Annotated in this window: 205 protein-coding genes, 7 tRNA genes, 3 rRNA genes, 1 other RNA gene, 4 pseudogenes and 1 other annotated feature (2 of these 221 only partly in view); of the genes and pseudogenes, 141 read left to right on the top strand and 79 right to left on the bottom strand. The window is 57.7% G+C overall.

From position 1 onward, the window contains the following. From cysG to rpoS, 17 genes are all read left to right on the top strand, one after another. On the top strand, positions 1-270 hold the 3' end of the coding sequence (gene cysG / locus AC6I8P_RS04375) for a siroheme synthase CysG (RefSeq protein ID WP_059010912.1). It extends 1,146 nt beyond the left edge of the window; the window shows 270 of its 1,416 coding nt (coding positions 1,147-1,416); its start codon lies off the left edge, out of view; it ends in the stop codon at positions 268-270. Between the two features lie 9 nt (positions 271-279). Next, positions 280-1,188 carry a sulfate adenylyltransferase subunit CysD gene (cysD, locus tag AC6I8P_RS04380; protein ID WP_021507354.1) on the top strand — a complete coding sequence of 303 codons (909 nt, stop codon included), beginning with the start codon at positions 280-282 and terminating at the stop codon, positions 1,186-1,188. 10 nt (positions 1,189-1,198) lie between these two features. Then, positions 1,199-2,626, top strand: a complete 1,428-nt coding sequence (gene cysN, locus AC6I8P_RS04385; protein ID WP_498031017.1) for a sulfate adenylyltransferase subunit CysN — start codon at positions 1,199-1,201, stop codon at positions 2,624-2,626. Beyond that, a complete protein-coding gene (gene cysC / locus AC6I8P_RS04390) occupies positions 2,626-3,231 on the top strand; it encodes an adenylyl-sulfate kinase (protein ID WP_152390524.1) in 606 nt (201 codons plus the stop codon). The genes cysN and cysC overlap by 1 nt, the downstream gene beginning before the upstream one ends. A gap of 54 nt (positions 3,232-3,285) precedes the next feature. Next, entirely contained in the window at positions 3,286-3,606 is a 321-nt protein-coding gene (locus AC6I8P_RS04395) for a DUF3561 family protein (protein ID WP_021507351.1), read from the top strand. A gap of 170 nt (positions 3,607-3,776) precedes the next feature. After that, on the top strand, positions 3,777-4,094 hold the full coding sequence (ftsB, locus tag AC6I8P_RS04400) for a cell division protein FtsB (RefSeq protein ID WP_021507350.1): 318 nt from the start codon (positions 3,777-3,779) through the stop codon (positions 4,092-4,094). Between the two features lie 3 nt (positions 4,095-4,097). Continuing rightward, the gene (ispD, locus tag AC6I8P_RS04405; protein WP_021507349.1) at positions 4,098-4,814 is read left to right on the top strand and encodes a 2-C-methyl-D-erythritol 4-phosphate cytidylyltransferase; all 717 of its coding nucleotides are present in this window, start codon (positions 4,098-4,100) and stop codon (positions 4,812-4,814) included. After that, complete coding sequence (gene ispF, locus AC6I8P_RS04410) at positions 4,814-5,296, top strand: 2-C-methyl-D-erythritol 2,4-cyclodiphosphate synthase (protein ID WP_031279680.1); 483 nt, start codon at positions 4,814-4,816, stop codon at positions 5,294-5,296. Before ispD ends, ispF begins: the two co-directional genes overlap by 1 nt. Beyond that, a complete protein-coding gene (truD, locus tag AC6I8P_RS04415) occupies positions 5,293-6,336 on the top strand; it encodes a tRNA pseudouridine(13) synthase TruD (RefSeq protein ID WP_394515926.1) in 1,044 nt (347 codons plus the stop codon). The genes ispF and truD overlap by 4 nt, the downstream gene beginning before the upstream one ends. A gap of 15 nt (positions 6,337-6,351) precedes the next feature. Beyond that, positions 6,352-7,395, top strand: coding sequence for a LacI family DNA-binding transcriptional regulator (locus tag AC6I8P_RS04420; RefSeq protein WP_421039741.1), 1,044 nt, complete (start codon positions 6,352-6,354; stop codon positions 7,393-7,395). A gap of 158 nt (positions 7,396-7,553) precedes the next feature. After that, positions 7,554-8,624, top strand: a complete 1,071-nt coding sequence (locus AC6I8P_RS04425; protein ID WP_421039740.1) for an SIS domain-containing protein — start codon at positions 7,554-7,556, stop codon at positions 8,622-8,624. A 30-nt stretch (positions 8,625-8,654) separates the two neighbouring features. Beyond that, positions 8,655-10,022: a PTS transporter subunit EIIC gene (locus tag AC6I8P_RS04430; protein ID WP_059010923.1), complete on the top strand. Its 1,368-nt coding sequence runs from the start codon at positions 8,655-8,657 to the stop codon at positions 10,020-10,022. 79 nt (positions 10,023-10,101) lie between these two features. Then, complete coding sequence (locus tag AC6I8P_RS04435; RefSeq protein ID WP_394515929.1) at positions 10,102-11,493, top strand: OprD family outer membrane porin; 1,392 nt, start codon at positions 10,102-10,104, stop codon at positions 11,491-11,493. Between the two features lie 11 nt (positions 11,494-11,504). Further along, a complete protein-coding gene (locus AC6I8P_RS04440; protein WP_211726591.1) occupies positions 11,505-13,349 on the top strand; it encodes a glycoside hydrolase family 9 protein in 1,845 nt (614 codons plus the stop codon). 385 nt (positions 13,350-13,734) lie between these two features. Beyond that, the gene (locus AC6I8P_RS04445) at positions 13,735-14,361 is read left to right on the top strand and encodes a protein-L-isoaspartate(D-aspartate) O-methyltransferase (RefSeq protein ID WP_021507341.1); all 627 of its coding nucleotides are present in this window, start codon (positions 13,735-13,737) and stop codon (positions 14,359-14,361) included. Positions 14,362-14,527: 166 nt separating this feature from the next. Next, a complete protein-coding gene (gene nlpD / locus AC6I8P_RS04450; protein ID WP_058776000.1) occupies positions 14,528-15,652 on the top strand; it encodes a murein hydrolase activator NlpD in 1,125 nt (374 codons plus the stop codon). Positions 15,653-15,703: 51 nt separating this feature from the next. Next, on the top strand, positions 15,704-16,696 hold the full coding sequence (gene rpoS, locus AC6I8P_RS04455) for an RNA polymerase sigma factor RpoS (RefSeq protein WP_021507339.1): 993 nt from the start codon (positions 15,704-15,706) through the stop codon (positions 16,694-16,696). A gap of 95 nt (positions 16,697-16,791) precedes the next feature. Here rpoS and mutS read toward each other — a convergent pair whose 3' ends face one another. Further along, entirely contained in the window at positions 16,792-19,335 is a 2,544-nt protein-coding gene (gene mutS, locus AC6I8P_RS04460; protein ID WP_498031154.1) for a DNA mismatch repair protein MutS, read from the bottom strand. 472 nt (positions 19,336-19,807) lie between these two features. Here mutS and mltB point away from each other — a divergent pair, with 472 nt between their 5' ends. The 17 genes from mltB to luxS all read left to right on the top strand — a co-directional run bounded on the left by mltB (position 19,808) and on the right by luxS (position 32,782). Beyond that, a complete protein-coding gene (gene mltB / locus AC6I8P_RS04465) occupies positions 19,808-20,890 on the top strand; it encodes a lytic murein transglycosylase B (RefSeq protein WP_031279678.1) in 1,083 nt (360 codons plus the stop codon). 86 nt (positions 20,891-20,976) lie between these two features. Beyond that, positions 20,977-21,312 carry a zinc ribbon domain-containing protein YjdM gene (locus AC6I8P_RS04470; RefSeq protein WP_021507336.1) on the top strand — a complete coding sequence of 112 codons (336 nt, stop codon included), beginning with the start codon at positions 20,977-20,979 and terminating at the stop codon, positions 21,310-21,312. 214 nt (positions 21,313-21,526) lie between these two features. Then, on the top strand, positions 21,527-22,303 hold the full coding sequence (tam, locus tag AC6I8P_RS04475) for a trans-aconitate 2-methyltransferase (RefSeq protein ID WP_136546977.1): 777 nt from the start codon (positions 21,527-21,529) through the stop codon (positions 22,301-22,303). Positions 22,304-22,405: 102 nt separating this feature from the next. Continuing rightward, positions 22,406-22,900, top strand: a complete 495-nt coding sequence (gene pncC / locus AC6I8P_RS04480; protein WP_498031018.1) for a nicotinamide-nucleotide amidase — start codon at positions 22,406-22,408, stop codon at positions 22,898-22,900. A gap of 93 nt (positions 22,901-22,993) precedes the next feature. After that, the gene (gene recA, locus AC6I8P_RS04485; RefSeq protein WP_021507334.1) at positions 22,994-24,064 is read left to right on the top strand and encodes a recombinase RecA; all 1,071 of its coding nucleotides are present in this window, start codon (positions 22,994-22,996) and stop codon (positions 24,062-24,064) included. A 107-nt stretch (positions 24,065-24,171) separates the two neighbouring features. Next, positions 24,172-24,687, top strand: a complete 516-nt coding sequence (locus AC6I8P_RS04490; protein WP_223815705.1) for a regulatory protein RecX — start codon at positions 24,172-24,174, stop codon at positions 24,685-24,687. A 135-nt stretch (positions 24,688-24,822) separates the two neighbouring features. Next, positions 24,823-27,450 carry an alanine--tRNA ligase gene (gene alaS / locus AC6I8P_RS04495; RefSeq protein WP_459746560.1) on the top strand — a complete coding sequence of 876 codons (2,628 nt, stop codon included), beginning with the start codon at positions 24,823-24,825 and terminating at the stop codon, positions 27,448-27,450. Positions 27,451-27,699: 249 nt separating this feature from the next. Further along, the gene (csrA, locus tag AC6I8P_RS04500; protein ID WP_058759760.1) at positions 27,700-27,885 is read left to right on the top strand and encodes a carbon storage regulator CsrA; all 186 of its coding nucleotides are present in this window, start codon (positions 27,700-27,702) and stop codon (positions 27,883-27,885) included. A 307-nt stretch (positions 27,886-28,192) separates the two neighbouring features. Further along, positions 28,193-28,285, top strand: a tRNA-Ser gene (locus AC6I8P_RS04505). A 9-nt stretch (positions 28,286-28,294) separates the two neighbouring features. Then, positions 28,295-28,371, top strand: a tRNA-Arg gene (locus AC6I8P_RS04510). A gap of 233 nt (positions 28,372-28,604) precedes the next feature. Further along, positions 28,605-28,681: transfer RNA gene (locus tag AC6I8P_RS04515), tRNA-Arg, on the top strand. Between the two features lie 192 nt (positions 28,682-28,873). After that, positions 28,874-28,950, top strand: a tRNA-Arg gene (locus tag AC6I8P_RS04520). Positions 28,951-29,007: 57 nt separating this feature from the next. Continuing rightward, a tRNA-Arg gene (locus tag AC6I8P_RS04525) sits at positions 29,008-29,084 on the top strand. A 404-nt stretch (positions 29,085-29,488) separates the two neighbouring features. After that, positions 29,489-30,055 (top strand): fructose-1-phosphate/6-phosphogluconate phosphatase, encoded by a 567-nt coding sequence (gene yqaB / locus AC6I8P_RS04530; protein ID WP_459746562.1) that lies wholly within the window; start codon positions 29,489-29,491, stop codon positions 30,053-30,055. Then, complete coding sequence (locus AC6I8P_RS04535) at positions 30,052-30,480, top strand: YqaA family protein (RefSeq protein WP_021507330.1); 429 nt, start codon at positions 30,052-30,054, stop codon at positions 30,478-30,480. The genes yqaB and AC6I8P_RS04535 overlap by 4 nt, the downstream gene beginning before the upstream one ends. 31 nt (positions 30,481-30,511) lie before the next feature. Further along, on the top strand, positions 30,512-32,116 hold the full coding sequence (gene gshA / locus AC6I8P_RS04540) for a glutamate--cysteine ligase (RefSeq protein ID WP_021507329.1): 1,605 nt from the start codon (positions 30,512-30,514) through the stop codon (positions 32,114-32,116). Between the two features lie 150 nt (positions 32,117-32,266). After that, a complete protein-coding gene (gene luxS / locus AC6I8P_RS04545; RefSeq protein ID WP_010617126.1) occupies positions 32,267-32,782 on the top strand; it encodes an S-ribosylhomocysteine lyase in 516 nt (171 codons plus the stop codon). 57 nt (positions 32,783-32,839) lie between these two features. Here the strand turns inward: luxS and AC6I8P_RS04550 are convergent, their stop codons facing one another. Together AC6I8P_RS04550 and AC6I8P_RS04555 are read right to left on the bottom strand one after the other, a co-directional pair. After that, positions 32,840-34,126 (bottom strand): HlyC/CorC family transporter, encoded by a 1,287-nt coding sequence (locus AC6I8P_RS04550; protein ID WP_459731692.1) that lies wholly within the window; start codon positions 34,124-34,126, stop codon positions 32,840-32,842. A 13-nt stretch (positions 34,127-34,139) separates the two neighbouring features. Then, positions 34,140-34,934, bottom strand: coding sequence for a cytochrome C assembly family protein (locus AC6I8P_RS04555; protein ID WP_010617128.1), 795 nt, complete (start codon positions 34,932-34,934; stop codon positions 34,140-34,142). A gap of 166 nt (positions 34,935-35,100) precedes the next feature. Between AC6I8P_RS04555 and ffh the strand changes: the two genes are divergently transcribed. From ffh to rplS, 5 genes are all read left to right on the top strand, one after another. Further along, positions 35,101-36,462 (top strand): signal recognition particle protein, encoded by a 1,362-nt coding sequence (gene ffh, locus AC6I8P_RS04560; protein WP_021507327.1) that lies wholly within the window; start codon positions 35,101-35,103, stop codon positions 36,460-36,462. Positions 36,463-36,604: 142 nt separating this feature from the next. Beyond that, positions 36,605-36,853, top strand: coding sequence for a 30S ribosomal protein S16 (rpsP, locus tag AC6I8P_RS04565; protein ID WP_007893313.1), 249 nt, complete (start codon positions 36,605-36,607; stop codon positions 36,851-36,853). A gap of 18 nt (positions 36,854-36,871) precedes the next feature. Then, the gene (gene rimM, locus AC6I8P_RS04570; protein ID WP_021507326.1) at positions 36,872-37,420 is read left to right on the top strand and encodes a ribosome maturation factor RimM; all 549 of its coding nucleotides are present in this window, start codon (positions 36,872-36,874) and stop codon (positions 37,418-37,420) included. A gap of 35 nt (positions 37,421-37,455) precedes the next feature. After that, complete coding sequence (gene trmD / locus AC6I8P_RS04575; protein ID WP_021507325.1) at positions 37,456-38,220, top strand: tRNA (guanosine(37)-N1)-methyltransferase TrmD; 765 nt, start codon at positions 37,456-37,458, stop codon at positions 38,218-38,220. A gap of 42 nt (positions 38,221-38,262) precedes the next feature. Beyond that, complete coding sequence (rplS, locus tag AC6I8P_RS04580) at positions 38,263-38,613, top strand: 50S ribosomal protein L19 (protein WP_021507324.1); 351 nt, start codon at positions 38,263-38,265, stop codon at positions 38,611-38,613. 57 nt (positions 38,614-38,670) lie between these two features. Here the strand turns inward: rplS and AC6I8P_RS04585 are convergent, their stop codons facing one another. Further along, positions 38,671-39,192: a GNAT family N-acetyltransferase gene (locus tag AC6I8P_RS04585; RefSeq protein ID WP_264442104.1), complete on the bottom strand. Its 522-nt coding sequence runs from the start codon at positions 39,190-39,192 to the stop codon at positions 38,671-38,673. Between the two features lie 303 nt (positions 39,193-39,495). Between AC6I8P_RS04585 and AC6I8P_RS04590 the strand changes: the two genes are divergently transcribed. Together AC6I8P_RS04590 and tyrA are read left to right on the top strand one after the other, a co-directional pair. Continuing rightward, positions 39,496-40,575, top strand: coding sequence for a 3-deoxy-7-phosphoheptulonate synthase (locus AC6I8P_RS04590; protein WP_021507322.1), 1,080 nt, complete (start codon positions 39,496-39,498; stop codon positions 40,573-40,575). Between the two features lie 6 nt (positions 40,576-40,581). Continuing rightward, positions 40,582-41,703 (top strand): bifunctional chorismate mutase/prephenate dehydrogenase, encoded by a 1,122-nt coding sequence (gene tyrA / locus AC6I8P_RS04595; RefSeq protein ID WP_021507321.1) that lies wholly within the window; start codon positions 40,582-40,584, stop codon positions 41,701-41,703. 33 nt (positions 41,704-41,736) lie between these two features. Here the strand turns inward: tyrA and pheA are convergent, their stop codons facing one another. The 4 genes from pheA to bamD all read right to left on the bottom strand — a co-directional run bounded on the left by pheA (position 41,737) and on the right by bamD (position 44,480). Beyond that, positions 41,737-42,900, bottom strand: a complete 1,164-nt coding sequence (pheA, locus tag AC6I8P_RS04600) for a bifunctional chorismate mutase/prephenate dehydratase (RefSeq protein WP_058776009.1) — start codon at positions 42,898-42,900, stop codon at positions 41,737-41,739. A gap of 22 nt (positions 42,901-42,922) precedes the next feature. Beyond that, positions 42,923-43,047, bottom strand: a sequence feature (Phe leader region). Next, entirely contained in the window at positions 42,999-43,046 is a 48-nt protein-coding gene (gene pheL, locus AC6I8P_RS04605; protein ID WP_121497579.1) for a pheA operon leader peptide PheL, read from the bottom strand. (Overlaps the previous feature by 48 nt.) A gap of 97 nt (positions 43,048-43,144) precedes the next feature. Next, positions 43,145-43,471, bottom strand: coding sequence for a ribosome-associated translation inhibitor RaiA (gene raiA, locus AC6I8P_RS04610; protein ID WP_021507319.1), 327 nt, complete (start codon positions 43,469-43,471; stop codon positions 43,145-43,147). 268 nt (positions 43,472-43,739) lie between these two features. Beyond that, entirely contained in the window at positions 43,740-44,480 is a 741-nt protein-coding gene (gene bamD / locus AC6I8P_RS04615) for an outer membrane protein assembly factor BamD (RefSeq protein WP_498031019.1), read from the bottom strand. Between the two features lie 129 nt (positions 44,481-44,609). Here bamD and rluD point away from each other — a divergent pair, with 129 nt between their 5' ends. The 9 genes from rluD (at position 44,610) to AC6I8P_RS04660 (ending at position 56,335) form a co-directional block, all read left to right on the top strand. Then, the gene (gene rluD / locus AC6I8P_RS04620) at positions 44,610-45,590 is read left to right on the top strand and encodes a 23S rRNA pseudouridine(1911/1915/1917) synthase RluD (protein ID WP_021507316.1); all 981 of its coding nucleotides are present in this window, start codon (positions 44,610-44,612) and stop codon (positions 45,588-45,590) included. Next, positions 45,587-46,315, top strand: coding sequence for a purine nucleoside phosphorylase YfiH (gene yfiH / locus AC6I8P_RS04625; protein WP_058776011.1), 729 nt, complete (start codon positions 45,587-45,589; stop codon positions 46,313-46,315). The genes rluD and yfiH overlap by 4 nt, the downstream gene beginning before the upstream one ends. A gap of 125 nt (positions 46,316-46,440) precedes the next feature. Further along, positions 46,441-49,014: an ATP-dependent chaperone ClpB gene (clpB, locus tag AC6I8P_RS04630; protein ID WP_058771623.1), complete on the top strand. Its 2,574-nt coding sequence runs from the start codon at positions 46,441-46,443 to the stop codon at positions 49,012-49,014. Positions 49,015-49,487: 473 nt separating this feature from the next. Then, positions 49,488-51,029: ribosomal RNA gene (locus tag AC6I8P_RS04635) — 16S ribosomal RNA — on the top strand. 74 nt (positions 51,030-51,103) lie between these two features. Next, positions 51,104-51,180, top strand: a tRNA-Ile gene (locus AC6I8P_RS04640). Between the two features lie 149 nt (positions 51,181-51,329). Beyond that, positions 51,330-51,405, top strand: a tRNA-Ala gene (locus AC6I8P_RS04645). Between the two features lie 198 nt (positions 51,406-51,603). Then, positions 51,604-54,509: ribosomal RNA gene (locus AC6I8P_RS04650) — 23S ribosomal RNA — on the top strand. Positions 54,510-54,706: 197 nt separating this feature from the next. Beyond that, positions 54,707-54,822 (top strand): 5S ribosomal RNA (gene rrf / locus AC6I8P_RS04655). The 16S, 23S and 5S rRNA genes sit together here with 2 tRNA genes alongside, the layout of an rRNA operon. Before the next feature lie 211 nt (positions 54,823-55,033). Further along, positions 55,034-56,335 carry an MFS family transporter gene (locus AC6I8P_RS04660; RefSeq protein ID WP_498031020.1) on the top strand — a complete coding sequence of 434 codons (1,302 nt, stop codon included), beginning with the start codon at positions 55,034-55,036 and terminating at the stop codon, positions 56,333-56,335. Here AC6I8P_RS04660 and AC6I8P_RS04665 read toward each other — a convergent pair whose 3' ends face one another. The 5 genes from AC6I8P_RS04665 to trxC form a co-directional block, all read right to left on the bottom strand. Further along, positions 56,336-56,656 carry a YfiM family lipoprotein gene (locus tag AC6I8P_RS04665; protein ID WP_136547940.1) on the bottom strand — a complete coding sequence of 107 codons (321 nt, stop codon included), beginning with the start codon at positions 56,654-56,656 and terminating at the stop codon, positions 56,336-56,338. 3 nt (positions 56,657-56,659) lie between these two features. Further along, positions 56,660-58,018, bottom strand: coding sequence for a CDP-diacylglycerol--serine O-phosphatidyltransferase (pssA, locus tag AC6I8P_RS04670; RefSeq protein WP_498031021.1), 1,359 nt, complete (start codon positions 58,016-58,018; stop codon positions 56,660-56,662). 83 nt (positions 58,019-58,101) lie between these two features. After that, on the bottom strand, positions 58,102-60,789 hold the full coding sequence (locus AC6I8P_RS04675) for a bifunctional acetate--CoA ligase family protein/GNAT family N-acetyltransferase (protein ID WP_481658061.1): 2,688 nt from the start codon (positions 60,787-60,789) through the stop codon (positions 58,102-58,104). Between the two features lie 86 nt (positions 60,790-60,875). Continuing rightward, positions 60,876-61,568 carry a tRNA-uridine aminocarboxypropyltransferase gene (locus AC6I8P_RS04680; protein ID WP_481657439.1) on the bottom strand — a complete coding sequence of 231 codons (693 nt, stop codon included), beginning with the start codon at positions 61,566-61,568 and terminating at the stop codon, positions 60,876-60,878. 76 nt (positions 61,569-61,644) lie between these two features. Further along, positions 61,645-62,064 (bottom strand): thioredoxin TrxC, encoded by a 420-nt coding sequence (gene trxC / locus AC6I8P_RS04685; protein ID WP_021313847.1) that lies wholly within the window; start codon positions 62,062-62,064, stop codon positions 61,645-61,647. 156 nt (positions 62,065-62,220) lie between these two features. Here trxC and AC6I8P_RS04690 point away from each other — a divergent pair, with 156 nt between their 5' ends. Further along, complete coding sequence (locus AC6I8P_RS04690) at positions 62,221-63,366, top strand: tRNA/rRNA methyltransferase (RefSeq protein WP_481657440.1); 1,146 nt, start codon at positions 62,221-62,223, stop codon at positions 63,364-63,366. A 43-nt stretch (positions 63,367-63,409) separates the two neighbouring features. Here AC6I8P_RS04690 and emrB read toward each other — a convergent pair whose 3' ends face one another. The 11 genes from emrB to AC6I8P_RS04745 form a co-directional block, all read right to left on the bottom strand. Then, the gene (gene emrB / locus AC6I8P_RS04695) at positions 63,410-64,945 is read right to left on the bottom strand and encodes a multidrug efflux MFS transporter permease subunit EmrB (protein WP_021506464.1); all 1,536 of its coding nucleotides are present in this window, start codon (positions 64,943-64,945) and stop codon (positions 63,410-63,412) included. 17 nt (positions 64,946-64,962) lie between these two features. Continuing rightward, complete coding sequence (emrA, locus tag AC6I8P_RS04700; RefSeq protein WP_058770894.1) at positions 64,963-66,135, bottom strand: multidrug efflux MFS transporter periplasmic adaptor subunit EmrA; 1,173 nt, start codon at positions 66,133-66,135, stop codon at positions 64,963-64,965. 149 nt (positions 66,136-66,284) lie between these two features. Continuing rightward, the gene (gene mprA / locus AC6I8P_RS04705; protein WP_021506466.1) at positions 66,285-66,815 is read right to left on the bottom strand and encodes a transcriptional repressor MprA; all 531 of its coding nucleotides are present in this window, start codon (positions 66,813-66,815) and stop codon (positions 66,285-66,287) included. 713 nt (positions 66,816-67,528) lie between these two features. Continuing rightward, positions 67,529-68,524: a glycine betaine/L-proline ABC transporter substrate-binding protein ProX gene (gene proX, locus AC6I8P_RS04710; RefSeq protein ID WP_021506467.1), complete on the bottom strand. Its 996-nt coding sequence runs from the start codon at positions 68,522-68,524 to the stop codon at positions 67,529-67,531. 63 nt (positions 68,525-68,587) lie between these two features. After that, positions 68,588-69,766, bottom strand: a complete 1,179-nt coding sequence (gene proW / locus AC6I8P_RS04715) for a glycine betaine/L-proline ABC transporter permease ProW (RefSeq protein ID WP_494260918.1) — start codon at positions 69,764-69,766, stop codon at positions 68,588-68,590. Further along, the gene (gene proV, locus AC6I8P_RS04720) at positions 69,763-70,959 is read right to left on the bottom strand and encodes a glycine betaine/L-proline ABC transporter ATP-binding protein ProV (protein WP_021506469.1); all 1,197 of its coding nucleotides are present in this window, start codon (positions 70,957-70,959) and stop codon (positions 69,763-69,765) included. The genes proW and proV overlap by 4 nt, the downstream gene beginning before the upstream one ends. Before the next feature lie 601 nt (positions 70,960-71,560). After that, entirely contained in the window at positions 71,561-72,520 is a 960-nt protein-coding gene (gene nrdF, locus AC6I8P_RS04725) for a class 1b ribonucleoside-diphosphate reductase subunit beta (protein ID WP_498027599.1), read from the bottom strand. A gap of 8 nt (positions 72,521-72,528) precedes the next feature. Next, the gene (gene nrdE, locus AC6I8P_RS04730; RefSeq protein ID WP_498031022.1) at positions 72,529-74,667 is read right to left on the bottom strand and encodes a class 1b ribonucleoside-diphosphate reductase subunit alpha; all 2,139 of its coding nucleotides are present in this window, start codon (positions 74,665-74,667) and stop codon (positions 72,529-72,531) included. Next, a complete protein-coding gene (gene nrdI / locus AC6I8P_RS04735) occupies positions 74,646-75,050 on the bottom strand; it encodes a class Ib ribonucleoside-diphosphate reductase assembly flavoprotein NrdI (RefSeq protein WP_021506472.1) in 405 nt (134 codons plus the stop codon). Before nrdI ends, nrdE begins: the two co-directional genes overlap by 22 nt. A gap of 4 nt (positions 75,051-75,054) precedes the next feature. Next, positions 75,055-75,297 carry a glutaredoxin-like protein NrdH gene (gene nrdH / locus AC6I8P_RS04740; RefSeq protein ID WP_058758244.1) on the bottom strand — a complete coding sequence of 81 codons (243 nt, stop codon included), beginning with the start codon at positions 75,295-75,297 and terminating at the stop codon, positions 75,055-75,057. Between the two features lie 344 nt (positions 75,298-75,641). Then, positions 75,642-75,959: a DUF883 family protein gene (locus tag AC6I8P_RS04745; RefSeq protein WP_021506474.1), complete on the bottom strand. Its 318-nt coding sequence runs from the start codon at positions 75,957-75,959 to the stop codon at positions 75,642-75,644. 149 nt (positions 75,960-76,108) lie between these two features. On the opposite strand from AC6I8P_RS04745, the gene AC6I8P_RS04750 reads away from it, so the two are divergent. The 4 genes from AC6I8P_RS04750 (at position 76,109) to AC6I8P_RS04765 (ending at position 79,440) form a co-directional block, all read left to right on the top strand. Further along, positions 76,109-76,447 (top strand): DUF2002 family protein, encoded by a 339-nt coding sequence (locus AC6I8P_RS04750; RefSeq protein ID WP_021506475.1) that lies wholly within the window; start codon positions 76,109-76,111, stop codon positions 76,445-76,447. A gap of 133 nt (positions 76,448-76,580) precedes the next feature. After that, the gene (mmuP, locus tag AC6I8P_RS04755) at positions 76,581-77,996 is read left to right on the top strand and encodes an S-methylmethionine permease (protein WP_058776476.1); all 1,416 of its coding nucleotides are present in this window, start codon (positions 76,581-76,583) and stop codon (positions 77,994-77,996) included. Next, positions 77,986-78,918, top strand: a complete 933-nt coding sequence (mmuM, locus tag AC6I8P_RS04760; protein ID WP_498031155.1) for a homocysteine S-methyltransferase — start codon at positions 77,986-77,988, stop codon at positions 78,916-78,918. The genes mmuP and mmuM overlap by 11 nt, the downstream gene beginning before the upstream one ends. 99 nt (positions 78,919-79,017) lie before the next feature. Then, complete coding sequence (locus tag AC6I8P_RS04765) at positions 79,018-79,440, top strand: hypothetical protein (protein ID WP_058758247.1); 423 nt, start codon at positions 79,018-79,020, stop codon at positions 79,438-79,440. Positions 79,441-79,633: 193 nt separating this feature from the next. Here the strand turns inward: AC6I8P_RS04765 and speG are convergent, their stop codons facing one another. From speG to AC6I8P_RS04795, 6 genes are all read right to left on the bottom strand, one after another. Continuing rightward, positions 79,634-80,179: a spermidine N1-acetyltransferase gene (gene speG / locus AC6I8P_RS04770; protein ID WP_021506478.1), complete on the bottom strand. Its 546-nt coding sequence runs from the start codon at positions 80,177-80,179 to the stop codon at positions 79,634-79,636. Between the two features lie 89 nt (positions 80,180-80,268). Next, on the bottom strand, positions 80,269-80,934 hold the full coding sequence (locus tag AC6I8P_RS04775; protein ID WP_498027601.1) for an ABC transporter ATP-binding protein: 666 nt from the start codon (positions 80,932-80,934) through the stop codon (positions 80,269-80,271). Further along, positions 80,927-81,760, bottom strand: coding sequence for an ABC transporter ATP-binding protein (locus AC6I8P_RS04780; RefSeq protein WP_264442134.1), 834 nt, complete (start codon positions 81,758-81,760; stop codon positions 80,927-80,929). The genes AC6I8P_RS04775 and AC6I8P_RS04780 overlap by 8 nt, the downstream gene beginning before the upstream one ends. Next, the gene (locus AC6I8P_RS04785; RefSeq protein WP_031279350.1) at positions 81,750-82,607 is read right to left on the bottom strand and encodes an ABC transporter permease; all 858 of its coding nucleotides are present in this window, start codon (positions 82,605-82,607) and stop codon (positions 81,750-81,752) included. Before AC6I8P_RS04785 ends, AC6I8P_RS04780 begins: the two co-directional genes overlap by 11 nt. After that, a complete protein-coding gene (locus AC6I8P_RS04790) occupies positions 82,604-83,656 on the bottom strand; it encodes an ABC transporter permease (RefSeq protein WP_021506482.1) in 1,053 nt (350 codons plus the stop codon). The genes AC6I8P_RS04785 and AC6I8P_RS04790 overlap by 4 nt, the downstream gene beginning before the upstream one ends. Then, complete coding sequence (locus AC6I8P_RS04795) at positions 83,656-85,224, bottom strand: ABC transporter substrate-binding protein (RefSeq protein WP_498031023.1); 1,569 nt, start codon at positions 85,222-85,224, stop codon at positions 83,656-83,658. Before AC6I8P_RS04795 ends, AC6I8P_RS04790 begins: the two co-directional genes overlap by 1 nt. A 751-nt stretch (positions 85,225-85,975) precedes the next feature. Between AC6I8P_RS04795 and mgtA the strand changes: the two genes are divergently transcribed. Next, positions 85,976-88,699, top strand: coding sequence for a magnesium-translocating P-type ATPase (mgtA, locus tag AC6I8P_RS04800; RefSeq protein WP_125310783.1), 2,724 nt, complete (start codon positions 85,976-85,978; stop codon positions 88,697-88,699). A gap of 159 nt (positions 88,700-88,858) precedes the next feature. Continuing rightward, complete coding sequence (locus tag AC6I8P_RS04805; RefSeq protein WP_125310781.1) at positions 88,859-89,536, top strand: SDR family oxidoreductase; 678 nt, start codon at positions 88,859-88,861, stop codon at positions 89,534-89,536. A 37-nt stretch (positions 89,537-89,573) separates the two neighbouring features. Here the strand turns inward: AC6I8P_RS04805 and AC6I8P_RS04810 are convergent, their stop codons facing one another. From AC6I8P_RS04810 to AC6I8P_RS04825, 4 genes are all read right to left on the bottom strand, one after another. After that, positions 89,574-90,230, bottom strand: a complete 657-nt coding sequence (locus tag AC6I8P_RS04810) for an epoxyqueuosine reductase QueH (RefSeq protein ID WP_031279356.1) — start codon at positions 90,228-90,230, stop codon at positions 89,574-89,576. A 233-nt stretch (positions 90,231-90,463) separates the two neighbouring features. Further along, complete coding sequence (locus AC6I8P_RS04815) at positions 90,464-90,649, bottom strand: YegP family protein (RefSeq protein WP_125310779.1); 186 nt, start codon at positions 90,647-90,649, stop codon at positions 90,464-90,466. Between the two features lie 191 nt (positions 90,650-90,840). Continuing rightward, positions 90,841-91,320, bottom strand: coding sequence for a hypothetical protein (locus AC6I8P_RS04820; RefSeq protein WP_249217981.1), 480 nt, complete (start codon positions 91,318-91,320; stop codon positions 90,841-90,843). Continuing rightward, complete coding sequence (locus AC6I8P_RS04825) at positions 91,293-92,015, bottom strand: hypothetical protein (RefSeq protein WP_215480615.1); 723 nt, start codon at positions 92,013-92,015, stop codon at positions 91,293-91,295. Before AC6I8P_RS04825 ends, AC6I8P_RS04820 begins: the two co-directional genes overlap by 28 nt. Positions 92,016-92,216: 201 nt before the next feature. On the opposite strand from AC6I8P_RS04825, the gene AC6I8P_RS04830 reads away from it, so the two are divergent. Next, the gene (locus AC6I8P_RS04830; RefSeq protein ID WP_481657441.1) at positions 92,217-93,059 is read left to right on the top strand and encodes a BstA C-terminal domain-containing protein; all 843 of its coding nucleotides are present in this window, start codon (positions 92,217-92,219) and stop codon (positions 93,057-93,059) included. A gap of 83 nt (positions 93,060-93,142) precedes the next feature. Here the strand turns inward: AC6I8P_RS04830 and AC6I8P_RS04835 are convergent, their stop codons facing one another. Both AC6I8P_RS04835 and AC6I8P_RS04840 read right to left on the bottom strand, forming a co-directional pair. Next, the gene (locus AC6I8P_RS04835) at positions 93,143-93,496 is read right to left on the bottom strand and encodes a KPN_00521 family repetitive protein (RefSeq protein ID WP_481657442.1); all 354 of its coding nucleotides are present in this window, start codon (positions 93,494-93,496) and stop codon (positions 93,143-93,145) included. A 261-nt stretch (positions 93,497-93,757) separates the two neighbouring features. Continuing rightward, positions 93,758-94,669 (bottom strand): AraC family transcriptional regulator, encoded by a 912-nt coding sequence (locus tag AC6I8P_RS04840; protein WP_349844518.1) that lies wholly within the window; start codon positions 94,667-94,669, stop codon positions 93,758-93,760. A 230-nt stretch (positions 94,670-94,899) separates the two neighbouring features. Between AC6I8P_RS04840 and AC6I8P_RS04845 the strand changes: the two genes are divergently transcribed. The 4 genes and pseudogenes from AC6I8P_RS04845 (at position 94,900) to AC6I8P_RS04860 (ending at position 96,793) form a co-directional block, all read left to right on the top strand. Beyond that, complete coding sequence (locus AC6I8P_RS04845; protein ID WP_127834462.1) at positions 94,900-95,655, top strand: SDR family NAD(P)-dependent oxidoreductase; 756 nt, start codon at positions 94,900-94,902, stop codon at positions 95,653-95,655. A gap of 68 nt (positions 95,656-95,723) precedes the next feature. Continuing rightward, the gene (locus tag AC6I8P_RS04850) at positions 95,724-96,152 is read left to right on the top strand and encodes a tautomerase family protein (protein WP_349844261.1); all 429 of its coding nucleotides are present in this window, start codon (positions 95,724-95,726) and stop codon (positions 96,150-96,152) included. A gap of 129 nt (positions 96,153-96,281) precedes the next feature. Continuing rightward, positions 96,282-96,500: pseudogene (locus tag AC6I8P_RS04855) on the top strand (STM2901 family protein); the annotation flags it as partial. Further along, entirely contained in the window at positions 96,494-96,793 is a 300-nt protein-coding gene (locus AC6I8P_RS04860) for a DUF1493 family protein (protein WP_262265090.1), read from the top strand. The pseudogene AC6I8P_RS04855 and the gene AC6I8P_RS04860, both read left to right, overlap by 7 nt. A gap of 36 nt (positions 96,794-96,829) precedes the next feature. Here AC6I8P_RS04860 and AC6I8P_RS04865 read toward each other — a convergent pair. Then, positions 96,830-97,136, bottom strand: a pseudogene (locus tag AC6I8P_RS04865) (phage portal protein); the annotation flags it as partial. 578 nt (positions 97,137-97,714) lie between these two features. On the opposite strand from AC6I8P_RS04865, the gene AC6I8P_RS04870 reads away from it, so the two are divergent. Then, on the top strand, positions 97,715-98,503 hold the full coding sequence (locus AC6I8P_RS04870) for a hypothetical protein (RefSeq protein ID WP_349844262.1): 789 nt from the start codon (positions 97,715-97,717) through the stop codon (positions 98,501-98,503). Positions 98,504-98,785: 282 nt separating this feature from the next. Here AC6I8P_RS04870 and AC6I8P_RS04875 read toward each other — a convergent pair. Then, a pseudogene (locus tag AC6I8P_RS04875) lies at positions 98,786-99,884 on the bottom strand (primase-like DNA-binding domain-containing protein); the annotation flags it as partial. A gap of 195 nt (positions 99,885-100,079) precedes the next feature. On the opposite strand from AC6I8P_RS04875, the gene AC6I8P_RS04880 reads away from it, so the two are divergent. Beyond that, complete coding sequence (locus tag AC6I8P_RS04880; protein ID WP_414057123.1) at positions 100,080-101,744, top strand: P-loop NTPase fold protein; 1,665 nt, start codon at positions 100,080-100,082, stop codon at positions 101,742-101,744. A gap of 30 nt (positions 101,745-101,774) precedes the next feature. Here the strand turns inward: AC6I8P_RS04880 and AC6I8P_RS04885 are convergent. The 3 genes and pseudogenes from AC6I8P_RS04885 to smpB form a co-directional block, all read right to left on the bottom strand. Then, positions 101,775-102,714, bottom strand: a pseudogene (locus AC6I8P_RS04885) (phage portal protein); the annotation flags it as partial. 86 nt (positions 102,715-102,800) lie between these two features. Further along, positions 102,801-103,165: a transfer-messenger RNA gene (gene ssrA / locus AC6I8P_RS04890) on the bottom strand. A gap of 43 nt (positions 103,166-103,208) precedes the next feature. Then, complete coding sequence (smpB, locus tag AC6I8P_RS04895; RefSeq protein ID WP_021506506.1) at positions 103,209-103,691, bottom strand: SsrA-binding protein SmpB; 483 nt, start codon at positions 103,689-103,691, stop codon at positions 103,209-103,211. 159 nt (positions 103,692-103,850) lie between these two features. Between smpB and AC6I8P_RS04900 the strand changes: the two genes are divergently transcribed. Next, entirely contained in the window at positions 103,851-104,285 is a 435-nt protein-coding gene (locus tag AC6I8P_RS04900; protein WP_498031024.1) for a type II toxin-antitoxin system RatA family toxin, read from the top strand. Next, positions 104,278-104,568 (top strand): RnfH family protein, encoded by a 291-nt coding sequence (locus tag AC6I8P_RS04905; RefSeq protein ID WP_021506508.1) that lies wholly within the window; start codon positions 104,278-104,280, stop codon positions 104,566-104,568. Before AC6I8P_RS04900 ends, AC6I8P_RS04905 begins: the two co-directional genes overlap by 8 nt. A gap of 50 nt (positions 104,569-104,618) precedes the next feature. Here AC6I8P_RS04905 and bamE read toward each other — a convergent pair whose 3' ends face one another. The 3 genes from bamE to nadK all read right to left on the bottom strand — a co-directional run bounded on the left by bamE (position 104,619) and on the right by nadK (position 107,776). Next, positions 104,619-104,966: an outer membrane protein assembly factor BamE gene (gene bamE, locus AC6I8P_RS04910; RefSeq protein WP_021506509.1), complete on the bottom strand. Its 348-nt coding sequence runs from the start codon at positions 104,964-104,966 to the stop codon at positions 104,619-104,621. Positions 104,967-105,150: 184 nt separating this feature from the next. Next, positions 105,151-106,812: a DNA repair protein RecN gene (recN, locus tag AC6I8P_RS04915; RefSeq protein WP_058775634.1), complete on the bottom strand. Its 1,662-nt coding sequence runs from the start codon at positions 106,810-106,812 to the stop codon at positions 105,151-105,153. An 85-nt stretch (positions 106,813-106,897) separates the two neighbouring features. Then, positions 106,898-107,776: an NAD(+) kinase gene (gene nadK / locus AC6I8P_RS04920; RefSeq protein ID WP_058775635.1), complete on the bottom strand. Its 879-nt coding sequence runs from the start codon at positions 107,774-107,776 to the stop codon at positions 106,898-106,900. Positions 107,777-107,898: 122 nt separating this feature from the next. Between nadK and grpE the strand changes: the two genes are divergently transcribed. Beyond that, entirely contained in the window at positions 107,899-108,477 is a 579-nt protein-coding gene (grpE, locus tag AC6I8P_RS04925; RefSeq protein WP_031279366.1) for a nucleotide exchange factor GrpE, read from the top strand. Between the two features lie 45 nt (positions 108,478-108,522). Here the strand turns inward: grpE and ung are convergent, their stop codons facing one another. Then, on the bottom strand, positions 108,523-109,200 hold the full coding sequence (gene ung / locus AC6I8P_RS04930; RefSeq protein WP_058775636.1) for a uracil-DNA glycosylase: 678 nt from the start codon (positions 109,198-109,200) through the stop codon (positions 108,523-108,525). 263 nt (positions 109,201-109,463) lie between these two features. On the opposite strand from ung, the gene grcA reads away from it, so the two are divergent. Next, positions 109,464-109,847, top strand: a complete 384-nt coding sequence (gene grcA / locus AC6I8P_RS04935; protein ID WP_021506514.1) for an autonomous glycyl radical cofactor GrcA — start codon at positions 109,464-109,466, stop codon at positions 109,845-109,847. Positions 109,848-110,033: 186 nt separating this feature from the next. Here grcA and srmB read toward each other — a convergent pair whose 3' ends face one another. Next, positions 110,034-111,362: an ATP-dependent RNA helicase SrmB gene (srmB, locus tag AC6I8P_RS04940; protein ID WP_021506515.1), complete on the bottom strand. Its 1,329-nt coding sequence runs from the start codon at positions 111,360-111,362 to the stop codon at positions 110,034-110,036. Between the two features lie 137 nt (positions 111,363-111,499). Here srmB and trmN point away from each other — a divergent pair, with 137 nt between their 5' ends. Then, positions 111,500-112,249 (top strand): tRNA(1)(Val) (adenine(37)-N(6))-methyltransferase TrmN, encoded by a 750-nt coding sequence (trmN, locus tag AC6I8P_RS04945; RefSeq protein WP_058770868.1) that lies wholly within the window; start codon positions 111,500-111,502, stop codon positions 112,247-112,249. On the opposite strand, the gene nadB is transcribed toward trmN, so the two are convergent. Further along, on the bottom strand, positions 112,246-113,853 hold the full coding sequence (nadB, locus tag AC6I8P_RS04950) for an L-aspartate oxidase (protein ID WP_498031156.1): 1,608 nt from the start codon (positions 113,851-113,853) through the stop codon (positions 112,246-112,248). The genes trmN and nadB overlap by 4 nt on opposite strands. 442 nt (positions 113,854-114,295) lie before the next feature. Here nadB and rpoE point away from each other — a divergent pair, with 442 nt between their 5' ends. The 11 genes from rpoE to acpS all read left to right on the top strand — a co-directional run bounded on the left by rpoE (position 114,296) and on the right by acpS (position 123,637). Next, on the top strand, positions 114,296-114,874 hold the full coding sequence (gene rpoE, locus AC6I8P_RS04955) for an RNA polymerase sigma factor RpoE (RefSeq protein ID WP_010617748.1): 579 nt from the start codon (positions 114,296-114,298) through the stop codon (positions 114,872-114,874). Between the two features lie 27 nt (positions 114,875-114,901). Further along, the gene (gene rseA, locus AC6I8P_RS04960) at positions 114,902-115,558 is read left to right on the top strand and encodes an anti-sigma-E factor RseA (protein WP_021506518.1); all 657 of its coding nucleotides are present in this window, start codon (positions 114,902-114,904) and stop codon (positions 115,556-115,558) included. Then, the gene (gene rseB, locus AC6I8P_RS04965; RefSeq protein WP_031279374.1) at positions 115,558-116,514 is read left to right on the top strand and encodes a sigma-E factor regulatory protein RseB; all 957 of its coding nucleotides are present in this window, start codon (positions 115,558-115,560) and stop codon (positions 116,512-116,514) included. The genes rseA and rseB overlap by 1 nt, the downstream gene beginning before the upstream one ends. Then, on the top strand, positions 116,511-116,975 hold the full coding sequence (gene rseC / locus AC6I8P_RS04970; protein ID WP_021506520.1) for a SoxR-reducing system protein RseC: 465 nt from the start codon (positions 116,511-116,513) through the stop codon (positions 116,973-116,975). The genes rseB and rseC overlap by 4 nt, the downstream gene beginning before the upstream one ends. A gap of 218 nt (positions 116,976-117,193) precedes the next feature. Further along, the gene (lepA, locus tag AC6I8P_RS04975) at positions 117,194-118,993 is read left to right on the top strand and encodes a translation elongation factor 4 (protein ID WP_058758277.1); all 1,800 of its coding nucleotides are present in this window, start codon (positions 117,194-117,196) and stop codon (positions 118,991-118,993) included. Positions 118,994-119,002: 9 nt separating this feature from the next. Then, the gene (gene lepB / locus AC6I8P_RS04980; RefSeq protein ID WP_498031025.1) at positions 119,003-119,974 is read left to right on the top strand and encodes a signal peptidase I; all 972 of its coding nucleotides are present in this window, start codon (positions 119,003-119,005) and stop codon (positions 119,972-119,974) included. Positions 119,975-120,092: 118 nt separating this feature from the next. After that, positions 120,093-120,773 carry a ribonuclease III gene (gene rnc / locus AC6I8P_RS04985; RefSeq protein ID WP_498010129.1) on the top strand — a complete coding sequence of 227 codons (681 nt, stop codon included), beginning with the start codon at positions 120,093-120,095 and terminating at the stop codon, positions 120,771-120,773. A gap of 48 nt (positions 120,774-120,821) precedes the next feature. After that, positions 120,822-121,724, top strand: a complete 903-nt coding sequence (gene era, locus AC6I8P_RS04990) for a GTPase Era (protein WP_058758278.1) — start codon at positions 120,822-120,824, stop codon at positions 121,722-121,724. Between the two features lie 3 nt (positions 121,725-121,727). After that, positions 121,728-122,465, top strand: a complete 738-nt coding sequence (gene recO, locus AC6I8P_RS04995; RefSeq protein ID WP_021506525.1) for a DNA repair protein RecO — start codon at positions 121,728-121,730, stop codon at positions 122,463-122,465. A 60-nt stretch (positions 122,466-122,525) separates the two neighbouring features. After that, positions 122,526-123,257, top strand: a complete 732-nt coding sequence (gene pdxJ / locus AC6I8P_RS05000) for a pyridoxine 5'-phosphate synthase (protein ID WP_021506526.1) — start codon at positions 122,526-122,528, stop codon at positions 123,255-123,257. Next, positions 123,257-123,637, top strand: coding sequence for a holo-ACP synthase (gene acpS / locus AC6I8P_RS05005; RefSeq protein WP_010617758.1), 381 nt, complete (start codon positions 123,257-123,259; stop codon positions 123,635-123,637). The genes pdxJ and acpS overlap by 1 nt, the downstream gene beginning before the upstream one ends. On the opposite strand, the gene AC6I8P_RS05010 is transcribed toward acpS, so the two are convergent. The 5 genes from AC6I8P_RS05010 to AC6I8P_RS05030 all read right to left on the bottom strand — a co-directional run bounded on the left by AC6I8P_RS05010 (position 123,634) and on the right by AC6I8P_RS05030 (position 127,909). Beyond that, positions 123,634-123,882, bottom strand: a complete 249-nt coding sequence (locus AC6I8P_RS05010; RefSeq protein WP_010617759.1) for a YfhL family 4Fe-4S dicluster ferredoxin — start codon at positions 123,880-123,882, stop codon at positions 123,634-123,636. The genes acpS and AC6I8P_RS05010 overlap by 4 nt on opposite strands. Before the next feature lie 316 nt (positions 123,883-124,198). Next, positions 124,199-125,620 (bottom strand): glucosyltransferase domain-containing protein, encoded by a 1,422-nt coding sequence (locus tag AC6I8P_RS05015; RefSeq protein WP_230201045.1) that lies wholly within the window; start codon positions 125,618-125,620, stop codon positions 124,199-124,201. Next, positions 125,617-126,528 (bottom strand): glycosyltransferase family 2 protein, encoded by a 912-nt coding sequence (locus AC6I8P_RS05020; RefSeq protein ID WP_021506529.1) that lies wholly within the window; start codon positions 126,526-126,528, stop codon positions 125,617-125,619. The genes AC6I8P_RS05015 and AC6I8P_RS05020 overlap by 4 nt, the downstream gene beginning before the upstream one ends. Further along, positions 126,525-126,887, bottom strand: a complete 363-nt coding sequence (locus tag AC6I8P_RS05025) for a GtrA family protein (RefSeq protein WP_031279382.1) — start codon at positions 126,885-126,887, stop codon at positions 126,525-126,527. Before AC6I8P_RS05025 ends, AC6I8P_RS05020 begins: the two co-directional genes overlap by 4 nt. A 182-nt stretch (positions 126,888-127,069) precedes the next feature. After that, positions 127,070-127,909, bottom strand: coding sequence for a MurR/RpiR family transcriptional regulator (locus AC6I8P_RS05030; protein ID WP_021506531.1), 840 nt, complete (start codon positions 127,907-127,909; stop codon positions 127,070-127,072). 216 nt (positions 127,910-128,125) lie between these two features. On the opposite strand from AC6I8P_RS05030, the gene yfhb reads away from it, so the two are divergent. Both yfhb and tadA read left to right on the top strand, forming a co-directional pair. Continuing rightward, positions 128,126-128,764, top strand: coding sequence for a phosphatidylglycerophosphatase C (gene yfhb / locus AC6I8P_RS05035; protein ID WP_010618503.1), 639 nt, complete (start codon positions 128,126-128,128; stop codon positions 128,762-128,764). Positions 128,765-128,821: 57 nt separating this feature from the next. After that, positions 128,822-129,316, top strand: coding sequence for a tRNA adenosine(34) deaminase TadA (gene tadA, locus AC6I8P_RS05040; protein ID WP_071813580.1), 495 nt, complete (start codon positions 128,822-128,824; stop codon positions 129,314-129,316). Here the strand turns inward: tadA and mltF are convergent. Next, entirely contained in the window at positions 129,313-130,770 is a 1,458-nt protein-coding gene (mltF, locus tag AC6I8P_RS05045) for a membrane-bound lytic murein transglycosylase MltF (protein ID WP_021506534.1), read from the bottom strand. The two genes, tadA and mltF, sit on opposite strands and share 4 nt — an antisense overlap. A gap of 270 nt (positions 130,771-131,040) precedes the next feature. Between mltF and purL the strand changes: the two genes are divergently transcribed. From purL to glnB, 5 genes are all read left to right on the top strand, one after another. Further along, positions 131,041-134,931: a phosphoribosylformylglycinamidine synthase gene (purL, locus tag AC6I8P_RS05050; protein WP_058775645.1), complete on the top strand. Its 3,891-nt coding sequence runs from the start codon at positions 131,041-131,043 to the stop codon at positions 134,929-134,931. A 640-nt stretch (positions 134,932-135,571) separates the two neighbouring features. Beyond that, positions 135,572-136,999 carry a sensor histidine kinase gene (locus AC6I8P_RS05055; RefSeq protein ID WP_275028227.1) on the top strand — a complete coding sequence of 476 codons (1,428 nt, stop codon included), beginning with the start codon at positions 135,572-135,574 and terminating at the stop codon, positions 136,997-136,999. A gap of 3 nt (positions 137,000-137,002) precedes the next feature. After that, on the top strand, positions 137,003-137,674 hold the full coding sequence (gene qseG / locus AC6I8P_RS05060) for a two-component system QseEF-associated lipoprotein QseG (protein WP_021506537.1): 672 nt from the start codon (positions 137,003-137,005) through the stop codon (positions 137,672-137,674). A gap of 2 nt (positions 137,675-137,676) precedes the next feature. Beyond that, positions 137,677-139,008 (top strand): two-component system response regulator GlrR, encoded by a 1,332-nt coding sequence (gene glrR / locus AC6I8P_RS05065; protein ID WP_058758284.1) that lies wholly within the window; start codon positions 137,677-137,679, stop codon positions 139,006-139,008. Positions 139,009-139,085: 77 nt separating this feature from the next. Next, a complete protein-coding gene (glnB, locus tag AC6I8P_RS05070) occupies positions 139,086-139,424 on the top strand; it encodes a nitrogen regulatory protein P-II (protein WP_007886217.1) in 339 nt (112 codons plus the stop codon). Positions 139,425-139,475: 51 nt separating this feature from the next. On the opposite strand, the gene hmpA is transcribed toward glnB, so the two are convergent. Continuing rightward, entirely contained in the window at positions 139,476-140,660 is a 1,185-nt protein-coding gene (gene hmpA, locus AC6I8P_RS05075; RefSeq protein WP_058775647.1) for an NO-inducible flavohemoprotein, read from the bottom strand. Between the two features lie 337 nt (positions 140,661-140,997). Between hmpA and glyA the strand changes: the two genes are divergently transcribed. Beyond that, positions 140,998-142,251, top strand: coding sequence for a serine hydroxymethyltransferase (gene glyA, locus AC6I8P_RS05080; RefSeq protein WP_021506540.1), 1,254 nt, complete (start codon positions 140,998-141,000; stop codon positions 142,249-142,251). Between the two features lie 124 nt (positions 142,252-142,375). Continuing rightward, positions 142,376-143,512: a 3-phenylpropionate MFS transporter gene (locus AC6I8P_RS05085; RefSeq protein WP_127834447.1), complete on the top strand. Its 1,137-nt coding sequence runs from the start codon at positions 142,376-142,378 to the stop codon at positions 143,510-143,512. Here the strand turns inward: AC6I8P_RS05085 and csiE are convergent. Next, entirely contained in the window at positions 143,509-144,777 is a 1,269-nt protein-coding gene (gene csiE, locus AC6I8P_RS05090) for a stationary phase inducible protein CsiE (protein ID WP_058770857.1), read from the bottom strand. The two genes, AC6I8P_RS05085 and csiE, sit on opposite strands and share 4 nt — an antisense overlap. 158 nt (positions 144,778-144,935) lie before the next feature. Here csiE and AC6I8P_RS05095 point away from each other — a divergent pair, with 158 nt between their 5' ends. The 3 genes from AC6I8P_RS05095 to AC6I8P_RS05105 all read left to right on the top strand — a co-directional run bounded on the left by AC6I8P_RS05095 (position 144,936) and on the right by AC6I8P_RS05105 (position 147,746). Beyond that, positions 144,936-145,562 (top strand): DUF1007 family protein, encoded by a 627-nt coding sequence (locus AC6I8P_RS05095; RefSeq protein ID WP_166719564.1) that lies wholly within the window; start codon positions 144,936-144,938, stop codon positions 145,560-145,562. Next, a complete protein-coding gene (locus tag AC6I8P_RS05100) occupies positions 145,553-146,530 on the top strand; it encodes a nickel/cobalt transporter (protein WP_498031026.1) in 978 nt (325 codons plus the stop codon). Before AC6I8P_RS05095 ends, AC6I8P_RS05100 begins: the two co-directional genes overlap by 10 nt. A gap of 202 nt (positions 146,531-146,732) precedes the next feature. After that, entirely contained in the window at positions 146,733-147,746 is a 1,014-nt protein-coding gene (locus AC6I8P_RS05105; RefSeq protein ID WP_498031027.1) for a hypothetical protein, read from the top strand. A 47-nt stretch (positions 147,747-147,793) separates the two neighbouring features. On the opposite strand, the gene suhB is transcribed toward AC6I8P_RS05105, so the two are convergent. Then, entirely contained in the window at positions 147,794-148,597 is an 804-nt protein-coding gene (gene suhB, locus AC6I8P_RS05110) for an inositol-1-monophosphatase (RefSeq protein ID WP_058758291.1), read from the bottom strand. Positions 148,598-148,719: 122 nt separating this feature from the next. On the opposite strand from suhB, the gene trmJ reads away from it, so the two are divergent. The 5 genes from trmJ to sseB all read left to right on the top strand — a co-directional run bounded on the left by trmJ (position 148,720) and on the right by sseB (position 153,519). Beyond that, complete coding sequence (trmJ, locus tag AC6I8P_RS05115; protein WP_031279390.1) at positions 148,720-149,463, top strand: tRNA (cytosine(32)/uridine(32)-2'-O)-methyltransferase TrmJ; 744 nt, start codon at positions 148,720-148,722, stop codon at positions 149,461-149,463. Between the two features lie 135 nt (positions 149,464-149,598). Beyond that, on the top strand, positions 149,599-150,096 hold the full coding sequence (gene iscR / locus AC6I8P_RS05120; RefSeq protein WP_031279392.1) for a Fe-S cluster assembly transcriptional regulator IscR: 498 nt from the start codon (positions 149,599-149,601) through the stop codon (positions 150,094-150,096). An 89-nt stretch (positions 150,097-150,185) separates the two neighbouring features. Next, a complete protein-coding gene (locus AC6I8P_RS05125; RefSeq protein WP_058775653.1) occupies positions 150,186-151,355 on the top strand; it encodes an IscS subfamily cysteine desulfurase in 1,170 nt (389 codons plus the stop codon). Positions 151,356-151,412: 57 nt separating this feature from the next. Then, positions 151,413-152,699 carry an aminopeptidase PepB gene (gene pepB / locus AC6I8P_RS05130; protein ID WP_058758293.1) on the top strand — a complete coding sequence of 429 codons (1,287 nt, stop codon included), beginning with the start codon at positions 151,413-151,415 and terminating at the stop codon, positions 152,697-152,699. Positions 152,700-152,751: 52 nt separating this feature from the next. Next, positions 152,752-153,519 (top strand): enhanced serine sensitivity protein SseB, encoded by a 768-nt coding sequence (gene sseB / locus AC6I8P_RS05135; protein ID WP_058758294.1) that lies wholly within the window; start codon positions 152,752-152,754, stop codon positions 153,517-153,519. A gap of 163 nt (positions 153,520-153,682) precedes the next feature. Here sseB and sseA read toward each other — a convergent pair whose 3' ends face one another. Continuing rightward, positions 153,683-154,522 (bottom strand): 3-mercaptopyruvate sulfurtransferase, encoded by an 840-nt coding sequence (gene sseA / locus AC6I8P_RS05140; protein ID WP_238561648.1) that lies wholly within the window; start codon positions 154,520-154,522, stop codon positions 153,683-153,685. Between the two features lie 146 nt (positions 154,523-154,668). Here sseA and AC6I8P_RS05145 point away from each other — a divergent pair, with 146 nt between their 5' ends. From AC6I8P_RS05145 to AC6I8P_RS05205, 13 genes are all read left to right on the top strand, one after another. Continuing rightward, positions 154,669-159,549: an alpha-2-macroglobulin family protein gene (locus AC6I8P_RS05145; RefSeq protein ID WP_498031028.1), complete on the top strand. Its 4,881-nt coding sequence runs from the start codon at positions 154,669-154,671 to the stop codon at positions 159,547-159,549. Positions 159,550-159,555: 6 nt separating this feature from the next. Then, complete coding sequence (pbpC, locus tag AC6I8P_RS05150; protein ID WP_498031029.1) at positions 159,556-161,874, top strand: peptidoglycan glycosyltransferase PbpC; 2,319 nt, start codon at positions 159,556-159,558, stop codon at positions 161,872-161,874. A 169-nt stretch (positions 161,875-162,043) separates the two neighbouring features. Next, entirely contained in the window at positions 162,044-162,475 is a 432-nt protein-coding gene (gene ndk / locus AC6I8P_RS05155; RefSeq protein ID WP_021506555.1) for a nucleoside-diphosphate kinase, read from the top strand. 187 nt (positions 162,476-162,662) lie between these two features. Further along, a complete protein-coding gene (rlmN, locus tag AC6I8P_RS05160; RefSeq protein WP_021506556.1) occupies positions 162,663-163,832 on the top strand; it encodes a dual-specificity RNA methyltransferase RlmN in 1,170 nt (389 codons plus the stop codon). A gap of 75 nt (positions 163,833-163,907) precedes the next feature. After that, a complete protein-coding gene (gene pilW / locus AC6I8P_RS05165) occupies positions 163,908-164,642 on the top strand; it encodes a type IV pilus biogenesis/stability protein PilW (RefSeq protein WP_498031030.1) in 735 nt (244 codons plus the stop codon). Further along, a complete protein-coding gene (rodZ, locus tag AC6I8P_RS05170) occupies positions 164,632-165,654 on the top strand; it encodes a cytoskeleton protein RodZ (RefSeq protein ID WP_477529437.1) in 1,023 nt (340 codons plus the stop codon). The genes pilW and rodZ overlap by 11 nt, the downstream gene beginning before the upstream one ends. Positions 165,655-165,692: 38 nt before the next feature. Then, the gene (gene ispG, locus AC6I8P_RS05175; protein ID WP_021506559.1) at positions 165,693-166,814 is read left to right on the top strand and encodes a flavodoxin-dependent (E)-4-hydroxy-3-methylbut-2-enyl-diphosphate synthase; all 1,122 of its coding nucleotides are present in this window, start codon (positions 165,693-165,695) and stop codon (positions 166,812-166,814) included. Positions 166,815-166,920: 106 nt separating this feature from the next. After that, positions 166,921-168,195, top strand: a complete 1,275-nt coding sequence (hisS, locus tag AC6I8P_RS05180) for a histidine--tRNA ligase (protein WP_058770848.1) — start codon at positions 166,921-166,923, stop codon at positions 168,193-168,195. A gap of 39 nt (positions 168,196-168,234) precedes the next feature. Then, complete coding sequence (locus AC6I8P_RS05185; RefSeq protein ID WP_498031031.1) at positions 168,235-168,852, top strand: YfgM family protein; 618 nt, start codon at positions 168,235-168,237, stop codon at positions 168,850-168,852. A gap of 19 nt (positions 168,853-168,871) precedes the next feature. Then, the gene (gene bamB / locus AC6I8P_RS05190; protein ID WP_058758300.1) at positions 168,872-170,053 is read left to right on the top strand and encodes an outer membrane protein assembly factor BamB; all 1,182 of its coding nucleotides are present in this window, start codon (positions 168,872-168,874) and stop codon (positions 170,051-170,053) included. Between the two features lie 176 nt (positions 170,054-170,229). Then, complete coding sequence (gene der, locus AC6I8P_RS05195) at positions 170,230-171,720, top strand: ribosome biogenesis GTPase Der (RefSeq protein ID WP_021506563.1); 1,491 nt, start codon at positions 170,230-170,232, stop codon at positions 171,718-171,720. An 85-nt stretch (positions 171,721-171,805) separates the two neighbouring features. Beyond that, positions 171,806-172,033, top strand: a complete 228-nt coding sequence (locus tag AC6I8P_RS05200; protein ID WP_238561650.1) for a zinc ribbon domain-containing protein — start codon at positions 171,806-171,808, stop codon at positions 172,031-172,033. Between the two features lie 329 nt (positions 172,034-172,362). Next, entirely contained in the window at positions 172,363-174,801 is a 2,439-nt protein-coding gene (locus tag AC6I8P_RS05205) for a glucose/quinate/shikimate family membrane-bound PQQ-dependent dehydrogenase (protein ID WP_498031032.1), read from the top strand. A gap of 86 nt (positions 174,802-174,887) precedes the next feature. On the opposite strand, the gene AC6I8P_RS05210 is transcribed toward AC6I8P_RS05205, so the two are convergent. From AC6I8P_RS05210 to xseA, 4 genes are all read right to left on the bottom strand, one after another. Then, a complete protein-coding gene (locus tag AC6I8P_RS05210) occupies positions 174,888-175,070 on the bottom strand; it encodes a con-10 family general stress protein (RefSeq protein ID WP_071813581.1) in 183 nt (60 codons plus the stop codon). 102 nt (positions 175,071-175,172) lie between these two features. Beyond that, the gene (locus AC6I8P_RS05215) at positions 175,173-175,502 is read right to left on the bottom strand and encodes a protealysin inhibitor emfourin (RefSeq protein WP_021314501.1); all 330 of its coding nucleotides are present in this window, start codon (positions 175,500-175,502) and stop codon (positions 175,173-175,175) included. Continuing rightward, a complete protein-coding gene (locus AC6I8P_RS05220) occupies positions 175,499-176,512 on the bottom strand; it encodes a M4 family metallopeptidase (RefSeq protein WP_136548421.1) in 1,014 nt (337 codons plus the stop codon). Before AC6I8P_RS05220 ends, AC6I8P_RS05215 begins: the two co-directional genes overlap by 4 nt. 125 nt (positions 176,513-176,637) lie before the next feature. Next, a complete protein-coding gene (gene xseA, locus AC6I8P_RS05225) occupies positions 176,638-178,005 on the bottom strand; it encodes an exodeoxyribonuclease VII large subunit (protein WP_275028233.1) in 1,368 nt (455 codons plus the stop codon). Positions 178,006-178,173: 168 nt separating this feature from the next. Between xseA and guaB the strand changes: the two genes are divergently transcribed. After that, the gene (guaB, locus tag AC6I8P_RS05230) at positions 178,174-179,640 is read left to right on the top strand and encodes an IMP dehydrogenase (RefSeq protein ID WP_021506568.1); all 1,467 of its coding nucleotides are present in this window, start codon (positions 178,174-178,176) and stop codon (positions 179,638-179,640) included. A 72-nt stretch (positions 179,641-179,712) separates the two neighbouring features. Then, complete coding sequence (guaA, locus tag AC6I8P_RS05235) at positions 179,713-181,293, top strand: glutamine-hydrolyzing GMP synthase (RefSeq protein ID WP_021506569.1); 1,581 nt, start codon at positions 179,713-179,715, stop codon at positions 181,291-181,293. A gap of 113 nt (positions 181,294-181,406) precedes the next feature. On the opposite strand, the gene AC6I8P_RS05240 is transcribed toward guaA, so the two are convergent. Further along, on the bottom strand, positions 181,407-182,318 hold the full coding sequence (locus tag AC6I8P_RS05240; protein WP_498031033.1) for a LysR family transcriptional regulator: 912 nt from the start codon (positions 182,316-182,318) through the stop codon (positions 181,407-181,409). A 95-nt stretch (positions 182,319-182,413) separates the two neighbouring features. Here AC6I8P_RS05240 and AC6I8P_RS05245 point away from each other — a divergent pair, with 95 nt between their 5' ends. From AC6I8P_RS05245 to AC6I8P_RS05255, 3 genes are all read left to right on the top strand, one after another. After that, complete coding sequence (locus tag AC6I8P_RS05245; RefSeq protein WP_159378618.1) at positions 182,414-182,857, top strand: ester cyclase; 444 nt, start codon at positions 182,414-182,416, stop codon at positions 182,855-182,857. 20 nt (positions 182,858-182,877) lie between these two features. Next, positions 182,878-183,798: an NADP-dependent oxidoreductase gene (locus AC6I8P_RS05250; protein ID WP_150360860.1), complete on the top strand. Its 921-nt coding sequence runs from the start codon at positions 182,878-182,880 to the stop codon at positions 183,796-183,798. A 125-nt stretch (positions 183,799-183,923) separates the two neighbouring features. After that, positions 183,924-184,292 carry a hypothetical protein gene (locus AC6I8P_RS05255; protein ID WP_498031034.1) on the top strand — a complete coding sequence of 123 codons (369 nt, stop codon included), beginning with the start codon at positions 183,924-183,926 and terminating at the stop codon, positions 184,290-184,292. Positions 184,293-184,298: 6 nt separating this feature from the next. On the opposite strand, the gene AC6I8P_RS05260 is transcribed toward AC6I8P_RS05255, so the two are convergent. Beyond that, positions 184,299-185,207 (bottom strand): LysR family transcriptional regulator, encoded by a 909-nt coding sequence (locus AC6I8P_RS05260; RefSeq protein ID WP_136546898.1) that lies wholly within the window; start codon positions 185,205-185,207, stop codon positions 184,299-184,301. 140 nt (positions 185,208-185,347) lie between these two features. Between AC6I8P_RS05260 and AC6I8P_RS05265 the strand changes: the two genes are divergently transcribed. From AC6I8P_RS05265 to AC6I8P_RS05280, 4 genes are all read left to right on the top strand, one after another. Beyond that, positions 185,348-186,664: an amidohydrolase family protein gene (locus AC6I8P_RS05265; RefSeq protein ID WP_058770840.1), complete on the top strand. Its 1,317-nt coding sequence runs from the start codon at positions 185,348-185,350 to the stop codon at positions 186,662-186,664. Between the two features lie 53 nt (positions 186,665-186,717). Beyond that, positions 186,718-187,905, top strand: coding sequence for an arabinose transporter (locus AC6I8P_RS05270; RefSeq protein WP_249219516.1), 1,188 nt, complete (start codon positions 186,718-186,720; stop codon positions 187,903-187,905). 10 nt (positions 187,906-187,915) lie between these two features. Further along, the gene (locus AC6I8P_RS05275; protein ID WP_021506577.1) at positions 187,916-188,680 is read left to right on the top strand and encodes an SDR family oxidoreductase; all 765 of its coding nucleotides are present in this window, start codon (positions 187,916-187,918) and stop codon (positions 188,678-188,680) included. Between the two features lie 123 nt (positions 188,681-188,803). Then, positions 188,804-189,580: a DUF3750 domain-containing protein gene (locus tag AC6I8P_RS05280; protein WP_215480592.1), complete on the top strand. Its 777-nt coding sequence runs from the start codon at positions 188,804-188,806 to the stop codon at positions 189,578-189,580. 54 nt (positions 189,581-189,634) lie between these two features. Here AC6I8P_RS05280 and AC6I8P_RS05285 read toward each other — a convergent pair whose 3' ends face one another. The 6 genes from AC6I8P_RS05285 to ppk1 form a co-directional block, all read right to left on the bottom strand. Next, entirely contained in the window at positions 189,635-189,814 is a 180-nt protein-coding gene (locus tag AC6I8P_RS05285; protein ID WP_010617609.1) for a GDFGVC terminal motif YodC-like protein, read from the bottom strand. 47 nt (positions 189,815-189,861) lie between these two features. Continuing rightward, complete coding sequence (gene mgtE, locus AC6I8P_RS05290) at positions 189,862-191,298, bottom strand: magnesium transporter (RefSeq protein WP_021506579.1); 1,437 nt, start codon at positions 191,296-191,298, stop codon at positions 189,862-189,864. A gap of 124 nt (positions 191,299-191,422) precedes the next feature. Then, complete coding sequence (locus tag AC6I8P_RS05295; RefSeq protein ID WP_022548292.1) at positions 191,423-191,608, bottom strand: YfgG family protein; 186 nt, start codon at positions 191,606-191,608, stop codon at positions 191,423-191,425. 583 nt (positions 191,609-192,191) lie between these two features. Further along, positions 192,192-192,791: a tellurite resistance methyltransferase TehB gene (tehB, locus tag AC6I8P_RS05300; RefSeq protein WP_021506581.1), complete on the bottom strand. Its 600-nt coding sequence runs from the start codon at positions 192,789-192,791 to the stop codon at positions 192,192-192,194. Between the two features lie 27 nt (positions 192,792-192,818). Next, positions 192,819-194,342, bottom strand: coding sequence for an exopolyphosphatase (gene ppx, locus AC6I8P_RS05305; protein WP_021506582.1), 1,524 nt, complete (start codon positions 194,340-194,342; stop codon positions 192,819-192,821). 5 nt (positions 194,343-194,347) lie between these two features. After that, positions 194,348-196,408, bottom strand: a complete 2,061-nt coding sequence (ppk1, locus tag AC6I8P_RS05310; protein ID WP_021506583.1) for a polyphosphate kinase 1 — start codon at positions 196,406-196,408, stop codon at positions 194,348-194,350. Positions 196,409-196,591: 183 nt separating this feature from the next. On the opposite strand from ppk1, the gene AC6I8P_RS05315 reads away from it, so the two are divergent. Genes AC6I8P_RS05315 through pstB form a run of 3 tightly spaced genes read left to right on the top strand, consistent with a single transcriptional unit; the run spans position 196,592 to position 201,060 of the window. After that, positions 196,592-198,685: an ABC transporter permease subunit gene (locus AC6I8P_RS05315; RefSeq protein WP_498031035.1), complete on the top strand. Its 2,094-nt coding sequence runs from the start codon at positions 196,592-196,594 to the stop codon at positions 198,683-198,685. Then, positions 198,682-200,280, top strand: coding sequence for a phosphate ABC transporter permease PstA (pstA, locus tag AC6I8P_RS05320; RefSeq protein WP_498031036.1), 1,599 nt, complete (start codon positions 198,682-198,684; stop codon positions 200,278-200,280). The genes AC6I8P_RS05315 and pstA overlap by 4 nt, the downstream gene beginning before the upstream one ends. Positions 200,281-200,292: 12 nt before the next feature. Beyond that, entirely contained in the window at positions 200,293-201,060 is a 768-nt protein-coding gene (pstB, locus tag AC6I8P_RS05325) for a phosphate ABC transporter ATP-binding protein PstB (RefSeq protein ID WP_136547117.1), read from the top strand. A gap of 135 nt (positions 201,061-201,195) precedes the next feature. Here pstB and purN read toward each other — a convergent pair whose 3' ends face one another. Both purN and purM read right to left on the bottom strand, forming a co-directional pair. After that, a complete protein-coding gene (purN, locus tag AC6I8P_RS05330) occupies positions 201,196-201,834 on the bottom strand; it encodes a phosphoribosylglycinamide formyltransferase (RefSeq protein ID WP_058758319.1) in 639 nt (212 codons plus the stop codon). Then, entirely contained in the window at positions 201,831-202,871 is a 1,041-nt protein-coding gene (purM, locus tag AC6I8P_RS05335; protein WP_275028242.1) for a phosphoribosylformylglycinamidine cyclo-ligase, read from the bottom strand. Before purM ends, purN begins: the two co-directional genes overlap by 4 nt. Before the next feature lie 240 nt (positions 202,872-203,111). Between purM and upp the strand changes: the two genes are divergently transcribed. The 3 genes from upp to hda all read left to right on the top strand — a co-directional run bounded on the left by upp (position 203,112) and on the right by hda (position 206,034). Beyond that, a complete protein-coding gene (gene upp / locus AC6I8P_RS05340; protein ID WP_010617600.1) occupies positions 203,112-203,738 on the top strand; it encodes a uracil phosphoribosyltransferase in 627 nt (208 codons plus the stop codon). 218 nt (positions 203,739-203,956) lie between these two features. Then, positions 203,957-205,240 carry a uracil permease gene (gene uraA / locus AC6I8P_RS05345; protein ID WP_031279414.1) on the top strand — a complete coding sequence of 428 codons (1,284 nt, stop codon included), beginning with the start codon at positions 203,957-203,959 and terminating at the stop codon, positions 205,238-205,240. 92 nt (positions 205,241-205,332) lie between these two features. Beyond that, complete coding sequence (gene hda / locus AC6I8P_RS05350) at positions 205,333-206,034, top strand: DnaA inactivator Hda (RefSeq protein WP_031279417.1); 702 nt, start codon at positions 205,333-205,335, stop codon at positions 206,032-206,034. On the opposite strand, the gene arsC is transcribed toward hda, so the two are convergent. Further along, entirely contained in the window at positions 206,031-206,378 is a 348-nt protein-coding gene (arsC, locus tag AC6I8P_RS05355) for an arsenate reductase (glutaredoxin) (protein WP_104188654.1), read from the bottom strand. The two genes, hda and arsC, sit on opposite strands and share 4 nt — an antisense overlap. Positions 206,379-206,629: 251 nt before the next feature. After that, complete coding sequence (bepA, locus tag AC6I8P_RS05360; RefSeq protein WP_498031037.1) at positions 206,630-208,075, bottom strand: beta-barrel assembly-enhancing protease; 1,446 nt, start codon at positions 208,073-208,075, stop codon at positions 206,630-206,632. Positions 208,076-208,772: 697 nt separating this feature from the next. Here bepA and AC6I8P_RS05365 point away from each other — a divergent pair. The 9 genes from AC6I8P_RS05365 to AC6I8P_RS05405 all read left to right on the top strand — a co-directional run bounded on the left by AC6I8P_RS05365 (position 208,773) and on the right by AC6I8P_RS05405 (position 217,424). Further along, positions 208,773-209,378 carry a DsrE family protein gene (locus AC6I8P_RS05365; RefSeq protein ID WP_264251028.1) on the top strand — a complete coding sequence of 202 codons (606 nt, stop codon included), beginning with the start codon at positions 208,773-208,775 and terminating at the stop codon, positions 209,376-209,378. 27 nt (positions 209,379-209,405) lie between these two features. After that, positions 209,406-210,014 carry a DsrE family protein gene (locus tag AC6I8P_RS05370; RefSeq protein ID WP_021506594.1) on the top strand — a complete coding sequence of 203 codons (609 nt, stop codon included), beginning with the start codon at positions 209,406-209,408 and terminating at the stop codon, positions 210,012-210,014. Between the two features lie 124 nt (positions 210,015-210,138). After that, complete coding sequence (locus tag AC6I8P_RS05375) at positions 210,139-211,161, top strand: substrate-binding domain-containing protein (protein WP_498031038.1); 1,023 nt, start codon at positions 210,139-210,141, stop codon at positions 211,159-211,161. Beyond that, positions 211,148-212,170, top strand: coding sequence for an ABC transporter substrate-binding protein (locus AC6I8P_RS05380; protein ID WP_498031039.1), 1,023 nt, complete (start codon positions 211,148-211,150; stop codon positions 212,168-212,170). The genes AC6I8P_RS05375 and AC6I8P_RS05380 overlap by 14 nt, the downstream gene beginning before the upstream one ends. After that, positions 212,170-213,027 (top strand): ABC transporter permease, encoded by an 858-nt coding sequence (locus AC6I8P_RS05385; RefSeq protein ID WP_059011715.1) that lies wholly within the window; start codon positions 212,170-212,172, stop codon positions 213,025-213,027. Before AC6I8P_RS05380 ends, AC6I8P_RS05385 begins: the two co-directional genes overlap by 1 nt. After that, positions 213,024-213,836, top strand: coding sequence for an ABC transporter permease (locus AC6I8P_RS05390; RefSeq protein ID WP_021506598.1), 813 nt, complete (start codon positions 213,024-213,026; stop codon positions 213,834-213,836). The genes AC6I8P_RS05385 and AC6I8P_RS05390 overlap by 4 nt, the downstream gene beginning before the upstream one ends. Further along, positions 213,833-214,819, top strand: a complete 987-nt coding sequence (locus AC6I8P_RS05395; protein WP_058770829.1) for an ABC transporter ATP-binding protein — start codon at positions 213,833-213,835, stop codon at positions 214,817-214,819. The genes AC6I8P_RS05390 and AC6I8P_RS05395 overlap by 4 nt, the downstream gene beginning before the upstream one ends. A 24-nt stretch (positions 214,820-214,843) precedes the next feature. After that, complete coding sequence (locus AC6I8P_RS05400; protein ID WP_498031157.1) at positions 214,844-215,662, top strand: phosphodiesterase; 819 nt, start codon at positions 214,844-214,846, stop codon at positions 215,660-215,662. 166 nt (positions 215,663-215,828) lie between these two features. After that, positions 215,829-217,424, top strand: coding sequence for a sensor domain-containing diguanylate cyclase (locus tag AC6I8P_RS05405; protein ID WP_275028245.1), 1,596 nt, complete (start codon positions 215,829-215,831; stop codon positions 217,422-217,424). Between the two features lie 57 nt (positions 217,425-217,481). On the opposite strand, the gene bcp is transcribed toward AC6I8P_RS05405, so the two are convergent. Both bcp and AC6I8P_RS05415 read right to left on the bottom strand, forming a co-directional pair. Beyond that, positions 217,482-217,949, bottom strand: coding sequence for a thioredoxin-dependent thiol peroxidase (gene bcp, locus AC6I8P_RS05410; protein WP_021506602.1), 468 nt, complete (start codon positions 217,947-217,949; stop codon positions 217,482-217,484). A gap of 142 nt (positions 217,950-218,091) precedes the next feature. Further along, positions 218,092-218,658, bottom strand: a complete 567-nt coding sequence (locus AC6I8P_RS05415) for a glycine cleavage system transcriptional repressor (protein WP_498027614.1) — start codon at positions 218,656-218,658, stop codon at positions 218,092-218,094. 143 nt (positions 218,659-218,801) lie between these two features. Between AC6I8P_RS05415 and dapA the strand changes: the two genes are divergently transcribed. The 6 genes from dapA (at position 218,802) to ypfH (ending at position 225,399) form a co-directional block, all read left to right on the top strand. After that, a complete protein-coding gene (dapA, locus tag AC6I8P_RS05420; protein WP_021506604.1) occupies positions 218,802-219,680 on the top strand; it encodes a 4-hydroxy-tetrahydrodipicolinate synthase in 879 nt (292 codons plus the stop codon). Between the two features lie 14 nt (positions 219,681-219,694). Then, positions 219,695-220,726, top strand: coding sequence for an outer membrane protein assembly factor BamC (gene bamC / locus AC6I8P_RS05425; protein ID WP_021506605.1), 1,032 nt, complete (start codon positions 219,695-219,697; stop codon positions 220,724-220,726). Between the two features lie 144 nt (positions 220,727-220,870). Next, positions 220,871-221,584, top strand: coding sequence for a phosphoribosylaminoimidazolesuccinocarboxamide synthase (gene purC / locus AC6I8P_RS05430; protein ID WP_031279423.1), 714 nt, complete (start codon positions 220,871-220,873; stop codon positions 221,582-221,584). Between the two features lie 206 nt (positions 221,585-221,790). After that, on the top strand, positions 221,791-222,654 hold the full coding sequence (ypfJ, locus tag AC6I8P_RS05435; RefSeq protein ID WP_021506607.1) for a KPN_02809 family neutral zinc metallopeptidase: 864 nt from the start codon (positions 221,791-221,793) through the stop codon (positions 222,652-222,654). After that, entirely contained in the window at positions 222,654-224,630 is a 1,977-nt protein-coding gene (locus tag AC6I8P_RS05440; RefSeq protein ID WP_498031040.1) for a tRNA(Met) cytidine acetyltransferase TmcA, read from the top strand. The genes ypfJ and AC6I8P_RS05440 overlap by 1 nt, the downstream gene beginning before the upstream one ends. Positions 224,631-224,703: 73 nt before the next feature. Then, a complete protein-coding gene (gene ypfH, locus AC6I8P_RS05445; protein WP_021508041.1) occupies positions 224,704-225,399 on the top strand; it encodes an esterase in 696 nt (231 codons plus the stop codon). Positions 225,400-225,466: 67 nt separating this feature from the next. Here ypfH and AC6I8P_RS05450 read toward each other — a convergent pair whose 3' ends face one another. From AC6I8P_RS05450 to AC6I8P_RS05460, 3 genes are read right to left on the bottom strand one after another with little or no spacing between them, the layout of a single operon-like run. Beyond that, positions 225,467-225,655, bottom strand: a complete 189-nt coding sequence (locus tag AC6I8P_RS05450; protein ID WP_021508042.1) for a YpfN family protein — start codon at positions 225,653-225,655, stop codon at positions 225,467-225,469. Between the two features lie 23 nt (positions 225,656-225,678). Continuing rightward, positions 225,679-226,806 carry a succinyl-diaminopimelate desuccinylase gene (dapE, locus tag AC6I8P_RS05455; RefSeq protein WP_127834421.1) on the bottom strand — a complete coding sequence of 376 codons (1,128 nt, stop codon included), beginning with the start codon at positions 226,804-226,806 and terminating at the stop codon, positions 225,679-225,681. A gap of 1 nt (position 226,807) precedes the next feature. Next, entirely contained in the window at positions 226,808-227,176 is a 369-nt protein-coding gene (locus tag AC6I8P_RS05460) for an ArsC family reductase (RefSeq protein ID WP_021508043.1), read from the bottom strand. A gap of 394 nt (positions 227,177-227,570) precedes the next feature. Between AC6I8P_RS05460 and ypfM the strand changes: the two genes are divergently transcribed. After that, positions 227,571-227,630: a protein YpfM gene (ypfM, locus tag AC6I8P_RS05465; protein ID WP_104085366.1), complete on the top strand. Its 60-nt coding sequence runs from the start codon at positions 227,571-227,573 to the stop codon at positions 227,628-227,630. A 108-nt stretch (positions 227,631-227,738) separates the two neighbouring features. Here the strand turns inward: ypfM and acrD are convergent, their stop codons facing one another. Next, a protein-coding gene (acrD, locus tag AC6I8P_RS05470; RefSeq protein WP_058770826.1) for a multidrug efflux RND transporter permease AcrD crosses the window boundary here: on the bottom strand, positions 227,739-229,784 show its 3' portion. 1,071 nt of this gene lie beyond the right edge of the window; 2,046 of the gene's 3,117 nt are visible here — the last part of the coding sequence; its start codon lies beyond the right edge, outside the window — the gene reads right to left on this strand; its stop codon occupies positions 227,739-227,741.

Consider the following 229,784-nt stretch of genomic DNA (forward strand, 5'->3'; position numbering starts at 1 on the left):
GGCACGGTGAAAGCGGCGGAAATTGCCGCCGGGCTGATCGAACACGGTCGCGCGCCGTCAACGCCAGTGGCGGTGATTGGTCGCGGCACGCGCCAGGATCAACAGGTGCTGACCGGCACCTTAGCACAACTCGAGGCGCTGGCAGCTGCCGCGCCAACGCCAGCGCTATTAGTGATTGGCGAAGTGGTGAATCTGCACGGGCAACTTGCCTGGTTCCAACATTCGGCACAGCAGGGGGCTCGCGAGTCCGCCGTTGTCAATTTGGCTTGAGGAAAAATTATGGACCAAAATCGTCTCACTCATCTGCGCCAGCTGGAGGCAGAGAGTATCCATATCATCCGCGAGGTGGCGGCCGAGTTCAGCAATCCGGTGATGATGTACTCCATCGGTAAAGACTCCTCGGTGATGCTGCATCTGGCGCGCAAAGCCTTCTATCCGGGCACGCTGCCGTTTCCGCTGCTGCACGTTGATACCGGCTGGAAATTCCGTGAAATGTACGAGTTCCGCGATCGCACCGTGAAAGCGATGGGCGCAGAGCTGCTGGTGCACCGTAACCCGGAAGGCGTGGCGATGGGTATTAACCCGTTCGTGCACGGCAGCGCCAAACACACCGACATCATGAAAACCGAGGGTCTGAAGCAGGCGCTGAACAAATACGGTTTTGATGCGGCATTCGGTGGCGCACGCCGTGACGAAGAGAAGTCGCGCGCCAAAGAGCGTATCTATTCGTTCCGCGATCGTTTCCACCGCTGGGATCCGAAGAACCAGCGTCCGGAGCTGTGGCACAACTACAATGGCCAGATCAACAAAGGCGAAAGCATTCGCGTGTTCCCGCTCTCCAACTGGACCGAGCTGGATATCTGGCAGTACATCTTCCTAGAAAACATCGAAATCGTGCCGCTGTACCTGGCTGCACCGCGCCCGGTACTGGAGCGCGACGGCATGCTGATGATGATTGATGACGATCGTATCAACCTGCAGCCGGGAGAAGTGATTAAGCAGCGTATGGTGCGTTTCCGTACCCTCGGCTGCTGGCCGCTGACCGGCGCGGTGGAATCCGAGGCGCAGACGCTGCCGGAAATCATTGAAGAGATGCTGGTCTCCACCACCAGTGAACGTCAGGGGCGCGTGATTGACCGCGACCAGGCCGGTTCGATGGAACTGAAAAAACGTCAGGGTTATTTCTAAGGAGACGCCGATGAATACCGTTATTGCCCAACAGATTGCCGAGCAGGGCGGCGTTGAAGCCTGGCTGACCGCGCAACAACACAAAAGCCTGCTGCGTTTCCTCACCTGCGGCAGCGTCGACGACGGCAAAAGTACGCTGATTGGCCGTCTGCTGCACGATACGCGCCAGATTTATGAAGATCAGCTGTCGTCGCTGCACAATGACAGCAAACGCCACGGCACCCAGGGCGAGAAACTCGATCTGGCGCTGCTGGTCGATGGCCTGCAGGCCGAGCGCGAGCAGGGCATCACTATCGATGTGGCCTATCGCTATTTCTCCACCGAGAAGCGCAAGTTCATCATCGCCGACACGCCGGGGCACGAGCAGTACACCCGCAACATGGCGACCGGTGCCTCAACCTGCGATCTGGCGATCCTGCTGATCGATGCGCGCAAAGGCGTGCTGGATCAGACCCGTCGCCACAGCTTTATTGCCACGCTGCTGGGCATCAAACATCTGGTGGTGGCGATCAACAAGATGGATCTGGTGGCGTACAGCCAGGAGACCTTCGAGCAGATCAAACAGGATTACCTCGATTTTGCCGCGCAGCTGCCGGACGATCTTGATATCCGCTTTGTGCCGATGTCGGCGCTGGAAGGCGATAACGTCGCCACCCCGAGCGTAACCATGCCGTGGTACAGCGGCCCGACGTTGCTCGACGTGCTGGAAACGGTAGAGCTGAAGCGCGTGGTCGACACGCAGCCGATGCGCTTCCCGGTGCAGTATGTTAACCGGCCGAACCTCGACTTCCGTGGCTATGCCGGTACGCTGGCATCGGGCGTGGTCAGCGTCGGCCAGCGAGTGAAAGTGCTGCCGTCCGGTATGGAATCCAGCGTTGCGCGTATCGTCACCTTTGACGGCGACCTGCAGCAGGCGGCCGCCGGTGAGGCGATTACCCTGGTGCTGAACGATGAGATCGACATCAGCCGTGGCGATCTGCTGGTGGATGCCGCAGCCGATTTGCAGGCGGTGCAGTCCGCGACCGTCGACGTGGTGTGGATGGCGGAACAGCCGCTGCAGCCGGGACAAAGCTATGAAGTGAAAATTGCCGGCAAGAAAGCGCGTGGCCGCGTCGAAAAGATTCTCCATCAGGTGGAGATCAATACGCTGGAAAAACGCGCGGTCGACAGCCTGCCGCTCAACGGCATCGGTCTGGTAGAAGTGACGTTTGATGAACCGATGGTGCTGGATGCTTACCAGCAGAACCCGGTGACCGGCGGCATGATCTTTATCGATCGCCTGAGCAACGTGACCGTCGGCGCTGGCATGATCCATCAGCCGCTGAGCGCCGCGCGCAGTCAGGCTGGCCAGTACAGTGATTTCGAGCTGGAGCTGAACGCGCTGGTGCGCCGTCACTTCCCGCACTGGAACGCGCGCGACCTGCTGGGCGGTCAGTAATGGCGCAGCACGACGAAAACGTGGTGTGGCATGACCACCCGGTCACGCGCACTGAGCGCGAACAGCAGCACGGCCATCGTGGCGTGGTGCTGTGGTTTACCGGGCTCTCTGGCTCGGGTAAATCTACCGTGGCCGGTGCGCTGGAGCAGGCGCTGCACCGGCTGGGCGTCAGCACCTATCTGCTGGACGGCGACAATGTGCGTCACGGCCTGTGCCGCGATCTCGGTTTCAGCGATGACGACCGCAAAGAGAATATCCGGCGCGTGGGCGAAGTGGCGAAACTGATGGTGGATGCCGGACTGGTGGTGCTGACGGCGTTCATTTCGCCGCACCGCGCCGAGCGCCAGATGGTGCGCAATCTGCTCGGTGACGGGCAGTTTATCGAGGTGTTCGTCGATACGCCGCTGGCGGTGTGCGAAGCGCGCGATCCGAAAGGCTTGTATAAAAAAGCCCGTGCCGGCGAGCTACGTAACTTCACCGGTATCGACAGCGTTTACGAGGCGCCGGACGCGCCGGAAATCCAGCTGGATGGTGAACAATTGGTTACAAAACTGACCGGCCAATTGTTAGACCTGCTGCGCCACCACGATATCATCAGATCCTGAACCGACAGCGGCAAATCTCACGGTTTGCCGCGCTTTAGCGTCAACAGGATCTCTATGCAGAACGTTACCCCCATGCTGGCACGCAAAGATGAACGCACCCCGGATGAGCCACGCTCATCGTTGCCGGGCGGCGTGATCGGCTTTCTCTCGTACTGGTGTGCGCTGGGCATCCCGTTTCTGCTGTACGGCTCTAACACGCTGTTTTTCTTTCTCTACACCTGGCCTTTTTTCCTTGCGCTGCTGCCGGTTTCGGTGCTGATTGGCATCGTGCTCAGCCTGATGCTGCGTGGCCGGCTGTGGTGGAGCGGCCTGATCACCGCCCTGGTGGTGGTGTGCCTGTTCTGGCTGCTGTTCTCCTTTCTCTCCGGCTGGTAATCCGGCGCTGATGTGCAAACGCATCGGCAGGTTACAAAACTTTACCTGCCGTCCGGCGCTTTCCCCGTCATTATTTGTCCAGACAAATCTGCTTGCGCGCCATTTTCGCTGCCGCAGTGGAGTCCGGCGTCAAGTTATGGGATGATTGAGCCGTTTTTCAGGGGGCGGGGATGGGAAAACTGACGTTACTGCTGCTCGTGCTGCTGGGATGGTTGCAATACTCTCTGTGGCTGGGCAAGAACGGTATCCATGATTACACGCGCGTCAGCGAAGACGTGGCGTCACAACAGGCGAATAACGCCAAACTCAAAGCGCGTAACGATCAGCTGTTTGCCGAAATTGACGATCTCAATGGCGGTTCAGAGGCGATTGAGGAACGCGCACGCAGCGAGCTGGGCATGATCAGGCCTGGCGAGACTTTCTATCGTCTGGTGCCAGACCAAAACAAACGTAATGCGCAACAAGCGGCGCAGAATCAACAACGATAAACCATGAATCAGCTCTCTTCCTCTGCGGATGTGATTGCCGTGGTGCCGGCTGCCGGTATCGGCAGCCGCATGCAGGCCGCCTGTCCGAAGCAGTATCTCACCATCGGTCCGTTAACCCTGCTCGAGCACAGCGTGGCGCGCCTGCTGGCGCATCCGGCGGTAAAGCAGGTGGTGGTGCCAGTCAGCCCGGATGACGGCTGGTTCGATAGCCTGCCGCTGGCGCAGGATGCCCGCGTACTGCGCGTCACCGGCGGCGAAACCCGCGCCGAGTCGGTGCTGGCCGGATTACAGACCATCCGCCACAGCGCCTGGGTGCTGGTGCACGACGCGGCGCGTCCGTGCCTGCATCCCGATGATTTAGCGCGTTTGCTGGCGGTGCGTGAGCACAGCAAAGTCGGCGCGATTCTGGCGGCACCGGTGCGCGACACCATGAAGCGCGCGGAGCCTGGCAAAGGTGCCATTGCGCATACCGTTGAACGCGATGACTTATGGCATGCGCTGACGCCGCAGTTTTTCCCGCATGCGCTGCTGACCGCCTGCCTGACGCGCGCGCTCAATGAAGGCGCGACCATCACCGATGAAGCCTCGGCACTGGAATATTGCGGTTATCATCCTGAGCTGGTCAGCGGACGCAGCGACAATATTAAGGTAACGCGGCCGGAAGATCTGGCGCTGGCGGCCTTCTATCTCACTCAGATTCAGTTAAAGGAGCACGCATGATGCGTATCGGTCACGGTTTTGACGTGCACGCGTTTGGCGGCGAAGGCCCGCTGGTGATTGGCGGGGTGCGTATTCCCTTCGAACAGGGCTTTATTGCGCATTCCGACGGCGATGTGGCGCTGCATGCGCTGACCGACGCGCTGCTGGGCGCGGTGGCGATGGGCGACATCGGCAAACTGTTCCCGGATACCGATCCGGCATTCAAAGGCGCCGACAGCCGCGGTTTGCTGCGCGAAGCCTGGCGCCGCATCCAGCAGAAGGGCTACCGCATCGGCAACGTTGATGTCACCATTATCGCTCAGGCACCGAAAATGCTGCCGCACGTGCCGCAGATGCGCGTCAACATCGCCGAAGATCTCGGTTGCCACATGGATGATGTCAACGTCAAAGCCACCACCACCGAGAAGCTGGGCTTCACCGGTCGCGGTGAAGGCATTGCCTGCGAAGCCGTGGCGTTGCTGGTGAAGGCCGATCGGGCATGAGTGAGCTGCTCTACCTGCACGGCGTGCCCGCTGCCACCGGGGTAATCAAAGCCAGTCCCGAAGATTTCGTGGTAATTGAAGATCTCGGCTATCCCTATGATGGCGAAGGCGAGCAGCTGCTGGTGCGCATCCGTAAAATTGGCTGCAACACGCGTTTTGTCGCTGAGGCGATCGCCAAATTCCTCGGCGTGCATCAGCGCGATCTCAGTTATGCCGGCATGAAAGATCGCCACGCGGTCACCGAGCAGACGCTGTGCTTCCGCGTGCCGGGCACGGCGATGCCCAACCTTGCCGGCTTCCAGCTGGAAGGCGTAGAGATCCTGCAGGTGATTCGCCACAAGCGTAAACTGCGCACCGGCGCGCTGGCGGGCAATGCGTTTCGTCTGGTGGTACGTCAGGTTTCCGATCGCGCGCAGGTGGAATCGCGGCTGCAGCAGATTCAGCAGCAGGGCGTGCCCAACTACTTTGGCGAACAGCGCTTTGGCCGCGGCGGCAATAACCTGACGCAGGCGCGCCTGTGGGCAGAGGAGAAATTCCGTCCACGCGACCGCAGTATGAAAGGCATTCTGCTGTCGGCGGCGCGCAGCCAGCTGTTCAATCAGCTGACCAGCGCGCGCCTGCAGCGTGAAGGTGCGCTGGACCGCGTGCAGCCCGGCGATGCGCTGCAGCTCAGCGGGCGCGGCAGCTGGTTTGTTGCCCGGGCGGACGAGTTACCTGCGCTGCAACAGCGTGTGGATAACCACGAGCTGCGCATCACCGCACCGCTGGCCGGACGCGGCGAGCTGGGCACTCAGGGCGAAACGCTGGCGTTTGAACAGCAGCAACTGGCGGGCGCGGCCGATCTGCTCGGCCTGCTGGAGCGTGAACGCGTCGATGCCGCGCGGCGCGCCATGCTGGTGGTGCCGAAAGATCTGCAGTGGAACTGGTGGGATGACGTCACGCTCGAGCTGCAGTTCTGGCTGCCGGCCGGCAGTTTTGCCACCAGCGTAGTGCGTGAGCTGCTGAGCAACGGCGCGGCGGCCCCGCTCGGCGACGAATAAGCGAACCCGGCGACGATGAGCAAAAATCTCACCATCAAGGATATTGCCGTACTCGCCGGTGTGTCGATTACCACCGTCTCGCGCGTGCTCAATAAGCATGCGTGGGTGTCGGAAAAAACCCGCACGCGGGTGGAACAGGTGATCGCCGAGCATCAGTTCAGCCCCAACCTGATGGCGCGCGGCATGATATCGCGCCAGAGCTATACGCTCGCGGTGATCGTCTCTGATATTACCAATCCGTACTTCGTCACGCTGGTGGCGCAGATTCAGCAGGCCTGTCTGGCCATCGGCTATAAAATCACCCTGTACGATACCCAGTCCGCCAACCGCAATGCGCAAAACGCCGATGACGAAAGCGCGATCTTTCAGTCGATTATCGACAGCCAGATCGATGGGGTGATCGTGCTCGGCGGTCACAGCGACTATGCGCCGATTCCATCCGGCTACCTGACGCTGCTGGAATCGCTGATGGACAAAATGGCGGTCGTGGTGGTGGGGCAGCCGCATCCTGCTGGCCGCTGGCCGTGCGTGATGCGCGACCAGCAGCACTGCGTTGAGCTGGCGGTGAATCATCTGCTGGATCGCGGCCTACGTGATATCGCGTTCATTGGCGGTTCGCGTAAAGTGTGGGTCACGCGCGAGCGCGTCAGTCATTTTCACGCCACGCTGCAGCAGGCTGGCATTACGCCGCGCGACAGCTGGATCTGCCTGAATAACTTCTATCCCGAACACGGCTATCAGGCCGTGGAGACGCTGTGGCAGCAGGCAGAACTGCCGCAGGCGCTGGTGGCAATCAACGATCGCGTGGCGATGGGCGCGATCCGTGCGCTACGCGATCGCGGTATTGAGGTGCCTGCGCAGGTGGCGGTGATCAGCTGCGAGCGCTTTCCCGGCAGCGAATATTTTATCCCGCGCCTGACCAGCGTCGATCACCAGAATCCGCAGCTGGGGCAAAGCATTATCACCATGATGATGGCGCAGCTGGACGGCAGCTTAAGCCCGGATGCGCGCTGCAGCGCACCGCTAAAGCCGGTATTGATCCCCGGCGAATCCGCCTGATCTTCTCCCCTTAAACGTTCCGCCTGCTTTCGTTGCGCTTTGTTAGCGCGATCGCAATTTCACGATCCTCACGTTGACTTAATATGCGCCATTAAATAAGTTGGCTCACAACCTGAAAACGTTTTCAGGTTGGCGGGAAAACAGTTTAAGGAGCGGTAATGAAACCCACCATGATGACCTACATCCACCAGCAACCCGAGGTGCTGAGCCATCTGCTGGCGTGCTATCCGCAGGGATTACCGGTGCTGGGCAAGGCGAAAACAGTGCTGATTCTGGCCACCGGCTCCAGCATCAACGCCGCGCTCAGCGCCAAATATTACGTTGAGCAACTGACCGGCGTACGCATCAGCGTGCAGGAGCCGTTCCATTTTCAGCACTACGAGCAGTGGGATCCGGCGACCGATCTGGTGATCGCGATTTCACAGAGCGGCGAGAGCACTTCGACGCTGGCAGCGATCGACGCGCTGAAAAAACAGCACGGCGTGGCAACCTGGGGCATCACCAGCAAAATCACCAGTCCGCTGGCCCAGGCGGTGGATCACGCCGTAGACATCATGAACGGCGAGGAGCGCGTCGGTTATGTCACTAAAGGCTATGTCGCCACGATTCTGACGCTGATGCTGATTGGCGTGCACAGCGCGCGCCACAGCGGTCGCCTCAGCGCAGAGCAGGAACAACATGCGCTGGCGCAACTGCAGCACGGCGTTGACGCGATTCCGGACATCATCGCCCGCACCGAACGCTTCTGGCAGCGCTGGCAGGACGATCTCAGCGCCGCGCCGCGCTTTATCTCGATTGGCTTTGGACCGGCGATTGGCGTGATCAAAGAGATGGAGACCAAATTCAGCGAAACGGTGCGCGTGCCGTCGCAGGGCATTGAACTGGAAGCGTTTATGCATGGCCCCTATTTCGAAATCAATCCGCAGCACCGGCTGTTCTTTATCGACGTCGAGGCGCCGGTGCGCGAACGCCTGCAGCTGCTGCGCCAGTATGAGCAGCGCGTGACGCCGCACGTCTGGAGTCTGTGTCTCGGGGAAAGTGATGATGCGCGCACGCTGGCACTCGGCGTGGAGGTCAGCGAATGGATAGCGCCGCTGCTGATGGTGATTCCGTTCCAGATCCTCGCGCATCACATCGCTGAAGCCAAAGGCAACAATCTGCCGCAGCGCATATTCACTGATTTTGGCGTGGCGATGAAGAGCAAAACCAAACCGGGTGATTACGACTAACGCCGGGCGCGAGCCATAAGGATAACAACAATGAAACTCGATTACGTGAAGCTGGCGCAGGCCATCAGGGAACAGGTCGGCGGCGACGATAATATCAGCCATATTTCACACTGCGCCACGCGGCTGCGGCTGACGATAAACGATCTGGCCAGTGTCGATATGCCGGCCATCAGTAGCCTGCCGGGCGTCATCCGCGTGGTGAACGCGTCCGGGCAGCTGCAGATTGTGGTCGGGCCGCAGGTCGAACAGCTGTATCAGGCGATGCAGCAGGGCGCAGCGCCGGTGGCCGAACCGGTGAAGCCCGGCAAAGACGAGCGCGGCGTCGCGGGTAAAATGCTGGCCACGCTCGGCGCTATCTTTACGCCCTACATTGGCGTACTGGCCGGCATCGGTGTGATCAAAGGCATCATGGTGCTGCTGCAGACGCAGGGCTGGGTGGCGGACGATGACCTGCTGTTCGCCATGTTCAACGCGCTGGCCAGCGGGGTGTTTGTCTTTCTGCCGCTGTTTATTGCGGTTACCGCGGCAGACCGTTTCGGTGCCAGCCGTTTCACCGCGCTGGCGCTGACGGCGGCGATGGTGTTTCCGCTGACCCAGCCGGATCTGCCGGCGCACTTCGCGCTGTTCGGCCTGAGCATCAGCCTGAAGATTTACGGTGGCGCGGTGATTCCGGCGATTCTGGCGGTACTGCTACTGAGCAAGGTTGAGCGCCGGCTGAAACAGTGGATCCCCGAGGTGGCAGCGCTGGTATTTGTGCCGTGCCTGTCGCTGCTGATTTGCGGCTTTGTGGTGTTCACGGTGATTGGCCCGCTGGCGGATTACGTTGGCGTCGGCATCGCCAGCGGCTACAGCTGGCTCTATCAGCTCAGCCCGATGATCTCCGGCGCACTGCTGGCGGGCATTGGTCAGCTATTTGTGGTGTTTGGTGTGCACTGGGGCATCATCCCGCTGGCGCTGATCAATATTCAGGTGCAGGGCTACGACACCATCATGGCGATGTTTATGTCGGCGGTGATGGGGCAGTTTGGCGCGGTTACCGGCGCGATCTTCATCGCCCGCAGCCTGCGCGACCGGCAGATTGCAATCTCGGCGTCGCTGTCAGCGTTCTTTGGCATCACCGAACCGGCGCTGTACGGCGTCAATCTCAAGTACCGCATGCTGTTTATCTTCGGCTGCATCGGCGCGGCGCTCGGCGGTGGCATCACCGGGCTGCTGCAGGTGAAAACCTACAGTTTCCTGCCGGTGCTGAACGTGTTTGAACTTGGCCTGTTCGAAGGCCCTGAGTCGAAGATGATCTATGAAGTGGCGGCAATTGCCGTGGCTTTCCTCACCCCATTCATTCTGACGCTGATTTACGGCCGCTGGACGCTGCGCAGCGTGAATAAAACCGGCGCCTGATGCGCTGATTCGTTAACACCAAAACAGGGAAATCGCATGCGGCTGCTTCGCAGGGCCGCGTGCACCTTAAGGAAAGGTCATGAACACATTCACCAGGAGAAAAAAGGCAGCGCTGCTGCCGCTGGCCACCCTGATGCTGGGCGCGGCACCGTCGGCGCTGGCGGAAGGATTTGTTGAAGACAGCACGCTGGAGGGCACCGTCTATTACTGGCAGCGCCACCGTGAGCGTAAAGATCTCGATCCGCACAGCGCGCACTATCAGCACTATCAGACCAACCTGCATCACAGCACGCTGACCGGCGCGCTCGATTATCAGTCCGGCTATCTGGCCGATACCGTGGGCATTGATGTGGCGGCCTTCGCCACCTGGGATCTGTTTGAAGGCAGTCCGGCGCATCCCAACGAGATCAGCTTCAGTCACGGGCCTTCGATGTGGGAAGACCGTGGCGTCGGCGAACGTAACGGGCTGGATCTCTACCGTGCCGCGCTGAAACTCAAAGCCGGCGACTACTGGCTGCGGGCCGGTTATATCCAGCCGAGCGGTCAGACGCTGCTTGGCACCCAATGGGGATTTCTGCCCGGCACCTACCAGGGCGTGGAAGTCGGGGCAGTCTATGACTATGGCGCTGCCGGCGCGCTGTCACTGTCGTGGATGGGTGCCAACAAGTACAAAGCACCGTGGTATCGCAAAATGTATGAGTTTCGCGAAATCGACCGGCAAACACGCATTCCTTATCTGCACTCGCTGGGCGCGAAGTATGACTTCAAAAACGGCAACACGCTGGAGCTGGCGTGGGGGGAATCTCCGCATTATCTCGACAAATATTTCGCCAAAGCGGCACGTCAGACCACGCTGTGGGATAACCCGTTCAGCGTCAGCTGGCAGTTCTACGGCTCGCAGGATCGTACCGGTCGCCATGATGTTTACGATGAGTTTGCCTGGCAGCAGGGCCTGACGCTGGCGTACCAGTGGAATCGCTACCAGTTCCGGCTGGAGGGCAGCGCGGTGCACGCACCGGGGAAACAGGGTTACTACACCGTGGCGATGACGCCGATCTATCCCAACTCCGCGGGCCGCATCGATATGTGGTGGGATTCGCGCTCTGACTTCAACGCCGACGGCGAAAAAGCGCTGTTCGCGGGCCTGATGATCGATCTCAGCGACATCGTCTGGCCGGGCGTCAGCATCGGTGGTTCATTCGCCTGGGGCTGGGACGGCAAACCGGCGCGCGGCGGCGACTGGTCGCAGCAGCAGCGCCTGACGGAAACCGCCATCAACGGCGATCTGGTGTGGCAGGTGCAATCCGGCTGGGCCAAAGACACGGTATTTAAGCTGCATCTCACCGCCTACAACAACCATAGCGATAATCCCAGCTGGGGCGGCGGCTATGGCAACGTTTTCCAGGATGAAAAGGACGTCAAATTCATGATGATTGCCCCTTTTAGCCTGTTCAATCACTCACGACACTAAGGATGATGACCATGAGGATTCGCTTCTCCGCGCTGACCGCAGCGCTGTTACTGGCCGGGCTGGCGCACGCCGAAACCCACGTTTTAATCAATCAGGTCGGCTACGATGTTGCCGCGCCGAAAAACGCCATCGTGCAGCTGACCGGCGACTCGCGCGCTAAGCCGCCGGTGAAATTTACCCTACTGGATAATGAGACCAATAAAGCGGTGCTGAGCGGCACGCTGCAGCCGCAGGGTGACGTGCCGGGCTGGGGCGATCGCACCTTCTATCGTGCCGATTTCTCCGGCTGGCAAACACCGGGCCGCTACGTGCTGCAAACCACCAGCAGCGACGGCGATGTGCGCTCCGGGCCGTTCATTATTGGTGCCGATCTGCTCGAGCGCTATACATTGTCCGATGTGATTGCCTATTTCAAAAGCCAGCGCGTCACCGGCCTGTTCGATAAGGCGGACCGCAAACTGCCGCTGCCACCGGGCACCGGCAGCGGTACGGTTGACGTCCACGGCGGCTGGTATGACGCCACCGGCGATTACGGCGTGCACCTGTCGCACCAGAATCTGACCTCTTATTTCAATCCGCAGCAGGCGCCGCTGGTGGCGTGGAGTTTACTGCGCGGTTATCAAAATCTTGGTGCGCGTGACAACCCGAACTTTGATGAGTATCGCCGGCGCATGCTCGACGAAGGGCTGTACGGTGCCGATTTCCTGGTGCGCATGAAGCGGCCGGGGGAATCCTTCTTCCAGGCGATCTCATCGCCGGGCAAAGAGAAGCTGGCTCAGGACCGGGTGATCGCCAATCCCAACTGGCGCACGCAGATCAAAGAGAAGGAGTCAGATTCCACCATTGTTGAAGAAGAGGCGGTCGGCCCGCTGGCGTGGCAGGCCAGCTTCCGCTCCGGTGCCGGCATGTCAATTGCCGCGCTGGCGCTGGCCAGCACCATGGAGAATGACGGCAACTTCACGCGGCAGCAGTATCTGCAAACCGCAGAAGATGCCTTTGCCTTCCTGCAGAAAAATAACCTGCTCATGGTGAATGACGGTAAAGAGAACATCGTGGATGATTACACCGCGCTACTGGCGGCAACCGAACTGTATCGTGCCTCGCAAAAAGCGGTCTATCTGGCTGCGGCGCAGCAGCGTGCGGAGAGCCTGATGGCGCGACTGACGTCGCTGGATAACTGGCATGACTACTGGCGTGCCGACGGCGAAAAACGCCCGTTCTTCCATCCGTCCGATGCCGGTCTGCCGGTGATTGCGCTGCTGGAGTACGCGCGCATCGCGCCGCAGGCGCAGCAGGCGAACATCCGCCAGACGGTAAAACGCTCGCTGGGCTTTGAACTGGCGGTGACTAAAGAGAGCAATAACCCGTTTGGCTATGCGCGCCAGCTGATTCAGCTGAAAGACGGCGTGAAGCGCACCAGCTTCTTCTTCCCGCACGACAGCGAAGCTGCGCCGTGGTGGCAGGGCGAAAACGCGCGTATCGCCTCGCTGGCCGCCGCCGCCCGTCAGGCGATGCCGCTGTTTGCGGACGATAAAGCGTTTACGCAGCAATTGCAGAGCTATGCCTGGGATCAGCTCAACTGGATCCTCGGTCATAATCCGTACGACGTCAGCATGCTGACCGGCAGCGGCTATCGTCACATCAGCTATCTGTTCTTCAATTCGTGGAAATACACCACGCTGCCGGGCGGTATCGTCAACGGCATCACCGGCGCGTCGAATCAGGTGGCAGACGGTATCGCCTTTGACGAAGGTTATGCGGTCACACGGAAGGATGACGACTGGCGCTGGGCGGAAGGCTGGCTGCCGCACTCGGCCTGGTATCTGTATGCGGTGAGCTTACCGGATCGTCACTGAGGTGATAAATCAGCCCGGCTTTTCGCCGGGCTTTTTACTGGGTGCCATTGCGTTTGACTGCTTATTGTTGCGACAACTGCCGACGGTTGCGTGATTTACGCCTACCACTTCCCGCGCCTCACCGCTAGAATGCAAACATCCTTGTGCCGCCAGCGCAGGACCTCTTGCGCCGCTGAAGGCGCAAAACGGGCGCGGCGGTCGGTGGACCGGTTAATGAAAAAGGTCAGAATCAGATGCGGATACGGCTCAGCAACGATGATGGAATTCAGACTCCCGGCATTGGCGTGTTCCCTGGCGTGAAGACATTACGACAGGTTGATCCTGGCGCCGGCGCGGCGCGGAAGAGGGCAGGCGACGGGCTGTACCAGGCTGAGGTGAACCCGGCATGGTAAACCGGCGCATCGAAACGCTTCTGGCCCAACTGCGCACGCAGGGTATTCACGATGAGCATCTGCTGAAAGCCATCGCTGATGTCCCGCGTGAACGCTTTATTGACGAGGCTTTTGAACATAAAGCCTGGGAGAATGTGGCGCTGCCGATTGGCAACGGCCAGACCATTTCTCAGCCTTATATGGTGGCGCGCATGACGGCGCTGCTGGAGCTGAACCCGACTTCGCGCGTGCTGGAAATTGGCACCGGTTCGGGTTATCAGACCGCCATTCTCGCGCATCTGGTTAACCACGTTTACTCGGTTGAACGCATCAAAGGGCTGCAGTGGCAGGCGAAACGCCGCCTGAAGCAGCTCGATCTGCATAACATTTCCACACGCCACGGCGACGGCTGGCAGGGCTGGGCCGCGCGGGGGCCGTTTGATGCCATTATTGTGACTGCCGCACCGCCAGAAATTCCGACTGCGCTGATAGCGCAACTGGGAGAAGGCGGCAAAATGGTGCTGCCGGTGGGTGAGGACCAGCAGGTACTTAAGCGCCTGCGTCGTCAGGGTGGTGAAATCATTGAAGAAACGATTGAGCCGGTGCGCTTTGTGCCGCTGGTTCAGGGCGATCTGGCATAAAGCCATCTTACGTATTTCTTCACAATCGTTACATGGCATGGCGCAGTTGATATTGTTACTATCCTTGTTAATCAATGCGAAAGCGCGTTTTTGACGGCACAGATAGTGAATCATGCGGTCAACGTCGACACACAGTTTTATCCAGGATTGCCATCACGGGGGATCAATGAGCACGGGAAGCACAGTATTTCAATTACGCCGTCTGGCGGCACTTTCACTGGTCGGTTTTTGGCTGGCAGGCTGTAGCTCTGGCGACAACACACAAGCCCCCATCAGCCAGATTGGCAGCAACAGCGGTGATAGCGGTATGGCTGCAGCTCCCACCACAGGCGGCGGCATGATCGCCGCGCAGAACAGCACCGTGCCGGCGATGCCGCGTGGTGGAATGTTAAGCGGTGGTACACCATCAGCCGCGCCTGCAGGTGGAATGGTTAGTGGCAATAATAATGTGACCACCGAAAATGGTCGTATTGTGTACAATCGCAATTATGGGAATATTCCTAAAGGCAGCTACGGCGGTGAAACCTACACCGTTAAGCGAGGCGATACGCTGTTCTATATTGCCTGGATTACCGGCAATGATTTCCGCGATCTGGCACAGCGCAATAATATCGCGGCGCCCTATAGCCTGAGCGCCGGGCAGACGTTACAGGTGGGTAACGGTAACGGTCAGACCATCACCGGTGGTAACGCGATAACCGCAGCGGATGCCACGCAGGGCGGCGTTCCGGTGGCATCGAATCAGACGCAAATTAAATCCACCCCTGTTGCACAGCAACCTGTTATTACGTATTCTGATGATTCGGGTTCGACAGGCGGGAAAATGCTGCCGTCGAAAGGGGCAAATAATGTGGCAACGACCACAGCTCCGGTTACCGCACCGCCCACAGTTAGCAGCACAACTAATAGCACAACACCAGTGGGAAGCTGGCGTTGGCCGACTGATGGGAAGATCATCGATAACTTCTCCGCTGCGGAAGGCGGAAACAAAGGGATCGATATCGCCGGGTCGCGTGGACAACCTGTCGTCGCCACTGCATCAGGAAGAGTGGTATACGCAGGCAACGCGCTCCGCGGGTACGGTAATTTAATCATCATCAAACACAACGATGATTACCTGAGTGCCTACGCCCACAACGATACCATGCTGGTCCGGGAACAACAGGAAGTTAAGGCGGGGCAAAAAATCGCTACCATGGGTAGCACCGGAACCAGTTCAGTAAGATTGCACTTTGAAATTCGTTACAAGGGGAAATCCGTAAACCCGTTGCGTTATTTACCGCAGCGATAATCCGGCAGAACCTTAGGTGTTCTGCCCTTGGATCACGGGTAGGAGCCGCTTATGAGCCAGAATACGCTGAAAGTTAATGAGTTACACGATGATGCGGAATTCGAGGAGAACGGAGCTGAGGTTTTTGATGAGAAGGCTCTCGTTGAGAACGAACCTGGTGATAATGAAGTAGCTGAAGAAGAGTTGCTGTCACAGGGTGCGACGCAACGCGTTCTGGATGCGACGCAGCTTTACCTCGGCGAGATTGGTTATTCACCACTGTTAACGGCGGAAGAAGAGGTGTTCTTCGCCCGTCGCGCATTACGCGGTGACATTCCTTCTCGTCGTCGCATGATCGAAAGTAACTTACGCCTGGTGGTAAAGATTGCCCGTCGTTATAGCAATCGTGGTCTGGCGCTGCTGGATCTGATTGAAGAGGGGAATCTCGGCCTGATTCGCGCCGTAGAGAAGTTTGACCCGGAACGCGGGTTCCGCTTCTCAACTTATGCCACCTGGTGGATTCGTCAGACCATTGAACGGGCTATCATGAACCAAACCCGTACTATTCGTCTGCCGATTCACATTGTTAAAGAGCTGAACGTTTACCTGCGTACCGCGCGTGAACTGTCGCATAAGCTGGACCATGAGCCGAGTGCGGAAGAGATCGCCGAGCAGCTGGACAAGCCAGTTGACGACGTAAGCCGTATGTTGCGTCTCAACGAGCGCATTACGTCGGTTGATACGCCGTTAGGCGGTGATTCCGAGAAAGCGCTGCTGGATATCCTGGCCGATGAGAAAGACAACGGTCCGGAAGACACCACGCAGGACGATGATATGAAACAGAGCATCGTTAAGTGGTTGTTTGAACTCAATGCCAAGCAGCGTGAAGTGCTGGCACGTCGTTTCGGCCTGTTAGGCTATGAAGCGGCAACGCTGGAAGATGTGGGCCGCGAAATCGGTTTAACCCGTGAGCGTGTCCGTCAGATTCAGGTAGAAGGTCTGCGTCGTCTGCGCGAAATTCTGCAGACGCAGGGTCTGAATATCGAAGCACTGTTCCGCGAATAAGCCGTAGCTGGCAATAAAAACGGTGACCATAAGGTCACCGTTTTTTTATGCCTGTCATTCAGGCCAGCGCGCGCCGCGCACGCGCCGGTGGCAGGTTACATCAGGGTTTTCAGACGGTAAATCCACTCCAGCGCCTGTTTGGGCGTCAGGCTGTCCGGATCGAGCGCTTCCAGCGCTTCCACTGCCGGCGAGGTTTCCGCCACCAGCAGCGGCAGCTGTGAGCCCTCCACCGTTGAGCCGGCAGAACTGCCCGACAGCGCTTCCAGCTCTTTTAACTTGTGGCGCGCACGCTTAATCACCTCTTTCGGCACACCGGCCAGCGCCGCCACGGCCAGGCCGTAGCTCTTGCTCGCGGCGCCATCCTGCACGCTGTGCATAAAGGCGATGGTGTCACCGTGTTCCACCGCATCAAGATGCACATTCACCACGCCTTCCATTTTCTCCGGCAGGGTCGTGAGCTCGAAGTAGTGGGTGGCAAACAGCGTCATGGCTTTGATGCGATTCGCCAGGCTTTCGGCACAGGCCCAGGCGAGCGACAGGCCATCATAAGTGGACGTCCCGCGGCCGATTTCGTCCATCAGCACCAGGCTGTTTTCGGTGGCGTTATGCAGAATGTTGGCGGTCTCGGTCATCTCGACCATAAAGGTAGAGCGACCGGAGGCGAGATCGTCGGCGGCACCGACACGGGTAAAGATACGATCAATGGGGCCGATCACCGTCTCTTCCGCCGGCACATAGCTGCCGATCCAGGCCATCAGTGCAATCAGGGCCGTCTGCCGCATGTAAGTACTCTTACCGCCCATGTTGGGGCCGGTAATGATCAGCATGCGACGCTGCATCGAAAGCGACAGCGGGTTAGCAATGAACGGCTCTTTCAGCACCTGTTCCACCACCGGATGGCGACCGGTGGTGATGCGAATCCCGGCTTTCTCCTGCAGCACCGGGCGGCAATAGTTGAGCGTCCAGGCGCGCTCGGCCAGGTTGGCCAGTACGTCCAGTTCTGCCAGCGCCGCGGCGCTCTGCTGCAGCGCTTCGAGGTGCGGCAGCAGGCGATCGAACAGCTCGTCATACAGGCTCTTTTCCAGCGCCAGCGCTTTACCTTTCGACGTAAGGACCTTGTCTTCGTACTCTTTCAGTTCGGGAATGATATAGCGCTCGGCATTTTTCAGCGTCTGGCGGCGGACGTAATGGATAGGCACCAGATGGCTCTGTCCGCGACTGACCTGGATGTAATAGCCGTGCACAGCGTTGAAGCCAACCTTCAGCGTATCCAGCCCCAGTTTTTCGCGCTCGCGAATCTCCAGGCGGTCAAGGTAATCGCTGGCGCCATCGGCCAGCGCGCGCCACTCGTCCAGCTCGGCGTTATAGCCGGGCGCGATAACACCACCGTCGCGCACCAGCACTGGCGGCGATTCAATAATGGCGCTTTCCAGCAGTTCGCGCAGTTCGCTGAAATCCCCCATCCGATCGCGCAGCGCGTTGAGATGGGGCGCGGCCACGCCCGCTAACTGGGTATTGAGTTCTGGTAATTGCTGGAAGGCATGACGCATGCGTGCCAGATCGCGCGGACGCGCGGTGCGCAGCGCCAGACGTGCCAGAATACGCTCCAGATCGCCCACCTGGCGCAGCACCGGTTGCAGTTCTTCGCTCAGCGACTGCAGTTCGGCAATTGATTCCTGGCGGCGCGTGATGGTGGCCACGTCGCGCAGCGGCATATGCAGCCAGCGCTTCAGCATGCGGCTACCCATCGGCGTGACGGTTTTATCCAGTACCGCCGCGAGCGTATTTTCGCTGCCGCCCGCCAGATTCTGGGTGATTTCCAGATTGCGCCGGGTAGCCGCATCCATAATGACGCTGTCCTGCTGGCGCTCCATACTCAGCGAGCGAATATGCGGCAGCGAGGTGCGCTGCGTATCTTTGACATACTGCAGCAGACAGCCCGCCGCGCGCAGCGCCAGATGCGCCTGCTCGACGCCAAAGCCGCTGAGATCGCGCGTGCCAAACTGCAGGTTGAGCTGCTGGCGTGCGGTGTCGATTTCGAATTCCCACAGCGGACGCCGCCGCAGTCCGCGGCGCTGATCAATCAGCGTCATGGCCTGCAAATCCTCCGGATAGAGCAACTCTGCCGGATTGGTGCGCTGCAGTTCGGCCGCCATGGTCTCGACATCGCCCGGCTCGCTAAGGCGGAAACGCCCGGAGCTGATATCCAGCGTGGCATAGCCAAAACCGCGCTGGCTCTGGAAGATGGCTGCCAGCAGGTTATCCTGGCGCTCCTGCAGTAACGCTTCATCACTGATGGTGCCGGGCGTTACGATGCGCACCACTTTACGCTCAACCGGACCTTTGCTGAGTGCCGGATCGCCAATCTGTTCACAGATCGCCACCGATTCGCCCAGCTGCACCAGCTTCGCCAGATAGCCCTCAACGGCATGATAGGGCACGCCGGCCATCGGGATCGGTTCACCGGCGGACGCACCGCGTTTGGTCAGCGAGATCTCCAGCAGCTGCGAGGCGCGTCTGGCATCGTCGTAGAACAGCTCATAGAAATCGCCCATGCGATAAAACAGCAGGATGTCAGGATGATCGGCCTTCAGGCGCAGGTATTGCTGCATCATGGGGGTGTGGCCACTGAAGTCCATTTGCTCTGCTCCTTTCATCTCATTCTCACTCAGGATTCACTCTTTTGATTTCCGCTGGCTGGACAGGGGCAGCCGGGGATGGATGGTTATCACACTGGCGGATAACGAAAGGGCAGATGTTAGCATTTTTGCGCAGCCCGCTTCATCCGCCAGCCGATGTTTCTGGCTGGCGACCATATCAAATTGCGACAGGCGGTAAAAAGCAAATTTTACGCGGCGGGGAAAACTGTGGAGCCAGCACGCAAATCCGGCGCTTAGCCGCGGCCGGGTGAGGCCGCTGCCGCGCTACAGGTGAGCGTCAGTTCGGTCAGTGCACCCCTTACCTCAGCGGCGTTTTCATTACCTGACCAGAGATAGGGCTGGTCATAACTGCAGAATCACAACGGGCGTAAATTTACGACATTGCTCTGTAAGTCGCTTCGTTGAACGATTACCATGAGCATTCGTGTTTCATCTGGCTTATGGATATCCGATGCGTTTTAAGGTTGCTCTTCTTCCGCTTATTTGTTTGCTTGCTGCCTGCAGCAGTAAGCCCGCCCCCCAGCAGCAATCCGCCGTTGTGCCTGCACCGAAAGGGGGGTTTTTACTGGAACCTTCTCACGCCATTCAGCCGATGTTTGGCGACTTTGCCGGTAATCCGGCGGCGGAACAATTTATCGATCAGATGGTGGCGAAGCACGGTTTCAACCGCGACCAGCTGCATGCGGTCATTGGTCAGGCGAAGCGACTGGATTACGTGCTGCGCCTGATGGATCAGCAGGCGCCGAGCTATACGCCGCCGAGTGGGCCGAACGGCGCGTGGATTCGCTATCGCAATAAATTTATCACCCCGGATAACGTGCAGAACGGCGTCGCCTTCTGGAATCAGTATCAGGATGCGCTGCAGCGCGCCCAGCAGGTGTATGGCGTACCGCCGGAGATCATTGTCGGGATTATCGGGGTGGAAACACGCTGGGGTCGGGTGATGGGCAAAACCCGTCTGCTGGATGCGCTGGCGACGCTCTCGTTTAGCTATCCGCGCCGTGCCGCTTACTTCAGCAGTGAGCTGGAGACCTTCCTGCTGATGGCGCGCACCGAGCAGGACGATCCGCTGGATCTGCGCGGCTCTTTCGCCGGTGCCATGGGTTACGGCCAGTTTATGCCATCCTCCTATAAGCAGTATGCGGTCGATTTTAATGGCGACGGCCACATCAATCTGTGGGATCCGGTGGATGCCATCGGCAGCGTTGCCAACTACTTCAAAGCGCATGGCTGGCGTTCCGGTGAAAACGTCGCCGTGCCCGCCAGCGGTCAGGCACCGGCGCTGGAGAACGGTTTCAAAACCTCTTATTCAGTGAATACGCTGGCGGCCAGCGGTCTGGCACCGCAGGGTTCGCTGGACGGCAACAGCCAGGTCAGCCTGCTGCGGCTGGATCTCGGCACCAGCTATCAATACTGGTACGGTCTGCCTAATTTCTACGTGATCACTCGCTACAACCACAGCACGCACTATGCCATGGCGGTGTGGCAGTTGGGGCAGGCGGTCGCCCAGGCGCGTCAGGGCAACATGCTTTAATACTGTCCTTATAAAGTATGAGGGTATAAGATGGCGCCCGTTTTGCGGTGCCTTCTTCATCGCATACCGACCACTGAGGAATATGTATGACGACTTTACCTGCCTGCCCGGCCTGCCAGGCAGATTACACCTGGCAGGAGGGTGAAAACCTGAACTGCCCCTCCTGCGGCCATATCTGGTCCGCCAGCGCGGATGACAGCAGCGAAGGGCTGGTGGTGCGCGATGCCAACGGTAACCTGCTGGCAGATGGCGATAGCGTAACTGTAGTGAAAGATCTCAAGGTGAAAGGCAGCTCTTCCACCCTGAAAATCGGCACTAAAGTGAAAAGCATCCGTCTGGTTGAAGGTGACCACAATATCGATTGCAAAATCGACGGCTTCGGTCCGATGAAACTCAAATCTGAGTTTGTGAAAAAGAACTAATTGCAGGACGGCCATGCGCCGTCCTGTTGCTTTTCCCCTTCTGGTTGGGCTGGTAACCACAGCCTCACCAGCGCGCGATATCGCCACGCCCGAACCTGCTGTCTCTGATTCCGCTGCGCCACTCACACTTTTCCGGCAACCGCACTTTTCTCTTCGCGCCTCGCGCAGCAAAACAGGTAGTGTGTGACTCTTCCACACAGACAGGAGCGTTGCTATGCAAGACTGGAATCCCCAGCTGTATCGTCAGTTTGAATCTGAGCGTACGCGCCCGGCACAGGAGTTGCTGGCGCGTATTCCCGTCAACGAGGTGCGCTTTGCTACGGACCTGGGATGTGGCCCGGGCAACAGCACGGAACTGCTGGCGCAGGCCTGGCCGCAGGCGTACATCGCCGGCATCGACAGCTCTGAGGCGATGCTGGAACAGGCGCGGCAACGCCTGCCGGACTGTGATTTTCGTCAGGCCGATATCCGCAGCTGGCAGCCTGAGCAGCCGCAACAGGTCATTTATGCCAACGCGTCGCTGCAATGGCTGACCGACCACGAAACCTTGTTGCCGCATCTGGTAAACCAGCTGGCACCGGGCGGTGCACTGGCGGTGCAAATGCCGGATAACCTGCAGGAGCCGTCGCATCGTCTGATGCGTGAGGTAGCCGCCAGCTCACGCTGGCAGGCGCATATTTCGCCTCAGGCGGCAGAGCGCAAACGCCTGCTGAGCAGCGATCGCTACTATGATTTATTAGGCGATGCAGGCTGTCAGGTCGATATCTGGCGCACCACTTACTATCATCCGATGGCGGATGCGCAGGCGATCATCAGCTGGCTGCGTGCCACCGGGCTGCGTCCGTTCCTTGCCGCGCTGGATGAGGCGCAGCAGGCTGACTTTTTACACGACTATCATCAGGCGCTGCTGCCCGCTTACCCGACGCGCAGCAATGGACAGGTTTTGCTGGCCTTTCCGCGTTTATTTATGGTGGCAGTGAAAACGCGCTGACCCTGCCGGAACGCAGCGCGCAAAATGCGACGGCGGCGGTTGAAAAGGGCTTGTCGCCGCACCATTTACTGCTAACGTGAAGCGCCACAACAGGAGAAGGTGATGAACGACGAACAACTTCAGCAGCTCAGCCGCCGTATTGGCGAACAGCTCAGGCATCGTCAGGCGACGGTGACGGCGGCGGAGTCCTGTACCGGCGGCTGGATTGCCAAGGTATTTACCGACATCAACGGCAGTTCTGCCTGGTTTGAGCGCGGCTTCGTTACCTATAGCAATGAGGCCAAGCAGCAGATGGTTGGCGTGCAGGCGGCGACGCTGGCGCAGCATGGTGCCGTCAGTGAGCAAACGGTACGCGAAATGGTGACCGGCGCCTGTGCCGCGGCCGGCGCTGGCTACGGTATTGCGGTGAGCGGCATCGCCGGACCAGATGGCGGCACGGCTGAAAAGCCGGTCGGTACCGTCTGGTTTGCGCTGGCGGGTCCGGAGGGCCGCGTGCTGGCGCAGCGCCAGCAGTTTGCCGGCGATCGCGATGCTGTCCGGCGTCAGTCGGTCAGCTGGGCGCTGCAGGCGCTGCTGGATGAATTTCTGACAAATTAAACTTGATACTGTATGACTATACAGTATAATTAGCGGCAACAGAACGAGCAGGCATACACGGTGCCCGCTCACCCGGCATGATTAGGAGTGGAAATGGCGATTGACGAGAACAAACAGAAGGCTTTAGCTGCCGCGCTGGGCCAGATTGAGAAACAATTTGGTAAAGGCTCCATCATGCGCCTGGGTGAAGACCGCTCGATGGATGTTGAAACCATCTCTACCGGCTCCCTGTCGCTGGACATCGCGCTGGGCGCGGGTGGCCTGCCAATGGGCCGTATCGTTGAGATCTACGGACCTGAGTCCTCCGGTAAAACCACGCTGACCCTGCAGGTCATTGCTGCTGCGCAGCGTAAAGGCAAAACCTGTGCCTTTATCGATGCCGAGCACGCGCTGGATCCGGTATACGCCAAGAAACTGGGCGTCGACATTGATAACCTGCTGTGTTCGCAGCCGGATACCGGTGAGCAGGCGCTGGAGATCTGTGATGCGCTGGCCCGTTCGGGTGCGGTAGACGTGATCATCGTTGACTCCGTGGCGGCGCTGACGCCGAAAGCGGAAATCGAAGGTGAAATCGGTGATTCGCACATGGGTCTGGCTGCGCGTATGATGAGCCAGGCGATGCGTAAGCTGGCGGGTAACCTTAAGCAGTCCAACACGCTGCTGATCTTCATCAACCAGATTCGTATGAAGATTGGTGTGATGTTCGGTAACCCGGAAACCACCACCGGTGGTAACGCCCTGAAGTTCTATGCCTCCGTACGTCTGGATATCCGCCGTATCGGTGCCATTAAAGAGGGCGACGAAGTGGTGGGGAGCGAAACCCGCGTTAAAGTGGTGAAGAACAAAGTGGCAGCACCGTTTAAGCAGGCTGAGTTCCAGATCATGTACGGTGAAGGCATCAACACCTTCGGCGAGCTGGTTGACCTCGGTGTGAAGCACAAACTGGTGGAAAAAGCCGGTGCGTGGTACAGCTACAACGGCGATAAAATCGGCCAGGGTAAAGCGAACGCTACCAACTTCCTCAAAGAGAATCCGGCGATTGCCAATGAGCTCGACGTTAAGCTGCGTGACATGCTGCTGACCGGTGCAACGGCAGAAGCGGCAACAGCGGATAGCGCGGCTGATAAATACGAAGAAGCCAGCGAAACCAACGAAGACTTCTAATCATACCCACGGGAGCAGCAATGCTCCCGTTTTGCTTTTTCCCGCCCGTGCTTTTCCTCTCTGCCTTCTTGCTTTACCCTGCGCAACAGTCACAACAAGGTAATCCTATGTCATCGACCTCATCACAGGCTCCGGAGCCAACCTTTTCCCGGGTACTCGATCGTGCCATGCGTATTTTGTCGCAGCGCGACCATAGCCGCGACGAGCTGAAACGCAAACTGCAGCTGAACAATCAGCGTGCGGCCTGGCTACAGCAACAGGAGAGCCAGCCGATACCGGAAGCGCTGCTGGAGAAAGTGCTCGACTGGTGTCAGGAGAATGGCTGGCTCAACGACCAGCGTTTTACCGAACGCTTTATTCAGAGTCGCGCGCGCAAAGGCTATGGTCCACAGCGGGTGCGCATGGAGCTGCAGCAAAAAGGCATCGACCGCGATGAGATCAACCAGGCGCTGTTCGATAGCGAGGTTGACTGGAGCCAGTGCGCGGCCGAGGTCGCTAAACGTAAATTCGGCGAACCGCTGCCGCAAAGCTGGGCGGAAAAAAGCAAAGTCCAGCGCTTTCTGATGTCGAAAGGCTTTATGATGGAAGACATTCAGGCGATTTTCAGAAATATTGACGACTGAAAGGCGATGGGATTTTACTTCCCATTGAAGAAAATTTATCTTATTCCCACTTTTTGTTCCTCAGTCAGTGGCGGGCCGGGCGCATGCGGTTTGCCAGCGAAAGGGAACGTTCGTTAGCGTGATTCCAGGAATTTTATGAGCAAGAGCACTGCTGAGATCCGTCAAGCGTTTCTCGACTTTTTTCATAGCAAGGGACATCAGGTTGTAGCCAGCAGCTCCCTCGTACCAAACAACGATCCGACGTTGCTGTTTACTAACGCCGGCATGGTGCAATTTAAAGACGTTTTCCTTGGTCAGGACAAGCGCGATTATTCGCGTGCCACCACGTCGCAGCGCTGCGTGCGTGCCGGCGGTAAGCACAATGACCTGGAAAACGTCGGCTACACCGCGCGTCACCACACCTTCTTTGAAATGCTGGGCAACTTCAGCTTTGGCGACTACTTCAAGAAAGAAGCCATTGCCTACGCCTGGGAACTGCTGACGGGCGAGCAGTGGTTTAAGCTGCCGAAAGAGCGTCTGTGGGTAACCGTATACGAAACCGATGACGAAGCCTTTGAAATCTGGGCTAATGACATCGGCGTACCGCGCGAACGTATTATCCGCATTGGCGACAATAAAGGCGGTGCTTACGCTTCTGACAACTTCTGGCAGATGGGTGACACCGGCCCTTGCGGTCCGTGCACCGAAATCTTCTACGATCACGGCGACCATATCTGGGGCGGTCCTCCGGGCAGTCCGGAAGAGGATGGCGATCGCTATATCGAAATCTGGAACATCGTGTTCATGCAGTTCAACCGTCAGGCCGACGGCACCATGCAGCCACTGCCGAAACCGTCGGTGGATACCGGTATGGGCCTTGAGCGTATCGCCGCGGTACTGCAGCATGTGAACTCCAACTATGAAATCGATCTGTTCGCGAAGCTGATTAAAGCGGTGGCGCAGGTAACCGGTGCGACCGATCTGAACAACAAATCACTGCGCGTAATCGCCGACCACATCCGTTCGTGTGCCTTCCTGATTGCCGATGGTGTCATCCCGTCGAATGAAAACCGTGGCTATGTGCTGCGTCGCATCATTCGCCGCGCAGTGCGTCATGGCAACATGCTGGGCGCGAAAGAAGCGTTCTTCTACAAACTGGTGGCTCCGCTGATCGAGGTGATGGGCGCAGCAGGTGAGGACCTCAAACGTCAGCAGAAGCACGTTGAGAACGCCCTGAAAAATGAAGAAGAGCAGTTTGCTAAAACGCTGGAGCGTGGCCTGGCACTGCTGGACGACGAGCTGGCGAAGCTGAAAGGCGACACCCTCGACGGCGAAACGGTGTTCCGTCTGTATGACACCTTCGGCTTCCCGGCGGACCTGACTGCTGACGTATGCCGTGAGCGCAATCTGAAGATTGACGAAGCGGGCTTTGAAGCGGCGATGGAGCAGCAGCGTCAGCGTGCGCGTGAAGCCAGCGGCTTCGGTACCGATTACAACACGGTTATCCGCTTTGATACGCCGACTCAATTCAAAGGTTACGACCACCTCTTGCTCGAGGCGACGGTGCAGGCGCTGTTTGTGGACGGCGAGCAGGTTGAGCAGGTTACTGCCGGGCAGGATGCGGTGGTGATTCTGGATCAGACCCCGTTCTACGGTGAGTCTGGCGGCCAGGTGGGTGATACCGGCGTTCTGACCGGGCAAAATGCTGAATTTAGCGTGCAGGATACGCAAAAATATGGCAAAGCCTTTGGTCATATCGGTAAGCTACGCCAGGGTCAGCTGCGGGTGGGCGATCGCCTGCAGGCGCAGGTCGATGAAGTGCGTCGTTCGCGCATCATCCTCAACCACTCAGCGACGCATCTGATGCACGAAGCGTTGCGCGAAGTGCTGGGCGATCACGTTGGCCAGAAAGGCTCGCTTAACAACGACAAGTACCTGCGTTTTGACTTCTCACACGGCGAAGCCATGAAGCCGCAGCAGATTCGTGCGGTTGAGGATATCGTTAACGCCCAGATTCGCCGCAACCTGCCTATCACCACTAACGTGATGGACCTGGAAGAGGCGAAAGCGCTGGGCGCCACCGCGCTGTTCGGTGAGAAGTACGATCAGCGTGTGCGTGTGGTCAGCATGGGCGAGTACTCCATTGAGCTGTGCGGCGGTACACACGCGGCCCGCACCGGTGACATCGGCCTGTTCCGCATTCAGGGCGAAGCCGGCACGGCGGCGGGTATTCGCCGTATCGAAGCGGTGACCGGTGAAGCCGCGATTGCACAACTGCACGCGCAGAGCGATCAGCTAACCGATATTGCTCAGGTGGTGAAAGCCAACCACAGTAATCTGAACGAGAAAGTGCGCGGACTGGTAGAAAATGTGCGTGCGCTGGAGAAAGAGCTGCAACAGCTACGCGATCAGCAAGCGGCGCAGGAAAGCGCTTCACTGAGTAGCAAAGCGGTTGAGGTGAAGGGCGCGAAACTGCTGGTAAGCGAACTCAGCAATGTCGAGCCAAAAATGCTGCGCACGATGGTGGACGATCTGAAAAATCAGCTTGGTTCTGCTGTCATCGTACTGGCAACCGTTGCAGAAGGTAAGGTGTCGCTGATTGCTGGCGTCACCAAAGATCTGACCGATCGGGTGAAGGCCGGTGAGCTGATTGGCGAACTGGCTGCGCAGGTCGGCGGTAAAGGCGGCGGGCGTCCGGACCTGGCGCAGGCTGGCGGAACCGACGCCCAGGCACTTTCTGGCGCGCTGGCTGGCGTGCCGGAGTGGGTGAGTAACCGGCTGTAACGAAATAAAATTAAGCATCGTGAAGAGCGCCAGGAACATCTGTTTCGGCGCTTTTTAACGCGGTGTGCACCAGGTAATGACAAAGTCCGGTTGATGTAGTGTATTTCGGCTAAACTAACTATCAGCAGAATGTATTGGCATGGCAGAACACAATGGTGTATTTGTCATAGGCATTGTTCAGCGTTATATGATGGATATGGCCGGGAGACCGAACAGGCCCGACTCTTTTAATCTTTCAAGGAGCAAAGAATGCTTATTCTAACTCGTCGAGTTGGTGAAACCCTCATGATTGGTGATGAGGTAACTGTAACGGTGCTGGGTGTTAAGGGTAACCAGGTCCGCATAGGCGTAAACGCGCCAAAAGAAGTGTCGGTTCACCGTGAAGAGATCTATCAGCGCATCCAGGCTGAAAAAACACAGATTACACCTCAATAACGTATTCAGTGCCTCGCTATGTGGCGAGGCGCTACCGCTTCTCTTCCTCCCGTCGTTGTTTTTATCCGTTCACGCTCTCCTGATTTTTACGCGAATTATGTCGGCTGCCGCACGCTTTTACTGTTGATAAATCACTCTTTTTGTCGGCAAAACATGCGGATTGCACGTCATTTGCGCAATCAAACCTGAATCGGTAAAAAGTCGGGAAAAATTGTTTGACTTATAAGTCCGGGAAAGTAATATGTGCGCCACGCAGTGCCGATGAGCGGAAACAAAGTTCAAAAGCACGGTTCGCAAGAACGCGTAAGGTGAGGTGGCCGAGAGGCTGAAGGCGCTCCCCTGCTAAGGGAGTATGCGGTCAAAAGCTGCATCCGGGGTTCGAATCCCCGCCTCACCGCCATTTTCCGATGCATCCATAGCTCAGCTGGATAGAGTACTCGGCTACGAACCGAGCGGTCGGAGGTTCGAATCCTCCTGGATGCACCATCTTCTGCAAGATGGAAAGTGCCTCAGTGTGTCATGATGCGATAATCGTTCAGGACGTACTAAGGAGGATAACGTTGCTTCAGCAACGGCCCGCAGGGTGAGGCGCAAGCCGAATAATCCTCCTGGATGCACCATATTCGGATATGGTATTTACTTCAGAGTAGTAAGAGTGAATGAGTAGTTCCTTTCATGGTGAGTTGTTAGCACCCTGCGTTGTACAAGAATCATTTAATGCATCCATAGCTCAGCTGGATAGAGTACTCGGCTACGAACCGAGCGGTCGGAGGTTCGAATCCTCCTGGATGCACCATCTTCTCCGAGATGGAAAGTGCCTCAGTGTGTCATGATGCGATAATCGTTCAGGACGTGCTAAGGAGGATAACGTTGCTTCAGCAACGGCCCGTAGGGTGAGGCGCAAGCCGAATAATCCTCCTGGATGCACCATTCTTTGTATTATTCCCAGGTTGATTTCAGTTAGTCCATCGTAAGAAAATCTCTCAATGCATCCATAGCTCAGCTGGATAGAGTACTCGGCTACGAACCGAGCGGTCGGAGGTTCGAATCCTCCTGGATGCACCATTCTTGTATCATTCCCGGATTGATTTCAGTTAGTCCATCGTAAGAAAATCTCTCAATGCATCCATAGCTCAGCTGGATAGAGTACTCGGCTACGAACCGAGCGGTCGGAGGTTCGAATCCTCCTGGATGCACCATTTTCTCCGAGATGGAAAGTGCCTCAGTGTGTCATGATGCGATAATCGTTCAGGACGTGCTAAGGAGGATAACGTTGCTTCAGCAACGGCCCGCAGGGTGAGGCGCCAGCCGAATCATCCTCCTGGATGCACCATCAAATAAAAAGCAAACTGCCCTTGTGCGCTGTTCCGCTTCATTCCTGACCCGATTCAACATCCGCATTCCGAAAGATTTTCTCACGCGCCGTCTCCATCAAAAAATCACTGCATTTACCGCCATTTATCCCCGGTCGCGCGGTCTGACCTTATTCTGAAAACGAAAATTGCTAATGCTTTCAAAGCATTTGCGGTTAAGCCTGCCTGGCGACAACCTGAGCGCATTACGCTAAAGTAATGGCTAATTTTGTGGTGTTAATGGAGTCACAATGTACGACCACTATGACGCCCTGATTTTCGATATGGACGGCACCATTCTTGATACCGAGCCGACACATCGAAAAGCCTGGCAGCAGGTGCTGAGCCGCTATGGTTTCACCATGGACGAAGAAAAGATGGTGGCATTCAACGGGGCACCCACCTGGCAACTGGCCCGCTATATTCTGGAACAGAATCAGGCGCAGCACGATCCGCATCAGCTGGCGGCAGAGAAAACGGCGGCATTGAAAGCGATGCTGCTGCAAGACGTGCGTCCGCTGCCGCTGATGCAGGTGGTCAAAGCCTATCACGGTCGCCGTCCGATGGCGGTTGGCACCGGCAGCGAACACAGCTTAGCCAAAGCGCTGCTGGAAGCGCTCAACGTTTATCATCTGTTTGATGCGGTAGTCGGCGCGGACGATGTCCAGCGTCATAAGCCGCAGCCTGATACCTTCTTACGCTGTGCGGAGCTGATGGGGGTTGCGCCTGCGCGCTGCGTGGTATTCGAGGATGCTGACTTTGGCGTGCAGGCGGCTAAAGCGGCGGGCATGGATGTGGTTGATGTCCGTTTACTGTGAATGAATTTCTGACGTATGGATCGTTATTCGGCAGTAGCTTTCTGAGTGCAACGCTGCTTCCGGGCAGCTCAGAAGCGGTGCTGATTGCGTTATTGATCGCCCAGAAAGGGTCGGTCTATGGATTGTTACTGGCTGCATCAGTGGGAAACACGCTGGGCGGCCTGACCAACATTCTTCTTGGTCGCCTGATGCCAGCAACAGGGCAGGGGCGATGGCACGACACAGCAATGACGTGGCTACAACGATGGGGACCCGCAGCGCTGCTGTTTAGCTGGCTGCCAGTGGTGGGCGATTTACTCTGCGTGCTCGCAGGGTGGTTGCGCTTCTCCTGGCTGCCCTGCGTGCTGTTTCTCGCCCTGGGTAAAACGCTGCGTTATATCGTTATCGCGACCGCCACTTTACAAGGTATGCAATGGTGGCATTGATTCGCACAGATTCGAGGCTACGGTTAACATTATGCTGAACAAAAATAAATTATTCACACAGCGGGAGGTTAATGTGATCCCGGACGTATCAAAAGCGCTCTCCTGGCTGGAAGCGCATCCCGACGCGTTAAAGGGTATCGGCCGTGGCATTGAACGTGAAACACTTCGCGTCCAGCCGAATGGTCATCTGGCGACCACTGGCCACCCTGAATCGCTGGGTTCTGCGCTGAAGCACGACTGGATTACCACCGATTTTGCTGAAACGCTGCTGGAGTTCATCACCCCGGTGGATCAGAACATCGATCGCTCCCTGGCGTTTCTGCGTGACATCCACCGTCACGTGGCGCGCGAGCTGGGCGACGAGCGCATGTGGCCGTTCAGTATGCCGGGCTATGTTGAAGATGTGGACAACATTGAGCTGGCACAGTACGGCAGCTCCAATATCGGCAAAATGAAAACCCTGTATCGTCAGGGGCTGAAAAACCGCTACAGCGCGCTGATGCAGATTATTTCTGGCGTGCACTATAACTTCTCGCTGCCGCTGTCGTTCTGGCAGGAGTGGGCGGATGTCAAAGACGCGGAGAGCGGCAAAGAGACCATCTCGGCGGGCTATCTGCGCCTGATTCGCAACTACTATCGCTACGGCTGGGTGATTCCTTATCTATTTGGCGCTTCGCCAGCCATCTGCTCTTCCTTCCTGCAGGGACGGGAAAGTAAGCTGCCGTTCGAAACCAACGGCGAAGGAACATTGTGGCTGCCGTATGCCACGTCGCTGCGCCTGAGCGATCTGGGCTACACCAATAAATCACAAAGCGGGCTGGGCATTACCTTCAACTCGCTGGAAGGGTATGTCGCTGCGCTGAAAGCGGCGATCAAAACGCCGTCTGCCGAATATGCGGCGATGGGCACCAAGGACGCGGAAGGCAACTGGCTGCAGCTCAATACCAACGTGCTGCAAATCGAGAACGAACTGTACGCACCGATTCGTCCGAAACGCGTGACCCGCTCGGGTGAGGCGCCATCCGATGCGCTGCTGCGCGGCGGCATTGAGTATATTGAAGTGCGTTCACTGGACATCAACCCGTTCTCTGCCATTGGTGTGGATGCCGATCAGGCGCGCTTCCTCGACCTGTTCCTGATTTGGTGTACGCTGGCCGATGCGCCGGAGATGAGCGCAGATGAGCTGCTGTGCAGCCGGAAAAACTGGAACCGCGTGGTGCTGGAAGGGCGCAAGCCGGGTCAGGTGATCGGCGTGGGCTGCAGTGATACGGAACATCTGCTGGTTGATGTCGGTAAAGCGCTGTTTGCCGATCTGCGCCGGGTGGCTGAAGTGCTGGATAGCAACGACGGCAGCACGCAATATCAACAGGTTTGCGATCAACTGGTAGCGTCGTTTGACGATCCTGAGCTAACCTATTCGGCGCGCATTCTGCAAGCCATTAAAGAGCAGGGGCTGACCGGAGCTGGCGTGGCGCTGGCCGAGCAGTATCGTCATCTGCTGTGCGAAGAGCCGCTGGAAATTCTCACCGAAGCCGATTTTAGCCGTCAGGCGCAGGAGTCGGTGCTGAAACAGCAGCAGCTGGAGCAGAGTGATACACTGGATTTTGCCAGCTATCTGGCAGGTCGCGAAGGCTAGAAAAGAAAATGGCCACATCACTGTGGCCTAAATTAACATCTCTGTTGTCAGGGATGATGATAACAAATGCGCGTCTTTCATATATTCAGACGTTGGGCGAACAGAAAAGTTTCATCGTTTTAAAAAAAATCTCAAAACAGGAGGTGACGTATGCCACTACTGGATAGTTTTACTGTTGATCACACCATCATGGGCGCGCCAGCGGTACGCGTGGCGAAGACCATGAACACTCCGCATGGCGATACCATCACCGTTTTCGATCTGCGTTTCTGCCGTCCGAACATCGACATCCTGACCGAACGCGGCATCCACACGCTGGAGCACCTGTTCGCGGGCTTCATGCGTAACCACCTCAACGGTGACGGCGTGGAAATCGTCGATATCTCACCGATGGGCTGCCGCACCGGCTTCTACATGAGCCTGATTGGTACGCCAGACGAGCAGCGCGTGGCAAAAGCGTGGAAAGGCGCGATGGAAGATGTGCTGAAGGTAAAAGATCAGAACCAGATTCCGGAACTGAACGAATACCAGTGCGGCAGCTACAAGCTGCACTCGCTGGACGAAGCGCAGCAGATTGCGCGCAACGTGCTGGCGCACGACATTGGCGTTAACCGTAACGAAGATCTGAAGCTGCCGGCTGAGAAGCTGAAAGAGCTGCAACTCTAGTTGCCGCTTCTGCCATAAAAAACGCCGCGATTATCGCGGCGTTTTGTTTTTATCGTCTCAGGAACCGATGGACGCTTTCAGCGGCTGATGCGGCGTAATGCGCACCTGCTTCACCATGTTGTCCTGCACATCAAGAATATCAATGTCGTAATGGCCAACCTGTACTTGCGTGTCCATCTGCGGGATCTCTTCCAGCGCTTCCAGCAGCATACCGTTGATGGTGCGCGCTCCCTCTTCCGGCAGCGTCCAGTTGAAGGCCTTATTGATTTCCCGCACGTTGGCGCTGCCTTCAATCAGTACCGAACCGTCGTTTTGCGGCATCACTTCTTCGGCCAGTGACGGTGACATGGAGGTGGTAAAGTCGCCGACGATCTCTTCCAGAATATCTTCGATGGTAACCAGTCCTTTGATGTCGCCGTACTCATCGATAACCAGCCCCACTTTCTTTTTATTGCGCTGGAATTTTACCAGCTGCACGTTAAGAGGCGTTCCTTCCGGCACGTAGTAGATTTCATCGGCAGCGCGCAGCAGTCGCTCTTTATTGAACTCTTTTTTCCCGGCCATCATGCGCCACGCTTCGCGCACGCGCAGCATGCCAACGCTATCGTCCAGTGAGTCGCGGAACAGCACAATACGGCCATGCGGTGAGTTGCTTAGCTGACGCTCGATCGACTTCCACTCATCGTTGATATTGATGCCGACGATCTCATTGCGCGGCACCATGATGTCGTCAACGTTGACCTTCTCAAGGTCCAGCACCGATAGCAGCATGTCCTGGTTGCGGCGCGACATCAGCGAGCGGGATTCATACACGATGGTGCGCAGCTCTTCTTTGCTGAGAGCGGAGTTAATCGACCCTTCGGTCTTGATGCCCACCATGCGCATCAGAATGCGGGTAATGGTATTGAGCAGCCACACCAGCGGCAGCATCACGTACTGCAGCGGCGCCAGCAGAAAACTGCTGGGATACGCAACTTTTTCCGGATAGAGCGCCGCGACGGTTTTAGGCAGCACTTCGGCAAACACCAGCACCACGAAGGTCAGCACGCCGGTGGCGATGGCTACGCCGGCATCGCCGTACAGGCGCATACCGACAATGGTGCCGAGCGCCGAGGCGAGGATATTCACGAGGTTGTTGCCGATCAGCACCAGGCTAATCAGACGGTCGGGGCGACGCAGCAGTTTCTCAACGCGACGCGCGCTGCGGTTGCCGCTTTTGGCTTTGTGGCGAAGTTTGTAGCGGTTGAGCGTCATCATGCCGGTCTCTGAACCCGAGAAGTAGGCCGAGACCAGCACCATAATGATCAGCGTGATAATGAGCGTGGTGGTTGAAACATGTTCCAACGCAAAAATTCCTTTAGTGAGAGGTGAGCAGGTGCTGCAGAACGCGGCTGCCGAAATAGGCCATGGTCAGCAGCAGCGCACCGCCGCAGTTGAACCACACCACACGGCGACCGCGCCAGCCTTCATGATAGTGGCCCCACAGCAGCACGATGTAGACAAACCAGGCGATAATCGACAGCACCGCTTTATCAATGTTTTCCGGGCTGAACAGGTTATTCATAAAGAACAGGCCGGTGCACAACACCAGCGTCAGCAATACCACGCCTATCTGCGTGATGTGGAACATCTTACGCTCAATGCTGAGCAGCGGCGGCATATCCTGGGTGAACGTCAGCTTTTTGTTCTTTAACTGATAGTCGATCCACGCCAGCTGCAGCGCATACAGCGCCGCGATGATCAGCGTGGCATAGGCAAACAGCGACAGACCGATGTGCACCATCATGCCAGGCGTGGTCTCAAGATGGGTGATAAAGGCGTTTGGCACAAAGGTGGCGAAGGCCAGATTGATCAGCGCAAAACTGTAAACAATCGGCAGCAGCAGCCAGCCGCGATTGCGCGACGCGACGATAGTCATGATGGCGCAGATGAGCAAACTGACCAGCGAACCAATATTCAGCAGGCTAAGGTTTTGTCCATTATCGACGGCAAATATGCGTTGCTGCAGCGCTACCGCATGGGCAATCAGCGCCACGCAGGCGGATAACACGGCAAAACGCCGCCAGCCGCTGTTGCGTTTCAGCAGGCTCGGAATGATCAATGCAAGACTGAGAGAGTAGGCGAACAGCGCCACGATCGCGAAAACGAACATAGATCCTTTCAGGTGTCGGTCAGATAAGGAAAAAAGCAGTATAGCGCCAGCGGCAGCAGGCTCCAAACGATCTCACGGTCAATTGCAGAGATCGGCCTGGCTTCGTGTTATAATCCGCCGCATTGTGTCGCCCTGGCGGCCTCGCTACGCTATTAAGTGAGAGAGCATGTTTGATAATTTAACCGATCGTTTGTCGCAAACCCTGCGCAATATCAGTGGCCGCGGAAGGCTGACCGAAGACAACATCAAAGATACGCTGCGCGAAGTGCGTATGGCGCTGCTGGAGGCCGACGTTGCGCTGCCGGTAGTGCGCGATTTCATTAACCGCGTGAAAGAAGCCGCGGTGGGGCAGGATGTAAACAAAAGCCTGACGCCGGGTCAGGAGTTTATCAAAATCGTGCGCAACGAACTGGTTGCGGCGATGGGGGCCGAAAATAACGCGCTGAACCTTAATGCTCAGCCGCCGGCCGTGGTGCTGATGGCGGGCCTGCAGGGTGCCGGTAAAACCACCAGCGTCGGTAAGCTTGGTAAATTCCTGCGCGAAAAGCACAAGAAAAAGGTGCTGGTGGTGTCTGCGGACGTCTACCGCCCGGCGGCGATCAAACAGCTGGAAACCCTGGCGCAGCAGGTCGGTGTGGATTTCTGTCCGTCCGACCTCAGCCAGAAGCCGGTGGATATCGTTAACAACGCGCTGAAAGAAGCCCGACTGCAGTTCTACGATGTGCTGCTGGTGGATACCGCCGGCCGTCTGCACGTTGACGAAGCGATGATGGATGAGATCAAACAGGTGCACGCCGCGATCAATCCGGTTGAAACGCTGTTTGTTGTCGATGCCATGACCGGTCAGGATGCCGCCAATACCGCGAAAGCGTTCAACGAAGCGCTGCCGCTCACCGGTGTGATCCTGACCAAGGTCGACGGCGATGCGCGCGGCGGTGCGGCGCTGTCGATTCGTCACATCACTGGCAAGCCAATCAAATTCATGGGGATGGGCGAGAAGACCGATGCGCTGGAAGCGTTCTATCCGGACCGTATTGCATCGCGCATTCTCGGCATGGGCGACGTGCTGTCGCTGATTGAAGATATCGAGAGCAAAGTTGACCGCGAGCAGGCGGAAAAGCTGGCGAAGAAGCTGAAAACCGGCGACGGCTTTGATCTCAACGACTTCCTGGAGCAGCTTAAGCAGATGCGCAACATGGGCGGCATGGCCAGCCTGATGGGCAAACTGCCGGGCATGGGCCAGCTGCCGGATAACGTTAAATCGCAGATGGATGACAAAGTGCTGGTGCGCATGGAAGCCATCATCAATTCGATGACGCGCAAAGAGCGTGAGAAGCCAGAGATCATCAAAGGTTCGCGCAAGCGCCGTATCGCTACCGGTTCCGGTATGCAGGTGCAGGACGTCAACCGGCTGCTGAAGCAGTTTGATGATATGCAGCGCATGATGAAGAAAATGAAGAAGGGTGGCATGGCCAAAATGATGCGTGGCATGAAAGGCATGATGCCGCCAGGATTCCCCGGCCGCTAAGGCGACACAGCCCGAACCAGAAAAGTGAGACACTCAGGTTGCTTTTTGCGCCAAAATGAGTAAAATTTTCGGGCTTTTTATATTGCACCCGGGCCCCGTTCCTCGATGGGGCCCGGTTGTTTTATTAACTAAAGAGGATGTTATGGTAACCATTCGTTTGGCACGTCACGGCGCTAAAAAGCGTCCGTTCTATCAGGTCGTCGTCACTGACAGCCGCAATGCTCGCAACGGTCGTTTCATCGAGCGCGTAGGTTTCTTCAACCCGATCGCTTCTGGTCAGGCTGAAGGTCTGCGTCTGGATCTGGACCGTATTGAGCACTGGGTTGGCCAGGGCGCAACGCTTTCTGATCGCGTTAACGCGCTGATCAAAGAAGCAAAAAAAGCAGCTTAATCTGTCACGGTGGTGAGCATGAGCAGTAAACCTGCCGCACAGCCTCCCGTTAACCCAATCATTCTGGGCAAAATGGGTGCCGCTTACGGAATTCGGGGTTGGCTCAAAGTGTTTTCCTCCACTGAAGACGCTGAAAGCATCTTCGACTATCAACCCTGGTTTATCCAGCGCGCCGGTCAATGGCAGCAGGTCGAGCTTGAGGGTTGGAAGCACCACAATCAGGACCTGATCATCAAAGTCAAAGGCATTGACGATCGGGACGCTGCGGCACAGTTGACCAATTGCGAAATTACGGTTGACTCCACGCAGCTGCCGGCGCTGGAAGAGGGCGATTACTACTGGAAAGACCTGATGGGTTGCAAAGTGGTAAACCTCGACGGCTACGAGATGGGCAAAGTCATTGATTTGATGGAGACCGGCTCGAACGACGTTCTCGTCGTAAAGGCAAACCTGAAAGATGCATTCGGTGTACAGGAGCGGTTAATACCGTTTCTTGATGAACAGGTTATCAAGAAAGTCGATCTCGCTACTGGCACCATTGAAGTAGACTGGGATCCTGGTTTTTGATCTCCGGACAATCCGGTAACGTAACGGCGAACGCGATGTGGATTGGTGTTATTAGCCTGTTTCCTGAGATGTTTCGCGCTATTACCGAGTACGGGGTAACTGGCCGGGCAGTAAAGAATGGCCTGCTCAACATAGAGAGCTGGAGTCCACGTGACTTCACGCACGACCGGCACCGTACCGTGGACGATCGTCCTTACGGCGGCGGACCGGGTATGTTGATGATGGTGCAACCCTTACGGGATGCTATCCACGCAGCGAAAGCGGCGGCGGGAGAAGGCGCTAAGGTGATTTATCTTTCACCTCAGGGTCGCAAACTTGACCAGCAAGGCGTTTGCGAACTGGCGACCAGCCAGAAGTTAATTCTGGTTTGCGGTCGTTATGAAGGGATAGATGAGCGTGTGATTCACACTGAGATTGATGAAGAATGGTCAATCGGTGATTACGTGCTCAGTGGCGGTGAGCTGCCAGCGATGACGTTAATTGACTCGGTCGCCCGGTTTATTCCTGGCGTGCTGGGGAAACAGGCGTCAGCCGATGAGGATTCGTTCTCGGAAGGTTTGCTGGATTGCCCGCACTATACCCGACCTGAAGTGTTAGAAGGGATGGAGGTTCCGCCAGTTCTGCTGTCGGGCAACCATGCCGATATTCGCCGCTGGCGCCTGAAACAGTCGCTGGGCCGTACCTGGCTAAGAAGACCTGAACTTCTGGAAAACCTGGCTCTGACTGAAGAGCAAGCAAGGTTGCTAAGTGAGTTCCAGCGGGAACATCAGCAGCAACAAAACGATGAGGTGGAAGAGTAATCTTCCCTGACTATCAGTTTACCCAGGATAAGAGATTTAATTATGAGCAACATTATCAAGCAACTTGAACAAGAGCAGATGAAACAGGACGTACCTTCCTTCCGTCCGGGTGATTCCGTGGAAGTGAAAGTATGGGTCGTTGAAGGTTCTAAGAAACGTCTGCAGGCATTCGAGGGCGTGGTTATCGCTATTCGTAACCGCGGTCTGCACTCTGCATTCACTGTTCGCAAGATTTCTAACGGCGAAGGCGTTGAGCGTGTCTTCCAGACTCACTCTCCGGTAATTGACAGCATCACTGTCAAACGTCGTGGTGCTGTGCGTAAAGCCAAACTGTACTACCTGCGTGAGCGTACCGGTAAGTCAGCTCGTATCAAAGAGCGTCTTGGCGCGTAAGCGACATCCTAAAGTTAATAGCAAACAAGGGGTTGGCCATAAGGCCAGCCCCTTTTTTTATGGGCGTCTGAGGTGATAGATCGCCGTGTTGACCGGCCCGCTCTCCAGCACAATCAACCCGTAGCGGTAATCCACAAACGAGAAGCCGCTGCGCAGGGCCACGGCGCGGCTGGCGTGATTCTCTTCTGCAGCAAGAATTTCCAGCACAGCAATATGTGGCTGGGCGAACGCCAGATTCACCAGCTGTGCCACCGCCCGGCGGGCAACGCCCTGTTGCTGCGCCTCGCTGCGAACCCAGTAACCCAGCGCACTGAACTCACCGGGCTGGCGCGCATAACGTAAGCCAGCACCGCCCAGCAATCGATCGTTGCCATCGACAATCGCGAACTCTTCAGCTTCACCCTTTTGACGCTGCAGATGGGTGAAGTTGATCCAGCTCACGGCTTCATCGACGCTGTAATCTGTGTGTGCCCATACCATCCACGGCAGCAGGCTGTTCAGAGACTGATTAACGGCATGCGTAAATGCTTCGGCATCCTGCAGAATAAAAGGACGCAGCGCGACTTCAGGGATGGACATAAAGCGATCCTGAATTAATCAAATGGATAACAGCATGTTAGCGATATCGTAAGGAAAAAACATCTGGCCTGGTCAGATGGATGTAATTATAACTTTACACTTTTGTTTGATGGAGCTTACAGGCTTTAATGTTGTTAACTTAATGATTTATATATTTTAATTAACTTTTATTTTGTAGTTTAAAAGAGGGTGGTAATAAAAGTGTACATGCATGGATTGCATGATTTACATGCTGTGGTAAAGTAAGCGTCATCCTCAGTGAGGATCGTAAAACCGCATAACGAGTGAAAAAGGATCGCCATCATGCAAAAAGACGCGCTGAACAATGTGCATATCGCCGACGAACAGATTTTAATCACGCCACAGGAACTGAAAGCGAAGTTCCCGCTGACTGCGGCGCAGGAAGCGCAAATTGCCGCTTCCCGCCAGACTATCGCGGATATCATCGCGGGTCGCGATCCGCGTCTGCTGGTGGTGTGCGGTCCCTGCTCGATCCACGATACCGAAGCCGCACTGGATTACGCTCGTCAGTTACAAACACTCTCTGCACAGTTGAAGGATCAGCTGTATATCGTTATGCGCGTCTATTTTGAAAAACCCCGTACCACCGTCGGCTGGAAAGGGTTAATCAACGATCCTTACATGAACAACTCGTTTGATATGGAAGCCGGCCTGCACATTGCGCGTCAGCTGCTGGTCAATCTGGTGGAGATGGGCCTGCCGCTGGCCACCGAAGCGCTCGACCCCAATAGCCCGCAATACCTCGGCGATCTGTTTAGCTGGTCGGCGATTGGGGCGCGTACCACAGAATCGCAGACGCACCGTGAAATGGCGTCTGGCCTGTCGATGCCGGTGGGCTTTAAAAACGGTACCGATGGCAGCCTCGGCACTGCAATCAACGCCATGCGCGCCGCTGCGATGCCGCACCGCTTTGTCGGTATTAACCAGGCCGGTCAGGTATGCCTGCTGCAAACCCAGGGCAACCCGGATGGTCACGTGATTCTGCGCGGCGGTAAAGCGCCAAACTACGGCCCGGAAGATGTCGCGCAGTGCGAAAAAGAGATGCTGAAAGCGGGACTGCGTCCGGCCTTAATGATAGATTGCAGCCATGGCAATTCTAACAAAGACTATCGCCGTCAGCCTGGCGTAGCCGAATCGGCTATCGCGCAGATTAAAGATGGAAACCGCTCCATCATTGGCCTGATGCTGGAAAGTAATATTCACGAAGGCAACCAGTCTTCTGAGCAACCGCGTAGCGAGATGAAGTACGGGGTTTCCGTCACTGATGCCTGCATCAACTGGGAAACCACTGAAACTTTGCTGCGTGAAATCCATCGGGATCTGCAGGGAGTGCTGTCGGCGCGTCTGTCACACGAGGTGTAATGAGTCATGGTGGCTGAACTGACCGCGCTGCGCGATCAAATTGATGAAGTAGATAAAGCCCTGCTGGGGCTGCTGGCAAAACGACTGGCGCTGGTGGCCGAAGTCGGCGAAGTCAAAAGCCGCTACGGTTTACCGATTTATGTGCCTGAGCGCGAGGCCAGTATGCTGGCGTCGCGTCGTCAGGAAGCGGAAGCGCTCGGCGTGTCGCCGGACCTGATCGAAGATGTACTGCGTCGTCTGATGCGGGAATCCTATGCGCATGAAAATGACAAAGGCTTCAAAACGCTGTGTCCTGAACTGCGTCCGGTGGTGATTGTCGGCGGCGGCGGTCAGATGGGACGTCTGTTCGAGAAGATGCTGACGCTCTCAGGTTATCAGGTGCGTATTCTCGATAAAGATGACTGGCCGCGCGCGGATGAACTGCTGCACGATGCGGGCATGGTGATCATCAGCGTGCCGATCCATCTGACCGAACAGATCATTGCCGATCTGCCAGCGCTGCCTGATGACTGCATTCTGGTGGATCTGGCGTCGGTGAAGAACCGTCCGCTACAGGCGATGCTGGCGGCGCACAGCGGTCCGGTACTGGGACTGCATCCAATGTTCGGTCCGGACAGCGGCAGCCTGGCGAAGCAGGTGGTGGTATGGTGCGATGGCCGTCAGCCGGAAGCCTATCAGTGGTTCCTGGAGCAGATTCAGGTGTGGGGCGCTCGCTTACACCGCATCAGTGCGGTTGAGCACGATCAGAACATGGCGTTCATTCAGGCGCTGCGTCACTTCGCCACGTTTGCTTACGGTTTGCATCTGGCGGAAGAGAACGTCAATCTGGATCAACTGCTGGCGCTGTCCTCGCCTATCTATCGCCTCGAACTGGCGATGGTAGGACGGCTGTTTGCGCAGGACCCGCAGCTGTACGCCGACATCATCATGTCGTCGGAAAGTAATCTGGCGCTGATTAAACGCTACTATCAGCGTTTTGGTGAAGCCATCACGCTACTGGAGCAGGGCGATAAACAGGCGTTCATCAACAGCTTTGAGCGCGTGGAACACTGGTTTGGCGACTACGCGAAACGCTTCCTCGTCGAGAGCCGCAGTATGCTGCGCTCCGCCAACGACAGTCGCCAGTAATGATTAAGGCATCCGCGAGGATGCCTTTTTGTTTTACAGACGTGGTTCTACCGGTACCACGTTCTCACCCGGATAACAGCCCAGCACCTTCAGTGAACGCGTGAGCGCGCGCAGTTCTTCCAGCGCCTGCTGCATGTTCTCCGACTGCAGATTGCCCTGCACATCAATGTAAAACATCTCTTCCCATGGGTTACCGTTGATTGGCCGGTTTTCCAGCTTGCTCATGATCAGATTGTGATTACGCAACACCAGTAGTGCTTCAACCAGTGCGCCGGCCTGCTGGCCCGTCGCCATAATCAGCGTGGTTTTGGCAGGCACCTGGCTGGAGACTTCAATCGGTTTACGCGCGAGCACAATGAAGCGGGTATGATTCTGCTGCTGATTCGCCAGGTTGCGCTCCAGCACCTGCAGGCCATACAGCTCACCGCCAGCTTCACTGCCCAGCGCGGCCACGCGCGGCGAGTTCATCGCGGCTACCTTCTCCATCGCCGCCGCCGTGCTTTCGGTGTATTCGATTTTCCACTGCGGGAAGCGGTTGATGAACTGGCTGCACTGCTGGAACGGCTGCGGATGGCTATACACGGTTTCAATCTGCTGCAAATCGGTATTACCGCTAACCAGCACGCAGTGTTCGATAGGAATGGTCAGCTCGCCGACGATCGACAGCGACGTTTGCTGCAGCAGATCGTATACGTCATTGATCGAGCCGGAGCTGGTGTTCTCAATCGGCATCACCGCGTAATCCGCCTGACCGCTTTCAACCTGCTGAATGATGTCGTGGAATTTCAGACACCCCATTTCCACCATCGAATCGAAGTGGCGCGTGGCGTATTTACGGGCGGCAAGGTGCGAATAGGAGCCTTTTGGGCCGAGGAAAGCGATGCGCGGCGCGTGCGCATGTGGATGATTCAGGTTTTTCTGCAGCAGCGCCTGCTGGGTCAGCACCGAATCCTCAATCACTAACTGGAACAGGCGCGTGATGTAGTGCGCATCCAGTTGATGTTTTTTACCCAGCGCGATGAGATTTTCCAGCAGGGCGCGTTCGCGCTCGACGTCACGAATCGGGCGATGGGTGGCCAGCTTGGCCTGCGCTACCTCAACGGCCAGCGCGCGCCGTTCAGCCAGCAGCGTTAACAGCCTGGCATCGACGGCGCTGATCTTATCGCGTAACGCCAGCAGCGGATTCTCGGGATTCATAGGGCTCACCTGTAAAATGTCCAATAAAAAAGCCTCCCGGTTGGGAGGCTTTGTTGTTCGTCTTCGCATTCATTTTCACACGACGAATCGCCTCCCAATCAGGGGAAGGTAAAAAAGAATGCGAAGAAGAACGGCAGCAGTTTCATGATCAATTCCGGCAATAAAGTGAACTGAGAGTAACCGCACAGCTTAAAAGCTGTCAATAAAAAACGCGCCCGCAGGCGCGTTGCTGAAAAGCGATAAATTACCCGGCAGGGGTGAAATCTTTAACACTGCTGGTGGCGCGCCGAGCTTCAGGCTTGTGCTGTGCTTTATTTAGCTGGCGCTCCAGCTTGGCGATCAGGTCATTGATGGCCGTATACATATCATCGTGTTTCGCGCTGGCGACCAGCGTGCCGTTTGGTGTGTTAATGGTGGCATCGGCCACAAATTCTTTCGGCTCTTTCGATAACACAATGTGCGGATTTATCAGGTGGGTTTGCCATTTTTCCAGCTTGGCGAGACGGTCTTCGACATGGTTGCGGATTGCCGCAGTGATTTCCATTTGTTTGCTGGTAATGTTCAGAATCATAGTTAAACCTCTCTGTCATTTCCGTCTGGGTAGGACCAGCATACCGCGCAAATCAGGAAAATGTGTGATCTGGATCACATTGGAATGTCACTTTTTGTCAATGCCAGCGAATTGTGAGAAAGGCCGGGAAAAGGGCGAAAAAAGCTTGATGCACAGCGGGGATAGGGGCAAGATTGATGAGTTAAACGTAGCGGAAAAACCCGTTACAAACGGTTTTCTGACCAAAATAAAAGCAGCCACAGCGGCTGCTTTTTTAATGGCACGAAAATCAGGACGCGCTATTCGCCGCAATGATTTTCGCGACTTTGTCGGCTTCCGTCGTCAGCTGCAGCTGGCGATAGGCATTTTCCATCAACGGCAGCGCGTCACGCGTGGCCTGGGTGTCCGGATAATCGCGCATCATACCTTCAACCCGATTAACAACGGCGACATAGGCACCGCGCTTGGTATAGAATTGCGCCACGGAGAGCTCATACTTCGCCAGGCGATCTTTCAGGAATGCCAGACGTTTCTGCGCATCCGCTGCGTACTGGCTGTTTGGATAGCCGCGCAGTAGCTGAGAGAAGTCACGGAATGCATCACGCGCATGGGTAGGATCGCGGTCGGAACGATCAATCCCGAAGAAGCCCTGCAGCGCGGAATCATCCAGTGCCATGTCCGTCAGGCCCTTCATATAGATCACGTAATCAATGTTAGGGTGCGTCGGGTTCAGGCGCATAAAGCGGGAAATGGCGGCTTGCGCCAGTGGCAGATCGGCATTTTTGTAGTACGCGTAGATCAAATCCAGCTGCACTTGCTGCGAGTAAGGACCAAACGGATAACGGTTATCCAGCGCTTCCAGTTGCTTAATCGCCGCTTTAAAGTTACCGTCCTGCAGCTTTTGCTGCGCTGTGGCGTAAATTTCAGACGGCGGGCTGTCCGGGACCGGGTCCGATGAGCCGGAACAGCCCACCAGTGCCAGGCTCAGGCTCAGTGTGGCAGCAGCCACCAGATGTTTCATACGCGTCATGACGAAATGATTATCCTCAAAGTGTTATGGCGGAAGCTGTCCGTATAGCTCCCGGTAATGACCAGTACGATAGCACATTATATTAAACGGCATCGCCGTGAAAACCCAACGTTAACGAAGAAGCTGTATATGGCACAACAAGTTCAACTCACCGCAACGGTGTCCGAAGCACAGCTTGGACAACGCTTAGATCAGACTTTGGCGGAATTGTTCCCTGATTATTCACGTTCCCGCATAAAAGAGTGGATCCTTGAGCGTCGGGTCAGCGTCAACGGCACCATCATCGATAAACCGAAAGAGAAAGTACTCGGCGGTGAGCGGGTGGCGATTGATGCCGAGATCGAAGAGGAGCAGCGCTGGGAAGCGCAAAATATTCCGCTGGATATCGTTTATGAAGATGACCACATCCTGGTGATCAACAAACCGCGCGACTTAGTGGTCCACCCTGGCGCCGGTAATCCGGACGGCACGGTACTGAATGCGCTGCTTTATCACTATCCGGCGATTGCCGACGTGCCGCGCGCCGGCATCGTGCACCGTCTGGATAAAGACACCACCGGACTGATGGTGGTAGCCAAAACGGTACCGGCGCAGACGCATCTGGTTGAAACGCTGCAGCTGCGTGAAATCACCCGCGAATATGAAGCGGTGGCGATTGGCACCATGACCGCTGGCGGTACGGTGAACGAGCCGATGGCGCGTCACTCTACCAAGCGTACCCACATGGCGGTGCATCCGATGGGTAAACCGGCCACCACGCACTATCGCATCATGGAGCATTTCCGCGCCCATACGCGTTTACGCCTGCGCCTGGAAACTGGCCGTACTCACCAGATTCGCGTGCACATGGCGCACATTAACCATCCGCTGGTGGGCGATCCGCTGTACGGTGGTCGTCCGCGTCCGCCAAAGGGCGCTTCTGAGGCTTTCATCAGTACGCTGCGCGGTTTTGACCGCCAGGCGCTGCACGCCACTATGCTGCGTCTTTATCATCCGATCACCGGGATTGAGATGGAGTGGCACGCGCCACTGCCGCAGGACATGGTTGATCTGATTGAGGCACTTAAAGCCGATACCGACGAGTTCCGCGATCAGCTGGACTGGCTATGAGTGACTGGATCGTGCCGCAGTGGCCGGCGCCGGCGCGCGTTCAGGCTTATTCGACCACGCGGCACGGCGGCGTTAGCGCGGCGCCATGGGATTCCCTCAACCTCGGCGCGCACGTCGGGGACGAGGCGGATCGCGTGATGCACAATCGTCAGCGCGTGGTAGAGCAACTTGCGCTACCGGCGATGCCGCAGTGGCTGGAGCAGGTGCACGGCCAGACGGTGGCGCGTCTGCCGGCGGCTGCGTCCCTGCCGCGAGCCGATGCGGCGATAACGCGGGAAAGTGGCGTGGTGTGTGCAGTGATGACCGCCGACTGCCTGCCGGTGCTGTTTTGCAGCCATGATGGCAGCGAAGTTGCCGCGGTACATGCCGGCTGGCGCGGGTTGTGTCATGGAGTGCTGGAGCAAACGCTGGCACAGTTTCACTGCCCGGCGAGCGAGGTTCATGCCTGGCTCGGTCCGGCGATTGGTCCGCAGGCATTTGAAGTGGGGGCCGAGGTGCGCAGTGCGTTCCTGGCGCAGGATGCCGCTGCCGATGCGGCTTTTCGCCCGGCCGGTGAGAAATATTTTGCCGATATCTGGCTGCTGGCAACCCAGCGTCTGCAGGCCGCTGGCGTGCAATCTGTCACGGCTGAGAAGCGCTGTACCTATCAGGAAAGCGCCGATTTTTTCTCCTTCCGACGCGACGGAATCACCGGGCGTATGGCAACTTTGATTTGGCTGAGATAACCTTACGCCGCAAGACGATCCAGTAAGCGTATTTTTTGCTCACAACTCAGGTCATTAACCTTGAAAATTTGAGGGATGACCTCATTTAATCTCCAGTAGCATTTTGACCTGTAATGGGAGGAATCATGCGTCTGGATCGTCTTACCAACAAATTCCAGTTGGCCCTGGCCGATGCACAGTCCCTTGCTCTGGGACACGATAATCAATTCATCGAACCCCTGCACCTGATGAGCGCGCTGCTCAACCAGGAGGGTGGATCGGTACGTCCGCTGCTCAGCGCGGCGGGGGCGGATGTCGCTAGCCTGCGTACCAGCATCGAACAAGCCATCAATCGTTTGCCGCAGGTCGAAGGGACCGACGGCGACGTTCAGCCATCAGCGGATTTGGTCCGGGTACTGAATCTGTGCGACAAGCTGGCGCAAAAGCGCGGCGACAACTTTATTTCATCTGAATTATTTGTTCTGGCGGCCCTCGAATCGCGCGGCTCGCTGGCGGACTTACTGAAGTCTGCCGGTGCCACGGCGGACAAACTCGCTAAGGCCATCGAGCAACTGCGGGGAGGGGAAAACGTGAACGATCAGGGGGCTGAAGATCAGCGCCAGGCTTTGAAAAAATACACCATCGATCTGACGGAGCGCGCTGAGCTCGGCAAGTTAGATCCGGTTATCGGGCGTGACGAAGAGATTCGCCGCACCATTCAGGTATTGCAGCGTCGTACCAAAAACAACCCGGTGCTCATCGGTGAACCGGGCGTCGGTAAAACCGCCATCGTTGAAGGGCTGGCACAGCGCATCATTAACGGCGAAGTGCCGGAAGGGCTGAAAGGCCGGCGCGTTCTGGCGCTGGATATGGGCGCGCTGGTGGCCGGTGCGAAATATCGCGGCGAGTTTGAAGAGCGCCTGAAAGGCGTACTGAACGACCTCGCCAAACAGGAAGGCAACGTCATTCTGTTTATCGATGAGCTGCATACCATGGTCGGCGCAGGCAAAGCCGACGGCGCGATGGATGCCGGCAACATGCTGAAGCCGGCGCTGGCACGCGGTGAACTGCACTGCGTGGGTGCCACCACGCTGGATGAATATCGCCAGTACATTGAGAAAGATGCCGCGCTGGAGCGCCGTTTCCAGAAAGTGTTCGTCGCCGAACCGAGCGTGGAAGACACCATCGCCATTCTGCGTGGCCTGAAAGAGCGTTATGAGCTGCATCACCATGTGCAAATTACCGATCCGGCGATTGTCGCTGCGGCAACGTTGTCGCACCGCTATATTGCCGATCGCCAGTTGCCGGACAAAGCCATCGACCTGATTGATGAGGCGGCGTCGAGTATTCGTTTGCAGATTGACTCCAAGCCGGAACCGCTCGATCGTCTCGAACGGCGTATCATCCAGCTCAAACTGGAGCAGCAGGCGCTGAAGAAAGAATCGGATGACGCCAGCGTTAAGCGTCTGGAGATGCTGGAAAGCGAGCTGGATCAGAAAGAGCGTGAATATGCTGAGCTTGAAGAAGAGTGGAAAGCGGAAAAAGCCTCGCTGACCGGCACGCAAAACATCAAAGCCGAGCTGGAGCAGGCGCGTCTGGCTATGGAGCAGGCACGGCGTGTGGGTGACCTTGGCCAGATGTCGGAACTGCAGTACGGCAAAATTCCGGAGCTGGAAAAACAGCTGGCAAGCGCCACGCAGGCTGAAGGTAAAACCATGAAGCTGTTACGCAACCGCGTAACGGATGTCGAGATCGCCGATGTGCTGGCGCGCTGGACCGGTATTCCGGTGGCCCGCATGATGGAAGGCGAGCGCGATAAACTGTTGCGGATGGAGCAGGAGCTGCATGCCCGGGTTATCGGCCAGGACGAAGCGGTTGAAGCGGTATCGAACGCCATTCGCCGCAGCCGCGCCGGTTTGTCTGACCCGAACCGGCCGATCGGATCGTTCCTGTTCCTTGGGCCGACCGGTGTCGGTAAAACCGAGTTATGTAAGGCGCTGGCTAATTTCCTGTTCGATAGCGACGACGCGATGGTGCGTATCGATATGTCGGAATTCATGGAGAAACATTCGGTGTCGCGTCTGGTCGGGGCACCTCCAGGCTACGTCGGTTATGAAGAGGGTGGTTACCTGACAGAGGCGGTGCGTCGTCGCCCTTACTCGGTGATTTTGCTGGATGAGGTGGAAAAAGCGCATCCGGATGTGTTCAACATTCTGCTGCAGGTGCTGGACGACGGGCGTCTGACCGATGGTCAGGGGCGCACCGTGGACTTCCGTAATACCGTGGTGATCATGACATCTAACCTCGGTTCGGATCTGATTCAGGAACGTTTCGGCGCGCTTGATTACGCGGAAATGAAAGATGTGGTGATGACGGTCGTCGGACACCACTTCCGTCCGGAGTTTATCAACCGTATTGATGAGGTGGTGGTATTCCATCCGCTGGGCGAAAAACATATTGCCTCGATTGCGCAGATTCAGCTGCAGCGGCTGTATCAGCGTCTGGAAGAGCGCGGTTACCAGCTGCACATTTCCGACGCGGCGCTGAAACTGCTGGGCGAAAATGGTTACGATCCGGTTTACGGCGCGCGGCCATTGAAACGGGCTATTCAGCAGCAGATTGAAAACCCGCTGGCGCAGAAGATTTTATCTGGCGCGCTGGTTCCGGGAAAAACCATCGAAATGGATGTGCAGGACGATGCCATCGTCGCGCGTCAATAACGCAACGTGACAAAAACGGGCCTCAGGGCCCGTTTTTTTATGCTGTTTCGCAAGAATCAGCTGGTTTTTGCAACGTGTTGCCTGGAAAGTGAGCGGTCGCGCAAAAACTGCAAATTAGCGCTTGTCAGGCGAAACGAAGTCCCTATAATGCGCCACCACTGAGACGGCAAAGCGGCAACGCAGGCGGCTCAGCAGGGCGTGAAGCGATTCACCCCGCCGGAGAAAAACGCTGAAAAAAGTGTTTGACTCTGAAGGAGGAAAGCGTAATATACGCCACCTCGCGACAGCAGGCCGAACGCCGCGTCGCACCGCTCTTTAACAATTTGTCAGACAATCTGTGTGGGCACTCGCAGGATTGATATCACAAGCCTACGGGCTTTAAAAAATATCAAGTCTTTGCTGAGTGAACACGTAATTCATTACGAAGTTTAATTCACAGAGCATCGCTGCACTCGTTGCAGCAAATCAAACTTAAATTGAAGAGTTTGATCATGGCTCAGATTGAACGCTGGCGGCAGGCCTAACACATGCAAGTCGAACGGCAGCACAGAAGAGCTTGCTCTTTGGGTGGCGAGTGGCGGACGGGTGAGTAATGTCTGGGAAACTGCCCGATGGAGGGGGATAACTACTGGAAACGGTAGCTAATACCGCATAACGTCGCAAGACCAAAGTGGGGGACCTTCGGGCCTCACACCATCGGATGTGCCCAGATGGGATTAGCTAGTAGGTGGGGTAATGGCTCACCTAGGCGACGATCCCTAGCTGGTCTGAGAGGATGACCAGCCACACTGGAACTGAGACACGGTCCAGACTCCTACGGGAGGCAGCAGTGGGGAATATTGCACAATGGGCGCAAGCCTGATGCAGCCATGCCGCGTGTATGAAGAAGGCCTTCGGGTTGTAAAGTACTTTCAGCGGGGAGGAAGGCGGTGAGGTTAATAACCTTGCCGATTGACGTTACCCGCAGAAGAAGCACCGGCTAACTCCGTGCCAGCAGCCGCGGTAATACGGAGGGTGCAAGCGTTAATCGGAATTACTGGGCGTAAAGCGCACGCAGGCGGTCTGTTAAGTCAGATGTGAAATCCCCGGGCTTAACCTGGGAACTGCATTTGAAACTGGCAGGCTTGAGTCTCGTAGAGGGGGGTAGAATTCCAGGTGTAGCGGTGAAATGCGTAGAGATCTGGAGGAATACCGGTGGCGAAGGCGGCCCCCTGGACGAAGACTGACGCTCAGGTGCGAAAGCGTGGGGAGCAAACAGGATTAGATACCCTGGTAGTCCACGCCGTAAACGATGTCGACTTGGAGGTTGTGCCCTTGAGGCGTGGCTTCCGGAGCTAACGCGTTAAGTCGACCGCCTGGGGAGTACGGCCGCAAGGTTAAAACTCAAATGAATTGACGGGGGCCCGCACAAGCGGTGGAGCATGTGGTTTAATTCGATGCAACGCGAAGAACCTTACCTGGCCTTGACATCCAGAGAACTTAGCAGAGATGCTTTGGTGCCTTCGGGAACTCTGAGACAGGTGCTGCATGGCTGTCGTCAGCTCGTGTTGTGAAATGTTGGGTTAAGTCCCGCAACGAGCGCAACCCTTATCCTTTGTTGCCAGCGGCTCGGCCGGGAACTCAAAGGAGACTGCCGGTGATAAACCGGAGGAAGGTGGGGATGACGTCAAGTCATCATGGCCCTTACGGCCAGGGCTACACACGTGCTACAATGGCGCATACAAAGAGAAGCGACCTCGCGAGAGCAAGCGGACCTCATAAAGTGCGTCGTAGTCCGGATTGGAGTCTGCAACTCGACTCCATGAAGTCGGAATCGCTAGTAATCGTAGATCAGAATGCTACGGTGAATACGTTCCCGGGCCTTGTACACACCGCCCGTCACACCATGGGAGTGGGTTGCAAAAGAAGTAGGTAGCTTAACCTTCGGGAGGGCGCTTACCACTTTGTGATTCATGACTGGGGTGAAGTCGTAACAAGGTAACCGTAGGGGAACCTGCGGTTGGATCACCTCCTTACCTGAAGATACCTTCCCGCGAAGTGCTCACACAGATTGTCTGATAGAAAAGTAACGAGCAGAAAAAACCTCTACAGGCTTGTAGCTCAGGTGGTTAGAGCGCACCCCTGATAAGGGTGAGGTCGGTGGTTCAAGTCCACTCAGGCCTACCAGATTTCTTCTCATGCCGCGTTATGTTTCCGGCTCGCATAGTTCACTATGCTTCGCGAAAACATGCCTTGCCTGAGACGAAATCACATTTCCCGTGTGAGAAACGTGACTCCTGGTGAGTGGATGTAGATGGTCTCTGCAGTGACTGTATGGGGCTATAGCTCAGCTGGGAGAGCGCCTGCCTTGCACGCAGGAGGTCAGCGGTTCGATCCCGCTTAGCTCCACCATTACAGTACTGAAACTTACTTCAGAGTATACCGGCGACGGTGTGCTGCGAAGTATTTGCTCTTTAACAATCCGGAACAAGCTGAAAATTTGAAACGACGCGTCGTATTCATTCTCCGTAATAAGAATGAAGCAACGATGCGTTCGGGTCTCTCAAATGCTTGCAGTCTGCAGCGTTGCAAAACGCCTGTGGGTTGTGAGGTTAAGCGACTAAGCGTACACGGTGGATGCCCTGGCAGTCAGAGGCGATGAAGGACGTGCTAATCTGCGAAAAGCGACGGTAAGGTGATATGAACCGCTACAGCCGTCGATGTCCGAATGGGGAAACCCGGTGCACTCTGTGCATCATCGTTTGATGAATACATAGTCAAACGAGGCGAACCGGGGGAACTGAAACATCTAAGTACCCCGAGGAAAAGAAATCAACCGAGATTCCCCCAGTAGCGGCGAGCGAACGGGGAGCAGCCCAGGACCTGAATCAGCTTGTGCATCAGTGGAAGCGTCTGGAAAGTCGCGCGATACCGGGTGACAGCCCCGTACACGAAGATGCATGAGCTGTGAGTCCGACGAGTAGGGCGGGACACGTGGTATCCTGTCTGAACATGGGGGGACCATCCTCCAAGGCTAAATACTCCTGACTGACCGATAGTAAACCAGTACCGTGAGGGAAAGGCGAAAAGAACCCCGGCGAGGGGAGTGAAACAGAACCTGAAACCGTGTACGTACAAGCAGTGGGAGCCTACCTGTTAGGTGACTGCGTACCTTTTGTATAATGGGTCAGCGACTTATATTCTGTAGCAAGGTTAACCGCATAGGGGAGCCGAAGGGAAACCGAGTCTTAATTGGGCGTTAAGTTGCAGGGTATAGACCCGAAACCCGGTGATCTAGCCATGGGCAGGTTGAAGGTTGGGTAACACTAACTGGAGGACCGAACCGACTAATGTTGAAAAATTAGCGGATGACTTGTGGCTGGGGGTGAAAGGCCAATCAAACCGGGAGATAGCTGGTTCTCCCCGAAAGCTATTTAGGTAGCGCCTCGTGAACTCATCTCCGGGGGTAGAGCACTGTTTCGGCTAGGGGGCCATCCCGGCTTACCAACCCGATGCAAACTGCGAATACCGGAGAATGTTATCACGGGAGACACACGGCGGGTGCTAACGTCCGTCGTGAAGAGGGAAACAACCCAGACCGCCAGCTAAGGTCCCAAAGTCATGGTTAAGTGGGAAACGATGTGGGAAGGCACAGACAGCCAGGATGTTGGCTTAGAAGCAGCCATCATTTAAAGAAAGCGTAATAGCTCACTGGTCGAGTCGGCCTGCGCGGAAGATGTAACGGGGCTAAACCATGCACCGAAGCTGCGGCAGCGACGCTTATGTGTTGTTGGGTAGGGGAGCGTTCTGTAAGCCGCTGAAGGTGTGCTGTGAGGCATGCTGGAGGTATCAGAAGTGCGAATGCTGACATAAGTAACGATAAAGCGGGTGAAAAGCCCGCTCGCCGGAAGACCAAGGGTTCCTGTCCAACGTTAATCGGGGCAGGGTGAGTCGACCCCTAAGGCGAGGCTGAAAAGCGTAGTCGATGGGAAACAGGTTAATATTCCTGTACTTGGTGTTACTGCGAAGGGGGGACGGAGAAGGCTAGGTTATCCGGGCGACGGTTGTCCCGGTTTAAGCGTGCAGGTGTGAAGACCAGGCAAATCCGGTCTTCTTTAACACTGAGGCGTGACGACGAGCCGCTACGGCGGTGAAGTAACTGATGCCCTGCTTCCAGGAAAAGCCTCTAAGCTCCAGGTAACACGAAATCGTACCCCAAACCGACACAGGTGGTCAGGTAGAGAATACCAAGGCGCTTGAGAGAACTCGGGTGAAGGAACTAGGCAAAATGGTGCCGTAACTTCGGGAGAAGGCACGCTGGCGCGTAGGTGAAGGGACTTGCTCCCGGAGCCGAGGCCAGTCGAAGATACCAGCTGGCTGCAACTGTTTATTAAAAACACAGCACTGTGCAAACACGAAAGTGGACGTATACGGTGTGACGCCTGCCCGGTGCCGGAAGGTTAATTGATGGGGTTATCCGCAAGGAGAAGCTCTTGATCGAAGCCCCGGTAAACGGCGGCCGTAACTATAACGGTCCTAAGGTAGCGAAATTCCTTGTCGGGTAAGTTCCGACCTGCACGAATGGCGTAATGATGGCCAGGCTGTCTCCACCCGAGACTCAGTGAAATTGAAATCGCTGTGAAGATGCAGTGTACCCGCGGCAAGACGGAAAGACCCCGTGAACCTTTACTATAGCTTGACACTGAACATTGAGCCTTGATGTGTAGGATAGGTGGGAGGCTTTGAAGCGCGGACGCCAGTCTGCGTGGAGCCAACCTTGAAATACCACCCTTTAATGTTTGATGTTCTAACGTAGGCCCGTAATCCGGGCTGCGGACAGTGTCTGGTGGGTAGTTTGACTGGGGCGGTCTCCTCCCAAAGCGTAACGGAGGAGCACGAAGGTTGGCTAATCCTGGTCGGACATCAGGAGGTTAGTGCAATGGCATAAGCCAGCTTGACTGCGAGAGTGACGGCTCGAGCAGGTGCGAAAGCAGGTCATAGTGATCCGGTGGTTCTGAATGGAAGGGCCATCGCTCAACGGATAAAAGGTACTCCGGGGATAACAGGCTGATACCGCCCAAGAGTTCATATCGACGGCGGTGTTTGGCACCTCGATGTCGGCTCATCACATCCTGGGGCTGAAGTAGGTCCCAAGGGTACGGCTGTTCGCCGTTTAAAGTGGTACGCGAGCTGGGTTTAGAACGTCGTGAGACAGTTCGGTCCCTATCTGCCGTGGGCGCTGGAGAATTGAGGGTGGTTGCTCCTAGTACGAGAGGACCGGAGTGAACGCACCGCTGGTGTTCGGGTTGTCATGCCAATGGCACTGCCCGGTAGCTAAGTGCGGAAGAGATAAGTGCTGAAAGCATCTAAGCACGAAACTTGCCCCGAGATGAGTTCTCCCTGACCCCTTGAGGGTCCTGAAGGGACGTTGAAGACGACGACGTTGATAGGCCGGGTGTGTAAGCGCAGCGATGCGTTGAGCTAACCGGTACTAATGACCCGTGAGGCTTAACCTTACAACGCCAGAGGCGTTTTGGTCTGAGAGACCGAAAGAATTTTCAGCTTTGTTCACCGGATTACGTCCAGTGGATTTTGTGCTGTGACAAGGCGGCACGCGAGACGACGTGAAGGAGCATACACGAGTATGTGACTGAGCGGCGCGAGCGGGGCAACGCAGTCAGAGCGCGAAAGACGCGGACGAAAACAGAATTTGCCTGGCGGCAACAGCGCGGTGGTCCCACCTGACCCCATGCCGAACTCAGAAGTGAAACGCCGTAGCGCCGATGGTAGTGTGGGGCCTCCCCATGCGAGAGTAGGGAACTGCCAGGCATCAAATAAGTAAAGAAGCCCCGGACGAGAGTCCGGGGCTTTTTTACGTCTGGCGATCGCTAAATCCACTTCACCCCTTGCAAAATCTCTCCCTAAAACTTCAGCTCTGTCACATTTTGTCATCCTGAACGGGCTCTGATTCCCCCGCGCTGCTCCCAGATGCTTTACTCATTGCTTTAGCGATGTTCTTCGCAAGGAAATGAGGTAAAAGATGACCGACTTACAACAAAAATCGGCCCAGCCGGAAGCGGCAGCCGTCAGTAAACAACGCATCTGGGCCATTGTCGGCGCGTCGTCCGGCAATCTGGTCGAATGGTTTGATTTCTACGTCTACTCGTTCTTCTCGCTCTATTTTGCTCATGTATTTTTCCCGGCCGGCGACACCACTACCCAGCTGCTGCAAACGGCCGGCGTGTTTGCGGCGGGCTTCTTAATGCGTCCCATCGGTGGCTGGCTATTCGGCTACATCGCGGACCGTCACGGCCGAAAAAATTCGATGCTGATCTCGATATGCATGATGTGTTTTGGTTCGCTGGTCATCGCCTGTTTACCCGGCTATGGCGAAATCGGCATTGCGGCGCCGGTGATTTTGCTGCTGGCGCGCATGTTTCAGGGCTTATCGGTGGGTGGTGAATATGGTACCAGCGCTACCTACATGAGTGAGGTGGCACTGGAAGGGCGCAAAGGCTTCTACGCGTCGTTCCAGTACGTCACCCTGATTGGCGGTCAGCTGTTAGCCGTGCTGACGGTCGTGGTACTGCAACAAATCCTCAGTGATGAAGCGCTGCGCAGCTGGGGCTGGCGTATCCCGTTCTTTCTTGGCGCGGTTCTGGCAGTAGTCGCTCTGTGGTTGCGTCGCTCACTGAATGAAACCTCCGAGAAAAAGCACCGGGAACATCGCGATGCCGGCAGCATCCTTGGCCTGCTGCGTAACCATTCGCGCGCCTTCCTGATGGTGCTTGGCTTTACCGCTGGCGGATCGCTGAGCTTCTATACCTTCACAACCTACATGCAGAAATATCTGGTGAACACGGCGGGTATGGATGCGCGCAGCGCCAGTGCGTTGATGACCGGCGCGCTGCTGGTATTCATGCTGATTCAGCCAATTGTGGGCGCGCTGTCAGATAAGATTGGCCGACGGGCATCAATGATGATCTTTGGCGCTGGCGCGGCTATCTGTACCGTGCCGATTTTGATGTTGCTGCAGAATGTGCAAAGTAGCGGGCTGGCGTTCGTGCTGGTGATGCTGGCACTGATTATTACCAGTTTCTACACCGCGATCAGCGGCATCCTTAAAGCGGAGATGTTCCCGCCGGAAGTGCGGGCGCTCGGCGTGGGGCTTTCCTATGCGGTAGCTAACGCTATCTTTGGCGGTTCGGCCGAGTACGTGGCGCTGTTACTGAAGAAGCACGGCATCGAAACCACCTTCTTCTGGTATGTCTCGGCAATGGGCGCGCTGGCATTTCTGGTATCGCTGATGCTGCACCGCAAAGGCAAGGGGATTGCGCTGTGATTACTGGCTCAGGTTCCACAGGGCAATGCCGCTGGCCGCACCGGCGACATCCCAGCTGAGATCTTTCCAGCTCCAGCCGCTCCCGGCAGGGCGGCTGTCCCAGGCTTCTTTAGCTACGCCGAAGCTCAGCGAAAAGAGCATGCCGAAGCGCAGATTTTGCCCGCGCCCCTGATGTTGATGCTGAGAGATCTCACTGCCGGCGGCAGCCAGAGCGGCAGAGGAGAAAAAGTGTTGTGCTTTATCCTGGCCGGTCCAGCTGTCCTGCGCCACATGCGCACATCCGCTACACAGTAATACCGCACAGAGGATGAGCGCACGCATCGGCTACAGCAGACGGCTAATAAGGCGGTCGATACGGATGCGACGCAGACGGCGAATCAGCTTACGCACCTTAGCCGGATAATCAGAGATGCTCTCCAGCTCGCGGAAATGTTTCACCACCGTGGTGTGCTGACGGATCAACGCCAGTTCCTTATCGCGCTGCTCTGCCAGCTGGTTGAGCGGATCGTGAATCAGCACCGCATTTTCCAGGTCGAGTCGCCAGGCGCGCGGATTGAGGTTATTACCGGTGATCATCATCCACTCGTCATCAACCCAGATGCCTTTCAGGTGATAGCTGTTGTCGCCATCTTTCCACAAACGTACCGTCAGCTGGCCGTTATTAACGTAATACTGCAACCGGCTGAGGAAGCGACGCAGGTTGATTTCATACAGATAGGGCAGCGCACCGATAATCTTGAACGGCTCGTGTGGCGGAATGTAGAAATCGTTGGCGGTTTTGTCACCGACAATGATCTCGACCTCTTTGCCCTGACGCAGCAGCTGGATCAGATTGCGCACCAGAATAGCCGGCAGGTTGAAGTACGGCGTGCACAGCGTAAGCTTCTGCTCGGCGCAGGGCATCAGATGAAAAATGGTTTTGTTCAGCAGGCTGCGTTTACCCAGTCCGACCAGCGGCGTAACCGCCAGCGATTCGTTGCCGGCATCACCCGTGAACTGATAGTTAAAGCTACGCAGTTCCTGACGAAACTGGCGGGTTTCATTCTTGATCTCCGGGCTGGAGGGACGCTCAGCCTGATCGAGACGGTTGACCGCTTCAGAGTGCTTAAGATTTTCACCAATCCACTGAAACATGGTGTCCGCCAGCTGCGGATTGCGGATCAGCTGATAACGGTCATAACGATATTTGTCATGCTGATGCAGATAGACATCGTTCAGGCTGGCACCGCTGTACAGCAGCGTATCGTCAATGATAAAGCCTTTCAGATGCAGCACACCGAGCGCTTCGCGGGTGTTTACCGGAATGCCGTACACCGGAATCGCGATATCGGGATGCTGCGCCGCCATTTCGCAATACCAGTCGGCGTTTGTCAGGCCGCGCGCGGCACCGATACGGCCGCGCTGCGCACGATGCCAGTCCACCAGAATGCTGATATCCAGTTCCGGGCGCGCCTGACGCGCTGCATACAGCGCCTGCATGATGCTGCGTCCGCCGTCATCATTTTCCAGATACAGGGCGGCGATGCAGATGCGTTTTTCTGCCGTAGCGATTTTCGTCAGCAGGGTTTCACGAAACTCGGCGGGCGAGTAAAGCGTGGTCACATCCGACACGGACTGTGACAGTTTAGGCAGCTGTGCGAGGTGTTGTTGGTGTTTATTGCGTTTGAATTTAGACAACATCACAGTGCACTTCTTCTCTGTTCATTGTATGGCCTTTTGCCATCAAATCATGATCCTAACGGTAAATAATAACATCAACCGGCCGGTTAAGGAGGATTTTTACCTTTCTCTACAGCCAGGTCGCCGGTATCAGCCAGCGGTAAATTCAGGCTGACAATGCCATCATCCAGTTGAATATTCACACGAAAATTGAGTTTTCGCGCCAGGGTAATCATGCCGGTATTGTGCGGCATGGTGATACCGTTCAATTGTTGCAGGCCATGATCGCGCGTATAGCGGATCATCTTTTCCAGCAGCCGCCGGCCCATGCCCAAACCCTTCAGGTCGGAACGCACCAATACCGAAAATTCTGCGTCGATATTGTCAGCATCGGAGATCGCGCGCGTCACGCCGATGATCTCATCGGCACCGTTATGCTGGCGTACTGCGACAATCGCCATCTCCCGGTCGTAATCGATCTGCGTCATGTTCGCCAAATCGTCGTGGGTAAACTCATTGATCTCACTGAAGTAGCGATAGTAAAGGTCTTCTTTGGTGACCTGGGCGATGAAGGCACGTAGCTGCGGTTCATCCTCCGGCAGAATCGGGCGAAACAGGCAGCGCTGGCCATCTTTAAGCTGTACCTGCTCTTCCAGATGGTGCGGATAGGGACGAATTGCCAGCCGCGCCTCACTGTCGCCATGAAACGGAGCCAGCTGCAGCGTCACGTCCAGCAGGGTAAAGGTATTGGCGGATGCCAGCAGCGGATGAATATCCAGCCGCTGAATCTCCGGACAGTCCACCACCAGGTTTGATACCTGCACCAGCAGCTGACTCAGACCGGTGATGTCCAGCGGTCGCAGTGCACTGCGGCTGCGCACTTTGCCGCTCTTCAGTGCCTGAATTACCAGATAGCGCGCCAGCGTCATATTCAGCGGCGGCAACGCCACGGCGGCCTGCTTGTCCGGTTGCCACTCCACACCGCCTTCGCCCAGCATGATGATTGGGCCAAACAGCGGGTCATGCTCAACCACCACCCGCAACTCCTGTGCACCGGCGCGGTTCGCCATACTTTGCACCAGCAGACCGTTAATGCGCGCCTGCGGATGCGTTTCACGCACGCGATCGAAGATGGCGTCTGCTGCCTGTTCAACTTCTGCCGCGCTGCGCAGATAGAGCATCACGCCCTGTACATCCGACTTATGTGCAATATCCGGCGAGCGCAGCTTGAGCGCCACCGGATAACCAATCTGGTCGGCAATCTTAGCGGCAGACTGGCTGTCGCTGGCGATCCAGGTTGGCAGCGTCGCCAGCCCGTAAGCCTGCAGTATGGGCTGCACCTCGTGCGTATCCAGCGTGGTAATGCCGCTATCCAGTGCCTGTTGCAGCAGCTGATGTGCCTCGGCGCTGTTTTGCGTCAGGCCCAGCGGCAGCGCTGGCGTTTCGCGTAGCTGTTTCTGGTTACGCCGATACTCAACCTGGTGCATAAATGCCGTCACCGTGCCTTCTGGCGTGCGCCAGGTCGGAATGCCGGCCTGGGTGAATGCACGGCGGGCTTCCTGCGAAGAGTGTTCGCCGCACCAGTTGGTCAGCAGCGTCACCTGCTTACCCCGCGGATGCGCGGCCACCGCCGCAATAATCTGCGCGGCGGTTTCACTGGCCGGAGAGACGGCGCTGGGTGAATGGATGATCATCAGTGCATCCAGTTCATGGCTGTCGAGCAGCTGTGTTACGCAGGCCACGTACAGCGCGGGCGTTGCATGATCTTTCAAATCCAGCGGATTACCGCGCCCGATGCCCTCCGGCAGCAGGGCCGCCAGCGCCTGCAGTGTGGACTCATCCAGCGTCGCCAGCTTGCCGTTACGCGCATAGAGTTCATCCAGCGCCAGCGCTGCCGGGGCTGCGCCGTTGCTGATAATCATCAGGCGCTCACCGCGCAGCGGGCGCATGTGGCTGAGCGACTCCACGGCGGAAAACAGCTCATGCGTGTCCTGCACGCGCAGCAGACCGGCGCGCTGAATGGCGGCATCCCAGGCGGCATCCAGCCCGCTGGCGGTGCCGATCATCGCCTGTGCCTGATGGCTGCGACCGCTTTTGATTACCAGAATCGGTTTATTACGCGCTGCGCTACGCGAGGCAGAAACGAAGCGCCGGGCATCGCTCAGGTGTTCCAGGTAGAGCAAAATGGCGCTGGTTTTGCCATCGCGTGCAAGAAAATCCAGCAGGTCGTCGACATCAATATCCAGGCTGTCGCCCAGGGCGATAAACCACGAAAAGCCCAGGTTGCGCTGTTGCGCCCAGTCGAGAATGGTGTTGGAAACCGCCGCCGATTGCGAAATAAAGGCGATGCGTCCTTTCGCAATCGGTACCGGTGAGAAGCTGGCATTCAGCCCCTGCCAGGGGGCTAACAGGCCCAGACTGTTGGGGCCCAGCAGGCGTATCTGCCACTGGCTGGCACAGGCTTTCAGCGCCTCCAGCTGGCTGGCCGGCGCGGAGAGAATAATGCAGGCTTTACAACCTTTTTCTCCCAGCTGCTGTAACAGTTCCAGATTGCGTCTGGCGTGGGTGCAGATAATCGCGAGGTCGGGGGCGAAGGGCAGGCTGGCCACGTCCGGCCAGGCCAGCACGCCGCTGACCGCCTTGTATTTGGGTGTGACCGGCAACACCGGACCGCTAAAGCCGCCCGCCAGCAGGTTGCGCATCATCAGATAGCCAGCGCGGCCCGGTTTTACCGACGCACCCAGCACCGCAATTGATTTCGGTCGTAACAGCGCTTCCAGTCCACGTTGGCTCATCATTCGCTCCTGCTCTCGGGATTGGCATGATTGTAAACGCTTTTGCGCCGGTTGCCGATTTGTCGATGTCAGGCTGCGAGCCAGCTTCAGAAATTATCTGCTTGCGCGTGTATCGGATGGTGGGGTTTACCGGCCAGATAGGCCTGACGGAAGCGTTCAAAGTGCTGCTGCAACGCCTGCGCCGCCGGGGCGTCACCTGCCTGTTCCAGCAGCGCGGCGGCCACTTCGGCGGTGCAGTGCTGGCCAGGCGCGTGGGCTTCGCGCAGCGTGTAGCGCGACGGCGTCGCCACATTCAGTGACATCACCGGAAAGCTATCCAGCCACGGACTTTTGCGGAACATTTTGCGCGCTTCGGTCCAGGTACCGTCGAGCATAATAAACAGCGGGGGCTTGCCGCCGGTGGGTGGCGTGGTCAGCACCTGGCGATCGGCATCGGCATAGGCACCGGGAAACACCACCATCGGCTGATAATCCGCCGTCTGCACCGCCGCCAGCAGCGCGGCGTCGGGCTCGGTGCGCGACCAGCCAAAGGCCTGGGTTTCCGGCAAAATGTCGGCAATCAGCCGACCGGTATTACTGGGTTTCATTGGTTCAGTATCAAACATCACCAGGCAAAACCGGCTGCGCGCCTGTTGCGGCTGCAGGGTCGCGCACAGACAGTTTTTATGCGGCAGCAGGCAGCGCTGACAGCGCAGCACGCGGTTGCCTCGGGCGAGAAACGGGCGCGTGGCACGCGCTAAACGCTGCGCACGCAGGCGCAGGACGGCATTATCAGACATAGCATCGCGGACAGGGAAAAACGCCAGTGTAATAGAAGGGCAAAAACAAGGCCAGCGCGTGGCTGGCCCTGGGGGATTAGAGTGATTCGTCGAGCCATTCGTTGAATGGCGCTTTCGGCATCGCACCGTTCAGCATGTCCACCATCTCACCGTTTTTGAACAGCATAATGGTTGGGATGCTGCGGATGCGAAAACGCGTGCTGAGCGCAGGTTCCGCCTCAGTGTTCACTTTCACGAAGCGCACTTTGCCGCGCCGCTCGTCGGCGACGTCTTTAAACACCGGCGCGAAGTTCACGCACGGGCCGCACCATGGCGCCCAGAAGTCGACCACGACCGGCAGATCGTCCTGCAGGTATTTATCCAGCGTGGCCGCCGTGGCATTCACCACTTCACCGCTAAACAGCGCATCGCCGCAGCGACCGCATTTGGCTCCGTCGGCCAGACGTTCCTCGGGAACGCGGTTAGTTGCCTGACAGGAGGCACATACAGTATTCATCGTCACCTCAAACCGGACCTGTAAATCTTAGGATTGGTGAACATTATGAAAAGGTTGAATGCTATGCTCAATCTGGATTAAGCAATAGGTTCAATAGTTGATAGCTAAGCGCCGACACATCAGGTAATCTTCGCGCTCTCAATGCTGGAGGAACAGATGAACGACGAATTTAAAGGCAAAAGCGGCAAGGTAAAAGTGATGTACGTACGTGATGAGGAGGGCGGTCAGAAGCCAAATCCCCGTACCGGCAAAGGCGGCCGTCCTGCTGCGCGCCAGGAAGAGAATCGTCGCTCTGGTCCTCGCAGCACCCGTAATAATAATGAAGAGAGCGGTCGTCCGCGCACCGCCCGTGGCGATGATGCCGGGCGTTCGCGTGGTCCACGTGACGATGCTGGCCGTTCGCGCGGTCCGCGTGACGATAGCGCGCGCGGTCGCCGCAGCGATCGGGACGATCGCGGCTTCAGTGATTCACCGTGGCGCACCGTGTCACGTCCGCCTGTCGCCGCTGAAGCGGATGCGGGTGACGAAGCGGCCAGCAGCAAGCCGGTTATCGACCCGGAACTGATTCGCCGTCAGCGTCAGGAAGAGACGCGCGTATACGGCGAAAACGCCTGCCAGGCGCTGTTCCAGAGCCGTCCCGAAAGCATTGTCCGTGCGTGGTTCGTGCAAAGCGTCACGCCGCGCTTCCGCGAAACCCTGCGCTGGCTGGCGGCAAACCGCAAAGCCTATCACGTGGTGGACGACGCCGAGCTGGCGAAAGCGTCCGGGACTGAACACCACGGCGGCGTGTGCTTCATTATTAAGAAGCGCATGGGCATGCCGGTGGCGGAATGGTTGCAGCAGGCGCAGAGCAAAGACTGCGTACTGGCGCTGGAAGATGTCAGCAACCCGCACAACCTTGGCGGTATCATGCGCAGCTGCGCGCACTTTGGCGTCAAAGGTTTGCTGGTCAATGATGCCTCGCTGCTGGAGTCGGGTGCCGCAGTCCGCACGGCTGAAGGTGGTGCAGAGCACGTCCAGGCAATCAGCGGCGAAAGCTTTGCTGCGGGTCTGGAAGCGTTCCGCAAAGCCGGTTACACCATTGTGACCACATCCAGCCACGCCGGTACGCCGCTGGCGCAGGCGGCGCTGCCAGCCAAAATGGTACTGGTGCTGGGTCAGGAGCGTGAAGGTCTGTCAGACAGCGCATTCCAGCAGGGCGATATCAGCCTGTCGATTGGCGGTACCGGCAACGTTGAAAGCCTCAACGTTTCGGTCGCGACCGGTATCCTGCTCGCCGAGTGGTGGCGTCAGAACGCATAAATAAAAAAAACGGGCCGCTGTGGCCCGTTTTTGTTTCTGTCACTCAGTGCGCGCCACCGCCGCCACCGCCTGCGCCAAACGGCGGGCGGGCAAACCACACCAGAACCAGCAGGACCAAAAACACCCCCGCCGATGCCCAGAAGATCTCGTTAGCCGAGATAATCAGGCCCTGATTAGTAATTTGCTGTGCGATATAAGCCGACGCCTGCTGCTGCGTCATGCCCATGCTTTGCAGCTGGTCATACATTTGCTGCGAATTCGGATTGAATGGATTAACCGATTCCGACAGGTAGCTGTGGTGCATCGATTCGCGGTCTGTCCACATGGTGGTGGTGATTGACGTTCCGATTGAACCCGCCAGCGTACGCACAAAGTTCGACAGGCTGGAGGCCGCCGCCATACGCTCTGGCGGCAAGCCGGACAGCGTAATGGTGGTCAGCGGCATAAAGAAGCAGGCCACCGCGAACCCCTGGATAAACTGCGGCCACGCGGAGGCACCGAAATCCATCCCCGGCTCAAACGTATACGCACGCCAGTAGAAGCACACCGCGTACATGATAAAACTAAAGGTTACCAGCCGCCGCATGTCCAGCTTATGGGCGAAGCGGCCAATAATCGGCGACAGAATCACCGGAATGATCCCCACCGGCGCCGATGCCAGCCCTGCCCAGGTGGCGGTATAGCCGTATACCTCCTGGAGCAGCTGCGGCAGCAGGACGATCGAGCCGAAGTACAGCATGTAAGCCAGACTGATCGACAGACAGCCGATGGTGAAATTTCGCTTCTTAAACAGCGACAAATCGACAATCGGGTGATCGTCGGTCAGCTCCCACACCAGCAGCACGGCTAGCGACACCACCGCGACAACCGTCAGCACGATGATTTCGGTTGAGCCAAACCAGTCGAGTTCTTTACCGCGGTCAAGCATCACCTGCAGAGAACCAATCCCCACCACCAGCAGCACCAGACCGACCATATCGATCGGGCGGATCTCAGTTTTGGTTTCGCGCCCACGCAGGGTTTGCAGCGTCAGCATCACCACCACCACGCCAATTGGCACGTTGATGAAGAAGATCCAGCCCCAGTGATAGTTATCACTGATCCAGCCGCCGAGAATCGGACCGCAGATCGGCGCAACGATCACCGTCATCGCCCACAGCGACAGCGCCACGCTGCGCTTGGCCGGCGGGTAGTTGTTCAGCAGCAAACTTTGCGACAGCGGAATCAGCGGACCGGCCACCACGCCCTGAATCACGCGGAAGAAGATCAGCATCTCCAGGCTTTCGGACATGCCGCACGCCCATGAGGCCAGCGCGAACAGAATAGTCGACCAGGTGAACAGCTTCACTTCACCGACGCGCTTTGCCAGCCAGCCGGTGATCGGGATCGAGATGGCATTCGCCACCCCGAACGAGGTGATCACCCAGGTGCCCTGCGAGTTGGACGCCCCGAGGTTACCGGCGATGGTCGGGATCGCCACGTTAGCGATGGTGGAGTCGAGTACCTGCATGAACGTCGCCAGCGACAGGGCGATGGTCATCAGAACTAACGGCGCACCTTCAAGCGGCTTTTGTGCCATAACAGCCTCCCGCGAGGTTATTGCGCGTTGGCACGGACAATGTCAGCGATCAGCTGGTTAACCGGCGCAAGGTCGATTGCCAGCGCGTTACTTTCATACGCGGCCTGGGTGCGGACATTGCTGGCCAGCGCGGCGCCATCTTTGTTCTGGGTATCTACTTTCACCAGCGTGGACAGGCCGATACGCAGCGGATGTTGCGCCACTTGCTGCGGATCGAGTTCGATACGCACCGGCAGGCGCTGTACCACTTTGATCCAGTTACCGGTGGCGTTCTGCGCTGGCAGCAGCGAGAAGGCGCTACCGGTGCCCATATCCAGACCAACCACTTTGCCGTGATACTCCACATCATCGCCGTAGATATCACTGATGACCGTGGCGGGCTGACCGATGCGCACGCCTGCCAGCTGCGTCTCTTTAAAGTTGGCGTCAACCCACAGGTTGGTGGCCGGCACCACCGCCAGCAGCGGTGTGCTGGTGGAGATCTGTGAACCGACCTGCACGCTGCGACGCGAGACATAGCCGTCCATCGGGCTGCGGATGTCGGTGCGCTGCAGCGCCAGCCAGGCATCGCGCAGCTCAGCGGCGCTCTGTTTTACCGCCGGCTGGTTTTCGAGGTCGGTATTCAGGATCATCGCCTGGTTCGCGTTGTACTGCTGAATCGCCACGTCCAGCTGGGCTTTCGCCGTGGCCACGGCATCACGCGCGTGCTGCAGCTCTTCGCGACCAATCAGATTGGCGGCACCGAGCGGCTCACGACGTTTCAGGTCGGATTCGGCCTGATCCAGCGCGGTCTGTTGCAGCTTGATGGTGGCCTGATACTGTTTGCCGTTGATCATCAGCTGGTGCGTCTGGCGCACGCTGGTGGCCAGCGCGGTCTGCGCTTTCTCGAATGCCTGCTGCGCATCGGTTTTATCCAGCGACACCAGAATGTCGCCTTTTTTCACCCGATCTGTATCCTCGAACCACACTTTATTCACGCTGCCGGAAACCTGGGCCATCACCTGCACCTGGTTGCCTGCCACGTAGGCGTCATCGGTTTCCTGGAAGTGGCGCAGCACCAGATACCAGTAAGCCAGATAACCCACACCAATCACGATAAACACGATAGCCAGCAGGATCAGCGCACCTTTGCGCTTCTTCTTTTTGTTCGCTGGCTGTTGCGGGCTTTGAGCTTCCGCTGTCGCACTCATGTCGTTCTCCACGTTTGCCATTTAGTCGGGATGTGTTGATCCATCAACACGGTCGCCCGAGTCGAAAAAGCCAGCGTTTGCAACGCTGGCCGGATAAAAGGGGATTAAAATAGCGATTTCGGTGGGTGATTGTGTCGCAGTTCTTGCTATTAACGCGACAGGGAAGCGATAACCTGATCTTCGTCCATTTTATCGAGACGGTTAAGCAACTTACGCGTGATGGCTTCCAGTTGCTCCTGCTCGGTATCGGTCAGCGAAGACCACAGATACTGCAGGCTCTGATGCTGTGGTGGCAGCAGCTGACGTAAGAATTCGTTACCTTTTTCCGTCAGGTGCAGGTGCAGGCAACGGCGATCGTTGTCGCTCTCACGACGCTCGATCCAGCCGCGCTTTTCCAGTTCATCAGCGATACGCGTCGCGTTGGTGCGGGAAGAACCCAGCGCCGAGCTCAGCTCAGAAGGCTGAATGCTCTGGTTTTCCTGCGCGTCCAGCGTAATCAGCGCCATGAATAAAGTTTCGTTAATTCCCTGCGCCTTCAACATTTTGTTGCGATTATCCAGCAGCTTACCCTGCATGTGCATGCACAGACGGGTCAGGATGATCTCCTGCAGCGGAAAATCTTTGTGGCGATTAGCACGGATGTTTAGCATCTGCTCAATGGGAGTAAACGAGCTTTCCATTAAAAACCTCTTAGTTGCAACAAATATAATAATGAGGGTGACAGATTAAGCGTAGTCATATTTTCCGCCTGTGATTGTTTGCACCGTCACACTGTCAGCACCTGGCGTTCCAGGTCGGTCCATAACCCTGGGCTCTGCGCCCTGACCAGCCGCTTTGCAGACAAAGCCGCCATCGTCATCAATTCGCTAAGCGAAACCTTCAGTGGATTGAATAATTTCGCGAGTAAAAATAACTTAGGTGAATAACTGTGTGGCTAACCATAACAAAGCCAATCATCAATGAACAGTATCGCTCACCACTTTGCATTGATCTTTACGTTTTCTAAACACTTTTCCCGGCCGGCTTTGCCGGAGTAAATCAATGGGTTAATCGACAAGGCACCGGTTAGTCCGGGTAACGCGCCAGCACCAGCGGCGTGATGAATTCCGTTCGTCGTCTGCCGTATAACCGGCACGTGGCAGGGTGAATGCCATCGATAACGCAGACTCATCCTGGCGCGACAGACCCGATGCGGGCGGCGGAAAGGAGACATAGCTGGTGGGAAAAGCGGGTAAATAATCATATGTGGGTAATAGTAACCCAAAAAATTATTTCAATGTTGTGTTAATTAACAGGACGTACCAGTGCGCTATAGCGCACGCTTCGCTTACTGACGGGGCGGGAGGGCGGAAAATGGCGGCACCACGTGGCTGAGACGAGGTGCCGCGTGGGCTTATTTCGCCGCCGCCATGGCGTCGCTGACCCATTTATCAAATTCCGCCTGATGAGCTTTGATCCAGCCGTCAACGTGGCCGTTGATGTCCGCTTCTGAGGCGTGACCGGCATGCATCGCGGCGTTCTCGGCATTGATGTCGCCAATCGGCAGCTTCATTTCAGCAAACAGTTTTGCCGCCGCCGGATTCTTCTCCGCCCAGGCTTTGTTGGCCACGATATGCATGGTGTTCACCGGGAAGCCATAGTTGGCGCCGTTGGCCAGTCTGGTATCCACTTTGCTCTGCGCGCCTGGCAGTGAGGAGAACGGCACCTGCAGCCACACCACATCTTTACCCGGCTTCAGTACGTCGCTGACCCAGTATGGCGTCCAGGTGTAATAGAGAATCGGTTTACCCTGTTTGAAGCGCGTAATGGTGTCGGCAATCATCGCCGAGTAGTTACCCTGGTTGTGTACCACGGTATCGCTCAGTTTGTAGGCCTCGATCTGATGGTTAATCACCGCCTCACAGCCCCAGCCAGGCGTACAGCCGGTCAGGTCTGCTTTGCCATCGCCATTGGTATCAAACAGTCTGGCCAGCTTTGGATCCTTCAACTGTTCAATGTTGGTGATGTGGTACTGGTCGGCGGTTTTCTTGTCGATCAGGTAACCCTGCGCGGCACCGCTGACGTAGGTGCCCTGGCGATAAAATTTATTATCACCGCCGGCGGCTTTATACATGTCGTCATGCAGCGGTTGCCAGTTGGTGGCGATAAACGTGGCATCACCGCCGGCAATGGTGGTGTAAGCCACGTTGTAATCCACTTCACTCGGCTTCTCAACGGTGTAGCCGAGCTTTTCCAGCGCGCGGCTCACCAGCAGCGTCTGGAAGGTCTCTTCGGAAATGGTACTCTGAGCCGGTTTAACGGTAATGCCTTTGCCCGGAAGGTCGGCGGCGGACACGTGCGTCGCGGCAACCGTGGTCAGGACGGCGGCGAATAGAGCTGTCTTGCGCATAGTCATTCCTTATTTTACGTGTGACGTCGGAGACGGGCGACCGCAGCGGGCCACCCAAATAAATCAGGCTTTTTTACTGAATGGACGCAGTAACAAACCCAGCGGCCCGCTGCTGTACCAGTGGCGGCTGCCACGGCTGCGGCTGTCGCGACCTACTGACTGTGTCAGGCGGTCGAGAATGATGGCGAGGATGACGATACCGACGCCGCCCACGCTGGCGAGCCCCATATCGAGACGGCCAATACCGCGCAGCACCATCTGGCCCAGACCGCCAACGGCAATCATCGAGGCGATAACCACCATCGACAGCGCCAGCATCAGCGTCTGATTGACGCCAGCCATAATGGTCGGCATCGCCAGCGGCAGCTGGACCTTGAACAGCATCTGGCGCGGGCTGGCACCGAAAGATTCACTGGCTTCGATCAGGTCAGCCGGCACCTGCTTAATACCGAGTATGGTGAGACGCACCACCGGCGGCAGGGCAAAGATAATCGTCACCACCACGCCCGGCACGTTGCCGATACCAAACAGCATGACGATGGGCACCAGATAGACGAACGCCGGCGTGGTTTGCATTGCATCCAGCAGGGGCCGTACGATACGCGCCGCGCGCTCACTGCGCGCCAGCCAGATGCCAAGCGGCAGGCCAATCAGTACGCAGAACAGCAGGGCGGTGAGCACCAGCGCCAGCGTCACCATCGCCTGGGACCAGGCGCCGATCATGCCAATCAGCACCAGCGATATCAGCGTGGCGAGGCCCATCGCCGGGCTGGCAATCTGCCAGGCAATCAGCGCAAACACGACGATCGCCACCGGTGCGGGCAGACCCATCAGCAGTTGCTGGAAAGCGCTGAGGATATAATCCACCGGCACGCGAATGCCCTGAAACAGCGGGCGGAAGTGGGTAACTACCCAGTCGATGCCTTCGGTGACCCAGCGATCCAGCGGAATCAGCGTGGTGTGGAACGGATCCAGCAGGCTGAAGTGCTCCGGCGCTGCGGCCGGTGCGCTGCTCAGCCAGTCGCTGCTGCTGACGGCATCGTGTCCACCACTGCTGGCGGCATCCGATGTACTGCCGGCGGCATTGCCCCAGGCATCGGCGGCGCTGGCGCTGCTGTCAGTCGGTGTGCTGCTGCCTGTCGTGGACCACGGATCGCTGCTGGCTGCGGCGGCGTTGCTGGTGGCGGTTGGTGCGCTGGTCTGGCTGGCGCTTTCCCATGGATTGGCGTTTTGTGCACTCATGGCTGGGCTCCTTCACGATCTAAAGCGCGTAACAGCGTGCTTTTGGAAATGATACCGACGTACTGCTGATCTTCGCCGATCACCGGCACCGCACAGGGTGCCTGCGCGACGTGAGAGAGCAAATCGTTGAGCGAGGTATCGGCAGGAACCGCCAGCGGTGCGTCGAGCAGGGCGTTATCCAGCCCTTCACCGGCGGCGAGTGCCGCTTTCAGCGAGTCAGTGGAGACGACGCCGATGAATTTCTGTTTCTCCAGCACGTAGCCATATTCGCGGTCTTCATCCTGCAGCAGTTTGATCGCCGAACGCGGACCGAAACCGGCGGCCTTACGAATCAGCGCGCCGGCGCTGCGGCGGGCGATATCTTTGGCGCTGAAGACGTGACTGATATCCACGCCGCGGAAGAAGGTGCGCACATAATCGTTGGCCGGATTATTGAGGATTTCATCCGGCGTGCCGACCTGCACCACTTCGCCGCCCTGCATGATGGCGATGCGGTCGCCAATACGCATCGCTTCATCCAGATCGTGGGAAATAAACACGATGGTGCGCTGATGTTTCGCCTGCAGTTTTACCAGTTCATCCTGCATTTCCGTGCGAATTAATGGATCAAGTGCGGAAAAGGCTTCGTCCATTAGCAATATATCCGGATTAATCGCCAGTGCGCGGGCTAATCCAACACGCTGACGCATTCCGCCGGAGAGTTCATCGGGCCAGGCGTGAGCATAATTTTCCAGTCCGACCTGACGCAGCGCGTCGAGCGCTTTTTCCTGCCGCTCCTGCAGCGCCACGCCAGCTAATTCCATGCCGAACGCGGTATTATTTAGCACCGTCATGTGCGGCATCAGTGCGAATGACTGGAATACCATGCTGATTTTATTTCTGCGCACATCACGCAATTCTGCGTCGGATATTTTGGCAATATCTACGCCATCAATAATCACCTGGCCGCGTGTCGGCTCGATCAGACGATTGAGAAGGCGAACCATAGTGGACTTGCCGGAGCCGGACAGCCCCATGATGACAAAGATCTCGCCTTCTTCAATGGCCAGACTGGCATTTTTGACGCCGAGTGAGAGGCCGGTTTTCGCCAGAATACTCTCTTTACTCTCGCCTTTTTCAATCAGCTTAAATGCCTTTTCGGGATGATCGCCAAATACCTTATATAAATTCTTTACTTCGAGTTTAATTGCCATGCAGTAATGAAATTCCTGGTTAAATGTCTGACTATTTCTTGTTGTACCCTGCGTAAATTTAAGCGCCTATACCGTAGCATAGTGAGATTATCTGACAACCCTTGACGGAAATATCTGGCGTGACACGTATGGCGCGATAGTGGCTAATTCCAGTGCCTGCAAGGGATGAGACGGGATAAATTTTTTCTGAATTTTTTGTGAAATTAAACCGGTTCCGGCCAGAATTATCACTGGAAGGCGGATAAATCACGCTTAGTCAGGCGAAATATTCCGGCGATGAATGGCGCTAAATAGGTAAAATAATCACGCGCGGAATTAACCTTATTTCAGGGGAACGGCGGGAATGCAGGAGAGGAAAATGAATGAGCTGAACGTGGTGGAATCGGCATGAAATTAACCTGGTCGGCATCAATGCCGACCCACAGATGCATCAATATTACCGCTGGGGCGCGTTCCGGTCGGCATCAATGCCGACCCTACAGATGCATCAACCTAACCGCTGGGTGCATTTCAGGCGACATGATTAACCCAACCGTAGGGTGCGCATTCATGCGCACCGCTTACGGTGCAATGCGCACCCTTTACCGCGCACCGCACGCGACTAAAAATTCCAGTCCTCGTCCTCGGTTTCAACCGCTTTACCCATCACATAGGACGAACCGGAACCCGAAAAGAAATCGTGGTTTTCATCGGCGTTGGGCGACAGCGCCGACAGAATCGCCGGATTTACCGCCGTCAGCTCCGCCGGGAACAGCGCTTCGTAACCCAGGTTCATCAGCGCCTTGTTGGCATTGTAATGCAGGAAGGTTTTCACCTCTTCGGCCCAGCCCACGTCGGCATACAGCGCTTCGGTGTACACCACCTCGTTTTCATACAGCGCCAGCAGTAAATCGATGGCGAACTGCTGCAGCTCAGAGCGGCGCGCGTCGTCAACGGTTTCCAGCGCTTTCTGGTACTTATAGCCGATGTAATAACCGTGTACCGCTTCATCGCGGATAATCAGCCGAATCAGATCGGCGGTATTGGTCAGCTTGCCGCGGCTTGACCAGTACATCGGCAGCCAGAAGCCGGAGTAAAACAGGAACGACTCCAGAAAGACGCTGGCGATTTTCTTCTTCAGCGGATCGCTGGCGCGGTAGTGATCCAGCACGATTTTCGCCTTGTTCTGCAGGGCGGCATTCTCCTCACTCCAGCGGTAGGCGGCATCCACATCGGCGGTGTTACACAGCGTGGAGAAGATCGAACTGTAAGAGCGCGCGTGAACCGCTTCCATAAAGCTGATGTTCGACAGCACCGCCTCTTCGTGCGGCGTCAGCGCATCTTCCATCAGTCCCGGTGCGCCAATGACGTTCTGAATGGTGTCGAGCAGCGTCAGACCGGTAAACACCCGAATCGTCAGCTGCTGCTGCTGCGGGTCGAGCGACTGCCATGCCGGCAGATCGTTGGACAGCGGCACCTTCTCCGGCAGCCAGAAGTTGCTGGTAAGACGGTTCCACACTTCGAGATCTTTCTCGTCCTGGATGCGGTTCCAGTTAATCGCCTGAATCTGTTTAAGTTGCATAGTCATCATCACAGTGCACAGGAAACGCAGCCCTGTACCTCCGTGCCTTGTAGCGCCATCTGACGCAGTCGAATGTAATAGAGGGTTTTGATGCCTTTCTTCCAGGCGTAGATCTGCGCTTTGTTGATATCGCGCGTCGTGACGTCATCGCGGAAAAACAGCGTCAGCGACAGGCCCTGATCGACGTGCCGGGTGGCTTCGGCGTAAGTATCAATAATCGCTTCGGGACCAATCTGGTAGGCATCCTGATACAGCTCAAGGTTGTCATTGGTCATAAACGGAGCCGGGTAATAGACGCGGCCGGTCTTGCCCTCTTTACGGATCTCAATGCGCGACACAATCGGGTGGATGCTCGACGTGGCGTGGTTGATGTAAGAGATGGAACCGGTCGGCGGAATCGCCTGCAGGTTCTGGTTATACAAACCGTGCTGCATCACCGACGTACGCAGCGCCTGCCAGTCCGCCTGGTCGGGCAGGGCGATGCCGGCATCGGCAAAAATCTGCGCCACCCGGGCAGTGCGCGGCTGCCAGCTGTGTTGGGTATATTTGTCGAAATAGGCACCGCTGGCGTACTGCGACTGCGCAAAGCCGTCAAAGCTCGCGCCGCGCTCCTGCGCCAGCAGGTTGGAGGTGCGCAGGGCGTGATACGTCACGCAGTAGAAATAGAGGTTGGTGAAATCCAGCGCCTCTGGCGAACCGTAAGCCATGCCTTCACGCGCCAGATAGCCGTGCAGGTTCATCTGCCCGAGACCGATAGCGTGCGAACGGCGATTGCCTTCCGCCACAGACGGCACGGAGGTGATGTCACTCATCTCGGAGACCGCCGTCAGCGCGCGCACCGCCACTTCCACGGTTTGCGCCAGGTTACGCGAGTCCATGGCGTGGGCGATATTCAGGGAGCCGAGGTTACAGGAGATATCTTTGCCGACGCGGCGATAGCTCAGGTCGTCGTGATACTCGCTGGCGCTGTTAACCTGCAGGATCTCCGAACACAGATTACTCATGTTGATGCGACCGGCAATCGGGTTGCTGCGGTTCACGCTGTCCTCATACATGATGTAGGGATAGCCGGACTCAAACTGAATTTCCGCCAGCGTCTGGAAGAAGTCGCGCGGCTTGATGAAGGTTTTGCGGATGCGATCGTCGGCCAGCATCGCCTCGTAGTGCTCGCTGATGCTGATATCAGCAAACGCCTTGCCGTAAATACGCTCAACGTCGTAAGGCGAAAACAGCGCCATATCGCGGTTCTCTTTGGCCAGCTGGAAGGTGATATCCGGAATCACCACGCCAAGCGACAGCGTTTTGATGCGGATCTTCTCGTCAGCGTTTTCACGTTTGGTATCGAGGAAGCGCAGGATATCCGGATGGTGCGCATTCAGCCACACCGCGCCCGCGCCCTGACGCGCACCAAGCTGATTGGCGTAGGAGAATGCATCTTCCAGCATCTTCATCACCGGAATTACGCCGGACGACTGATTTTCAATGCGCTTGATCGGCGCGCCGGATTCACGCAGGTTGGAGAGCAGAAACGCCACGCCGCCACCGCGCTTCGACAACTGCAGCGCCGAATTCACCGCGCGGCCAATCGACTCCATATTGTCTTCAATGCGCAGCAGGAAGCAGGAGACCAGCTCGCCGCGCTGCTGTTTACCGCAGTTGAGGAAGGTCGGCGTAGCCGGCTGGAAGCGACCGCTCAGCATCTCGGCCAGCAGTTCCCGCGCCAGCGTTTCATTGCCGCGCGCCAGCGTCAGCGCCACCATGCAGGCGCGCTGCTCAAAGGTTTCCAGATAGCGTTTGCCGTCGAAGGTTTTTAGCGTGTAGCTGGTATAAAACTTCCACGCACCGAGGAAGGTGTGAAAACGGAAGCCCCAGGCGTCAGCCTCTTCGTGCAGCTGGCACAGGAAGGCGAAATCGTACTGGTTCAGCACCCCGGCTTCATAATAGCCTTCGGCCACCAGATAGCGCAGACGCTCGCCGTGCGAGTCGAATGGCACGCTGTTCGGCTGGACGTGCTGCAGGAAGAACTGGCGTGTGGCTTCATGATCTTTGCTGAACTGGATGCGGCCATCGGCGTCATACAGGTTCAGCATCGCGTTGAGCGCGTGGTAGTCCAGCTGTGTGCTGTTCAGGGTGTCTGTCGTTGCCAAAATTGGGTCACTCCCGCTTTAACATGGGCAATATCGTCGGCGGTTCCCATCAGCTCAAAGCGGTAGAGATAAGGAACCTGACATTTCTGCGCAATGATGTCGCCGGCCAGGCAGAAGCCCGCGCCAAAGTTGCGATTGCCTGCAGCAATCACACCGCGAATACCGCGCCGGTTGGCGTCATCATTAAGGAACTGAATCACCTGTTTCGGCACTGCTCCACGCGCGCTGCCGCCGCCGTAGCTCGGCACCACTAAAATATAGGGCTGGTCGATGTGCAGGCGCTGCGTGGCGTCGAGCGGAATACGCCGCGCAGGCAGGCCGAGACGGGTGATAAACCGGTGCGTGTTTTCCGACTGGCTGGAAAAATAGACCAGTGGAAACATCGCTTTATCCCCCGACGGCAGCGAGCTGGCGCAGGCCGGCGATTTTGTCGGGACGGAAGCCGCTCCAGTGGTCGTTGTGCGTCATCACCACGGGCACCTGGCGATAGCCAAGCGATTTGAGCTGGTCGATGGCTTCCGGTTGGGTATCGAGGTTAATCAGCTGATAGTCGATGCCACTGCGATCCATGGCATTTTTGGTGGCGTCACACTGGACACACTGGCTCTTAGTGTAAATAATAATGCGCATGATTCGTATTTCCCTCTGGTTGTGGTCAGGTTGCGAGATACGAAGCAAAAACCCTTTTGCTGCGAACGTCGTCCCTGCTGACATCTGGTAGCGAGTTGATGTGTTGAATACTAGATGTAGTGGTATTGGTGGTCAAGCCCACCAGATATAGGGTTTTGTGATTTAAGCAGTCGGAATAAGGCGAATACCAGCGATGGTGCGCCCTGGCGCAGGGAAAAAATTTTTGTAAAGGGTTTTGCGGCAATTTTAACCAGCCTGACAGCAGTCGCATCGGCGCGCTAATGCGGAGTGACGCGCAAAAAAAAGCCCCGCATACGCGAGGCTCCTGATGATTTTTTAGCGATTTAGCGGCGTGACATCAGCAGCGCGCCCAGCACCAGACCGACGGCGGCACCGACACCCACGCCGTACCACGGTTTGTCATGCACGTAAGCATCCACCTGATAACCCGCATCGCGCGCGGCCTGAGTCACGCGGTTGCCACTGCCGTTGAGTTTAGCGCGCGTCTGTTTCAGCAGGGCCTGCGCCTGGCTGCGTGCGCTATCCACTTCATCTTTGGCTTCGCTGCCGTAAGATTTCAGTAAGGCTTCAAGCGAATCGGCCAGTTCGTTTACATCCTGATTGATATCAATGTCATCGTTTTTGCTGGTTCGATTAAACATTTTTCGCTCCCTTTGACTTAAAACGTAATACTAAGTGTAGACGAAACGTGACTAAACGCAGCCGTGTGCCAGGCTTTAGGGAAATTCCGAATGTCCTGTGCTGTCGTGCTGATGTAAGGTTGCGGGGCTGTGAGAAGAGAGGAGCAAGCATGTATTTACGTCCGGATGAGGTAGCGCGCGTACTGGAAAAAGCAGGATTCGAAATGGACGTCCTGACACCCAAAACTTATGGTTATCGCCGTGGCGAAAACTATGTCTATGTGAATCGCGAAGCCCGCATGGGGCGCACAGCGTTGATCATTCATCCCACCCTGAAAGAAAAAAGTCAGCACTTCGCTGAACCCGCATCAGAGATGAAAACCTGCGACCACTACACGCAGTTCCCTCTCTACCTGATGGGGGATTCGCAGGAGCATTACGGTATTCCCCACGGTTTTAGCTCGCGCATGGCGCTGGAGCGTTATCTGCAGGGCGTCTTCGGCGCCTGACTGGTGTGCCCCGTCGCGGCGGGGCTGCACACGCTTTCCCAATCCTTACCCTTTCCCACGTTGCAAATTACCGCGCGGATGCGTATAACTCTGTGTCCATATAGAAGTTTAGACGTCCATATGGATATAAACAATGCAAACTGAACCGACGCCTTCGCAGGCAAACTTCAAGCGCAGCATGAAGGTGCGGCATCTGGTGATGCTGTCGCTCGGCGGCGTGATTGGTACCGGGCTGTTTTTCAACACCGGCTACATCATCTCCACCACCGGCGCAGCGGGCACGCTGCTGGCCTATCTGATTGGTGCGCTGGTGGTATGGCTGGTGATGGTGTGTCTTGGCGAGCTGGCGGTAGCGATGCCGGAAACCGGCGCGTTTCACGTCTACGCCGCGCGCTACCTCAGTCCGGCGACCGGTTACACCGTGGCCTGGCTCTACTGGCTCACCTGGACGGTGGCGCTCGGCTCCAGCCTGACCGCCGCCGGTTTCTGCATGCAGTACTGGTTCCCGACGGTGCCGGTGTGGCTGTGGTGCCTGGTGTTCTGTGTCGCCATCTATCTGCTGAATAGTGTTTCGACGCGCTTCTTTGCCGAGGGGGAGTTCTGGTTCTCCATCATTAAAGTGATCACCATCATTGCCTTTATCGTGCTGGGCGCGGCGGCGATGCTGGGGTTCATCCCGATGAAGGACGGCAGCGCGGCACCGGGATTACATAACCTGACCGCTTCCGGCTGGCTGCCGCACGGTACGCTGCCGATTCTGATGACCATGGTGGCGGTGAATTTTGCCTTCTCCGGGACCGAGCTGATCGGCATTGCGGCGGGTGAAACCGAGCAGCCGCAGAAAGCGCTGCCGCTGGCGATTCGCACCACCGTGGCGCGCCTGATCATCTTCTTTATCGGCACGGTGTTTGTGCTGGCCGCGCTGATCCCGATGGATCAGGCGGGCATCGTTAAAAGTCCGTTCGTACTGGTGTTCGAAAAGATCGGCATCCCGTACGCGGCGGATATTTTCAACTTCGTGATCCTCACCGCGATCCTGTCAGCGGCAAACTCCGGACTGTACGCCTCGGGACGGATGCTGTGGTCGCTGGCCAATGAAAACACGCTGCCGCGCTGCTTTGCCCGGGTCAACCGGCGTGGCATTCCGCAGCTGGCCATCACCGTCAGTATGCTCGGCGGCCTGCTGGCGCTGTTTTCCAGCGTGATCGCCCCGGATACGGTGTTTGTGGCGCTGTCAGCGATTTCCGGCTTTGCCGTGGTGGCGGTGTGGCTGAGCATTTGCGCCTCACACTACATGTTCCGTCGCCGCTATCTGCAGGCGGGCAATGCGCCGCAGCAGCTGGCGTACCGCGCGCCGTTCTATCCGCTGGTGCCGATCCTCGGATTTACCCTGTGTCTGCTGGCGTGCATCGGGCTGGCCTTTGACCCGTCACAGCGCATCGCGCTATGGTGCGGCATTCCTTTTGTACTGTTCTGCTACGCTGCTTATTATCTGACGCAAAAACGCCAACACGCTTTCAACGCTAAGGAGACCGATGATGTCGCGTAACCCCATCGCTGCGGCCCTGACCCACACTGATACCCTGATTCTGGATGGCGCGCTGGCGACAGAGCTGGAAGCGCGCGGCTGTAATCTGGCCGATACGCTGTGGTCGGCCAAAGTGCTGATGGAAAATCCCGAGCTGATTTATCAGGTGCACTATGACTACTTCGCCGCCGGCGCTAATGTGGCGATCACCGCCAGCTATCAGGCGACGCCGCTGGGCTTCGCCGCCCGCGGACTGGATAGCGGCCAGGCCAGCGCGCTGATCCGCCAGAGCGTGGCGCTGGCCCAGCGGGCGCGCGACGATTATCGTGCCTCCACAGGCAGCCAGGCACCGTTGCTGGTGGCCGGATCGGTCGGTCCTTACGGCGCTTATCTGGCCAACGGCGCCGAGTATCGTGGCGACTACGCCTTACCGGCTGCTGAAATGAAAGATTTCCACCGTCCGCGCGTGGCGGCGCTGCTGGAGGCGGGCGTGGATTTGCTGGCGTGTGAAACGCTGCCGTCGTTTGGTGAAATTCAGGCGCTGATTAGCCTGCTGGCGGAGTTTCCGCACAGCAGCGCGTGGTTCTCCTTCACGCTGCGCGATGCGCAACACCTGAGTGACGGCACGCCGCTGAGCAAGGTGGCGGAAGTCATCAATGGTGCGCCACAGGTGGTCGCTGTCGGCCTTAACTGCGTGGCGCTGGAGAGCGTGACGCCGGCGCTGCAAACGCTACAGGCGCTGACGGACAAGCCGCTGCTGGTCTATCCTAACTCCGGCGAGCAGTATGATGCGGTCAGCAAAAGCTGGCACTCAGCGCCGTCTGGCTGCACGCTGCACGATAAGTTCCCCGAGTGGCAACAGGCGGGCGCACGGCTGATTGGCGGCTGCTGCCGCACCACGCCACAGGATATCGCGGCGATTGCCGCCTGTTGTCAACCGTAATAAAGCGCAGAAAAGCGCCACTGATAGCGCGATTGAGGCGGGTGAAAAGGCAGAGAGGGCAGTTTAGACTGTCCTTTCTGATTCTGAAGCGGACCTGCTATGAACCTGCGACATCTTCTTCCCGCCTGTGCGCTGCTGCTGAGCGGCTGTGCCACCATTGTCGGCACCGAAACGCAACCGGTAAAAATTGACTCTGTGCCGCAGGGCGCGCGTTTCACCGTGCAGGATGAAACCGGCCGCGCGGTGGCGCAGGGCTATACGCCGCAGACGGTGGATCTGGCGAAATCCAATGGCACCTATTTCGGTAAGAAACATTATCAGGTGATGCTGGAGAGTCCGGGCTATGTACCGCTGACGCTGCCCATCGAGGCCAGCGCCAACCTGTGGTACGTGCTGGGCAATATTCCGCTGCTCGGTTTCCCCGGCTGGCTGGTGGTCGATCCGTTTTATGGCGGCATGTATGACCTGAAGCCAGCGCACCCGCAGCCGCATCTCAACGTGGTCGGCGCGCGCGGCGGATAACGCGCTGTCATGATGCCTGGTCGCCATGAATGGCGACCCTACAGGCAGATGGGCCTTCGCATTCATATTGCCGAGACAACGCCAGGTCGCCATAAATCGCGACCCTACAGACCTGAACCACACTCACGTGGTGCGTTTCACCGTTTTTCGTAGGGTGCGCCTTCAGGCGCACCGTTTCATAACGGGCACTGACTTATTGCGCGGTAGGTTTCACCATCGCATTACCGGATTTATGCTGCGCCAGGTACTGCTGCTGGAAAATGCACATGCGGATGGTGTTGCGGTACTCGCCGTTGATGAAAAACTCGTGCTTCAGCACGCCTTCCACCTCAAAACCGAGCTTGGTGTAGATATGAATCGCCTTCTCGTTCTCCTGATCGACAATCAGATACAGCTTGTAGAGATTGAGCACCGAAAAGCCGTAATCCATCGCCAGCTTTGCCGCTCTGCTGGCTAAGCCCTTGCCCTGATGCGCCGGGTCGATGATGATCTGAAACTCCGCCCGGCGATGCACGTGGTTGATCTCGACCAGCTCGACCAGCCCGGCTTTTTGCCCGTCGTGTTCCACCACAAAGCGCCGCTCGGTCTGATCGTGGATGTGCTTGTCATACAGGTCAGAAAGCTCCACAAACGCTTCGTACGGCTCTTCAAACCAGTAGCGCATCACGCTGGCATTGTTATCCAGCTGATGGACAAAGTGCAGATCTTCCCGCTCCAGCGGACGTAATTTTACCGTCATACGGTGTTCCTTTAGATGACTGAATGGCTGTTGGGCAGCGGCGCACTCTACCTTCGGGATAAACCGCGCCGCGTTGCGCTCATGCCATGCTAACCAACAATCCGGCCCTGCGCCATGCGCGCGGCGCGATCGCACATATGATCGATCACGTCAGGATCGTGGCTGACCAGCACCATCGTCAGGCCATCATTCTGTTTGAGATCGTTAAGCAGATTCAGGATCTCGGCCTGCACAGACATATCCAGCGCCGATGTCGGCTCATCCAGCAGCAGGATCTTAGGCTCCAGCAGCAGGGCGCGCACGATGGCCACGCGCTGACGCTGTCCGCCGGACAGCTGATGCGGATAGCGATCCGCCAGCGCCGGATCCAGCCCGACATGGCGGAAGCCCGCGTTGATGCGATCGTCGATGTTATCGCGTCGCAGCAGCTTAAGCGGTTCCGCCAGCGTGCGGCGCAGCCGGTGGCGTGGATGCAGCGAAGCGTAGGGATCCTGAAACACCATCTGCACATCGCGCCGCAGCTGGCCGGTAAAGGGTTTGCCCGGCTGCACGGCGGTATTCGCCAGCGTCATCTGGCCGCGCCAGTGCGGATTCAGTCCGGCCATCACCCACAGCAGCGACGATTTACCGCAGCCGGAAGGCCCCACCAGACCGAAACACTCGCCGGCCGCCACCTGCAGGTTCACATCGTGCACCACGGTGCGCAGTTCATAACCCTGTTTATGCGAGACGTTCAGGTTGGCTAATTCAATCATGCATCTTCTCCAGCGCCGCGCGATCCAGCACCGGCAGGCGTTCGCCGTGCGTCGCTTTACCCGGACGGCAGGCCCACAGCGTGCGGGTATAAGGATGGCTGGCGTCCGACAGCTGCGCCGCCGGCAGCGTGTCCAGCAGGCGGCCTTTGTACATCACCATCACCCGCTGACAGTGCTCGGAGACCTGTTGCAGATCGTGACTGATCAGCAGCAGGCCCATATTGCGCTGCTCCACCAGGCGACGAATCAGCGCCAGCACCTGATCGCGCATGGCGTGATCGAGCGCCGAGGTGGGCTCATCGGCAATCAGCAGATCGGGATCGGTAATCAGCGCGATCGCCAGCATCACGCGCTGGCCCATGCCGCCGGAGAGCTGATGCGGATAGCGCTTCATCAGCTGGCGCGGATCGGGCAGGCCCACCGCGTCCAGCATCTCGCACACTTTCTCTTTGCGCTCGGCGCGGCTCAGCTTGCGGTGCAGCACCAGCGGCTCTTCAACCTGCCAGCCAATGGTGCGCGTCGGGTTGAGCGCGTATTTCGGGTCCTGCATGACCATCGCCACTTTGCCGCCGCGCACGCCGATCCAGTCGCGCTCGCGCAGGTGCAGGGCGTCTGCGCCCGCCACCTGCAGCCGGTCAGCCTGCAGCTGCAGCGCGGGCGACAGCAGGCCCATCAGCGCACGCGCGGTCAGGGATTTGCCCGAGCCGGATTCACCGACCAGCGCCACGCGTTCGCGGCCAAGGGTAAAGCTGATGTTATCCACCAGCAGCGCGTCGTGGCTGCGAATCGTCAGCCCCTGCGCATCAATTAACAGATCATTTGGCATGGCGGGTATCCAGTCGGTCACGCAGGCCGTCGCCTGTCAGGTTAAACGCCAGGCTGGCGAACAGAATGGCTGCGCCGGGCGCTGCCGCCACCCACCATTGGTCGAAAATCACTTTACTGCCTTCTGCTACCATCGAGCCCCATTCGGCGGTTGGCGGCTGCACGCCCATGCCGAGGAAGCCCAGGCCGGCGGCAGAAAGAATAATCCCGCCGAGGCTCAGCGCGGCACGCACCACGGCGGTCGGCAGGCAGAGCGGCAGAATGTGGCCAAACATCAGGCGCAGGCCGGTAATGCCCTGCATGCGCGCGGCGGCGAGGTAATCGCTGCGGCGCAATGCCAGGGTTTCCGCGCGTGCCTGCCGGGCAAACGGCGGCCAGCTGGTGAGCGCCAGCGCCAGTGCGCCGTTCATCAGGCCCGGACCCAGCATTGCCACCAGCGCCAGCGCAATCACCAGGTTGGGCAGCGACAGAAAAATATCGGTGATGCGCATCAGCACGCGTTCGGTCCAGCCGCCGACGTAGCCGGCGGTGATGCCGACTAACAGGCCAACCGGGATGGTCAGCACCAGGATCAGCGACACCAGCAGCAGCGTCGGACGTGCGCCGTAAATCACGCGCGACAATAAATCGCGCCCGAAGCCGTCGGTGCCGAACCAGTGCAGCGCCGACGGTGCCAGCAGACGCTGTTCAATCACCTGCGCGTTAGGATCAAACGGCGCCAGCAGCGGCGCCAGCAGCGCCATGGCCACCAGCACGATCACCAGCGTCAGGCCGATGGTCAGCGAAGTGATACGCGCCCGGCGCCGGCGCGGGCGCACGGTTTCCAGTTCATGAAGTTGTTGAGTCATCGGGTTCTCGGATCGGTTAACCAGGTGAGGGCGTCGGCCACGGCATTGAGCAGGATAAAGCAGCTGCCAATCAGCAACGTAGCGCCGAGAATCGCCGGAACATCCGCGGAAAACAGCGCGTTGGTCATATAGCGACCGACGCCCGGCCAGGCGAATACGGTTTCCGTCAGCACGGACCCTTCCAGCAGCGTGGCGTAGGAGAGGGCGATAACGGTGATCAGCGTGCCCAGCACGTTGGGGAAAATATGACGCAGCAGAATGCGCGCCCGGCCAGCGCCTTTCGCGCGCGCCAGCACCACATACTCTTTGCTGCTCTCTTCCAGCAGTGCCGCGCGCAGCAGGCGCGTAATGCCTGCCATCGCCAGCAGGCCGAGAATCACCACCGGCAGCCACAGATGGGCAATCGCGTTGCGAAACATTTCCGCATCGCCGGAGAGCCAGCTATCAATCAGTACAAAGCCGGTCTTCGGTTCGAGGGTATAAATCCAGATATCATCCAGCTGGCCCGGACCGGCGGACCAGTGCAGCACGGCGTAAAACAGCAGCAGGCCTAGCAGGCCGAGCCAGAACACCGGCACCGAGTAGCCCAGCAGCGAGATAAAGCGCGCCACGTTATCAATGACGCTGCCCGGTTTCCACGCCGCCAGCAGCGCGAGCGTCACGCCGAACACCGCAGCGAAAATCATCGAACAGGTCGCCAGCTCAAGCGTGGCGGGGAAGGTGCGCATCAGGTCGGCGCTGACTGGCTGATTGGTCAGGTGCGACAGGCCGAGATTGCCCTGCGCCAGATGGCTGATATAGCGCCAGAACTGCACCAGCACCGGCTGATCCAGTCCCAGGTCGTGACGCACCTGAGCATAGGTGGCCTCGCTGGCGTGATCGCCGGCGATTTGTTGTACCGGGTCGACTGGCGACAGGTGCGACAGCATGAAAGTAAACGCTAACAAACCCACCAGCGTCACCAGCAGCGACAGCAGACTGGTGACGAGGCGGCTGAAGCGCTGCCAGAGTGGCCGGGCGAACCCGGCCGATGACGCTGACGCTGCCATTACTTCGAAACCTGCGCGTAATACACCATGTCCGGGTTGATCCCCTGCACATAGCCCTGCAGATTGTCGCGCAGCGCAATCAGGTTACGCGCCTGCAGGCCAATCACGTACGGCGAGTTCTTCAGCACTTCGCGCTGCATCGCCTGATAAAGCGCAACGCGCTTGTTGCTGTCGGCTTCGGCCGTCGCCGCCAGCGCCTGTTTGCTCAGCTCCGGGATGTGCCAGTCTGAACGGTAAGCAATGGTTTTGCTGCCATCTTCCGGATTGTAAGCGAAAGACGCGGCGTTGGTGTTCGGGTCGAAGTAATCCGCGCCCCAGGCGTTGAGCGTAGCTTCATACTGATGCGCCTTCACGCGGGTGGAGACTTCAGAGCTTAAGCCCGGCTGCACTTCCACCTTCACGCCGCCTTTGGCGAAGCTGCCCTGCAGCGCCTGCGCGATATCGAGGTACGGAGGCTGATTGCTGGTGGAGAGCTTAAAGCTGACGTTGGTCAGGCCGGCCTTCTGCAGAATCGCTTTGGCCTTCTCTGGATCGTAGCTGTAAGGCGTGTCGTTCAGCGCACCGAGGAAACCCTTCGGCAGGAAGGTCTGGTGCACTTCAAACTGGCCTTTCAGCAGGTCATTCGCGATACCTTTATAGTCGAACAGGTAGCGTGCTGCTTCCCACAGCGCCGGGTTCTTCAGTACGGGATTGGCACCGACGTTGAACTGAATGTAGTAGAGCGACGCCATCGGAATCGCTTCGGTCTTCACGCCGGCTTTGCCCTTCAGCGCAGCGATCTGGTCAGCACCGAGGTTACGCGCGATATCGACATCGCCCTGTTCCAGCAGCAGACGGCGCGCTGCCGGCTCCGGCACGTTTTTGATCAGAATGTTTTTCAGCTTCGGTGCACCGGCCGGTGAGGTCGGGTTGGCGCTGAGCAGTATCGCTTCATGCAGCACCACTTTGCGAATCTGGAACGGGCCGCTGCCGGCCGAGTGGGTGCCGAGCCACGCGTGGCCGAAATCACCGTTTTTGGCGTTGGCCTGCGCGGTTTTTTCATCAACGATCGAGGAGACCGGCGCGGACAGCAGGCTCAGCACATAGGCCGGGCTGACGTTGGCGCTCCAGCTAATCTGCACGTGGTCTTCATCGACCTTTTTCAGGAAGCTGTCAACGTTGTCTTTGTTCCAGCCGAGCTGGGTCAGAATAAAGGACGGATCGAGGTTGAGTTTCACCACGCGGCCCAGCGAGAAAATGACATCTTCCGGGCGCAGCGGGTTACCGCTGGCGAATTTCGCGTCTTTGCGCAGCGCAAACGTCAGGCTGCGGTTATCGCTGCCCGGCTGCCATGACGTGGCCAGCGTTGGCTTAAGATCGGTCGGATTGGCCGGATCGGACTGCACCAGGCGCTGATAAATGTTAGTGAACGCTTGCACCGTGGTCAGTTCAAAGCCCTGGGCCGGATCAAAGCTGTCCGCATCATCCGTAGACTGCGCAATCACCAGCGTATCTTTCGGCGTGGCGGCCTGCGCGGAGAAGGCGGCTACCAGCGACAGCGCCAGCAGTGAGGGAATAATTTTTTTCATGTTGTTTCCTTGCCTTAAAAAAGTAACGCGAGTTTACGAGAGCGCTACAGTGAAGAATAGTCAATTTATGGCTATGCATATGCCGTAAGGTTCTAAGCGGTGCGCTTCAGTTATAAGCAAGAGGGCGTAACGCGATCGGATTAACCTGATGCACCTTATATCCGCACGCATTATCAACCAAATCGCAACGAAAATTAAATCAACCTGAACCCCAGAATAATTAACTTTACTTCGCTTTTCGCCCTCCTATAATAGCCGCAACTTCACACAGGAGAATTCAGTTGGACAGTCACCCTTATCGATGGCAATACAAGGCAAGCTGACGCGCGAATTCTTTTGTCGCTGCTTGCCAACATGGCGGGCAGCAATCCTCACCTGTTTCTGATGATTGTTCCCTGATAATGACACCATAGCGGGCTGATGCCCGTGGGAATAGCATCATGCACATGATTTTAAACGCACTTTTTCCTCCGCCTCGATGCGCGCGCTGATCTTCAGCGTGCTGAGCTTCCCTGCGCGTTAAGCCGCTTCAGGCTGCTGCTGCGCGCAGCGTTATCCAGGATTATGTTATTTCACTCGTTATTCAGCGAGCGACTTTCTTCGCCCATTATTTCCGGGAGGTAATATGGAAATTCCCGATAGGTTATTTTTAATTTAATCCGGTCACGCCGTGACAATTAATGTTTTCGACTTGTGCGCCTGGCGCGCAGGGATCGTTATTGCCGTAAAAAAATAAACGAGGAGTGTCATCATGACTGACATGAAACTCAACCAGGAAAAAAAAGCCTGGAACACCGTGCGTCCGGCACGTCAGAAAACCGCACGCTATCTGATTGAAGACGAAGCCGCTTTTACCGCCGACGAAACGCTGCTGCGCCTGCGCAGCGATGCGCTGGGGCTGGTCGAACGCGAAGCGGAAGCGCGGCTGCAGATTTATGGTCGTAATCAGGTAGAGCATGATAAAGCGCCACCGGCGCTGGTACAGCTGATCCAGGCTTTTAATAATCCGTTCATCTATGTGCTGCTGGCGCTGGCGCTGGTGAGCTTTTTCACCGACTACTGGATGCCGCTGCGCCATGGCGAGGAGACCGATCTGACCGGTGTCATCATCATTGTGACGATGGTAACGCTCAGCGGTTTGCTGCGCTTCTGGCAGGAGTTTCGTACCAACAAAGCGGCACAGGCGCTGAAATCGATGGTGCGCACCACCGCCACCGTGCTGCGCCGGGAATCGGTACAGCAGGCGCCGCAGAAACAGGAAGTGGACATCACCAGCCTGGTGCCCGGCGACATCATCTATCTCTCGGCGGGCGATCTGGTGCCAGCCGATGTGCGACTGCTCGACTCACGCGATCTGTTTATCAGCCAGGCGATTCTGACCGGCGAATCGCTGCCGGTGGAGAAATATGATGTCACCGGCCACGTGGCCAGCAAGCAGGCCAGCGCCAGCGACAAAGATGCGTCGCTGCTGGAACTGGGCAGCGTATGTCTGATGGGCACTAACGTCTCCAGCGGCAGCGCCAAAGCGGTGGTGGTGGCGACCGGCGGGGAAACTTACTTCGGCAGCCTGGCGAAATCGATTGTTGGTAACCGCACACAAACCGCTTTCGATCGCGGCGTGAACAGCGTCAGCTGGCTGCTGATTCGTTTCATGCTGGTGATGGTGCCGGTGGTGCTGCTGATTAACGGCCTGACCAAAGGTGACTGGCTGGATGCTGCGTTGTTCGCGCTGGCGGTGGCGGTGGGGCTGACGCCGGAAATGCTGCCGATGATTGTCAGCTCGAATCTGGCCAAAGGGGCGATTGCCATGTCGCGCCGTAAAGTGATCGTCAAACGCCTGAACGCGATCCAGAACCTCGGCGCCATGGACATTTTGTGTACCGACAAAACCGGCACGCTGACGCAGGACAATATCATCCTGGAGCATCATCTCGACTGTGCCGGGGTAGAGAATTCGCGCGTCCTGATGCTGAGCTGGCTCAACAGCCATTACCAGAGCGGCACGCCTAACCTGATGGACCGCGCCATCCTGCGCTACGGCAAAGGACGCATCAGCGCGGACATGAGCGACTACTACAGCAAAGTGGATGAGCTGCCGTTTGATTTTGTGCGTCGCCGCGTTTCAGTGGTGGTGCGTGACCGCCGCCTCAACCAGCAGATGCTGATCTGTAAGGGCGCGGTCGAGGAGATGCTGAGCATTGCCAGCGCCGAACGCGAAGGCAAACTGATTCAGCCGCTCAATGAAACCCGTCGCGCGGAGCTGCTGGCGCTGGCGCATCAGTACAATCAGCAGGGCTTCCGCGTGCTGCTGGTGGCCAGCCGCGCGCTGGCGGAGCCGGGCCTGCAACAGGCGCTCAGCGTCGCGGATGAACAGGGGCTGACCATCGAAGGGCTGCTGACCTTCCTCGATCCGCCGAAGGAGAGTGCGGCGAAGGCGATTACCGCGCTGAACGAGAACGGCGTAACGGTCAAAGTGCTGACCGGCGATAATCCGGTAGTGACGGCGCGCATCTGTCAGCAGGTGGGCATCGACTGTGGCGAGATCCTCACCGGCGAGACGATTGCGGCGATGAGCGATGAACAACTGGCGCAGGCCGCGGCGCGCAGCTCGGTGTTTGCCAAACTGACGCCGCTGCAGAAGTCACGCATTCTGCGTGCGCTGCAGCAGCAGGGCCATACGGTGGGTTTTCTCGGTGACGGCATTAATGATGCGCCGGCGCTGCGTGACGCCGATGTGGGGATCTCGGTCGACAGCGCGGCGGACATCGCCAAAGAGTCTTCTGACATCATCCTGCTGGAAAAGGATTTGATGGTGCTGGAAGAGGGCGTGATGAAGGGGCGCGAGACGTTCGGCAACATCATCAAGTACCTGAACATGACCGCCAGTTCCAACTTCGGCAATGTGTTCTCGGTGCTGGTGGCGAGCGCATTCATTCCGTTCCTGCCGATGCTGGCGATTCATCTGCTGATTCAGAACCTGATGTACGATCTGTCACAGCTGGCGCTGCCGTGGGACAAAATGGATCGCGAGTTCCTGCGCAAACCACGCAAATGGGACGCGCGCAACATCAAGCGCTTTATGCTGTGGATTGGGCCAACGTCGTCAATTTTTGACATCACCACCTTTGCGCTGATGTGGTACGTGTTCGCGGCGAATTCCCCAGCGATGCAGTCACTGTTCCAGTCCGGCTGGTTTGTTGAAGGGCTGCTGTCGCAGACGCTGGTGGTGCACATGCTGCGCACGCGCAAGATTCCGTTTATCCAGAGCCGCGCGGCGCTGCCGGTGCTGCTGACCACCGCCTGCGTAATGATTGCCGGCATTCTGCTGCCGTTCTCGCCGCTCGGCGCGATGGTCGGCCTGGTGCCGCTGCCATGGAGCTATTTCCCGTGGCTGCTGGCCACGCTGCTCGGCTACTGCCTGGTGGCGCAGGGCATGAAAACGCTGTACATCAAGCGCTTTGGCCAGTGGTTCTGAGTGCAGGAGGCGCGATGAAGCAACGCAACCTGGATAAAACGGTGTGCCACCTGCTGATAATTATGGTGGTCATCGTCGTGCTAACGTTAGTGTTCCGGTAAGGACAACAGGGCAGGGTATCCTGCCCTTTTTCGTAGCACACCAACCAGCGAGAGACAGATGAGCCAACAACAGCGAGCATTGATTATTGGGGCGTCAAAAGGCATTGGCCTGGCCGTGGTGCAGCAACTACTGCAGGCGGGCTGGCAGGTGACCGCCACCTACCGTTCCACGGCGGTTTCGTTTCAGCATCCGCAGCTGCAGTGGCTGGCGCTGGATATCACCGATGGCGCGCAGCGTGACGCGCTGGTCCGGCAGCTCGGCGACGCACCCTTTGATTGCATCCTGATTAACGCCGGGATTCTCGGTCCGCACGCATCGCAGCTGCGCGACGTGGACGATGCGCAGCTCAGCGAGCTGTTCTTTACCAATGCGGTGGCGCCGGTGCGCCTGGCGGAGAGCCTGCTGCCGCTGCTGCGCGATAAACAGAGCGTGCTGGGCCTGACCACGTCGCGTCTCGCCAGCCTCAACGAGAACCGTGACGCGGCGATGCCGTTCTACGCAGCCAGCAAAGCGGCGCTGAATATGCTGAGCCGCGCGCTGGCGACGCAGATGCACCAGCAGGGCAGCACCTTGCTGTCACTGCATCCGGGCTGGGTAAAAACGGACATGGGCGGAGAGGGCGCGGATATCAGCGTTACCGAGAGTGCGCAGGGCATGGTCACGCAGCTGCAGCAGTTTAGCGGGCGTGGCGGCCATCATTACGTGGATTACCGCGGCCAGCTGCTGAACTGGTAATGATTAACCTGCTGGTTAGCGCCAGCAGGTTTTTTTCTTACTCATCCGGCGAATAGTACTGCACGCCGATTTCAATGCGTTCGCGACCGCTTGCTACGCGGTGACGGTTGGTATCGCGCAGCGAATAGATGCAGCCGCAATACTCCTGCTGATAGAAGCGCTCGCGCTTGCTGATCTCAATCATGCGCGACGAACCGCCACCTTTACGCCAGTTAAACTCCCAGTAAAGCATATCCGGATAGCGCGCCGCCGCGCGTACGCCGCAGTCGTTGATTTGCTGCATATTCTTCCAGCGCGAAATGCCGAGTGAACTGGTGATCACCGGGAAACCGTGTTCATGCGCGTACAGCGCGGTGCGTTCGAAGCGCATGTCGAAACACATGGTGCAGCGCACGCCGCGCTCCGGCTCCCACTCCATGCCACGCGCGCGCTCAAACCAGTTGTCTTTGTCGTAATCGGCATCAACAAAAGGCACGCCAAACTGCTCGGCAAAGCGGATGTTCTCCTCTTTGCGCAGCTCGTACTCTTTCAGCGGATGGATGTTCGGGTTGTAGAAGAAGATGGTGTAATCGATGCCGGATGCCAGCATCGCTTCCATCACTTCTCCCGAGCAGGGAGCGCAGCAGGAGTGCAGCAGCACTTTATTGTGGCCATTCGGCAAGGGCAGCGGCTGGCGTTGAAATGTATCGGACATAAAGTTAATTAATGGTTAAGGGCGATGCGGCAAGTGTAGGGGCAAAGGCCGGGCGATGCAAAGCGTCGGTGGCGTTTCAGGCAGAGTGCCTGTGGTACTGCGTGGCATCCGCTCGCCGGGGATGCTTAGCGGCGCGATTCATTGCGTAATACATTGCGCCGCTATTTTAGGTTCAGGGCTTATTGTACGGTCAGTGACAACCCTTCTTTCATCACTGCGCAGGCTGCGCGAAGTCAGGTCTCATCGTGAACGGTGGTCGACGCACCGTTCTGCTGCACCGAGCGGATGCCGTTTTCCGCCGCCTGTTTAGAACTGTACATCTCGCTGGTGGCGATGGTTTCGCCGTTGCTGGCTTTAAGCACAAACCAGTATTTCTGCGACAATGCTGTATCACTTTTTCTCAGTACGTAATATCCCATGTGCTTTCTCCTTGTGCCGGCACCCGATGGCCGGTTCGCTTACTATTCGCGCAGCCTGCTTATTAATCAATCACTGATTAGAAATTTGCCCGAATCCAGGAGCGGGATCGCAGCGTTTTGTATCAATCCGGTTGCTGGCAGGCACAAAAAAGGCCGCATCGCGGCCTTCTGGGGTAATGAGTTCGTGTCTATCACGCGGGTAAAGCCGTGATGTTCATGAATCGGGTAAATGCTTTACTGCGGGAGACACCTTTCGGATCGCTGAAAAATGGCAGCTGGAATTTCGGTGATTCTTCCAGTTTCAGGCTCCAAATATAATCACCGATAAAACGAAACTGGAGTGAATGGTCACTGATGTGCAATTGCTCAAATGTGCCGGAGTTATACTCATTGCCAATAGTGACAATTTCCTGAATGCCCTGAGAGGAATCAATCAGCACAATAGTCAGTGATTCCTCGTAGAGCACGTCATCCGTGACAAACAGCACATAGCGGTTATCAGTGACTTTGACTGCTGCCTCAAGGATTTTTCCGGGGATGATTATGCCGGTAGAACTACCGCTGACTAATACCTCTGATTTCGCCTGTTCGCGGTCCGTTGCGTGTTGCACCTCAACCAAGGATACATCATTAACTATTTGCATCAGCGCCAAATCCATCCCATTTGCCATGCCGCGAGAGCAGCTCCTGCGAAACCACCGATCATCACACATATCGGCGCACCCGGTCCGCAGGCGAGACCTGCTACTGCTCCACCCGCTGCCGCCCCTAAAACTCCTGCTCCATTAATCGCTATCTGTCTCCCGGTTTCGGAAACTTTGTCATCAGATTCATAAATCTCGTAAATTGATATAGCAATTGAGAGAACAACCAACCCTTTTGCTACACGAGAAAGCCGCATCATTTTCAGGTTAACTTGAGGATTTGACTTTCCCGCAGATTCTACAATGGCTGCATATACCTGATTTTGCTGGCTGATTGAAATATTGTTAAAATTCGCATGTGGACCAAAAATTTGAATAGTTTTTTTTGCTACCAATTCATTCAAACTCTTACCTGTCAGCTTAAGTCGTTCAGCCATTGCTCTGCCTAATGGAGTGCTCCTTGAACGGATCATTTCCATTATTAAGTTACGGGTGTCATGAGCTTCCCGTGCCGCCTGCTCCCAGTTGATTAAACCAGCATTCACTTTTGTTGTAAGATCATTAGCCATCTCTTTGATCAACCGTGAATATTCAAGGCGTAGGCGGGGATCAATTGATAAACGTGTCGCCGCTGCTGCAACATCTCCCTGCAGCGCATTGATTTCCGACTGAAAACGCTCATGTCCCTGCTGATCCAGAACTTGTAAAAGTGAGGTGTCCATCCCTGTCTCCTTGAATTGATCTCAATTGACTTTAGCAAAGCTTATGTGATAACACAATAACGCGATATATTATGACAAATCCAAATGTCTCCAAATGGATATAAATAACATCAGCGTAGTAAAGTGCCTTTTAACGGTTTATGAGAGCTTTTTGATATTTTTATCAAAAAGATGCTAATTTTTTTTGTTTAGGACAATATTATGCAACAGCAAATCAGTATTCCCTTAGTGCCTGTCAGGCATCAGTCTGAGGCTGATGGTTTTGAGATGGGGGTGATGAGTGATGGTACGCCTTATTTAACAGCTAGCGGGTTGGCATTTATTTGCGGTACTGCTCGTAGTAATATAATTACAATGGTGAACGATTGGCATAATCAACGTTTGCTCCCGCGAGGAGTAGCCATAAGTCAAATTATCTCGCGAAATGGAGGGAACCCTGAAAATGATTTACATTCAGCAATAAAAGTAAAAGGTACAACTTACCATGCTATTCCTGCCGATAATTGCATGGCTGTTCTCGAGTACTATGCTTTTGAAAGTCGCTCTGATGCAGAAATTGCGCGCGGAAACTTTAGAAATTTAGCGACTCAATCTCTAAAAGAATTCATCTATACAAGAACTGGATATAAAGCGACAGGAGCTTTACCTGCACATATAGTAAGGTATACAAAAAATCGAGCTAAGATCCCATATACCCATTTTTCAATGTTGAATGAGATGACTTTAAGCTTAATTGCCCCACTGGAAGAGGCTGGCTATACATTACCAGATAATCTTGTTCCTGATATTTCTGAAGGAAAACTTTTTTGCAAATGGTTACGTGAAAATAGAAATGTAGAACCAGCAAGCTTTCCTTCTTACGAACATGAATATCCAGATGGGCGCAAAGTCTCTGCAAGACTATATCCAATTGAATATCTAGATGATTTTAGAAGGCATTTCCATGAAGTATGGTTGACGGAACGAGCGGCAAATTACTTTAGTGAAAGGGACTCTTTAGCTTTGGAATTCGTGTCCAATTTGTCTTTACCTGCTCCTCATTAATGCTTAAAAAAATGCCTGGCGCTAAGCACCTGGCATTTTGATTTAAATGAATGCAGAGCAATCGCTGTCTACTTTAGAAGAAATTACTCAGAGACTTTCTTCTTCAGATCGCTGGCACTTTCTTTGGTTTTGTTCCAGCCTTTCTGCGCGCCTTCTTTGGTGGCGTCCCAACCTTTTTCAGTACCTTCTTTGGTGCTGTTCCAGGCTTTCTGCGAGTTTTCGCTCGCTTTGCTGGTCAGGCTATCGCTTTTGCCTTCGGCAGCATGTTTGGCTTTGAGCTGCTGCTCTTCACCCTGATGCTGCGCCTGATGCAGTTTCTCTTTCGCCGTGTTGGCGCCCGCTTTGGCGTCAGCGACGGTTTCATCGGTTGCGTGTGTGGCGGCAAACGCCGTAGAAGTCAGAAGAATGGCGGATAACGCAATAATCGTCTTTTTCATAATATATTCCCTCATTAAGCATCATAAGTGTTATGAGCGTAGTTAAGAGTGGCACAGAGCGCAACGCAGGGCATTAGGAATAAACTGTAAGTGAATATACCGTTTCTGTGGGAATTTCTGGCATAAATGCGCAGCAGGGAGAGGCGCTTTCGCGAGCTGTCGTTTGTTACGGCTGACTGAGGGTAAAGCAGTCAGCGTCGTTCGGGTGATCAGATGTCACCCGCCAGGATGTACGTCCCGGCAGCGACAGACTCGAATAATTTATTGCCTTATCGGCTCACCGGACAGGACTGAACGCTCGAGTGCGCGGGTTTCCCGAATATTCCGGGCTGGCGGTGAACCAAACAGCCGTGAGTATTCACGAGTAAACTGCGTCACGCTCTCATATCCCACCGCATTAGCGGCAATACCGATCGCTGTCCCTTCCGTCAGCATCAGTCTCCGCGCTTCAAGCAGGCGCAGCTGTTTCTGGAATTGCAGCGGGGTGAGCGTGGTGACATGGCGGAAATGCGTATGAAATACCGAGAGGCTCATACCGGCGGCGTCAGCGAGGGTTTTCATGCGCAGCGGTTGCGCATAATTGGCCCGAATAATCGCGACTGCCCGCGCAATCCGCCGGGCATGGCTGTCAGTGCTGCCGAGGGCGCGCAGCGCGCTGCCGTGCCGTCCTGACAGTAGCCAGTAATGTAACTCCCGCACCAACTGGCTGCCCAGCACGGCGAGTGCGCGCGGTCTGCTGAGCATGTTCAGCAGGCGCAAAGCGGCTTCTGCCACATCTTCTTCGATCTGATCAATGCTTACGGGCAAATCCGTTGCCGCCTCCAGCCCGACCATATTTGCCATCAGTTCACTAATCACCGCCGCATCCAGTTCCACGACCAGAGAATAATAAGGGGTGTCGGCACTGGCGCTGATAACCTGACTCACGGTTGGCACGTCCATGGTGATCAGCAAGGATTCCCCCGCGCCAAAATCAAAACGATCAGTGCCCATGGTCACGCGTTTACTGCCTTGCAGCACCATTGCGATTAGCGGTTTGGTGATAGCGAATTGCAACGCGGTAGGCGCGGTCTCGCGCAGAATGAACACCCCATCAACTGGCGTTGCGGCAACCCCCGCTCCGTTGTGGTGTTCATCAGCGTAATGTCGTGCCGCCTGCAGCAAAGCCGCCATCCTCCCGGCAGAGTTGAATTCATCGTCCCGTGCAGTGCGTTCCTCATACGAGTGATCACGCTTTTTCATATTATCAGGCAATAAAATAAAAATTTATGGTGCAGTTATTCTAGTAAATACGGCATAAAATAAAAATATAAAAATAATCAGGCAATAATTAAAAATTATTGGGCAACCCTGGAAGTTTGTCGATTGTTAGAATCACCCTCCCATTATTGAGGAGATATTTCATGACAACCCTTTCTCTTGTAACTGGCGCCAGCCGGGGTCTTGGCCGTAATACCGCACTGAGCATTGCCCGTCATGGTGGTGATGTCATCGTGACTTATCGTACTGGTAAAGAAGCGGCGGATGCCGTGGTGAATGAAATTCAGGCGCTTGGCCGTAAGGCAGTTGCGCTGCAACTGGACACCAGTAACGTATCGTCCTTCCCGGGTTTCGTCGCCGCCGTGGGCAATATCCTGAAAGGTGACTGGGGACGCGAAACGTTCGACCATCTGATCAACAACGCCGGGCATGGGGAAATGGCCGACTTTAGCGCAACCACGGAAGAGCAGTTCGACGCGTTATTTAACGTACACGTCAAAGGAGTGTTTTTTCTGACGCAGTCGCTGCTGCCGCTGCTGGTCGATGGCGGACGCATCGTCAACTTCTCTTCGGGGCTGACCCGCGTGTCGTTCCCGGGCTTCTCAGCCTATTCGGCTGCCAAGGGCGCCGTTGAAATTCTCTCCGTGTATATGGCGAAAGAACTGGGCAGCCGCGGCATCACCGTGAATACCGTGGCCCCGGGAGCGATTGAGACCGACTTCCTGGGTGGCGCGGTGCGTGACATCCCTGATTACAACCAGGCATTTGCCGGCATGACCGCACTGGGTCGCGTGGGCCTGCCTGATGACATCGGTCCGATGATTGCCAGCCTGCTGGGACCGGACAACCGCTGGGTCACCGGTCAGCGCATTGAAGTCTCCGGCGGGCAGTCCATTTAGTTGCCCGATGATGGATTCCGCCCGGTGCGGAATCCATCCTGTTCCCCTGATGCAATAAGAGGTATTTGATGCCTAAAATGATCATTTATGCGCCAGCAGGCACTTTCGATGCGGCTGAGCGTCAACGGGTTGCCAGAGCTCTGACGCAGTTAGGACTTGATTGCGAGGCGCTGCCAGACTCCCCGCTGGTTCGTAGTACGGTCTGGACCTACTTTGCTGAATACTCTTCTGATGCCGTCTTTATGGGAGATAAACCCGCATGGTTGCCGGTTGTGTCCCTTCAGATATATGTCATCAAAGGTGGCCTGGATGAGGATGCAAAGAAGAAGCTGATCGAGGGAGCAACCGCGATTCTGGATCGTCGTCCGTCAGGCACCTCTGTCGCGCCTGTCTATGTGGTGATTCATGAAGTCGAAGAAGCAAACTGGGGGATATTCGGTCAGCAGGCCGATCTCGCAGCGCTTCGCGCCAGCGATGACAATGCTCCGGCGATTTGAAGGAAATGTTTTTGATAGGGGGGGCCGGGAAACCTCAGGGAATGACATGAAGGTTATAGTGAGTGTTGTCTGAACTCCACGCTAAATTTTCGAGCACCCTATGGGATTGCAGCGGGCTGGAGAAGGGATAGGTTGCTGCAAAAATACAGACTGCCTCCCCCGCTGCCAACTATAGTTGGAAATCCGTTTAACATGAAAATTATAATGACTCATAAGACAGGCATCTTTATTGGCAGGACCGTGCCAGTTATTGGCTGGGCTGTAATGGCGTCAGACGTAGGGGTTATAGGCTGGGAGTCGATGAACCGTTACAACACGATAGTCCAGGCGGAGGATAAAATCTGGTGATGGATGATACTGAAAAGGCGATATTCGCACTGGTTGAAGAATATAACGGTTACTGTTTCTGGCTGCGTAAGCGTTTTCCACTGACACATACAACGGATTTGAACAAAGATTTCAGGATGGCGCCGGAAGACGCCGCTGAGCTGCTGGAAACATTCGCGGAGCGATTTTCTCTCAACCCGAAAGAAATAAATTTCGGGCGTTATTTTCCGGCAGATAATGGTAAGGCGGAAAAACCGCTCACCATTCAGCTGCTAATTGATTCTGCGCGCGCCGGTCACTGGACTGATAAATAAAAGGTATCCGTAGGCACTCAATCCTGCCGCTGTGAATTAGCTGCCATCTTTCAGATTGAGGTTGTAAGGCGCAAACCTTACAACCTCATCACCAAGCCAGTCGTTTAACCCCTCAACGCGTCTTTGCGGCGGCATCAGTTCGTTGCGCACAAACACGTGGCTGATCTTTTCAACGTCACCGAATCCGCCGGTGTTATTCGGGATAATCCCCAGCATCTGCCGGTGGTACACGGTGCGCGGCCATCATGTCGTCGCGGCTGACGTTATCGATGTTCAGAAACTCATCTTTGGTCGCCACCTCTGACAGCGGGTTGATCTGAATCCCGTCTCTCATATTTGCTGGCAGAGTCTGAACAAGCTTCATAAGCTTATGAAAGTAAGTATATTTTTCCAATTCAACTTTGGAGCGTATACCTAAACGTGTACCGATTATTGGATTTCACACCTAGGAACGGCATGGCTAGGATAGCGAACGTTTGGTGCTAAATCCAAAATAAATTGACTTTAGGGAAAAGTGTTCACAGTGTTCAATTTCGTTTTTTATGTATTAAATTCATTGTCTTAGGAGATGAAGAGTTTTAAGCGGGATGTACACTGATGTGCACTAAGGGTGATCACTTTCACCTAAGAATTATAAAACTGGCTTAAGCCGGTTGATGGTGGCGTCATCACGTGATGCATTTTGGCCTATCCTATGAGCCGTTTTCATTGCAATTTTTCCGGAGCTTTTTTAGCACTCTGCCAATAGCGAACATTCCTAACACTATTCCCTATGTGATGACCTAGAAAATTACGAATTGACAGGAACACTTGACATGCATCTAAAGTCACCTTCAAACATTAGATTTTTTTAACTATAAACCATTAAATTTCCATCTCATTTAGCCGATATTCTTTCTAGTTTATACAAGGAGATAACAAGTGAATAAAAAACGTTTTTTTGGTTATGGCATTATCGGCGTGATTTCACTAATGGTTGCATTCACCCGATTGGTGAGTAATCTCAGCGAACCCGGAATTGGTGTCTGGTCTGGCTTCATTTCAATAGCATCTGGATTATTTGTGCTTTTAGCATCATTTATATTTATTACTTGGTCATTATTAGCCATTCCCACGGTCGCTGAAAAATGCCCCCCTATGAATGTTGGCTGGAAGCGATTTGTAAGGGTTCATACGATTATACCAGTTTTTATATTATTAATAATAATTGGAAATTCTCTTGACGCTATAAAAGATCGTCTCCAGACCAAAGAATTAGGTTTCTCGACAATTCATGATATGAATGATGCAAAAAATAACAATATTTTTTCACCTGATGAATATCAGAAGCTTTTGGCGCAACGAGAACTTGAAAAAAAACGTTTGGCAGATCAAAAAGCACTGGATGAGGCTATTGCTGCTAGAAATAAAGCTGCAGAAGAAGCTAAATGTAATGAAGACGTTTGGTGCTATATTAAAAATAATGAGAATGCATCATTTAGCTGCGCTAGTTTGATTCCAAAGCTCGCTAAATACAAATTTGAATGGACTGATGGAACTCTAGAGCAGAAATTCGACATGGCGCGCTGGATTGACAAATCAAAGCATATCGTTGAAACGTCTGGTGCTCATGCTACAGCTCAAAATGGCTTTGGTGCAACCCAGAATATCAGCTATTACTGCCAGTTTAACGCGGAGACAGGTGATATTATTAACTATGGTTTTAACTGATTTTAAATATTGATATGGGATCCCGGTTTTGTTCTATATCCGGGATCTCCTACTACTGAGTATGATGCAATATTAATCTGCGCCTCCAAAAAATATTGTGCTATATTTTTCATCAATTAACTGGTCTAGGTTGAAATTAAGGCTTGATTGATTTGACTAAAAGGGATGAATTACCTTTCCTATTTCTTGGTTGACTTTAACGATAATTAGTAATTGCATCATTTTTATTTGTCATTAAATAAAAATATACCGGCCTAAGCCGGTATGAGTGGAGTGATATTATCAAACGCTGCATGCTGGCAGCCAATCCGCCTCGCTGTCCTCGTGTAATGTGAGATTGGTCTGTATACCGTTATTCGTCCTGCGCTTAAGCAACACGCGTTCATACTCTTTCAGTGTTTGCGGCACAGCCTGGCCGAAAGCCGTCAGGCTGAGCGAATGCTGATGGCCGCGCGATACCATAAACGACAAATACGCGTGATAGAGATAGCGCTTCGAGTTAATCGGGCGAATATTGGCGTTACCGATGGACAGTCCATTCGGCGTGCTCAACGGCATCAGGTCGCCACAGAAATCGAGCAGCGGATCTGACCGTCGCATTGTATCAAGCGCTTCGCCGGATGATTGCTGCGCCTGCAACACCTCGCGCGCTTCATCGGATAACGTAAAGCGGTGCATCAGATGACGAACAATGACGGCCCGCTCGGTGTTGATTTTATCAAACTGCTACTGCGCTTTTTCGCCGGTATCACCTCCGGGAAGGTCAGTATTATCCGGCGACGTGACACGTCGCCGCTACGATCGCTGAAGCGCATCGGGTTGTTATTCACCGCCAGAATTACCACCGAAATGAGTGTGAAGTAGGCGTCATGGTATTTGGGGTCGATTTTCCAGCCCGCAGAGTGGCAATCGAGGCCATGACGCTTTTACCGCTCCCGCCGGGGCCGGTCACCTCAAGAAACAACTGTCAGTCGTAGCGGTTTGCCAACACCATAAATAACGCCGCGAGGATGCGCTCCTGCCTGTCCTAATTGTGTCCGGCGGCACGCGTTAACTAGCGCCAAAATGCCGGGGCGTGGTCTGCAAGGTTCACACCCGGACGCGGCGCGGTGTAGTCCACGCTGTTGACGGTGTGCAGTCAGTGCTCACTGCGGTGCGGGCTGAAGGTGCCCGTCGTAACGTCATGCACGCCCTTACGGAAGCCAATCAGGTGGCGGGACAGTTCGCCCATCTGCGGCACCATCAGCTTGAGCGTGTCGAGTACACTGCCGATACCGGCGGCGGATAACGGGGCGTGCACCTTCTGAAACAGCGCTGCGATTTCCCGCCGCAGCGTCTTTGCTTCCATCACCTGCCATGCGCCGCTCTCATAGCGGCAGATTTACCCCGGCCCGCCAATTCTGGCGGGCTTTTTCATATGTCATGCAGGCGCATGAAAACCACTACATAAAGCGTGCAGGCGTGGCGGGGGTACGAGCGCGCGCAATAAGGTTAAGATCCTGATAGAGTTTTGTGGTTTTCATTAAAAATACATATATTCATTGTAGAACTGTCTTAAACTCAAAAGGGAATTGCAATGTCATTAAAAGTTATTAGAGAACAGGTCTTAAAATTCGTATCTCAGTCTACACCTTCGGTCATTGCCATCAAAGGTGAATGGGGAGTTGGTAAAACTTATGGATGGGAAGCTTTATTAAAAGAGGCTAAAAGTAGAGGTATGATAACAGGAAAACGATACTCATATATTTCCTTGTTCGGAATTTCTTCATTAGATAAACTAAAATACACTATATTTGAAAATTCCATTCAGCAAGACTCAATTGGACATGAGCCAAATCTTGAAAGTCTTAGGGCAAACACATTTGGTATGCTCGAAATACTTGGTCGTGGCTCATGGAGTAAACTCAAAGATATGCCGTTTGTAAAATCCGCGGCGCCAGCAATTGAAGCATTTTCGTTTATGTCTGTGACAGATTCCCTAATTTGTATTGATGACTTAGAAAGAAAAGGAAGTAGCTTGGATTTAAAAGATGTATTAGGTTTGGTGTCGTTGCTAAAAGAAAAAAAGAAATGTAAGGTCGTTTTATTGTTAAATGCAGGAACTGAAGAAACAGTTGATTACGAAAAATATAAGGAAAAGGTTATTGATATTGAACTGGAGTTTTCACCCACTCCAGAAGAAAGCGCCCAAGTGGCGTATGATGGTTCAAAGTCATATCATAGCGAACTTTCAAAATTCACTGTTTCACTCGGTATAAAAAACATAAGAGTATTAACGAAGATTGAAAAATACATAGATATTGTTTTAGATTTCTTTGACAAAACCGAGCCTGAGCTTACTAGGCAATTATTGCACACCGCATCATTGTTTAGTTGGGCATATTATTGCTCAAATCATGATAGTGATATACCAACTTTGGACTTTATAGAGTCGCCAGTGAGTAGGCAATATTCTAGTTCTAAAGATCTGACCGATAGGGAAAAGCTTTGGAAAAACTCACTTCTGAGTTATGAGTTCACTAACTTTGATAAGTTAGACTCTATGATCGCTAAATTAGTAAGAAGCGGTTATGTTGATAGGGATGCATTCAAGGAAGTTGTGGCAGTATCAAATAAGAAAATTATTGAAGGTAAAAATAACAATGGTTATCGAAGAGCATGGGATACTTTTCATAATAGCTTTAATGATAATCAGCAGTTAGTTGTTCAGCAATTATATGATAATTTCCTACTTAATATTCATCAGCTTGGTACAAGTGACTTGGATGGTTTGGTCAGCGTCCTCCGTGATTTGGATAGTGGCTCAAAAGCTACAGAGTTGATTGATGAATTTATTAGTGAGCGTAAAGGTGATATTGAATTATTTAACCCCGAAAGTTTTAATTTTGTTCGTCAGATCACAGATGAGGAGATTTTAGAAAAGTTTAGTGGTATTTACAAACATGAAAAGCCAAAAAGAACTATAAAAGATGTTCTTGACAAGATATCGGGGCAGAACGGGTGGGGTAATGATGATGAAGAGATACTTTCAATATCATCGGAAGATGAATTTTATGAATATTTTAAAAGTATCAATGGGCCAGAGCTCACATCTCATGTATCTACTTGCCTGAAGTTTGGTGGATTTAGTAATGGCAGTGCTAGAATGGAATCAATCGCTGTTAAGACCCGAGCAGCTTTGAAAAGGATATCGTCAGAAAGTAAATTAAATGAGATTAGAATGAAAAAGTTTGGGTTGTGATGAGCGGTCGCCACCTAGGCGACCTTTTAATTATTCATCCAGTTTATACGTATCAAAATTAATAACTACATCACACAACAATGAGTTTAACTCTTTTAATCGCTTTTGAAGCGGAATGAGTTCATTTCGCACGAAAATCCGAATAGCTTTCTCAACGTCCCCAAACCCTCCAACATTATTCGGCATAATCCCCATCATCTGCGGCGGCACGCGATGCGCGGCCATCATGTCGTCACGGCTCACGTTTTTGATATTCAGAAACTCATCCTTAGCTGCCACCTCTGACAGCTGGATGATCTGAATCCCGTCTTTCTTCCCGTTCGGTGAGTACATAAACAGGTTGCGAATGTTGCCCGGCCCCTTGGCGCTTTTCATTGCCTGACGGATATTGTTCACGTCCTCCTGATTCTGCGCGGCGTCGGTCATATACATGATGAAACCGGCGTGGCTGCCGTTCAGATAGTATTTGCGACGAAACAGTGTGGCCGACTCGTTTAGCAGGGTGGACGGAATGGCGGACAGGTATTCCGGCAGGCCGTAGATTTCCTGATTCAGGTCCGGTTCCATCAGGTGAATGACGCTGCCGGGTGCGAACTGGTAAGGCTGTGTGTTCAGGCCATACTGCGCGAACCAGTAGGTGTCCAGATCGGTGCCACAACGGGTGAATTTTGCCAGCGCCGGTTCAAGCGACAGCACGCCGCCGAGGAGGTTGGTGCGCTTCTCCAGGTGGACATTACCGAACACCGGATAGTCATGAATCAATCGGCTGAACGGCTGCCCGCTTATAAAAGGGTGCGGGATAAACGTGCTGGTCAGGATATTGCGCTTCACATTGTGCGGCGAGCTGTTGATGCACGGCGGCCCGGAATGTGCGCGCCAGACCGTCAAAGCTCATCGGAGGTTTATACCAGCGATCGGTTACCACGCACTTCAATTAATTCAGCAGCTCGCGACGGTCCAGCATCTGTAGCAGGTGCTGTGGCTTTAACTGCGTGGACGCAAATTGGACATGGACAAAAAAAGAGGTTACGTTTTCACGTAACCTCTTGTTTTGTTTGGTGGAGCTGGCGGGAGTTGAACCCGCGTCCGAAATTCCTACATCCTCGGTACTACATGCTTAGTCTGGTCTTTACATTCGCTTGCCAGCTGCGGACAGACACGCCACTAACAAACTAGCCTGATTAGTTTTAACGCTTCAACCCCAGGCAGGGCATCCACGCGATCTCTTTTAGGTTTGACCTCTCTTGATCCCCGTCCTAAGAGCGGAGGCTAGGGAGAGAGGGCCCTAAGCAGGTTATTAAGCTGCTAAAGCGTAGTTTTCGTCGTTTGCGACTATTTTTTTGCGGTTTTTTAGCGAGGCCTACCGCACCTCGGCATGCACCTTGGGTTTCGCGAATCCCGTCGAATCCAGAATCAGCCCCAAGACTTCTTACTCTAGCAAAAAATTATAAAAGATTCCAGTGGTTAACGGCTGGCATTCTTCATAATTCGTGCTTTGTCCATCTTCCACTCGCGATCTTTAATGTCCGCGCGCTTGTCGTGTTCTTTCTTACCGCGTGCCACACCAATCTTCAGCTTGGCCCAGGCGTTTTTCCAGTACAGCGACAGCGCGACCACAGTGTAACCTTCGCGGTTAACACGGCCGTACAGGGAGTCCAGTTCGCGCTGGTTCAACAGCAGTTTACGGTTGCGCGTGGGATCGCACACCACGTGGCTTGATGCCACTGCCAGCGGCTGAAAAGTGGAACCGAACAGATAGGCTTCGCCATCGCGCAGCAAAATATAGCTGTCGCTAATGTTGGCTTTACCGGCGCGCAGTGATTTGACTTCCCATCCTTGCAACGCCATGCCGGCCTCGAACTCCTCTTCAATGAAGTATTCATGGCGAGCGCGTTTGTTGAGGGCAATAGTGGCTGAACCGGGTTTGTGAGCTTTTTTCTTTGTCATAGTGCGGCGTAGTCTACATCACTCAGTCTGTGGGCGCATCCCCTGTCCTGCGGGGCGGTAAAAAACACACTATTTTAGCACAGCTGGCAAAGGCGTGAATTTTTGTTTAGTAGCTTAAAATGGTATAATTCAACGGTTTTGTGACCAACAGGAACCATTATGGCCCAGATTAGCCGTTCAGCGCTGGTCCCGTATAGCGCTGAGCAGATGTACCGGCTCGTGAATGATGTGGATGCTTATCCTGAATTTCTTCCGGGCTGTACCGGCAGCCGCGTGCTGGATAACAGCGGTAACCAGATGACCGCCGCGGTGGATGTCTCCAAAGCCGGCATCAGTAAAACCTTTACCACGCGTAACACCCTGACCGATAACCAGAGCATTCATATGCAGCTGGTCGATGGGCCGTTCCGCATGCTGACCGGTGGCTGGAAATTTATCTCGCTCGGCGACGATGCCTGCAAGGTTGAGCTCAGCCTCGACTTTGAGTTCACCAACATGCTGGTCGAGATGGCGTTTGGTCGCATCTTCAAAGAGCTGGCCAACAGCATGGTGCAGGCGTTTACCCAGCGCGCCAAAGAGGTTTACCGTGGCTGACATCAGCGTTGAAGTGGTGTACGCGCTGCCGGATAAGCAGTATCTGCGTGAGGTTAGCCTGGAAGAGGGCGCGACGGTTGAGCAGGCGATTCAGGCATCCGGACTGCTGACGCTGCGCAAAGATATCGACCTGAGCAGCAACAAGGTCGGCATTTTCAGCCGTCCGGTCAAGCTGAGCGATACGCTGCAGGATGGCGATCGGGTAGAGATTTATCGCCCGCTGATTGCCGATCCAAAAGAGATGCGCCGGCAGCGGGCAGAGCGCGCGGCAACAAAAAAGTAAATTACAGGCATTAAAAAAGGCGCTCAGGCGCCTTTTTTGTTGCGGCTCACTCAGTCTTCAGTGCCGGTGAGGCGCGGTTTGTTATCGATGTTGGTCAGCGTACCGTTGCTGTCGAAGGTCAGCGTCAGCGTCTGCTGCTTCACGCTCTCATGACCTGGCTCCTGACGGAACACGTAATACCAGACGTTGCTGCCAAACGGGTCGTGCATCATCGGCGTACCGAGCGTGTAGGCAACCTGCTGCTGCGTCATGCCGGTGTGAATCTTCGAAACGTCGTTGGCGACCAGGTAATTCCCCTGATTGATATCCGGACGATACACAACGCGCTCAAGGGTGGAACATCCGGCGGTCATCATCAACATTACCACTGCCGCGGCAGTCAGCGTTTTACAGCGCATCTATACATTCCTTTTCTGGGGCCAAACGCCTTTCATCAGGCAGTTTTGTTGCCATCAAATTCTGAACTCTGCATACGGCAGGCTTTATTATGGCGATATGACTGCCGATGATAATAAACCTTTGAGCTATTGGAAACCTCTACAGAGCAAGCATATGACCACCAGGCCGCAAAAAAGTGCGGTGTCAGGCTGCTAAAAGTTCTTTTGCGTTCGCCAGCGTGTTGCGTGTGACTTCGCTGCCGCCGAGCAGGCGCGCCAGTTCCTGCAGACGCGCACGCTTATCCAGCGGCTGCATGTGGGTTTCGGTCATCGCACCGTCGGTTTCTTTGCTGACGAAGAAGTGCTGATGCCCACAGCCCGCCACCTGCGGCAGGTGAGTCACGCACATTACCTGAGTCGATTCGCCCAGCTGGCGCAGCATCTGGCCAACGACAGCGGCCGTCGGACCGCTGATACCGACGTCAACCTCATCGAAAATCATCGCCGGAGTTTCCATTTTCTGTGCGGTGATCACCTGAATCGCCAGCGCAATACGTGACAGTTCACCCCCTGAGGCCACTTTACCCAGCGGCTGCAGCGGCTGGCCCGGGTTGGTGGTGACACGGAAATCAATACGGCTGGCACCTTCGGCCGTCAGCTGATCGGCATTGAATTCCAGCATGATGGCAAACTCACCGTGCGGCATGGCGAGGGTGCGCATGCTTTGCGTAATCAGCTGGCTCAGCTCCTGCGCCGAGGCAACGCGCTGCTGATGCAGGGCTTCGGCACAGGCCAGCGCAGCCTGATGATGAGCCACGACATCGCTCTGCAGGCTTTCCTGATCGCTCTCCTGCTGCGACAGCTGTTCCGCTTCATCCAGCAGTTGCTGATACAGCACCGGCAGCGCTTCCGGGGAAACATGGTGCTTGCGTGCCAGCGCAATCTGCCGCGACAGACGCTGCTCCAGCTCGTACAGGCGATTAGGATCGAGGTCGAGCCGTTCACAGTAGTGACGCAGCTCATCGCTGGCTTCACTCAGCTGAATCGCGGCTTCTTCCAGCAGGTTAAATACGCCGCTGACTTTATCGTCCAGCGAGACCAGCTCACTCAGCATATTACGCGCGCTGTAAAGCAGGCTTTGCAGGTTGGTGTCATCGCTGTCGGCAAGAATCTGCAGCGCCTGCTGGCTGGTAGACAGCAGCTGACCGCTGTTCGCCAGGCGCTTGTACTCTTCATCAATCTGCTCAAACTCGCCTGGCTGCGGCGCAAACTCGTTGAGTTCTTTCAGCTGATACTGAAGCAGTTCGCGGCGGGCTTCACGCTCCTGCGACAGCTGCTGATGCTGTGCCAGCGCGCGGCAGCTGTGGTGCCAGCGCTGATAGTGCTGACGCATCTCCGCCAGCCGATCGTCGTGCGCGGCGTAGGCATCCAGCAGGTGTTTCTGGTGATCGGTTTTAAGCAGCAACTGATGCGCATGCTGACCGTGGATTTGGATCAGTAACTGACCGAGTTCGCGCAGCTGCGACAGCGGTACGGACGTGCCGTTGATAAAGCCACGTGAGCGGCCATCGGCACTGATCACGCGGCGCAACAGACATTCGTTGCCGTCGTCGAGCTGGTTCTCCGCCAGCCAGCGCTGGGCTGAGGGTGACGCTTTCAGCTGGAAGCGCGCGCAGATATCTGCGCGGCTGGCCCCCTGACGCACCATGTCTGCTTCAGCACGGCCGCCAAGGCACAGGCCCAGCGCATCAATCGCGATGGATTTTCCTGCGCCGGTTTCGCCGGTGATCGCCGTCATGCCACGATGAAAGTCGATCTCCAGTTCACGAACGATTGCAAAATTACTGATGGTCAGTTGTGCCAGCATACAATCACCTGTATGTAAAAACAGATATGGTTTTTCATACAGTATAAACTGGTTTTTTATCCAGTAAAGTAGCCGGCAGGCCTTTTCAGAATAATTTTTTTGACCATCCGAGTTTTGAACTTAAGGTGTTAAAATAATTATAATTTTTTGGATGAATTAAATTGAGGTGATTGGCGCTGCGGCGAATCAGCACATCTTCTCCTTCCTGAATCGGCAGGGCGATCTGGCTGTCACAGCTGATCTCCAGGTCGCTGCGCAGCGAGGAAAAACGCAGGCGAATGGTGCTGCTACTGTTGATCACCAGCGGACGCGCCGACAGCGTGTGCGGGAACATCGGCACCAGCGCAATCGCATCGAGCGACGGCGTTAAAATCGGCCCGCCCGCCGACAGCGAATAGGCGGTTGAACCGGTTGGCGTAGAGATAATCAGCCCGTCCGAGCGCTGGGAAAAGGCGAACACTTCGTCGATATAGACTTCAAATTCAATCATGTGCGCCACTTTGCCCGGATGCAGCACCACTTCATTGATGGCGCTGCCGATGCGCGGCGAACACTCATCTTTGCATACCTGCGCTTCCAGCAAAAAGCGGCTTTCCACAAAATAATCGCCCTGCAGCACGTCATCCAGCTGCTGCTGCGCGTTATCCGGGTCGAGGTCAGTGAGGAAGCCGAGATTGCCGCGGTTGATGCCAATCACCTTGATGTCGTAACGAGCCAGCACGCGCGCGGCGCCCAGCATATTGCCATCGCCGCCGACCACCACCGCCAGATCGGCATACTGGCCGATATCCGCCAGGCTGCCGGTACGCACATCCTGCAGGTTCAGCTCGCGGGCGATTTGCTGTTCCACGATCACGTCATAGCCTTTGTCAGTCAGCCAGCTCCAGAGCATTTCATGGGTGGTTAACGCAGTGGGATGGCGCGGATGGCCGACGATCCCAATGCAGTTAAAGTGTTTGTTCATTTAGCGGGTGTTCCTCATAAGCCAAAACGGCCAGGCAATGTGATGGGTTCACTTGAAACCGTCAAACTGATCCCCATAATAAGCCAACCAGCGAGATGAATGTGCAAAACGCGGAGAAATTCATGAGTAGTAAAGAACAGAACACCCCAAACGAGCAAGTCTCAGACGAAATTCAACAGGAACAACAGCAGCCGGAAGCGGAGACAGCAACTGAGGTGGATCCGCGTGATGAGCGTATCGCCCAGCTGGAAGCGGAATTAGCGCAGGCGCAGGGTGGCGTGCGTGACGCCCAGCTGCGCGCGCAGGCTGAGATTGAAAATATCCGTCGCCGCGCCGAAATGGACGTGGAAAAAGCGCACAAGTTTGCGCTGGAAAAGTTTGCCAACGAACTGCTGCCGGTGATTGATAGCCTGGAGCGCGCGCTGGAAGTGGCGGATAAAGAGAACACCGAGCTGGCTTCGATGATTGAAGGCATCGAGCTGACGCTGAAATCACTGCTGGGTGCGGTGCGCAAGTTCGGCGTGGAAGTGGTGGGCGAAACTAATGTGCCGTTCAACCCGGATGTGCATCAGGCGATGTCGATGATGGAGTCTGAAGAAGTGGCGCCAAACCACGTGCTGATGGTGATGCAGCGCGGTTACACCCTCAACGGTCGCCTGCTGCGTCCGGCGATGGTTGCGGTATCGAAAGCTAAAGGCTAAGCCGCTCCCGTGCAACAACGGCCGCTGATGCGGCCGTTTGTGTTTTCAGGGCAGCACCGGCGTCCAGTCAATAGGCGTCTGGCCGGCCTGGCTCAGCAGCGCATTGGCTTTGGAAAAATGCTGACAGCCAAAAAAGCCGCGATGCGCCGAAAGTGGCGAAGGATGCGGTGCTTTCAATACGTGATGACGCTGCGCATCAATAATGCTGCCTTTCTTCTGCGCATGCGATCCCCACAGCAGGAAAATCACCCCTTCGCGATGGGTGTTGATGGCACTGATCACATTGTCGGTAAAGGTTTCCCAGCCGAAACGCGCGTGCGAATGCGCTTTGCCGGCTTCCACGGTTAACACCGTATTCAGCAGCAGCACACCCTGTTTCGCCCAGCTTTCAAGAAAGCCGTGCTGCGGGCGCTGAAAGCCAGGAATGTCCTGTTCCAGCTCTTTGTACATATTCAGCAGCGACGGCGGAATGGCCACACCCGGCAGGACCGAGAACGCCAGGCCATGCGCCTGATTCGGGCCGTGGTACGGATCCTGGCCGAGGATCACCACTTTAATATCGCCCAGTTCGGTGAGACGGAACGCGTTGAACACGTCCTTTTGCGGCGGATAGACCGTCACGCCCGCCGCACGCTCTTCGGCTACCGCTTTCAGCGTTTCCACGAAGTAAGGTTTTTCTTTCTCTTCAGCCAGCACATCGTGCCAGGTCAGCTTCTCAGCCATCATTGACTCCCTGCAAATTGATGCCTTTAGCTTAGCGTGTCCGGCGGGGCAGCAGAAGGGTAAAAATAAGTTGAACAATTGCAGAAAAAGTTAATGGGAAAAGTTGTTATAAATCAATTTATTAGAGTAGAAGCAAAAATCCTTGCCGGACGAAATTGATACAGGTCAAAACGAGCCGGTCAGCGCGGTGATATACCAGAGCATCACATAACCCGAAGAACCGCGCTGTGCTCCTGCCGCAGCGCTAAGCCCTGGAGGCCTCTATGATTACCGGTATTCAAATTACTCAGGCACAAAATCCGCAGCTGCTGAACTCGTTCTGGCTGCTGGACAATGAGAAAGCCGAAGCCCGCTGCCTGTGCGCAAAAGGCGATTTCACGGAAGATCAGGTTGTTGCAGTCAGCGACCTTGGCGAGATTGCTTACCGTGAAATTCCACTGGAGCAGAAACCGCAGGTGCGCGTTGAAGGCGGTCAGCACCTCAACGTTAACGTGCTGCGCCGTGAAACGCTGGAAGATGCGGTGAAGCATCCGGAAAAATATCCGCAGCTGACCATTCGCGTGTCGGGCTATGCGGTGCGCTTTAACGCGCTGACGCCAGAACAGCAGCGTGACGTTATCACCCGTACCTTTACCGAAAGCCTGTAATTGATCGGCTGACGAAAACGCACACAGCAATACAGGCCGCGCCGGTGCTTACTGGCGCGGCTTTTTTTATTTCCTGAAGAGAGGAGAGGGCCGACTGAGGGATTTTACGCCGCGAAACTGCGATTTCAGCAGGCCAGAAAGCAAAAAATCGCCTCAGGGAGGCGATTTAATTGCCGCGATGCTGTTTTATTCCGCACCGCTCTCCGGTGTGCTGCTGCCGCTTGGCTTGCGGCGTTTACCGATATTTTTAGTATCGCGGTGACGTTTCTTCACGCGCGGTTTCTCTTCTTCTTTCGCTTTCTTCTCTTTGCGCTTCTCAAGCGCCTTTTTCGACGGTTTACCGGTGACTTTAGCACTCGGTGCACGCGTTTCCGGACGCAGCTCATCGATTACGCGCGATTTCAGTGGCTCGTTGACGTAGCGGCTGATTTTACCCAGCAGCGGATGGTCATGTGCCTCTACCAGCGAGATCGCGGTACCTTTGCGTCCGGCGCGGCCGGTACGGCCAATGCGGTGCAGATAAACATCGGCGGTGCGCGGTAAGTCATAGTTGATGACGTGGGTGACGTTATCAATGTCGATACCGCGCGCGGCGACATCGGTCGCGACCAGCACGTTAACGCGACCGTCATTCAGGCGTTTGATCGCTTCGTTACGGTTAGCCTGTACCATTTCGCCTTCGAGGTAGCTGCTGCGCAGGCCGGCTTCGTGCATCCAGGTCACCAGCTCATGCAGGCGCTCACGTTTGCGCACGAACACGATGGCGCGCTTCACTTCCGGCTGCTTAAGCAGATGCACCAGCAGTTTGGTTTTGTGCTCAAGGTTGTCGGCGCGGTAATACCACTGCTGAATCTTTTTGCGCTCGCTTTTGCTTGGATCTGCTTCAATCGCTACCGGATCGTTCAGCAGGCGCTCGGCGAAATCTTTGATGTTGTCGCCTTCCAGCGTGGCCGAGAACAGCAGCGTCTGTTTGCGCCAGCGCGTTTCACCGGCAATGGTCTCGATATCCTGCGCAAAGCCCATGTCCAGCATGCGGTCGGCTTCGTCCAGAATCAGCGTTTCTACCGCGCGGCAGTCAAAGTTCTCTTCTTTGATGTACTGCAGCAGACGGCCGGTGGTCGCGACCACGATGTCCTGATTTTCACTGAACACTTCCGCGTGGTTCATATAGGCCACGCCGCCGGTGATGGTGGCGATATCGAGATGGGTATGTTTGGCCAGCTCGCGCGCCTGGTCGGCAACCTGCATCGCCAGTTCACGCGTCGGCGTGAGGATCAGAATGCGCGGCGGCCCTGATTTTTTACGCGGAAAATCGAGCAGGTGCTGTAAAGCGGGCAGCAGGTAGGCTGCGGTTTTCCCCGTTCCGGTTGGTGCCGAACCCAGTACGTCACGGCCTTCCAGCGCGGCAGGAATGGCCTCAGCCTGAATGGCAGTCGGGCGCGTGAAGCCTTTATCCTGCAGGGCTTCCAGCAGGCTTTCGTCGAGTTCGAGTTCGGAGAATGTGGTTACGGTCATGGTCTACCTCAGTTTGGGGCGCTGATTATAGACAGTTCAGCCACAATCTTCATCTGTTTGTGTTGCACAGGTGAAGGTGAATTCACTTCGCGACCACGTTACACTTCCGGCAGGAGCAAATTCAATGGTCGTTAAGTATGTCTCAGCCGCAACCGCCAGCGCGGGCGATGTTAAGAAAAGATGGATTCACGTTTAAGCAATTTTTTGTCGCGCACGATCGCTGTGCCATGAAGGTCGGCACCGATGGGGTGCTGCTCGGCGCCTGGGCGCCGGTGGCAGGCGTACGGCGCATACTGGATATCGGCTGCGGCAGCGGTCTGATAGCGCTGATGCTGGCGCAGCGCACGCCGGATGACGTCAGTATCGATGCCGTCGAACTGGAGCGCAGCGCCGCCGCGCAGGCGCAGGAGAACGTCGCCGCGTCGCCGTGGGCGCATCGTATCGCGGTACACGCGCAGGACATCGTCAGCTGGAGTGAGCAGGCCGAAAAACGCTACTCGCTGATTGTCAGCAATCCGCCGTTTTTCACCCCGGGTATGGCCTCGGCCAGCGTCGAGCGTGATACCGCGCGCAGCACGGCAACGCTTGATCATCCCACCCTGCTGCGCTGTGCGGCACAGCTGATTGAAGAAGAGGGGCTGTTTTGCGTGGTGCTGCCCGCTGATGCCGGCGAAAACCTGATTGCACTGGCGCGCGCCGAAGGCTGGCATCTGCGTTATCGCTATGATGTAGCACCTTACGCGCAGCGACCGCCGAACCGGCTGGTGCTGGGCTTTTCACCCGCCGCAGGCGAACTCGTGCAGGAGCGTCTCGCCATTCGTGATGAAGATAAAAGCTACTCGGCGGACTGGCTGAGCCTGGTAACCGATTTCTATCTGTTCCGCTAGGCTACCGGCTGCAGCACCGTAGGCTGTGCCTCGGGCAGCGTATGCGGGTAGTCGCGGGTGAAGTGAAGCCCGCGGCTCTCTTTGCGCGCCAGCGCACAGCGCACCATCAGCTCTGCCACCTGTACCAGATTGCGCAGCTCCAGCAGATTGTTGGAGAGGCGAAAATGCGCATAGTATTCATCTATCTCCTGCTGTAGCAGCGTAATGCGGCGCAGGGCGCGCTCCAGCCGCTTGGTGGTACGCACGATGCCCATGTAGTCCCACATTAATAGCCGCAGCTCATGCCAGTTGTGCTGAATCACCACCCGTTCATCGGCATCGTCGACGCGGCTTTCATCCCACGCCGGCAGGTGATCGACGGCGTGCATCTGCGGCAGACGGCGCACGATATCTTCGGCCGCCGACCAGCCATACACCAGACACTCCAGCAGTGAATTCGATGCCATGCGGTTAGCGCCGTGCAGGCCGGTGTAGCTGACCTCACCAATCGCATACAGCCCGTCGACATCGGTGCGACCATGCTGATCCACCATCACGCCGCCACAGGTGTAATGCGCGGCGGGCACAATCGGAATCGGCTGCTGTGTCAGATCGAGGCCAAACGTCAGCAGCTTGTCATAGATCATCGGAAAGTGGGCACGCACAAAGCTGGCCGGCTGATGGCTGATGTCGAGATACATGCAGTCGACGCCCAGGCGCTTCATTTCGTGATCGATAGCGCGCGCCACGATATCGCGCGGTGCCAGTTCGGCGCGCGCATCGAAATCCGGCATAAAGCGCGAACCGTCCGGGCGCAGTAGCCAGGCACCTTCGCCGCGCAGCGCTTCGGTCAGCAAAAAGTTTTGCGCCTGCGGATGAAACAGGCAGGTAGGGTGAAACTGATTGAACTCCAGATTGGCCACCCGGCAGCCGGCGCGCCACGCCATCGCGATGCCGTCGCCGGAAGCGACATCCGGATTAGTAGTGTACTGATATACCTTCGCCGCACCGCCAGTGGCCAGCACCACGCTGCGGGCGCGGCAGGTTTCAACCTGTTCGCGATTGCGATTCCAGATCCACGCGCCCACCACGCGCCGCGTTCCGGGCAGGCCAATTTTATCAGAAAGGATTAAATCCACCGCATTGGCGCGCTCAATAACGCGAATATTGGGATGGCTGAGCGCCTGGCTGACCAGCGTGGTTTCGACCGCGCGCCCGGTGGCGTCGGCGCTGTGTAAAATACGGCGATGGCTGTGACCGCCTTCGCGCGTCAGGTGATAGCGCGCCTTGCCGTTATCCTGTGGCTCGCGATCAAACGCCACGCCGTTATCGATCAGCCATTGGACGCACGGGCGCGCATTGCTGGCGATAAAATTCACCGTCTGGCGATCGCACAGGCCTGCGCCGGCAATCAGCGTATCTTCGACGTGCGATTCAATGCTGTCGTTCTCATCAAACACCGCCGCAATCCCGCCCTGCGCATACAGCGTGGAGCCTTCGCTAATCTGCGCTTTACTCAGCACCGTTACCTGATAGTGCGGTGCCAGCCGCAGCGCCAGAGATAAACCGGCCGCGCCGCTGCCGACAATCAGTACATCACAGCTATGATCGGGAATGGGGTTCATGATGTTTAATTTACTAAACAAAAGGTCCCCCGAGCATAAGCCCGGACGCCGCTGGTGTGAAGTATTTTGAACAAAAAACGCGGGGTAATTCGACGCAATAATCAGTTTGTAATGCGATTTCAGTAAGTTATGTCTGAAAATAAGCGATTAGTGTTTTTTATACCAAACACGCTGAAAATTCAGGGAATAAAGGTGAAAAATGCGGCGTCATAGGGTACTCTGCCAGCGATTATCGGTGCCGCCAACGACACCACCAGTGCGGTAAGTCGCTACACTGAAAGACCATCAACAACAACGATGTCAGGGCACCGGTACAGAAAATATCAGGTCGTGGTGAACTTCAGGCCAGAACGGGACTCTAAGCGCATGCTTGCTCACAATAAATGAGATGTGCTGGCAGTTCACTTACGCATAAAAGAGATTTGGGGAGACATTACCTCGGATGAGCGAGCAGTTAACGGATCAGGTTCTCGTTGAGCGGGTTCAGAAAGGAGATCAAAAGTCATTTAATTTACTGGTGATCCGATACCAGCATAAAGTGGCGAGCCTGGTTTCACGTTATGTCCCGTCAGGCGATGTGCCTGATGTGGTTCAGGAATCTTTCATTAAAGCGTATCGCGCACTGGAGTCGTTCCGGGGTGATAGCGCCTTTTACACGTGGCTGTACCGCATTGCGGTCAACACCGCGAAGAATTATCTGGTGGCTCAGGGGCGCCGGCCGCCGTCCAGCGATGTGGACGCGATTGACGCGGAAAATTTCGAAAGTGCGGGTGCGCTAAAAGAAATTTCGAACCCTGAGAACTTAATGTTGTCAGACGAACTGAAACAAATTGTTTTTCGGACGATAGAGGCGTTGCCTGAAGATCTGCGTATGGCCATCACCCTGCGGGAACTGGATGGTCTGAGTTACGAAGAGATCGCCGCCATCATGGATTGTCCGGTAGGTACCGTACGTTCACGTATCTTCCGGGCCCGGGAAGCCATTGATAATAAAGTTCAACCGCTTATCCAACGTCAGTGATAACGGCTACTGGAAGGGTACCAAAACATGCAGAAAGAAAAACTTTCCGCTTTAATGGATGGTGAAACTTTAGATAACGAGCTGCTGGCGTCGTTATCGAAGGATGCAGATCTACAAAAAAGCTGGGAGAGCTACCATCTGATCCGCGACACCCTGCGGGGCGATGTGGGCGAAGTGCTGCATTTTGATATCTCCGCACGCGTTGCTGCCGCCATCGAAAACGAGCCGGTGCGCAAAGTGACTTCGTTGATCCCGGAAGCACAGCCGGAGCCGTCGCGCTGGCAGAAAATGCCGTTCTGGCGTCGCGGTGGCGGCTGGGTTGCTCAGGTCACGCAGATCGGTGTGGCGGCCTGTGTGTCGCTGGCGGTGATCGTCGGTGTGCAGCACTACAACAGCTCACCAGCGGGTAGTGCGACAGAAACGTCGGATGCACCAGCCTTTAATACCTTACCGATGATGGGTAAAGCGTCACCGGTCAGCCTGGGCGTGCCGTCTGATGCTTTTGACACCAACAGCTCAAATCAGCAGGTGCAGGAGCAGCGTCGACGCGTGAATGCCATGCTGCAGGATTACGAACTGCAACGCCGTCTGCATGCCGATCAGGTGCAGTTTGAAAGCAATGCGCCGCAACAGGCGCAGGCTAACGTTCCCGGAACTCAGTCGTTAGGAACTCAACAGCAGTAATGAAGCAGCTTTGGTGTGCCGTTAGCCTGCTGGCAGGCAGCCTGCTTTGGTCATCTACCGCCCCGGCGCAGACATCTGCGTCCGGGGCGTTGTTACAGCAGATGGAGCAGGCCAGCCAGAACCTCAACTACGAATTCGCCTATATCAATGTCTCACGTCTGGGCATTGAATCCCTGCGTTACCGCCATGCGGTCATCGACAATCGTGTGTTCGCTCAGCTATTACAGATGGACGGACCGCGCCGAGAGGTGATCCAGCGCGGCAACGACATCAGCTATTTCGAACCGGGTCTCGATCCGTTCTCGCTGCCGGGCAACCACATTATTGATGCGCTGCCGGCGCTGATGTTCGCAGACTTCTCGCGCCTCGGCGATGCCTACGATTTTATTCCGGTAGGGCGTTCCCGCATGGCCGATCAGATGTGCGAAGTGGTGCGCATCGTGTCGCGTGACGGCACGCGTTACAGCTACGTGGTGTGGCTGGACGTCGATACTAAATTGCCGCTGCGGATTGATTTACTGGATCGCGACGGAGAGACGCTGGAGCAGTTCCGCGTCATCAGTTTTGCCGTCGATGAAGGCGTGCGCAATCTGATGCAGGGGCTGGAAAAAGCCAATCTGCCGCCGTCGCTGTCGTTACCGGCGGGCGACAAAGTGCAGCTCAGCTGGCAGCCGGGCTGGTTGCCGGCCGGCATGAAGCTGATTTCGCAAAGCCGGCGTGATATTCCGGCGATGAACAAAACCGTAGAATCCCGTCTGTACAGCGATGGCTTGTTCAGCTTCGCTATCAACATTACGCCTGCCGATAAAAGCAGTTCGCCACAGTCATTGCGCACTGGGCGTCGTACGGTGCAGACCGAAGTGCGCGATAATCGTGAAATTACCGTGGTGGGCGAATTGCCGCCGACCACCGCCAAACGTATCGCGGACAGCATAGATTCAGGTGCGACAAAATGATGAGAGAATGGGCCACCGTGGTGGCATGGAAAGAGGGCGTCGCTACTCTGCATTCGGAAGCGAAAACCTCCTGCAACAGTTGTTCAGCGCGCAAAGGCTGCGGCAGCCATGCGCTCAACCAGCTGGGACCGAAAAACGCCCATGTGATGACTATCGCCAGTCCGGAGCCGCTACAGCCGGGCCAGCGCATTGAGCTGGGCATTCGCGAAAGCAGCCTGCTCGGTTCTGCGTTGCTGGTGTATATGACACCGCTGTTTGGTCTGTTCCTGGTGGCAGGCCTGTTCCAGATGCTGTTCCACAGCGACCTTGCTGCGGCCTGCGGTGCGCTGCTGGGTGGCGTTGGCGGCTTTATTGTTGCCAAAGGGGTTTCCAGCCGGTTTGGCGATCGCGAAGCGTTCCAGCCGGTGATTCTCAGCGTTGCGCTCCCGCCTGATGCGCTACGAGTGGAAAACCATAGTTGATCCCCGTTCAGGCCGCGTATTGCGCGGCCTTTTCATTTCGTCTTAATCGCTGAATTCTGTTGCGATTCCCCGCAGTTCCATTCTTTAACGCGCGGCGTTAACAGTGTAATATGCGTCGTCATTAATGAGGCTGACAGGGTTCCGGGTAAAGCTCACTTGCCTGAATGTGTCTGTGCTCACGTTTTCAACTGATTTTCTACGTGAAGATATTCATATAAATGAAGCACATACGAAATTTCTCCATTATCGCTCACATTGACCACGGCAAATCAACGCTCTCTGACCGTTTGATTCAGATTTGCGGTGGCCTGAGCGATCGTGAGATGGCGGCGCAGGTTCTGGATTCGATGGATCTGGAGCGCGAGCGCGGCATCACCATTAAAGCGCAGAGCGTTACGCTCGATTACCACGCGCCAAACGGTGAAACTTACCAGCTCAATTTTATCGACACCCCAGGCCATGTTGACTTCTCTTATGAAGTTTCCCGCTCGCTGGCGGCCTGTGAAGGGGCATTGCTGGTGGTTGATGCAGGTCAGGGCGTTGAAGCGCAGACCCTGGCGAACTGCTACACCGCCATGGAAATGGATCTGGAAGTGGTACCGGTACTGAACAAGATCGACCTGCCTGCGGCCGACCCGGAGCGCGTGGCGGAAGAGATTGAAGATATCGTCGGCATTGACGCCGCGGATGCGGTGCGTTGCTCGGCGAAAACCGGCGTCGGCGTACCGGATGTGCTGGAGCGTCTGGTGCGGGATATTCCGCCGCCGGAAGGTGATGCGGAAGGTCCGCTGCAGGCGCTGATCATCGACTCCTGGTTTGATAACTACCTCGGTGTGGTGTCGCTGATCCGTATTAAAAACGGCACGCTGCGCAAAGGCGATAAAGTGAAGGTAATGAGTACCGGCCAGGTGTACAACGCTGACCGCCTCGGCATTTTCACGCCAAAACAAATTGACCGTACCGAGCTGAAGTGTGGCGAGGTAGGCTGGCTGGTGTGCGCCATCAAAGACATCCTCGGCGCGCCGGTGGGCGATACCCTGACGCTGCAGCGCAACCCTGCGGATAAAGCGCTGCCGGGCTTCAAAAAAGTGAAGCCGCAGGTGTATGCCGGTCTGTTCCCGGTAAGCTCTGACGACTACGAAGCTTTCCGTGATGCATTAGGCAAGCTGAGCCTGAACGACGCCTCACTGTTCTATGAGCCAGAGAGCTCCACCGCGCTGGGCTTTGGCTTCCGCTGTGGCTTCCTCGGCCTGCTGCACATGGAGATCATCCAGGAACGTCTGGAGCGTGAATACGATCTCGACCTGATCACCACCGCGCCAACGGTTGTGTACGAAGTGGAAACCACCGACGGAGAAGTGGTGTACGTCGACAGCCCATCGAAGCTGCCGCCGCTGAATAATATTGCTGAACTGCGCGAACCGATCGCTGAGTGTCATATGCTGCTGCCGCAGGAGTTTCTGGGCAACGTCATTACGCTGTGTATCGAAAAACGCGGTGTGCAGACTAACATGGTTTACCACGGCAAACAGGTTGCGCTGACCTATGAGATTCCGATGGCGGAAGTGGTACTCGACTTCTTCGACCGTCTGAAATCAACGTCGCGCGGCTATGCGTCGCTGGACTATAACTTCAAACGTTTCCAGACCTCTGACATGGTGCGCGTCGACGTCCTGATTAACTCAGAACGCGTTGATGCGCTGGCGCTGATTACGCACCGTGATAACTCACAGTATCGTGGCCGCGAGCTGGTGGAGAAGATGAAAGATCTGATCCCGCGCCAGCAGTTCGATATTGCGATTCAGGCAGCAATCGGCAACCACATTATCGCTCGCTCAACAGTGAAGCAGCTGCGTAAAAACGTCCTGGCGAAATGCTATGGCGGTGACGTCAGCCGTAAGAAAAAGCTGTTGCAGAAGCAGAAAGAAGGTAAGAAGCGAATGAAGCAGGTCGGCAACGTTGAGCTGCCGCAGGAAGCATTCCTTGCCATTCTGCATGTCGGTAAAGACAGCAAATAAGGAACTTTAATGGCTAACATGTTCGCCCTGATTCTGGTGATTGCCACTCTGTTAACCGGCATCATCTGGTGTATCGAGCGCTTTAAGTGGGCCCCGGCGCGCCGGGCAAAGCAGGCGGCGGCACAGGCTCAGGCAGGTAATTCGCTCGACAGCAAAACGCTGGCCAAAGTGGCCGCGCAGCCGGGCTGGGTTGAAACCGCAGCGTCGGTATTCCCGGTGCTGGCAGTGGTACTGATCGTACGCTCGTTTATCTTTGAACCGTTTCAGATTCCTTCTGGCTCGATGATGCCGACGCTGCTGATTGGCGACTTCATCCTGGTGGAGAAATTTGCTTACGGCATCAAAGATCCGATCACGCAAACCACGCTGATCCCGACCGGCCACCCGCAGCGCGGAGATGTCGCGGTGTTCAAATACCCGAAAGATCCGAGCGTGGATTACATCAAGCGCGTGATCGGTCTGCCGGGCGACAAAGTGGTGTTTGATCCTTACAGCAAAACGCTGACCATCAACCCAGGCTGCGGCACGGGCAAGTGTGACACGGCGCTGCCGGTGACCTATACCAACATTGAGCCAAGCGATTTCATCCAGACCTTCAGCGGCTTTGATGGTAATGAAACCGGCAACGGTTTCTACCAGGTGCCGCAGGGCGAAACGCTGCGGGGCGGCCTGCGTCTTGGCACGCGCAAAGAGACGCTGGGCTACGTCACGCACGATATCCTGCTGGTGAACGAAGCGCAGAGCCAGGCGAGCATGTATTATCAGCAGCCGGGTCAGCCGCAGGCCACGTGGATTGTGCCGCAGGGGCAATACTTCATGATGGGCGATAACCGTGATAACAGCGCCGACAGCCGCTACTGGGGCTTTGTGCCCGAGAAGAATCTGGTCGGCAAAGCGGTTGCTATCTGGATGAGCTTTGAGAAACAGGAAGGACAGTGGCCGACCGGCGTGCGACTGAGTCGCATTGGCGGTATTCACTGATTTAAAAACGGTTGGCTTCCTGCGAGTCAGGGAGCCACTGCACACCAAACAGAACGTGCTGGACCTTCAGCCCTGTTTGGTATGCAGAGTCACAGACGCACAGAACAACTGGAATCGCATGAACCCCATCCTCATTAACAAGCTGCAGCGCAAACTGGGCTACACTTTTACTCATCCGGAATTACTGCAGCAGGCTCTGACTCACCGCAGCGCCAGCAGCAAACATAACGAGCGTCTTGAATTTCTTGGCGATTCTATTCTCAGCTATGTGATTGCCAACGCGCTGTATCACCGCTTCCCGCGCGTGGACGAAGGCGACATGAGCCGCATGCGTGCCACGCTGGTACGCGGCAACACGCTGGCCGAAATGGCGCGCGAGTTTGAGCTGGGCGAATGTCTGCGTCTGGGGCCGGGCGAGCTGAAAAGCGGCGGGTTCCGCCGGGAATCCATCCTCGCGGATACCGTAGAGGCGCTGATCGGCGGCATCTTCCTCGACAGCAATATTCAGACGGTCGAGAAGCTGATTCTCGACTGGTACCAGAATCGCCTTGAGCAGATCAGCCCGGGCGATAAGCAAAAAGATCCGAAAACGCGCCTGCAGGAGTATCTGCAGGGTCGTCATCTGCCGCTGCCGTCTTATCTGGTGGTACAGGTGCGTGGCGAAGCGCACGATCAGGAATTCACCATTCACTGTCAGGTGAGTGGGATGGCTGAACCGGTGGTGGGCGTGGGCTCCAGCCGCCGTAAAGCAGAGCAGGCCGCCGCCGAACAGGCGTTAATCAGGCTCGGCCTCGAATAAATTGTCATTTCGCAGCCTCAGCAGTGAGGCTGCCCAATCAGGACCCGAATGAGCGAACTCGAAACATACAGCGGCTTTATCGCGATTGTCGGCCGGCCTAACGTCGGCAAATCCACCTTACTGAACCAGCTGCTAGGGCAGAAGGTGTCGATCACCTCGCGCAAGCCGCAAACCACGCGCCACCGCATCATGGGTATTCATACCGAAGGCGCTTATCAGGCGATCTACGTGGATACACCCGGCCTGCACATGGAAGAGAAGCGGGCGATCAACCGCCTGATGAACCGTGCTGCCAGCAGCTCCATCGGTGACGTTGAGCTGGTAATTTTTGTGGTGGAAGGCACGCGCTGGACGCCCGACGATGAGATGGTGCTGAACAAGCTGCGTGACGGCAAAGTGCCGGTGGTGCTGGCGGTAAACAAAGTCGACAACATCCAGGATAAAAGCATCCTGCTGCCGCACCTGCAGTTCCTCAGCCAGCAGATGAACTTCCTCGAGATCGTGCCGATCTCCGCCGAAACCGGTAAAAACGTGGATGCGATTGCGGAGATCGCCCGCAAGCGCCTGCCGCTGTCGGATCACCACTTCCCGGAAGACTACATCACCGATCGCTCGCAGCGTTTCATGGCCTCAGAAATCATCCGTGAAAAACTGATGCGCTTCCTCGGCGCCGAGTTACCGTATTCGGTTACCGTGGAGATTGAGCAGTTCGTCTCTAACGAGCGCGGCGGCTATGACATCAACGGTTTGATTCTGGTTGAGCGCGAAGGGCAGAAGAAGATGGTGATTGGCAACAAAGGTGCCAAAATCAAAACCATCGGTATCGAAGCGCGTAAAGACATGGAAGAGATGTTCGAGGCGAAAGTCCATCTCGAGCTGTGGGTTAAAGTGAAATCGGGCTGGGCGGATGACGAACGTGCGCTGCGCAGCCTGGGTTATACAGACGACTAATTGATGGAAGGCTGGCAACGCGCCTTTGTGCTGCATAGTCGCCCTTACAGCGAAACCAGCCTGCTGCTCGATCTGTTCAGCGAAAGTCAGGGACGCGTCCGCGTCCTTGCCAAGGGCGCACGCTCGCGCCGTTCCCAGCTTAAAGGCGCACTGCAACCCTTCACACCGCTACTGGTGCGCTGGGGTGGCCGTGGCGAAGTCAAAACCCTGCGTAACGCCGAAGCGGTGTCGCTGGCGCTGCCGCTCAGCGGCATCACGCTCTACTGCGGCCTGTATGTTAACGAGCTGCTGTCGCGGGTGCTGGAGCAGGAAATTCCCTTCTCCGAACTGTTCTTCGATTATCTCTCCTGTATCCAGACGCTGGCGGCGGCCAACGGTTCGCCCGAGCCAGCGCTGCGCCGTTTTGAGCTGGCACTGCTTGGCCACCTGGGCTACGGCGTCGACTTTCTGCACTGCGCCGGCAGCGGCGAGGCGGTCGACGACGGCATGACCTACAGCTATCGCGAAGAGAAAGGCTTTATCGCCAGTCTGGTGGTCAATCAGCGCAGTTTCACCGGCCGCCAGCTGCGCGCGCTGTGGGAGCGCGAATTTCCCGATGCCGACACGCTGCGTGCCGCCAAACGCTTCACGCGCATGGCGCTGAAACCTTATCTGGGCGGTAAGCCGCTGAAGAGCCAGGAGCTGTTCCGTCAGTTTGTGCCGAAAAAACGACCGAACGTGGCAAACGACGAGCGTGGGTGATGCACCTGACAGGCTCCGCGCGTTACACTGCAAACATACTGAACACATTTAAGGATTGTCATGGCTGAGTTGCTGTTAGGGGTCAACATCGATCACATCGCCACCGTACGTAACGCGCGTGGCACAAACTATCCCGATCCGGTACAGGCCGCGTTTGTCGCGGAGCAGGCGGGCGCAGACGGCATTACCGTGCACCTGCGTGAAGACCGCCGTCATATCACCGACCGCGACGTGCGGATTCTGCGCGACACCATTCATACCCGCATGAATCTTGAGATGGCAGTCACCGACGAAATGGTGGGCATCGCCTGCGACATCAAACCGCATTTTGTCTGCCTGGTGCCGGAAAAGCGCCAGGAAGTGACCACCGAAGGCGGCCTTGATGTGGCCGGTCAGCAGGACAAGGTCAACGCGGCAGTCAAACAGCTGAGCGAGGCGGGCATTCTGGTGTCGCTGTTTATTGATGCCGATCAGCGCCAGATTGAAGCGGCGGTCGCCAGCGGTGCGCCTTACATTGAAATCCATACTGGCGCCTATGCTGAAGCAGCGGAAGGACTGGCACGCGATGCCGAACTGGCGCGTATCGCCAGCGCTGCGACCTTTGCCGCCAGCCGCGGCCTGAAGGTCAATGCTGGCCACGGTCTGACGTATCACAACGTCCAGCCGATTGCTGCGCTGCCGGAAATGCATGAGCTGAACATTGGTCACGCGATTATCGGTCGTGCGCTGTTCAGCGGTCTTGCAGCGGCGGTTAGCGACATGAAAGCGCTGATGCGGGAAGCGCGCCGCTAATGGCCATCCTGGGGCTGGGCAGCGATATCGTCGAGATCGAGCGTATCGCCGGCGTAATTGAACGCTCCGGCGATCGTCTGGCGCGCCGCGTGCTGAGCGAAGCGGAGTGGCAGCAGTATCAGGCGCATCAGCAGCCGGTGCGCTTCCTCGCCAAGCGTTTTGCGGTGAAAGAGGCGGCGGCAAAAGCCTTCGGCACCGGCATTCGCGGTGGTTTAGCGTTCAATCAGTTTGAAGTGTACAACGATGCGCTGGGGAAGCCTGGCCTGCGCTTCTTTGAACAGGCCAAAGTGATTGCCAGCCAGCTGGGCGTGCAGCATGTGCACGTCACGCTGGCCGACGAGCGCCACTATGCCTGCGCTACGGTGATTATCGAAGATTAAGCGTGCAGCAGCACAAATTTCTCCCACAGCGCGTCACGACTTTCCACGTGCTGTGGGTCTGAAAGGATAGTGTTATCAATCGGGCAGACGCTCTGACAGGTCGGCTCATCATAATGACCCACGCATTCAGTGCAGCGGTCAGCGTCGATCTGATAGATCGATTCACCCATGCTAATCGCCTGGTTCGGGCACTCAGGCTCGCACATGTCGCAGTTAATGCAGCGCTCAGTAATTATCAGTGCCATTGCATAAGCTCATCAGTTGCTTGTTTTCATTGCATGTTTCTTGGTTAGTTCCGCTCTCCGGGGTAAAACGCCTGCTGAAATAGCGCTTTGCAGTGTGATTTTTCAATCGATGCAGGCGTAAACCAGCGGGGCGAGCCCCTGAGCGGCACGCATATTATCACGACGAGTGGCGTTCAAAAAATGACTTAGCGTAGTATTCAGCCGCCAGCAGAACGTGGCTGCTACCAGCCGATCTGATGTCGCGCCATAGCCAGAAAACCACGCAACGGTAAGCAGAGCCGTTGCGCGGTTAGCGAAATAGTGGCGGCGCTGGCCTTTATTTTACCGGTGCCAGCACGTGGGTGGCATCCAGCGTCAGACAATCACCTGGACATTTATCGCTGCCGTAGATAACGGGCGCCTTTGGCAAGGAAAACTTCATCGCGTGCTCTTTTTTAATCGCGTCGGCCATACCGGCAAAGGTCCATGGCATACCCAGCGAAAGCGAACCGAACTCATCGTATTTTTTGGATTTTGCGACAGCAGGTAAGTTGTCGCTATCGATACGATAATAAAGCTGGCCAGAGTATTCTGCAGGCACATTCTCTATGATTGCGTTGCTTAACAACTGATACTCGCGCTGCTGAGGCGTAGAAAAGCCCTTATGAATATTCAGCATGCATGAGAGCACTGCAATAACGAGGCAAACGATACTGGCAGACGTGGTTATCTTCAGCTTATTAAAGATTACGAATAAGCCAGCAATGAAGGCTGAGGTAGTGATTAACGACAGCGCGATAACCGTGCGATAGGCTGCCCAGTCCTCACTCACCAAAAGATTAGGAATGCCCGCCGCCAGCAGGAAAAACAGGAACAGAAAAGCTTTACGCGGTTTGAAATTGGGTGCCTTCACAATGCCCACGATGATCAGTGAGCAGGAGATGATAATGCTGACAATCGAGCGCCCGGTATCAAAGTTGCACAGCGCATTTCTGAGCGGTTCAGCGATAAACCAGGTGATTTTTTTCAGCGGCGCTAAGGTGATATTGGTTCTGGCCAGTACTTCATTAAACAGCACGAGCGGCAGAACTTTCGCCAGCACCAGCGCCATCACCATGCCAAATCCCAGCATCAACATCAGCTTGATCACCGCGCTGCGCTGATAATTATTCCGGGTCATGCCCAGATCGAGCAGGGCAAAGAATAAAAAGCTCATGGCTGCGGGTTGGTAAATCGCAAAGGAAAGCGTCAGGCAAATAGCCGACAGTAGCACCCGGCCCAGGCCTTTGTTTTCCGCCAGCGTTGAATAACTGATGCCCGCCAGCAGCACGGACAGGACATAAGGAAAGCAGACTGTCCAGCCGACAAAAACCTGAAATGAGGGCAGCAAACAAATCAACGTGGCAAACGTCAGACGCTGGACCGCGCTGGCGAAAATGCTGCGACGCTCAAGGAAACGGATAATGTACCCGCCCAGTAAAATCAGGCTTAATAATGAGAGTACACGGAGCCAGGTCAAATCCTGCACGTCATCGATCAGGAAAGCGAAGAAGTAGCGGATAGCACCATAAAAAGGTCGGCCCGATAAGATATCCCATTTGAAAATACTGAATGCATCGGTAGTGGATGCGTATAAATAGAACCAGTCGTCGGAAAATCCGTATGTTGATAAATAAACCGGGCTATAACCGATGAGTAAAGCGACGGCCAGTATCAGATACATGGCGGAGGGATGACGCTCAAAAACTGTTTTTTTCATTTCCTGCTCTTAATTACGTAGCGTGGTCTTTGTTTGGACTCAATGTAGATTCGGCCAATATATTCGCCCAGAACACCGATGCCGATAAGTTGCACTCCACCCAAAAACAGAATGGAAACCAGCAACGAAGGGTAACCCGCCACCGGATTGCCCCAGAGCAGTTTATCGATGATCATCCAGAATCCATAAAGAAAGGAGAGTAACGCGACGCTACCGCCGATGTAACTCCAGATGCGCAAGGGGAAGGTTGAAAAACTGGTTAATCCTTCTAATGCCAGATTCCACAATTTCCAGCCATTAAATTTCGACACCCCTGTGACGCGTTCAGCCCGATCATATTCCACAATCGCTGTTTTACCGCCAACCCAGGATAAAATGCCCTTCATGAACAGATTCCTTTCCGGCAGGCTTTTTATATGTTCTACCGTCTCGCGCGACAGCAGACGAAAATCGCCAACGTTTTCCTCTATTTTCGGCGAGCTGATTTGGTTGTGGAAGTGATAAAACCACTCGGCTGTTTTACGTTTGACATGCCCATCGGCGCTGCGATCTTTCCGTTTAGCCAGAACCACATCGGCACCCGCTTGCCAGCGTTCAACCAGTTGATGGATAACGGCGATGGGGTCCTGCAGATCAACATCAATCGGGATAACCGCGTCACCGGTGGCATGCTCCAGTCCGGCAAACAACGCGGGTTCTTTGCCGAAATTGCGGGTGAATGACAGCGCAATGACCAGCGGATCCGAGATGGCAAGGGCATTGATGATGTTTTCGCTGCCATCGCTACTGCCGTCATTGATAAAAACAATTTCCACCTGATAGCCGGCTAATTCATGACGAACCGCCTGATAAAAGAGTGGAATGGTTTCCTCTTCATTGAAGACGGGCACGACGAGAGACAATTTCATTTTACTTCCCTGAAAACGATGTAATTAGAGTAGATGAAGCCGCAACCCAGGCTAATAAAGGAAAAGAGTATCAGGGTAATCACCGGGGAAAGCGTGCAGGCGTCGGCCATCCAGCCAACCAGCGCCGCCATGCCTCCCATAAAGCTGACATAAAGCAGGTAACGCAAGGGCGTGGCTGCAGAAGAGAAGGTCCAGCGGGCATTAGCAAAAAAGGAAAACGTCACCGCAACGCAGAATGCTCCAAAGTTAGCCATAGCCTGACCTGACTCGAACAGCTTGAGAATAAGCGCAAACACCGTCCAGTGAATCGCGGTGTTGATAACGCCAATTCCTGCATAACGGGAAATAAGTTTCAGCATGACGAGAGAGATGAGTAAATTTGCCCTGATCATATACATCGGAAATTATCCTGCAAGCCCGATGCTGAAAATGCGTTTAATCGGGCCAAAACAAGGATAGCGACAGGCAACAAAACCATTGCCCCGCCCGATGATCAATTTCGGGCTAAGGCAGGGTGGGGAATATCCTGAGCATGGGGCAATCAGACCAGCTTTTTCACCAGCTCCTCGCTGTGACGAATATGGCTGGAGGCGCGTTCCGGATCGTTCTGCACCAGCGCCATAAACAGCAGATCGGTCAGCGCCAGTTGGGCGCTGGTGGAGGAGATGGCCGCGCTGCGCGTGCTCTGCTCCTCGGCGACGGTGTACAGGCAGACCGTGGCGCACTGCTGCAGCGAATTCGGGGTAAAGCCGGTAAACGCCAGCACATCGGCGCCAATCGCCGCCGCTTCCTGCGCCGCGAGGTTGATCTCGCGACGTTCGCCGGTGTAGGAGATTGCCAGCAGCACATCGCCGGGTGCCATCGCCTGAACGCTGGCCAGCAGCGCGTGCATGTCCTGCTCGGCGACGGCGTTGATGCCAATCTTCATCAGCTTCCACGAAAAATCTTTCGCCACCAGCCCGGAGGCGCCAATGCCGACCAGCAGAATGCGGTTGGCGTTTTTCAGCAGCTGCAGCGTTTCCGTGAGTTTCTCTTCGCTGTTGATATCCAGCGTGGCGCGAATCGCCGAAATTTTTTCCGTCAACAGCTTTTCGCCGACGACTTTGAGCGGATCGTCACTCAGAATGTGGTTGTGCACGGTGATGGCATCGCGGTCGGCCAGCGACTCACTCAGCGCCAGCTTCAGCGCCGGAAAGCCTTTGTAACCCAGTTTCTGGGCGAACTTCACCACGCTCGACTGGCTGACGCCTGACTCTTCCGCCAGTTTTTGTGAACTCAGATGCCGTGCCCGATCAGGCTGCGACAGCAAAAAATCCGCCAGCCGACGCTCGTTCAGCGCCAGGCGTGGGTAGAGCTGGCGAATTCGCAGCAATGAACTCATGTCCGATCCTTAATCCATAGTCCCGCACACAGCTTAGCCGCTCGCGGAAGGAAATGTCTGGCCAGGAATGTCAGATGACATCGCGCCGACGCAGAGAATAAACTATTCAAATGGCATTGTAGCCACTGGAATTAAAAATGACAGCTTTCGCCCCGGCGCGCGATGCTGGCTACACTGTAGAGCAGGTATCGCCGCGTTTAGAAAAAGGAGTCGGGTTTGACAAAGGGTTCGCATCGCCGCGTAGTATTTTTTGACCTGGACGGCACGCTGCATCAGCAGGACATGTTTGGCACATTTATGCGTTATCTGCTGCGCCGCCAGCCGCTCAATCTGGTGCTGGTGGTGCCGCTGCTGCCGGTCATCGGCATGGGTATGCTGATAAAGGGCCGCGCTGCGCGCTGGCCGATGAGCCTGCTGCTGTGGGCTATCACCTTTGGCCATCGTGAGGCCACGCTGCGCCAGCGTGAGGCCGAATTTGCCCGCTGGTTTCGCGAGCGCGTTACCGCGTTTCCGGTGGTGCAGCAGCGGCTGACTGACTACCTCAGCAGTGAAGACGCCGATGTCTGGCTGATTACCGGCTCGCCGCAGTCGCTGGTGGAGCAGGTCTATTTTGATTCCGCGTTTCTGCCGCGCGTGAAGCTGATCGCCAGCCAGATGAAACCGGGCCGTGGCGGCCGGGTATTAGCCATGCGCTGTCTTGGCCATGAAAAAGTGGCGCAGCTCGAGGAAAAAATCGGTACGCCGCTGCAGCTTTACAGCGGCTACAGCGACAGCAAGCAGGATAACCCGTTGCTGTTTTTCTGCCAGCATCGTTGGCGCGTGACGCCGCGCGGTGAACTGCAACAGCTGGAGTGAATCGCAGCTGGATTCCGTCTATAATGCGCCGCCTTGTTAATCCGCAGGAGTTGCCCGTTGAACCCACAAACTGATGAATACTGGATGCGCCACGCGCTTGAACTGGCGCGGCGTGCGTGGGAGCAGGGCGAAGTGCCGGTCGGTGCGGTGCTGGTGCAGGGTGACCGAGTAATTGGCGAGGGCTGGAACCGGCCGATTAGCCAGTGCGATCCCACCGCGCATGCCGAGATTATGGCGCTGCGTCAGGGCGGAAAAGTGATTGATAATTACCGGCTGCTCGACACCACCTTATACGTGACGCTGGAGCCGTGCGTGATGTGTGCCGGTGCCATGGTGCACAGCCGGATTACCCGTCTGGTCTATGGCGCTAAGGATGAGAAAACCGGTGCCGCCGGTTCGCTGCTGGATGTGATCGGCCATCCGGGCATGAATCATCAGATAGAGATTGCGCATGGCGTGCTGGCAGAGGAGTGCGCCACGCTGCTGAGCGACTTTTTCCGTATGCGCCGGGAACAGAAGCGCGCGCAGCGGCAGGCGCTGCGCGCAGATTAGTTCATCGCAATCTTCGGTTCGACGGCTGGATAACCGGCACCGAGTTCCGCTTCCAGCGCCGACTGCTGCGCCAGCCGTTTCTCCTGCTCCTGCAGATAGCCTACCAGGCTGATCTGATACTTACGGATGTTCTCAACGTAGTTATAAGCTTCGTGGCCGCGCGCATAGCCGTAAGTGGTCTGCGCGTAATAGCGCTTCTGGCTCAGCATCGGCAGGCGCAGCTTAACGTCGGCCCAGCTGTCCGGATTGCCACCTTGTTTGAGGGTCAGCCGGCGTGCATCCAGCATATGTGCGTAGCCCATGTTATAGGCCGCCAGGGCAAACCAGATGCGTTCATCTTCCGGAATGGTCTCCGGCACTTTTTCCATCATGCGCCGCAGGTATTCGCTGCCACCGCGAATGCTCTGTTCCGGATCGAGACGATCGTTCACGTCGAGGCTGTCAGCGGTATTGCGCGTCAGCATCATCATGCCGCGCACGCCGGTGGGCGAGGTCGCCTGCGGATTCCAGTGCGACTCCTGGTAGGAAATCGCCGCCAGCAGGCGCCAGTCGATACTGGACGCGTACTTCTCAAACAGCGGCTTGATATCCGGCAGCGTGTTATCAATTGCGCGCAGGAAGGTGCGGGTATCGACATAATCAAAGGTGCCGACGTGGCCGAGATACTTCTCTTCCAGCCGCGCCATGGTGCCTTCTTCCCCCATCTGACTGTAGAAGTCGAGCATGGCGGCGTTCAGGCTATCGTCATCGTTACGTGGCAGATACCAGGTCACCGGCTCTTCATCGGTAATATCAAACGCCACTGCCAGCTGTGGATGGATACGCTGCAGCAGGCCGATGGTCACCGAATCCCCCACGGTATAGTCGAGCTTGCCGTCGGCGACCGCTTCCAGCAGCGCTTTCTGGCCCATATCGGTGGAAATGGCCCAGTCGAGATCGGGATAGCTGTCCGCTTTGGCGGAACGTAACGTTGACAGATAGGCCGAACCGGACTGCACAATCAGCCGGCCTTTCAGATCACCAAGGTTTTTGGGCCGCGGTTTGTCGATGCGATACACCAGCTGCTGCGACACGGAATAGTAGCTCGGGCCACTCTGATAACGGCTGAGGCGCTCGCTGTTGTAGATCAGCCCGGCGGCCAGCAGGTCGGCTTTGCCGTCGTCGAGATCGTCAAACAGGTCGCCGAGGTTGGGCCGCACCGTGACTTCCAGCTTCACGCCAAGATAATCGGCGAAGCGCTTCGCCAGCTCGTAGTCCATACCGGCTGGTGCATTATTGATGGTGTAGTAAGTCAGCGGCGAGTTGACGGTACTGATGCGCAACACTCCCCGCGATTTGATCTGTGATAACGCGTCTTTTCCGCCCCCGTACCAGGGGATGGACGGCCACAGCGCCAGCGCAAGCAGCACGGTGATCAGACCGATAAACAGATAATTTAATTTCAGGCGTTTCAAATAGTTGTCTCGTAATGGCTCACAGGCCTCTGTCTTTTAAAGGCAGTATTTATGTTGTTTTGCACTCCCAGAGCGAGGGGCATTTTGCGCAACAAAGCGCAACAGGGCAACTTATATAGCAAGATTTGCGCAAAATTCAGGCAAATCCTGAGGCTCAGTTTTTCTGCGCAAACGGTTTCGTAACCCGTGCCATTTCTCTATAATACCGCCCGTTTTCCCTGTTGCGCCCCATGAAGCGTCGCCCGGCGCTTCGAAGACGAGAGATCTTTAATGATGGAAATTCTGCGTGGTTCGCCCGCTCTGTCGGCATTTCGTGTAAACAAACTGCTGACCCGCTTTCAGGACGCTCATCTGCCGGTGAGTGATATTTACGCCGAGTACGTCCATTTCGCCGATGTCAGCGCACCGCTCAGCGCGGAACAGCAAGCCCGCCTGCAGCGTCTGCTGAAATACGGTCCTTCTCTCGCCGAACATGCGCCACAAGGGCGTCTGTTGCTGGTGACGCCGCGTCCCGGCACCATTTCTCCCTGGTCATCGAAAGCCACCGATATCGCCCACAACTGCGACCTGCCACAGGTATTGCGCCTGGAGCGCGGTCTGGCCTTCTATGTACAGGCACCGCAGCTGACTGACGCGCAGTGGCAGCAGCTGGCCAGCCTGCTGCACGATCGCATGATGGAAACCGTGTTCACGGAGCTCAGCGCGGCAGAACAGCTGTTCGCGCATCATGAGCCGCAGCCGCTGAAAAGCGTAGACGTGCTGGGCGGTGGGCGCGAGGCGCTGGAACAGGCTAACCGCACGCTCGGCCTGGCGCTGGCCGATGACGAAATTGATTACCTGCTTGATGCCTTCACCAGACTGGGCCGCAATCCGAACGACATCGAGCTCTATATGTTCGCCCAGGCGAACTCCGAGCACTGTCGTCACAAGATTTTTAACGCCGACTGGATTATCGACGGCGAAAAACAGCCGAAATCGCTGTTTAAAATGATTAAAAACACCTTTGAGCAGCATCCGGAACACGTCCTGTCGGCGTATAAAGACAATGCCGCAGTGATGGAAGGCTCCGAGGTCGGGCGTTTCTACGCGGATGCGCAGCAGGGCGAATACGAGTTCCATCAGGAAGCCGCGCATATCCTGATGAAGGTGGAAACCCACAACCACCCGACGGCCATTTCGCCATGGCCAGGTGCCGCCACCGGTTCCGGCGGGGAAATCCGTGACGAAGGTGCCACCGGACGTGGCGCGAAGCCGAAAGCGGGTCTGGTCGGCTTCTCGGTTTCCAACCTGCGTATTCCCGGCTTTGAACAGCCGTGGGAAGAGGATTTCGGCAAGCCGGATCGCATTGTTACCGCGCTGGATATCATGACCGAAGGCCCGTTAGGCGGCGCCGCGTTTAACAACGAATTTGGTCGCCCGGCGCTGAACGGCTATTTCCGTACTTATGAAGAGCAGGTCAACAGCCATAACGGCGTTGAGCTGCGCGGCTATCACAAGCCGATCATGCTGGCCGGCGGCATTGGTAACATCCGCGCCGATCACGTGCAAAAGGGTGAAATCGTGGTTGGCGCGAAGCTGATCGTGCTGGGCGGTCCGGCGATGAATATCGGCCTTGGCGGCGGCGCGGCGTCCTCGATGGCGTCCGGCCAGTCGGATGCCGATCTCGACTTCGCCTCGGTGCAGCGTGACAACCCGGAGATGGAGCGTCGCTGTCAGGAAGTGATTGACCGCTGCTGGCAGCTGGGCGAAGCCAACCCGATTCTGTTTATTCACGACGTCGGTGCCGGTGGCCTGTCTAACGCCATGCCGGAGCTGGTGAGCGATGGCGGCCGCGGCGGTAACTTCAACCTGCGCGACATCCTCAGCGATGAGCCAGGCATGAGCCCGCTGGAAGTGTGGTGCAACGAGTCGCAGGAGCGTTATGTGCTGGCGGTTGCGCCGGACAAACTGGCGCTGTTCGATGAGCTGTGCCAGCGCGAACGTGCGCCGTACGCGGTGATTGGTGAAGCGACCGAAGAGCAGCACCTGAACCTTGCCGACAGCCACTTCGATAACAAACCGATCGACATGCCGCTCGACGTGCTGCTGGGTAAAACGCCAAAAATGACGCGCGACGTGGCCAGCCAGCAGGCGAAAGGTGATGCGCTGGTGCGGGACGGCATTACCATTGCCGATGCGGTAAACCGCGTGCTGCACCTGCCAACCGTGGCGGAAAAAACCTTCCTGGTGACCATCGGTGACCGCAGCGTAACCGGCATGGTGGCGCGCGATCAGATGGTCGGGCCGTGGCAGATCCCGGTGGCGAACTGCGCCGTGACCACTGCCAGCCTTGACAGCTACCACGGTGAAGCGTTTGCCATGGGCGAACGTGCGCCGGTAGCGCTGCTTGATTTCGCCGCGTCCGGCCGCCTGGCGGTGGGCGAAGCGCTGACCAACCTGGCCGCGACCGCGATCGGTTCACTGAAGCGCGTGAAGCTGTCGGCAAACTGGATGGCTGCAGCCGGTCACCCGGGCGAAGACGCTGGCCTGTACGCCGCGGTAAAAGCGGTGGGCGAAGAGCTGTGCCCGGCGCTGGGGATCACCATTCCGGTGGGTAAAGACTCCATGTCGATGAAAACCCGCTGGCAGCAGGGCACTGAACAGCGCGAAATGACTTCGCCGCTGTCGCTGGTCATTACGGCTTTTGCACGTGTTGAAGATGTGCGTCGCACCGTAACGCCACAGCTGCAGCCGGAAGGCGACAACCTGCTGCTGCTGGTGGATCTCGGCAACGGTGCTAACACCCTCGGCGCCACGGCGCTGTCACAGGTGTATCGCCAGCTGGGCGACAAACCGGCCGACGTGCGCGATGCCGCGCAGCTGGCTGGCTTCTTCAATGCAATTCAGACGCTGGTCAGCGAGCAGAAACTGCTGGCTTACCACGACCGCTCGGATGGCGGTCTGCTGGTCACGCTGGCTGAGATGGCCTTCACCGGCCACTGCGGTATTGAGGCGGATATCGCCGCGCTGGGCAGCGATGCGCTGGCAGCACTGTTTACGGAAGAGCTGGGCGCCGTACTGCAGATTAACGCTGCCGACCGCGCGGCTGTGGAAAAAGTATTTGCCGATCACGGTCTGAGCAGCAATGTTCACGTCATCGGTAAAGCGCTGCCGGGCGACCGTTTTGTTATCCGCTCCGGCGACAGCGCGGTGTACAGCGAAAGCCGTACCACCCTGCGTACCTGGTGGGCTGAAACCACCTGGCAGATGCAGCGCCTGCGCGATAACCCGGCCTGTGCCGATCAGGAACATGAAGCGAAGAAAGACGATAACGATCCTGGCCTGAACGTGCAGCTGACCTTCCGTCCGGAAGAGGATGTGGCGGCACCGATGATCGCCACTGGCGCGCGTCCGCGCGTTGCCGTGCTGCGCGAGCAGGGCGTGAACTCGCACGTTGAGATGGCTGCTGCCTTCCACCGCGCAGGCTTCACCGCGGTTGACGTGCACATGAGCGATCTGCTGGCGGGCCGTCGTGGTCTGGAGGAATTCCACGCGCTGGTCGCCTGTGGCGGCTTCTCCTACGGCGACGTGCTGGGTGCGGGCGAAGGCTGGGCGAAATCGATTCTGTTCAACAGCCGCGTGCGTGACGAGTTTGAAAACTTCTTCCATCGTCCGCAGACGCTGGCGCTGGGCGTGTGTAACGGCTGCCAGATGATGTCGAATCTGCGTGAACTGATTCCGGGCAGCGAGCTGTGGCCGCGCTTTGTGCGTAACCAGTCCGAGCGCTTTGAAGCACGCTTCAGCCTGGTGGAAGTGGCCGCCAGCCCGTCACTGCTGCTGGACGGCATGGTCGGTTCTCGCATGCCGATTGCCGTCTCGCACGGTGAAGGTTTTGTTGAAGTGCGTGACGGTGCGCATCTGGCTGAGCTGGAAGCGAAAGGGCTGGTGGCGCTGCGCTTCGTCGATAACTTCGGCAAGGTCACCGAGACCTATCCGGCAAACCCGAACGGCTCACCTAACGGCATCACCGCCGTGACCAACGAAAGCGGGCGCGTCACCATTATGATGCCGCATCCGGAGCGCGTGTTCCGCACCGTCAGCAATTCGTGGCATCCGGCGGAGTGGGGCGAAGACAGCCCGTGGATGCGCATTTTCCGCAACGCGCGCAAGCAGCTGGGTTAAACCTGAATCCTGTCTCTTACCGGTGACCATTCACGGGCACCGTGCAAAGGCCGCTCAACGCGGCCTTTTTTAATTTTGTCGCGTGGACACTGCTCTCGATCCGCTGTGATTCCCTGACATCTGTGGCATGTCGGAAAATGACGACAATCCCATGGCTGAGTTGTCGCTAAAAGGTGACATTTAAATCGTTGTTTTTTATAGGCGCAAAGTTAGCGCGTTAAAGCCGTTGCTAATCGGCGACACTTTTTCCAGACCAGCCGGTCCGAAAGCGTCGTTAATTCCCTCCCTGAGCTGGCAGTATGCTGATTAACAAGGCTATTTATTTTCTGGCACGATATTTGCTATACTTATTACGTTGCTCATTCTCCTGTCTATGATTGCCCCGCACTGCGGTTGAGCTCATAAAATATCGAATGACGCACCAAACGGAGCCTGCCGTCCACCCAACCGATAATCGCTTGCTTTGCAACGTTATCAGGCACCGGACGCAACGTTGAGTTAGGCTCCACCTATTTTGCAGGCGATGCTGCGGCGTCGCTCTCACGGCAGGCCAAAAGGCCTGCCGTTTTCGTTTTCAGCCTTTCTAACCTTGCCGGACTTCGCTAGCATGCCTGCAACTCACCTCAAAGGAAACGCGGTTGTGAAGAGATGGCGTCTGTTTCCCCGATCCCTGCGGCAACTGGTTTTAATGGCCTTTCTGCTGGTGCTGCTGCCGCTGCTGGTGCTGGCATGGCAGGCATGGGAAAGCCTTTCAGCATTGAGTAATCAGGCGGCGGACACCAACCGCAACACCTTTACCGACGTGCGTCGCAGTGAGGCGATGGCGCGTACGGCGCTGGAGCTGGAGCGTAGCTATCGCCAGTATTGCGTGCTGGGCGATGCCAGTCTGGCACGCCTGTATCAAACGCAGTGGAGCCGCTACGGCCAGATGCTCAGCAGCCATGCCGCCAGCCTGCCCGATTTGCCAACGTTCAAAATATTGCAGAGCGCGCTGCCGCAGCTGGAAAAGCTGCAGTGTGATAACGGCAATCTGCTGGCACCGGCGGCGAGCGCGCTGGAGGCATTCTCCGCCGCCAACACCCGCATGGTGCAGGCCACGCGTGAAGTGGTGTTTTCACGCGGCCTGCAGCTGCAGCGCGAAATTGCCGATCGCGGCCAGTTTTTTGGCTGGCAGGCGCTGATACTGTTTTTAATCAGTCTGGTGCTGGTGCTGCTGTTCACCGGCATGATTATCGGCCCGGTTAAGCGCGTCGAACGCATGATCAACCGGCTGGGTGAGGGCAAAACGCTGGGCAATAGCGTCAGTTTTCGCGGGCCACGCGAAATTCGCTCGCTGGGACAGCGCATTGTCTGGCTCAGCGAACGTCTTAGCTGGCTGGAGGCACAGCGGCATGAGTTTCTGCGCCACCTGTCGCACGAACTCAAAACACCGCTGGCCAGCCTGCGCGAAGGCACCGAACTGCTGGCCGACCAGGTTGCCGGCCCGCTCAATGCGGAGCAGCAGGAAGTTGTCGCCATTCTCGATACCAGCAGCCGTCATCTGCAGCGGCTGATTGAACAGCTGCTCGACTACAATCGCCGGCTGGCGGAGAGTCCGCTGCGGCTGGAACCGGTGGCTATCGACGCTATCATTGATAGCGTCGTCAGGGTGCACTCACTGCCCGCCAGCGCGCGCCAGATGCACACGCATATCGATCTGCAGGCCCGCTATTGTCTGGCGGAACCGACGCTGTTGCAGCGAGTGATTGATAACCTCTACTCGAACGCCGTGAACTACGGTAGCGAATCCGGTAACATCTGGCTGCAGAGCCAGCAGAAGGGCAACCAGGTGTGGATTGAGGTGGCCAACACCGGCACGCCGATTCCGGCTGAAGAGCAGGCGATGATCTTTGAGCCCTTTTATCAGGGGAGCCAGCAGCGCAAAGGGCCGGTGAAAGGCAGCGGGCTGGGATTAAGCATCGCCAAAGATTGCCTGCGCAGGATGCAGGGTGATTTGCAGTTGGTCACGCGCACGGACGCGGACGTCTGTTTTCGTATCATTTTGACTACCAGCGCCGGGAATGCCTGATTAATGAAACTCACATCCAGCCGATTTCTCGTCGGCGCACTGATCGCCATCGGCCTGAGCGCCTGTCAGGCGCCTCCCCAGAGCAGTACGCCGCGCGGTGCGGTGAACCTGCCGGAGCCGGACGTGCGCCTGGCGGATTATCTGGCCACCGATTGCCAGAATGTCTGGCAGATTGAAGCACCGGCGGCCATGAGCAATCCACTTTACTGGCAGCGCGCTATCGACTGCGGTGAGCGGCTGTCGGCGGCCGAAGCGCGGGCGGAAGCGCGGCGCTGGCCGGTACAGAACTGGGCGCGCGCCTTTAAGCAGGGCATCCTGCTGGCCAACGGCAACGTGACGCCGGTGGAGCGCCGTCAGTACGTTGATACGCTCGACAGCTACAGCGCGGATTATCCGGCGGCGGTGCGTCCGCTGCTGCAGCTGTGGCGCAGTAACCAGGCCGCGCAGCTGGAGCTGAGCGAGGCGCGCGGCCGCTACGCCGCGCTGCAGCAAAGCAATGACGCCGAACTGGATCGCCTGCGTCAGCAGCAAACGCAACTGCGGCAAACGCTGGACGATACCCAGCGTAAATTGCAGCGACTGACTGACATCGAGCGTCAGCTGTCATCGCGCAAAGCGCCGGACAGCGGCGACAGTACACACGGTGCCAGCGATGCCCAAAGCGAGGAGCAGTAACCATGAAACAGGCCGCACGCTTACTGCTGGTGGATGACGATCCGGGCTTACTCAAGCTGCTCGGTATGCGTCTCAGCAGTGAAGGCTATCAGGTAGCGACCGCGGCCAGCGGGCCGGAAGCCCTGCGTCATCTGCAGAAAGAGAAAGTTGATTTGGTGATCAGCGATCTGCGCATGGATGAAATGGATGGCCTGGCGCTGTTTGCTGAAATCCAGAAGCGCCATACCGGACTGCCGGTCATCATCCTGACCGCGCACGGCTCGATTCCGGACGCGGTAGCCGCCACGCAGCAGGGCGTGTTCAGCTTTCTGACCAAACCGGTCGATCGCGATGCGCTATACAAAGCGATTGACGAAGCACTGGCGCAGCGCGCGCCGGTCAGCGATGACGGCTGGCGCGAAGCGATCGTCACGCGAAATCCGCTGATGCTGCGGCTGCTGGAGCAGGCGCACATGGTGGCGCAATCTGACGTCAGTATATTGATCAACGGCCAGAGCGGCACCGGAAAAGAGGTGCTGGCGCAGGCGATTCATGCTGCCAGTCCGCGCGCCGGCAAACCTTTCATTGCCATCAACTGCGGCGCGCTGCCGGAACAGCTGCTGGAGTCCGAGCTGTTTGGCCACGCCAAAGGCGCCTTCACCGGTGCCGTAAGTGCGCGCGAAGGGCTGTTTCAGGCGGCGGAAGGCGGCACGCTGTTTCTCGATGAGATTGGCGACATGCCGCAGGCACTGCAGGTGAAGCTTCTCCGCGTGCTGCAGGAGCGCAAAGTGCGTCCGCTGGGCAGCAACCGCGATCTCGACATCAACGTGCGCATCATCTCTGCCACGCACCGCGATCTGCCGAAGGCGATGGAGAAGAAAAGCTTCCGCGAAGATCTCTACTATCGTCTCAACGTGGTGAATCTCAGGATCCCGGCGCTGCACGAACGCGCCGAAGACATCCCGCTGCTGGCCAACCATCTGCTGCGCCAGTCGGCCGATCGCCACAAACCGTTTGTGCGCAGCTTCTCGGTCGATGCGATGAAACGGCTGGTGAGTGCCAGCTGGCCGGGAAATGTGCGCCAGCTGGTTAACGTGATTGAGCAGTGCGTGGCGCTTACTACGTCGCCGGTGATTGGTGACGCGCTGGTAGAGCAGGCGCTGGCCGGCGAGAACACGGCGCTACCGACCTTTGTCGAAGCACGCAACCAGTTTGAGCTTAACTATCTGCGCAAACTGCTGCAGATGACCAAAGGTAATGTGACGCATGCGGCGCGTCTGGCTGGACGCAACCGTACCGAGTTTTATAAGCTGCTGTCGCGCCACGAACTGGACGCCAGCGAATTTAAAGAGTAGCTTGCTGCGGCAGCGTCAGGAACACTTATACTCATAGTTACCCGTCCATCATGGAGGGAGCGAAAAAAGGATCTGTGATGAAAAAGATCGATGCAATTATCAAACCATTCAAACTCGATGATGTGCGTGAAGCCTTAGCGGAAGTGGGCATCACCGGGATGACGGTCAGCGAAGTGAAAGGCTTCGGACGTCAGAAAGGCCACACCGAGCTGTATCGCGGTGCCGAATACATGGTCGATTTTCTGCCAAAAGTGAAAATCGAGATGGTGGTGGGCGATGATATCGTCGATACCTGCGTAGAAACCATCATGAAAACCGCGCAGACCGGTAAAATCGGCGACGGCAAAATCTTTGTCTTTGACGTGGCGCGCGTCGTGCGTATTCGTACCGGCGAGGAAGACGAAGAGGCCATCTGAGCCCTTCGCTCCTCACCAGACACAAAGCCTGCCGCGTGCAGGCTTTTTCCTTTACAGCACTTTATGCGGACCGAACACTTCGTAGTGAATGCGCTCGGCGCTGATGCCGGCGTCGGTCAGCTGGCGCGCAACAAACTGCATGAATGCCAGCGGGCCGCAAATCCAGAACTCACCCTCGGGCTGGGTCAGTGCAGTTGAGACGGTGGCTAAATCCATCAGACCCTGCGCGTCGTAACGTCCCGCGTCATCAGCTTGCGGCTGGCGATACCAGACGTGGCGGCTAAAGCGCGGCAGTTGCGCACCCAGCGCCGCGACCTCATCAGCAAACGCGTGCTGCGCGCCGTTTTCGGCGGCGTGCAGCCAGCATACTGCGGCCGGATGCTGCTGCTCCGCCAGGCTGGCCAGCATGGCTAACAGCGGCGTTTGCCCGACGCCGGCTGAGATCAGCGTCACCGGCGTCTGCGCTGCTGCCTGCAGGAAGAAATCCCCGGCCGGCGCGGCGCACTGCACGATATCGCCAACCTTCGCATGCTGATGCAGCCAGCCGGAGACGCTGCCCTGCGCTTCGTGCTTCACTGCAATGCGATAGGCTTTGCCATCCGGCAGATGCGTCAGCGAATACTGGCGGTGCTGAATGTAGTCGCTGTCCGCCGGGCGCAGACTGAGGGTCAGATACTGGCCGGGCAGGAAGTCCGCCACCGGCTCTCCATCATTCGGCACCAGCTCAATGCTTTTGATCACCGAGCTCTGCGCGGTAATCGCACGGATACGAAAATCGCGCGCGCCGCGCCAGCCGCCGACCTTTTCTTCCGACGCACGGTAAATCGCTGCTTCACGCTGGATAAACACCTCAGCCAGCACGCCATAGGCTTTGCCCCACGCCGCCAGTACTTCATCGCCTGGATTGAGCAGCTCTTTAATCGTCGCCAGCAGGTTTTCCCCGACAATCGCGTACTGCGCCGGCTGAATATTCAGGCTGGCATGCTTCTGCGCAATTTTCTCCACCGCCGGCAGCAGCACCGCAAGATTTTCCAGGTTGCTGCCGTACGCGCAGATAGCGTTAAACAGCGCTTCACGCTGATTGCCGCTGCGCTGGTTGTTCATATTAAACACGTTCTTCAGCTCGGGATGCTGCGTCAGCATCCGCTGATAAAAGTGACCGGTCAGCTGCGGGCCGAGTTGAGCAATCGCGGGCAGGGTAGATTTCACGGTGGCGATGGTTTGCGCGTCAAGCATGGGCTGATCCTCAGAGTAATTTTAAACATGTATTTTAAATGCATGTTATGCCTGTTGCCGCGCACTGTAAATCCCCCGTTTTGTCTGGGGTGACGAGTGGCAATCTGCTGGCGGGCGCGCAAAGCTGAAAAATTTTCCCGCTGCTGATGAACAAATATCCGGTTTTCTTCCCCGGCTAAAAAGCGTAAAAATCCCGTGCCAGCGCCTTGCCAATCGTTTGCGTAAAAAGAGGGGATTGGCGCTACCGTCCCCTGGCAAAACCGTTTACACTGTTGGCCTTCGCCCCTTAGCCGGGGCTTAAACTGCCGTTAAAAAGTTGCTGAGTCAGGAGATGCGGATGTTAAAGCGTGATATGAACATTGCCGATTATGATGCCGAGTTGTGGCAGGCTATGGAGCAGGAGAAGGTGCGTCAGGAAGAGCACATTGAACTGATTGCTTCGGAAAACTACACCAGCCCACGCGTTATGCAGGCGCAAGGTTCACAGCTCACCAACAAATATGCCGAAGGCTATCCGGGCAAACGCTACTACGGCGGATGTGAATATGTGGATATTGTTGAGCAGCTGGCGATCGATCGCGCCAAAGCGCTGTTCGGCGCGGATTACGCTAACGTGCAGCCGCACTCCGGCTCCCAGGCTAACTTCGCGGTGTACACCGCGCTGCTGCAGCCGGGCGACACCATTCTGGGCATGAACCTGGCACACGGTGGTCACCTGACCCACGGTTCGCCGGTCAACCTGTCCGGTAAGCTGTACAACGTTATCCCTTACGGCATCGATGAAACCGGCAAAATCAATTACGAAGAGCTGGCCGAACTGGCGCAGACCCACAAGCCAAAAATGATCGTGGGCGGCTTCTCTGCTTACTCTGGCGTGTGCGACTGGGCAAAAATGCGTGAAATCGCCGACAGCATCGGCGCCTGGCTGTTTGTTGATATGGCCCACGTTGCCGGTCTGATCGCTGCTGATGTGTATCCGAACCCGGTACCGCACGCGCACATCGTGACCTCGACCACGCACAAAACGCTGGCCGGTCCGCGTGGTGGCCTGATCCTGGCGAAAAACGGCGACGAAGAGCTGTACAAAAAACTGAACTCCGCGGTGTTCCCGGGTGGTCAGGGCGGCCCGCTGATGCACGTTATCGCCGGTAAAGCCGTCGCGTTCAAAGAAGCCATGGAGCCGGAGTTCAAGGCTTATCAGCAGCAGGTCGCGAAGAATGCCAAAGCGATGGTGGAAGTGCTGCTGGAGCGCGGTTACAACATCGTCTCAGGCGGTACTTACAACCACCTGTTCCTGATCGATCTGGTGAGCAAAGGTCTGACCGGTAAAGAGGCGGATGCCGCTCTGGGCCGCGCCAACATCACCGTGAACAAAAACAGCGTACCTAACGATCCGAAGAGCCCGTTTGTGACCTCGGGTGTGCGTATCGGTACGCCAGCAGTGACCCGTCGCGGCTTCAAAGAAGCGGAAGTGCGCGAACTGGCGGGCTGGATCGCTGACGTTCTCGACAACATTAATGACGAAGCCACTATCGAGCGCACCAAACAGAAAGTGCTGGATATCTGTGCCCGTCTGCCGGTTTATGCCTGATAAGCGCTAAACCCGCAGTGTGAAGAAGGATGGCGCAAGCCATCCTTTTTTTATTCCCTTTCGCAGGCGGCTTTGAGAAAGTAACGGCCATTCCGCGCACGGCGGAGCGTCAACAGGAGGAAACATGACCATCGGATCGGCCAGGTGGCTGGGACTGAGCTACTTTACCTACTTTTTCTGCTATGGCATCTATCTGCCGTTCTGGAGCGTGTGGCTGAAAGGCAACGGGCTGGATGCGGAAAAAATTGGCCTGCTGCTCGGCTGTGGCATGGTGGCGCGCTTTGCCGGCAGCCTGTTGATTGCTTCGCAGGTGAAAAATCCAGCGCAGCTGATTGTTGCGCTGCGCCTGCTGGCGCTGGCGACCTGTCTGTTCGCGCTCGGTTTCTGGCTCGGCGGTCAGTGGCTATGGCTGCTGCTGGTGATGATTGGTTTTAACCTGTTCTTCTCGCCGCTGGTGCCGCTGAGTGATGCGCTGGCGGCCACCTGGACACAGCAAATCGGGCTGGCCTATGGTCCGGTACGGCTGTGGGGCTCGCTGGCGTTTGTTATCAGCTCGGCGCTCACCGGTATGCTGGTCAGCGCCTGGTCATCGCAGGTGATTCTGCTGCTGTTGAGCGTCGGCGCGCTGGCGATGCTGTCCGGCATGCTGCTGCCGCCACAAACCCGACCGCAGGGTGAGCTACGCCAGGGCGCGAGCGGTGGCTGGGCGGCGTGGCGCGACCTGCTGCGCGAGAACAGTGTCTGGCGTTTCATGCTGTGCGTAACGCTGATGCAGGGCGCGCACGCTGCTTATTACAGCTTCAGCGCCATCTGGTGGCAGGAAGCGGGCTACTCCGCGTCGGTCGTGGGCTACCTGTGGTCGCTGGGCGTGGTGGCCGAAATCGTGATTTTTGCCCTGAGTAACCGGCTGTTTCGCCGCTGGAGCGCGCGCGATCTGCTACTGCTGTCCGGCGTGTGCGCACTGGTGCGCTGGACGCTGCTGGGCGCCAGCACAGCGCTTCCGCTGTTGATTGTGGCGCAGATTCTGCACTGCGGCAGCTTTACCGTCTGCCATCTGGCGGCGATGCGCTTTATTGCCGCGCGTAAAGGCGCAGAGGTGATTCGTCTGCAGTCGCTCTATTCGGCGCTGGCAATGGGCGGCGGCATCGCGGTGATGACGATGGTTTGCGGCGTGCTGTTTACTCACCTGCACGGCCAGCTGTTCTGGGTGATGGCGCTGGTGGCGCTGCCGGCGCTGTTCCTGCGGCCACGCGCGGCTTAAGACTCCAGCAGCTGACGAATGCGCTGCTGCTGGTGATCGCTCAGCGGCAGCTCAGCGTGGATCAGCGGCGGCGAATAGAGCGGCAGGGCGGTGGCGTAGGGCGTCACCACCAGCGCCACATCGCGCGGTGCGCCTTCACGCTGAAAGTGCAGCATATCCTGATAGGTAATATTGATCGGCAACAGCATCATTTCCCGCAGCTGCTGCTCCAGCAGCTGTTCCAGCGCCGCGTCAGCGCCGGTCAGTAACAGCACCTGTTTCTCCTGTAGCGCGCTCTCCTGCATCAGCCAGCCACCAAACTGCACCGCCACCAGGCTCACTTCTTCCGCGCTAAACTGCGTGCCAAAATCGCTGCTGAAGTGCTGCAGCGCACGCGCCGTGGTACGTAGCAGGCGCGGATAGAGACGCGCCACGTCCAGCGCCACGCTGTTATCAATGCCGATGGCAAAGTGGCTACGATCCAGCGCCTGCGCCAGGTGAGTATAGAGCTGCAGCTTCAGCTGCTGCTGATTTTTGATGCGCGTCTGCGCCAGTTGCTCAAAGCGGGCGATCAGCGCTTCCACCGCAGCCATCAGCTTGTGTGCCTGACTGTCCGCCAGCTGGCTGCCGTCTGGCGCGTGAATCAGGCTGAACAGCAGCGTCCAGAAATCGGTTTCGCTGACGTCCGGTGCCAGATGGCAACGTTTCTGCCAGTGATGGATCACGTCATCCGCTGCGCTGCGTTCAATCTTCGCCGCCAGCCAGGCGCGCTGGCGCTCGCTGAACAGCGCCGTCTGACGCTGACACAGCGCATATTTCATGAAGATTTGCAGAAACAGCCGGTCGCGAGGCGTGAAATCGCGCGCCAGCCGCAGGCTGCAATGCTGGATCAGCGCCTGCAGATTGGTTTCATCCCACAGCGCTTTCTCAATTTTCAGCACCTTCAGCCGCTGGCGCAGTGCCGGCGCAAAATGGGTGCAGACGAAATCCTGCGACAGGCGCAGCGCGCGGCGCAGCCAGTGCAGCAGGCACAGACGCCGGTCCAGTTCCGTGCCATGAATGCGAAAGCTGCCATCCACCATCTGGTGTAATTCCAGCTGGTGAAAGCGCTGTATCTCATCTCCGACATCCGCGATATCCTGTCGGGCGACAACAGGGTCCACGCCATTCAACTGGCAGAGCTTTTCAAGCGTTAACGCGGGAGCAGGCAGAAACAGCAGCAACAGCAGATGGCAACGACGCTGGGCGCGGCTGAAGAGGGGAGCAGTAGAATGCGCTGAACTCATCAATCGTGTTATCCGCAGGTCATTTTTCAGCTAAGAATAGCCAACTCCACGCGCTGTCCCTGGCCTTTGTCATGACTTTTGTTCAGAGCTTCAGGGCGGGTCACAGTTTTTTCTGGCCCGGTATCCTTCTGACTTTAAAATTTGTTACTTTATAACATATGAAAATTGCGCTCGTTAGCTTTACGCTGTTGTTCAGCGGCGCCGTGTGGGCGCATCCACACAGCTTTATTGATATGCAGACCGAACTGCTCGGTAAGGACGATCATCTCAGCGCGATGAAGATGGTATGGACCATGGACGAGATCACCTCCGCCGATCTGCTGTACGATGCCGGCAACGCCAAACCCGGCGAGGTGGTGTGGAAAAAGCTGGCGGCACAGGTAATGGCCAATGTGCTGGGCCAGCACTATTTTACCGAAGTGTGGCAGGATAAAAATCGGGTGAAATTTCTCAACCTGCCGCAGGAATATCAGCTGTCGCGCAAGGGCAATAAAGCGGTGCTGGAGTTCATTGTGCCGTTCGGCGAACCGCAGTCGTTAAGCGCCAGGCAGTACCGCATCCAGACCTTCGATCCCAGTTACTTTGTTGATATGTATTATGACAATCCGCAAGCCATCACCATGGATGAGACCGTGAAAGCCCATTGCCAGTTTGACTTACACACGCCCAAACCGGATGACTCGCTAAAACAGTACGCGCTGTCGCTGGATAAAGCTGACGCACCGCCCGAGGATATGGATCTCGGCCAACAGTTTGCCCAGACGGTAACCCTGACATGTCGTTGATTTCACTGCCTGGCGCTTCCCGTCGCTGGTGGCCGCTGTGGCTGCTGGCTGCGCTGCTGATTACCGCAGGCGCGTTGCTGTGGCTGCACTGGCCGCAGATTCTGCTGCAAAGCGTACTGTGGCAGAAGGTTCTGCACCGTGAGATGACGCAGCTCCTGCAACAGGTGGCGCAGCAGCCGCAGCAGGCCGGTGTCACGCTGATGCTGTTTAGCCTGGCCTATGGCGTGCTGCATGCGCTGGGGCCGGGCCACGGCAAAGTGGTGATCAGCACCTTTCTCGCCACCCATCCGGCGCAGCTGAAAACCAGCATGAAGCTGACGCTGCTGGCAGCGCTGTTGCAGGGCGCGGTGGCGATTGCTCTGGTGACGCTGATGCTGGTGGTGCTGCAAACCTCGTCGCGCCAGCTGCATCTCACCAGTTACTGGCTGGAGAAAGGCAGCTATTTGCTGGTGATGGCGCTCGGCGTCTGGGTGGGCTGGCGCGCGCTACAGGGGTTACGCCGCGCGTTCCGTCCGGCGACCGGGCTCCAGATTCGCGCGGTACGGCCGCATCATCAGCACCATGCTGACTGCGGCTGCGGTCATGCCCACCTGCCGAGCGCGCAACAGCTGGCCGGTGCGGTGAGCGGCAAAACCCAGGCGCTGGTGGTGCTGTCGATGGGGCTGCGGCCCTGTTCCGGTGCCATCATGATGCTGTTGTTTGCCAAAGTGATTGGCGTGTATGGCTGGGGCGTGGCCTCGGCGCTGACCATGGCGCTGGGCACCGCGCTCACCGTGTCGCTGCTGGGTTTGCTGGTGCAGCGCTCGCGTGTGCTGGCGGTGCGCCTCGGCAGGGTCAGCAGCACAGGGGCAGCGGAATGGTTGTTGCCGGCCGTGATGCTGGCTGGCAGCCTGCTGTTGCTGCTGGCCGGCTTTATTTTATGGCACAGTGCTACGCCCGGCTTCGGTGGCGGTCTGCGTCCTTTTTAATTAATACGCTTTAAAAAATAAGCGCAGCATGTTCCCTGAATATGCTGCGTTTTTTTTTTGCCCGCGACGCAGAGTTTAATTTCTCTTGCCCGACGATCTGGTGAAAAGAGTTTTCTCTGTCTACGCTAGATAATATCAAAAAGGACAGGGTGTGCTCTTATATGCGTTACTCTTTATCGTCAATGTTTGTGAGGAAATAAATATGCCTGAAACCTGGACTAATAATGGCAACACGGAAACGGTGGTGGAAACGCACGGCGGTTTACCGTTGAAACGCATTTCCTGGAGTGCCGTATTTGCAGGGGTGATTGCGGCATTAATCATTCATATTTTACTGGGGCTGCTGGGAACCGCAATCGGTGCCACGACCATCGATCCCCAGCAGGAACAAAATCCGCTGGAACACCTCGGGACCGGGGCGCTGATTTGGACCGGGGCCAGCATGCTGATTGCGCTGGCGGTCGGTAGCTACGTTGCCGGACGGCTGGCTCAGCGCGAAGGTGCGCTGCACGGTCTGCTGATGTTTGGCGTCAGTACCTTGATTACGCTGTGGCTGGCGATTTCACTTGCCAGCGGTATTATCGGCGGCGCCTTTAATATTTTAGGCTCCGGTTTTAATGCCCTGGGTAACGGTATTTCTGCGGTAGCGCCATCGGTGACCAATATGGCGAAAGAGAAGCTGCAGGAAAATAATATCAACCTGGATGATTTGCAAAATGAATTGCAAACCACGCTGCGTCAGACCGGCAAACCGGAACTGCAGCCGGAAAATTTACAGCAGGATGTAAATAGCGAAGCGAATAATGCGCAAAATCAGGCGAAACAGACGGCACAGAATCCACAGAATGCCGACAATGATATTGCCAATTGGATCCGTGGTGTACTGAGTCGTCATGCCGATACGCTGCAGGCTGCAGACCGCGATGCGCTGAAAAACATTATTAAAGCGCGGACCGGAAAAAGCGATCAGGAAGCGGAGCAGATCGTTAATCAGACTGAGCAAAGCTATCAACAGGCGATGCAGAAATATCAGCAACTGAAGCAGGAAGCGGAGCAGAAAGCGCGTGAAGCCGCAGAGAAAGCCGCGGCGGCAACGGCGAAAGCCAGCTGGTTTGCCTTCTTCATGATTCTGATCGAGGCGGTGCTGGCGGCGGTCCTCGGTGGTGTCGGTCGGCGTACCCAGCCGCGCACCGTGTTAACCCACGAGCGTCGGTAATAAAGTCGGTAATAAAAAAGGCGGCTGATTCAGCCGCTTTTTTTTGCTTAGCGCTTCAGCGCTTCGCTCAGTTCTTCGCGCATGCTGGCCAGCATCGCCTTCACCACACGCGGGTTACCGGCCACCAGGTTGCCAGACAGCATATAGCCGTGGTTACCGGTGAAATCGGTCACCAGACCGCCCGCTTCACGCACCAGCAGTTCACCGGCAGCGAAATCCCATGGCTTCAGGCCAATCTCAAAGAAACCGTCAACGCGACCTGCGGCCACATAGGCCAAATCCAGCGCAGCAGAGCCGGTACGGCGGAAATCAGCGCACTGGGTAAACAGTTTTGCCACGATGTTGATGAACGGCGTAGCGTGCTGCTTCAGCTTGAACGGGAAGCCGGTAGCCAGAATGGTGCCGTCGAGGTCACGCGCCGTGCTGCCGCGCAGGCGATAGCCGTTAAGCTGCGCACCCTGACCGCGTACAGCGGTGAACAGTTCGTTACGCATTGGATCGTAAACCACCGCCACTTCGGTGCGGCCTTTGATGCGCACGGCGATAGAAACAGCAAAGTGGGGCAGACGTTTGATGAAGTTGGTGGTGCCATCCAGGGGATCGATTACCCATTGAACATCCTGATCGTCGCCCGCCAGCTCACCGCTTTCTTCGGTGATGATGGTGTGTTGCGGGTAGGATTTGCGAATCACTTCGACAATCAGACGTTCTGCGTCGCGGTCAACATTGGTAACGAAGTCGTTGCTGCCTTTCTGGCTGGCTTCGACGGCGTCCGGGGTTTCATAATTCTTGGCAATTAAATTTCCGGCCTTGCGCGCTGCGCGCACGGCGATGTTGAGCATCGGATGCATCGGTATCTCTCACTGGATGTTAAAGAACGGGGTGAAAACGGCGCGGAGTATATCAGGGTGTTCAGCAAATGTCCTGCTTTTATGTTAGGATGCGCGCCATCATTTCCTTATCGCTATCTATTATGCTGCAAAATATCCGAATCGTACTGGTAGAAACCTCGCACACCGGCAACATGGGTTCCGTTGCCCGCGCCATGAAAACCATGGGCTTAAGCAACCTGTATCTGGTCAATCCGCTGGTGAAACCGGACTCGCAGGCCATTTCACTGGCTGCCGGTGCCAGCGATGTGATCGGTGAGGCGAAGATCGTCGATACGCTGGATGAGGCGATTGCCGGCTGTAGCCTGGTGGTGGGTACCAGCGCCCGTTCGCGCTCGCTGCCGTGGCCAATGCTTGACTCGCGTGAATGCGGCATCAAAAGCGTGGAAGAGGGCCAGCAGGCGCCGGTGGCGCTGGTGTTTGGTCGCGAGCGCGTGGGCCTGACCAACGAAGAGCTGCAGAAGTGCCACTATCATGTCGCCATTCAGGCCAACCCGGAGTACAGCTCGCTCAACCTGGCGATGGCGGTGCAGATTATCGCCTATGAAGTGCGCATGGCGTGGCTGGACGCGCAGGAGAAAGCCAGTCCGCAGCCGCAGTACGAAGCCTCGCCGTATCCGCTGGTTGACGATCTGGAGCGCTTCTATCAGCACATCGAGCAGATGATGCTGAACAGCGGCTTTATCCGCCAGGGCACACCGAGCCAGGTGATGAGCAAACTGCGTCGCCTCTATACCCGTGCGCGTCCGGAGCGCGATGAACTCAACATTCTGCGCGGCATGCTGTCGTCGTTTGAAAAACCCAAAAACGACAAGGGTAATAGTTGAGTAAAACACCAGGTTAAATAGTTGAGCGAAATACTCGGTTAAATAGTTGACCAAAATACTCGGGAATGTCAGACTGGCCTCCATTCTTCAGATAACCCGCCGACTCGCTGGCGGACGCTTACGAGGTTGTATGCTATGAGACTGACATCCAAAGGACGTTATGCCGTAACCGCTATGCTGGACGTTGCCCTGCACTCGCACGAGGGCCCGGTACCGCTGGCCGATATTTCAGAGCGTCAGGGCATTTCGCTCTCCTATCTGGAGCAGTTATTCTCGCGTCTGCGTAAGCACGGTCTGGTGGCCAGCGTGCGGGGTCCGGGTGGCGGTTATCTGTTAGGCAAAGACGCCGGCGCGATTGCAGTTGGCGCGGTGATCACCGCGGTGGACGAATCCGTTGACGCCACCAAATGCCAGGGTAAAGAGGGTTGCCAGGGCGGCGAGCGTTGCCTGACCCACGTCCTGTGGCGCGACCTGAGCGAGCGCATCAGCGATTTCCTCAACAACATCACGCTGGCGGAACTGGTGAATAACCAGGAGATCCTCGACGTGGCCGATCGCCAGAACAGCGTTGATAATCGTCGCTTCCAGCAGCATCGCGTGCAGGAAACCATCAACGTCAATCTGCGCGCCTGATCCTCTCCCGTTCAGCCTCTGCTGTTAACCCAGGAGAGGCTGAATCGTGCTATAAAGACGTATGATTTTTTATACGGAGTTTTAGCGCAATGAAATTACCGATCTACCTGGATTACGCAGCGACAACGCCTGCGGATCCGCGTGTCGCCAGCAAAATGATGCAGTTCCTCACTTTGGATGGCACCTTCGGTAACCCCGCTTCCCGTTCCCACCGTTTTGGCTGGCAGGCTGAAGAGGCCGTTGACGTGGCGCGCAACCAGGTTGCCGAACTGATCAACGCCGATCCACGCGAAATCGTGTTTACCTCTGGTGCCACCGAGGCCGATAACCTGGCGCTCAAAGGCGCGGCGCAGCAGCATCAGGCGCGCGGTAAACACATCATCACCAGTCAGACCGAACACAAAGCGGTGCTCGACAGCTGTGCTCAGCTGGCGCGCGAAGGCTTCGACGTCACCTTTCTGCAGCCCGGCGCGGACGGCATCGTCACGCCTGCGATGCTGGAGGCGGCACTGCGCGACGACACCGTGCTGGTGTCGCTGATGCACGTCAATAATGAAACCGGCGTGATTCAGGACATCGCCGCGCTGGGCGCGCTGTGTCACGCACGCGACATCCTGTTCCACGTGGACGCCACGCAAAGCGTGGGCAAACTGCCGCTCGATGTCAGCGCGCTGCCGGTGGATTTGATGTCGTTCTCAGCGCACAAACTGTACGGGCCGAAAGGCATCGGCGCGCTGTGGGTGCGGCGTAAACCAAAACTGCAGATCGACGCGCAGATGCACGGCGGCGGTCACGAGCGCGGCATGCGTTCGGGGACCTTACCGGTGCACCAGATTGTCGGCATGGGCGAGGCCTATCGCATCGCGCGCGAAGAGATGGCGGACGAGAGTGCGCGTCTGGCTACGCTGCGCCATCGTCTGTGGCAGGGCATCAGCACGCTAAGCGACGTACAGCTCAACGGTTCACTCCAACAGGGCGCGCCGAATATCCTCAATATCAGTTTTGCCCACGTCGATGGCGAATCGCTGATCATGGCGCTGAAAGATCTGGCGCTGTCGTCGGGATCCGCCTGTACTTCTGCCAGCCTTGAACCCTCCTACGTTCTGCGCGCCATGGGCGTGGATCAGCAGCTGGCCTACAGCTCGCTGCGCTTTTCGCTGGGTCGCTTTACCACGCAGGAAGAAATCGATTATGCCATCGGGGTGGTACATAAGGCGGTAACGCGCTTACGGGCGCTGACGCCGGCCACTTCCCGCTAAATTTTCGCCCTGCGCCGGTCAGTGCGCAGGGATAACAAACGCAAACGGAGCCACGCGATGACAACACAACCCATGACGATTACGCTCAGCTCCCAGGCCGCCGACGCGCGCTGGGGCGAGAAAGCCTTGCTGAGCAGCAATGAAAGTGGCATGACCGTTCACCTGACCGGTGCCGATGCGCTGATGAGCATTCAACGTGCCGGACGCAAGCTGGACGGTCAGGGCATCCGCCACGTCGCGCTGAGCGGCGAAGGCTGGGATCTGGAGAAATGCTGGGCGTTCTGGCAGGGTTTCCGCAGCCCGAAAGGCCAGCGTCAGGTCGAATGGCCGACGCTGAGTGAGGCCGATCAGGCCGAATTCGATCGTCGCCTGAAGATCGTTGACTGGGTGCGCGACACCATCAACCTGCCTGCGGAAGATCTCAGTCCGGAGCAGCTGGCGCACAGCGCCATCGATCTGATCAGCGAAGTAGGCGGTGACGCGGTGAGCTATCGCATCATCAAAGGTGAGGATCTGCGTGAGCAGGGCTATGCCGGAATTCATACCGTAGGCCGCGGCTCGACGCGTCCGCCAGTGCTGCTGACGCTGGACTTCAACCCCGGCGGCGACGACAGCACACCGGTGTACGCCTGCCTGGTGGGCAAAGGCATCACCTTTGATACCGGCGGTTACAGCCTGAAGCAGAGCGCGTTTATGGATTCGATGAAATCCGATATGGGCGGCGCGGCAACGGTAACCGGTGCGCTGGCGCTGGCGATTGCGCGCGGCCTGGATAAACGCGTGAAGCTGTTCCTGTGCTGCGCCGATAACATGGTAAGCGGCAACGCGTTCCGCCTTGGCGACATCATCCGCTATCGCAACGGGAAATCCGTTGAAGTGATGAACACCGACGCCGAAGGGCGTCTGGTACTGGCCGATGGACTGATCGACGCCAGCGAACAGCGTCCGCAGCTGCTGATTGATGCGGCCACGCTGACCGGTGCCGCGAAAACCGCGCTGGGCAACGATTACCATGCGCTGTTTACCTTTGACGACGTGCTGGCGGAGTCGCTGCTGGGCAGCGCCACCAGCGAGAATGAAGCTTTCTGGCGTCTGCCGCTGGCCGAATTCCACCGCAACCATCTGCCGTCCAACTTTGCCGATCTGAATAACATCGCCAGCGCGGCACATGCAGCGGGCGCCAGCAGCGCGGCGGCGTTCCTCTCATGGTTCGTCAGCAACTATCAGCAGGGCTGGCTGCACATTGACTGCTCCGCGACCTATCGCAAAAGCGCGGTGGATCAGTGGTCTGCCGGTGCGACAGGCCTTGGCGTGCGTACCATTGCCAATCTGTTACTGAAATAATCCCGACAACGGCAGGCTGCAACCTGCCGTCTTTTTTGGAAGCCTATCCCTTATGAGTAACCGTCTTGAAGAGGTGCTGAAGCTGGCGGCCACCGAGCCTGCGCACCGTCCGGAATTTTTTCAGCTATTGCTGGAGGCCGATGTCTGGGTGCCGGGCGAAAGTCCCGCGGAGCAGTTTGATGCCACCTCGCCGGTAGAATTACAGCACTGGGAGAAAGAGGGTGGCGGCAGCGTGATCCCTTTCTTTACCTCAGAAGCAGCGATGAGCGAAGCCATCCAGGGTGAGCAGCCGTACCTGCGTTTACCGACGCGCACGCTGTTTGAAATGACGCTGGGCGAAACGCTGTTCCTCAATCCGAAACTGCCGGCCGGCAAAGAGTTTTCACCCGGCGAGATCGCGCATCTGCTGGGCGAAGAGGGCAGTGCGCTGAGCCAGCAAACGGTGCTGGAGGGCGGTCATGCATTGCTGCTGTCCGAAGTGGCCGAGCCGCCAGCGCAGATGATCGATTCGCTGACCCAGCTGTTTGCGAAATACAAACAGGTGCGTCGCGCCTACGTTGCCAGCATTCGTGAGCGTGCCGATGAACAGGCGAATCTGTTGATTGGGATTGAAGCCGACAGCGATATTGATGCGATTATTCAGGCGGCCGGCAGCGTGGCGACCGATACGCTGCCCGATGACGCGCCAATTGATATCTGTGAAGTGGTCAGCAACGAGCAGGGTGTCAGCCATTTCTTCACCGCGCACATTACGCCGTTTTATGAGCGCCGCTGGGGCAGTTTCCTGCGCGATTTCAAAGGCAGCCAGCGGATTATCTAGTGCCGGTGCGCATCAGTGCGCCGGTAAATCGCACCGATTTCAACCAGGTGCGCATAAATGCGTCATCAAAATCGCACCGATTTCACCCAGGTGCGCATAAATGCGCACCCTACGTGTAGGGTCGCCGTTTACGGCGACCGGTTATACGCACCACATCCGACACTTATTTCTCAATCGGTAAATCGTCGCGGCTGCCCCATTCTCCCCACGAACCGTCGTACAGCGTCACGTCACGCACGCCCAGCGCGGTCAGCGCCAGAATCACCACCACCGCCGTCACGCCGGAGCCGCAGCTGGCGACAATCGGCTGATCCAGCTTAATCCCTGCCTTTGCAAACAGATCGCGCAGCTCGGCGGCCGGTTTCAGCTCACCGTTGGCCACCAGATTGTTCCACGGCATATTCAGACTGTGCGGGATATGGCCGCGCAGCAGGCCGGGACGCGGCTCATCCACTTCGGCATTGAAACGGTTGGCCGCGCGCGCATCGACAATCTGCGCGCCGCCCTCGTGGCTGATCAGCAGGACATCGGTCAGGCGCTTCACCTGGCTGCTGTCGTACTGCGCGTCGAACTCGCCCTCAGGCAAATCAACCGGACCGGTAGCCAGGCTGAAGCCAGCGGCTTTCCAGCCCTGCAGGCCGCCCGCCAGAATCGACACCTGCTTACAGCCAAAGGCGCGCAGCATCCACCAGGCGCGCGGCGCGGAAAACAGATTGCCTTCGTCGTACACCACCAGATGCTTATCCTGGCTGATGCCCAGCTCGCGCATCGCCACGGCAAAGGTCTCTGCGCGCGGCATCATATGCGGATACGGACTGGTGTGATCGGACAGCGCTTCGATGTTGAAAAAAGGCGCATCCGGCAGATGCCCGGCCAGATACTCCGCCGTGATATCGCGCACCGCTTCCTGACCTGGCGGCAGCATGCGGGCATCCAGCACCTGCAAACGCTCTTCGTGGTAATGTTCATTCAACCAATCAGCGGACACAAACATGGCTGTCATAGCAACCTCTTCTCCATCAGCGGCAAAGGCCCAGTGTCCGGGAATGTGAAGGCTATCTCAAGGGTAACATTGCTAAAGTTGGCGGCTTGATGTGAAATTGCGCAGCACAACACGTTTAACCTTTTGGGGCTGGTGAGGGAATTACCATGGCAAGATGTGTAAAACGACTGCTGTTCAGCGTGCTGATCGGCGGCGCATTACTGGGCGGCGCGCAGCCGTCGCTGCAGGCGGCTGATACGCCTGCGCCGCAGGCCGCGACACGCGCTCTCGCGGTGATCGACCTTTCCGAGCTGCAGCTGGACGGCGCGGCGGCGCTGGTACTGACCTTCAACCGCGCGCTCGACGGTCAGCAGGATTTCAACCACTGGATCAGCCTCACCGATGACAGCAGCGGCAAGGTCGACGGAGGCTGGGAGCTGGCGCAGAACGGCAAAGTGCTGCGCTTCCGTCATCCGCAGCCGGCGCGCAAGCTCACCGTCACCGTCAATGCCGGCCTGAAGGCCGCGGATGGCAGTGCCTTAGCCAGCCCATTCAGCCAGACACTCACCACGCGCGACATCCAGCCGATGGTCGGTTTCGCCAGTCGTGGCTCGCTGCTGCCGCTGCGCCTGGCGCAGGGACTGCCGGTGCTGGCGCTCAACGTTAACCAGATCGATGTTGATTTCTTCCGGGTGAAAAATGCCTCACTGGCAGATTTTCTCGCCCAGTGGAATTACGGCAACAATTTGTCGTACTGGGAATCGCGCGATCTGCTGAAAAACGCCGATCTGGTTTACAGCGGCCGCTTCGATCTCAACCCGGCACGCAATACGCGGGAAAAAATGCAGCTGCCGCTCGGCGACGTCGCGGCGCTGAAACAGCCGGGTGTCTATCTGGCGGTGATGAAACAGGCCGGCACCTACAACTATACGCAACCGGCCACGCTGTTCACCCTGAGCGACATTGGGCTGTCGCTGCACCGTTTTCCCACCCAGCTGGAATTGTTTACACAAAGCCTCGCCAGTGGCGATCCGCTGGCGGATGTCAGCGTGCAGCTACTGGATGAAAAAGGCCAACAGCTGACGAGCGGCAGCAGCGACAGCGAGGGGCATCTGCGTTTAGCGGCTAACGCCAAAGGCAAGCTGCTGCTGGCGACCAGCAAAGGCCAGACTTCGCTCATCGACCTTAATCGCCCGGCGCTGGATCTGGCCGAATTCCCGATTGACGGCCCGCAAGGCTACGACAAACAGTTCTTCATTTTTGGCCCGCGCGATCTCTATCGCCCTGGCGAAACGGTCATCGTTAATGCGCTGCTGCGCGATGCCGATGGCAAACCACTGCCACCGCAGCCGGTGAAAGCTGAAGTGGTGCAGCCGAATGGTGAAGTGGCACAAACCTTCGTCTGGCAGCCAGAGAACGGCGTTTATCAACAACGTTTTGCCTTACCGGCCTCGGCGATGACCGGTAAATGGACGCTGCGTATTAACAGCGGCGACAACCAGCCGCGCAGCTGGCCGTTCAATGTAGAAGATTTCCTGCCAGAACGGATGGCGCTGTCACTTAAAAGCAACACTCAGCCCCTGTCGCCAGATGCCGACGTCACCTTTGCTGTCGAAGGTCGCTATTTGTATGGCGCGCCAGCGGCAGGCAACGAGCTGCAAGGCCAGCTGTTCCTGCGCCCGGCGCGTGAAGCGGTCGCTGCGTTGCCAGGTTATCAGTTTGGCGACATCACTGAGGAACTGAAACGTAGCCTTGATGATGTGGATGAAAAGCTGGACGACAGCGGCAGGCTGCAGCTTAAGGTCGAAAGCAGCTGGACGGAGAGCCACTCTCCGCTCAACCTGATTTTGCAGGCCAGCCTGCTGGAGACCGGTGGTCGTCCGGTAACGCGGCGCGCCACGCAAGCGATCTGGCCTGCGATCGCGCTGCCGGGCATACGTCCATTGTTTAACAGCGAATCGGTGTACGACTATCGCACCGACCGCTATAACGATGAGCCAACCGTGCCGGAAAACAGCCTCGCCGAATTTGACGTGGTGTACGCCAATGCGCAGGGCGACAAGCTGGCGGCGCAGGATCTCGAGGTGCGATTGATCCACGAACGTCGCGACTACTTCTGGAGCTTCTCCGACAGCGAAGGCTGGCAATCACGTTACGATGAAAAAGATCTGCAGGAAGAGCAGCAGCGCATCAGCATTGCGGCGGGCGGCAGCCAGAAAGTCAGCTTCCCGGTGGAGTGGGGCACCTATCGTCTGGAAGTGCATGCCGGTGACAACATCGTCAGCAGCGTGCGTTTCCAGGCAGGTTACTGGTGGCAGGACAACACCAACGGCACCGGGGCGCTGCGGCCGGATCAGGTCAAACTGAAGATCGACAAAGCCGCCTATCAACCCGGCGACACCGCCCGTGTCACGGTGGAATCCCCGGCGGCCGGCAAAGGCTATCTGCTGGTGGAGTCGAGCAGCGGCACCTTGTGGTGGCAACCGCTGGATGTGCCGGCGGGCGGCGCAACCATTGATGTGCCAGTCAGTGCGGAGTGGAAACGCCACGATCTGTATCTCAGCGCGATTGTGGTGCGCGACGGCGACAAAGCGAACGGCACCACGCCAAAACGCGCGGTCGGCTTGTTGCATCTGCCGATGGCAACCGCCGCGCGCCGCCTGACGCTGGCGCTTGAGGCACCGGACAGGATTCGGCCGGAACAAACCGTGCAAGTCAAGGTTAAAGCCCGCCGCGAGGGCGGTGCGCTGCCGCAGCAGGTGCAGGTATTGTTGTCGGCGGTGGACAGCGGCGTGCTGAGCATTACCGACTATGCCACCCCCGATCCGTGGAACGGCTTCTTTGGCCGCAAGCGCTACAACGCCGATCAATATGACGTATTCGGGCAGTTGATTGAGGGCGGCGGCAAACTGGCGGCGCTGCGTTTTGGCGGTGACGGGGATGATGCCGATGCACTGTCGCGCGGCGGCAAAAAGCCGGTCACCGAGGCGCAGATTGTAGCGCAGCAGCTGCAGCCGGTGACGCTGGATGCCAGCGGCGAGGGCACGGTGGAACTGCCGGTACCGGCCTTCAACGGCGAGCTGCGGCTGATGGCGCAGGTGTGGAGCGAAGACAGTTTCGGCGCGGCGGATCGTAAAATGGTGGTCGCCGCACCGCTGGTAAGCGAACTGGCGACGCCGCGCTTTCTTGCCAGCGGCGATCAATCAACACTGGCGCTGGATTTGACCAACCTCACCGATCAACCTCAAACGTTGAACGTCGCGGTTAACGCCAGCGGCTTGATTGCACTCAACGGCCAAATCCCGGCCAGGGTGCAGCTGGCGAAAGGGGCGCGTACCACGCTGGCGATTCCGGTTAAAGCGCAGGACGGTTTTGGTGAGGGCGACGTGCAGGTGACCGTTTCGGGGCTGAGCCTGCCGAACGAGACGCTGGCACCGAGCGTGCGCCGCTGGAAGATTGGCGTGCGTCCGGCTTATCCGGCGCAAACCCTGAGTTTCGATAACGTAATGAACAGCGGGCAGCGCTGGCAGGTGATGGCAAGCGCTTTCAACGGCCTGCAGGCTGGCACGCTGAGCGGCCAGCTATCGCTGAGTTCTCAGCCGCCGCTGAATATCGCCAGCTACATCAGCCAGCTTTACGCTTATCCCTATGGCTGTCTGGAGCAGACCGCCAGCGGCATCTGGCCTTCACTCTTCACCAATCACGCCCAGCTCAGCGCGATGGGCATCAAAACCAGCAGTGATGAGGCGCGCCGCGCGGCAATTGACACCGGCATTGCGCGCCTGGCCGGCATGCAGCGCGGTAACGGCAGCTTTGGCCTGTGGAGCAAAGAGAGCAGCGAGGAGTTCTGGCTCACCGCTTACGTCACTGACTTCCTGCTGCGCGCCAGCGAAGCGGGCTACAGCGTGCCGGAGGGCGTGATTAATCGCGCCGACCAGCGCCTGCTGCGTTATTTGCAGGATCCGGCGCAAATCGAAACCAGCTGGAGTAGCGATGCCGATGCGCTGCGTTTTAGCGTGCGGGCCTACGCGGGGCTGGTGCTGGCGCGTCAGCAGCAGGCGCCGCTCGGCGCGCTGCGGGCGCTGTATGACCAACGCGCCCAGGCGAAGTCCGGACTGGCGCTGGTGCAGCTTGGCGTGGCGTTGCAGCAGATGGGCGATACGCAGCGCGCGCAGCTGGCGCTGATGCAGGGCATCGCGCTGCAACGCCAGCCTGACATGTGGCTGGGCGATTACGGCAGTCCGTTGCGTGACCGCGCGCTAACGCTGGCGCTGCTGACGGAAAATCAGCTGCTGCCGGAGCAGCAGGGGCCATTGCTGATTGAACTGGCGCAAACGCTGCACGGGCAGCGCTGGTTCTCCACCCAGGAGAACAATGCGCTGTTCCTCGCCGCGCGGACGCTGCAGCAGCATCAGGGTGAGACCTGGCAGGCCACGCTGCAGGACCAGCCGCTGCGCAGCGATCGGCCGCTGAGTCTCGGGCTGAGCGCGCCGCAGTTGCAGCAGGGCCTGACGGTGACCAGCGACACGCCGTCGCCGCTGTACGGTACGCTCAAGGTGGTCGGCTATCCGCGCACTGCGCCGTCACCGGTCAGCAACGTGCTCAGCATCAGTCGCGAATACTTCACGCTGGACGGCAAACCGGCCGATCTCAATAACCTTAAGAGCGGTGAGCTGCTGGTGGTACGGCTGAAGGTGGGCGCCAGACAGCGCGTCAGCGATGCGCTGGTGGTGGATCTGCTGCCAGCCGGGCTGGAGCTGGAAAATCAAAACCTGAGCGACAGCAGCGCCAGCCTGGGCGACAGTGCCGATGCGCTGAAAGAGAGCATGATGGACATGCAGCAGGCCAACATTAAACATCTTGAGTTCCGCGACGACCGCTTTGTCGCCGCGCTGGCGCTGGATGGCTACACGCTTGGCACGCTGCTGTATCTGGCGCGCGCGGTGACGCCGGGCAGTTATCGTCTGCCGCCACCGCAGGTGGAGTCGATGTATGTGCCCGCGTGGCGCGCCATCGGCACCACGCCGGAAAAACTTCATGTGCGTTAAGCGTCCGTGACGCAGCGCCACCGACGCCTGTGCGGGCTGGCGCTGCTGTTACTGCTGCTGGTGGGCGCAGTATGGCTGCTGGACCGGTTCGATCCGCTGCCGCTGCGCCAGTTACAGCCGGCGCGGGTGGTGGTAGCGGAAGATGGCACGCCGCTGTGGCGCTTTGCCGATCGACAGGGTGTGTGGCGCTATCCGGTGACGCTGGACGAGGTGTCACCGGCCTATATCGAGGCGCTGCTGACCTACGAAGACCGCTGGTTCTGGCACCATCCCGGCATTAATCCGCTGGCGATAGTGCGCGCCGTCGGGCAAAACCTGCTGCAGCACGGCATTGTCTCCGGCGGCAGCACGCTTACTATGCAGGTGGCGCGGCTGATTGATCCGCAGCCGCGTACCCTGCGTGGCAAAGTGGTGCAGGCGTGGCGCGCGCTGCAGCTGGAGTGGCATCTGTCGAAGCGCGAGATCCTCACGCTGTATCTCAACCGCGCCCCGTTTGGTGGCACGGTTGAGGGCGTCGGCGCCGCCAGCTGGATGTGGCTGGGCAAACCGGCGTCGCAGCTTACCCGCGGCGAGGCGGCGCTGCTGGCGGTGCTGCCGCAGGCACCCAGCCGTTTGCGCCCGGACCGCTGGCCCCAGCGCGCTGAAGCTGCCCGCAATAAAGTTCTGGATCGCCTGGCGCAGTATCAGGTGTGGCCGGCGCAGACCGTCGCCGAAATCAAACAGGAGCCGGTATGGCTGCCGCCGCGTCAGCTGCCGCAGCTGGCACCGCTGCTGGCGCGCCGGCTGCTGTCGCTGTCGCCCGACAGCAAAATTACTTCCACGCTGGATGTGTCGCTGCAGCGCGAACTGGAGAACCTCGCTGCGTCGCTGCAAACCCGGCTGCCGCCGCGCACCTCGCTGGCACTGCTGGTTGTCGACCACAGCACCATGAAGGTGCGCGGCTACGTCGGCTCAGTGTCTTTCAATGACGACAACCGCTTTGGCCATGTGGATATGATTGCCAGCGTGCGTTCGCCGGGATCGCTGCTCAAGCCGTTTGTCTACGGCATGGCGCTGGATGATGGCCTGATTCATGGCGAATCGCTGCTGCAGGATGTGCCACGCCGCTTTGGCGACTATCGTCCCGGCAATTTCGACAGCGGCTTTCACGGCCCGGTCAGCGCCAGCGAAGCGCTGCAGCGTTCGCTCAATCTGCCGGCGGTGCAGCTGCTGGAGGCGCTTGGACCGAAAAACGTCGCCGCGCGGCTGCGCAACGTCGGCCTGAATCTGCGCTTTCCGGCGGGCGGTGAACCGAATCTGTCGCTGGTGCTGGGCGGCACCGGCGCGCGGCTGGACGACATTGTCGCCGCCTACAGCGCCTTTGCCCGCCACGGTAATGCTGCGCAGCTGCGCTGGTTGCCGCAGCAGCCGCTGCTGCAGCGCCCGTTACTGTCGCCCGGCGCGGCGTGGATTGTGCGCCGCATTCTCGCCGGTGAGGCACAGCCTGCCGCCAGCGGGGCGGTCGCCGATATCGTGCCGCTGGCGTGGAAAACCGGCACCAGCTACGGTTATCGCGATGCCTGGAGCGTCGGTATCACGCCGCGCTATCTGATTGGCGTCTGGGTGGGCAGGCCGGATGCCACGCCGGTTGCCGGCCAGTTCGGTTATGCGTCGGCGGTGCCGGTGATGCAGCAGGTTAATCACCTGCTGGCGGGACATCTGCCGGCGCGCGGCGTGCCCGGCGATCCGCGCCCGGCGACGGTCAGCGCCGTCAGTATCTGCTGGCCCGGCGGCCAGCCGTTGCCCGCTGGCGACGAGAACTGCCGGCAGCGGCGTTACAGCTGGGTGCTGAATCAGACCGTGCCGCCAACGCTGCTGGCGCCGGGTCAGGAAGGCGTCAATGGCTTACGCCAGCGCTTCTGGCAAAACAGCAAAGGGCTGCGCGTGGCGGCGGATTGTCCGGATGCGCAAAGCCGTGAGCGACTGATGTGGCCGCTGCCGCTTGAGCCGTGGCTGCCACCGGGCGAACGGCGGGCGCAGCGCCTGCCGCCGGTGGATGCGACCTGCCCGCCGCTGAATCAGGGGGACAGCGCGCCGCTGCTGGTGACCGGCGTGATCAATGGCCAGCGCGTGCAGCCGCTGCCCGGTAAGGTCGTATTGCTGCTGCCGGTGGCGGTGCAGGGCGGGCAGGGTACGCAGCGCTGGTGGTTTTTAAACGGGCAGCCGGTGGCGCTTGCTGCGGGAAAAAGCAGCGCCTCGCTGGTGCTGCGCGAGTCCGGTCGTTATCAGCTGGTGGTGATGGATGAGGCCGGGCAGCTGGCTTCGGTGTCGTTCACGCGTGGCTAAACGCAGCGCTATGGCATATTTTTTGCGTGTTTGCCCCGACAGAAATCAATTATTTTCAATAATTCCTCTCTTCACTCATAGGCAAGGCGCGCCGATCTCCCTATAATCGGCGCGTTTTCTTACCGGGAGCGGGTTCCCGGTTTCTTCAGGATGCTAATCAGAGGTAATCATGGCAATCGAACGCACTTTCTCCATCATCAAACCAAACGCTGTCGCTAAGAACGTGATTGGTGCTATCTACAACCGTTTCGAAAGCGCTGGCTTCAAAATCGTTGGTGCGAAAATGCTGCACCTGACCAAAGAGCAGGCTGAAGGCTTCTACGCGGAGCACAAAGGTCGTCCGTTCTTTGATGGTCTGGTTGAGTTCATGACTTCTGGCCCGGTTGTGGTATCTGTTCTGGAAGGCGAAAACGCTATCCAGCGTCACCGTGATCTGATGGGTGCAACTAACCCGGACAACGCGCTGGCCGGTACGCTGCGTGCTGACTACGCAGACAGCTTCACCGAAAACGCCACCCACGGTTCTGACTCTGCAGAATCTGCGGCACGCGAAATCGCTTACTTCTTCGCAGAAAACGAAGTCTGCCCACGTACCCGCTAAGTGCGCGGTAGCGGATGCGGACAGACGTCTTTACACCTTGTAACCGGTGGCTAAGACGTTCCCCTGGCATCACGCAGCAGATGTAGTACAATTATGCGCCCTTGTTGAGCCTGGCTCAGCGAGGGCGCTGTTTTTTTCCTATTCTTAACCAGAGCCGTAACGTGTAACAACGAGGCCAGAGAACATTATGTCCGAACAGATTGTGACGCCGTCGTCCGCTTCCCCCGTGGTTGTTTCCCCGAAAAACGAAAAAATTAACCTGCTGGATCTTAACCGTCAGCAGATGCGCGAATTCTTTGTTGAGATGGGCGAAAAACCGTTCCGTGCCGATCAGGTCATGAAGTGGATGTACCACTACTGCTGCGATGATTTCGAGCAGATGACAGACATCAATAAAGTGCTGCGTGGCAAGCTGATGCAGCGCGCTGAAATTCGTGCGCCGGAAGTGGCGGAAGAGATGCGCTCCAGCGATGGCACCATTAAGTGGGCGATTCGCGTCGGCGATCAGCTGGTGGAAACCGTGTATATCCCGGAAGCCGACCGCGCCACGCTGTGCGTCTCCTCGCAGGTAGGCTGTGCGCTGGAGTGTAAATTCTGTTCGACCGCGCAGCAGGGCTTTAACCGTAACCTGCGCGTGTCTGAAATCATTGGTCAGGTATGGCGCGCGGCAAAAATTATCGGTGCCGCTAAAGTGACCGGCCAGCGTCCGATCACCAACGTGGTCATGATGGGCATGGGCGAGCCGCTGCTGAACCTTACCAACGTGGTGCCGGCGATGGAGATCATGCTGGATGACTTCGGTTTCGGCCTCTCCAAACGTCGCGTGACGCTGTCGACCTCGGGCGTAGTGCCGGCGCTGGACAAGCTCGGCGATATGATCGACGTGGCGCTGGCGATTTCGCTGCACGCACCGAATGACACCATCCGCGATGACATCGTGCCAATCAACAAAAAGTACAACATCGAAGCCTTCCTGGCGGCGGTGAAGCGCTACATTGGCAAATCCAACGCCAATCAGGGCCGCGTGACGATTGAGTACGTGATGCTGGATCACGTCAACGACAGCACCGAACATGCGCATGAGCTGGCGGCGCTGCTGAAAGAGACGCCGTGCAAGATCAACCTGATTCCGTGGAACCCCTTCCCGGGCGCGCCGTATGGCCGCAGCTCGAACAGCCGTATCGACCGCTTCTCCAAAGTGCTGATGGAGTACGGTTTCACTACCATCGTGCGTAAAACGCGCGGCGACGACATTGATGCCGCCTGTGGTCAGCTGGCCGGCGATGTTATCGACCGCACCAAGCGTACGCTGCGTAAAAAAATGGCCGGTGAAGCCATCTCTGTGAAGGCGCTCTGAAAGATCGCGCCCGCTGCTACGCATCGGGCGTCAGGCATGGCAGTCTCTGCGCTGAACTGACAGGGAGAGACTGAGATGCGTAAAGGATTACCCGCCGCGCTGCTGGCCGGCTTTGTTGTAACCGGGTGTGTCGAAGTACCGGCACGGCACGGCGCGGCCGATATCCGACTGCAGCTGGGATTGCACTATCTGGCGGTGAAGGATTATGCCGCGGCGCAGCGCAATTTGCTGCGTGCGCAGCAGGCCGCGCCGCGTGATTACCGGGTGCCGCTGGCGCTTGCGCGTGTCGCGCAGGCACAGCAGAATAGCGCGCAGACGCGCCGTTACTACCAGCACGCGCAGCAGTTAGCGCCGCTGAATGGTTATGTGGCTAACAATTACGGTGCGTTTCTCTGCGGTTTGAGGCAGTATGACGAAGCGCATCAACAGTTTAAGCTGGCAACAGACGCGCAGCAGAGCGACGCCGCGCAGGATGCCCTGCTGTTTTCGGGCTATTGTTACCTGCAGGCGGGAGAGGATCGCGCCGCGCGCCAGCAGTTCGATCTCGCGCTGGATGCCGCACCGGAGCAGGGCAGTATGCTGCTGACGGAAGTGGAACGACGGCTTGAACAGCAGCAGTGGGCTTCAGTGCCGCTGCTTTTAGAAGTTTACCATCAGCATTTGCCGGCAACGGCAGAGAGTCTGGGGTTACAGATACGTTTCGCCGCGCAACAGGGAAACGCTGCTGACGTTACACGTTATGGCGACCGGTTGGCGCGAAGTTTTCCACAATCGATACAGTACCAGCGTTATTTAGCTAATGAATACTGAAGCCACTCAAGAGAATTCTGCAGTACATTCCACAGGTGAACGCCTGCGTCTGGCCCGTGAGCAGATGGGGCTGACCCAGCAAAACGTCGCTGAGCGCCTGTGCCTGAAACTTTCTACCGTGCGTGATATTGAAGAGGATAAATCCCCGGCGGATTTGGCCTCGACCTTCCTGCGCGGCTACATTCGCTCTTATGCGCGTCTGGTGCATGTACCTGAAGATGACCTGCTGCCGATGATGGCGAAGCAGGCTCCGGTGCGTGCGGCGAAAATTGAGCCGATGCAGAGCTTCTCACTGGGTAAGCGTCGTAAAAAGCGTGACGGCTGGTTGATGATCTTCACCTGGCTGGTGATTTTCGTGGTGGTCGGCCTGACCGGCGCCTGGTGGTGGCAGAACCATAAAGCCTCGCAGGCGGATCTGGTGTCGATGGCTGACCAGAACGGCAGCAGCAGCGACAACAGCCAGTCGATTCCGCTGGGTGACAACAGCACGGACAGCACTACCGACAGCGACACTAACGCGGCCGGTACCCCGATTGACACCGGTGCCGGTGCGGTCAGCACGCCAGACAACGCTGGCATTACCAGCAGTGCGCCAGCAGCGACCAGCAGCAACACGGCAACCAGCAGCGACAACGCGGTGGTGTCTCCGAGCCAGGCGCCAATTGATAACGCACCGCCAGCGGCCACTTCACCGGCGCCGGCCAACAGCGTGCCGGCAGGCTCAATGCCAACCGGCAGCGCTGCCGTCAGCCAGCCTGCGGGCGATCCCAACGCGGTGGTGATGAACTTCAAAGCCGACTGCTGGCTGGAAGTCACCGATGCGACCGGCAAGAAGCTGTTCAGCGGATTGCAACGTAGCGGCGGTAAACTCAGCCTGTCCGGCACAGCTCCGTATCGTCTGAAAATTGGCGCACCGGGTGCGGTTGACGTGCAATATCAGAATCAGCCCGTTGATTTAAGTCGTTTTATCCGTAATAACCAGGTTGCCCGTCTGACGCTGGGTGCGCAATAACGCGCAGCGCGCTTTCCGGGTAATTGTGGAGAGAGAATATGCATAACGAAGCACCCATTATCCGTCGCAAATCTACACGTATTTACGTCGGCAAGGTGCCGGTTGGCGATGGCGCGCCTATCGCCGTTCAGTCAATGACCAACACCCGCACCACAGACGTTGAAGCGACGGTGAATCAGATCCGTCAGCTGGAGCGCGTCGGCGTGGATATCGTGCGGGTGTCCGTGCCCACCATGGATGCGGCGGAAGCCTTCAAACTGATTAAGCAGCAGGTCAACGTGCCGCTGGTAGCGGACATTCACTTTGACTACCGCATCGCCCTGAAAGTGGCCGAGTACGGCGTCGATTGCCTGCGCATTAACCCGGGCAACATCGGTAACAACGAGCGTATTCGCCAGGTAGTGGACTGCGCCCGTGACCACAATATTCCGATCCGTATCGGCGTTAACGCCGGTTCGCTGGAAAAAGATCTGCAGGAAAAGTACGGTGAGCCAACGCCGCAGGCGCTGCTCGAATCCGCCATGCGCCATGTTGATCACCTCGATCGCCTCAACTTTGATCAGTTCAAAGTGAGCGTCAAAGCCTCCGATGTGTTCCTGGCCGTAGAATCCTACCGTCTGCTGGCAAAAGCCATCGATCAGCCGCTGCACCTTGGCATCACCGAAGCCGGTGGCGCGCGTGCGGGTGCTGTGAAGTCGGCGATTGGCCTTGGCCTGCTGCTGGCGGAAGGGATCGGCGATACGCTGCGTATTTCGCTGGCCGCCGACCCGGTCGAAGAAGTGAAAGTCGGTTACGACATCCTGAAATCACTGCGCATCCGCTCACGCGGCATCAACTTCATCGCCTGCCCGACCTGTTCGCGTCAGGAGTTTGACGTGATTGGCACGGTTAACGCACTGGAAGAGCGGCTGGAAGACATCATTACGCCGATGGACGTCTCGATCATTGGCTGCGTGGTGAACGGTCCTGGCGAAGCCACGGTGTCGACGCTCGGCGTGACCGGTGGCAACAAGAAGAGCGGTTTCTACGAAGATGGCGTACGCCAGCGCGACCGCCTCGACAACAATGACATGATCGATCAGCTGGAAGCGCGCATCCGTGCGAAAGCCACCATGCTGGACGAGAGCCGCCGCATCAACGTGCAGCAGCTGGAAAAATAAAGGACGGTGTGCGCCTGGCGCATGCCAGTTTGTGATTGAACCTGTGCGGTTTCATCCTCATAAGGTATGATGCCGGACAGGTTTTTTTGTATTAAGAGATTCTAACGTGGCGAAGAATATTCAAGCGATTCGCGGGATGAACGATTACCTGCCGGCGGATACCGCCATCTGGCAGCGTATTGAGGGCACCCTGAAGCAGGTGCTGGCCAGCTACGGCTACAGTGAAATCCGTCTGCCAATCGTCGAGCAAACTCCCCTGTTCAGCCGCGCGATCGGTGAAGTCACCGACGTGGTTGAAAAAGAGATGTACACCTTTGAAGACCGCAACGGCGAGAGCCTGACGCTGCGCCCGGAAGGCACCGCAGGGTGCGTGCGCGCCGGTATTGAACACGGTCTGCTGTACAATCAGGAGCAACGCCTGTGGTACATCGGTCCGATGTTCCGCTACGAGCGTCCGCAGAAGGGGCGCTATCGCCAGTTCCACCAGATGGGTGTGGAAGTGTTTGGCCTGCAGGGCCCGGACGTGGACGCCGAGCTGATCATGCTGACCCATCGCTGGTGGAAAGCGCTGGGTATTGCTGACCACGTTGAGCTGGAACTGAACTCCATCGGTTCACTGGAGGCGCGCGCTAACTACCGCAGCGCACTGGTGGCTTTCCTCGAACAGCATAAAGAGGTGCTGGACGAAGATTGCAAACGTCGTATGTATACCAATCCGCTGCGCGTGCTGGACAGCAAAAATCCTGACATTCAGACGCTGCTCAACGACGCACCGACGCTGGGTGAATTCCTTGATGAGGAATCACGTGAACACTTCAGCGGCCTGTGCGCGCTGCTCGACGATGCCGGCATTAAATACCGCATCAATCAGCGCCTGGTGCGCGGCCTCGATTACTACAACCGCACCGTGTTTGAATGGGTGACCAGCAGCCTCGGCTCGCAGGGCACCGTGTGCGGTGGCGGTCGCTATGATGGTCTGGTTGAGCAACTGGGCGGCCGCGCGACGCCGGCAGTCGGTTTTGCCATGGGCCTCGAGCGTCTGGTGCTGCTGGTGCAGGCGGTGAATCCGGAATTTGAACCGACGCGCATTGTTGATGTCTATGTTATCGCTTCGGGGCAGGGCGTGCAGTCCGCCGCGATGCAACTGGCGGAAAAACTGCGTGATGCCGACCCGGCGCTGAAGCTGATGACCAATTTCGGCGGCGGTAACTTCAAGAAGCAGTTTGCCCGTGCAGACAAGTGGGGCGCACGCATTGCGCTGGTGCTGGGCGAAGACGAAGTGAAAGCGGGCCAGGTGGTGATTAAAGACCTGCGCACCGGCGATCAGCAGACGCTGGCGCAGAGCGACGCCGCCGCGACGCTGCACACGCTGCTGCAGTAAGCGCAGCACTGCAACAGGCATTTTAAGGAGAGGGATTGCGTGGAAGTTTACAGCAACGAAAACGAACAGGTTGATGCGCTGCGTCGCTTCTTTGCCAACAACGGCAAAGCACTGGCGGTCGGGGTCATCGTTGGTATCGCCGCACTGGGCGGCTGGCGTTTCTGGAGCAGCCATCAGGAAGGGGCGGACAAAGCCGCGTCGGCGCAGTATCAGCAGCTGACCAGCGCCATGCAGGCGGACAAGCCGCAGACGCTGGAAGCGGTCGCCAGTTTTGCCAGCGAGAACAACAACACCTACGGTGCGCTGGCCGCGCTGGATCTGGCTAAACAGTACGTTGCCGCCAATCAGTTAGACAAAGCCATCACGCTGTTACAAAGCGGGCTGAAAGACACCAAAGATGCCAATCTGCAGGCGGTGATTAACCTGCGTCTGGCACGCATTCAACTGCAGCAAAACCAGGCCGATGCCGCGCTTACTACCCTGAACAATGTGCAGGGTGATGGCTGGACAGCCATTGTGGCGGACATTCGCGGCGAAGCCCTGCTGAGCAAAGGCGATAAGCAGGGTGCCCGTGATGCCTGGAGCAAAGGTGCGGAATCGCAGGCTTCTCCTGCGCTGAAGCAGATGCTGCAGATGAAGATGAATAACTTAAGTTAAGCCAGTCAAGAGAGCGCACATGGAATTACGTAAATACCTGCTGCCAGGGCTGATGTCAGTCACTCTGCTCAGCGGTTGCTCGCTGTTCAGCGGCGAAGAAGATGTAGTGAAAATGGCCCCGCTGCCGAAGGTTGAAAACCAGTTCACGCCGGAAACCGCGTGGAGCACCTCGGTCGGTGACGGCGTAGGTGATTTCTATTCCAATCTGCATCCCGCCTGGCAGGACGGCACCGTGTATGCCGCCGACCGCTTTGGCATCGTGAAAGCGCTCGACGCCAGCAACGGCAAAGAGAAGTGGAAAGTGAACCTCTCTGAGAAGACCGGCTTCTTCTCGAAAAACATCTCGGCACTGCTGTCTGGCGGTATCACTGCGAACGGCGACCGCCTCTACATCGGTAGCGAACGGGGTCAGGTATTTGCCCTGAACAGCAGCGACGGCAGCATTGCCTGGCAGACCAAAGTGGCCGGCGAAGCGCTGTCGCGTCCGGTGGTCAGCGATGGTCTGGTACTGATTCACACCAGCAACGGTATGCTGCAGGGGCTCGATCAGAGCAGCGGCGCGGTGAAATGGAGCGTGAATCTGGATATGCCAGCCCTGTCGCTGCGCGGTGAATCGGCGCCGGCAGTAGCGTTCGGCGGCGCGATTGTTGGCGGCGATAATGGTCGCGTCAGCGCGGTGATCATGAACCAGGGTCAGCTGATCTGGCAGCAGCGTATCTCCCAGCCAAGCGGCGCGACCGAGATCGATCGTCTTAACGATGTCGACACCACGCCGGTGATCGTCAATGGCGTGGTCTATGCGCTGGCCTACAACGGTAACCTGACGGCGCTGGATCTGCGTTCCGGTCAGATTCTGTGGAAGCGTGAAATCGGCGGCGTCAAAGATCTGATCGTCGATGCCGGTCGCATCTATCTGGTGGATCAGGATGACCGCGTGATTGCGCTCAACGCCGATGGCGGCGTGGCGATCTGGCGTCAGAGCGATCTGCTGCACCGTAACCTGACGTCTCCGGTGCTGTTCAACGGTTACCTGGTGGTCGCCGATAGCGAAGGCTACGTGCACTGGATCAACACCCTGGACGGCCGCTTCGTGGCGCAGCAGAAACTGGACAGCGACGGCTTCCAGACCGAGCCGGTCGTGGCCGGTGACAAGCTGCTGATCCAGGCGAAAGGCGGTGAGGTCTACGCCATCACCCGTTAAGGCGATGGCCCGACGGGCAGCGTTTCGCACGCATTGATACGGCTCCTGATTCGTCAGGGGCCGTTCTGTTTTTAGTCAGGCATGATATTCTTGGCGCCTGCGGCCTGAACCTGACGGCAAATGCCGTTATAATCACGCCATTCGGGCGATTTATTTTTAAAACTGAGGCAAGTGTTATGGTACCTGTGGTCGCGCTGGTTGGGCGTCCCAATGTGGGGAAATCCACGCTGTTTAACCGCTTAACGCGCACACGTGATGCGTTAGTGGCCGATTTCCCTGGACTGACTCGCGATCGCAAATATGGTCGCGCCGAAGTGGAAGGGCGCGAATTTATTGTTATCGATACCGGCGGTATTGATGGCACCGAGGAAGGCGTGGAAAACCGCATGGCGGAGCAGTCGCTGCTGGCGATTGAAGAGGCCGATGTGGTGCTGTTTTTAGTCGATGCGCGTGCTGGTGTCATGCCGGCGGATCAGCAGATCGCCAATCATCTGCGTTCGCGCGATAAAGCGACGTTCCTCGTTGCCAACAAAACCGACGGTCTCGATCCGGATGCTGCGGTGCTGGACTTCTACGCGCTCGGCCTGGGTGAGATTCACCCGATTGCCGCGTCGCACGGTCGTGGCGTCACCAGCCTGCTGGAAACCGCGCTGCTGCCGTGGATGGATGACATCGCGCCGCGGGAAGTCAGCGAAGAGGACGAAAACGAAGCTTACTGGGCCGCGTTAGCCGCCGAAGAGAACGGTGAAGCGCTGGAGGAAGAAGAGGAAGAAGCCTTCGATCCGACCGGTCTGCCGATCAAACTGGCGATTGTCGGGCGTCCGAACGTAGGTAAGTCAACGCTCACCAACCGTATCCTCGGTGAAGACCGTGTGGTTGTGTACGACATGCCGGGCACCACGCGCGACAGCATCTACATTCCGATGGAGCGTGATGACCGCGAGTACATTCTGATTGATACCGCGGGCGTGCGTAAGCGCGGCAAAATCACTGATACGGTGGAAAAATTCTCCGTCATCAAAACGCTGCAGGCGATTGAAGATGCCAACGTGGTGATGCTGGTGATTGACGCGCGCGCGGGCATTTCCGATCAGGACCTGTCGCTGCTCGGCTTTATCCTGAATAGTGGGCGCTCACTGGTGATTGTGGTCAACAAGTGGGATGGCCTGTCGCAGGAGATTAAAGATGAAGTGAAAGAGACGCTGGACTTCCGTCTCGGCTTTATCGACTTCGCGCGCGTGCACTTTATCTCGGCACTGCACGGCAGCGGCGTGGGCAACCTGTTCGAATCCGTGACCGAAGCGTACGACTGCTCGACCAAACGCGTAAATACCTCCATGCTGACACGTATCATGAACATGGCTGCTGATGACCATCAGCCGCCGCTGGTGCGTGGCCGCCGCGTGAAACTCAAATACGCGCATGCCGGTGGTTATAACCCGCCGATTGTGGTGATTCACGGTAATCAGGTGAAGGATCTGCCGGATTCCTACAAGCGTTATCTGATGAACTACTTCCGCCGCTCGCTGAACGTGATGGGAACGCCGATTCGCATCCAGTTTAAAGAGGGTGATAACCCGTATGCGGGCAAACGTAACCTGCTGACGCCAACCCAGCAGCGTAAGCGTAAGCGTCTGATATCGCATCTGAAGAAAAACAAACGCTAAACATGATGAGGGCCCGGATGGGCCCTCTTTTTTTGGCGTAACATCCGGTTTTATCACGATCCTCAGCCACGATTCCGGAGTCATCATGCTCACCCCATGCCCTCACTGTCAGCAACCGCTCACTTACAGCGAACAACGCTTCGACTGCCCGCACTGCCAGCGTCATTTCCCCGCGCTGGCCTGCTGTCCCGACTGCCAGCAGCCGCTGCAGGTTCTAAAAGCGTGCGGTGCCATAGATTATTTCTGTACCCACGGTCACGGCCTGATCTCCAGCAGGCGCGTGCATTATCGCCCGGAAGACGTCATGGAATGAGGGTTTGCGATAGCGCGAAGTGGCGCTGGCTGCTCGCTTCGCGCTGCGTTTGTAGCAAAAATGCTATTGCCCAGTAACTACCGCGTTATGGATGTTCACTTTTAATTGTACCGGATGGTACAATCCTGCCCGCCTTGTCGCGAATGCTAGCGGATGTTGATCCTGCGGCCTCGCTCACAAGCGCTGCATAACGGGCGTAGCTCCCGTACCAACAGATATAAAATAAAGCGTAACGGATAACTTCCTGTCCCTGCTCAGTCAGGAATACATTGACCGGCTGCTCCCGCATTCCGGCCGCCACGCGTTATTTTTTCAGGAGAGTTTGTGTTATGGCAGAAAATTCCGCTCGTCCCGGTAAAGGGTTGAGTCTCTGGTCCGTGTTATTCGGGCTGGTCCTGCTGGCGATCGGCCTGTTCTTCGCGATCGGTGGCGGTAAACTGGTGGCCCTGGGCGGCAGCTGGTACTTCCTCATTGCCGGTATCGTCATGTTACTGTCGGCGATTCAGTTCTTTCGCCGTAAATCCTCGGCGGTTACGCTGTTCATTCTGGTCTTCGCCGGTACGCTGATTTGGGCGCTGTACGATGCTGGCTGGCAGTTCTGGCCGCTGGTGTCGCGCCTGATGGTGCCGGCCGGCCTGATGGTGCTGGCGTTTATTACCTGGCCGGCGCTGCGTAAGCGTGAGGGCAAGGCCTCGCTGGCGAAGCTTTCGTATGCGCTGTCGGCGGTGATTGCCGTTGGTATGGTGGTCACCTTTGTCCAGATGTTCCAGCCGCATCCGACCGTGGCCTTCACCGGCAAGCAGCTGCCGCTGATCCCGGTAGATAAAAGCAAACCGCAGCAGGACTGGAGCAGCTACGGCCGTACGCCGCAGGGCGACCGTTTTGCTGCTATCGACCAGATTACCCGCGACAACGTTAAAGACTTGCAAGTTGCCTGGACGTTCCATACCGGCGACACTCCGATCAGCCCGACCGGTAACGGTGCAGAAGATCAGGAAACGCCACTGCAGGTGGGTAACACCCTGTATCTGTGTACGCCGCACAACAACGTGATTGCGGTGGAAGCCGACAGCGGTAAGCAGATCTGGAAGCGCGAAATCAATGCGCAGGCGCAGGTGTGGAACCGCTGCCGTGGTCTGGCGTACTTTGATGCCACCAAACCGGTACAGCAGCCAACGCAGCCGGGCTCCACGCCGGTGCCAGCGGTAACGCTGGCGACGGGCGATAGCTGCCAGCGTCGCATCCTGATGAACACCATCGATGCGCGTCTGATTGCCATCAACGCCGATAACGGTGAACTGTGTGAAAACTTCGGTAACCACGGTGTGGTCGATCTGAAGCAAGGTCTCGGCAGCGCGCCGGACCCGCAGTATCAGCTGACCTCGCCGCCACAGGTGGCGGGCACCACGGTCGTGGTAGGCGGTCGCGTTGCGGATAACGTACAGACAGACATGCCTGGCGGCGTTCTGCGTGGCTTCGACGTCATCACCGGCCAGATGCGCTGGGCGTTTGACCCGGGCAATGAAGATCCGAATGCCGTGCTGATGCCGGGTAAAGATTACACCCGCAGCACGCCAAACTCATGGGCGCCAATCTCTTACGACCCGGCGATGAACACCGTGTTCCTGCCGATGGGCAGCTCGTCGGTGGACCTGTGGGGTGCCAACCGTACCGCGCTGGATCACAAATATGGCGCGTCGGTGCTGGCGCTGGATGCCACCACCGGTAAAGAGAAGTGGGTGTATCAGACGGTCCACAATGACCTGTGGGACTTCGACCTGCCAATGCAGCCGAGCCTGGTGGACTTCCCGATGAAGGACGGCACCACCAAACCTGCGGTGGTGATCGGCGGGAAAACCGGCATGATCTGGGTGCTGGATCGCCTGACCGGCAAGCCTTTAACCAAAGTTGAAGAGCTGCCGATGCCGCAGGGCCATATCCCGAACGAGCAGTACACCAAAACTCAGCCGCACTCGGTAGAAATGCCAAACATTGGCAATCAGAAACTGACCGAGTCAGACATGTGGGGTGCCACGCCGTTTGACCAGCTGGCTTGCCGTATTGCTTTTAAAGGCATGCGTTATGACGGCCTGTTCACCGTGCCGGACACCGATGTTTCGCTCAGCTTCCCGGGCTCGCTCGGTGGCATGAACTGGGGTAGCATCTCGTTCGATCCGAACAACCAGTACATGTTCGTCAACGATATGCGCCTTGGCCTGTGGGTGCAGATGATTCCGCAGGACACCACCAAATCGGCTGCCAGCAACGGCGGTGAAGCCATCAACACCGGCATGGGTGCGGTACCGCTGAAAGGCACGCCGTACGCAGTAAACAAAAACCGCTTCATGTCGCCGCTGGGCATTCCGTGTCAGGCACCGCCGTTCGGTACGCTGTCGGCCATCGACATGAAGACCCGTCAGATTGTGTGGCAGGTGCCGGTGGGTACGGTGCAGGATACCGGTCCGTTTGGTATCAAAATGCATGCGCAGATGCCGGTCGGTATGCCGACGCTGGGCGGTACGCTGGCAACGCAGGGCGGTCTGGTATTTATTGCCGGCACCCAGGATTACTACCTGCGCGCCTTCGACAGCTCAACCGGTAAAGAAGTGTGGAAAGCACGTCTGCCGGTGGGCAGCCAGGGCGGACCGATCAGCTATGTTTCGCCGAAAACCGGCAAACAGTACATCCTGATCTCCGCAGGCGGTGCGCGTCAGTCGCCGGATCGCGGTGATTACGTGATTGCTTACGCGCTGCCCGACAGCAAGTAAGCCGCAGTAAAAGAAAGGCCGACATCATGATGTCGGCCTTTTTTATTAACCGTCCGTGGCGTACTCCTTCCTGTAAGGATCCTTACTTACTTCTGCTTAGAGGGGCGACGGCTTTTTTGACCTCCTTTTCTTCCAGCTTCCCTGGCTCTCTCAGGATCGTTCCTGAAATTGCCCCCACTGACTTTGCCGCCCGCGCTACCGGCTTCCCTGGCGCGCTCCGGGTCCTCTGCAAAGTTCCCGGCACCGCCTCGTTGCTTGGTTTGTGTCATAGCAGAGACCTCATCTAAGGGTATTTTCTTTGATGTGGACTAGCTAGCCACGTTATCCAGTATAGTCAGTTAGTTACGGCGATGCTGTGGGAACTGTCTAAGTTATTCTTCGCCGTCGCGCCACAGCGCCTGCAGTTCAGGAGGCGCAACGTTTTCCGGAATCAGGATCACAATCGTTCCGGCTTCGCGGTGGGTCGCGTAGCTTATCTGGATGCGGAAATAGCGCTGGTCGCCGCGCCCGATGCTGGCGGCCTGTTCCTCCGGCTCGCCGAGCGGCAGCGCCTGCTCCAGCACGTTGCACACGCGCTGCTTCTGCGGTTCCGGCAGCTGCGCCAGCGCAAATCGCCGCTCGCTGCGCAGGCCGGGGATAAATGCAATGCCGCCTTCACGCGCCAGCTCAATGATGGCGTCATCGGTCAGCTGAATATTCACCTTACACCTACCTCGTGCCACGCGGACTGGATCGCCTGTGCCACCGTATTATCAAAACGTTTTGCGGCATGCTGTACGGTAAAGCGCGCAAAGGTGCTGAAGTCGGCATCCTGCGGCAGTTCCTTATCGCACAGCGTGTCGTACCATGCCTGACCGGCCCGTTCCCAGGCAAAGCCGCCCAGCGCGGTCGCCGCCAGATAGAAGGCGCGATTGGGAATGCCGGAGTTAAGATGCACGCCGCCGTTGTCTTCGCGCGTGTCGATATAGTGATCCATATCGGCAGGCTGCGGATCTTTGCCGAGCAGCGGATCGTCATAGGCGGTACCGGGCGCGGACATCGAGCGCAGGCCGCTGCCCTTAATACCTGCCGCCAGCAGCCCTTCGCCGATGATCCAGTCGGCCTGATCGGCGCTTTGCCTGAGGTGATACTGCTTCACCAGCGAGCCAAACACATCGGACATCGATTCGTTGAGCGCACCCGCCTGCTGAAAGTAAATCAGCCCGGCTTCGGTTTCGGTCACGCCGTGCGTCAGCTCGTGCGCGACCACATCAATGGCAATGGTAAAGCGATTGAAGATCTCACCGTCGCCGTCGCCAAATACCATCTGCTGGCCATTCCAGAAGGCGTTCTGGTATTCCCTGCCGTAATGCACGGTGCCATCCAGTTTCAGGCCTTTGTTGTCCAGCGAGTTGCGCTGGTAGATCTGCCAGTAGAAATCATAGGTGATGCCGAGATAGTTCCACGCTTCGTCGGCGGCGACGTCACCGTTACCGGGCTGGCCCTCCTCACGGATCAAGGTGCCGGGCAGATTTTGCGTATTACCCGCATCGTAGATAGCGCGCAAAACACTGCCGGGCTGCGCGGTGCTGGCTGCGCTGGTGGTGTGAGGATGTTCCGCCATCAGCTGTTGCACGTGGGTGAGGGTGCGCCGCGCGTAATCCTGCTGTGCGCCGGAACAGTTATCGATGATGTTTCGCAGAATGTACGGAGGAATAACGCTGTAAGGCATGTCGGACTCCCTGACGGATGGGTATGTCAGAAAGTATAGACCCGCTTATCAATCGCGCGCCGCTGCGTCTGCAGCCCGCGCGATTTACAGGGGGTTATCAACCATTTATGCGGCTGAAAAGATTATCACGCCTTACGGCTGCGCGTCTTCTGTGGTTGTAACGCCGTCACCTGACTCTCCACCCAGCCATCATCCAGCCGGGTACGCAGCAGATCGCCGGTATGCAGCTGACGGGTCTTTTTCACCACCTGGCCCTGAGCATCGGTGGTGACGCTAAAGCCGCGCGCCAGCGTCGCCAGCGGACTCACGCCTTCCAGCTGTGCTGCCAGCGTACCAAAACGCTGCCGGCTGTGATTGAGCTGTTTTTCCATGCCCTGCTGCAGCCGGTAGTGCCACTGCTGTAACTGTTGCTGAGCGCGCAGAATACGTCCCTGCGGCTGCTGGGATTGCAGGCGCTGCAGCAGGCGATCCTGCTGGCGATGCGCCAGGCGCAGCCGCTGGTCGGCCGCTTCCTGCAGACGACGCTGCAGCTGAATCAGCGTGGTTTGCTGCCGTGCCAGGCGCAGCTGCGGATGCTGCTGTTGCAGACGATGCTGCAGCCGGGTGAAGCGGCGTTGCTGCTGCGCCACGTAATAATCCATCGCCATCTCCATGCGCTGCTGCTGAGACTGCAAACGGCGCAGTAGCTCGATCTGGTTGCGGCTCACCAGTTCGGCAGCGGCAGAAGGCGTCGGCGCGCGCAGATCGGCAACAAAGTCGGCGATGGTGACATCGGTTTCATGCCCAACGGCGCTGACGATCGGCAGGCGGCTGGCAAAGATGGCCCGCGCCACGCGCTCGTCGTTAAAACTCCACAGATCTTCCAGTGAACCGCCGCCGCGCCCGACGATCAGCACGTCGCACTCGTCACGCTGGTTGGCCAGCTCGATGGCGCGCACGATGGTGGCGGGCGCATCAACGCCTTGCACTGCGGTCGGATAGATCACCACCGGCAGCGAGGGATCACGGCGATGCAGCACGCGCAGCACATCGTGCAATGCCGCGCCGGTGGCGGAGGTGATCACACCCACCTGGCGCGCCGGCTCCGGCAGCGGCTGTTTAAACTGCTGGTCGAACAGCCCCTCCGCCGCCAGCCGGGCTTTCAGCTGCTCAAACTGTTGCTGCAGCAGCCCTTCACCGGCCGGATGCATGCTTTCGATAATCAGCTGATAGTCGCCGCGCGGCTCATACAGCGTGATGCTGGCACGCACCAGCACCTGCTGACCGTGCTGCGGGCGAAAGCTGACGCGTCGATTGCTGTTGCGGAACATGGCACAGCGCACCTGCGCGCCATCGTCCTTCAGAGTGAAGTACCAGTGACCGGAAGCGGGCTGAGTGAAATTGGAAATTTCAGCGCTGAGCCACACCAGGCCCATCTCATTTTCCAGCAGTTGGCGCACCGTGGTGTTCAGGCGGCTGACAGTAAAAATATTGGCGGTTGGCGGTAGCGACATGTGATGAGGATCAAATTTCAAATCAGAGGGTTAATTAACCGATACTACATGCCTGCCCCGGAGGATCAAGACTTTTTCCGAAAAAACACTGGAGGCAACCGATTTCGGCCTGTATAATGCCGCGGCAATATTTTATCTGTTTTAAACGCCCCAGGTGGAGATATTGCAATGTTAAGAATCGCGAAAGAAGCCCTCACATTTGACGACGTCCTGCTCGTTCCCGCTCACTCCACTGTTTTACCCAACACGGCCGATCTCAGCACCCAGCTGACCAAAAACATCCGTCTCAACATTCCTATGCTGTCTGCAGCGATGGACACCGTAACCGAAGCCGGTCTGGCGATTGCGCTGGCGCAGGAAGGCGGTCTGGGCTTTATCCACAAAAACATGTCGATTGAGCGCCAGGCGGATGAAGTTCGCAAGGTGAAAAAACACGAAAGCGGCGTCGTAACGGAGCCACAGACCGTGCTGCCAACTACCACGCTGGCCGAGGTGAAAGAGCTGACCGAACGTAACGGCTTCGCCGGTTACCCGGTGGTCAACGCCGACAACGAGCTGGTGGGCATCATTACCGGTCGTGACGTGCGCTTCGTGACCGATATGACGCTGCCGGTGACCGCGGTCATGACGCCGAAAGAGCGCCTGGTGACGGTGAAAGAGGGTGAAGCGCGTGAAGTCGTGCTGCAGAAAATGCACGAAAAACGCGTCGAGAAAGCGCTGGTTGTTGACGACAGCTTCCACCTGCTGGGCATGATTACCGTTAAAGATTTCCAGAAAGCCGAGCGTAAACCTAACGCCTGTAAAGATGCGCAGGGTCGTCTGCGCGTCGGTGCCGCAGTGGGTGCCGGTGCCGGCAACGAAGAGCGCGTTGATGCGCTGGTCGCTGCGGGCGTTGACGTGCTGCTGATCGACTCCTCGCACGGCCACTCCGAAGGCGTGCTGCAGCGTATCCGTGAAACCCGCGCAAAATATCCGGACCTCGAAATCATCGGCGGCAACGTGGCGACCGGTGCAGGCGCACTGGCGCTGGCTAACGCGGGCGTGAGCGCGGTGAAAGTGGGCATCGGCCCGGGCTCCATCTGTACTACCCGTATCGTTACCGGCGTTGGCGTACCGCAGATCACGGCGGTATCCGACGCGGTTGAAGCGCTGGAAGGTACCGGTATTCCGGTCATCGCTGACGGTGGTATCCGTTTCTCTGGCGACATCGCCAAAGCCATCGCCGCGGGCGCGTCGGCGGTAATGGTCGGCTCCATGCTGGCCGGTACCGAAGAGTCGCCGGGCGAAATCGAGCTCTATCAGGGACGTGCGTTCAAATCCTACCGCGGTATGGGTTCACTGGGCGCGATGTCCAAAGGCTCGTCTGACCGTTACTTCCAGAGCGATAACGCCGCCGACAAACTGGTGCCGGAAGGTATCGAAGGGCGCGTTGCCTATAAAGGCCGCCTGAAAGAGATCGTGCACCAGCAGATGGGCGGCCTGCGCTCCTGCATGGGCCTGACCGGTTGCCCGACCATCGACGATCTGCGCACCAAAGCCGAGTTCGTGCGCATCAGCGGCGCCGGCATCAACGAAAGCCACGTGCACGATGTGACCATCACCAAAGAGTCACCAAACTACCGCATGGGTTCATAATCCCGTAAGATTTCCCGCCCGGCTCCAGCCGGGCGCTTTTATTATTAAGTCCATCCCAATGGAAACGCCTCAATGACGACTGAAAATATTCATAAACATCGTATTTTGATCCTCGATTTTGGTTCTCAGTATACGCAGCTGGTCGCGCGCCGCGTGCGTGAGCTGGGCGTCTACTGCGAACTCTGGGCGTGGGATGTCACCGAAGAGCAAATCCGCCAGTTCAACCCGAACGGCATCATCCTCTCCGGTGGTCCGGAAAGCACCACCGAGCACAACAGCCCGCGCGCGCCGGAATATGTGTTCAACGCTGGTGTGCCGGTGCTGGGCGTGTGCTACGGCATGCAGACCATGGCGATGCAGCTGGGCGGTAAGGTTGAAGGCTCGAACGAGCGTGAATTTGGTTACGCGCAGGTTGAAGTGACAACCCCGAGCGCGCTGGTGCGTGATATCGAAGATGCCATCAGCGCGGCGGGCAAACCGCTGCTAGACGTGTGGATGAGCCACGGTGACAAAGTCACGGCGATCCCGGCAGACTTCGTGACGGTTGCCAGCACCGAAAGCTGCCCGTTTGCCATCATGGCCAACGAAGAGAAGCGTTTCTACGGCGTGCAGTTCCACCCGGAAGTGACGCACACCCGTCAGGGCCTGCGCATGCTGGAGCGTTTTGTGCGCGACATCTGCGGCTGTGAAGCGCTGTGGACGCCAGCCAAAATCATCGAAGACGCGGTAGAGCGCATCCGTGAGCAGGTGGGTGAAGACCGTGTGATTCTCGGCCTTTCCGGCGGCGTGGACTCGTCCGTGACCGCGATGCTGCTGCACCGCGCGATTGGCGAGCGCCTGACCTGTGTGTTCGTCGATAACGGACTGCTGCGTCTGAATGAAGCTGAGCAGGTGATGGACATGTTCGGCGACCACTTTGGTCTGAACATCGTGCACGTTGCGGCAGAAGGGCGCTTCCTCGACGCGCTGGCGGGCGAGAACGATCCGGAAGCCAAACGTAAAATCATCGGCCGCGTGTTCGTGGAAGTGTTCGACGAAGAAGCACTGAAGCTGACCGACGTGAAGTGGCTGGCGCAGGGCACCATCTATCCGGATGTGATTGAGTCGGCGGCTTCGGCTACCGGTAAAGCGCACGTGATCAAATCGCACCACAACGTGGGCGGTTTGCCGAAAGAGATGAAGATGGGCCTGGTTGAGCCGCTGAAAGAGCTGTTCAAAGATGAAGTGCGTAAAATCGGTCTGGAACTCGGCCTGCCTTACGACATGCTGTACCGCCATCCCTTCCCGGGCCCGGGTCTGGGCGTGCGCGTACTGGGTGAAGTGAAGAAAGAGTACTGCGACCTGCTGCGCCGTGCCGATGCCATCTTTATCGAAGAGCTGCGCAAAGCCGATCTGTACAACAAAGTCAGCCAGGCCTTTACCGTGTTCCTGCCGGTGCGCTCCGTCGGCGTGATGGGCGATGGCCGTAAATACGACTGGGTGGTTTCCCTGCGTGCTGTCGAAACCATCGACTTCATGACGGCCCACTGGGCGCACCTGCCGTACGACTTCCTCGGCCGCGTCTCTAATCGCATCATCAACGAAGTGAACGGCATCTCACGCGTGGTTTATGACATTTCAGGTAAACCGCCTGCGACGATTGAGTGGGAATAACGCCCGCACTGGCAACCGCCAGCACCTGAAGCTTTAAAGCCCGCGTAACTGCGGGCTTTTTTATCCTGCCATCTTTCGCATCGCCCGATCCGCGCAGAATTCAGATACAGCGCCTACAGCCGCGCCGCCTGTTGTTCAATAAATTCCCTGAACCACTGCTGGGCGGGATGCGCGTCGCTGCGCCGGTGCCAGATAAGGTTGAACACCATTTCGGGCAACGACAGCGGGGGAGGGAACAGCACCAGCTGGCGACTGGCCTGCGCATGCAGCGCCACGCGCTTCATCACGGTCGCCGTCATGTGGGTTTGCGCCACGATAGACGGCACCGTAAACATCTGCTGGACCGTCAGCCCCAGCCGGCGCTTTTTACCCTGCTGCGCCAGCACCTGATCAACCAGGCCGTACAGTTCACCTTCCGGCGAGACCAGAATATGCGGCAGCGCCAGGTAGCTCTCCATGTCCATGCCGCGTCTGGCCGCCGGATGGTTGCTGGCGACGATGGTGACAAATTCGTCGCGCAATACCGGCCGGAAGATGATGCGGCTATCGCTGTGGGTAGGCATGACGCCGATGGCGACATCAATCGCGCCGGCATCTAACAAATCGACCGCGTGATCGCGGTTGGTAAACGCCTGCACATTCAATGACACGCCGGGGGCGGCATCCTGTAGCGCCTGCATTAACGAAGGCAGCAACACGAAAGCCGGATACTCCGACACGCCCAGCTTGAAATTTATTTGCGCTTTTTCCGCTGCAAATACGGGCTTTGCCACCAGCGTCGCTTCGAGCTGGCGCAACGCCCCGGCGATGGGGCCGGACAGATCGCGCGCACGCGCGGTCGGCAGTAAACCCTCCGCGCTGCGCATGAACAGCGGGTCAGCGAACAGGGTGCGTAATCGCGACAAAGCGGCGCTCATCGCCGGCTGGCTGACGCCCACATGGGTTGCCGCCCGCGTGACGTTGCGCTCGTTCATCAGCGCGTCAAAAGCCACTAACAGATTGAGATCGATGCCATGAAAATCCATACGGCAAATAATCACTCATATTGAATATTTGTTGGACGAATTGTAGGGCGCTGCGCAAAATTCCACAACCAACCCTCACCTGAAAGTGAATAACGATGAATCCAGCAGCAGAATACGTACACAGGCTCAAAATTGAACGACAGGCGGTAGAGACGCTCTATCAGGCCTTCAGCGACAACAACCCCGATCTGGTCGATAGCGTGCTGGCACCGTCATGGGAAGACATTCCGCTGGCGCCAGGACAAGTTGCCGGACCGGAAGGCATCAAGCCGATCATTCGCATGCTGGCGCAGGCCTTTCCGGACGTGAAGATCGTGGTGCATGACATGATTCAGGAACCGGGCCGCATCGCGGCGCGGGCGGAAATCAGCGGCACCCATCTCGGCGAAATTTTCGGTATCGCGCCGACCGGCAAGAAAGTGAGCTTCCGTCTGCATGAGTTCCATGCGCTGGAGGACGGCCGTCTGATCACCACCTGGCACATGGAGGATTGGTTTGGCCTGTTCCTCCAGCTTGGCCAGTTTCCGCCACAAGCCTGAATCAGACCGGAGAGTTGATAATGAAAGCAGCATTGATTGATACGTTTGGCACCGCCGATGTGCTGACGATCGGTGAACGTCAACTTCGCGCCGCCAGTCCGGATGAGGTGACGGTGCAGGTTGAAGCGGCGAGCGTTAACCCGCTGGATGTGAAAATCATCTCAGGGCACATGCAGCAGGTTTTCCCGGTGGACCTGCCTTACGTGCCGGGCATGGATTTCTGCGGCGTGATTACAGCAGCTGGCGAGCGCGTGAGCCATTTAAACGCGGGCGATCGCGTATTCGGGCGCACGCCACCGGGTGCAGGCGGGGCTTTTGCCCAAAGCCTGGTGATCGCCGCCGATGACGTATGCCTTGTCCCGGCAGCGATGAGCGCCGAACAGGCCGCGGCGCTGCCTACCGCGTTTGGCTCCGCGCAGCAGGCATTGTTCGATGTGGGCCAGCTGCAGCGCGGCGAGCGCGTGCTGATTCACGCCGCAGCGGGTGGCGTCGGCAGCATGGCCGTCCAGCTGGCGCATCAGGCGGGCGCTTATGTCATCGCCACGGCGTCGGCGAAAAACCATGCGCTGGTGACCAGTCTGGGCGCCGATGAGGTGATTGACTACCGCACGCAGGACTTTGCAGCAACGCGCGATATCGACCTGGTGATAGACAGCGTCGGCGGCGAAACGCTGAGCCGCTCCTGGTCCGTGCTGCGCGCCGGCGGGCGCATTGCCACGCTGGTAGAGTTTGGCATCACACCCGTCGGCGGCCAGCACGGCGAGTTTGTCTTCTTCGCCAGCGCGACGCCGTATCTTGCCCGGGCGAGCAGCCTGTTCCAGGCCGGGCAGTTACAGGTCATCACCGACGCTATCTTTTCGCTGGATGATGCACGCTCCGCACTGGAGAAGGTGGCGACCGGCCATGCGCGCGGCAAAGTGATTATCCGCGCCAATCCTTAACGCCTGGCGTCATGTCGCAGTAAAAACGCGCCCGCTACCCCGCAGGCGTTTGTTTACCGGTTTGTCGCAGGGGATAAGGATGTGTTAATAATCTGGCGTTAACGGCAGAGGCTTCAGGAGGAAACGTGCTGTTTAATTTCAGAGCCGCGGGCAAGCGCGCACCACCTGGCAAACGCCCGCTGACATCCATCATCATTCTCTATCTTGTGATGCTGTGCGGTACGGCTTTTCTCGCGTTTCTGCCGCTGATCTGCGCGATGGGCGCGGGATATGTCGCCAGTCTGGCAGGCTGCCAGCTGGACGAAGGCAACGTGCATCCCTGTTACATCCTGGGAGAAGATCGCGGCCAGTTGCTGTATGAATTAGGCGTCATGGGCTGGTTCCTGCTCGGCACCATTCCCCTGGGTGGGATACTGTTGTTACTCGCGACGCTCACCTTCATCGTTCAGCTGGTGGGCTATTATCGGCAAACACGCGCTGAGGATAATCGGTAATTTGCGTCAGCTCTGTTCCGCACAAATCTCCAGGCAAAAACCGAGAAATGCCTCCACCGCCGCCGGGGCCAGACGGCGCGAAGGCCGGGTGATAAACAGCGGATAGGTTTCGTCAGGCCAGTCGGGGAAAAGTTCGACCAGTTCACCGCTGGCGATCAGATGTTGCACGCTCAGCGCCAGCACCTGGGCTACGCCGGCACCGCCGACGCACGCCTGTACCATTAAATCCGGATCGGTGGTGGTCAGATGGCCGTGGGTGGCGACCGTCAGCCGCTGCGTGCCACGATGAAACTCCCAGCTAAAGGGCTTATTGCTGCGCGGATCGATGTATTGCAGACAATTGTGCTCAGTCAGCTGCTGCGGCTGCGTCGGGCGACCACAGCGTGCCAGATAGTCCGGGGCGGCCACCGTCAGGACGCGCGTTTGTAACAGCAGGCGTGAGGTCATGGTGGACGGCGGCTGTGGCCCGAAACGCACCGCCACATCAATACCTTCTGCCACCAGATCGCCCACATCGGGCTGCTGCAAAATCGTCAGTTCCAGATGCGGATAACGGGCACGCAGCAGCGGCAGCTTTGCCGCCAGCACATAGCGGGAAAACAGCGGATTCAGGCTCACGCGCAGCGTACCGCGCACCGTCACGGCGGCGCCGGAGACGTAGTTTGCTGCTTCTTCAATCCCTTCCAGATGCGGCGCCGCCCGCTCATACAGGCTGGCACCTTCGCTGGTGAGATGCAGGGTGCGGGTGGTGCGATCCAGCAGGCGCACGCCGAGACGCTGTTCCAGTCGTGAAATCGCCCGGCTGACGCCCGAGGCGGACAACCCCAGCACCTCACCGGCGCGGCTGAAGCTGCCGGCTTCAACCACGGCTGCCAGCACGCTCATGCCGGATAATAGTCGGCCATCAAAACTCATCCTGTTCTCCATCTTTGATTTTTAGCAAAGATCATTTGCCTGAGCCTACCTTTATCAAAAATGCGCTGCAACTTATTGTGTGCCCCGAAACGCGACCGGCACTGACCGCCGGATTCCTGATCTCTTTTGAGGAGAATGTTATGACTGTACGGCGCACCCTTTTTAAAGGCGGCACTATCCTGACGCTGGACGCCAGCGTGCCCGACCTCGTCTGTGGCGATGTGCTGATTGAGGACGATCGTATTGCCGCCGTGGGGGAAAACCTTTCCGCCGATGATGCGCAGGTGATTGATGCCCGCGGCCATATCGTGATGCCGGGCCTGGTGGATGCGCATCACCATATGTGGCTCGGTGCGATGCGCCGCCTGATGCCCAACGTTGACGACCTGTTTGTCTATATCGATGTGGTGGCAGAAACGCTCGGCGCGCATTACCGTCCGCTGGATATGTACCTCAGCACCCGGCTGACGGCGCTGGCATGCCTGGATGCCGGCATCACCACGGTGATTGATGCCTGCCACAGTTCACGCAGTCCGGCGCATACCGATGCGGCGCTTGACGCGCTGCAGGAGAGCGGGATTCGTGCACTGCACATGGTTGGCGCAGCAATGGATAAGCAGGCTTCCAGCGATCATCTGCCGGGCGATCTGGCCCGTCTCGCCAGCCGCTGGAACCACGCCGGCAGTCGCGTGCAGGTTGGCCTGTTTGGCCAGCTCAACCTGGCGTGGTGGCGCGTGGCGCGCGAGCTGGATATGCGCATTCTCACCGAGTTTATTGGTGACCTGGCGCAGCTGCCGGCGGAGTTTGCCGAACCCGGCTTGCTGGGTCCGCACAACATTTTCAACCACTGTACGCGCGTACCGGCGCACACCTGGCAGCAGCTGGCGGACGCGGGCGTCAACATTACCGTGAATCCGCGTTCGGATGCGCTGTTTGGTTTCGACGACGACAGCTTTGCCTGGCAGCAGGCGGTCGATCGCGGAATGACGCCGGCGCTCGGTATCGATCTCGATACCGCCTTCGGCAGCGATCTGTTCGGTGAAATGCAGGCGCTGTTTAACCAGCAGCGCTCAGCGATGCGCTATCGCCGCTTCCGGGGCGAAAGCGACGTACCGGCACCGATTAGCGTGGAAGCCGTACTGCAGTCGGCCACGATTAACGGCGCGCGTGCGGCCGGGCTGGAGCAGCAAACGGGCACGCTGACGCCAGGTAAACAGGCCGACGTTATTATGCTGCGCACCGATGGTATCGGCGTTTTCCCGCTGACCAGCGTGACGGCAACGGTGGTGCAGGCGGTGCAACGCGCCGATGTTGATACCGTGATGGTGGCGGGTGAACTGCGTAAACGTCATGGTCAGTTGCTCAACGTCGATGTGGCACAGCTGAACGCGGAAATTACCGCCTCGCGCGACTATCTGCTGAATGCCAGCGGCTATCACCATCCTTTGTTTGCCTGATTTTCCGCAGCGCGGCGGCCTGCCGCGCTGTCTGTTCATTTATGGAGGCTGTTATGTCTGCATTAAGCGCGCAGGCTGAAGCTGCGCATTTGTCGCGACCGGCGACCGGCGTGATTGCCGCGCTGTTTTGCGGTTATCTGGCGGTCGGCTTGCCGCTGCCGGTAATCCCGCTGTTTATCCATCAGCATCTCGGTTTCAGCAACCTGTGGGTCGGGCTGGTGATCGGGATACAGTTTGTTGCCACCGTGCTGACGCGCGGTTACGCCGGTCAACTGACCGATCGCGTCGGCGGTAAGCGCTCGGCGCTGCAGGGCGCGGCGGTGTGCGCGCTGGCTGGCGTGCTGTACTGGCTGGCCGCGCTGCCGGGCTTTTCACCGGCGGTCAGTCTGGCGCTGGTGATTGCCGGACGGCTGGCGGCGGGTATGGGCGAAAGCCAGTTCGTCACCGGCTGCGTGGCCTGGTCAATCGCCTCGGTCGGGCCACAGCGTGCCGGTCTGTCGATGTCCTGGACCGGTATCGCCATGTTTGCCGCGCTGTCGCTCGGTGCCCCTGCCGGCATGATGCTGTATCAGCATGTCGGCTTAGCGGCGGCAATGCTGGCCTGCATCGCGGCTCCGCTGCTGGCGGCGCTCATCGCCACGGCTGCCAGCGGTTATCGCGTGGTCGGGGGAACACGTTTGCCGTTCTATCGGGTGATTGGCCGCATCTGGCGTGAAGGCTGTGGCCTGATGCTGCAGGGCGTCGGACTGGCCGGCCTGACGGCCTTCGCCTCGCTCTACTTCGCCGCGCGCCACTGGCAGCTGGCCGGCTGGGTGATGACCTCGTTTGGCGTTGGTTTTATCGCCGTGCGCCTGGTGCTGGGACATCTGCCGGATCGCATTGGTGGCTACCGCGTGGCGGCTTATTCACTGCTGGTGGAGGCGCTGGGGCAGATGCTGCTGTGGTTTGCGCCTGACGAAACCCTGGCGCTCACCGGCGCGCTGATTACCGGTCTTGGCTGTGCGCTGATCTTTCCCGCCCTCGGCGTGGAAGCGCTGAAGCGCGTGCCGCCGGCCAGTCGCGGCAGCGCCATGGGCGCGTTCGTTGCTTTTCTCGACATCGCTTATGGTATTTCCGGACCGATTGCCGGTGCCATCGCCAGCCACTTCAGCTATGCCGCCGTCTATCTGTTTGGTGCGGCCTGTGCGCTGCTCGGTGCGCTGCTGGCGCTGACATCGCGCGCCGCTTCACTTCACGCTTAAGGAGTTTTCCATGTCACGTATTTTTATTTCCGGTTCATCCACCGGCCTCGGGCTGATGGCGGCTGAACTGCTGGTTGAGCAGGGCCATCAGGTGGTGCTGCACGGACGCAACGCCGCGCGTGCCCGCGCCGCGCAGGAGGCGCTACCGCAGGCTGAAGCCGTGGTCAGCGGCGACGTGATAACCATCGCCGGCGCCCGCAGTGTGGCGCAGCAGGTTAATGCGCTCGGCAGATTTGATGCGGTGATCCACAATGTGGCGGTTGGCTATCGCGAGCCTTATCAGTTAACCGCAGATGGCCTGCCGCATCTGTTCGCCATCAACACGCTGGCACCCTATATTCTTACCGCGCTGATTGAACGGCCGCAGCGGCTGATTTACCTCAGCTCCGGCATGCATCATCATGCCGAAGCTAACCTGGATGATATTTTGTGGCAGCGGCGGCGCTGGCACGCTTCGCAGGCTTATGCTGAGAGTAAACTGCATGATGCCATACTGGCGTTTGCCATCGCCCGGCGCTGGCCGCAGGTATACAGCAACGCGCTGGAGCCAGGCTGGGTGCCGACCAAAATGGGCGGTGCCGGGGCACCCGACGATCTTGATCAGGCGCATCGTACCCAGGTGTGGTTAGCCACCGCTGATGAGGCACGGGTCAGCGGAGAGTACTTTTATCACCGTCAGGCGCTGGCGGCTAATCCGCAGGCGCGCAATCCACGGCTGCAGCAGCAGTTGCTGGCGATATGCGCCGATATCAGCGGTATCGCCCTGCCTGACTAAGGAAAAATCAGCTGACCGGGCACCGCAACGCATTTTTTGTCCACCGCATAGTTGGTGAATACAGACGCTACCGTTTCGGCGCATCATGGCGGGAGCGTTTTTTCACCACCGGGATGCCCATGCATGTTGCCTGTTAAAGCTGTTTTACTCTCTTTTCTCTGTGTGGTGTTACTGTCGCTGGCGGCCAGCCTGGCGCAGGCGACGCGCAGCGGTGAGTTCACCACCGAACGCGGCGGCTGGGCGACAGCGCGCCGTGATTCGGCCGGGCTGGCACCGGATCCGCAGCGCTTCGCCAGTGAGGCGATTGTGCAGGTGTATGCTGCGCCGACCTACGGCTGGAAAGGTGCGGTGGCCGTGCATCCGTGGATTATCTTTAAGCGCGCCGGAGAAACCCGCTACAACCGTTATGAGGTGATCAGCTGGGGCAGCGGCGATAAAGTGCGGCGCAACAGCAATCTGCCGGACGGCTACTGGTACGGTGCGCGTCCGCGTTTGCTGGTGTCACATCGTGGTGCGGCTGCGCAGGCGATGATCCCGCAGATTGAAGCGGCGATTCAATCCTATCCGTGGCCCAACACCTATCATGCGTGGCCGGGCCCCAACAGCAACACCTTCCTCGCTCACATTGGCCGTGAAGTGCCGGCGCTGAAGCTCGATTTGCCCGCCAATGCCATCGGTAAGGATTTCCGTTCGCTGCTGCATCCGCTTGGCCTGCCGCCATCCGGGCGCGGCGTGCAGCTGTCGCTGCTCGGCGTGCTGGGCGTCACGCTGGGTGCGGAAGAGGGCGTGGAGGTGAATGTGCTGGGACTGAATCTGGGGCTGGATTTCACCCCGCTGCGTCTGCGGCTGCCGTTTATCGGCGGGGTGGGGCAGGATAATTTACAGAAGGATAAGCCCTGAGACAGCGCCGCGCCGCGACAGCATCGGCTCGCGGGCGGCGCGGGCTCGCAGCCGTTAACAGACGCCGAAATCCCCGTCTTCATGATAGAGATTGACGCTGTCGGCCTTCACCTCGATCTCTTTTTTGATCGGATCGTCAACGCGGGCGCACCACAGCGTATCGCCCGCAACGCGCAACACCTGCATTTTTGGCCCACCGGTTTTCGCCTGCACAAAATCATCCACGTTAAACATCACTGCTCTCCAGCTGATTAGGGATCAACGCTGATTGTAGCTGCGCTTTAGTGGCCGTGCAGCAGAAACAGCGTGGCCAGACCGAGGAAGATAAAGAAGCCGCCGGTATCGGTGATGGCGGTGATCAGCACGCTGGAGCCGACCGCCGGGTCGCGTTTGAGTTTGGTCATGATGAGCGGAATCAGCACGCCCATCAGCGCCGCCAGCAGCAGATTCAGCACCATCGCCAGCATCATCACGCCGCCCAGTTGCAGATTGTCGTACATCAGCCAGGTCACGCCACCCATGATGCCGCCCCAGAACAGGCCGTTAAGCAGCGCCACGCCGAGTTCACGCGCAATCAGAAACGAAAAGTTGCCGGGTTCAACCTGATGCAGCGCCAGCGCGCGTACGATCATGGTGATGGTCTGATTGCCGGTGTTACCGCCAATGCCGGCGACAATCGGCATCAGCGTGGCCAGCGCCACCAGCTGCGAAATGGTGTCCTCAAACAGACCAATGACGCGCGAGGCGATAAACGCCGTACACAGGTTGACGGCCAGCCAGGTCCAGCGCTTTCTTACCGCTTTGCGCACCGGTGCAAACACGTCTTCACCCTGGCTGATGCCGCCCATCTTACGGATGTTGCTTTCGTTCTCTTCGTTCACCAGGTCAATCACATCTTCCACGGTGATACGGCCAATCAGCTTGCCTTTGGCATCGGTCACCGCAGCAGAGATCAGGTTATAGCGTTCGAAGGCGCTGGCGGCCTCTTCCGCTTTGTCATCCAGCTGGAAAGTGGTGGGGCGCGCGTTCATCACCTCAGCCACCAGCGTTTTAGGCTTGTTGAGCAGGATATCGGTCAGCGCCAGTTCACCCAGCAGCTGATTGTGTTCGTCGGTGATGAAGATTTTATCGGTGCCGTCCGGCATGCTTTTGCGCTTGCGCAGAAAGCGTTGCACCGTCGCCAGCGTCACGTCTGAGCGCACGGTGAGAATATTGAAGTCCATCACCTGGCCGACGCGATCGCGATCCAGCTCAATCACGTCCAGCAGCCGGGCGCGCAGGCTGGGATCGAGCGTGGTGAGCAGGCGGCCGGTGAGATCGCGCGGCAGATAACGCGCCAGATAGACCTGATCGTCAATATCCAGCGGCTCGATGGCGCGCAGGATTTCGCGGTCGGTCATCTCTTCCGTCAGGCTGGCCCACACGGTTTCGGAGGCCTCCACCAGCACGCGACCGCGCTGCTCGTAGGGCACCAGCCGCCACAGCGCCAGACGCTCCTCTTCCGGCAGCGCTTCGAGAATGTCCGCCAGGTCGGCCGCGTGCAGCTGCGGCAGTTCATGCTCCAGCTGCTGACGCCAGCCGGTAATTTTGCGCAGTTCGGCGGCGTTGAGGTCGACGGATTTATCCAGCAGCACATCGACTAAATCGTGCTCGCTGAGCAGAAGGTGCAGAATTCGCTGGCGGGTTTCTGATAGTTGTTGTGCGTGCGAAGCAGACATAACGCGTCCTTTGTGTCTGTAAAGTCAGGTCAAAGTGTAGCGCGTTGCGGGTAAAGTGGGCGTAACAAGCAGCATTGCCGCGGCGGACAATGTGATGGCAGAGCGACGATGACCCGCAAATTCCTTAGCGCGTCTCGCTGGTGCTCAGTGTGACCGGTTCAGGTGCGGCTTTCTTTTGCTGATGATGCTCGATGGCACCGGGAATAATGAAAATCAGACGGCCAACCAAAATAAAGAAACTGATCAGCAAAACGATGCGGGTCATGGTACCGGTTTTGGGACGTCTTCGTGCAGAGATGGCGCTATTCACGCGGGGTGGTTCCTGTCAAAGCCCGGCTGGGCGGTGGCAACATTTAGTCACAACCCGACCGGGAGGTCAACCGCTGCGTGAAAAATGAGCAGAAAAGGTTAAGGTTGCTTTGATCGATATCAGCCTCCGGGCGAAGCGTGCGTCATCGACTCTGCAGGGGCGTCATTTATGACGACCAAAACCCGCAAGATGTGACTCATGCCAGTTAACCTTTGAATTTATTCAAAAAAGAGGCACTTTTCGTAGCGGCGCAATTTATTGCGCGATGAATCGCGCCGCTACGATAGGGTGCGGCTTGCGTTTTCGTCACCGAACGGCATTACGCCATCTATGGCGACCGAAAGCCGCATGATGTAACTCATGCCAGTTAACCTTTGAATTTATTCAAAAAAGAGGCACTTTACGTAGCGGCGCAATTTATTGCGCGATGAATCGCGCCGCTACGATAGGGTGTGGCTTGCGTTTTCGTCACCGAACGGCATTACGCCATTGATGGCGACCAGAACCCGCATACTTTCACCAACCGCACTAATCCGTTGTAGGGTCGCCATTTATGGCGACCGGACCATCATGATGCCAGCCATCAGTAGCTGGCTTTCTGCGCCAGCAGGGTAGCGAAGCGATACTTAATGCGCTGACCGTGTTCATCGCGGCGATGCAGTTCACCGACCTCTTCGTTGTACTTCACGATGTGCCAGTTACGGTAATAATGGCTCAGCTCGCCTGATTTAAAGGTAAACGGGAAGTTTTGCGTGTTGGGATAATCATCGGTGCTCATCGCCGCCACAATCAGGTTGTAACCGTACTTGCGCGTGCTGGCCTGCATATCGGCGATCAGCTGCGGGATGGTCGCCGGCTGCAGGAACATCATCACCACGGTAGAAAACACAAACTGATAATCACCGTTGAAGCGCACCTGATTCAGGTCGCACTGTTCGGTATGTATCTGCTGCAGCTGCTCTTCCGCGATGATGCTGTTAAGGCGTTCCAGACTCTGCGGATTGTTGTCCCAGGCGGTCACCGTAAAACCGTGCTGATTAAGCAGCAGGCTGTTGCGGCCCTGGCCGCAGCCAAGGTCCAGCGCATTACCCACTGCCAGTTTTGGCAGCGCGGCCAGCACTTCGGAGTGGGGCGGCGTCAGGCCGTATTTCTCCGCAAAATAGTTATCGGGGCGTGTTGTCATAGTGCTATTGCGGGCCTGAAGCCCGCGTTACTCCTCTTCCAGCATCAGTTTCCAGCCGGTGACGTCATTCCAGTAAGCCTGCTCCCGCTCCAGATCCAGCTGAACCAGCGTGTTCTGGCTGAGGAAACCGGCCGGGAAGGTCAGCGTCCAGTGACCATCGTCGGTGCTCAGCTTCAGCGTGTCGGGGCGCGTGGTGGCCTGACGCTGATTGTTTAGCAGGGTGCCGAGCCGCAGCAGGAAGATCATCGGCAGGAACTGTTTCTTTTTAAACAAGGTGAAACGCGGCATCTCATCCTGCTTCACCGCTTTACGGTGGAAGCGTACCAGCGTGGCCAGCAGCATCTGTTGATCCTGATTAAAGCCCGGCATATTGGAGTTTTGCAGGATGTAGGCCGAATGGCGCTGCATACCGCTGTGGTTAATGGTCAGCCCGACTTCGTGCAGCAGCGCTGCCCACTTCATCAGCGCTGTCAGCTGGGGATTGGCCAGCTTCGGATTCTGCTCCAGCCACTGGCTGTACAGTTGTTCGGTGGTTTCCAGCACGCGGCGTGCCTGGTCGCTGTCGATGGCGTAATGATTCGCCAGGCTCTGTGCGGTACGGCTGCGGATATCCTGATGGCGGAAACGGCCCTCCATCTCATACAGCACGCCTTCACGCAGCGCGCCATCCGACAGGCGCAGCTCGCGAATGGCCAGCGCGTCAAACACGCCACACAGAATCGCCAGCCCCGGCACAAACACTGCCTTGCGCTCATCAGACAGGCCCGGCAGGCTCAGGGCCGCAAAGGATTTGTGCTTCAGCACTTCGCTCACCAGCATGTCGAGGTTTTCCGGCGTCACGCGCTTCTCTTTCTCGCCCATCGCCAGCAGCACTTCACAGGCCGCTTTGATACTGCCGGACGCGCCCAGCGCATACTGCCAGCCCTGCAGACGGTACTGCCACGCCAGCGTTTCCAGCTTTTGCGCGGCGGCCAGCCGGGCGCGGCGGAAATTCTCCTGGCTAATCTCGCCTTTCGGGAAGTAGAGGTTGGCGAAGCTGACGCAGCCCATGCGGCGACTCTCCACCAGCTGCGGCTCAAAATCTTCGCCGATCACCAGCTCGGTTGAACCGCCGCCGATATCAATCACCAGCTTGCGGCCTTTCTCCGGCTGCGTGTGCTCAACGCCCATAAAGATCAGGCGCGCTTCTTCATTGCCGGAAATCACCTCAATCGGATAAGGGATGACCTCCGCGGCGCGCTGCAGAAACTCTTCCGCGTTGGACGCGATGCGCAGCGTGTGTGTACCGACGATGGTGACGTTGGCGGCACTGAACCCCTGCAGGCGCTCGGCAAACAGCGCCAGGCAGCTCAGCCCGCGCTCCATCGCTTCTTCGCTCAGGCGATTTTGCGCATCCAGCCCGTCGGCGAGGTGCACGCGCTGTTTCAGGCGTCCCAGCACCTGCATGGCGCCATCCACCACACGGGCAATCACCATGTGGAAGCTGTTCGAGCCGAGATCGATGGCGGCAAATTCCTGCGGTTTCGGCGTACTTTTATGGGAGATTGGCATAGGCGTTATTCGGGTTGTTCCAGTTTCTTGATGTAATCGTAAATCGCCAGCTGCGAGCGCACCTTCTTGCGATTGCCGCGCGGAACATAACGGTTACTCAATTCTTTGTCTACGATGCGGGCTTTTACCGTATCACTTAACAGAATGGCAATGATATCCAGTATGCGCTGTTTCAGGCGCGGATCGAGCACCGACACCGCCACTTCGATACGATAATCGATGTTGCGCGTCATCCAGTCCGCCGACGACAGGAATACTTTTTTATCGCCGCCGCTTTCAAAAATATAGACGCGGTCGTGTTCAAGGTAGCGGTCAACGATACTGGTGATGCGAATATTTTCACTGATGCCCGGCAAATCGGGGATTAGCGAGCACATGCCGCGCACCAGCAGGTTGATCTTCACGCCGGCCGATGAGGCGGCATACAGCCGATCCACCAGACCATTGTCCACCAGGTTGTTGATTTTCAGCGTAATGCCGGAAGGATTGCCCTGCTGCGCGTTGGCAATCTCGTTATCAATCAGCTGATACAGCATGGCGCGCGAGTTTTGCGGCGACACCATCAGGTGTTCGAACGTCACCGGGCGATACGGGTTTTCGATAAAGTTGAATACGCGGCGGACTTCATTGGTGATGCGCGCATCGGCGGTCAGCAGCGAATAGTCGGTGTAAATACGCGCGGTTTTTTCGTTGAAGTTGCCGGTACCGATGTGGGCGTAACGCACCACTTCTTCGCCCTCGCGGCGGGAGATCAGGAACAGCTTGGCGTGAATCTTCAGGCCGGGCGCCGAGAAGATCACGTGCACGCCCGCTTCGGTCAGCCGCTTCGCCCAGCGAATGTTGGCTTCTTCATCGAAGCGCGCCTGCAGTTCGACCACCACCGTGACCTTTTTACCGTTGTAGGCGGCGTGGATCATCGCATCCATAATGCGCGAATTCTTGGCCACGCGGTAAATGTTGATCTTGATGGCCAGCACGTTCGGGTCAAACGACGCCTGACGCAGCAGCTCCAGCACGTGCTCAAAGGTGTGGTACGGATAGTACAGCAGCACATCGCGGTTGCGGATGGCATCAAAGCCGTTGCGGAAGCCATCAAAACCGATATGACGAATCTGCGGCAGCGGTCGATTTTCCAGATTGGCTTTGCCCACGTTCGGGAAGCCGATGAAATCTTTGAAGTTATGATAACGGCCGCCCGGCACAATCGAGTCGTAGCTGGAGATAGACAGCTTATGGCGCAGCATTTCCACCATCGCATCGGGCATATCGCGCTGATAGACAAAGCGCACCGGTTCGGCGGTCAGGCGCTGTTTCAGGCTGGAGGACATCAGCTCCAGCAGGCTGGATTCCATCTCCGTGACCAGGTCGTACTCGGCGTCGCGCGTCATTTTCATTGAGTAGGCGTTCAGCGCGTCGTAATCAAAGAAGCCTTTAAAAATCTCATCAAGGCAGTAGCGCAGAATGTTATCCAGCAGAATCATTGGCTTGCGACGGCGCGGCGATTCTGCCGGCAGATTCACAAAGCGCGGCACTTTATCGGACGGGATCTCCAGCAGGGCGTAACGGATTTCTTCGCCGCGGATAATCTCCACCGCCAGATAGGTGTAGTCGTCTTTCAGGAACTCAATCAGGTCGGTGTCGTGGTTGATCAGAATTGGCGTGACGTGCTGGCGCAGCTGATGCTTAAAGTAGTAGCGCAGCCACTCCTGCTGATTGGGTGACAGCTGGCGCTCGTTGATCAGGAAAATCTGGTTGCGCGCCATCTCCAGCAGCAGGTCGTTATACAGCGCATCGAACTCCTGATCCGATTTCTGTACCCGCAGCTGAATCTTTTTCAGCAAATGGCGCAGGGTGGTGGGCGTCCCCTGTTCTTCGCCAATCAGAATGCGGCGCTTGAGATCGGCAAAGCGCACTTTATAAAACTCTTCCAGGTTGTTGGAATAGATGCCGAGAAAACGCATGCGCTCAATGAGCGGATTGCTTTTATCAGCGGCTTCCTGCAGCACGCGTTCGTTAAAGGTTAACCAGCTTAGTTCTTTTTCTATATACAGCTTTTCCTGACCCATTCTGACTCCGTGATGCTGTTGCTGGACGGAATGTCCGGCGGAATTAACGCAAAATTGCGGTTCCGCTCAGTGTCCTCCACCATTATGGCGAGAGTATGGCAGCCTTGTCCAACCTCAACAGTTGTCTTATCAATCAGCTACGGGCAACATAGCGGCATAACTTCAAGGGTAACTCTGGCCTGCATGAGCATAAATCGTATTCCTGTCCACTTTAGTGACCGTCGTCGACGCGCCATCGATCAGTTCGTGCGCCGCATCGTCACGGCCTGCGGTGTGGGAATTTTACTGCTGATGCTGCTGCTGTTCTTCTGGCTGATCTGGGTGGTGATGCCGCTGTTCAGCGCGCCGGGCATGCAGCCGACGCTCAGTCAGCAGCTATGGGACAAAGCCCCGGCGCTGGCGCTGGGCAGCGAAGGCCAGCTCGGCTGGCGCATCAGCCGCAACGAAGCGCGCTTTATTCCGCTCGACGGCCAGCCAGCGGGCGACGCGCTGGCGCTGAACGGCCAGCCGCAGGCGGCGGTGACCAGCAGCGACGGCAGCAGCGTATTGCTCAATATGCAGGGCGATCTGATGCTGATGCAACCGCTCATCCACGGCCAGCACGGTGAATGGTATTTCCCGCTGGGCGATCGGCCGCTGCATCTGCCGCAGGGCGCGGTCAGCCAGATGGCGCTGGCAGTGCCGGGCGATCACCAGTGGCGCATCGCCGCACAAACGCCGGCCGGTATCAGCCTGCTGACCTTTGTCGGCCAGAAACGCGTCGACCAGATTGTATTGCCCGGTGAGCAGGCCGACCTGATGCGGTTGTCGCCGGACGGCACGCTGCTGTACACCAGTGCCGGACGGCTGTTGCGGGTGTGGCAGATTACGCCGCAGGGCGCGCAGCTGCGGGAAACCCAGACGCTGACTCAGCAACCGCGCAGCCTGCAACTGCTGGCGGGCGGGCGCAGCTTACTGATTCAGGATGCGCGTGGCATTCAGCAATGGTTTGCCATCACCGGTGACCACGGGCCACGGCTGCAGCAGATTCACACCTTCACGCACAGCGCGGGTGCGCTCGGCATCGTGCCTGAGGCGCAGCGGCGCGTTTTTGCCAGCTTTGACGCGCAGGGCGTGGTGCGCCTGTTCGCCAGCAAGCAGGCGGGCCCGATTGTCACGCGCCAGCTGGCCGCGGGCATCAGTGCGCTGGCGTTGTCTCCGCGCGGCGATAGCCTGATCGTCGAACGTGCCGGACAGTGGCAGCAGTTCGCGCTGGATAATCCGTGGCCCGATTTCAGCTGGCGCAATCTGTGGCAGAAAATCTGGTATGAAAACTATCCGCAGCCGGACTGGGTATGGCAGTCCACCGCCGCTGGCGACAGCTATCAGGCCAAATTCAGCCTGATGCCGCTGGTGATCGGCACGCTGAAAGCGGCGTCGCTGGCGCTGCTGTTTGCTACGCCGCTGGCGCTGGCGGCGGCGATGTATACCGCATGGTTTATGTCGCCGGGCCTGCGCCGCTGGGTCAAGCCGGGCATTGAAATGATGGGCGCGCTGCCGAGCGTGGTGATTGGCCTGATCGCTGGCGTGTGGCTGGCGCCGCACATCAGCCGCGCGCTGCCTGGCGTGATGCTGCTGCCGCTGGTGCTGGCCGCCACGCTGCTGGTGTGCGGCGTGCTCAGTCCGCGTTTGCCGGCGCGCTGGCGGCGGCCCGGTTTTGAAGTGCTGCTACTGATGCCGCTGCTGTTACTGGTGACGTTACTGACGCTGTGGCTGCCGACACTGTGGTGGCCGCAGATGGGCGAACAGTTGGCGCACTATGAGCAGCGTAACCTGCTGGTGGCGGCGCTGGCGATGGGCTTCGCGCTGGTGCCGCTGATCTTTACCCTGGCGGAAGATGCGCTGTTTAGCGTGCCGGTGGCGCTGGGGCAGGGCTCGCTGGCGCTGGGCGCGACACCGTGGCAAACCCTGACGCGCGTGGTGCTGCCGGGCGCGTCGGCAGGCATTTTTGCCGCGCTGATGATCGGCTTTGGTCGTGCGGTGGGCGAAACCATGATTGTGCTGATGGCCACCGGCAACACGCCGGTGAGCGAAGGCGGACTGTTTGCCGGGCTGCGCGCGCTGTCGGCCAATATCGCCATTGAAATGCCGGAAGCCGCGGCGGGCAGCGCCCATTACCGCATCCTGTTTCTCAGTGCGTTGCTGCTGCTGATATTCACGCTGGCGATCAACACCGTGGCGGAACTGATTCGCCAGCGGCTGCGTCAGCGCTACAGTCAGCATGAGGGGCAAGCATGAGCGCGCTGCGTCAAAACGATCGCTGGCGCTGGCTGACTGCCGGTGCGGTCTCCGTCTGCCTGCTGGCATTTACCTTATTAATCGGCCTGCTGGGCTGGCAGGGCGTCAGGGCGTTCTGGCCGCAGCCGGTCGATCAGTATCAGTTCCAGCCGCCGCAGGGGGCACCGCTGAGGGTGCTGGGTGAAACGCTGGATCGCCAGCAGCAGGGCGATCGCTGGCGCTACGTAGTGAAAACCGGCAACCGCGATTTTGCCGCGCCGGATTTCCGCGTCATCGTCAGTCAGGGCGAAGCGCAAACCCGATGCCCGGCAGAAGTGCTGGTGCTACAGCGACGCAGTGGCGGCAATGCCTACGGCTGGCTGGTGGAGCTGCGTGAAGACAACGAGGTGCTGACCGCGCGCGACCGCGATGCACTGCTGCAGCAGCGGCTGAAGCAGGTGCATGAGCAGCTGCGCCAGGCGAGCAACATCCGGCGTATTGAAATGGCGCGCCTTAACGCGCAGCTGGAGAGTCTGCAACAGCAGGCCGACGAGCAGCGGCGCGGTGGTCACTTCAGCCTGCAGGATCAGTCAGAACTGGATGCCAACAGCGCAGCGCTGCATAAACGCTTCGGCGCGCTGGCGCAGCAGCTGGCGCATCTGCAGCATGAAAGCCAGCGCGATACGCTGGTGCTGCGCGACGTGCAGGGCGACGATCATCTGATTCCGCTGGCGCAGGTGGTGGCCGCCTGGTATCCAAACAGCCTGAGCCTCGGGCAGAAAATCGGGCATTTCCTCAGTCAGATCTGGCAGTTTGTCAGCGATTCGCCCACCTCGGGCGGCAGTGAAAATGGCGCGCTGCCGGCGATTTTCGGCACTGTTTTGATGATGCTGCTGATGTCGGTGATTGTCATGCCGCTGGGCGTGGTGGCCGCCGTCTGGCTGCACGAATACGCCGGGCGCAACGCGCTCACCCGGCTGGTGCGCATTGCGGTGGTGAATCTGGCTGGCGTGCCGTCGATTGTGTATGGCGTGTTTGGCCTCGGCTTTTTTGTCTGGCTGATTGGCGGTACCCTCGATCAGCTGTTCTTCTCCCGCTCGCTGCCCAATCCTACCTTCGGCACGCCTGGCCTGCTGTGGGCGGCGCTGACGCTGGCGCTGCTGACGCTGCCGGTAGTGATCGTCGCCACCGAAGAGGGGTTGTCGCGTATTCCGGACAATCTGCGTCAGGGCTCGCTGGCGCTGGGCGCGACTCAGGCAGAAACCCTGTGGCGCGTGGTGCTGCCGCTGGCGGTACCGGCAATGCTCACCGGCCTGATTCTGGCGGTGGCGCGCGCCGCCGGCGAAACCGCACCGCTGATGCTGGTGGGCGTGGTCAAAATGGTGCCTGAGCTGCCGGTCGATGCGGTGTTTCCTTACCTGCATCTTGACCGTAAATTTATGCATCTCGGTTTTCAGATTTACGATCTGGCTTTCCAGAGCCCGAACATCGACGCCGACCGACCGCTGGTGTATGCCACGGCACTGCTGCTGGTGGCGATCATTCTGTCGCTCAATCTGCTGGCGATGGTGCTGCGCCATCGCCTGCGCGAGCGCTACCGGCTAATGACGCACTAAAAAGGTTTACACATGACGCCCGATTACGCTATTGCGCTCACCGTTAATCAGCTGTCGCTGTGGTACGGCGAACGCCAGGCGCTGAATAACATTGATTTGCAGATCCCGAAGCATCGCATCACGGCGCTGATTGGGCCCTCCGGCTGCGGTAAATCGACGCTGCTGCGCTGCTTCAATCGCATGAACGACGTGATTGATGGCTGCCGCATCGAAGGTGAGATTCTGCTCGATAGCCACGCGGTGATGCAGTCGAACCAGGATCTGCCGGCGCTGCGGCGGCGCATCGGCATGGTGTTCCAGCGCCCCAATCCGTTTCCCAAGTCGATCTATGAGAATGTGGTTTACGGTCTGCGTTTGCAGGGCGTGCGCGATCGTCGCGTGCTGAATGAGGCCTGCGAGCGCGCGCTGCGGGCGGCGGCGCTGTGGGGCGAAGTGAAAGATCAGCTGGGGCAGAATGCGCTGACGCTGTCGAGCGGTCAGCAGCAGCGTCTGGTGATTGCGCGCGCCATCGCCATCGAGCCGGAAGTGCTGCTGCTGGATGAACCCACCTCGGCGCTGGATCCGATCTCGACGCTGGTGATTGAAGAGTTGATGACCACGCTGAAGCAGCATTTCACGTTGGTGCTGGTGACGCACAACATGCAGCAGGCAGCGCGCGTATCCGATTACACCGCGTTTATGCATAACGGGCAGCTGGTGGAGTTTGATGAAACCGACCGGATTTTCACCGCACCGCAGGCGCGGCGCACCGAGGATTATATTACCGGCCGGTTTGGGTAAGTATTGTTAGGTTAGCGCGAATAATCGCGCCGCTACGAAATGTGCAAAGAAATCATGCAGTAATTAAACCCGGCACAGCCCCGTAGCGGCGCAATTTATTGCGCAATTCCTGCAAGCGCACGGCGTAAAGGTCAATCAATCGTGCGCATAACCTTCCGGCGGCAGCGGTTCGCCATCTAACCACGCTTTTCCCGCGCGCATCTGCAAGCGTCCTTCGACAAACCAGCTGATCACCAGCGGATAAATCGCGTGCTCCTGATGCTGCACGCGGGCGCTGATCTCAGCTTCGTCATCGTCAGCAAATACCGGCACGCGCGCCTGCAGGATGATCGGTCCACCGTCCAGCTCATCAGTCACAAAATGCACCGACGTCCCGTGTTCCGCGTCCCCGTTCGCCAGCGCCTGGCGATGCGTATGCAAACCGGGATATTTCGGCAGCAGCGACGGATGAATATTCAGCAGACGATCGTGATAGTGCGCGACAAACGCCGGGCTCAGAATGCGCATATAACCGGCCAGCACCACCAGATCCGGCGCATAAGCGTCGATCTGCTGCATCAGCTGGCGGTCAAAGGCGTCGCGATCGGTGAAATCCTGCGCGGACAGCGCGTGAGCAGGCACGCTGGCCTGCTGCGCCCGCGTCAGACCATAGGCCGAGGCTTTATTACTGAAAACGGCAGCCACGCTGCCGTTGATACGCCCGCTCTCGCAGGCGTCGAGGATGGACTGAAGATTGCTGCCGTTGCCGGAGATCAGTACAACCAGTTTCTTCATGGGTTAATAACCACACGCTCTTCGGCATCAGACGCGTTAATCACGCCAATTTTCCACGCCTGCTCGCCAGCCGCGGTCATCAGTTGTACCGCTTTGTCGGCATCGGCCGGGCTCAGCGCAATCACCATGCCCACGCCGCAGTTAAAGGTGCGGTACATCTCGTGACGGCTGACGTTACCGGCCTGCTGCAGCCAGCTGAATACCGCCGGCCACTGCCAGCTTTTCTCGTCAATCACCGCCTGGGTGTTATCCGGCAGGACGCGCGGAATGTTTTCCCAGAAGCCGCCGCCGGTCAGGTGGGCAATGGCGTGCACGTCCACCTGCTCAATCAGGCTAAGGATATTTTTCACGTAGATGCGGGTCGGCGCCAGCAGGTGATCGGCCAGCGGTTTGCCTTCCAGCTGTTTGGTGGTGGGATCGGTCTGGCTGACTTCAAGAATTTTACGCACCAGCGAGTAGCCGTTAGAGTGCGGACCGCTGGAGCCCAGCGCGATCAGCACGTCGCCATCCTGCACTTTGCTGCCGTCGATGATCCCGGACTTTTCCACCACGCCGACGCAGAAACCGGCCACGTCGTAATCTTCGCCGTGATACATGCCCGGCATCTCAGCGGTTTCACCGCCGACCAGCGCACAGCCCGACTGCAGACAGCCTTCGGCGATACCGGTGATCACCGCGGAGGCGGTATCTACATCCAGCTTGCCGGTGGCGTAATAGTCGAGGAAGAACAGCGGCTCAGCGCCCTGTACCACCAGATCGTTCACGCACATCGCGACCAGATCGATGCCGATGCTGTCGTGGCGTTTGAGATCCATCGCCAGACGCAGCTTGGTGCCGACGCCATCAGTTCCGGAGACCAGCACCGGCTCGCGGTATTTCTGCGGCAGCGCACACAGCGCGCCAAAGCCACCCAGTCCACCCATCACTTCCGGGCGGCGGGTTTTCTTTACTACGCCTTTAATACGGTCAACCAGATCGTTACCAGCATCAATATCAACACCGGCGTCTTTGTAGCTGAGAGAGGTTTTGTCGGTCACTGCGGAATCCCCACGCGATTGCGGTTGGTGGCAAAAATTAAGCGCGGCAATTCTACCAGCGCAGGCAAACGTTTGCGAGTCCCATCTCAGGGCACCTTTGCAGCGTGCTGATTTTTCGCTAATCCTTATTCTCAGGCGATTTGTGCACGTTACCTGACCAATCACCGGTGGCGCGGCGGTAAAAAGGCGGTATAATCCGGCGATTTTTTTTTAGCTCAACTCAATTCCGGGAGAATAATCATGAAGATCGTGGAAGTCAGACACCCGCTGGTCAAACATAAACTGGGCCTGATGCGTGAGCATGATATCAGCACCAAGCGCTTCCGCGAGCTGGCCTCGGAAGTGGGCAGCTTACTGACCTATGAAGCCACCGCCGATCTCGAAACCGAGCGCGTGACCATTGAAGGCTGGAACGGTCCGGTCGACGTCGATCAAATCAAAGGCAAAAAAATTACCGTCGTCCCGATTCTGCGTGCTGGCCTTGGCATGATGGAAGGTGTGCTGGAACACGTACCGAGCGCGCGCATCAGCGTGGTGGGCGTTTACCGTGACGAAGAGACGCTGGAGCCGGTGCCTTACTTCCAGAAGCTGGTGTCAAACATCGAAGAGCGTATGGCGCTGGTGGTTGACCCGATGCTGGCGACCGGCGGCTCGATGATCGCTACCATCGATCTGCTGAAGAAAGCCGGCTGCAACAGCATTAAAGTGCTGGTGCTGGTGGCCGCGCCCGAAGGCATTGCCGCGCTGGAGAAAGCGCATCCGGACGTTGAGCTGTACACCGCGTCAATCGATCAGGGCCTGAACGAGAAGGGGTACATTATCCCGGGCCTCGGCGATGCCGGCGACAAGATTTTCGGAACCAAATAAATAAACCAGCCGGCCAGAGAGTCGGCTTTTTTTTGGCAAAAATACCGTTCAGTCAGACACCGTATCGACAGGATGCACATTTTGTAGCGGCGCGATTTATCGCGCTGATGCCGGGCAAGCTATGGCGCCCGTCCGGACAAGGCGCAATGAATTGCGCCACTACGATAAGGTGCGGTGTTGACGAACGAGCATAAAAATAAACGTATAGGGGATAAATGATGACTCGCAGAGCCATAGGCGTTAGCGAACGCCCGCCACTGTTGCAAACCATTCCGCTCAGCCTGCAGCACCTGTTCGCCATGTTCGGCGCCACCGTGCTGGTGCCGATTCTGTTCCACATCAACCCGGCTACCGTGCTGTTGTTCAACGGCGTCGGCACGCTGCTGTATCTGTTTATCTGTAAAGGCAAAATTCCTGCCTATCTTGGCTCCAGCTTTGCCTTTATCTCGCCGGTGTTGCTGCTGCTGCCGCTCGGTTATGAAGTGGCGCTCGGCGGCTTTATCCTGTGCGGCGCGCTGTTCTGCATTGTGGCGCTGATTGTGAAGAAGGCCGGCACCGGCTGGCTCGATGTCATGTTTCCACCGGCGGCGATGGGTGCCATCGTGGCGGTCATCGGTCTCGAACTGGCTGGCGTGGCGGCGAATATGGCCGGGCTGCTGCCCGCTGACGGCACCACAGCGGACAGTAAAACCATCATTATTTCGCTGGTGACGCTGGCGGTAACGGTATTTGGCTCGGTGCTGTTCCGTGGCTTCTTCGCCATTATCCCGATCCTGATTGGCGTGCTGGTCGGCTACGCGCTGTCGTCGGCCATGGGTATCGTTGACTGGAGCGCGGTGGAAAACGCGCCGTGGTTTGCGCTGCCGACCTTCTATACGCCGCGCTTTGAATGGGCCGCGATGCTGACCATCCTGCCCGCAGCGCTGGTGGTGATTGCCGAGCACGTGGGCCATTTAGTGGTCACCGCCAACATCGTGAAGAAGGATCTGATTCGCGATCCGGGCCTGCATCGCTCGATGTTCGCCAACGGCCTGTCGACCATGATCTCCGGCTTCTTTGGTTCCACGCCAAATACCACCTACGGTGAAAACATTGGCGTCATGGCGATCACCCGCGTTTACAGCACCTGGGTGATCGGCGGTGCGGCGATCTTCGCCATTCTGCTCTCCTGCGTCGGTAAACTGGCGGCTGCGATTCAGGCGATCCCGGTACCGGTGATGGGCGGGGTGTCGCTGCTGCTGTATGGCGTGATTGGCGCTTCCGGTATTCGCGTGCTGATTGAATCCAAAGTTGACTACAACAAAGCGCAGAATTTGATCCTCACCTCGGTGATCCTGATCATTGGCGTCAGCGGCGCGAAAGTGCACGTGGGCGCCGCCGAGCTGAAGGGCATGGCGCTGGCCACCATCGTCGGCGTTGGCCTGGCGCTGATTTTCCGCGTAATCAGTCTGTTACGTCCGGAAGAAGTGGTGCTGGACGCGGAAGAAAAACGCGAGCTCTAAAGGATCCTGCGGGCAGGGAAGCCCGGTTCATCTCTGCGGAGGATCGTGATAAACTTGCCCGGTTTTCTGCCCGCTCATCCGTTGAGGTACTTCTGAACACGCCGGCACAGCTTTCACTGCCACTCTATCTACCCGATGATGAAACCTTCGCCAGTTTCTGGCCGGGGGAAAATCCGTCACTGCTGGCGGCGCTGCAGGGCGCGCTGGCGCAACAGCACGGCAGCTATCTTTACTTCTGGTCGCGCGAAGGCGGTGGCCGCAGCCATTTGCTGCACGCAGCCTGCGCCGAAATGTCCGCGCGCGGCGAAGCGGTGGGTTATGTGCCGCTCGATAAGCGCACCTGGTTCGTGCCGGAAGTGCTGGAAGGCATGGAGAATCTGGCGCTGGTGTGCATTGATAATATTGAGTGCATCGCCGGCGAAGCCGAGTGGGAGATGGCGATCTTCGATCTCTACAACCGCATTCTGGAAACCGGCAAAACCCGCCTGCTGATCACCGGCGATCGCCCCCCGCGTCAGCTCAATCTGGGCCTGCCGGATCTGGCGTCACGTCTCGACTGGGGACAAATTTACCGCTTACAGCCGCTGTCCGACGAGGACAAACTGCAGGCGATGCAGCTGCGTGCCGGCCTGCGCGGCTTTGAGCTGCCGGAAGACGTTGGGCGTTTCCTGCTGAAACGCCTCGACCGCGAAATGCGCACGCTGTTTGACACGCTTGATCGTCTTGATCGCGCCTCGATCAGCGCACAGCGCAAGCTGACCATTCCCTTCGTGAAAGAGGCGCTGGGGCTTTAGAGAATCTCCAGCACCGCTTCCGGCGGACGACCAATGCGGGCGCGGTCGCCCTGAATCACAATCGGCCGCTCGATCAGTTTTGGATGCTCCACCATCGCCTGTAACAGCTGTTGTTCGCTGAGATCGTCACTGGCCAACCCCAGCGTTTTATAGATTTCCTCGCCACGGCGCATCAGCTCGCGCGCGCTGTGCATGCCCAGCTGTTGCAGCAGCGTTTTCAGCGTATCGATGTCCGGCGGCGTGTCGAGATACAGCACCACCTGCGGTTCAATGCCCTGTTGCTGCAGTAGCGCGAGGGTTTCGCGGCTCTTGCTGCAGCGCGGATTGTGATAAATACGGACCATGTTTTTTTATCCTGCGTAATCCATTGTTGCCAGGTGCGCATGAATGCGCACCCTACGAATAACTGCTGGTGCGCATCAATGCGCACCCTGCGAATAACTGCTGGTGCGCATGAATGCGCACCCTACAAAAAACGGCTAATGCGCATCAATATGCACCCTGCAAATCGATGAAATGGTTTATCTGACGGCCGTAGGGTGCGCATTGATGCGCACCGAAATCCTGCCAGCCATCCACCCGCGTAACCGGCTATTTACCCTTTTGCATACTGCTTAAAACGCCGCTGTAACTCGCGGAACTGGTCGATACGCGCATCGTAACGCGCCTGCTTCAGGCTGCCGAGCGGCACCTGGGCGCTGGCGCTACTCAGGGTGGTGATGGCCTGATCGAGCTGGCCGTTCAGCGCCAGACTTTCAGCCCGTGCCGAAAGCTCCTCATCGCGCAGCCCCTGCGCGGCTGAAGCCTGCGCCAGTAAATCCCATGCGTTGAGATCGTCTGGGTGCGCAAAGGTGTAGCGGTTAAGGATGCGGCTGGCGTTGGCCGGCTGCTTCGCCTCGACGTAGGCGTTTGCCAGGTTAAGCTGCAGCACCGGACTGGTCTGGCTGCCGCGGGCGGCGTTCAGCATGCTGATGGCCTGCTGCGGCTGGTTCAGACCGATGTCGATATCGGTCATGATATCAAGGAACCACAGGTTATCCGGCTGCTTCGCCAGCAGCGGCGCGATGATCTTTTTCGCGTTGGCAAAATCTTTTGCCTGCAGGAACTGCACCGCCTGCTGTTCCCGCGTGTTGCCTTTGGCGTACTCATTCAGCAAATCGTCAGTCAGCTGATTGCGGCCGGTGGCGTACATACCCAGCGCGCGCACCTTCGCCATATAGAAATCCTGCGACGACTGCACCACTACCGGGCGCATCTGGTTGGCGCGGTTACGCGCGTCGGCCAGGCGGCTATCGGGCAGCGGGTGCGTCAGCAAAATTTCCGGTGGTTTTGACGAGAAGCGGCTTTGATCGGCCAGCTTTTGCAGAAACGCGGGCATCGCCTGCGGATCGAAACCGGCGCGCTGCAGCACCTGAATGCCGATGCGATCTGCTTCCTGTTCGTTGCCCTGGGTGAAACTGATGATGCCCTGCTGCGTACCGGCCAGCGTACCGGTCAGTGCCGCCATTCCGGCCTGCGGGCTGGCCAGCGCCAGCAGGATCGAACCCAGCGCGCCGACCCAGGTGAGCGGGGCGCTGCGCTTTTGCTCTTCCATGGCGCGCGCCAGATGGCGCTGCGTCACGTGCGAAATTTCGTGCGCCATCACCGACGCCAGCTGGCTTTCGTTATCGGTATAGCGGAACAGCGACGAGTGCAGCACCACATTGCCGCCAAAGAAGGCGAAGGCGTTGAGCTCGTCATTCTGAATCAGGAAAAAGTGAAACGGCGTGCGCACCGAGTGGGCGTGTGCCACCAGCCGCTGGCCGAGTTCATTGATGTACTGATTGAGCAGCGGATCGTTGATCAGTGGCGCGCTGGCGCGCAGCTGGCGCACGTAGAAGTCGCCAATCTGCAGCTCCTGATTAATGGAGAGCGTGGAGCCTGCCGTGGTGCCCATGTCGGGCAAATTGTCGCTCAGATCGGCGCGGACACCGACCGCAGGCGTGAGCAGCAGCGCAGGAATAAGGGCCGCCAGCACTGATTTTTTCAACCGGTTAAACATGCCTTGATCCTGTAAAAGTCTCCTGCCATTGGACAGGAAAGTCATGCCAATGTTCTGTGGCGGCGTTTCCTTTTCTGCCGCGGCTCTATCTTAACCACAGTGAGGATACAAGCAAATGCCGCCGTCACATTGACGTGATGGCAAAGAATGGCTGACTGACGCGAAATTTGTAGCAAAAAATTGAATAGCGAAAAGGCAAAAGAAAAAGGCGCAGCGCCCTGATGAAATTAAAGTTACGTAAAGTTGCTCAAAATAATTGAATCTGGCATGGTTTTTTCCAGGTTTACTCTGAAAAACACGCCCGAAATCCCCCGGTTGGCCCGCTTTATCCATCAGTGATTTTTATCGTGCTGCTCTGGCCGTGCGTCACCAGCCCAGAAATGAATGGTCAGGTTTTGCTCACTGGTCAACTGGCGGCGCGCGATGACAGTATTAACCCGCACGATGAGGCGCTGTCTTCTGCTGTGCATCTCTCTCTCTGGTGACTGCCGATATTTCCGGCCAGCTATTTTTCAACTCGCCCGCACGGCTCAATCAACAGCCTTATTCAATCAGCTGGCGCGATGATTTCTGCTGGCAGCCAAACGCCGGACAGCCCGGCAGTACAGGCGTTTTGCCCGCCGCGCGCTGTGGTATAGATAAAGCACTTTTTCAAACGGACTGTGAATTAATGCGCAGTGCATGCCGGAGAGTTTCTATGCGTTCTGTTGTTTCCTACGCCCTGATTGCCATCGTGGGTGGGATGGTCGGTGCCGCCGTAATCAAAAGCGATGACCTGTATCAGCGCATCGCGGGCCATTTTTCCCCTGAACCTGCCGATCCGGACGGGTTCTGGAGCACGCCGGCGGTCGCGGGCTACGGCAAAATTCATTATGAAGCCGACGCCGCGTTTAAACCGGCGGTGGGGCTGAGCAACAAAGTGGTGTTCCAGCTGACCCGCAATGAAGGCGATATCAAACGGCCTAACCTCGGGCTGGAGCGTGTGGCACGCGTGGTCAATCTGTACATCGCCGCTGGCGTACCGGCCGAACAGCTGCAGTTTGTGGTGTCGATGACCGGCGATGCCACGCCCGCCACGCTGGATAACGCGCATTTTAAGCAGTTTTACGGCGTCGATAACCCCAACCTCGCGCTGATTGGCGCGCTGAACAAGCTGGGCGTCAAAGTCTCGGTGTGCGATCAGTCGGTGGCGTTCCATCACTATCCGCGCGACTGGATCGACCGGTCGGTGATTCATGCATTATCCAGCCCGACCACGGTGTCGACGCTGGAAAATCAGGGCTATGCCTTTTTACAGATGTAATCGCGTCTTTGGTTAAGGAGAAGTGTCATGCGTCCAGCATCCTATATTGTTATCGCCGCGCTGGCGGGCTTTGTCGGCGGAAATGTGCTGCAGCTGCCGGAACTGGTGGATAAAGTCAGCGGGAAATTCGCTGACCAGAAAACCGAACCGGCGGATTTCTGGAGCACGCCGGCGATTGCCGGTTACGGTAAAATTCACTTTGTTAACACGCCGGATTACAACCCGGCCAACACGCCCGGGCTGAGCAATAAAATTGTGTTTCAGATCAACCGCAGCGAAGGGGATATCCATCAGCCAAACCTCGGCCTTGAGCGCGTGGCACGCGTCACCAACCTCTATTACGCGGCTGGCGTACCGCTGAATCAGCTCAACTTTGTGGTGTCAATCAACAGCGATGCGGTGCCGGCCGCGCTCAATAACGATCAGTTCCGTAAAGCGTACGGCAGCGATAACCCTAACCTGAAGCTGATTGATGAGCTGAAGAAAGCCGGGGTGAAAGTGACCATTTGCGACCAGTCGGTGGCCTTCCATCAGCTGGAGCGCGACTGGATTGACACCCGCGTCACCCATACGCTCTCCAGCGGCACCACCGTCGCGTCGCTGCAAAACGAAGGGTACGCCTTCCTGATGCTGTAATCCTGCCGACAGCAGTGCAGGCTGCTGTCATCTTTTCGTCATCCCTTCGCGATGTCACTGTCACAGTTCGCCGTTAGTTTAGGCGCCAATGAGATCGATCTCATCGGCACTTTACGAGGCGAACATGTCCGACTTACTCACAGTGGCAAAGCTGGCAGGCGTTTCACGCGCCACGGCCGCGCGCGCCTTTTCCGATCCCCATCTGCTGCGGCGCGACACGCTGGAGAGAGTGCTGGCGGCGTCGGAGCAGCTCGGCTTTCGTCCTAACCACATCGCGCGCCAGCTGCGCACGCAGCACTCCACCACCTTCGGCGTGCTGCTGCCCTCGCTGCTTAACCCGATCTTCTCCTGCCAGTTACAGGCGATGGAACGCCAGGCGCGCGACGCCGGCTATGGCCTGCTGGTGGCCACCAGCGATTACCAGCCCGAGCGCGAAGCCGCCATCGTGGAACATATGCTGCGCCAGCGCGTGGCGGGCCTGGTCCTGACAGTGGCCGACGCGGATAACAGCGCGGTGCTCAGCACGCTGCAGGCGGCTGGCCTGCCATTTGTGCTGGCGCATAACGTGCCGCAGCACAGCCACTGGCCGGCGGTGTGCGTGGATAACCGCCAGGCGATGCGCGAAGCCACCGCACAGCTGCTGGCGCTTGGTCATCGCCGCATTGCCATGGTCACCGGACCGATGCTGCAGTCAGACCGTGCGCGCCTGCGCTATCAGGGCTATTGCGATGCCATGCAGCACGCGGGCCTGACGGCGCTGCCGGTGATTGAGATGGCCAGCCACACCCAATCCGACTTTACGCTGCTGGCCCCGATGCTCGGCGGTGCCACCCCGCTCAGCGCCGTAATCTGCACTAACGACCTGCTGGCCATCAGCCTGATTGGCGCGGCGGCGCGCGCGGGCGTGCCTGTGCCACAGCAGCTCGCGGTGATGGGCTTTGACGGGATTGCGATGGGGGCACAAATGGCCCCGTCGCTGGCCAGCGTAGCGCAGCCCGCCGAACGGCTCGGCGCCTGCGCCATCGATATGTTGTTGCATAACGTCAGCCGCGGCACCCGCGTGCTGCCACATCAGTTGCGGAGCGGTGAGAGTGTTGCTGCCCCCGCGTTTATTGCCACCACCAGGGAACCTCATGATGCTGCATAAAAAAGTAAAAATTTACGCCGGCGCAATCGCGCTCAGCGCCAGCGCGTTGTTTACCAGCCTGACGCAGGCGGCGGAAACCGCCATCTGTTACAACTGTCCGCCCGAGTGGGCCGACTGGGGCACTCAGCTCAAAGCGATTGCCAGAGACACCGGCATTCAGGTGCCGCAGGACAACAAAAACTCCGGCCAGGCGCTGGCGCAGCTGGTGGCGGAGCAGGGCAATCCGGTGGCCGACGTGGTCTATTACGGCGTCAGCTTCGGCATTCAGGCCGACAGCGCCGGCGTGGTCGCCAGTTACAAACCGGCGCACTGGGATGACATTCCTGCCGGCATGAAAGACAGCAACGGCAAATGGGTGGCGCTGCACTCGGGCACCATGGGCTTTATGGTCAACGTCGATGCGCTGGGCGGCGCGCCGGTGCCGCAATCCTGGGACGACCTGCTGAAGCCGGAATACAAAGGCATGATTGGTTATCTCGATCCGGCCAGCGCCTTTGTCGGTTACGTGGCGGCGGTGGCGGTCAACCAGGCGAAGGGCGGCAACATGCAGGACTTCACGCCGGCGCTGAACTGGTTCAAAAAGCTGCAGACGAATCAGCCTATCGTGCCTAAGCAGACCGCGTATGCGCGCCTGATTTCCGGCGAGATCCCGATTCTGCTCGACTATGACTTCAATGCTTACCGCGCCCGCTACAAAGATCACGCTAACGTCGCCTTTGTTATTCCCAAAGAGGGCACGGTAACGGTGCCGTACGTCATTAGCCTGGTGAAGAATGCACCGCACGCGGCGAACGGCAAAAAAGTGATCGACTATGTGCTGTCTGACAAAGGGCTGGCCATCTGGGCCAGCGCGTTCCTGCGCCCGGTGCGCACCGGCGCCATGAGCGCAGAAGCGAAGAAATATTTCCTGCCGGACAGCGACTATGCGCGTGCGCACACCGTTGACTATCAGCAGATGGCGGCAGCGCAGAAAGCCTTCTCGGCGCGCTATCTGAGTGAGATTCGCTGATGGCGATGACGGACACCCTGGCGGCTTCGTGCCGCCGGACACCGCGCCTGGCCGGCAGCCGCTGGCTATGGCTGACGCTGCCGGCGCTGCTGTTCTTCTGCGCCTTCTGGCTGCTGCCGTTTGTCCGTCTGCTGCAGATGGCAATGCAGGACGACCGCAGCACCCGGCACAGCGGCTACTGGACGGTACTGACGCAGCCACACTATCTGCTCAGCCTGCTGAATACCGTGCTGCTGTCGCTCGCCGTCACGCTGGTGACGCTGACCATCGCCGCGACAGTCGGCTGCTTTCTGGCACGCCAGCGCTTCAGCGGACGCAGCACGCTGCTGGCGCTGCTGACGTTTCCGCTGGCCTTTCCGGGCGTGGTGGTGGGATTTCTGGTGGTGATGCTGGCGGGCCGTCAGGGACTGCTGGCGCAAATCAGCCTGGCGCTGTTCCACGAGCGCTGGATGCTGGCCTATTCGTTTACCGGCCTGTTTATTGGCTATCTCTATTTTTCACTGCCGCGCGCCATCATCACGCTGGTGGCGGCGAGTGAAAAACTCGACCGCTCTCTCGAAGAGGCGGCGCGTTCGCTGGGTGCCAGTCAGTGGCGCATCACCTGGGATGTGATTGTGCCGGGGCTGCAGCCGGCGCTGCTCTCCACCGGCGCGCTCTGTTTTGCCACCAGTATGGGTGCGTTCGGTACCGCGTTCACCCTGGGCACCGATCTGGCGGTGCTGCCGCTGACCATTTACGGCGAATTCACCAACTACGCCAATTTCGCCACCGCCGCCGCACTGTCGGTGGTGATGGGCGGCGTCGCCTGGCTGGCACTGATGCTGGCGCGCCGACTGGCTCACCAGGAGGTGACATGAGACGTCGCGGCCTGTTCAGCCTGCAACTGCTGGTCACCGTACTCACCGCGCTGTTCATGATCGTGCCGGTGGTGCTGTCGATGCTGGCCGGCGTGACCAACAACTATTTTACCGGCCTGCGCAGCGGCCTGACGCTGAAGTGGGTGACGCAGGTATGGCAGCTTTACGCCGACACCTTCTGGCTGTCACTGCTGATTGCGCTGGCCTGCCTGCTGATTACGCTGCTGATCGGCGTGCCGGCAGCGTGGGGATTGCTAAAAGCGCCGCGGCGCTGGGCGGCGCGCATCGAAGAGTGCCTGATGCTGCCGGTCGCGCTGCCGGGCCTCGCCACCGCGCTGGGCATCATCCTGCTGTACGGCCAGTTCTCCGGCCTGCGCGATAGCTGGCTGTTCATTCTGATCGGTCACGTGCTGTTTACCTTGCCGTTTATGCTGCGCCCGGTGCTGGCGGTGATGCAGGCGGTGGAGATGCCGCGACTGGAAGAGGCAGCGGCCAGTCTCGGTGCCAGCCTGTGGCAGCGCTTTTTTACCGTGGTGGTGCCCAACTGTCGCAACGGCATTCTCGCCGGGGCGTTTATGGTGATCACCCTGTCGGTGGGTGAGTTCAACATCACCTGGATGCTGCATACGCCGCTGACAAAAACGCTGCCGGTGGGGCTGGCAGACAGCTATGCCTCAATGCGACTGGAAGTGGGATCGGCCTACACGCTGATCTTTATTCTGCTGATTCTGCCGCTGCTGCTGATGCTCAACGCGGTCAATCACTGGCTCAACCGTACGCTCACGCGTGCTAATAAGGAGGCGGCATGAACCCTGCGGCCGTAACCGTTACGCTGCGCCACTGTGCGCGGCACTTTAATCACCAGCTGGCGCTGCAGCCGCTCGATCTGACGGTGCAGCCTGGCGAAACCCTGGTGCTGCTCGGTCCGTCCGGCTGTGGCAAAACCACCACGCTGCGCATCATCAGTGGCCTGGAGCGCTGTGACGACGGCGGCGAAGTGTGGTTTGACGATCGTAACGTGACAGCGCTGCCGATCGAGAAACGCAACGTGGGCATGGTGTTCCAGAACTACGCGCTGTTTCCCCATCTAAACGTGGCGCAAAACGTCGCCTACGGCCTGAAAGTGCAGGGCGTGGCGCGCGCCGAACGCGACGCGCGCGTGCAGGAGATGCTGGCCCTGGTGGATCTCAGCGCGCTGGCGCAGCGCAGCATCGACAAGCTGTCGGGCGGTCAAAAGCAGCGCGTAGCGCTGGCGCGTGCGCTGGCGGCGCGTCCGAAGGTGCTGCTGTTTGATGAGCCGCTGGCGGCGCTGGATGCGCGCCTGCGCGACCGGCTGCGGCTGGAGATTGGCGCGCTGCTGAAACAGCTGGCGATCACCGCCGTCTACGTCACGCACGATCAGCAGGAAGCGATGGCGCTGGGCGATCGCATTGCGGTGATGGAGCAGGGACGTCTGGTGCAGATCGATACGCCGCAAAATATTTACCAGCGCCCGGCGTCACAGTTTGTCGCGGATTTTGTCGGCGCGATTAACTGTGTCGGGGTCGATGCGCGCGGCAATCCGCAGCATTTCTGCCGCCCGGAGGATGTGCTGCTGGCGGCGGACCAGCGCTACGCACGCCCCGGTTTCATCCTCGGCACCACCTTTCTCGGTGCTGCGCAGCGGCTGAGTATTGATATCGGGCTGGCGGCGCCGATCCAGGTTGATCGCCACGCGCGCGAAGCCTGGCACGCCGGCCAGCCGGTAAGCTGGACGCTGGCGCAGGATGCCGCGCTGCACTTTTCTGCCTGATAAGGAGCTGTTGTGACTGACGCAATGACGCTGATTGCGCAAATCAGCGATTTACACATCAAGGCCCATGGCCGTCTCTCCTATAAAAAAGTGGATACGCACGCTGCGCTGCTGCGGGTGATCGACACGCTGAATCAGCTGGTGCCGCGACCGGATAAGGTGGTGATTACCGGCGACCTGGTGGATTTTGGCACTGCGGAAGAGTACCAGACGCTGCGCGAGGCGCTGCGCCATCTGCAGCTGCCGTTCCTGCTGATGCCGGGCAATCACGACGATCGCCAGCAGCTGCGCGCCGCGTTTCCGGAGCATCACTACCTGCAGCACGGCGAAACGCTCAACTGGCAGATGCGTGTGAATCATCTGCAGCTGCTGGCGCTCGACTCCAGTGTACCGCATCAGCCGTGGGGCTACGTCGATGACGCACAGCTGCAGTGGCTGGCAGAGCAGCTGGCGCGTGAACCGGATTTGCCGACACTGGTGCTGCTGCATCATCCGCCGTTCCTGAGCGGCATTGGCCATATGGATCGGCAGCCGCTGCGCAATCCGGCGGCGCTGGCTGCCATTATTGGTCAGCATCCCCAGGTGGAACGGGTGCTGAGCGGCCACCTGCACCGCTCGGTGCAGGCGCGGTTTGCCGGCACGCTGGCCTGCGTGGCGCCTGGTGTGTCGCATCAGGTGGCACTGGATTTGCGTGACCACGGTCCGGCGAACTTTGTGCTGGAACCGCCCGGTTTTCTGCTGCATCGCTGGCAGCCGCAGCAGGGGATGACTACGCATCTGTGCGCGATCGGCGATTATCCAGGACCGTGGCCGTTTTACGATGCGCAGGGTTTAATTGATTAGCACCAGTAATAGCACAATAAAAAAGCGTTCCTGAGGGTCTGCGTCGTAGTCAATTTGGCTCAGAGGTGTACAATTGTCTGTTACCTCACCAGGGTAAACACCTCCAATTATAACAAGATAGTCAGGCACGCTAACTTATGAAGCTACTCACCAGGGCGGTTGCGCCATGTTAACGCGCATCCGGCCAAAAACTGATCTGCGCACGCTGATTGCGCTGCTGGCGATCACCAGTATCGTCATCACACTGGCTAATACGCTGTACGCCACCTGGCGCGTACAGCGCATGGTGCTGATCGAAAGCACCCTCGAAGCCAATCGCGCTTACGCCACCAAACTGGCGGCCACCACCGAAGTGTTTTTCCAGCTGGCGCAGTCGCAGCTGCACTACAGCGCCAATCAGCTGGGTAAAGATTTCGACAATCCCGAACTGCTGCAGCAGGAAGTGAACCGACTGCGCGAGCAGACCAGCAGCTTTAACTCGGTGGCGATTGTCGACAGCAACGGCGTGATTAAAGCCATTTCGCCGGAATCGCTGATGCTGAAAGGCATGCAGCTCACCAGCCAGTCTTCGCGCGAAGCGCTGGCGCAGCGCCAGCCGATGGTCAGCCGGCCCACCATTTCTGCTACCAATAACCTGCTGGTGTTTATTTCCTGGCCGGTGTGGAGCACCGATGGGCGCTATCTTGGCTACGTTGGCGGCACTATTTATCTGAAGAAAAAAAGCATTCTCAACGTGCTGCTCGGCGAGCAGTACTATCGTGACGGCACCCATGTTTACGTACTGGATCGCGAAAACCGCGTGCTGTATCACCAGAACAATCAGCTGATTGGCAAAAACGTGCCGGGCATCGTCAGCGATCGTCAGCGCCAGGAGCACAGCAATGGCGAAGTTCAGCTGACGGAAGAGGGTACGGCGAAGCTGGCGGGCTACGCTGTGGTGCCCACCACCGGCTGGATGGTGGTGGCGCTCAAACCGACAAACGTCACGCTGGCGCCGCTCTCCGGGCTGCTGCTCCAGGTGCTGAAGAATTCGGTGCCGTTTGCGCTGCTGACGCTGCTGGTGGCGGTGATTCTGGCCCGGCTGATCGCCTTGCCGCTGTGGCAGCTGGCGCGTAAAGCCAGCCAGATGGATACCCAGGGCGTTTCCGGGGAAATTGGCGTGATCCGCGCCTGGTACTTTGAAGCGGCGCAGGTGAAGCGCGCGCTGCTCACCGGCATTGGTCTGGTGCAGGATAAAATCGGCCGGCTCAAGTCAGAGGTGCAGAGCGATCCCATGACCAGCCTGCTCAATCGCCGTGGCCTGAGCGCGGTGCTCGACTATTTCGATACCATGCAGCAGCCGTTTGCCGTGCTGGCGCTGGATATTGACCACTTCAAACGGGTGAATGATAACTTCGGGCATGATGTTGGCGACGAGGTGATCAAACAGGTGGCGCGCACGTTGCGCCAGAGCGCGCGTCAGACCGACGTGGTGTGCCGAAACGGCGGCGAAGAGTTTCTGATGCTGCTTCCCGCCACCGCCCCTGATGAAGCGCGGGTGATTGCCGAGCGCGTGCGCACCAGCATTGCCGGCGGCTGGATTGATCCGGTCGGGCAGATCACGATTTCGATTGGTATCGCCAGCTGGCAGCCGACGCACGGCAGTCAGGAACAGATTCTGAAGCAGGCCGATGATGCGCTGTATCAGGCGAAAAACGCCGGACGTAACTGCGTGGTGATCGCCGGGCAGGAGGCGCTGGCCAGCACGGTTTCGCGCTATTAATCGCGCAGCGTCACAGCAGGATAAAAAAACGGGTGCCTGGCTGGCACCCGCGGGTAATCAGGCTGATTTCAGGTAATCGAGCACGATATCGTGGTGGTTCGAGGTTTTAAAATCGTCGAACACCTTCTCCACTTTGCCATCGCCGCCAATCAGGAAGCTGATGCGGTGAATGCCGTCGTAGGTTTTCCCCATAAAGGTTTTCTCACCCCAGACGCCAAACTGCTCGCAAACCTGATGATCTTCATCCGACAGCAGGGTGAAGTTGAGCAATTCTTTCTCGACAAAGCGAGACAGTTTTTCCGGCTTGTCGGTGCTGATGCCCAGCACTTCCACGCCCGCCTTCTTTAAATCATCCATGTTATCGCGCAGACCACAGGCCTGCGTGGTGCAGCCCGGCGTCATGGCTTTCGGGTAGAAATAGACCAGAACGCGCTGTCCCTGGAAGTCGGCCAAATTTACTTGTTCGCCATCCTGATCGGGCAAGCTAAATTTCGGTGCGGTGTCACCGGCTTTCAGTGGATTCATCACAACTCTCCATTTTTTTCTTCATGCTGTGGGTAATACACCATCAGCGGCAAAAGCGCCAGGTGGAGTTTACCTCAGGGTTATTTCACTACACGGTATGCCAGCGCGGCAGAGTGTGTGGCGGAATAACCCGGAGCCTGATTCAGACGGCGCTGTGCGCGTCGTCGGTGACACTATAGAGGCGAATTGAACCTTGTGCATGCAGTTCTTCGCACAGCCGATGGAAAGCCTGCTCAAACGGTGCGCTGGCATGATTCGCCGGGCTGTGCGCGGTCATCTGAATATAGAGCACCGGCGACGCGTCGTCCTGGGCGGGCGTAATGCGCGACACCAGCTCGGCGATGTTCATCTGATGTTTATCGAACAGATCGGTGAAGCGTTCGATGATATGCGGTGAATCCGGCACTTCTACCTGTACCCAGACGGTAGCAGGCATCGGCGGCGTGACGCGCGCGTTGGTGCGCTTCATCACGATCAGCAGCTCCAGCTCGGCACCCTTCATCGGCAGGGTCGATTCAATCAGGGTAATGGCGTTCCAGCTGCCGGAGAGCAGCATAATAAAGGTGAACTCGTCGCCCAGCATCGCCAGGCGGCTGTCTTCAATATTGCAACCGCAGCTGCTGACGTGGCGGGTAATGGTATTGACGATACCCGGACGATCAACGCCCAGAGCGGTGATCACCAGATGGTGCGGCTGTGACTGCGGCAAAATGGCGTTTCCTGTACGTTCGCTAATAACCATAAGGTAAACATAAAAAAAACTGCTGACAAGCGCGGTAATGGCGTGGCTCGCTTGCTTTTCTTTCGGCGGAAAACGTAACATGAGGCACTTGTTTGTCGAGGGGATAGCCCATGTTCACCGGAAGTATTGTTGCGCTCATTACGCCTTTGAATGAAAAAGGTGATGTCTGCCGCGCAAGTCTGAAAAAACTGATTGATTATCATGTCGCCAGCGGTACGGCGGCGATTGTTTCTGTTGGCACCACCGGCGAATCCGCGACCCTCAGCCATGAAGAGCATGGCGATGTGGTGATGCAAACCCTGGAGCTGGCCGATGGCCGCATTCCCGTGATTGCCGGGACCGGCGCGAATGCCACCGCCGAAGGGATCTCTCTGACAAAACGCTTTACCGGCACCGGCGTAGTCGGCTGCCTCACCGTGACCCCGTACTACAACCGTCCGACGCAGGAAGGTCTGTACCAGCACTTCAAAGCGATCGCCGAAAGCACCGATCTGCCACAGATGCTGTATAACGTCCCGTCACGTACCGGCTGTGACATGCTGCCGGAAACCGTTGCCCGCCTGGCTGAAATCAAAAATATTATCGGAATCAAAGAGGCCACCGGGAACTTATCGCGTATTTCGCAGATCCAACAGCTGGTTGGAGATGAGTTCATTATTGTCAGCGGTGATGACGCGACAGCGCTGGACTCCATGCAACTGGGCGGCAAAGGCGTTATTTCGGTCACGGCTAACATTGCAGCACGTGAAATGGTTGAACTCTGTGCGCTGGCACAAGAGGGCAAATTTGCCGAAGCGCGTCGCCTGAATCAGCGTCTGATGCACCTGCACCAGACGCTTTTCTGTGAACCGAATCCTATCCCGGTGAAATGGGCCGCGAAACAGCTAGGATTGATCGCCGATGACACGCTGCGCTTGCCGATGACGCCGCTGACCGAAGCCGGTCAGGCGAAAACCGCGCAGGCGCTGATCCAGGCGGGTCTGCGATAATTTAGGGAGAATCAATGAGTTATTCAGTTAAGCGCTCGACGCTGGCAACCGTGGTGGGCCTGTCCACCCTGATGCTGCTAACAGCTTGTTCCAGCGATCAGCGTTATAAGCGCCAGGTCAGCGGTGATGAATCTTACCTGCAGGCGCCTGAACTGCATGATTTAAAAGCCCCGGCGGGCATGATTCTGCCGCTGCAGAATGGTGATTACGATGTGCCGCACAGCGTGGCGAAAGGCGCGCTGGGTAAAGAGCTCGACATCCGTCCGCCGGCGCAGCCGCTGGCGCTGATGAACGGCACCCGCGCGCAGTTCACCGGTAATACCGGCGTGCTGGCGGTTGACAGCAGCCGTGGCTCCATCTGGTCGCAGGTGGTGAACGTGGTGCAGTCATACAAATTCCCGGTTGCCCAGCGTGATGATGCGGCGCAGCAGCTCACCACCGACTGGGTACAGTGGAACCGTGCTGACGAAGATAACCAGTATCGCGGCCGTTACCAGATCAGCGTGCAGAACCAGGGCTATCAGCAGGTGCTGACCGTACGTCTGCTGGAACTGCAGCAGCAGGGCCAGACGGTCACCACGCCGGTCCAGGTTCAGCGCTATACCGGTCAGATGCTGAATGACATCAGCACCGGTCTGGATAAGATCGATACCGCCAGCCAGGATGCGGCTGCCGGACGTGCCAGCGGACAGATTGATGTCCAGAGCGGCGCGGACGACACCGGCCTGCCACTGCTGGTGCTGCGCTCACCGTTTAACGTCACCTGGCAGCGTCTGCCGGCGGCGCTGAAGCGTATGGGCATGGAAGTTACCGATGACAACCGCTCGCAGGGCAGTCTGAAAGTGACCTACAAGCAGCCGGGCAGCAGCGCGTTTGACGCCATCGGCGCGAAAGATCCGGAACTGCCAAACGGCGACTACAAGTTGCAGGTGGGCGATCTCGATAACCGCAGCAGCCTGCAGTTCATCGATCCGAAAGGACACGTACTCACCCAGGCGCAGAATGATGCGCTGGTGGCGGTCCTGCAGGGCGCACTGAACAAATAAATGCAATAAAGGCCGGAGATTCTCCGGCCTTTTTGTTTTGGTTTTGGCATAATAGCGCCCGGCGAGGTAAACGATTGCGTCAGGCAGTCATCGCGCGGTGAAACACCGCTGAACACGGGTTCTTTCATGTTTGGAGTTAACAAGATGCAAAAGCGAGCTGAGTTGTATCGCGGTAAAGCGAAAACCGTATACAGCACCGACAATCCGGATCTGCTGGTACTTGAATTCCGCAACGATACGTCAGCAGGAGACGGTGCACGAATCGAGCAGTTTGATCGTAAAGGCATGGTGAACAACAAGTTCAACCATTTCATCATGACCAAACTGCAGGAAGCGGGCATTCCGACCCAGATGGAAGCGCTGCTTTCTGATAACGAAGCGCTGGTGAAAAAGCTGGAGATGGTGCCGGTAGAGTGCGTGGTGCGCAACCGGGCGGCCGGATCGCTGGTGAAACGTCTGGGCGTGGAAGAGGGCATGCTGCTCAATCCACCGCTGTTTGATCTCTTCCTGAAAGATGACGCCAAACATGACCCGATGGTCAACGAATCGTATTGCGAAACCTTTGGCTGGGTGAGCAAGGCTAACCTGGCGCGTATGCAGGAGCTGACCTTCAAAGCCAACGAAGTGCTGAGCAAACTGTTTGATGATGCCGGTCTGATTCTGGTGGACTTCAAGCTGGAGTTTGGTCTGTTCAAAGGTGAAGTGACGCTGGGCGACGAATTCTCGCCAGACGGCGCGCGTCTGTGGGACAAAGAGACCATGGACAAGATGGACAAAGACCGTTTCCGTCAGAGCCTCGGCGGCCTGATCGAAGCGTACGAAGAAGTGGCACACCGTCTGGGTGTCAAACTGGACTAAGCTTCTGCCGGTGTGCGTCACGGTAGTTCGGACGCAAACCTTTCAGCGCATGAAGGTCGCCCTGGCTGGCGGCCTTTTTTATCGTCTGTTTACGGCCTTCACGCTGCGCCCTGCGCGCAATCTCGCTCCGCTGGCATCGCATTGCTGGTACTAACCTCTGCCGCCAACTAAAATCATGCAAAAGTCATTGATAACAGGAGCAGGCCATGCGCTGGCAAGGGCGTCGTGAAAGCGACAATGTGGAAGATCGTCGCGGCGATTCGCCGGGTTTTAGTTCTGGCGGACGCCAGATTCGTCTGCCGCGCGGCAAGGGCGGCATTATTCTGCTGATTGTGGTCGCGGTCGCTGGCTATTACGGCTACGACCTCACCGCGCTGCTGGAAGGCGGCGCGCCGGTGTCGCAACAGCAGCAGCGTCAGGTCAATTCGGCGCAGGATAACGAGGCGGCCAAATTCACCTCGGTGATCCTCGCCACCACTGAAGATACCTGGGGCAAACTGTTCCAGCAGATGGGCAAACAATACGCGCCGCCAAAGCTGGTGATGTATCGCGGTGCGACGCGCACTAACTGCGGTACCGGCCAGTCGGCAATGGGGCCGTTCTACTGCCCGGCCGATCAGACGGTATATATCGATCTCTCCTTCTATGACGACATGAAAACCAAACTCGGAGCCGGGGGGGATTTTGCCCAGGGTTACGTCATCGCCCACGAAGTGGGGCATCACGTGCAGAAACTGCTGGGTATCGAACCGAAAGTGCGCCAGATGCAGCAGGGCGCCACGCAGGCGCAGGTGAACCAGCTGTCGGTGAAGATGGAGCTGCAGGCGGACTGCTTTGCTGGCGTCTGGGGTCACTATATGCAGCAGGAGAACATTCTTGAGGTGGGCGATTTGCAGGAAGCGCTGAACGCCGCCGAGGCGATTGGCGACGATCGTTTGCAGCAGCAAAGTCAGGGGCGCGTAGTGCCGGACAGCTTCACTCACGGCACTTCTCAGCAGCGCTACACCTGGTTCAAACGCGGTTTTGACAGCGGCAATCCAGGCCAGTGCAACACCTTCGCCAGTAACTGATGTTGCACGCTGAACTGACGGCAGCGATGCAGCAAGCCGGTATCCGCCGTCTGTGCGTGATAGCCGGTGAAGCTGGCTGGGCGCGCCATGAGGCGGCCACATGGCAGGCCGCACTGCCCGGTGACTGGTTAACGGTTAGCGACAGCGATGACTTCCCGCAGCGCGTCGCGCCTGCGGCGCTGCGTACCCTGCTGGGCCGGGAATTCCGGCATGCCATTTTCGATGCGCGCCACGGCTTTCATGCGGAAGCGTTCGCCGCGCTGGCCGGGACGCTACGGGCCGGCAGCTGGCTGCTGTTACTGACGCCAGACTGGAACGCCTGGCCGGCGCAGCCCGATCGCGACAGCCTGCGCTGGGCCGATGTCGACCAGCCCATCGCCACGCCGCATTTCATCCACTATCTGCAACAGCATATCCTGCAGGATGCGCAGGTGATGCTGCTGCGTCAGCACCAGACGCCGCGCCTGCCGGCACCGCAGTCCTTCGCGCCGTGGCAGTGTCGCGCCCCCGAGCAGCAGGCGCAGATTGTCCGTCAGCTGTGCGCCATGCCGCCCGGTGTCGCGGTGATCATCGCCCCGCGCGGTCGCGGCAAATCGGCACTGGCGGGGATACTGGCGCGCCAGACGCAAAGCGCGCTGGTGACGGCGCCGGCCAAAGCCGCGACGGAGGTGCTGGCGCAGTTCGCCGCTGAGCAGTTTAGCTTTATGGCCCCGGATGCGATTCTCGCTCAGCCGCAGGAGGCTCAGCCGCTGGCAGAATGGCTGATTGTGGATGAGGCCGCGGCCATCCCCGCGCCGCTGTTACAGCAGCTGGTGCAGCGTTTTCCGCGCGTTTTGCTGACCACCACGGTGCAGGGCTACGAAGGTACCGGGCGCGGTTTCATGCTGCGTTTCTGCGCCACGCTGCCGCAGGTGCGCTACTTCCAGCTGGATGAGCCGCTGCGCTGGTCGGCGCAGGATCCGCTGGAGCAGTGGCTGAGCGCGGCGCTGCTGTTTGCTGAGGCCGAAGCCTGCGACGCACCCGCGCAGACAGCAATTTTTGCCGCTACGCCCGCGCAGCACGCCGACGCCTTACAGGCCGGCTATCGTCTGCTGGCGAGCGCACACTATCGCACCTCGCCGCTCGACCTGCGACGTATGCTGGATGCGCCCGGCATGCATTTCTGGCTGGCCGGGCAGCCGCAGCAGGTCACCGGCGCGCTGTGGCTGGTGGAAGAGGGCGGACTGGATGCTGCGCTGGCGCAGGCGGTATGGGCCGGCTTACGTCGTCCGCGCGGCAATCTGGTGGCGCAGTCATTAGCGGCACATGCCGGTTTTACTGAAGCGGCGACGTTACGTTCGCTGCGCATCAGCCGCATTGCCGTGCAGGCCGCACAGCGCCAGCGCGGTATTGGTGGTGCGCTGGTGGCGACGGCGCGGCAGCAGGCGCAGGGCGCGGACTATCTGTCGGTGAGCTTTGGCTACACCGCAGCGCTGTGGCAGTTCTGGCGCGCCTGCGGCTTTACGCTGGTGCGTATCGGTTCACAGCGCGAAGCCAGTAGCGGTTGCTATGCGGCGATGGCGATTTGTGCGCTGACGCCAGCCGGTGAAGCCCTGCAGCAGCGCGCCGCGCAGCGTCTGGCGCGCGACTGGCCGTGGCTGCAAAAGCTGATCGCGGTGCCGCTGACCCTGTCGTCCACCGACCATCAATCTCTCAGCGCCGACGACTGGCCGCTGCTGGCCGCTTTTGCCTGGGCGCAGCGGCCCTATGAAGCCAGCTATCCGGTGCTGCAGCGGCTGGCTAGTGTCGCATCGCCACCGTTGCTGTGTGCCATACTGCAACAAAAACAAACGCTGAGTGAAGCGGCACGGCTGGCCGGCGTGAGCGGGCGTAAAGCGCTGATGCTCAGGCTGCGCGCGGAGGCGGCTGACGCACTCATCACGCTGGATGCCGCCGCCGCGCAGCACTGGCAGCAGCGCCTCGGCACATTGCAATAAATCCATTATCTCGTTCAAATTTTCCCAATATCACTTTGCCGTCAGCGGCGTATAGTGATTTGAGGAGGACGTTATGGCACTACGATATGTAATTGTTCAGCAACCGGATAACGCCGCGCAGCTGTTTTTGCTGTATCACGGCGTGAACGACAACCCCGATTCGATGGCGCAGATTGGCAGCTGGTTCGCGCAGGCGTTTCCGCAGGCGCAGGTGGTGTCGGTGGGCGCACCTTATCCGGCCAGCGCGCCGCAGGGCCGCCAGTGGTATGCCGAGATACCGGAACACGACCGCTCGCAGCAGCAGGGCGTGGATGCGGTGATGCCGTCCTTTGTCGAGTCGGTGCGTCACTGGCAGCAGCAGAGCGGCGTGCGGCCGGAAGCCACCGCGCTGGTCGGTTTTTCGCAGGGCGGCACCATGGTGCTGGAAGGCGTAAAAGCCCAGCCGGATCTGGCGGGACGCGTGGTGGCCTTTAGCGGCCGCTACGTCACGCTGCCGGAGCAGGCCAGCACGCGCAACACTATCCACCTGATTCACGGCGATTATGACGAGCAGGTGCCGATGCAGCATGCGGAAGCGGCGATGCAGCGCCTAACCGCGCTGGGCGGCGATGTGACGCTGGATATCGTTGACGATCTGCCGCACGCAATTGATGAACGCAGCATGCAGCTGGCGCTGAATCACCTGCGCTATACCGTGCCGCGTCGCTATTTCGATGAGGCGCTGAGCGGGGCGAAGCCGGGCGACGATGATGTGGTGATGATGGTGTGAGACCGGCGCGCCATAAAACAAAGGTCGCCGTGCAGGGCGACCTTGTACGCTAAACGATCAGCGGCGACTACTTCTTCTTCGGCCAGTCGTCGTCATCGTCCCACTTATCGTTGAAATCGCGATGCGGTGGCAGATCCGGTTTGTTATCCATATATTTTTTATGATCGATGCGCTTCAGGTCTTTATAGACGTTCATCAGCACGCCCACCATGAGCAGAATCACAATCACCCACCAGTACTCTTTTAACCATTCCATGAGGTTTCTCCTTCAAGGTGCCATCAGGCGATCAGCTGTTCCATAATGCGCTGATACATCCGGCTCAGCAGCTGCAAATCCGAGGCTTTCACGCACTCATTGATCTTATGAATAGTGGCATTCACCGGGCCGAGCTCCACCACCTGTGCGCCCATGCGGGCAATAAAGCGCCCGTCAGAGGTGCCGCCGGTGGTTAACAGCTGCGGCTTGATCTCATTATAGTGCGCCACGGCGTTGACGACGGCATCCACCAGCTTGCCGCGTGAAGTCAGGAACGGCTGACCGGACACATTCCACTCCAGCGTATAGCGCAGCTGGTGGCGATCGAGCAGCGCCGCCACGCGATCTTTGATCATCTGATCGGTCAGTTCGGTGCTGAAGCGGAAGTTAAATTGCACGAAAAACTCGCCGGGGATCACATTGTTACTGCCGGTGCCGGCCTGCACATTGGCGATCTGCATGCTGGTCGGCGGGAAGAACTCATTGCCCTGATCCCATTCGGTCGCCACCAGCTCGTTAAGCGCCGGCATTGCACGATGTACCGGGTTATCAGCCAGATGCGGATAAGCCACGTGGCCCTGCACGCCGTGAATGGTCAGATTGGCGGTCATCGAGCCGCGACGACCATTCTTCACCACGTCGCCGACCACTTCGGTGCTCGACGGTTCACCGACGAGGCAGTAATCCATACGTTCATTGCGCGCCATCAGGCGCTCAACCACTTTTACCGTACCGTTGACGGCGCTGGCTTCTTCATCGGAAGTGATGAGAAACGCCAGCCGGCCAGCATGATTGGGATGAGCAGCAACGAAGCGCTCGGCCGCCACCACCATCGCCGCCAGCGAGCCTTTCATGTCTGCAGCGCCACGGCCAAACAGCATGCCGTCGCGAATCGAAGGTTCAAACGGCGGGCTGATCCAGCGGTTGGCATCGCCCGGTGGCACCACATCAGTGTGCCCGGCAAAAGCCAGCGTTTCGCCCTGGCCGCGCGTGGCCCAGAAGTTAAGCGTATCGCCAATGTGCATCGGCTCGACGTCGAAACCAATCGCCTCCAGGCGCGCAATTAACATGGCCTGGCAACCGGCGTCATCCGGACTAAGCGAGGGGCGACGAATAAGCTGCTGAGCCAGCTCAATGACCGGACAGAACATGTTATGACTTCTCCTGGATAAAGGCGTGATAAACGGGTTCTTTGAAACCCACCAGCAATGTACCGTCTGGCGCCGCCAGCACCGGACGTTTGATCAGCGCCGGGTGCGCCAGCATCAGCGCTTTGGCGCTGGCCGCATCGCGGATGGCATCGCGTTCCGCTTCCGGCAGCTGACGCCAGGTGGTGCCGCGCGTGTTCAGCAGCACGTCATACCCCAGCTGGTCGATAAAGGATTGCAGCAGTGCCGCATCCAGCCCGTCAGCGCGATAATCATGAAAATGAAAGTCGATGCCGGAAGTGCTCAAATAGTTGCGTGCTTTTTTTATGGTGTCGCAATTCTTAATTCCGTACATCACCCACTGCGCTGTCATCGCGTATTCCCGTCCTGTGTTAAATAAAGCGCGAGTTTACCATAGCGCGCCGTGGGCTGTGAGGTCAGACGCGCAGCGGCGCTGTTTTTCATCTCGCCGCGACGCCAATAAACGACGCTAATCAGGGCCAGTAAACGCTTTCACTTACCTGCGAAATTGTCGCCTGCGGCATCATTAGCGATCTAAGAATTATCTTAGACGGCAAAAACGGGCCTGGCGGATTAAGTCCGCGCTTTTATGAGTCGCATTAACAGGTTGCTGAAATGTGCGTCAGTCCGCAGTTTCAGCAAATTCAAGCTTTCTGCGGTAGTTGCCGATAGTGATGAGAGGTGGAAACGTATTCACCTGTAGAAAAAAACGGCGTAAAATCGCCACTACAAGAAGAGAGGGTATTATGGTTGAACACGAACTGGGGAACTGGAAAGAATTTATCGAAGCGATGTTACGTAAGTAATTCGTGAAGAGAAAAGCAGGGCACTTCCCAACTTGCTGTTATTCTTACCGCACACATCAATAAAGCCGCCATTCATCATGGCGGCTTTTTATTTGCCCGGATTTAGCCTCAGTCGTGCGGCTTTGCCCGCAGCGGGAAGCGGCGGCGCACCAGCACGAAGAACAGCGGCACAAAGAAGATCGCCAGTACCGTGGCGGAGATCATGCCGCCCATCACGCCAGTACCGACCGCATGCTGGCTGCCAGAACCGGCACCGCTGCTGATCGCCATCGGCAGCACGCCGAAAATAAAGGCCAGCGACGTCATCAGAATCGGCCGCAGGCGCTGCCGCGATGCCTCCAGCGTCGACTCCAGCAGTTCACGCCCTTTGCTGTTGATCTCATTGGCGAACTCGACGATCAGGATCGCATTCTTCGCCGACAGACCAATCACCGTCAGCAGGCCGACCTGAAAGTAGACGTCATTCTCCAGTCCGCGCAGCCAGGTGGCGACCAGCGCGCCCACCACGCCCAGCGGCACCACCAGCATCACCGAGAATGGAATCGACCAGCTCTCGTAGAGAGCCGCGAGGCACAGGAACACCACCAGCAGCGAAATCGCATACAGCGCCGGCGCCTGCGAGCCGGAGAGACGCTCCTGATAGGAGGCACCGGTCCACTGGAAGCCAACGCCGAGCGGCAGCTGCGCCACCAGTTTCTCCATCTCATCCATCGCCGTGCCGCTGCTGACGCCGTTAGCCGCCTCGCCGACAATCTCCAGCGACGAATAGCCGTTGTAGCGTTCAAGACGCGGTGAACCGGTCTCCCAGTGGCTGGTGGCGAAGGCGGAGAACGGCACCATGCCGCCGCTGTTGTTGCGCACATACCATTTGTTGATGTCGCCCGGCAGCATGCGGAATTCCGGTGCGGCCTGGACGTAGACTTTCTTCACGCGGCCGCGGTCGAGAAAATCATTCACGTAGGTTGAGCCCCAGGCGGTGGTCAGGGTGTCGTTGATGGTATCCAGCGACACGCCGAGCGCCTGCGCTTTGCGCTGGTCGACATCAATCTGCAGCTGCGGGCTGTCGTCGAGCCCGTTGTGGCGCACGCGCGACAGCGCCGGATTGCTGTCGGCCAGCGCCAGCAGCCGATCGCGCATCGCCATCAGCTCGGTGTGCCCGATGCCGCCGTGATCCTGCAACTCCATATCGAAGCCGGAGGAGCTGCCCATGCCGGTGATCGCCGGTGGACTGCTGGCGATGACGCGTGCCTCTTTGATCTTTTTAAAGGCTGCGGTGGCGCGATCGATGATGGCAAACGAGGTGCGATCGCGACCTGGCCGCTGCTCCCAGTCCTTCAGACGCACAAACAGGCGCGCCACGTTTTGTCCGTTGCCGCCCGGACCGGCACCGATGGTGGAGAACACCGACAGCACATTGTCCTTTTCGGCGGTCAGGTAATAATCTTCAACCTTTGCCACCACCTGCGAGGTTTGCTGCAGCGTTGAGCCCGGCGGCAGCTGCACCTGGGTAAGGAATACGCCGCGATCTTCCAGCGGCAGGAAGGAGGTGGGCAGACGGATAAACAGAAACGCCATCACGCCGATAATCGCCAGGTAGAGCAGCAGCCAGCGGCCGCTCTTCAGCAGAATGCGCGCCACACCGCGCTCGTAGCGTTCGGCGCTGGCATTGAAGTGACGGTTAAACCAGCCGAAAAATCCGCGCCGGCCATGGTGCTGGCCCTGCGCCAGCGGTTTGAGCAGCGTGGAGCACAGCGCGGGCGTCAGAATCATCGCCACCAGCACCGACAGCACCATCGCCGAGACAATGGTGATGGAGAACTGGCGATAGATAGCGCCCACGGTGCCGCCAAAGAACGCCATCGGCACAAACACCGCGGACAGCACCAGCGCGATGCCCACCAGCGCGCCCTGAATCTGCCCCATCGATTTACGCGTGGCGGCCCGCGGCGATAATCCCTCTTCGCTCATGATGCGCTCGACGTTTTCCACCACCACGATGGCATCATCCACCAGCAGCCCGATGGCCAGCACCATGGCGAACATGGTCAGGGTGTTAATACTGAAGCCGCAGGCGTACAGCACCGCAAAGGTGCCGAGCAGCACCACCGGCACAGCAATGGTGGGGATCAGCGTGGCGCGGAAGTTTTGCAGGAA

The organism is gamma proteobacterium symbiont of Lampromicra miyakona (genome assembly GCF_059730895.1).

Coding starts and splice junctions, on each gene's coding strand:
- cysD (WP_021507354.1), top strand. CDS start 280: ATGGACCAAAATCGTCTCACTCATCTGCGCCAGCTGGAGGCAGAGAGT.
- cysN (WP_498031017.1), top strand. CDS start 1,199: ATGAATACCGTTATTGCCCAACAGATTGCCGAGCAGGGCGGCGTTGAA.
- cysC (WP_152390524.1), top strand. CDS start 2,626: ATGGCGCAGCACGACGAAAACGTGGTGTGGCATGACCACCCGGTCACG.
- AC6I8P_RS04395 (WP_021507351.1), top strand. CDS start 3,286: ATGCAGAACGTTACCCCCATGCTGGCACGCAAAGATGAACGCACCCCG.
- ftsB (WP_021507350.1), top strand. CDS start 3,777: ATGGGAAAACTGACGTTACTGCTGCTCGTGCTGCTGGGATGGTTGCAA.
- ispD (WP_021507349.1), top strand. CDS start 4,098: ATGAATCAGCTCTCTTCCTCTGCGGATGTGATTGCCGTGGTGCCGGCT.
- ispF (WP_031279680.1), top strand. CDS start 4,814: ATGCGTATCGGTCACGGTTTTGACGTGCACGCGTTTGGCGGCGAAGGC.
- truD (WP_394515926.1), top strand. CDS start 5,293: ATGAGTGAGCTGCTCTACCTGCACGGCGTGCCCGCTGCCACCGGGGTA.
- AC6I8P_RS04420 (WP_421039741.1), top strand. CDS start 6,352: ATGAGCAAAAATCTCACCATCAAGGATATTGCCGTACTCGCCGGTGTG.
- AC6I8P_RS04425 (WP_421039740.1), top strand. CDS start 7,554: ATGAAACCCACCATGATGACCTACATCCACCAGCAACCCGAGGTGCTG.
- AC6I8P_RS04430 (WP_059010923.1), top strand. CDS start 8,655: ATGAAACTCGATTACGTGAAGCTGGCGCAGGCCATCAGGGAACAGGTC.
- AC6I8P_RS04435 (WP_394515929.1), top strand. CDS start 10,102: ATGAACACATTCACCAGGAGAAAAAAGGCAGCGCTGCTGCCGCTGGCC.
- AC6I8P_RS04440 (WP_211726591.1), top strand. CDS start 11,505: ATGAGGATTCGCTTCTCCGCGCTGACCGCAGCGCTGTTACTGGCCGGG.
- AC6I8P_RS04445 (WP_021507341.1), top strand. CDS start 13,735: ATGGTAAACCGGCGCATCGAAACGCTTCTGGCCCAACTGCGCACGCAG.
- nlpD (WP_058776000.1), top strand. CDS start 14,528: ATGAGCACGGGAAGCACAGTATTTCAATTACGCCGTCTGGCGGCACTT.
- rpoS (WP_021507339.1), top strand. CDS start 15,704: ATGAGCCAGAATACGCTGAAAGTTAATGAGTTACACGATGATGCGGAA.
- mutS (WP_498031154.1), bottom strand. CDS start 19,335: ATGGACTTCAGTGGCCACACCCCCATGATGCAGCAATACCTGCGCCTG.
- mltB (WP_031279678.1), top strand. CDS start 19,808: ATGCGTTTTAAGGTTGCTCTTCTTCCGCTTATTTGTTTGCTTGCTGCC.
- AC6I8P_RS04470 (WP_021507336.1), top strand. CDS start 20,977: ATGACGACTTTACCTGCCTGCCCGGCCTGCCAGGCAGATTACACCTGG.
- tam (WP_136546977.1), top strand. CDS start 21,527: ATGCAAGACTGGAATCCCCAGCTGTATCGTCAGTTTGAATCTGAGCGT.
- pncC (WP_498031018.1), top strand. CDS start 22,406: ATGAACGACGAACAACTTCAGCAGCTCAGCCGCCGTATTGGCGAACAG.
- recA (WP_021507334.1), top strand. CDS start 22,994: ATGGCGATTGACGAGAACAAACAGAAGGCTTTAGCTGCCGCGCTGGGC.
- AC6I8P_RS04490 (WP_223815705.1), top strand. CDS start 24,172: ATGTCATCGACCTCATCACAGGCTCCGGAGCCAACCTTTTCCCGGGTA.
- alaS (WP_459746560.1), top strand. CDS start 24,823: ATGAGCAAGAGCACTGCTGAGATCCGTCAAGCGTTTCTCGACTTTTTT.
- csrA (WP_058759760.1), top strand. CDS start 27,700: ATGCTTATTCTAACTCGTCGAGTTGGTGAAACCCTCATGATTGGTGAT.
- yqaB (WP_459746562.1), top strand. CDS start 29,489: ATGTACGACCACTATGACGCCCTGATTTTCGATATGGACGGCACCATT.
- gshA (WP_021507329.1), top strand. CDS start 30,512: ATGCTGAACAAAAATAAATTATTCACACAGCGGGAGGTTAATGTGATC.
- luxS (WP_010617126.1), top strand. CDS start 32,267: ATGCCACTACTGGATAGTTTTACTGTTGATCACACCATCATGGGCGCG.
- AC6I8P_RS04555 (WP_010617128.1), bottom strand. CDS start 34,934: ATGTTCGTTTTCGCGATCGTGGCGCTGTTCGCCTACTCTCTCAGTCTT.
- ffh (WP_021507327.1), top strand. CDS start 35,101: ATGTTTGATAATTTAACCGATCGTTTGTCGCAAACCCTGCGCAATATC.
- rpsP (WP_007893313.1), top strand. CDS start 36,605: ATGGTAACCATTCGTTTGGCACGTCACGGCGCTAAAAAGCGTCCGTTC.
- rimM (WP_021507326.1), top strand. CDS start 36,872: ATGAGCAGTAAACCTGCCGCACAGCCTCCCGTTAACCCAATCATTCTG.
- trmD (WP_021507325.1), top strand. CDS start 37,456: ATGTGGATTGGTGTTATTAGCCTGTTTCCTGAGATGTTTCGCGCTATT.
- rplS (WP_021507324.1), top strand. CDS start 38,263: ATGAGCAACATTATCAAGCAACTTGAACAAGAGCAGATGAAACAGGAC.
- AC6I8P_RS04585 (WP_264442104.1), bottom strand. CDS start 39,192: ATGTCCATCCCTGAAGTCGCGCTGCGTCCTTTTATTCTGCAGGATGCC.
- AC6I8P_RS04590 (WP_021507322.1), top strand. CDS start 39,496: ATGCAAAAAGACGCGCTGAACAATGTGCATATCGCCGACGAACAGATT.
- tyrA (WP_021507321.1), top strand. CDS start 40,582: ATGGTGGCTGAACTGACCGCGCTGCGCGATCAAATTGATGAAGTAGAT.
- pheA (WP_058776009.1), bottom strand. CDS start 42,900: ATGAATCCCGAGAATCCGCTGCTGGCGTTACGCGATAAGATCAGCGCC.
- raiA (WP_021507319.1), bottom strand. CDS start 43,471: ATGATTCTGAACATTACCAGCAAACAAATGGAAATCACTGCGGCAATC.
- bamD (WP_498031019.1), bottom strand. CDS start 44,480: ATGACGCGTATGAAACATCTGGTGGCTGCTGCCACACTGAGCCTGAGC.
- rluD (WP_021507316.1), top strand. CDS start 44,610: ATGGCACAACAAGTTCAACTCACCGCAACGGTGTCCGAAGCACAGCTT.
- yfiH (WP_058776011.1), top strand. CDS start 45,587: ATGAGTGACTGGATCGTGCCGCAGTGGCCGGCGCCGGCGCGCGTTCAG.
- clpB (WP_058771623.1), top strand. CDS start 46,441: ATGCGTCTGGATCGTCTTACCAACAAATTCCAGTTGGCCCTGGCCGAT.
- AC6I8P_RS04660 (WP_498031020.1), top strand. CDS start 55,034: ATGACCGACTTACAACAAAAATCGGCCCAGCCGGAAGCGGCAGCCGTC.
- AC6I8P_RS04665 (WP_136547940.1), bottom strand. CDS start 56,656: ATGCGTGCGCTCATCCTCTGTGCGGTATTACTGTGTAGCGGATGTGCG.
- AC6I8P_RS04675 (WP_481658061.1), bottom strand. CDS start 60,789: ATGAGCCAACGTGGACTGGAAGCGCTGTTACGACCGAAATCAATTGCG.
- AC6I8P_RS04680 (WP_481657439.1), bottom strand. CDS start 61,568: ATGTCTGATAATGCCGTCCTGCGCCTGCGTGCGCAGCGTTTAGCGCGT.
- trxC (WP_021313847.1), bottom strand. CDS start 62,064: ATGAATACTGTATGTGCCTCCTGTCAGGCAACTAACCGCGTTCCCGAG.
- AC6I8P_RS04690 (WP_481657440.1), top strand. CDS start 62,221: ATGAACGACGAATTTAAAGGCAAAAGCGGCAAGGTAAAAGTGATGTAC.
- emrB (WP_021506464.1), bottom strand. CDS start 64,945: ATGGCACAAAAGCCGCTTGAAGGTGCGCCGTTAGTTCTGATGACCATC.
- emrA (WP_058770894.1), bottom strand. CDS start 66,135: ATGAGTGCGACAGCGGAAGCTCAAAGCCCGCAACAGCCAGCGAACAAA.
- mprA (WP_021506466.1), bottom strand. CDS start 66,815: ATGGAAAGCTCGTTTACTCCCATTGAGCAGATGCTAAACATCCGTGCT.
- proX (WP_021506467.1), bottom strand. CDS start 68,524: ATGCGCAAGACAGCTCTATTCGCCGCCGTCCTGACCACGGTTGCCGCG.
- proW (WP_494260918.1), bottom strand. CDS start 69,766: ATGAGTGCACAAAACGCCAATCCATGGGAAAGCGCCAGCCAGACCAGC.
- proV (WP_021506469.1), bottom strand. CDS start 70,959: ATGGCAATTAAACTCGAAGTAAAGAATTTATATAAGGTATTTGGCGAT.
- nrdF (WP_498027599.1), bottom strand. CDS start 72,520: ATGCAACTTAAACAGATTCAGGCGATTAACTGGAACCGCATCCAGGAC.
- nrdI (WP_021506472.1), bottom strand. CDS start 75,050: ATGTTTCCACTGGTCTATTTTTCCAGCCAGTCGGAAAACACGCACCGG.
- nrdH (WP_058758244.1), bottom strand. CDS start 75,297: ATGCGCATTATTATTTACACTAAGAGCCAGTGTGTCCAGTGTGACGCC.
- AC6I8P_RS04745 (WP_021506474.1), bottom strand. CDS start 75,959: ATGTTTAATCGAACCAGCAAAAACGATGACATTGATATCAATCAGGAT.
- AC6I8P_RS04750 (WP_021506475.1), top strand. CDS start 76,109: ATGTATTTACGTCCGGATGAGGTAGCGCGCGTACTGGAAAAAGCAGGA.
- mmuP (WP_058776476.1), top strand. CDS start 76,581: ATGCAAACTGAACCGACGCCTTCGCAGGCAAACTTCAAGCGCAGCATG.
- mmuM (WP_498031155.1), top strand. CDS start 77,986: ATGTCGCGTAACCCCATCGCTGCGGCCCTGACCCACACTGATACCCTG.
- AC6I8P_RS04765 (WP_058758247.1), top strand. CDS start 79,018: ATGAACCTGCGACATCTTCTTCCCGCCTGTGCGCTGCTGCTGAGCGGC.
- speG (WP_021506478.1), bottom strand. CDS start 80,179: ATGACGGTAAAATTACGTCCGCTGGAGCGGGAAGATCTGCACTTTGTC.
- AC6I8P_RS04775 (WP_498027601.1), bottom strand. CDS start 80,934: ATGATTGAATTAGCCAACCTGAACGTCTCGCATAAACAGGGTTATGAA.
- AC6I8P_RS04780 (WP_264442134.1), bottom strand. CDS start 81,760: ATGCCAAATGATCTGTTAATTGATGCGCAGGGGCTGACGATTCGCAGC.
- AC6I8P_RS04785 (WP_031279350.1), bottom strand. CDS start 82,607: ATGACTCAACAACTTCATGAACTGGAAACCGTGCGCCCGCGCCGGCGC.
- AC6I8P_RS04790 (WP_021506482.1), bottom strand. CDS start 83,656: ATGGCAGCGTCAGCGTCATCGGCCGGGTTCGCCCGGCCACTCTGGCAG.
- AC6I8P_RS04795 (WP_498031023.1), bottom strand. CDS start 85,224: ATGAAAAAAATTATTCCCTCACTGCTGGCGCTGTCGCTGGTAGCCGCC.
- mgtA (WP_125310783.1), top strand. CDS start 85,976: ATGACTGACATGAAACTCAACCAGGAAAAAAAAGCCTGGAACACCGTG.
- AC6I8P_RS04805 (WP_125310781.1), top strand. CDS start 88,859: ATGAGCCAACAACAGCGAGCATTGATTATTGGGGCGTCAAAAGGCATT.
- AC6I8P_RS04810 (WP_031279356.1), bottom strand. CDS start 90,230: ATGTCCGATACATTTCAACGCCAGCCGCTGCCCTTGCCGAATGGCCAC.
- AC6I8P_RS04815 (WP_125310779.1), bottom strand. CDS start 90,649: ATGGGATATTACGTACTGAGAAAAAGTGATACAGCATTGTCGCAGAAA.
- AC6I8P_RS04820 (WP_249217981.1), bottom strand. CDS start 91,320: ATGGCAAATGGGATGGATTTGGCGCTGATGCAAATAGTTAATGATGTA.
- AC6I8P_RS04825 (WP_215480615.1), bottom strand. CDS start 92,015: ATGGACACCTCACTTTTACAAGTTCTGGATCAGCAGGGACATGAGCGT.
- AC6I8P_RS04830 (WP_481657441.1), top strand. CDS start 92,217: ATGCAACAGCAAATCAGTATTCCCTTAGTGCCTGTCAGGCATCAGTCT.
- AC6I8P_RS04835 (WP_481657442.1), bottom strand. CDS start 93,496: ATGAAAAAGACGATTATTGCGTTATCCGCCATTCTTCTGACTTCTACG.
- AC6I8P_RS04840 (WP_349844518.1), bottom strand. CDS start 94,669: ATGGCGGCTTTGCTGCAGGCGGCACGACATTACGCTGATGAACACCAC.
- AC6I8P_RS04845 (WP_127834462.1), top strand. CDS start 94,900: ATGACAACCCTTTCTCTTGTAACTGGCGCCAGCCGGGGTCTTGGCCGT.
- AC6I8P_RS04850 (WP_349844261.1), top strand. CDS start 95,724: ATGCCTAAAATGATCATTTATGCGCCAGCAGGCACTTTCGATGCGGCT.
- AC6I8P_RS04880 (WP_414057123.1), top strand. CDS start 100,080: ATGTCATTAAAAGTTATTAGAGAACAGGTCTTAAAATTCGTATCTCAG.
- smpB (WP_021506506.1), bottom strand. CDS start 103,691: ATGACAAAGAAAAAAGCTCACAAACCCGGTTCAGCCACTATTGCCCTC.
- AC6I8P_RS04900 (WP_498031024.1), top strand. CDS start 103,851: ATGGCCCAGATTAGCCGTTCAGCGCTGGTCCCGTATAGCGCTGAGCAG.
- bamE (WP_021506509.1), bottom strand. CDS start 104,966: ATGCGCTGTAAAACGCTGACTGCCGCGGCAGTGGTAATGTTGATGATG.
- recN (WP_058775634.1), bottom strand. CDS start 106,812: ATGCTGGCACAACTGACCATCAGTAATTTTGCAATCGTTCGTGAACTG.
- nadK (WP_058775635.1), bottom strand. CDS start 107,776: ATGAACAAACACTTTAACTGCATTGGGATCGTCGGCCATCCGCGCCAT.
- grpE (WP_031279366.1), top strand. CDS start 107,899: ATGAGTAGTAAAGAACAGAACACCCCAAACGAGCAAGTCTCAGACGAA.
- ung (WP_058775636.1), bottom strand. CDS start 109,200: ATGGCTGAGAAGCTGACCTGGCACGATGTGCTGGCTGAAGAGAAAGAA.
- grcA (WP_021506514.1), top strand. CDS start 109,464: ATGATTACCGGTATTCAAATTACTCAGGCACAAAATCCGCAGCTGCTG.
- srmB (WP_021506515.1), bottom strand. CDS start 111,362: ATGACCGTAACCACATTCTCCGAACTCGAACTCGACGAAAGCCTGCTG.
- trmN (WP_058770868.1), top strand. CDS start 111,500: ATGTCTCAGCCGCAACCGCCAGCGCGGGCGATGTTAAGAAAAGATGGA.
- nadB (WP_498031156.1), bottom strand. CDS start 113,853: ATGAACCCCATTCCCGATCATAGCTGTGATGTACTGATTGTCGGCAGC.
- rpoE (WP_010617748.1), top strand. CDS start 114,296: ATGAGCGAGCAGTTAACGGATCAGGTTCTCGTTGAGCGGGTTCAGAAA.
- rseA (WP_021506518.1), top strand. CDS start 114,902: ATGCAGAAAGAAAAACTTTCCGCTTTAATGGATGGTGAAACTTTAGAT.
- rseB (WP_031279374.1), top strand. CDS start 115,558: ATGAAGCAGCTTTGGTGTGCCGTTAGCCTGCTGGCAGGCAGCCTGCTT.
- rseC (WP_021506520.1), top strand. CDS start 116,511: ATGATGAGAGAATGGGCCACCGTGGTGGCATGGAAAGAGGGCGTCGCT.
- lepA (WP_058758277.1), top strand. CDS start 117,194: ATGAAGCACATACGAAATTTCTCCATTATCGCTCACATTGACCACGGC.
- lepB (WP_498031025.1), top strand. CDS start 119,003: ATGGCTAACATGTTCGCCCTGATTCTGGTGATTGCCACTCTGTTAACC.
- rnc (WP_498010129.1), top strand. CDS start 120,093: ATGAACCCCATCCTCATTAACAAGCTGCAGCGCAAACTGGGCTACACT.
- era (WP_058758278.1), top strand. CDS start 120,822: ATGAGCGAACTCGAAACATACAGCGGCTTTATCGCGATTGTCGGCCGG.
- recO (WP_021506525.1), top strand. CDS start 121,728: ATGGAAGGCTGGCAACGCGCCTTTGTGCTGCATAGTCGCCCTTACAGC.
- pdxJ (WP_021506526.1), top strand. CDS start 122,526: ATGGCTGAGTTGCTGTTAGGGGTCAACATCGATCACATCGCCACCGTA.
- acpS (WP_010617758.1), top strand. CDS start 123,257: ATGGCCATCCTGGGGCTGGGCAGCGATATCGTCGAGATCGAGCGTATC.
- AC6I8P_RS05010 (WP_010617759.1), bottom strand. CDS start 123,882: ATGGCACTGATAATTACTGAGCGCTGCATTAACTGCGACATGTGCGAG.
- AC6I8P_RS05015 (WP_230201045.1), bottom strand. CDS start 125,620: ATGAAAAAAACAGTTTTTGAGCGTCATCCCTCCGCCATGTATCTGATA.
- AC6I8P_RS05020 (WP_021506529.1), bottom strand. CDS start 126,528: ATGAAATTGTCTCTCGTCGTGCCCGTCTTCAATGAAGAGGAAACCATT.
- AC6I8P_RS05025 (WP_031279382.1), bottom strand. CDS start 126,887: ATGCTGAAACTTATTTCCCGTTATGCAGGAATTGGCGTTATCAACACC.
- AC6I8P_RS05030 (WP_021506531.1), bottom strand. CDS start 127,909: ATGAGTTCATTGCTGCGAATTCGCCAGCTCTACCCACGCCTGGCGCTG.
- purL (WP_058775645.1), top strand. CDS start 131,041: ATGATGGAAATTCTGCGTGGTTCGCCCGCTCTGTCGGCATTTCGTGTA.
- qseG (WP_021506537.1), top strand. CDS start 137,003: ATGAAACTCACATCCAGCCGATTTCTCGTCGGCGCACTGATCGCCATC.
- glrR (WP_058758284.1), top strand. CDS start 137,677: ATGAAACAGGCCGCACGCTTACTGCTGGTGGATGACGATCCGGGCTTA.
- glnB (WP_007886217.1), top strand. CDS start 139,086: ATGAAAAAGATCGATGCAATTATCAAACCATTCAAACTCGATGATGTG.
- hmpA (WP_058775647.1), bottom strand. CDS start 140,660: ATGCTTGACGCGCAAACCATCGCCACCGTGAAATCTACCCTGCCCGCG.
- glyA (WP_021506540.1), top strand. CDS start 140,998: ATGTTAAAGCGTGATATGAACATTGCCGATTATGATGCCGAGTTGTGG.
- AC6I8P_RS05085 (WP_127834447.1), top strand. CDS start 142,376: ATGACCATCGGATCGGCCAGGTGGCTGGGACTGAGCTACTTTACCTAC.
- csiE (WP_058770857.1), bottom strand. CDS start 144,777: ATGAGTTCAGCGCATTCTACTGCTCCCCTCTTCAGCCGCGCCCAGCGT.
- AC6I8P_RS05095 (WP_166719564.1), top strand. CDS start 144,936: ATGAAAATTGCGCTCGTTAGCTTTACGCTGTTGTTCAGCGGCGCCGTG.
- AC6I8P_RS05100 (WP_498031026.1), top strand. CDS start 145,553: ATGTCGTTGATTTCACTGCCTGGCGCTTCCCGTCGCTGGTGGCCGCTG.
- AC6I8P_RS05105 (WP_498031027.1), top strand. CDS start 146,733: ATGCCTGAAACCTGGACTAATAATGGCAACACGGAAACGGTGGTGGAA.
- suhB (WP_058758291.1), bottom strand. CDS start 148,597: ATGCATCCGATGCTCAACATCGCCGTGCGCGCAGCGCGCAAGGCCGGA.
- trmJ (WP_031279390.1), top strand. CDS start 148,720: ATGCTGCAAAATATCCGAATCGTACTGGTAGAAACCTCGCACACCGGC.
- iscR (WP_031279392.1), top strand. CDS start 149,599: ATGAGACTGACATCCAAAGGACGTTATGCCGTAACCGCTATGCTGGAC.
- AC6I8P_RS05125 (WP_058775653.1), top strand. CDS start 150,186: ATGAAATTACCGATCTACCTGGATTACGCAGCGACAACGCCTGCGGAT.
- pepB (WP_058758293.1), top strand. CDS start 151,413: ATGACAACACAACCCATGACGATTACGCTCAGCTCCCAGGCCGCCGAC.
- sseB (WP_058758294.1), top strand. CDS start 152,752: ATGAGTAACCGTCTTGAAGAGGTGCTGAAGCTGGCGGCCACCGAGCCT.
- sseA (WP_238561648.1), bottom strand. CDS start 154,522: ATGACAGCCATGTTTGTGTCCGCTGATTGGTTGAATGAACATTACCAC.
- AC6I8P_RS05145 (WP_498031028.1), top strand. CDS start 154,669: ATGGCAAGATGTGTAAAACGACTGCTGTTCAGCGTGCTGATCGGCGGC.
- ndk (WP_021506555.1), top strand. CDS start 162,044: ATGGCAATCGAACGCACTTTCTCCATCATCAAACCAAACGCTGTCGCT.
- rlmN (WP_021506556.1), top strand. CDS start 162,663: ATGTCCGAACAGATTGTGACGCCGTCGTCCGCTTCCCCCGTGGTTGTT.
- pilW (WP_498031030.1), top strand. CDS start 163,908: ATGCGTAAAGGATTACCCGCCGCGCTGCTGGCCGGCTTTGTTGTAACC.
- rodZ (WP_477529437.1), top strand. CDS start 164,632: ATGAATACTGAAGCCACTCAAGAGAATTCTGCAGTACATTCCACAGGT.
- ispG (WP_021506559.1), top strand. CDS start 165,693: ATGCATAACGAAGCACCCATTATCCGTCGCAAATCTACACGTATTTAC.
- bamB (WP_058758300.1), top strand. CDS start 168,872: ATGGAATTACGTAAATACCTGCTGCCAGGGCTGATGTCAGTCACTCTG.
- der (WP_021506563.1), top strand. CDS start 170,230: ATGGTACCTGTGGTCGCGCTGGTTGGGCGTCCCAATGTGGGGAAATCC.
- AC6I8P_RS05200 (WP_238561650.1), top strand. CDS start 171,806: ATGCTCACCCCATGCCCTCACTGTCAGCAACCGCTCACTTACAGCGAA.
- AC6I8P_RS05205 (WP_498031032.1), top strand. CDS start 172,363: ATGGCAGAAAATTCCGCTCGTCCCGGTAAAGGGTTGAGTCTCTGGTCC.
- AC6I8P_RS05210 (WP_071813581.1), bottom strand. CDS start 175,070: ATGACACAAACCAAGCAACGAGGCGGTGCCGGGAACTTTGCAGAGGAC.
- AC6I8P_RS05220 (WP_136548421.1), bottom strand. CDS start 176,512: ATGCCTTACAGCGTTATTCCTCCGTACATTCTGCGAAACATCATCGAT.
- xseA (WP_275028233.1), bottom strand. CDS start 178,005: ATGTCGCTACCGCCAACCGCCAATATTTTTACTGTCAGCCGCCTGAAC.
- guaB (WP_021506568.1), top strand. CDS start 178,174: ATGTTAAGAATCGCGAAAGAAGCCCTCACATTTGACGACGTCCTGCTC.
- guaA (WP_021506569.1), top strand. CDS start 179,713: ATGACGACTGAAAATATTCATAAACATCGTATTTTGATCCTCGATTTT.
- AC6I8P_RS05240 (WP_498031033.1), bottom strand. CDS start 182,318: ATGGATTTTCATGGCATCGATCTCAATCTGTTAGTGGCTTTTGACGCG.
- AC6I8P_RS05245 (WP_159378618.1), top strand. CDS start 182,414: ATGAATCCAGCAGCAGAATACGTACACAGGCTCAAAATTGAACGACAG.
- AC6I8P_RS05250 (WP_150360860.1), top strand. CDS start 182,878: ATGAAAGCAGCATTGATTGATACGTTTGGCACCGCCGATGTGCTGACG.
- AC6I8P_RS05260 (WP_136546898.1), bottom strand. CDS start 185,207: ATGAGTTTTGATGGCCGACTATTATCCGGCATGAGCGTGCTGGCAGCC.
- AC6I8P_RS05265 (WP_058770840.1), top strand. CDS start 185,348: ATGACTGTACGGCGCACCCTTTTTAAAGGCGGCACTATCCTGACGCTG.
- AC6I8P_RS05270 (WP_249219516.1), top strand. CDS start 186,718: ATGTCTGCATTAAGCGCGCAGGCTGAAGCTGCGCATTTGTCGCGACCG.
- AC6I8P_RS05275 (WP_021506577.1), top strand. CDS start 187,916: ATGTCACGTATTTTTATTTCCGGTTCATCCACCGGCCTCGGGCTGATG.
- AC6I8P_RS05280 (WP_215480592.1), top strand. CDS start 188,804: ATGTTGCCTGTTAAAGCTGTTTTACTCTCTTTTCTCTGTGTGGTGTTA.
- AC6I8P_RS05285 (WP_010617609.1), bottom strand. CDS start 189,814: ATGTTTAACGTGGATGATTTTGTGCAGGCGAAAACCGGTGGGCCAAAA.
- mgtE (WP_021506579.1), bottom strand. CDS start 191,298: ATGTCTGCTTCGCACGCACAACAACTATCAGAAACCCGCCAGCGAATT.
- tehB (WP_021506581.1), bottom strand. CDS start 192,791: ATGACAACACGCCCCGATAACTATTTTGCGGAGAAATACGGCCTGACG.
- ppx (WP_021506582.1), bottom strand. CDS start 194,342: ATGCCAATCTCCCATAAAAGTACGCCGAAACCGCAGGAATTTGCCGCC.
- ppk1 (WP_021506583.1), bottom strand. CDS start 196,408: ATGGGTCAGGAAAAGCTGTATATAGAAAAAGAACTAAGCTGGTTAACC.
- AC6I8P_RS05315 (WP_498031035.1), top strand. CDS start 196,592: ATGAGCATAAATCGTATTCCTGTCCACTTTAGTGACCGTCGTCGACGC.
- pstA (WP_498031036.1), top strand. CDS start 198,682: ATGAGCGCGCTGCGTCAAAACGATCGCTGGCGCTGGCTGACTGCCGGT.
- pstB (WP_136547117.1), top strand. CDS start 200,293: ATGACGCCCGATTACGCTATTGCGCTCACCGTTAATCAGCTGTCGCTG.
- purN (WP_058758319.1), bottom strand. CDS start 201,834: ATGAAGAAACTGGTTGTACTGATCTCCGGCAACGGCAGCAATCTTCAG.
- upp (WP_010617600.1), top strand. CDS start 203,112: ATGAAGATCGTGGAAGTCAGACACCCGCTGGTCAAACATAAACTGGGC.
- uraA (WP_031279414.1), top strand. CDS start 203,957: ATGACTCGCAGAGCCATAGGCGTTAGCGAACGCCCGCCACTGTTGCAA.
- arsC (WP_104188654.1), bottom strand. CDS start 206,378: ATGGTCCGTATTTATCACAATCCGCGCTGCAGCAAGAGCCGCGAAACC.
- bepA (WP_498031037.1), bottom strand. CDS start 208,075: ATGTTTAACCGGTTGAAAAAATCAGTGCTGGCGGCCCTTATTCCTGCG.
- AC6I8P_RS05365 (WP_264251028.1), top strand. CDS start 208,773: ATGCGTTCTGTTGTTTCCTACGCCCTGATTGCCATCGTGGGTGGGATG.
- AC6I8P_RS05370 (WP_021506594.1), top strand. CDS start 209,406: ATGCGTCCAGCATCCTATATTGTTATCGCCGCGCTGGCGGGCTTTGTC.
- AC6I8P_RS05375 (WP_498031038.1), top strand. CDS start 210,139: ATGTCCGACTTACTCACAGTGGCAAAGCTGGCAGGCGTTTCACGCGCC.
- AC6I8P_RS05380 (WP_498031039.1), top strand. CDS start 211,148: ATGATGCTGCATAAAAAAGTAAAAATTTACGCCGGCGCAATCGCGCTC.
- AC6I8P_RS05385 (WP_059011715.1), top strand. CDS start 212,170: ATGGCGATGACGGACACCCTGGCGGCTTCGTGCCGCCGGACACCGCGC.
- AC6I8P_RS05390 (WP_021506598.1), top strand. CDS start 213,024: ATGAGACGTCGCGGCCTGTTCAGCCTGCAACTGCTGGTCACCGTACTC.
- AC6I8P_RS05395 (WP_058770829.1), top strand. CDS start 213,833: ATGAACCCTGCGGCCGTAACCGTTACGCTGCGCCACTGTGCGCGGCAC.
- AC6I8P_RS05400 (WP_498031157.1), top strand. CDS start 214,844: ATGACGCTGATTGCGCAAATCAGCGATTTACACATCAAGGCCCATGGC.
- AC6I8P_RS05405 (WP_275028245.1), top strand. CDS start 215,829: ATGTTAACGCGCATCCGGCCAAAAACTGATCTGCGCACGCTGATTGCG.
- bcp (WP_021506602.1), bottom strand. CDS start 217,949: ATGAATCCACTGAAAGCCGGTGACACCGCACCGAAATTTAGCTTGCCC.
- dapA (WP_021506604.1), top strand. CDS start 218,802: ATGTTCACCGGAAGTATTGTTGCGCTCATTACGCCTTTGAATGAAAAA.
- bamC (WP_021506605.1), top strand. CDS start 219,695: ATGAGTTATTCAGTTAAGCGCTCGACGCTGGCAACCGTGGTGGGCCTG.
- purC (WP_031279423.1), top strand. CDS start 220,871: ATGCAAAAGCGAGCTGAGTTGTATCGCGGTAAAGCGAAAACCGTATAC.
- ypfJ (WP_021506607.1), top strand. CDS start 221,791: ATGCGCTGGCAAGGGCGTCGTGAAAGCGACAATGTGGAAGATCGTCGC.
- AC6I8P_RS05440 (WP_498031040.1), top strand. CDS start 222,654: ATGTTGCACGCTGAACTGACGGCAGCGATGCAGCAAGCCGGTATCCGC.
- ypfH (WP_021508041.1), top strand. CDS start 224,704: ATGGCACTACGATATGTAATTGTTCAGCAACCGGATAACGCCGCGCAG.
- AC6I8P_RS05450 (WP_021508042.1), bottom strand. CDS start 225,655: ATGGAATGGTTAAAAGAGTACTGGTGGGTGATTGTGATTCTGCTCATG.
- dapE (WP_127834421.1), bottom strand. CDS start 226,806: ATGTTCTGTCCGGTCATTGAGCTGGCTCAGCAGCTTATTCGTCGCCCC.
- AC6I8P_RS05460 (WP_021508043.1), bottom strand. CDS start 227,176: ATGACAGCGCAGTGGGTGATGTACGGAATTAAGAATTGCGACACCATA.